Here is a 169750-nt window from a genome sequence, read left to right as displayed (position 1 = left end):
ATCCAAATCCATCCCGGTCATATAGTTTCCGTGCATAACAATTCTCCATCCAGATCAGCAAATTCAACATAAAACTCATATATTTACGCGTAATTAGCCCGCAATCCGCAAATTGCCGGTCACTACAATCAGTTTTGCTCGCAGATTCTCACCCGCCTTTAGTCAAAAATATACAATCCACCAGCGCATATATTTTATATGTTATGCGTTGGTTATTATGTAAATATATGTTTATGGAAGTCGCCCGGGTCGCAACTGGCCTGCCCTCTTCATATCTACCATCGAATCAAAACTCTCCTTCTGGTTGCATAAATATTGCTTCTTGAGCTTCCGATTTCGAAGCTTTGCCCTGGCATAAAGAGATCGTGTCAGCCTTCTCCTCATCAGGGCAGTATCTGCACGAGTAGCAAGGACGTACATTTCATAGAGACCCATTTGAACACACCTTTCCTATCACGCGACGCAGCTGCGACCGTGTTGTGAGCTTCATCTCTTTTTCCATCAGCCTTTCAGCTCAATGGGCATTGCAACGGGGCACTGAAAATTGCCACCTGTGGAAAATAAAGACACTTATCAGTGCCCCGCTTCAGCGGTTTATGCCTGTCAGAGTGTATCCTTCAGCCAATGCGTTTCGGAGAAATAGAGAGGCCCACCACAAACCAGATTCCATCTCTCCTCCGGTCGCGGCCAGAGGACTTTACCTGTCAGACCCCGAAATATGAGAGCGACGTCTTTCTCTCACAATCGGCGCTGGCTCAGCGCAAAACCGGAATGTCTCCCGGTTCATAGCGGAACGGAAGCATTATAAGTCAGGTAAACGGGCCGGGGACGAACTAGAAGCAAAAAAGTCAACATGATCGAAAAAAATCTGACGGTCAGACCTAAACGCATGCTAAAATAGCTAGACCATTTATAGAGGCAGTATGTAAAGTATACCTCTTCTATATCGTCAAAATTATAGGTATAACCGCCTGTTAGCGTAGAAAAAATCTGCTAAATTACCATTAGAATAGACTTCCGGCATCGTCTTGCTTCACTACCGGATTGCCATCCCTGGCCACTTTCTTAACCTCATCAACAAGTGAACGAGATTTTGCATTATCCCTCTCTAGTTGTAGATTTAAATTATCGAGAGCTTTTAGAACGATGGCACATGCTTCGTCAAAAGCCAATTTAGCTTCATCAACATTGGAAAGAATCTTAATTAAAGGAGCGCAGTAATTTGCAACTTTCTTGTTGCCGGCTCCGAGAAAATCGCTGGGCTCATAACGATATCTGAACGCCATGAGCACATAGTACCGGAAGGACGCAAGGGTTCGATCGCTTGGAGAAAGCCTTCGCCCAAAAGTTTCGAAGCGATAAAGACCCAAAGCAGCAGTAAAGTACGGCTCAGGCTTATGGTTTGCTTGAAATACCTGCTTATTTACTGTTTTCAACAGCGTCCCCTGATATCGAGACGCTTGGTGGGGATAGTCCAAAAACATCGACGAGAAGCTTTTTAGTTGGCTACCTACCGTCGTTATCCGCCCCTTCTCGATACCTGCCTGTCCGGCATACTGCTTAGCGCGTCGCTCATAAAATAAGCGATAGTCATCAGGCTGGCCATTGTAGAAATCCTCCAGATCGCGTTGAAACTGCGTTAATGCCAAGAGATCATTTTCTTCGACGGGAGTCTGTTTGTTAGTCGACTTAATTACACTCTGTGAGACCTCCTCATTCTCCGTATGAATTAATTTAACCGGTACAAATAATTCGTCCTTAATAGCATTCTTATTGGCGAATAATACATGGCTTGTTTGGCATCCATTAACAATCTGATAGTCAACTAAAGTAAACTTACTAGACGTCACCTTTATACTTCGTGCTACAATTGTAATTCCATTATTTCTGAGAACGAACTGATCAAACATCCCATCCGTAATAGTTTTAGCGATATCCTTGTTTACTTCATTCACTCCCTGAAAATCGCGAACATTGTCAACAAACACGGACTTTATTAACTCACCGCCGTCATCAGAAATGAGCTTCAAGAACTCACCATGAGGCAAAACCCCAAGGTATGAAGCGGTAACACCGTTTATACTCGGCAGCGTGACAAGTTTCTCGAACGTTATTTCCTTCGCTATACTTGTTCTAGTTTCACGAAACATCTTCTGTAGGGACCTTGCACCTACAGGCTCAAAATAAACCTCCGAAAAAAGATTTGTATTAATAAGATCATTACGCTTCGCCTTTAGCGCTTCCACTAGATACTGGTCCTCATTCCAATTTCCAGTACAGGCGTAATAAACGCGGCAAACAGGGTTTTCTTTTAGTTTTGAAGCGTTATGAAAAATGGCGTCTTTTATTTCGATCAACCGCTTAACATCTTCATTCACAGGCATAGTTTGTACATCAGCAAATACCTGCTTTGCTAAGTTATCACCCAATGCGATAATTGCCGCACCATCAAAGTTGCTGGAGGTCTTGGCTTGAACAATTATAAACTCGACATCGAGATAGCCATTTAGATCAATAACATCTTTTATAAAATCTGCGTCATCAGCTAATCTTCCATTCACTTTTACAGCAAATGCATCCACATTTAAATCAGCTCCATCACCGGCAATCAGATCCTGAACGTCAAATTCTTCATTATATCGTGATGATACTAAACAGTATGCTGCAAAATATTCAAACTTTTTATCCTTAGGTAAATCCACTAAGCTATTCGCGGTTGCGAACTCTTCCATCAACGCTTGAGTTACCGAATCCATCACGCTCTCCGACTCAATTTAAAGACATTAAGTAGCATCAATGCAACTATATCGAGTTTTTTCAAGCAGGTGGCAGATTTTAGATACCAATAAACGCAAATACCCAAAGGTGGTTCAGCAATCAGACATCGAATTCGAATGGACTGCATTGTTTCCTGCGGGGATCGCCGATTGAACATGGATCAAAAAGTACCAGAGCACTCAATGGTTCAGTCATTCGTGACAAGCGCATAGTTGGCGAAAAGGATGGCGGGACCTGCAAGACGATCTCGCACGCGCAGAGCGGCTTTGAAGAATAATTGCCGGTCTGGACAGGAGCCCGTATCGAGACCTCTGCACATGGAGCTGACGGCACGGCGCATCTATAGCGCCTTGGCAAGGCGTTCCAGTTTGCCCAGCGTTTGCTGACCCAGCTCCACGGCGCCGAAACCCTTCGCTTGCTGGAACTCAGCTTCCGTGCTGAACACCATGCCCAGCACAACTTTTGTCCCGCCATCCTGATCTTCGAAGGAGGCCCAGGCGTCTGCATGTTTCGGTCCGTTTTCGCCCCACAGTAGCGTATAGGCAAGCCGCTCTTCGGGCCGGATCTCGACATAGCGATGATGGTTCGGGAACACTGTGCCGTCAGGGCCGATCATGTCAAAGACCCATTCCCCGCCGGTTCGCAGGTCAATTCTCTTCGTGCGGCAGGAAAACCCTTCAGGGCCCCACCATTGCGGTAGCGTCTTCTCGTTCATCCAGGTTTTCCAGACGATGTTGCGCGGCGCCTTTATCACTCGTTCCAGGACCATGGTTCGCCCGGCCACGCTGGCCAGATTGTTGAGACCGGCGCTGAAACCTTGTTGATAGCCATCGCGCATGTCCTCGGCCAGCGAGGAAAGCTGCACCGTTACGGTCAAGCGGCTACGCTCTTCCGCAGCCTGAAAATCGGCGGTCACCAGCGCTGCCGATTGCGTTACGCCGCCGGATGAAACCACCTCGTAATTCACGCTGCGGCAGGTTGGCTGCAGCTCCAGCCAGCCGCACTCAGAGCGAATATCCGGCTGGCCGGCGACCTTGCAGAGCGACACTTCGCGACCGCCCAGCCGGCTGTCCGCCTCCAGGAATTCCACTGTGACCGACGGCGAGGGAGAGGCCCACACCGCCCGAGCGGCGGGTGACAGCCAGACCTGCCAGAGAGCCGATAGCGGAACGGCGATTTCCCGTTCGAAGCTGAGCGTCGCAAAACGGTCTTGCGGCTGATGCGGTTCAGCGTGTGCGCTTTTTTGACCTAATTTCGTTGTCATTCTGAATCCTCCTTCATGGCCTGCATTGCAAATGCCTCCAGCCGGTCAAGCCGGCTCTCCCACACGGCCCGCTGCTCATCGAGCCATGTGCTTACCGGCTCCAGCGCTTCAGGCACGATGGCGCAGGTGCGCACCCGCCCATCCTTGGAGGTGATGATCAGCCCCGCCTCCTCCAGCACGGAAAGATGCCGCATCACCGTGGGCAGACGCAGCCCCGTGGGTGTGGACAACTCCATGACCGGTGCCGGCCCGCCGCCGAGGCGCGCAAGGATCGCCCGTCGCGTCGGATCGGCCAGAGCCTGGAAGATCAGTGAAAGTTCCTGATGATGCTTAGTCATATTGCTAACTATCATGCTTCATCGTGACGGGGCAAGGAAAACTTAGCAAGTTAACTAAGCTTTATCGCGAGGAATGGTCCTTGGGATGAAATGCCGATGCGTCTCCCGGCCGTTTCATTTGCGTAACGGGGCCTTTCCCCCTTCAAGCGCCTTTGCGTTCGGCAACGGGCAGCGAATGCAACTAGAGCGCCGGAAACGGGCCATCAAAAGTTGCAGAAAAAGATTGACTCTCGCTGCCGCCTGAGTGAGCTTCGCCGGGAAAAGACGGGGAAAACATCAAATCATCATGTCACCAGAACGCTTTAATCAATGCCTGCGGGTGATCCGCTGGACGCCCATCAATATTGCGTCCGCGCTGCAATGCGAACTTTCATGGATTGAGGCGCTGGAAGCGGGCAACGAGGAGGTTCCCGCTGGCCTGGCGACATGGCTTGAAACGCTGGCTCAGGCCCATGAGGCTCTTCCGCCTCCGTCCACCTACAGAGGAAAACGGTCGACATTCTGATGCGGCCGGCAGTTTTCAGCCCTTACCCACGATTGGATTATCCGAAATGAAATATGTCATAGCAGCTCTTGGCCTGATCGCCTTCTCAAGCCCTGCCCTCGCCGCATCCTGCGAGAAGAACTTCACTGTCTCAGGCGTACCGATGGTGACGGCCGTCTCTTACAAGTCCTGGCAGGAACTGCCGAAGGCGAAAGCGCCTGCCGTGCTTCAAAAGCTGGCTCAGGCCGTGGCGGCGGAAGGTTTTTCAGGCATCCAGATCAACAAGGCGCTGTCTTCCATCGATGCGCACCAGGAGACCAGCGGCAGCGGCAGAATTCAGACGCTGCGGGTCGTGGCCCGGCAAAAGGGCGCCGCGGTGCGGATTGATGCTGTCTTCAACATTCAGGCAGGACAGATCGCGGACAAGAACGTCATCCGCGAGGGCATCTGCAATATCATCAATGGCGCGTGACGCACGGTGTATGAACTGCCGCTTCGCGGTCTTGATGCCGGTGCACACCGACATCGAGTAGTGGCGGCTGAGCGAGTGCGGCGCATCTGTGGCGTAGCGACCGTGCCGGCTGGCGCGGCGCGGGCATATGCGGGTTCATGCCGTTGATGGCGATGCTTATGGTATGGCGGGCAACCCCGGAATCTGCGATGGGTGCAGACAGGGATAGTGTCCGCAGCCGGAAGCAGGCTGTGAATCGACGGGGAAAATATGCCGATCTATGAACTGGCTGCCGTGGGCGCCGCGACGTGCTGGGCGATAACCGGGCTTCTTGCCGCGGGTCCGGCGGGGCGGCTTGGCGCGCTCGCCTTCAACAGGACGCGGCAGCTTTTTGTCGCCGCTCTGCTCGGGGTCTATGTGCTCGCGTCAGGCTCCTGGCGGGAGCTTCAGCCCGAAGCACTGTCGTCGCTTCTCCTATCCGGCTTCATCGGCATTTTTGTTGGCGACACGCTGCTCTTCACCTGCCTAAACCGGCTGGGGCCGCGCCGTTCGGGAATCCTGTTTGCGCTGAATGCCCCGATCGCCGCGCTGCTGGCATGGGTGGTGCTTGGCGAGCAGCTTCCCACAAGGGCCATTGCCGGCATAGGCCTGACACTCAGCGGCGTGCTGCTGGCAATCCTCTTCGGCAAACGTAAGGCCCAGCTGCATGAATGGGAGAGCGTTAAGGGGCCTCTGTGGCTTGGCGTGCTCTTCGGCCTTCTGGCGGCGCTCAGCCAGGCGGTCGGCTCACTCATCGCACGGCCCGTGATGGCGACCGGGATCGATCCTCTTGCCGCTTCCATGCTGCGTGTCGGGGTGGCCGCCCTTTGCCTCACCGCGTTGACCATGCTGCCCATCGGAGCTGTCAGGCCCAGAGGCCCGATGACCAGAAGCCTGTTCCTGCAGACAGCGTTCACGGGCATCATCGCCCTGGCTTTCGGCATGACGCTGCTTCTCTTTGCCCTTTCCGGCGGCAAGGTCGGCATCGTCTCGACACTGTCGGCGACGACGCCGGTGATTATCCTGCCGCTTCTTTGGCTGAGAACACGGGAAATGCCGGCGCCCGGCGCATGGGCCGGCGCCGCCCTTGTCGTTGCCGGTATGGCGCTCATGTTCTGGAGATAGCTTCAAGCCGATGGGGTACGGGTGCGGAAACACATCATCCGCGTCGAAACATTTCACGCCAAGATTCAGACAGCACGGCCCCTTGCTAAGCAACTTTTGCGTGCTTAAAAGGCCCAGAATATCAGTTCGTTAGAGAGGACTCACTTCGTGGAACAGGAAACCATCCAGACCGGCAAGGGTCGAGGCAAGGCGCTTTGGGCGGCGGTTGCAATTATTGCCGTTGCTGCCGCAGGCGTCATCGGCGGCAAGACCTTCTACGAAGCAAAGGTGAAAGAACTTGTTGCCCGCAGCGGTGCGACGGCCACTTCCATCGAGGTCGATTTTCTCGGAAAAATTCATGTTCGCGATCTGACGTTGCCGCTTGAAGATGGCAAGAATATCAAGATCGCGGCTATCGACGGACGTCCGAAACTTCCGTTTCTGGACGGCGCGCTTGATATGAAGACCATCGATATCGATGTGCCGACCGGAAAGATTTCGATGGCGCAGGCCCGCGTCGAGAATGCCGCATTCGAAAAGCCGGCACAAGCTGAAGAAAACGGCAACTCTTTGCCCCAGCGCATCGAGCGCTTCGCGGCGACAAACATCTCCACGCCGGAGGTGACGTTTACCCAGTCCGTCGCCACCACCGAGCAGAAGACCGTTTACAGGAACCTTGTTTTCTCTGAGATCACCGGCGGCCGCATTGCCCGATACTCTATCGACAATGGCAGCTACGACATCAAGATGCAGCTTCCCGACAGCGAAGGCGCGATGAAAGGCAAGCATATGGTCGTGTCGACCGGCGCAATCGCCGGCGAGAACATCGATGTCGCTTATCTCGCCCGGCTCTATACGGAAAAGGCCGGCCCGGACGACAAGGAAGCGAAGCCGCTCTACGGGCCGCTCTCCGTCAAGGCTGTCTCCTTTTCTGACGGAGACGGTCATTTCAGCTACGATGAAATCCGCAGCGACGGCTTTACCGCCCGGATGCCAGCCGAGCCGCTACTGGAGACCCTGAAAGTACTGACAACGACCCAAAATCCTGACGAGCTTTCACCGGAAGCGCGCCAGGCGCTTTTCTCAAAGGTCGTCTCAATTCTCGACATGGTCGGCAAAAGCGACATGCAGCTCATCGGCTTCAAGGTCGACGCACCGGATGAACAGCAAGGGGCGGCTGGCAAAAGGGTCAAAGCCGCCATCGACCGTATCGACATGCAGATGGACAGCCGCAAGCTCGACTTCGGCTTGAATGGCATGTCGATCGGCGACGACGATGGCAAGATCGAAGTCGCGGAAGCAAGCCTCAAGGGCTTTGACTGGAGTTCGACGATCAAGGGAATTTCCGAGATCATCGCGCTCGACGAGACGCAGATCGAGACCTTTCAGTTTAACCGCCTGATACCGGAACTTGGCCGGGTGCGCGTCGGCGGCATCAACGTCGACATGGCCGCGCCGGAAAAGCCGGAGGAAGAAACGACGGGAACGCCTGAGCGTATCAAGTTCTCACTCAAGAATTTCGAGATGGGGCTGACCAAGCCCTTCAACGGCATCCCCACCGATATCGAGATCAGGCAGGACGAACTCACGCTTCCGATCCCCGCGGACTCGCAGGAGGAAGTTTTCGTCGAAGCCCGCAAACTGGGTCTTGAAACGCTCGCCTTCTCTTATGGCCTTGCGGCCGGCTGGGACGAACCGAACAGCAATCTGGTGATCCGCGACATCTCGCTAAGCAGCAAGGACTTCGGCAGCGTCAATTTTGCCGGTCTGGTAAGCGGCTTTACCGAAGAGTTCTTCTCCTTCGACGTCAATCGCGCGCAGGCGGCGCTCTTCGGGCTTGCCGGCCGCGAAGTGAAGCTCACGATCAAGGACGAAGGTTTGATGGCGAAGGCGATCAAGCTTTATGCCCTGCGGAACGACATGACGGAAGATCAGGTACGCGCCACTCTGACTCTGGTGGCGAGCATGATGCTGCCGCAGGTGGCCGCTGAACAGCCCAAGCTGCAAAACGCCGTGGAAGCGCTCGTGCAGTTCATCAGCAAACCCGGGACCCTGACGGTCACGGTCAAATCCACCGGCGCAAACGGCCTCGGCATTTTCGATCTGGTTGCCGCCTCCGACAATCCGATGGGTCTTCTCGACAAGGTCGACATTCAGGCGACGGCCGAATAAATCGGGCGACCTCTGCCCCTTCAGTGGCTGCACAAGCGTAGCTAGTGCAGCCACTCGCAACTATAGGCGAGGACCGGCTCGGCAAAACCTTTCAGCCTGTAACGATCGCCGTGCACGAGGACATCGGCGCCGCCATATTCCTGAAAAGTCTTGTCCGATATCAGGATCTGGTCGCTCCCGGCGGCGGCACAAAGCCTTGCCGCCAATTGCACTGTAGTCCCGAAGAAATCATTGCTGTCCTCGACAGGCTCCCCGCAATCCAGACCGATACGGATGTGAATGGGCTCGCCCCTGTCGCTGTTGTAGCGATGGAACTCGCGTTGGATATCGATGGCGCAATCCACGGCGAATGGCGTGGAGGAGAACACGGCCATTATGCCATCGCCGGTGTGCTTGACTTCCCGCCCCGAGCGCCGCCCCAGACAACCGCGCACGAGGGCATCGTGTGCCCGGATAAGTTCCGCCGCCATGCGATCCCCGAGGCGGGCCGTCATTTCGGTTGAACCGACAATGTCCGTGAAAAGGATCGCGCGGTGGCCGGGGTCCATATTTCTCGAGGCGGCCCCAGGCGCCACCGGATCCTGTATTCGCCCGAGAAACGCTTCCACGGCCGACAGGGCGACTTCCACCACCTCGCTGGCGACGAACCCGTGCGCTTCCCGATGCACGCACTGCGCGGTTTCGGCGTCCGGAGCGTCCATAAGGCAAAAGGCCGTACCGCGCCTTTCATCGAACCAGTAGGTCAAGAACCTGACGCCGTACCGATCCTGGATGTTAAGATCTTTAAGATGTGCTGCGGCGATATCCGCAGCCGAAACGCCGGCAAGCTCGTGCCGGTCCATGAAGATAGGCATTGGTCTCCTCCCAAGAGTATATCGTTGCCTCCTCTGTCAGCCATTTTATGACGTCGCCGAATTGCCGTCTACCGTTCTTACGGGTGACGCCGGACAAGGCGGGAACACCGGAAAGGGCGAAATTCCTTCACCTTAGAATGCCGCAGGTTGTATGCCCGCAAGGCTTCCCGACAGCCGCAGCGACTTACCTGCGCTTGACCATGCGCGAAGCAGGGAGCGGATCGGACTTTATGGGGAATGAGGTGGATGTCGCTGACCAGCTTTGCGCCGCCTTCGCGTCGCTCCAAGGTTATCTTCCGGCTATGGAAGGCCTCCAGTTCGGCACGATGCGCCACGCTGATGATGGTGGCGTCGGGCAATTCATCGATCACCGTCTGCATCATCCTAGGCGGCAATGACGCCCGCCACGAAATCCACGGGCGCTTCGGTGGCGATCCGCAAATCTTCCGACAGCCGCGCCTCCGGATTTTGATGGTCGCCGTCGATCAGGTTGAGCTGGTAATAGCGGCCATTTGCGATCCATCGGGAGACCAGCACCTTGGTCAGCCACGACCGCCAGCGCCGTTGAATGCGCATTCGGACGTAGACCTGCGAGGTCACAATAAAAACGCTTCCAAGAACCAGCGGCGGGAATATGGAAGCGAGAAAGTAGACCGTCGACGCATCCCGTTCTTCAATCGCGTCGAAAATCCCCCGATTCCACACGTTGATGCCATATTGGAAACCGACATTAACGCCGATCATCGCCAGAAGCCCGATGGAGAACGGCCACGCAAGCCCATCCCCATGGCGGCTCCAGAAACCCCGCGCGCTGATCAGGAACCGCTTCAGAAGATATCGCTTGCGAAGCTCTTCGGTCTGCTGCGGCGTCAAGCCCGAGGCGGGCCCTATTTCCTCCGGCGGGAGTGGATCATCCGGTGCGTCATTGGCATGAACGTTCTCTGCACCCTTTTGGCCGGCGCATCGACTTGTTCAGGATTTGCGTCAGCATCGTTCATGGATGGATAAACGGATGACTGTTTGAAAAGTTGCCGGCCCGGAATGGTTTGCAGTCGGGCAAGAAAGCTCCGCTGGCCCTGTCTCCGTTGCAAGGGCGAAGCATGTCGAGACCGGACGCCTTGTTTCTAGAAGGTGCGCGGGCGCCAATATCTCGTACGCACTGCCTGCCAACGTTGTGCAACGCACAAAATTCGGAGGAATAGGCATGAAATTCGGATTTTTAGATACATATCATCCGAAAAAATTCGTCTAAAACTCTCTCAACTCAAGGAGAGAGACCATGACGGACACGACATCAGATTTTGATGGGTCAACAATTGCCCTGGAGGCCACAAAAGAACCCGCATGGACAGCTGCGACCTGGTTCGCGGTTCTTTCGATGGCGGCCACCAGTTTTGCGCTGGTTTCGGCCGAGTTCCTGCCAGCGGGATTGTTGACGCCCATGGCGCGCGATCTCGGCATTACCGAAGGTACAGCCGGACAGGTTGTGACGGCGACAGCTTCCGTGGGCGCCGTGACGGCTTTGCTGAGCAATGTTCTCATCGGCAAACTGAACCGCAAGACCGTGCTTGTCGGTCTTAGTGCGCTGGCGATCGGCTCCAACATTCTCGCATCGGTTGCTGCCGATTTCTGGCTATTGCTGCTGGGCCGGGCCGGGCTGGGGATTGCGCTCAGCGGTTTCTGGGCGCTTTCGGTTGCGGTCGTGGCACGGCTCGTCGGCGCAAATTCGACCGGGCGCGGCATGGCTATCGTCACCCTCGGCGTTTCGCTCGCCACCATTGCGGCTCCCTCCATGGGCGCCTTGATCAGCGACTGGGTGGGATGGCGCGTAGCCATGTCGATGACGGCGGGGCTTGCCATCATTGCCATGCTGCTGCAGATATTCAGCCTGCCATCGCTGCCGGCAAGTACGAGCAACAGTCTTTCCGATGTTTTCCGGCTGACGCGGCGGCGCAGCGTTCAACTGGGGATGCTGGCAATCCTGTTGCTGATGACAGGGCATTTTGCCGGCTCGGTCTATGTGCGTCCCTTCCTCGAACAGGTGACGCTGCTTGACACCACGCCGATTGCCCTCGCCCTGCTCGGCTTTGGCGTTGCTTCCGTGATCGGCAATGTGCTGGGGGGCCGGATGGCTGACACCAGCATCCGCCTCGCACTCATCGTTACCGCCGCCCTGATGGCATTTGCGACGATTGCCCTCGTTGTCTGGGGTGTTCACAGCGGCGCCGCATTCGCGCTCGTCGCGCTTTGGGGCCTTGCCTTCGGCATGGCGCCCGTGGTGCTGCCGACCAATCTTTCCCGCGGTGCACCCGATGCGCTGGAAGCAGCAGGCAGCCTGATGGTCGTTTCCTTTCAGGTGGCCATCAGTATCGGTGCGGTCTTCGGCGGCTATATCGTCGATTCCTACGGCGCCACTGCGCCGCTGGCGCTGACCGCAATACTGGCCGCATCCACGGTCGCTCTGGCCTTGTTGCAGCGTCGTGATTGATCCCTCTGCCTTTTCGGGGCCGCAGGCAACGCGTTTGCCTGCGGCCACCTGACGGCCGGCGGCTTGCCGAAACCGCCACGTGAGCACGGGTCAAAAATCAGGGGATGTCCCGCCTTGCGTCACCCCACCTTTGCGCTACGCTTGGGAACAGGGATTTCTCAATGGAGGGACTGAGGCATGTGCAACAACTGCGTGATCGAGGACGTAAAAAAGAACATGCTGTCACGGCGCCTACTGTTCAAGGGCGCCGCGGCCGGTTTGACGGCCATGACGGCGGGCAGTCTGGCGGCGCCGGTGCTGGCGCAATCGCCCCGGCAGGTCGTTGATCTCACCCATACCTATGATTCCACATTTCCTACATTCGATGGCAAACCGGGCATAGAATACGAGTGGGCAGCGGAGATCGCCAAGGATGGCTATCAGCTGCACAAACTCACCATCTACGAACATACCGGCACCCATATCGATGCGCCTTTCCACTTCAGCGCCGATGGCGCGAGCGTCGACCAACTGGAGCCGCAGAAACTTGTCGCGCCGCTTGTCATCGTCGACATCACCGACCGCGCCAAAGAGGATGCCAATTCCACCATTGAAGCCGAAGACATCGAGCGCTGGATATCTGCGAATGGCGACATCCCGACAGGTGCAATCGTGGCTTTACGCTCCGGATGGGCAACCAAAGTGAAGAGCCCCTCATTCCGCAATGACGACGCCGGAAAATTCGCCTTCCCCGGTTTCGGCAAATCGGCGACCGACCTTCTGCTCAAGCTCGACACGGTCGCCATTGGCGTCGACACACTTTCTCTGGATCCGGGCAACTCCGCAGATTTCGCGGTTCACAATTCCTGGCTGCCAGCAGGACGCTACGGTATCGAAGGGCTGAACAACCTCGAGGCTCTGCCGGTCAAGGGAGCGACCATAATCGTCGGCGCGCCGGCACACCGCGGCGGAACGGGCGGCCCAGCCCGTATTCTGGCCCTGGTCTGACACCGGGAGCCCCTTCCGTTCAGTCATGGGTCGATTGGAAAGGCGAAGCCGGCCTTGACGCGGTCCATGACGACCATCGTCTTGAACCCTTTGATATCGTGGTTCTCGTAAAAAAACCGGCGGGTGAAGGCCTCGTAGTCCTCCATGTCCTTTGCCGTGATTACCAGGATGAAATCGGCATCGCCCGTCACATAATAACCGATCATCACCTCCCGCGTGGCGCGAATGGCGGCTTTGAAACGGTCGACAATATCGGCCCTTTCTCGCTCCAGCGAGACGAGAACGATCATGGTAATGCCGCGCCCGACGGCTTTGGGCGAAACGACAGCCACATCGGCTTCGATCACCCCCTCATCACGCAGACGCTTCAACCGGCGCTGGCACGCGGTTGGCGACAGATTGACGATTTTGGCCAGCTCTTCCGAGGTCAGGCGATTGTTCTTCTGCACGGCGTCAAGCAGCGCCCGGTCGGCTCGATCTATCTGGGTCATGCGGGATTCCTGCATCGGAATAAAAAACTAAGCATAATTCCTGCGTAAAGGCACGCTTAAACGCCGTCAATCAATCATGCAGCGCAGTTAAGCTTCTGGCAAATGAAAAGGGATCTTGCCGATGGAAGCTATCGCCAGCGCAGCGCTTAAAAACCTTCACCGACCGGAGCTGGTCGAGCATCGTGCCTTTCTGGATGGGCAATGGGTGGCGCGTAAGGAGACGCTGGGCGTTGTCGATCCGGCAAGCGGAGATCATCTGCTCGATGTCTCTTCCTGCTCCCTGAACGACGTGGACGCGGCGGTCGAAACCGCAGGCAGAGCATTCCTCCGGTGGCGGGACATGCTGCCCGTCGAACGCGGCGACATCCTTCGGACATGGGGCCGGCTGATGCATGACAATGCCCGCGATCTCGCTGTTATCATCAGCGCCGAACAGGGAAAGCCGCTTTCGGAATCGCTCGGTGAAATTTCCTATGCAGCAGCCTTTCTCGACTGGTTTGCAAGCGAAGGCGAAAGATCCTACGGGGAGACAATTCCAAGTCATCTCAAAGGCGGCAACCTCTCCGTACGGATGCAGCCGATAGGGGTCACGGCTGCCATCACACCCTGGAATTTCCCATCAGCCATGATCGCCCGCAAGGCGGGCGCCGCCCTTGGCGCCGGCTGCACGATGATCGTCAAACCGGCGCCTGAAACACCGCTTTCGGCACTGGCCCTGGCAAAACTGGCACAGGAGGCGGGCATGCCGGCCGGTGTGTTGCAGGTTTTGCCGGGGGAAGCCGCGCCGCTTGCGCGCCGCCTGCTGGAACATGCTGAGGTTCGGGCGTTTTCCTTTACCGGTTCGACCGAGGTGGGACGGCTACTCCTCACGCAATCGGCGGCGACCATCAAAAAAGCCTCGCTTGAACTTGGCGGCCATGCCCCCTTTATTGCCTTTGCCGATGCGGACCTTTCCCAGACCGTGAAAGGTTGCCTCGCCGCCAAATTCGCCACATCCGGACAGGACTGCCTTGCGGCAAACCGCATCTATGTTCAGCGCGAGCTTTATGACCGTTTTATTGAGCGGTTCGCCGAGGCGACCTCCAGACTGACCGTTGGCCACGGCCTTGAACCGGGGATCGACATTGGGCCAATGACCCGGCCGTCCGTCGCCGAAAAGTGCCGTCAGCAGATCGCGCAAGCGCTTTCTGCCGGTGCACGTCTCGTCTGCGGCGGACAGGACAGCCCGCTCGGCGGCAATTTCGTCACCCCCACCGTGCTCGCCGATGTGAGCGACGACATGCTGATCGCGCGCGAAGAAACATTCGGGCCGGTGGCCGCCATCCTGCCCTTCGATGACGAGCGGGAGGTCGTGCGACGCGCCAATGCCACGGAGATGGGGCTTGCGGCCTATGTCTACACCAACGATCTCGGCCGGGCGATGCGCCTGACGGACCAGCTGGAATACGGCATGGTCGCCGTCAATACACCGAAATTCACCGGCGCGCCCATACCCTTCGGCGGCTGGAAACAATCCGGCCTCGGTCGCGAGGGTTCGCGTCACGGTCTCATGGAATATCTCGAACCCAAATATGTCTGCTTCGGCAATCTGGCTGCCTGAAAGGAACGCGCCTATGACCATCGACATTAAAAACATCGCGCAAATGGATCGCAACGCCGTTCTGCACCCATTCACCCAGCTGAAGGACTTCGCCAGTGGCAAGCTCGGCGAACCGACCATCGTTGAAACCGGCAAGGGCATCCGCATTCAGGACGCCCACGGCAAGCAGTTGATCGATGGCTTTGCCGGTCTTTATTGCGTCAATGTCGGCTATGGCCGCACCGAGGTGGCGGAAGCGATTTCCCGTCAGGCCTATCGGCTTGCCTATTACCATTCCTATGCCGCCCACACGACGGACGAACTGGCGATCCTTTCCGACCGGCTGGTGAAGATGGCACCCGGCAAGATGAGCAAGGTGTTCTACGGCATGTCTGGCTCGGACGCCAACGAGACCCAGGCTAAGCTCGTCTGGTATTACAACAACCTGCGCGGCAAACCGGAGAAGAAGAAAATCATCTCCCGCGAAAGGGGATATCACGGCTGCAGCGTAGTTTCCGGCTCCATGACCGGCATGAGCTTTTATCACGACCACATGGACCTGCCGCGCGCCGGCATTTTGCACACCGGCGCTCCGCACCATTACTGGGGCGCAGAAGCCGGTGAAACCGAGCTGGAATTCTCAAAACGCCGCGCCGACGAATTGGAAGCACTCATTCTGCGCGAAGGCCCCGACACGATAGGCGCCTTCATTGCCGAGCCGGTGCTCGGCACCGGCGGCATTACGCCGCCGCCGGAAGGCTACTGGCCGGCGATACAGGATGTTCTCAAAAAATACGATGTCCTTTTGATTGCCGATGAGGTGATTACCGGCTTCGGCCGCACAGGCTCCATGTTCGGCTCGCAACATTACGGCATCGAGCCGGACCTCATCACCGTCGCCAAGGGTCTGACATCGGCCTATTTCCCGCTTTCCGGCGCCATCGTTGGGGAAAAAGTCTACAAGGTCATGGAGGAAGGCGCTGACCGCGTCGGCGCCTTCTCCCACGGCTACACCTATTCCGGCCATCCGATCGGCGCGGCGGCGGCAAATGCCGTGCTCGACATCGTGGAAAAGGAAGACCTGCCCGGCAATGCCCGGGCTGTCGGCAGCTATTTTCAGGAGCAATTGAAGGCGAAGTTCGCCCAGCTTCCAATCGTCGGCGAAGTGCGCGGTGTGGGCCTCATGGGCGCCATCGAATTCGTGGCGGATCGTGAAAAGAAAACGCGGTTTGCCCCCGGTCTCACAGTCGGCGCACGCGTTTCGAAGGCGGCACGCAATGGGGGCCTTATTGCGCGCGCCATGCCGCATGGCGATATCCTGGGCTTTGCACCGCCGCTCGTCACAACGAAGGCTGAGGTGGACGAGATCATCGCCATCGCCGAAACCGCAGTCCGCAGCGTCATGGATGATCTGGTGCGGGCCGGCGAAAAAATCTGATCGTCAGCACGGCGTTCAACAATCGCAAATACTGCTCATTTCGACGGCAACTGCGCCTCTCTGCGGCGCAGTTGCCGTCGGCGTTGCATAAGGCTTCATCTTTTCGCGGAACCATGCATAATGTCATGAAATCAATATCGTCAAAAACGAGACAATTTCATGCGTCGTCAAGCCAATTCGTCAAACCCCGATCCGGTGTCCGCAACCAGACCGGCGGCATGGCGGCCGATCCTGGCCAAACAGAAGGGCGAAACGAAACATTCCGCGCTGACGGAACGAATCATCGCCGATATCGACGCCGGCGTCCTGAAGCCGATGGACCGCATGCCGACCCACCGCGATCTCGCCCGCGAACTCGGCCTATCGGTCCAGACCGTCAGCCTCTCCTACAAGGAGGCTGAACGGCTGGGCTATCTCAGCGGCGAAATCGGCCGCGGCACCTTCGTGAAAACACGGGTGACGGACCGTGCTGGACGCATGATGCTCGATCACAGCCCGACCGAGGTGCTCGACCTCTCCATTATCCGCGGCGTTTATCTCGACGACCATGAAAACGCCTCGCGCACCGTCCTTCGCGAACTGGCCGATTGTGACAATTCGGACTTCATGCGCCCCTGCCGTCCGGTCGCGGGCCTCGACAGCCATCGCGAAACCGCCCGGATCTGGCTTGGAATGATGGGTGTCACCGCCGGCGCGGAGCGTATTCTCGTCACCAATGGCGCTGCGCATGGCATATTTCTCGCCTTGAGCTGCATCATTCGCTCGAACGACGTGGTTCTGTGCGAAAACCTCACCGACCACGGCATCATCGGCCTGTCGAACATTCTGGGCTTCAGCCTCAAGGGCTTGCCGACCGACAAAGAAGGTATAGTGCCGGACGCGCTGGAGGCCGCCTGCGCAGCCGGGGGCGTCAAGGCGCTGGTGCTCATTCCCACTCTCAACAATCCCACGGGACATGTTTCCGGCGTTGCACGCAGACAGGCGATCGCCGCGATTGCCGAAAGGTACGGCGTCTTTGTTATTGAGGACGAAGTCTATCGCCCGATCATCGAGGATGATCTGCCATCCATCACCGAAATGCTGCCTGATCTTGGTTTTTTCGTCACCAGCTTTACCAAGACGGTGCTGACGGGGTTGCGCGTCGGCTATCTCGTCGTGCCGCCTGCCTATTCCATCCGCGCCGCCTCTATCCTGCGTGTATCGAGCTGGAGCGGAACCTATCTCACCGCCGAAATCGCCACGCGCTGGGTCGAAAACGGCACCGCACGGCGGCTGCTGGATGTCCAGCGCGCCGAAGTGCGTGCGCGGCAAAAGATTGCCACGGACATATTGGGCGACCATATCGCCTCGACCCACCCCCTCTCCTTCTGCGCCTGGCTGAAGGTTCCACCGCGCTGGACGGAGGACGGGCTGGTGCGCGCGCTCACAAACCAGAACGTCGCGGTCACGCCGTCTGAGCCGTTCATTGCCGGTCCCGGCCATGGCGGCGGCATCCGCATATGTCTCGGTGGACGGCTCAATCACCCAAGCCTCGTCAAAGCCTTGACCACCGTGCGGCAGACCTTCGAGCAATTGCCGCCGGTCTACGATATCGGTTCAATCGGCTGAGGCAGTCGCTCGAAAATCATTGAATCATTACAATATAATAATTGACATGATTTTACTTCGCTCACAACATGACAATCATGAAGAGCGCAAACCTGTCCATATCCGCAGATAAAAATCCGCTTCCGGTCTCGCTGGCCGCGATAGAGCAGGCAGCATTGCGGCTTGCCGGACAGGTGGAGCGCACACCTTTGGTCCGCTCGGACCTCCTGTCCGAACGCTGCGGCCACCCCGTTCATCTCAAGCTTGAAATCCTTCAGCCCATCGGCGCCTTCAAGCTGCGCGGCGCGATGAACGCCATACTGTCACTTGACGACGACGCACGCAGGCGAGGCCTTGTCACCGCCTCGACCGGCAATCATGGCCGCGCTGTGGCCTATGCGGCCAGCAAGCTCGGAATTCCCGCCACGATCTGCATGTCGGCACTCGTACCGGCGAACAAGGTTGAAGCGATCCGCGCGCTCGGTGCGGAAATCCGGATCGTCGGCATGTCACAGGATGACGCGCAAGAGGAGGTGGAGCGCCTGACTGCAAGCCATGGTCTTACCGCAATCCCGCCATTCGATGATGCTGAAGTTGTGGCCGGCCAGGGCACGATAGGTCTCGAGGCGGTCGAAGACATGCCTGAGCTGGCGACGGTGCTCGTTCCTCTTTCCGGCGGCGGCCTTGCGGGCGGCATCGCCGTTGCGGTCAAGGCGCTGAAGCCACGGGCACGGGTCATCGGCATTTCCATGGAGCGGGGCGCGGCCATGCATGCGTCGGTTGCAGCCGGCCGGCCCGTCGCAATACGGGAGGAAGAAACGCTGGCGGATTCGCTGGGCGGCGGAATTGGACTGAAGAACCGCGTGACATTCGCACTTTGCCGGGAACTCCTTGATGAGATCGTGCTGGTTTCCGAAGACGAGATTGCAGCCGGCATCCGCCATGCGGCACGCGAAGAAGATTTGACGGTCGAGGGCGCGGGCGCCGTTGGTTTCGCTGCCATCCTGTCCGGCAAGATCGACATTAGCGGTCCGACCGCCATCATCGTATCGGGCGGAAATATCGACCCGGCGGTCCATAAGACCATCATCGACGGGGGAGCCGCATGAGCCGCATCACCATTCTGACCGAAAAAGACCTGCGCGGTGTCATCAAGCTCGATCTCTCGGCGGTCGACTGCGTGGAGCGGGCCTTTGCGGCGCTCGCAACGCAGACCGTCGCCATGCCGCCGATCATGCGGCTCGATATCCCGGAGTTTCGCGGCGAAGTGGATGTGAAGACAGCCTATGTGCCGGGCTTTGACGGTTTCGCCATCAAGGTCAGCCCCGGTTTCTTCGACAATCCGAAACTCGGTCTGCCGAGCCTCAACGGTCTCATGATCCTTTTCAGCGCAAGGACCGGGCTGGTGGAGGCCCTTCTCCTCGACAACGGCTATCTTACCGATGTGCGGACCGCCGCGGCAGGTGCTGTCGCGGCGCGGCACCTGGCCCGCAAAGACGCGTCCGTCGCCGCGATCTTCGGGGCGGGCATGCAGGCGCGTTTGCAGCTCGAAGCCCTCATGCTCGTGCGCCCGATCAGATCGGCGCGGATATGGGCGCGGGACCACCAGAAGGCCGAGAGACTTGCGGGCGATTTCGCCAGCGAACACGGCATCGAGATCGCAGCTGTGGCCAATCCGCAGGCTGCCGCGCGGGGTGCCGATATCATTGTAACAACGACGCCCGCCGAAAGCCCGATCCTCTTTGCCGGCTGGCTGGAAGAAGGCCAGCATCTGACAGCCATGGGATCGGATGCCGAACACAAGAACGAGATCGATCCGGCCGTGTTCGCCAGAGCGCGCTATGTCGCGGACCGCGTCTCGCAGACCCGTATTCTCGGTGAGTTGCATCACGCCATCGCCGCCGGGCGTGCCGCGTTGGATCAGCACTTCGCGGAACTTGGGGACGTCATTGCCGGCAAGGTGCAGGGCCGCGTATCGGGCAAGGACATCACCTTTGCCGATCTGACCGGCGCCGGCGTACAGGACACGGCTATCGCCAATCTGGCCTTTGCCCACGCAAAGGAAGCCAAGAGCGGTCAAACAATCGAAAACACCATAAAAATGGGAGACGCAGCGTGAGCGTAACGCTGAACTTTACGCGCGAGGAATATGCCGCGCGCCTGTCCAAAACCCGCAAGGCTATGGAGAAAGCTGGGATCGATCTTCTGGTCGTCACTGACCCGTCCAACATGCATTGGCTGACCGGTTATGACGGCTGGTCCTTCTACGTCCACCAATGCGTGCTGGTGCCGCCGGAGGGCGAGCCGATCTGGTACGGCCGCAAGCAGGATGCCAACGGTGCAAAGCGCACGGCCTATCTCGCCCACGACAATATCATCGGCTACCCCGATCACTACGTTCAATCGACCGAACGGCACCCGATGGATCTGCTGTCTGAGATCATCGAGGAGCGCGGCTGGTCCGGCCTGACGGTCGGCGTCGAGATGGACAATTATTATTTCTCGGCAGCCGCCTTTGCATCGCTGCAGACACATCTGCCGAACGCCCGTTTCAAGGACGCCGCTGGTCTCGTGAACTGGCAGCGCGCGGTGAAAAGCCCGGCCGAACTCGACTATATGCGCAAGGCTGGCAAGATCGTCGAACTGATGCACAAGCGTATTGTCGACGTCGTTGAGCCGGGCATGCGCAAATGCGATCTGGTGGCCGAAATATACGATGCCGGCATTCGTGGCACCGCCGAGTTCGGCGGCGACTATCCAGCCATCGTGCCGCTCCTCCCTTCAGGTGCCGACGCCTCCGCGCCGCATTTGACATGGGACGACAAGCCGATGCGATCAGGCGAAGGCACCTTCTTCGAAATCGCAGGCGCTTACCGCCGTTATCATTGCCCGCTGTCACGCACGGTCTTTCTCGGCAAGCCGACACAGGCATTCCTCGATGCGGAAAAAGCAACGCTTGAGGGCATGGAGGCCGGCCTTTCCGCAGCCAAGCCCGGCAACACCTGCGAGGACATCGCCAATGCCTTTTTCGCCGTGCTGAAAAAATACGGGATCATCAAGGACAACCGCACCGGCTATCCGATCGGGCTTTCCTATCCGCCGGACTGGGGCGAGCGCACCATGAGCCTTCGACCCGGCGACCGCACGGAGTTGAAGGCCGGCATGACATTCCACTTTATGACCGGCCTCTGGCTTGAAGACATGGGGCTCGAAATCACCGAAAGCATTGCGATCACCGAAACCGGTGTCGAATGCCTTTCCAATGTGCCGCGGCAACTCTTCGTGAAAGGCTGAGACGATGTTGAGCACCGCGCTTCGCCCCTCACCGATCACGCCCTCCGTCGATTTTGACGCCAAGGGCGTGCAACACGGTCATCTGCGGCTGCCATACAGCCGCGATGACAGCGCGTGGGGCTCGGTGATGATCCCGATCTGCGTCATCGCCAATGGCGAAGGGCCAACGGCGCTTCTGACCGGCGCAAACCATGGCGACGAATATGAGGGACCGGCAGCACTCTTCGAACTCGCCCACACGCTCGATCCGGCCGAAGTGAAGGGCCGTATCATCATCGTGCCGGCGCTCAACTACCCGGCTTTCCGCGCAGGCACACGCACCTCACCCATCGACCGGGGAAACCTCAATCGCAGTTTTCCCGGCCGCCCTGACGGCACGGTGACGGAGAAGATCGCCGATTACGTGACCCGCCATCTGATACCGCTTGCGGATATCGTTCTCGATTTCCATTCCGGCGGCAGGACACTTGATTTCCTGCCATATGCGGCGGCTCACGAATTGCCCGACAAGACGCAGGAGGGCCGGTGTTTTGAAGCGGTGGCGGCTTTCGCCGCCCCCTATTCAATGAGGATGCTCGAAATCGACGCCGTTGGCATGCTGGACACGACCGTCGAGGAGTGGGGCAAGGTCTTTGTCACAACGGAGCTGGGCGGCGCGGGCACGGCAAGCGCGAAATCGATCGATATCGCGCGAAAAGGCATCGTCAATCTGCTGCGCCACACGGGCATTTTGGCCGGTTCACCCGTTCCCGCAAAAAGCCGTTGGCTGGATATGCCCTCCAGCGACTGCTTCACCTTTGCTGAAGACGACGGGCTCGTTGTCTTCGTCTGCGATCTGGGAGACGCGGTCACGGCGGGTGAGACAATCGCCCGGGTTTATCCGATCGGCAAAACCGGCCTTGCACCGGTCGATTATCGCGCCTCCCTCAGTGGCGTGCTTGCCGCACGCCACGTTCCCGGCCTCATCAAGGCCGGAGACTGCCTTTCCGTCATCGCCACGGTCACGGAGAATACCTAGTCACTAGAAACATCGTGAGATCCGAAAACGGACCACGCAACCCAACCAGAGGAGTAAGAACATGCGTATGATCAGACTAGCCGGGCTTTCCGCCCTCGCTCTCACCATCGGCGTGACGTCAGCCAGCGCGCTCACCGTCGAAGAAGTCAAAAGCCAGGGCTATATCCGCGCCGCCACGGCCAATGAAGTGCCCTATTCCTATATGCAGCCAGACGGCACCTCCGCCGGCATCGGCCCGGATGTGGCCAATGCGGTTCTGAAAACGATGGGTATCGAAGAGGTCAACTGGACGGTGACGCCCTTCGGCACGCTGATCCCTGGCCTCAAAGCTCGTCGCTTCGATTTTGCGGCCGCCGAACAGAACATCTCGCCGGAGCGCTGCAAGCAGGTCGCCTTCACCGAACCGAACTCGTCCTATGGCGAAGGACTACTGGTGAAGAAAGGCAATCCGAAAAAGCTTACCACCTACGCCGATATCGCCAAGGACCCCTCATTGAAGGTCGCCGTTGTTTCCGGCGCAAACAACGTCGATTTCCTGCGCGCAGTCGGCGTCAAGGAAGAGCAGATCGTGTTCATCCCTGCCAATGCCGACGCTATTCCCACCGTGCAAAGCCGAGTCGACGCCTATGCGGCCACGGAACTGACAGTTTCGGAACTCGCCAAGGGTCAGGCGAACGTCGAGCAGGTGACGCCTTTCACAGATCCGGTCGTGAAGGATGCGCCGGTGCGCAATTACGGCGGTTTCGCTTTCCGCCCGGAAGACAAGGAGCTGCGTGACGCCTTCAACGCGGCGCTCGTGGAATTCCGCAAGACGGACGACTACAAAAAAATCCTCACCAAATACGGCCTGTCCGAACAGAGTATTGCGGCAGCGGCCGAAAAGAAGGTCGCCGATCTCTGCGCCGGCAAATAATGCCAGCCGGCGCCCGGGCATAACCGGGCGCCGTTCCTCGGGAATTCGGGAAATCTCCAGATGGACATGACTGCCTATCTGCCGATGTTATGGCAAGGCGCGGTCGTCACGATGACGATTACGCTCGCAGCCCTTGCCGTCGGCACGGTGCTCGCCTTTTTCTTCGGCATCCTGCGCGTCGAGGGTGGACCGATCCTGTCGGCAATCGCGCTCTGTTATACGGAAGTGTTCCGCGGCACCTCGCTGCTGGTGCAGCTTTTCTGGTTCTACTACGCCCTACCGCTGGTCGGGTTGAGCTTCGATCCGATCACGACGGGGGTGCTGGTGCTTGCCGCCCATGCCGGAGGCTACGGCGCGGAAATTGTTCGCGGCGCGCTATCCTCCGTCTCGGTGCAGCAGCTGGAGGCCGCACGCGCGCTGAACTTCACGCGGATGCAGACGCTGTTTCGCATCTCGCTGCCGCAGGCCGTTGTCGAGATGATGCCGGCCTTCGGCAATCTCGCCATCGAAACGCTGAAGCTTTCATCGCTCGTGTCGTTGATCTCGATTGCCGATCTCACTTTTGCGGCGCAGTCGATCCGCAACCTGACGCTCGATAGCGCCATCATCTATTCGATTACGCTGCTTTGTTATTTCGCGATGTCGCTGATCCTGATGGTCGTCATCCGGGTGATCGAACGCTTCGTGCGGCGCGGCAACGTCTTCCCGCGCACGCGCCATTCGTAAGGATATCTGCTCATGATGTATGGTTACGAATGGGATACGACCACCTGGCTCACCTACACGACCTCCATCCTGCCCATCATTCTGATCGGGCTCACGGTGACGCTGAAGGCCGCCGCCGCCGGCTTTGCCATTGCGCTGGTTCTGGGGCTCGTCTTTGCACTGCTACGCCGCAGCCGCGTCAGGATGATCTCCTGGCCAACCGCGCTGATTGTCGAATTCCTGCGCGATACGCCGCTTCTTGTGCAGCTGTTCTTTCTCTATTACGTGCTTCCGGATTTCGGCATTGTCCTGCCGGCATTTCTCACCGGCGCACTGGCGCTCGGCCTGCAATATGCCGCCTATACGTCCGAAGTCTATCGCGGCGGCATCGAGGCGGTGCATCACGGCCAATGGGAAGCGGCGACGGCGCTTAATCTCACGCACATGCAGACCTACAGGGACGTCATCATCCCGCAGGCGATCCCGCGCATCGTGCCGGCCATGGGCAACTATCTTGTCGCCATGATCAAGGAAACGCCGGTGCTATCCGTCGTCACGGTTCTAGAAATGATGGGGCTTGCCAATATGATCGGCGAGCGCACCTTCGAATATCTGGTACCGCTGACGCTTGTGGGCCTGATCTTCCTTCTTCTGACCATAATCTGCTCGGCAGGCCTCAGCCGCCTGCAAAGAGCGCTTCCAAAAGCAGGAATTCCCTTGCGATGACCAACACCACCAACCAGCCACTGATCGAATTTTCCGATGTCACGAAACGCTTCGGCATTCTGACAGTCCTCGACCGGTTCAATTTCAGCGTCGCGAAGGGCGAAAAAGTCACCCTCATCGGTCCATCCGGCTCCGGCAAATCAACGGTCCTGCGCATTCTCATGACGCTGGAGCCGTTCCAGGAGGGAAGACTGAGGCTTGCGGACATGTCCTACCAGGAGCCGGGCGGCAAAGGACCTTTCAAAGCCTCCGAAAAGCATCTTCGCCAGATCCGCAATCACGTCGGCATGGTGTTCCAGAGCTTCAATCTCTTTCCCCATATGACCGTCCTTCGCAATATCGTGGAGGCGCCGGTGCGGGTTCTGGGCATCAGCCGCGCAGAGGCGGAGGCGCGCGCAATCGAATTGCTGAAGATGGTCGGGCTTGTGGATAAGAAGGATCATTATCCAGTGCAGCTTTCCGGCGGGCAACAGCAGCGCGTCGCCATTGCCCGCTCGCTTGCCATGCGTCCGCGTGTCCTGCTTTTCGATGAGCCGACCTCGGCACTGGACCCGCAACTGGTTGGCGAAGTGCTGTCCGTCATCCGCGACCTGGCCCATGAGCATGACCTGACGATGCTTCTCGTCACCCACGAAATGCGCTTTGCCCGGGAAGTCTCGGACCGCGTCTGCTTCTTCGACAAGGGCCGCATCTGCGAACAGGGGAAACCGGACGAGATTTTCGGCCAGCCGAAAGAAGACCGCACACGCGAATTTCTCGCTTCCGTCTTACGGTGAATTTCATGGTGAAGTCGGTCAGCACGGGTAGATAGAACCTTTCCGTTCGCGCATCAGCCTCGAGGGTCAGCGCCGTGTTGAACGGATCGTGGCGCAAGCGGCGGATTTCGGAAGAGACTGCCGGCAAGATTCTCTCGCTTGCCAAGGCGCAACGTTACACCACCAACCTGCGAGCCCGCGGCTTGAGGAGTTCGAAATCCGGCCTCATCGGGTGTCTGGTTCCAGTTTATGACAACCGGTTCTTGTCCTCTATGGCGCAGACGTTCGAGGGCCAGGCGCGCAAACGCGGCCCGTCGCCCATGGATAAAGGTGTTCAATGCGCTCGAGCGCGAGCCGCATACTGCTCAAACTCCTCCAGTGGTATGGGCCTTGCGAAAAAGTAGCCCTGGAAAAACTCGCAGCCGTATGACAACATCATGCGCAATTCGGCCTCTGTTTCCACGCCTTCGGCAAGGACCTCCAGAGAGAGGTCGTGTCCCATTCTGACAATGTTTTTGGTAATTGCGGAAAGACGCCCGTTTTCGCTCACGCCCTTTACAAAGCTGCGATCAATCTTGAGCTGTTTCAACGGCAATTGACGAAGATAACTGAGAGACGAATAGCCGGTTCCGAAATCATCAAGCGCGATCGCAAACCCCGCGCGATGCAGGAGCTTCATCTTGGCGATGGCGGCTTCTATATCCGAAAGAAAAACGCTTTCGGTCAACTCCAGCTTGAGTAACCGTGCGTCAATGGCATTAGACGAAACGGCTTCGCGAAGCTGAGCGGCAAATCCCGTATCCACGAAATGATCCGCAGTGATGTTGATCGAAAGCGTCAAGTGACGGGTCGAAGCGTTTTCCTGCCATCTTGCCAGGGTCTTGCAAGCTTCAACAATCACCCATTCGCCGATTGTCGGCATAAAGCCCGTGCGTTGGGCAAGTGGAATGAATTCCGCCGGTGATATTTTGCCCCGTTTCGGATGGTTCCAGCGCAAAAGCGCTTCTGCTCCGCTCACCGAGCCGTCCGCACGCACCTGCGCCTGATAAAAAAGTTCGAATTGCCCGTTGGAAAGCGCAGTCCGCAACTCCAATGCGTTTTTTGTCTGGCTGCGAAATTGAGCCTGCATCGCCGCGACGCCTCCGCACAACATACTCGTCGCGAAAATGCCGTTGAACCATGCGCTGACGCTTCTCACTTCCTGCGAGATCGAGATATGGAAAGGGAAGCTCGCAGCGGAGGCACACAGAAAAATGAAAGCTATGAGACCGGACGAAATGACCATGAACTGGGGGATCGAGCGCTGGCGTTGAAAATTCATATAGCCAACGAAGACGATGACGAGCAGGTAAAGGTGTGTCGTTCTGGGCACTGCCGCGTCCTGCACATCGATCGAAACCGAATACCAGCACACAAACAGGGTGCAAGCGATCTGGGCGAGGATAAGACCGCATGAAAAATGGCCCTTCAGGCAAATCAGCCAGCAAGGAATGACCGCTGCACCGAGCACAAGAAGGCTGATTGCGATATTCCACCGTCCCGTCAGAGCAAAGAACACGAACCAACCCGCCCCAAGCGCAAGGCCAAGCCATGCTGCGATGCGGCACAGAAGAAGCAGATGCTGTGAGTATTCCTCTCGGTCTTTGTTTTTTTGGAGGGGCATGCTGGCCTTGCTTGCGATTAAGAACGGCGAACTCGCTCCTTGCTGGAAAAGCCATGAGGAAGCTAGGCCTACAAAACCGGAGGTTGGGCTTTTCAAACGACGCGGTTAAACAAAACCAAATACGACGCGACAAGTTTTCATCAACGATCTCTGTTGACCTCAACCACTCTCGAGGCCGTATCCCGTAACCTCGACTGATGCGGGGGGCACGACTGCTCTCCCAAACCCAACCCGACAAATGGTCCTGGATAATTTGATGAAACAGCAGCTGACGAACATTCTGAACAGCGGCCGAGACAGCGCGCTTCTGCGCTTTTCGCTAGCCAAGTCCTTTGCAGCCTCCGGGGAATTTCCGGAAGCTGTGCGGCATCTTCAGGAAGCGGTCCGGCAAAAACCGGATTATTCCGCCGCCTGGGCGGAGCTTGGCCTCAACCTGTTGCGATTGGGCGACAATGAAGGGGCCACGGCGGCTTGGCTAAAAGGCATCACCGTTGCCACGGCCCAGGGCGACGCGCAGGTCAGACGGCAGCTGGAAGTGAGGCTGCGACGGATGAGGTCGCAACTGCCGAAAGCGTCCTGTAATGGGCCAAGCTGATTGTGATACTCCAATCGCGCCAAGAGGCAAACTTCCTTTCAACACGTCGGAGCTGTCAAAAATCGCCAGCGGTTCGCCAATTTGATCCTGAGGAAATTCCGGCCCGCCGCAATGAGGCGGGCCGGGGATTTTACGACTGGGACTTATCGGATTGCCAGAACCGATAAAGCTCCGCGACATTGCCGCTGGTCATGAGCGGCATTGCAGCCTGCAACTGCTCAGCCGGCCAATCCCACCATTTCATCTCGATCAGCATGGCGATACTGCCGTCATCGAACCGCTTGCGGATCGTCTTTGCGGGATTGCCGCCAACGATGGCGTAAGGTTCGACATTCTTCGTCACCAGCGCCCGCGTTCCGATCACTGCGCCATCACCAACCGTAATGCCGGGCATGATGATCGCTTCCGAGCCTATCCAGACATCGTTACCGATGACGGTATCGCCCGCTGGCAGATAACCGTTGCCGGCGTTTTCAAACTCCGGCACTTCGGGCATGAAGAAAAACGGGAAGGTGCTGATCCACTCGTTGCGATGACCCTGATTGCCCGCCATGATGAAGGCGGCGCCCGAACCGATCGAACAGAAGCTCCCGATTATCAGCCTGTCCGCGCCTTCATCCGACAACAGATAACGGGCGCAGTCCTCAAAGCTGTGGCCGTGATAATAACCGGAATAATAGCTATATTTCCCGACCACGAGGTTTGGGTTCTTGACCTGCTTGTCAAGCGTGACGCCCCGGAACGGGCTTTCGAAGTAGTTTTCCATTGGGGTAATCTCACTGCATATGTTCGCACTGGCTTGCCTCAAGGCAAACCGACGCCAAGCGTCAAGCCTGTCGGCTTTTCGCTCGATGCTCCTCACGCAACGGCGGGAGCTAGATGCAGGTGATACTCGAAGTTTTTATCATCGAGCCTAGTTAACGCAAAAATCCGCGACGGCCAAGCCGTGAAACGTTTTTGGTCTCGCGTCGCTTACATCGCAACACCACCGGCCCATAAAAACAGCGGGGATTTCTCCCCGCTCTTCTCGTTGGTTGATGCAGCGCCAGCGCGGGCGTCTTACAGCCGCGCGCCGCGACGCTCACAATCTTAGTAGTGCACCGACTGGGAATCGATCGGCGTTACCTTCGGCGGAGCGAACTTCGTCAGGTCGATCCCATCGACAGCAGAACGATACTCCTCGATGCTCGGCGTGCGGCCGAGGATGGCAGAAAGCACGACGACCGGGGTGGAGGCCAGGAGCGATTCACCCTTCTTTTCGGCGCTGTCTTCAACCACGCGGCCCTGGAAGAGGCGAGTCGATGTCGCAAGAACCGTATCGCCCTTTGCCGCCTTTTCCTGGTTGCCCATGCAAAGGTTGCAGCCCGGGCGCTCGAGATAAAGGATGTTTTCGTATTCGGTGCGGTTCGTGGTCTTCGGATTGATATCATCGAATTCGAAGCCGGAATATTTTTGGAGGATTTCCCAATCTCCTTCCGCCTTCAACTCATCGATGATGTTGTAGGTCGGTGCAGCGACGACGAGCGGTGCCTTGAACTCGACCTTGCCTTCGGCCTTTTCGAGGTTCCGCAGCATCTGCGCAACGATCTTCACGTCACCCTTATGTACCATGCACGAGCCGACAAAGCCGAGATCGACTTTCTTTGTCGCGCCGTAGTAGGAAACCGGGCGGATTGTGTCATGCGTGTAGCGTCTGGAAACGTCGTTATTGTTGACGTCAGGGTCTGCGATCATCGGCTCGTTGATGACATCGAGATCTACCACGACTTCCGCGAAATATTTCGCATTCGCGTCCGGCTTCAAGGCTGGCACTTCACCTGAACGGATTTCGGCAATACGTTGATCTGCCTTAGCAATCAGACCTTTCAGGGTCTGTGCGGAATTGTCCATGCCCTTGTCGATCATGATCTGGATGCGCGACTTGGCTATTTCCAGCGACTCGATCAGCGTCTCGTCTTCGGAAATGCAGATCGACGCCTTGGCCTTCATTTCGGCCGTCCAGTCAGTGAAGGTGAAGGCCTGGTCGGCAAGCAGCGTACCGAGATGGACTTCGATGATACGGCCCTGGAAGACGTTGTCGCCGTGCTGCTGAAGCATCTGCGCCTGCGTGGCGTGCACCACGTCGCGGAAGTCCATATAGGGCTGCATCGTGCCCTTGAAGGTAACCTTGACCGATTGCGGGATCGGCATGGTCGCTTCACCGGTTGCAAGCGCCAGCGCGACGGTACCGGAGTCGGCACCGAAGGCGACGCCCTTCGACATGCGGGTGTGGCTGTCGCCGCCGATGATGATTGCCCGGTCATCCACGGTGATGTCGTTCAGCACCTTGTGGATCACATCTGTCATGGAATGATAGACGCCCTTCGGGTCACGACCCGTGATGACGCCGAAATTGTGCATGAAGGCCATGAGCTTCGGCGTGTTGGCCTGCGCCTTCTTGTCCCAGACGGAGGCCGTGTGGCAGCCCGACTGGTAGGCGCCGTCCACCAGCGGCGAAATGACGGTGGCCGCCATTGCTTCCAGTTCCTGCGCGGTCATCAGGCCGGTCGTATCCTGCGAGCCGACGATGTTGACCTTGACGCGGACGTCGGAGCCGGCATGCAGCACCTTGCCGGGTGTGACGCCGACGGCGTTGCGATTGAAAATCTTCTCAACCGCAGTGAGGCCTTGGCCTTCGATGGAAATTTCCTTGTTGGGCGCGAAGACCGGAGTGGCCTCAACACCAAGCGTTTCAGCCGCGAATGTCTGGAGCTTCTTGCCGAAGACGATAGCATAGGAGCTGCCGGCTTTCATGAACTCCATCTTCTGGGGCGTGAAGGAAGAGGCGAGGTCCACCAGTTCCGTGCCGTTCTCGTCACGAAGCTTGTAGTTTTTGGAATCGATCTTCAACACGGTCCCGGTTTCGACCGAATATTTCTGTTCGAGGATCGGGTTGCCGTCATTGTTGAGGATCGGCTTGCCGTCTTCGCCGAGCTTCTTCACCCAGTTTTTCAGGTTGATGCCGATGCCGCCGGTCACATCGACGGTGGTGGCGAAAATCGGCGAGATGCCGTTGGTGCCGGCGACGATGGGAGCGTAATTGACGAAGGGCACATAGGGGCTGGCCTGCTTGCCAGTCCACAGCGCCACGTTGTTGACGCCGGACATGCGCGACGAGCCGACACCCATCGTACCCTTTTCGGCGATCATCATCACCCGCTTGTCCGGATGCTGCTGCTGCAACGCGACGATTTCCGCCTGCGCTTCCGGCGAGATCATACACTGGCCGTGCAGCTGGCGGTCCGAGCGCGAATGCGCCTGGTTGCCGGGAGACAGAAGGTCGGTCGAAATATCGCCTTCGGCGGCGATGAAAGTAACGATCTCGATCTCGTCTTCGACATCGGGAAGCTTGGTGAAAAATTCTGCCTTGGCGTAGCTTTCCAGAACGTCCCTGGCGATGGCGTTGCCGGCCTTGTAGGCGTCACGCAGGCGGAACATGTCGGCATCGTAAAGGAAGACCTGGGTCTTCAGCACTTCACCGGCTTGGGCGGCAATCGCAGCGTTGTTACCGAGCGCGATATCGAGCAGCACCTTGATCGACGGGCCGCCCTTCATGTGCGACAGCAGCTCCAGCGCAAAGGAAGGCGTGATCTCCGGCACGATCGCTTCGCCGAGGATGATCTGCTTCAGGAAGGCGGCCTTGACGCCGGCGGCGCTCGTGGTGCCGGGCAGGGTGTTGTAGATGAAGAACTTCAGCGCATCGGCGCGGTATTCGCTGCCGGCATCCTTGATGAGCTCGATGATTTCGGCCGTCAGCGCGCCGTCATCAATGGGTTTGGGTGCGAGACCCAGTGTTTCTCTGCTTTTGATTTCAGCCAGGTAATCCAGGTAAAGGTTCATCGCAATCCCAACGTCATGGTGTCTATGGAGCCGAACACAGCCTCACCGAACGGTACTGTTGATCGGCCCGGGTTTCTGTCGATTTCGAGTACGCCAACCGGCGCCGGCTGACAAGATGTCGCATTTCAGTAAAAAAGCCGTAGACGGGTTTTAGCGCCGATCGTGTGCTTTGCGATCACGCCGCGGCACTTTTGATTGTGGCAGCCGCCGCATTTCAGCCAGTGGTTTTTCAGACGTCAGCTTTAAGGATTTATTAACCAAATCAGGACGAGTATTAGATTATTCTAATTACCCGTTATTGGCGTAATTGCATGTTGCGCATCGAAAAACCGGCAGCGCAGCAGCTTGGGGAGGCAGCATGAAGTTTGCAGCATCAGGCTATTTGTTATCATTTGCGGCGCTGGTCCTCACCCCGGCATCCGGCGTCGCCCAGGTCGCCACGACGAATTTCAATGTCCAGATCACCATTCAGGCCGCATGCCAGATCAATTCCGCCGGCAACCTTGATTTCGGCACGAATGGTGTGATCGGCAGCAATATCGATGCGACCAGCGACATTGTCGTGCAATGCACAGCCAGTACCCCTTTCAGTCTCGGCCTTAGCGCCGGCGCTGGCTCGGGCGCAACGGTCGCCAACCGTCTGATGACATCGCCTGGCGGCGCGACCATTTCCTACTCCCTTTATACAACTGCGGCGCATAGCACGGTGTGGGGCAACACTGTGGGAACGGACCGGCAAACGGGAACGGGAACCGGAGCGCCACAGACATTCACTGTCTATGGGCGCGTTCCTGCCCAGACGACACCTGCGGTCGGCGTCTATACCGATACGGTGACGGCCACGCTCAACTACTGATCGCCACAGGGAGGATCGCGCATGCGTGTTTTTACCTTAGCGGCTGCGTTTTTTGCCGGTTTGACTGTTTCATCTTCACAGGCTGCATCGCTGCGGGTCGCCCCCGTACTTCTGGATCTTAAAGCGCCCACGGCGGCCTCCAGCCTCCGCATCTGGAACGATGCGAAAACCCCGATCAACGTTCAGGTCAGAATATTCCGCTGGACCCAGAAAAATGGGCAGGACGTCTATACGGCGGCGCAGGACGTCGTCGCCAGCCCGCCGATGACGCAGCTGAAGGGCGGTGCGGAGAACCTTATCCGCATCGTCCGGCTTTCCAAGGCCCCGCTGCGCGCCGAAGAGAGCTACCGCGTCATCGTCGATGAGTTGCCGCCGGCGGGAAGACCGCAATCCGGCACGGTTAATCTGGTGGTGCGCCACTCCATACCCGTTTTCTTCTCGCCCGCTTCCACAGGTGATGCGGAACCGGCCTGGAAGATAACGCCGCAGGGCAATGGCTACCGGGTCTCGGTGTCAAATACGGGCGAGAGGCGGATAAGGATCGCCAACCTGATGCTTTCCGGCGGCAACGGGCAGGCGATTGCCCGGCAGCAGGGGCTGGTGGGATATGTGCTTGGCGGATCCGCCGCAAGCTTTGTGGTTCCGGCAACGGGCGGCAAGAGAGGCGGCGGCACGCTGAAGATTTCGGCAGACAGCGAAGGCGGCCCCGTCAATGCGACGGCGCGCGTCTCGGGCGGCTGATCTCGCCGTTTTGACGATTGCCGCTCTGACGGTCATTTCATCGGGCAAATTTTCCGTGGCGCAGGATATACCTCCTGCGGCGCAACCGGCCTCTTTTGCCGCAAAAGAAGCGGGACGGTTGCAGCTCGAAGTCTACATCAACGATGTTTCGACAGAACTGATCGCCACATTTCGTCAAAACGACGCCGGATCGTTTCTGATCGAACCGGAACAGCTGAACAATATCGGGATTTCTCCGGTTGAAAGCGCTGCCGGCGATGATGGCTGGATCGATATTTCCCGGCTGCCGGATGTGGTGGCGCGTTACGATGAAGGTAGCCAGTCCATGCATTTCACCCTGCCGATGGCGGCACGGGCAAACAGGGTGATCGACGCCTCCGGCAAGATTGCGCAGGAAGAACACGAAGAGACCCGGGAAAAGGCCACGAGCGATTTTGGAGGTCTGGTGAATTACACGATCTACGGTTCCTCCGGCGGCAACAAATGGTCTGACATCGCCGATTTCAACGGTGTCTCGGCCCTTTTGGAAAGCAGGGCCTTCGGTCCGCTCGGCGTGCTCTCCTCATCGCATGTTTTGAGCACATCGCGCCTGTCGGAGTTCGATACCCAGCGCCTCGATACCACCTGGAGCTATTCACACGAAGAAACGCTGACGAGCTACCGGGCCGGCGATCTCATTACCGGCGGGCTGAGCTGGACACGCCCAACGCGGCTCGGCGGCCTGCAGATCCGCCGCAATTTCGACCTGCGGCCGGATATCGTCACCATGCCGATGCCGGAATTTGCCGGTTCAGCGGCCGTGCCCTCCACTGTCGACGTCTATGTCAACAACATCCGCCGTCTGTCGCAGGATGTTCCCGAAGGCCCGTTTTCCATCACCAATCTTCCCGTTATCAGCGGCGCGGGCAATGCGAGGCTGGTGGTGCGGGATGCGCTGGGCCGCGAAACCGTATCCGAAACGCCCTTTTATACGTCACCGGACCTGCTGGCGAAGGGTCTCGTCGATTTTTCAGCGGAGCTCGGTTTTGCCCGGCGCAATTACGGAACCTCTTCCTTCGATTACGACGAAAAATTGCTCGGATCGGCGACGGTTCGTTACGGCCTGTCTGATGGCCTGACGCTTGAGGGCCATGCGGAAGGCGGCGAGGATTTCTATAATATCGGCCTTGGCGGCGTCTTCACGCTTGGAGCCCATGGGCTGGCGGCGATTTCCGGTGCATCCAGCCGCTTTGGCGAGGAAAGCGGCCACCAGCTCTCCGCAAGCGTCGAAGCCGAATTGCTCGGGCTCAAATTTCAGGCCCGGTCGCAACGGGCATTCGGCGATTATCACGACATGGCGTCGGTCTCCGCCGATAGCTCGACACTCAGGACGATCTCCGGCCTGCTGAGCGCGCGGCCGCCGCGTGCCGTGGATCAGATTTCCGTTTCCACACAGCTTGCTTTCGATGAAACGAGCCTGAACTTTTCCTATACGCAGGTGGAAACCTTCGATGAAAGGAAATCCCGGTTGCTCGGCCTTTCTGCCACGCGGCCGTTCGGCGAGAACGGCAATATCTTCATCACCGCCTATAAGGACCTTGAGGACAGCCAATCCTACGGCGTCTTCGCGGGCCTGTCCTGGTCGTTCGGCGGTGGCGTCTCCGGCTCGGCCGGCATGTCGTCGGATGCGGATGGCTATTCGCTGACAGCAGAGGTCGGAAAATCCGAAGAACAGGCCGAGGGAAGTTATGGCTGGCGCCTGCGCGGCTCGACCGGCGGCAACGATATCGCCTCCGTTTCCGGCAGTTACCGCGGCAGCACCGCCCGCGTTTCGGCCGGCGTCGATCAATTCAACCGCACGACACAGGCCTATGCGCAGATCGAAGGATCGATAGCGCTCGCCGGCGGCGATGTCTTTGTCGGCAACCGGATCGATGACGCTTTCGCCGTGGTGGATGCGGGCGCGCCCGGCGTCGATATCCTTTTGGAAAACCGCCCCATCGGCCAGACCAACCGCCGCGGCAAGATATTGCTTCCGAACCTTCGTTCCTACGACGTCAATAACATCACGCTCGACCCCAGCAATCTTCCGGTCGACGCCCGCATAGACCGCACGAAACAGACCGTGACGCCGACCGACCGCGCGGGGGCCGTGGTCAATTTCAAGGTGGAAACCGAGGGACAGGTGGCGCTGGTGACGCTGAAAGGCGAGAGCGGCGAGTTCATCGAAACCGGATCGACCGGCAAAATTGACGGCAAGCGCGATTTTATCGTCGGTTATGACGGACAGGCCTATCTCGACAATATCAGCGAAACGCATCGGCTCCGCATCAAGCAGCCGACGAAGGGCGCTTGCGAAGCACAGATCACCGTGCCCTCTGCCGACCCCTCTGCCGGCGAGACGCGCGCAACTTTCGAAGCCCTATGCAGGAGCATCCAATGAAGGCCCTGACCCGTGCCGCCCTTGCCATCGCAGCCTTCCTCTCGGCTTCACCGGTCCTGGCGCAAAGCTGCACCTTCAGCATGTCGGACATGAATTTCGGTTTCGTCAATCTCGCAAGCGGCAGCGCCGTGGACACGACGGCGACATTGTCGGTCACCTGTTCCAACCCGTTGTCGCTGGGGCTTTCCATCCGCATATGCCCCAACATCAATGCCGGAAGCGGCGGACAGTCGGGCGGCATCCGTCGCATGCTTCAGGGCAGCAACATCCTCAACTACCAGCTTTACCAGAACTCGGCGCGAACGACCTCCTGGGGATCGGTCACGCAGCCCGCACTCGGTTCGCCTCCGCCAATCGATATGGCGTTGCCGCTCCTGATCAACACCACGAGCCGCACGGTCTATGGCCGGATCAACGCCGGTCAGGCCTCGGCAGCGCGCGGCCTATACCTCTCCAGCTTTGCCGGCGCGGAAACGAGCTTCACCTATACGACCTTTACCCTGCTTGCACCAAGTTGCTCTTCCGTGACCCAGAACCCCACGCAAGTGCCGTTCAACGTGTCGGCCGCGGTGGCGCCCACATGCATCATCTCGGCCCAGAACATCGATTTTGGCAGTCATGGCGTCTTGAACACGGCAGTCAATGCGACCGGAGCGATCAATCTGACCTGCACCACCAATCTGAACTATAGTGTCGCGCTCAATGGCGGCCTGAGCAACAGCCCGCCGGCCGCGCGCCAGATGGTGCAGGGAGGCGCATCTATAATCTATGGTCTCTACCGCGACGCAAACCGCACGAATGTCTGGGGAAGTGCGGCAGGCGAGATAGCCACCGGCACCGGAACAGGCGGCTTGCAAACACTGACCGTCTATGGCCGCGTCCCCGCGCAGACCACGCCGGCGCCGGGGAACTACTCCGATACGGTCGTCGTGACGGTGAACTACTGAGGGCCGGAAGGCACCTCTGACTTTCCAAGTTCCAGCCGCCGATCGATGCCGATGCCGGCGAGAAACGCCTCATCATGGCTGACGACCAGCAAGGCGCCGTCATAGGCCCGAACGCCAACCTCCACGGCGGCGATGGAATCAATATCCAGATGGTTGGTCGGCTCATCAAGGATCAGCAATTGCGGAGGCTGCGGGCCTCCCAGAACACAGGCGAGACCTGCCCTGAGCATCTGCCCGCCCGAGAGTGTTGCAACGATCTGCAAGGCGGCATCGGCACGAAACATGAAGCGCGCAAGGGCGGCGCGGCAGGCATTGTCCCCCGCCTTCGGATTGAGCCGAAGGAAGTTGTCGCGGATGGACAGGCTCGCGTCGAGCAGGCTGACCTGCTGATCGAGAAACACGGACTTCACCCCGACATGTACCACCCCCTCAGACGGCGGCAAGTCCCCCGTGATCACCGAAAGCAGCGTCGTTTTTCCCGATCCGTTCGGGCCGGTTACGGCAACGCGTTGCGGCCCGGTAATTTCGAAGGACAGGTCGCGAAGCACGGGGTGTTCGGCCCGATACCCCGCAGTCAGGTTCTGCAGGCTGAGCACGGTTTTTGTCGTGTGCAGGCCGCTGGGCGGCAATGTAACACTGACGCCCTGCAGGATTTCGATCCGTTCCCGCGCCGTATTCAGATCGTCCGTCGCCTCGGCCGTCAGGCGGCTGGCCAGATTGGCGTTGTCGCCGCTCGTCTTTTCGGCACGCCTCTTCATCGCACCAACAAGGATACGGGGCATGTCTCCCCTCGCCGCTTTTGCGGCACCCCTGCTGTCACGGCGGGCCTTGCGCTCCAACGCCTCCTGTGAACGGCGCCTGACCTCGGACAGACGCTTTTCCGCATTCGCGAAGTCCTGTTCGGCGGCGGCCAGCTCCAGCGCCTTTTGTGCGCGGTAGTGGCTCCAGTTGCCGCCGTAACGGGTAACACCGAGCGTGGTCATTTCGACGATGGCATCGAGGGTTTCGAGAAGCTCCCGATCGTGGCTGACGACGATCGCTCCGCCGCGCCAGGCCGCCAGAAAATCGGCAACGAAAATGCGCCCCTCCCGGTCGAGATTATTGGTCGGTTCGTCAAGGATCAGGAAATCCGGCGCGGCGTGGATTTGCGCCGCAAGTGCGGCCCGCGTGCGCTGCCCGCCGGAAAGCGCCGAAAGCGGCGTGGAGGGCAAGGCGTCCAGCCCGACCTGCGCGAGCGCCTTGGCAATTTCCTCCTCCAGCATCCAGTCAATGTCCTCAAGCTCATCGATAGTGGCCGTTCCCGACTGCGCACGGGCGAGCGCGTCCAGCGCCTCGCGCGCACCAAACAGGTCGGCGACAGTCTCGTCGGACACAACCTGCACGCTCTGGCGCAGGAGATTGACGCTGCCCGAGACGGACACCGTGCCCGCGGACGGCGGCAACTCGCCGGCGATCAGTTTCAGAAGCGTCGTCTTGCCGACGCCGTTGCGCCCGACAAGGCCGGTGCGTTCGGGTCCGAAGTGAAGGTTGATGTCGGAAAAGAGCGGATGACCGTCAGGTGTGGACCACGAGAGGTCTGAAAGCGTGATGGAATGCGACATGGATATGGGTTCCCCTGATGACAAGGCGTTGTGGCTTTGCGATCGGGTGGAAATCCATGGTTCACCGTCCTGTTGGTGTTGCGCGAAACACGCCCTTACGCAAAAAAGCGGCGCGCTGATGGCGTAGGTTCAATGTTCGGGTAGTGAACGCCGGGGGAACACCCCCGGCGTTTCTTTTTTTTCAGGCCACCAGGCCCTTGGTCAGCTCCAGCGCCTGCCGTTCGAACAGCCTGCGGTAGATGCCGTCATGGAGGCGGATCAGCGCCTGGTGGTCACCCTCTTCGACAATCCTGCCCTTGTCGAAGACGAGCAGCCGGTCCAGCGCCCTGACCGTGGACAGCCGATGGGCGATGACCAGCGTGGTGCGGCCGACCATTAGCCGTTCCATCGCCTGCTGGATCTGCACTTCGCTTTCGCTGTCGAGGCTGGAAGTGGCCTCGTCCAGTATCAACACCGGCGCATCCGCAAGGAAAGCACGGGCGATGGCGACACGCTGACGCTCGCCGCCCGACAGCTTGACGCCGCGCTCACCCACCATCGTCTCATATCCCTTGGGAAGGGACATGATGAAATCATGGGCGCTCGCCTGTTTCGCCGCCTGCTCGATCTGACGCCGCGTGGCGTCCGGCCGGCCATAGGCGATGTTTTCCGCCAGCGTGCGGTGGAACAGGATGGGCTCCTGCTGCACGATGGCGATCTGGCCGCGCAGGCTGGACTGCGTAACCCCGGCGACATTCTGGTCGTCGATGCGGATTTCGCCCGACTTGATGTCGTAAAGCCGCTGGATGAGCTTGACGAAGGTTGTCTTGCCCGAACCGGAATGGCCGACCAGGCCCACCCGTTCACCCGCCTTGATGGTGACCGAAAAGTCATCGTAAAGCGGCGTGGGATGCGCGCCATACTGGAAGGTGACGTGATCGAAGACGATCTCGCCCTTTCCGATCCTGATCGGTCCGGCGTCCGGCCTGTCCTCGATGCCGAGCGGCATCTTGTCCAGCAGCACCAGCTCTTCCATGTCGTTGACGGCGCGTTGCAGGTTGCGGATATCCTGCCCCACATCGCGCAGATAACCCTGCAACACGAAGAACATCGCCAGCACGAAGGTAATGTCGCCCGGCGTCGCCAGCCCCTGTTGCCACATGATGAGGCCCGTACCCAGAATGCCGGCCTGCATGGAGACCATCATGAAGCTCTGGATCGTGCCGTTCAGCGTGCCGCGCTTCCATGTCCTGCGTGTGCGGTGATCCCACTTCACCAGCACATGGCCAAGGCGCGTTTCCTCGCGGGCCTCGGCGCCAAAGGCCTTGACCACTGAATTGCAGCTGATGGCGTCCGCCAGCGCGCCGCCAAGTCTGGTATCCCAGGCATTGGCAAGCCTTGCCGCCGGCGAAACATAGCCCATCGAAAGCCCCACGGTTACGCCGATATAGATCAGCGATCCGAGACCGACGATCAGGCCCATGACCGGCCAGTAGCTGCCGAGCACAATGGTGGCGCCCACCAGCATGACGATGGAAGGCAGAAGTGCGACCAGCAGAAGGTCGTTGAGCGAATCCAGCGCCCACATGCCGCGCGTGATCTTGCGCACCGTGGAGCCGGCGAAGCTGTTGGCATGCCAGTCGGTGGAGAAACGCTGCACCTTGTGGAAGCCGTTATTGGCGACATCCGCCATGATTTTCAGCGTCAGCCGGATGATGCCGTTGAAGATGAACCAGCGCAGCACAACGCTCACCAGCCCCAGAGACACCACGATGACAAAGGCGCGCAGCGCCTTATCTGCCCCGTTGCCGGCCTCGTCTCCACCGGCAATGGCATCGACGATCTGGCCGGAAAAGACCGGCACCATCACTTCAGCCAACGTGCTGGCAATCACCAGAACGATGATGAAACCCACCAGCGCCGGCCGATGACGCCAATGGTTGAAAACAAAGCCGAGCACATGTCGATAGGCATCGGCGCGGAAATCGAGCTTCTTGCGAGTCATTTTTACCAGCCCAGCGCCCTATAATCGGCGACCGGTCCTCAAAACGGAAGTTGGATGGCACAGCCCGCGCGGGAGACGAAGTGATCCCGTCAGATCAATCGGGCTATGGGGGAAATAAAACCGCATGTCGGGCGCGCAATCGGCGGGCCGCGAATGGATATGACCTAGTGTCGGGTCATTCCCTGCGGGAGGGTTTCGAAGAATGCCGGTGTCATGCAACGCCTCCCTTTGTTCGATCTGACGCGGTAGCGAGACTTGTAACTCAACGGCCGGAGCTTGCCAAGCGGGTTTTTGCAACCGACTGGTGAGTGATGCGGAAACACCACACCAGCTGGATGCGCAAGCGGAAAGTCGAGATGGTATCGGCCATTACCGGTCGTTCCATCTGCGCATTCGTGTCCTTGACCACCGGTCCCCACTTGGCGATTTCCACCGCAAGGTGGGCCTTCAGCTCATCAAGCGAAGGACGACGATCCTGGCGCTGAAAATACGCCATGCGCGCGACAACCGCCGGAGCGGCGAAATCGGTGTGGGATTCTTTTCCGGATCGTAAGGACCTCACCGGGCCCTATGAGAAAGGCCCTCCCGAGGTGGGGAGGGCCTTGCCAGATCAGTATCGATAATAGTCGCGTCGGTCGCGATAATCCCTGCGGTCGCGCCACTCGCGCCATTCCCGTCTGGCCTGACGCTCGCGCCATTCACGGCGGGCTTCCCAGCGGTCGCGCCTGTCCCAGCCGCGCTCATAACGCTGCCCGTTCGGACGACAATAGCCGCGCGGGGTCAAATGGAAACCGCGTCCGCAGGCATAGTCCACCTTTTGAATGTAGGTCGCCGAAGGTGCAGACGGTTGACCGACAGGCATGGCGTTCGCGCCGGTGCCAAACAGGGCGCCCAAAATCAGTCCGGCGGTTAAAATCATCTTGCGCATCTTATCTCCCTCCTTGTGGGATGAGAGGATTTAGCGCCCCGCCGCGTGAACTGCCGCTGAATGAATCGTGATCTTTTCGTGGCAGCAGGCCACAGTTGCGCCGAACATAACGACCGCTGGGCGGAACCCTGCGCACGCTCGGACATTTACAGGTGCAAGCCAAACAAAATGGGAGAGCACCGATGGATTGGAATCGCGTTGAAGGCAACTGGAAGCAGATGAAGGGCAAGGTCAAGGAGCAGTGGGGCAAACTCACCGACGACGATCTTGACGTCATCGACGGCAAGCGCGAGCAGCTGGAAGGCAAGATTCAGGAGCGCTACGGCTACGAAAAAGACCAGGCCCGGAAAGATATCGACGACTGGTATGGTAGTCAGCGCTGGTAAGATCAATCCCGCGTCGTGAACTGACCCCCGAAAGTTGGACACCCAACTTCGGGGGTTTTTCTTTGGCGTGCTATTGCGTTGACAACGAAAAGATAAGTTTCCCGGACTAAGTCTGGACCTGCACCAGGTGGCCGGGCGAAACGGTCCTGTAGTTCCGCACCGGTGTTTCATATCCCACTGCCCGTATCGGGCTTTTCAGCTCGTCATTGGATATGCCGCGCCTTATCCCGCGCCTTGCCGGATCAGGCACGGGCACGGCGGCCATGAGCTTTTTCGTATAGGGATGCTGCGGATTGTCGAAAACCGCCGCACGCGGCCCGATCTCCACGATCTCCCCGAGATACATCACCGCCACACGATGGCTGACGCGCTCCACCACCGCCATGTCATGCGAAATGAACAGGAAAGCGAGGTTGAGGCTCTGTTGCAGGTCGAGCAGCAGGTTGCAGACCTGCGCCTTGATCGAAACATCGAGCGCCGAGACGCTTTCATCGGCAACGATGACCTTGGGATCGAGCGCCAGCGCACGGGCAATAGCGATGCGCTGGCGCTGGCCGCCGGAAAACTCATGAGGGTAGCGGCTGGCCATATCGGCGGACAGACCCACCTTTTCGAGAAGATCGGCAGTCTTTTCCTTCGCCTGTCTGGTGTTGCCCAGTTTGTGCTTGATAAAGGGCTCGGAAATCGCCGTGCCCACCGTCATGCGCGGATTGAGCGACGAGAACGGGTCCTGAAAGATCATCTGCACGGATTTGCGCATATTGCGCAGGCCAACCGTATCGAGCCGCATCACATCGTAACCGTCGAGCGAAACGTCGCCGGCCGTCGGCTCCACAAGCCGCATGATCGAGCGGCCGGTGGTTGATTTTCCGCAGCCGGATTCCCCAACCAGCGACAGCGTTTCCCCCTGAAACAGATCGAAGGACACGTTTTCCACCGCATGGACCGCGCCCGTCTGGCGCGCCAGTAGGCCGGAGCGGATGGCAAAACGCGTCACCAGGTTCTTGACCGACAGAACCGGCGTCTGCCCACTCGCAACTGTCCAGGCCACTTCCTGCGGCTCGCTCGAAAGGCCGGTTTTCATGTCGAGCACCGGAAACCGTGTCGGCCATTGCCGGTCGCGCATCGAGCCGAGCTTCGGCACCGCCGAAAGCAGCGCCCGTGTATAGGGGTGCTTACCGCACCGGAAGATGTCTTCCGTCGGTCCGGTCTCGACCTCATCGCCACGATACATCACGATCGTCCGGTCGGCGATTTCGGCCACCACGCCCATGTCATGGGTGATGAAAAGGACCGACATGCCCTCCTCTTCCTGCAGCAGCTTGATCAGATCGAGGATCTGCCCCTGAATGGTGACGTCGAGCGCCGTCGTCGGCTCGTCGGCGATCAGCAGTTTCGGCCGTGAGGCGAGCGCCATGGCGATCATCACCCGCTGGCGCATGCCGCCGGAAAACTGGTGAGGATATTCATCGAAACGACCGGAGGCGTTTGGAATGCGAACCTTTTCCAGAAGCCGCACCGTCTCCGCCCGCGCCTCCTGCTTCGAAAGCCCCTTGTGCCGGATGAGTACTTCAGAAATCTGGCGGCCGATGGTGAAGATCGGATTGAGCGAGGTCATCGGCTCCTGGAAGATCATCGAGATATCGTTGCCGCGCACACCGCGCATTTCCCTTTCGGAAAGCGCAAGAAGATCGCGCCCGTTGAGCAGCACCTCCCCCTCGATCCGGCTGGAGGCCGGGGCGAGCAGGCGCATGAGAGACAGCGACGTCACCGATTTGCCGGAGCCGGATTCCCCGACAATCGCGACGGTTTCGCCAGGCGCGACATCGAAGGACACGTTGCGCACGACGCTCTTCCACGCGCCATCCACGAGGAAGGAGGTGGTGAGGTTACGGACGGAAAGGACGGGTCTTGTCTCCATGGTGTCACCGCCCTACCGCATAGGCCTGCATCAGCCGCGGTGTCGCGGCGGCGCGCAGCAGGCCGTCCGAATCGCGGCGCGCGGCGGTGAGCCGCCCGACCGACCATGCATCGGCAACCGTGACGCGGTGCCCTCGACGGCGAAGCTCCTGCAAGGTCGCCTCGCCCACGGTGCTTTCCACGGTGATTTCGCCCGGCGAACGGGTGCGCGGATAAAACGACCCCGGAAAATGCGCGGTGTGGAACAGCGGCATGTCGATGGCGGCCTGCAGGTTCTTGCCGTGATGGGCATAACGCAGGAAGAAGGGCAATTGCCACTGATCCTGCTGATCGCCGCCTGGCGTGCCGAACACCATGGAGGGACGCCCCTGATGAAGCGCAAGCGAAGGCGTCAGCGTGGTGCGCGGTCGTTTGCCCGGTGCAAGCGAGGTTGGCAGGCCGTCCTTCAGCCAGAACATCTGGGCGCGGGAATTGAGCGCGAAACCGAGGCCGGGCACGATGGGAGAGGATTGCAGCCAGCCGCCCGAAGGCGTGGTGGAGACCATGTTGCCCCAGCGGTCAATGACATCGATGTGCACCGTATCGCCGCGCTTCTCCGTCAGATGCGACATGGTCGGCTCGTAGACCGTGCCGGCGCCGCTCATCTCGGCCAGCATGGCCATGGTGGCGTCCACCTGCTTTTCGTAACCCGGCACAGTGCCGGGGCGCAGCTCCAGCGAGGCCTCGCCGCTTATCAGCGCGCGGCGTCCGGCATTGTAGCCTTCCGACAGGAGATATTCCGTCGGGATCTGCCCGAATTCCGGATCGCCGTAATAGACTTCGCGGTCGGCATAAGCGAGCTTCATGGCTTCGACGATGGTGTGGATGAAATCGGGACCGGACGGGTCCATAGCCGCAATGTCGAAACCTTTCAGAAGCGCAAGCGATTGCAGCAGAACCGGACCCTGTCCCCAGGCCGGCGTCTTGGCAATCGTCCAATCTTGATAGTCGAGCGTCTGGGGCGCTTCGACGGTCGCGCTCCAGTCCGCCATATCCTGCGCCGTTAACACGCCCTTGTGCCGCGCGCCGCTGGCGTCCATGACTTCCGCAGTCCTCACGTAACGGTCGATAGCTTCCGCAACGAAACCCCGATAGAAGGCGTCGCGCGCCGCCTCGATCTGGTTTTCGCGGCCGGAACGCGCTTCGGCTTCGGTGATAATCCGCTGATAGGTCGCAGCCAGAACCGGATTGCGGAAATTGGCGTGAGGCTCGGGTGCGGCACCACCCGGCAACCACGTCTCATGGGAGGTCGGCCATTCCTTCTCGAAGAAATCGGCCAGCCCCTTGATGGTGGCGGAGACACGCGGCAATGTCGGATGCCCCTGCTCGGCATAATAGATGGCGGGTTCCAGCACGTCGCGCACGCTCATGGTGCCATAATCGCGCAGCATCAGCATCCAGCCGTCGAAGGCACCGGGAATAACGGTGGCCAGCAGCCCATCGCCGGGGATCAGCTTCAGTCCTTCCGACGTGTAGTGTTCGATCGTCGCACCGCTCGGGGCCGGGCCCTGTGCGCAGATGACTTCCACCTTGTCCTTCTTTTTCGAATAAAACACAGCGGGCATATCTCCGCCCGGACCGCAAAGATGCGGCTCGACGATCTGGAGGACGAAACCGGTGGCGACGGCCGCGTCGAAAGCATTGCCGCCTTTTTCGAGGATCGCCATGCCGACGGCCGACGCGATCCAGTGGGTTGAGGTGACGACGCCGAAGGTTCCAAGGATTTCAGGGCGTGTGGTGAATTCATTCATTCCGATATTCCTTGTAAAAAATCATGCTTCGCGCGGATCGAGCGCATCACGCAGGCCGTCGCCCAGAAGATTGAAGCCGATGACGACGAGGAAGATGGCGATGCCGGGCCACATCGTCATCCACGGCGCCTGGCTGAGGAAATTCTTTGCAGTATTCAGCATCGAACCCCAGGAGGGCGCAGGCGCCTGCTGGCCAAGCCCGAGAAAAGAGAGGCTCGCCTCAGCGATAATGGCGGTCGCAACGGTCAGGGTCGCCTGCACGATGATAGGGGCAAAAACATTCGGCAGGATGTAACGCGTCATGATGTCGATGTGGTTGAGGCCGATGGACCTTGCGCCTTCGACATAGTCTTCGGTTTTGACCGCCAGCACCTGCCCGCGCGTCAGGCGCACGAAAATCGGCATGGCGGAAAGACCGATGGCGATCATCGCATTGGTAAGGCTCGGGCCAAGGAAGGCAGCAAGCGCGATTGCCATGATGAGGAACGGCATGGCCAGCAACGCTTCGGTGATGCGGGATATGACCATATCCACCCAGCCGCCGAAATAACCTGAAATCAGGCCAAAGGGCACGCCGATGACCACGGCGATCATCACCGAGACCACGCCCGCCATCAGCGAGGCGCGCGCGCCATAGATCATGCGGGAAAGGATGTCTCGGCCGAGATCGTCGGTGCCGAGCCAATGGGCGGCCGAGGGGGCCTTGCGGATGGCCGACCAGCTGGTCGCCACCGGATCGGCAATCGGAAGGATCGGCGCGGCAATGGCAAGAACGGCGAAAAACAGCACGATAGCCATGCCGGCAAGCGCCGATTTGTTGCGCTTCATCTTTTTCCAGGCGCGGCTTTCCTGCCGCGTTACCGCTACGGAGAGGTTTTGATCGAGAACGGTCATGATATCGGTGCCTCAGATCGTCGCCCTGAGGCGGGGGTTGAGCAGGACATAGGCAATGTCGGCCAGAAGGTTCATGAGGATGAAGCCGACGGCGGTGCAAAGAACGATGCCCTGCACGACGGCATAGTCGCGGGTGAACACCGCGTCGACCGTCATCTTGCCGAAGCCGGGAATGGTGAAAATCTGCTCCGTTAGCACCGCCCCGGCCAGCAATTCGCCGAAGAGCAGCGCCAGCAGCGTGATAACGGGCAGAAGCGCATTGCGGAAACTATGCGACAGGATGATCTCGCGCGGCGAAAGACCCTTGGCTCGGGCAGTGCGGATATAGTCGGAACTGAGCACCGCCACCATCGCCGACCGGGTATGGCGCATCAGCGTTGCCGCAAGCGCGTTGCCCAGCACGAAGGCGGGCATGATCATGGTTTCGATGGAGCGCACGGGATCGACAAAGATCGATTCATAACCGGACGCCGGCAACCACCCGAGTTTGACCGACACCAGCAGGATCAGCATGATGCCGAGCCAGAAATTCGGGATAGAGAGGCCGGAAAGCGCAACAATATTGGCCGCGTAATCGATCCAGGTATTCTTCTTGACGGCGGCGAGAATACCGATCGGAATGCCGATGACCATCGCAAAGAACATCGCCATCACCGCAAGCTGGATGGTGACCGGCAGCTTCTGACCGATGAGTTCCAGCACTGGCTGGTTTGTGCGCAGCGAAATTCCGAAATCGCCCGTCACGACGCCGCCCAGCCAGTTGACATATTGCAGCGGAACGGGGTCGTTCAGGCGATATTTCTCACGCAGGAATTCAATCGTCGCCGGATCGCGCTCTTCGCCAGCCATGGCGAGAACCGGATCTCCCGGCAGCAGTTTTTGCAGCGAGAAGACGAAAATGGAGATGATCAGAAGCGTCGGGATAGCGACAAGCAGTCGCTTGCCGATATAAACAGGCATAGCGTGGCCCTCGTTCGTGCCAATTCGTGAGGGCCGCACGGCAGGGCCGTGCGGCGCATGCGACGTGTTCAGTCCTTGGAGACGCCGAGAAGGCGGATCATACCGTCCGGCGATGGCGCCCAGCCCTTGACCTTGTTGGAAATGGCGTAGGCATAGGGCTGGTGACCGAGATAGATGATCGGCATGTCATCGTTGAGGATGACGCTGGCGGCATCGTATTTTTCCTTGCGCACTGCATCTTCGGTCGAGGCGCGGGCCTCGTTGAGCAGCTTGTCGACCTCAGGATTGCAATATTTCACATCGTTGATGCCGCCCTTGCAGGTGACGAACTGATGCAGGTTGCCATCCGGATCGATGCGTCCCGACCAGTCGGAACGGCTGAGCTGATAATTGCCGGCGGTCTGCTCGGAAAGAAGCGTGGCAAATTCCGTGGCCTTCAGGGTGACGTTGAAGCCGGCTTCCGCGACCATTGACTGGATGACCTGCATCATCTGCGTCTGCGTCGTGTTGTTAGCGTGCTGAAGCTCGACGTCGAGTTTTTCGTAACCCGCCTCCTTCATCAGTTGCTTGGCCTTGTCGATATCGCGCGCCGGCACAGGAAGGTTCTGGTTGAACCATGGGCTTGTGGGCGGAAAGGCCTGATTGCCTGCTTTTGACGTACCCTCGAAGACGATCTGGCCGATCGCTTCCCGGTCAATCGCATAAGAAAAGGCCTGACGCAGGCGCTTGTCCTTGCCGAGCGGATTATCCGCGCGGGGGCCGTTGTTAATGTTGACATACATGGCCATGTAGCCCGGACCGATGACATCCGCATAGGTCAGATTGGCGTCGTTCTTGACGGACTCGGCATCGGAGGCCGCGATGCGTTCGGCGATATCGAGGTCTCCCGAGCGAAGATTGGCAAGCTTCACGGTCGTATCCGGGATCGGCAGATAAACGACCCTGTCGACCAGAATTTTGTCCTTGTCCCAATAATCGGCGAATTTCTCGAGCACGATGCGGTCCTGCTGGATGCGCTCGACGAATTTGAACGGTCCGGCGCAGACCGGCTTCGAACCGAAATTGGCGCCCAGTTCCTTGGCCGCCTTCGGCGCGACGATCATACCGGCGCGGTCGGAAAGCTGCGCCAGCAGGGTGACATCCGGCGTCTTCAGGGTGAATTTCACTTCAAGCGGCGCGGTGGCCTCAACCTTTTCGATCGAGGAAAGCTCACTCTTGCGGCGGGATTCCGGCAAGGTCATGTTGCGCTCGATGGTGGCCACGACAGCCGCCGCATCCAGCGTCTCGCCATCATGGAATTTCACGCCGTCGCGGATTTTCATCGTCAGCACCTTGCCGCCATCGGACCAGGCCCATTCGGTGGCAAGCTGGGGAACGATCTTCATGTCCTGCGAGATATCGACGAGCTTGTCGCACATGGCGGTATAAACGATACGCCCGACGAAGGTGCGCGATTGCGCGGGGTCTAACACGTCGGCGTCGTCATTAAGGCCGATACGCAGTTCGGACGAGATTGCCGGCGCGGACAGGAATGCACCGGCCAACAGGGCGGCGGTCAATGTCTTGATCTTCTTCATGTTCTATCCTCTGGTCTGTTATCTTTGTTTTTTCATTGGCCGGGTCTGAAAGTCCGGCAGGTCTGCTCTGCCGCCTATGAGGCCGGCGTGAGCGGATTATCGGCATCGCCCGTGCTGCGGGCGCCAATATCTTGTCCGGTTTTCTCCTCCAGAAAGCCGAGCGAGGTGGCGCGGATCAACCTTTCCTGATGCATGAGCAGGTGCTGGCGCATCGCTTCGCCAGCTCTTGCGGGGTCACGATCGGCGATGGCGTCGACGATCGCTATGTGCTGTTCGAAGGAAGCCTTGCCGTTCGTGCCGCTGCGGCGCGCCAGCTCCCGTATCGACTGCCATGCATCGTCCTGGCGAATGCGGTTGATGACATCGAAGATGGACAGGAACAATTTGTTGCCGGCGCTCTGGGCGATCTGGCGGTGAAGCGAACCATCCCACAACTCCTTGGCGTCGGCATCCGTGCTCTGGCCGGTCTTGTGGACGAGGGCGCGCATGCGCTCCACCTCGGCCGGCTTGGCGCGCATGGCCGCAAGCTGCGCCAGTTGCGGCTCGATGCGAAGACGCACTTCCATGATTTCCATGATATCCGTGCCGGCCACCAGTTCCGTCACCTGGGCGGACCAATCGTCGGGCTTTTCGCCCACAAAGGTTCCCGCCCCCTGCCGTCTCCAGATCAGACCTTCGGCTTCGAGAACCTCAAGAGCGCGACGGACCGCACGTCGGCCGACATTGAAGGTTTCCGCAAACGCCCGCTCCGTCGGCAGGCGACGGTCTTTCGCAAGATCCTGCGCCTGAATATACGCGCGCAATTTTCCTAGCGCATAGTTGGAGTTGTCGTTGGGGTTCACCGTCACGTCGCACCATTTACTGAACCAATCTCACATTGGTTCATTTGGTTCGAAATTTTCGCCGACGTCAAGCCTATTTTTGAGCGATAATTACTGACGCTCAAAATATGGGCATTTGGCGGTTTTTTGAAGTTTGGCGTTCGGCGGAGGGCGTTTGGGCGTCACAGGCGCACCCTCTCCTCCTAAAGACCGATGGAGAGCCTGATGCGCCCCGACAGGAGCTCGCCGGGGGCAACCGTCCCGAGACCCTGCCCTTCCCGCTGCGCCTGCGACAAACCAAGCGCTCCGGCGGCCATGGAAACCGGCTCAAGACAGAGGTAGCGCTGCATGCGGTGCACGGCGAGATGGCCGAAAACGGGATCGGCCTCGAGCCGCAGTGAAAACCGGTCGAAGTCGACCTGCGCGCTTGACCAATCGGTGAAATGCAGTGTGTATCCCGTTGCGGCGGGAATGGCAGGTTTCGGGCGAGGCGCCGCCGGCTGGCCGGTTGGCACGTTTTGCGCATCCAGCGGATATTGCAGCTTGGCGTCCGTCCGGGCATTGCGACCGAGCCCTGCCGCCAGATAGGGGTGCCAGCCTAGCGCCATCGGTGCTGGCACATCCGCGAGATTGGTTATCGACAGTTCCACGGCGAGGCTTTCGTCTTCCAGCAGGAAAGACTGCTCGGCGCGAAAAGAAAAAGGCCACTCCCCGTCGGCCTCGTAGTCCAACATCAGTGAAACCCGATCCGAAGACAGATCTGAAATCGCCCACGGCCGGCGGTGAGCCGGGCCATGCATGGCGTCAGGCGCAAGCGCCGGATGCGGCAGCAGGTCATGGCGGATACCGGCATGGATGAAGGACCCGCCATAGAGCCGGTTGTGATAGGGAAACAAGGGGTATGCGCCAGCCCTTGGCCAGTTGAACGGCTCGAATTCCTGCTCCATTGTCGGCACCAGAATATCGCCGTAGTCAAAGTGCCGCAGATGGGTCATTCTGCCACCCCAGGCGGGGCGCAGGCGGGCGGAGAGCCGCCCGCAGGCAATTGCAACCGTTTCAGGCGAAGGCATATGAGCCGTCAGACCGTTTCGGCACCCGTCTTTGCCAATGAACATAGCCATCCTCCTGCATGGCTTTTTCATCCATCTCGACACCCCAGCCGGGACGGTCCGGCCTCAGTTCCAGATATCCGTCCTTCGGCAGGTAGGGGTCGACGACATAACGGGTTTCATCCTCGCGTTTTTCGAGATCGGTGCCGCCATAGACGTAGCATTGCCCTTTCGGCAGGCGATATTCAAGAATTCGGAAATTCTGCTGGGCAGCGGAGAAGTGCACATTGACGGCGGTGGCGAGCGGTCCCATAGGGTTATGCGGCGCGATGCTGACAAAATGGGCTTCCGCAAGCGTCGCGATGCGGCGCATCTCCGAAATGCCGCCGACGACGCAGATATCGGGCTGGATGATATCCGCACCTTTTACTTGAAGAAGGCGAAGGAACTCATTGCGATTATATAGACTTTCACCCGTTGCCAGCGTGCAGTTCAGCCCCTGTTTGAGGTCTCCCCACATCTCGATGTTTTCGGGACGCAGCGGCTCTTCGAAGAACAGCGGATCGTAAGGGGCAAGCGCGTTGCCAAGTTGGCGGGCGGCCGCGGGCTCGAAAATCTTGGCATGGGCGTCGAAGGCGATGTCGTAGTCAGGGCGCACGGTTTCGCGAAGGGAGCGGAAATATTCAGCGGAACTGCGCACCACCTCGCCCCAGCGATGGGCATGGATATCGACACGCCATGGGCTGAGCTTGAAGGCCGTGAAGCCCCAATCCTCGTTGAGACGGTCGAATTCCTCCCTTGCCGCTGGCGCATCCGGGGCCGTGTAGACACCGGCATAGACCTTGATACGGTCGCGTACTTCGCCGCCCAGCAGCTTGTAGACTGGTACGCCCGCCGCCTTGGCTGCGAGGTCCCACAGGCAATGATCGAGCGCCGAGATGGCCGACAGACCGAGCGCTCCGGGCGGAAAGCGGTTCTGCTGAAGCAGGAGGTTATAGAGATACTCCACCCGCGTCGGGTCCTGCCCGGCTAGGAAGCCGTAGAGGTAGTCCAGCACCGGCGGTAGGGCGAGATCGGGCCCGTGATTATAACATTCACCCCAGCCGGTCAAACCGTCATCGGTATCGAGGGCGACGATGACGCGGGGGCGGTCCTTGTCGCGGGTGACGAATACCCGCATGCGGTCGATTTTCATGCTTCAGTCTTCCTCATGAATTGCAGCGTGCGGCATGCCCGGCACTATCGGGCGACGGCCCCGTTCTTGGCTTCGGATGGTTCGACGTAGCGGAATCTGCGCGTGCGATCCCGGTCGCGCGGATCCGGGCGCGGAATGGCGGAAAGAAGCGCCTGCGTGTAGGGATGGTCCGGCGCGTTGCAGACCTTTTCGGCGTCTCCCACTTCCACCAGCTTGCCGCGATACATCACGCCCACACGGTCGCACATATAGCGAATGACGCCGATGTCATGGCTGATGAAGATATAGGCGAGGCCCAGCTCATCCTGCAGCCGCATCAAAAGATCCAGCACCTGGAACCGCACCGAAACATCTAGCGCCGACGTCGCCTCATCCGCCACGATGACGCGCGGCTTCAGGGTTATGGCGCGGGCGATGCCGATGCGCTGGCGCTGGCCGCCGGAAAAGGCGTGCGGATAGCGTTCGCGCCCGCCCGGATCCAGTCCCACCTGCTCCATCAGCGCGCAGACGCGGTCATCCAGTTCTCTGCCTTTGGCAATGCCGTTGACCAGCAACGGCTCGCCGATGACCTGCGCCACCGTCATGCGCGGATTGAGCGAACCGAAAGGATCCTGGAACACCATGCGCAACTCACGCCGCGCGGCTTTCAGCTCGGAACCTTCGATTTTGGCCAGATCGACCACCGTGCCATCCGCTCGGCGATATAGCATTTCGCCGCCGGTCGGATCGTATAGACGCATGATGGAGCGGCCCATCGTGGTTTTCCCCGAACCGCTTTCGCCGACAATACCGAGCGTTTCGCCCGGCAGAAGCTTGATCGAGACGCCATCCAGCGCCTTCATCTCGCCGAAGTGCATGGAGAGGTCATTCACTTCGAGCACGGGAGCAGCTGCAAGGTCGAGCGGAGGCCGCGCAAGCCGGATTTCCGCCTTCTGCTCCAGCTTCAGCACGGAGCCGATCAACATGCGTGTATAGGGGTCCTGCGGATTATGGAATATCTCATCGACGGTGCCATATTCCTTGGCGACGCCGTGATGCATGACCAGCACGTCATCGGCAATCTGCGCCACCACACCCATGTCGTGGGTGATGAACAGCACCGCCATGCCATGCGCCTTTTGCAGCCGCGATATAAGGTCGAGGATCTCGGCCTGTGTCGTCACATCGAGCGCAGTCGTCGGTTCGTCGGCGATCAAAAGCTGCGGCTTGCAGGCCAGCGCCATGGCGATCATGGCGCGCTGGCGCATGCCGCCGGAATACTGGAAAGCGTAACGATCCAGCGCCTTTTCAGGGTTAGGGATCTCCACTTGCCGCAACAGCTCTATGGCCTCGGCCCGCGCCTCTGCCTTACTCATCTTCAGATGCAGACGCAGGACCTCCGTGATCTGGTCCCCGACCGTATGCACGGGTGAAAGCGACGACATCGGCTCCTGAAAGATCATCGCGATATCAGCGCCGCGCACCGAGCGGATGGCCCGGCTGCGCGGATCGAGCTTCGCCAGATCGAGGGACGTGCCGTCGGCACGGTTGAGGATGATCGATCCGGACGCAATGCGGCCGGGGCTGTCGATGATCTGCAGGATCGAACGGGCGGTGACGGATTTGCCCGAGCCGCTTTCGCCGACGACGCAAAGCGTCTTGCCGGGATCGATGGAAAAAGACAGGTCGTTGACCGCCCGGAAAATGCCGTTCCTCACTGGAAATTCAGTGACCAGATTGCGGACTTCAAGCAGCGGCTTGGCTGGCTTCATAGAGAGAATGTCGCTCATCCGGGGCCTCACTTGTTATAGGGGTCGGCTGCGTCGCGCAGGCCGTCACCGAGCAGATTGAGAGCCATGACCGCAATGACGACCGCCACACCGGGCAGGAACAGCCAGGGCGCAGTCGCGATCGAGCGGATGTTCTGCGCCTCGCGAAGCAGCACGCCCCAGGAAATAGTGGGCGGCTGAAGGCCAAGGCCGAGGAAGGACAGCGAGGTTTCCGCAAGGATCATCGCCGGAACCGCAAGCGTGACCGAGGCGATGATATGGCTCGAAAAACTCGGCAGCATATGGCGGAAGATGATGCGCCCTTCCGGCACGCCATCCAGCCGCGCTGCGGCCACGAATTCTTCGGTCCTGAGCGACAGGAACCGTCCGCGCACGACGCGGGCAAGCTGCGCCCAGCCGGTCAGGGACAGGATGATGGTGATCATCATATACTGAAGCGTGGCGGGCCAGCCCTGCGGCAGTGCGGCGGCCAGCGCCAGCCAGATGGGAATGGTGGGCAGCGAAAGCACGAAGTCGATCACGCGCTGCATGGTGAAATCAATGCGACCGCCATAATATCCCGATATGCCGCCGAGAACGACGCCGAGCAGCAACGAGAAGAACACGCCGACAAGACCGATCGACAAGGAGACCTGCGCCCCCTGGACCACGCGGCTGAAGACATCTCGCCCAAGGCGATCCGCGCCGAAGAGGAAGAGCGGCCGCGTCTTGTCGGCGGACGCCAGCAGATGGATATCCGTGGTGAACAGGCCGAATACGGAATATTCGTAACCGCGACCGAAAAACTGGACCGGGATTTTCTTCGCCGTATCCTCGACAAAGACCGCCGCCAGTGTCTCGGGGTCACGGGTCAGCTTCAGCGGATAATAATGCAGCCCGAGCGAGAAACCCTCGGTCGTATCGATGAAATGCACGCGCTGCGGCGGATGGAAGGTGGCGCGGGCATTCTGCAATACCGGATCGTTGATGGCGAAGAAGCCCGGTACCAGCGCAACGATATACATGGCGATGGTGATGAACATGGCGGCCATGGCCAGCTTGTGGCGCTTGAAGGCCCACCAGATGAGCTGCCACTGCGAGGCGACGGCCGCGCGGTCCTGTCGGGCATTGGCGGTGATGGTGATATCGCTCATGGCGCCCTCCTATTCGAGCCGGATGCGCGGATCGACCAGCGCAAGCAGGATGTCGCTGATCAGCGATCCGATCAGCGTCAGCGCACAGATCAACAGCACGAAAGCGCCCGCGAGATACATGTCCTGCGCCATCAGCGACTGCAGAAGCAGCGGCGCGGCCGTCGGCAGATTGAGCACGATGGCGACAACGACGGAGCCCGAAATAAGATTGGGCAACAGCCATGCGATGGTGGAAATGAACGGGTTAAGCGCAATTCTGAGCGGATATTTCGTCAGCAGTTTGAACTCGGACAAGCCTTTTGCCCGCGCGGTGGTGACATATGGCTTGGGCAATTCATCCAGCATATTGGCGCGCATGACGCGGATGAGGCTTGCAGTGGAAGACACGGCAAGAATGGCGACCGGCAGCCAGATATGGGCCATGAGGTCTATCATCTTGGCGATACTCCATGAGGCAGTCTCATATTCGGCTGAAAACAGCCCGCCGACATCGGCCCCGAACTCCACCGCAGCCACATACATCAGCACCAGCGCCAGCAGGAACGAGGGTATGGAGAGGCCGAAGAAAGAAAAGGCAGTGAAGAGATAATCGCCAATCGAATATTTGCGCACGGCGGAAAAGACGCCGATCGGAAGCGCGATGGCCCAGGTTGCAAGAAGGCTTGCGATGGCAAGAACCAGCGTCAGCGCCATGCGTTCCCAGATAAGGCCCGAAACCGGCTGCTGCCACTCGAACGAAATACCGAAATCGCCGCGGCTGATGATGCCCCATATCCATTTGAGATATTGCACGATCATCGGGTCGTCGAGGCCGAAGCGCTCGCGAAGCTGCGCCGCCGTGTTGTGGTCGATGACCTCGTTGGAGGCGGCCAGTGTGGCGATATAGGTCGTCACATAGTCGCCGGGCGGCAGCTGGATCAGGACAAAGGCAAGGAAACTGACGGCAAACAGGGACGGTATCATCCACAGCAGGCGTTTTACGATAAAAAGCAGCATATCGTTCTCGCAATCACATTGTGCCGCACGCCCCGTCTCCTTCCAAGGAGGCGGGCTGCGGGTGGTCGAAACAACCTGAGAGGCGTCGCCGCGTTTCGGCAGCGACGCCCATGTGGCGGTATCAGCTTGTGAAGGTGAACTGTTGCGGCAGCGCCGGGCCGGGGTTGGGCCAGCTCCAGCTGTCGGGTTCCGTTTCCGGCACATTGCGCAGATTGTTGCGGATGATGCCGAAACCACCAACGGCAAGGCAAAGACCGATCGTCTCGAACTCTTCCGCCGCGATATCGAAGATTTCCTTCATCTTCTGACCGCGTTTGGCAAGGTCGGCCGTCGAGCGCGCCTCGTCGAAAAGCTTGAAGCGCTTCTTCTGGCTTTCCGGCGGCTCTTCGCCCTTCTGGCCATTCGAGGTGTACCAGAGCGCCCACGGGATTGCGTAACGCGACCCCTGCGGATGGAAAGCGAAGAAATCGCGCGGATCAAGCATCGGATCGAGACCTCCGGGGCCGGGCCAGACGGCGGCATCATGGGCGTTGTCATCACCGCGTGTATAATAGAGCGCACGTTCGATGGTGTTGACCTTGATGTCGACGCCGATCTGCGCCCATTGCGCCTTCACCAGTTCCAGCGCATCGACCAGATCGGGATAAAGCGTCGGGATGACATCGATCGAGAAGAAGATCGGCTGGCCGTCAGGCCGCAACCGCATGCCGTTGCCGTTCTTCTTGTCATAACCGGCCTTGTCGAGAAGCTCGTTCGCCTTGTCCGCATCATATTCGGTGAATTGTCGTGCCAGCTTTTCATTGTACCAGGGATGTGTCGGGCGCGGCCCGGCCTGATAACCCTCGCTCTGGCCGAAATAGACGATGTCGATGATTTCTTGCCGGTTGAGCGCGATGGACAATGCCTGACGGAACGATTTGTCGGCAAACATCTTGCGCATTGCCGGGTCTTTGTGGGTGATGTTGAGATAGATCTGGCACTGCTGCGCGGCAGACGGCACCAGCGTCAGCAGCCGGTAATCACCTTTTTTCATGTTCTGTGACAGGGTCGGCTTGTTGGCAAGAACGCTGATATGGCGCTCCTGAATGTCAATCTTGCCGGAAATCACGTTCAGCATCAGCGATTCGACATCCTGCGAAATGCCGAAATTGATTTCATCGATATAGGGCAACTGATTGCCTTCGGTATCGACCTGCCAGAAGTAAGGGTTGCGGGTCATGACCACCCGTGTCGCACCGCCGGAATAGGGCTCCTTCACCACCCATGGATCGAGCGTCGGCTTGTCGACATTCGACCAGCGGGACGGAATTTCGATATCGCCGCATTTGGCCCGGAAGAGTTCCGTCCAGCTCGAGACACCCGCCGCCTTCACATCGGCATCGAGCGACGTATTGTATTTCGGCAGGAACTTGCTGCAATAGTGCTTGGGAAACAGCGTCGGATGCTGGCCGAGCGGCGTGGCGAGATTTTCGAGATATAGTGCATTCGGCGCTGCGAATTTGAACTTTACCGTGAAATCATCGACTTTTTCGACATCGACCGCCTTGCCGGCCACGGAAAGCTGCGCCGGCGTGGCGCTGTAAAGCTCCTTGTTCTTGATGCAGTCCTCGATGGCGAACACCACGTCATCGGCTGTGAAGGGGTGGCCATCCGACCATTTTGCGCCCTCCAGCAAATGGAAGGTGAATTGCGAGGCATCGTCGTTGACTTCCCATTTCACCGCAAGGTTCGGCAGAACCTCGGTAAAATCCATGTTCCAGCGGACAAGGCCCTGATTGCCGACCATGCGCAGGATGCCGTTATGGTCCGATGAACCGCGCAGGCCACGACGCAATGTGCCGCCATAGGCGCCGATTTTCTCGTGCGGCGTCACCACCATCGGATTTTTCGGCAGGCGTTCGGCCAAAGGCGGCAATTTGCCGTCCTTTACCAGCGCCTCTAGTTCCGGCGCCTGCTTGCCGGCAGCAGCCCGCGCCGAGGTCCCGATGACGGAGAGCGCGGCCACGCCGCCAACACCCGCCATAAAGGTTCGGCGCGTTACGCCCAGTGAAAATGTATCGCCATCGCGCATCGACAATCCTCCCAAAAAATCACCGGCAGCGAGACGGTTTTCACCGAACCGCGACGGCCCTCCCGGCCAGCCAGCACGCCGATCCTCCATCGGCAGGGGCAGACCATATGGGCGTTTTCAGATGATTACAAGTATTGACAGATTTTTACATCTTTTTTATTTGTAGACCGGTTTACAGGATCAGGCTTGAAGAAAAATCGGTCAGGACAGCCCCCTCGCTCACAAAAACCCGGTATTTCTGTTGCGATTGAAATGCAGGAAACCCATTAACTTCAGCGATTTGCAACGGAAGGGCTGCTGATGGACAATCACACTGCATCTGCCGCCGCTCGAGGCGAAACTCGGCTGAGCGACATCATCTACGAAAAAATCGTGGGCATGATTTCGGACGGGCGGTTTCCCGTGAACGAGCGGTTGCCGTCGGAACAGAATCTGGCATCGCTGTTTGGCGCGTCGCGACCGGTTGTGCGGGAAGCGCTGGAGCGGCTTCGGAACGACGGGCTTATCGTTTCGCAAAAGGGATCCGGCTCCTATGTACGCCAGCAGCCGGACTCTTCTGTCTTGCAGCAGGTGCCGGTCGGCTCGCTGGCAGATGTGCAGCGTTTTTTTGAGTTCAGGGCCGGATTGGAGGCTTCCGCGGCTGAGCTTGCGGCCCGCAATTGGCAGGCAACGGACAAGGTCCGCATAGAGCAGGCGATTGCCGCGCTGGAACAATGTCTCGAGCGCAACGATCTCGGCGCGGAGGAAGACTTCGCCCTGCACGAAGCAATTGCGAAAGCGAGCCATAACCAGTTCCACATTACGGTGCGGATCTGGTTCAAGCCTCATTTCGCCATCGGCCAGTCGGTGACACGCAGCCTCAGCCTCAAGCGGACCCCGCAGCATGTGCGCGAGGTGCAGAACGAGCACACAGCGATTGTGGAGGCGATTTTTGCGCGGCGCGAGCAGGCCGCGCATGACGCGATGAAAGACCACATATTGAAGGCGCGCGCCCGCATGTTTCAGGGCGTCGGCAGTTAGGCCGCACCCTGCAATGTCGAAAATAGAATCATAAAGCGCGGATGAGGGAGAGGAACCAGTGAGCCAGCCGCATATCGTCGAACCGAAGCTTCGTTCCCTGATCGATACCCCGTTGAGGGTTGGCGAATCGCCGGCCTGGGATGAGCGAACCGGCGATCTGTGGTTTGTCGATATTCTCGCACCCGCCATTTTCCGTCTCTTCCCCGACGGAAAACTCGACCGATACGACATGCCCGCCCAGGTCGGCTGTCTCGGCCTCTGCGACAATGGCTTGATCGTGGCGGGCCTCAAGACCGGCGTGCATCTTCTCGATCCCGCGAGCGGCAAGCTCGATCTTCTCTGCGACCCGGACGACGGGCGGCCTGACAGCCGCCTCAACGACGGAAAGGTTGGTCCGGACGGCCATTTCTGGGTGGGGACCCGCGACGAGGCCGCGATACAGACAGGCAATGCACGCCTCTATCGCGTCGCCCCGGATGGCGGCATCGAACGCGTCATCGATGGCGATATGTTCACATCGAACGGGCTTGCCTGGAGCCCGGACGGCAGACGCATGTATCATTCCGACAGCAGCGGCCTCATGTATCAGGCATTCGATTTCGACGCCGCGACCGGCAGGATCGGCCCAGCGGAACGGCTCCACGATTTCGCGCCGGATGAAGGCAGGCCGGATGGTGCAGCGACCGATTGCGAAGGCTGTTACTGGAGCGCCGGCGTTCAGGCGGGGCGCCTCAACCGCTTTTCGCCGGACGGCGAATTGCTCGAGGTCTACAGGCTGCCGTTCAAGGGGCCGACCATGCCGTGTTTCGGCGGTCCCGACCTCAAGACGATCTACGTCACAAGTCTCGTGACCGAGACGGGCGGAATAACCACCGCTGGAACGCTCGTCGCATTCGACGCCCCGGTCTCCGGCGCGCCTGTTCACAAATTTTCCATCTGAAGATGACTTTTGATCTTAAGGAACCCAGTTGATGACGACATTCGATTTTCGCCAGGCCCTGCAGGGCATCTCCGGCGTTCCGGTAACAGCTTACGATGCAGGCGGCGAAGTGGAGACCGGCGTTACCGCCGCGGTTTACGCCCGCGTCGCAAAGGCAGGCATCCACAATATCGTCGCGGCAGGCAATACCGGCGAATTCTACGCCTTGACGCCCGCAGAAATTCTGAAAGTTTATGAGGCTGCGATAAATGGCGTCAGCGGCAAAGCCCCGGTCACGGCGGCTATTGGACGCTCGCAGCGCGAGGCGCTTTCCATGGCGCGTCAGGCAAAAGAAATGGGCGCATCCGCCGTCATGTCGCATCAGCCGGTCGACCCTTTTGCAGCCCCGCAATCGCAGATCGACTATTTTATTGGCCTTGCGGAGGGCAGCGAATTACCGCTGGTCGCGTATGTCCGGGCGGACGGCTTCTCGGTCAATGACATGGTAAGGCTTTCCGGCCACCCGAATGTCGCAGGTATAAAGTTTGCGACGACCGACATCATGCTTCTGTCGCGCGCGATTGCCGCTTCCGATCCGAACGGCGCTCTATATGTCTGCGGACTGGCTGAAAGCTGGGCGCCGGCCTTTTCGGCGGCTGGCGCACGCGGCTTCACCTCCGGTCTCGTCAATGTCGCACCGCAATTTTCCCTGCAGGTTCATGACGCCCTAACGGCCGGCGATTTCCCGGCGGCACGGAAGATCGTTGAAAAGATCGAGCTGTTCGAACGGCTACGGACACGATACCGCAACGGCGCAAACGTGACCGTGGTGAAGGAAGCCATGGAAATCCTGGGGTTCGAGGTTGGCCCCGTTCGCGCGCCTGGGCTTGCCCGTCTGGACAAGGAAGATCGTGCAACGCTTGAAGGACTGCTTGCCAGCTGGCGTTGATGGAAGCCTTGCCGGCAAGCTGCACGTTTTCGCTTTTATCAGTTTATATGCCGGCCATGAGCCGGCATATGTTTTTCGGCCGTGCATCAATCCTGCACGACCGAGGCCGATGGACGTCAGCCGAACAGGGCAAGGCTGCTTTTCACGGTAACCCACACACCCCACAGAAGCGGAATACCGACGGCGACCCAGGCAAGCGCCGCCTTGGTGTCCAATCCGCCCCGTCCGATGCCGAAGGAGCCTGTCGGGCCGGCATTGGCGGCAGCGGTCTTTGCCTGCAGGGCTGCAACTTCCGCATCCGGCATGAACCACTTGTCCGAGAGCGGCCGCACGAAGGCATTGGCCACAAGGCCGATCGCCAGCATGCCTGCCAGAATGTACATGGTGCTGGTGTAGAGCGCGGGTCCTGGCGCCACACCCGCCGCAATCTGTGCCTCTCGGATGTAGTTGACGACGACCGGACCGGCAATGCCAGCAGTCGCCCACGCCGTCAGCAGGCGGCCATGGATTGCGCCGACGAACTGCGTGCCGAAAATATCCGCGAGATAGGCCGGGATGGTGGCGAAACCGCCGCCATACATGGACAGGATGATACCAAAGGCCAGAACGAACAGCGCCTTGTTGCCCATCGTCGCAAGCGTCGGCGCCAGCGCATAAAGAATGATGCCGAGAATAAAGAAGCAGAAATAAGTGTTCTTGCGGCCGATCTTGTCAGACATCGACGCCCAGAAGAAGCGGCCACCAATGTTGAAGAGCGAAAGAAGCCCGGTGAAACCGGCGGCAATCGCCGCGATCTGCGCCTTCTGTCCGGCATCGAGATCTGCAAAGCCCACGCCCGGCAAGCCGATCAGCGAGCCAGCGAAGATTTCCTGCAGCATGGGCGAGGCCATACCGATGACGCCGATACCCGCCGAAACATTCAGGCACAACACCGCCCAGATGAGCCAGAACTGCGGCGTCTTGTGCGCATCGCGCAGATGTACATGACGATGGGTTATCATGGCGCTTTTGGCAGCCGGCGCCGTCCAACCTTCGGGACGCCAGCCCGATGGCGGAATGCGGTAACCGAAGGCGCCCGCCATCATGAAGGCGAAATAGATCAGCGCCATGACGACGAAAGTCTGCCAGACGCCGACAGAGACATCCGTCTTGAAGTTGTTCATCAGGAGATTGGCGAGCGGCGCACCAATCATCGCACCACCGCCGAATCCCATGATAGCCATGCCCGTCGCCATGCCACGACGGTCCGGGAACCATTTGATCAGCGTCGACACCGGCGAAATATAGCCAAGGCCGAGCCCGATGCCGCCAATGACGCCAGCGCCCAGCCACATCAGCCAGAGTTGGTGCGTGATGACGCCGACTGCCGCCACCAGAATACCGCCGCACCAGCAGCAGGCGGAAACGAAGCCGGCCTTGCGCGGCCCCACTCTTTCCAGCCAGCCGCCCCAGATGGCCGCCGAGCAGCCCAGAAGAACGAAGAAAAGCGTATAGATCCAGCCGAGATCGGCCACGCGCCAGTTGCACTCAGTGGTGAACAGCGCACCCAGCAGGGTGAGGCTGGAGCAACTGGGGTCCGTGACCGGCAGCGCCTTGGACAGCGGCAGCCAGAACACGCTGAAACCATAGGCCATGCCGATGCATAGATGGATGGCAAGGGCAGCCGGAGGCACCAGCCAGCGATTGAAACCCGGTCTTGCGATTATTCGTTCGCGGTCCAAAAAGCCGGCTTGCGCCGCTTCTCCCGCTGTTGCACCTGCTACTGCCATTGACAATACCTCCCTCGTGGATGTCTGGACATGTCACGTTCGCCCCGCCAGGCGAACACCGATATCGCCGAACGTCCCCCGTCCGGTCGAAAGTGTGATTATGCGGTCACGCCGCTCAAGCCTGTGTGCTTTCCGGGACGCTCGGCTCTGAAGGGGACTCTCCCGCAACCGGTCCTTTGCCACCCGGCGCGCCCTTGGCATCGTCGCCGAGCCCCACAGCATCGGGCGCCGGATCGTCGGGCCGCTTGATCTCCTTCGACGCGGCAAGCACAAGCGGCAGAAAATCACCTGCCCCGGCATCCGCCATCTCGAAGAACCGGCGTCGCATGCGCGGTTCCCAGAACTTGTTGATGTGGGTGGCGACACCCTCAATGCGAATATCTTCCGGCTGCGACAGAAAGAACGTCGCGATCTGGTTCGCCATTCTCACCAGCTTTTCATCGGTGTGGTTGAGCAACATGACCTCTTCCCCCGCGTCGGCTGCCGGCCGACGCCTCTTTGTGTGACAAGGCCGGGCGCACCCGGCCCTCCTTATTCCGCCGCTTCGAGCTTGCCGCTGATCCGCCGCGAACGGCGACCAAGCGCATCATATTCCTCCTGCCATTCCGTCGGACCGTTGGACGGCGATACCTGCACGGCGGTCACCTTGTATTCGGGGCAGTTGGTCGCCCAGTCGGAGAAGTCAGTCGTAATGACATTCGCCTGCGTGCCGGGATGGTGGAAGGTCGTATAGACCACGCCCGGCGCCACACGGTCGGTAATCAGCGCCCGCAGCGTCGTGTCTCCTGACCGGCTGGCAAGCTTGATCCAGTCGCCGTCCTTTACGCCGCGCTGTTCGGCATCGTGCGGGTGGATTTCAAGACGATCCTCCTCATGCCAGACGACGTTTTCGGTGCGCCGCGTCTGCGCGCCGACATTGTATTGCGACAGGATGCGGCCGGTGGTGAGAAGCAGCGGGAAACGCGGACCGGTGCGTTCGTCCGTCGCCACATATTCGGTGCGGATGAACTTGCCCTTGCCGCGCACGAAACCGTCCACATGCATGATTGGCGAACCATCCGGGAATTTCTCATTGCAGGGCCACTGCACCGAGCCCTTTTCTTCCAGATAGTCATAGGAAACACCGGCAAAGCTCGGTGTCGTCGCCGCGATCTCGTCCATGATCTCGGACGGATGCATGTAATTCCACGCAAGTCCCATGGACTGTGCCAGCTTCTGCGTCACTTCCCAGTCGGCATAACCGTTTTTCGGCGACATGACCTTGCGAACGCGGTTGATGCGGCGCTCGGCATTGGTGAAGGTGCCGTCCTTTTCGAGGAAGGTCGAACCCGGCAAGAAGACATGGGCGTAGTTCGCCGTCTCGTTCAGGAAGAGATCGTGCACCACGACACATTCCATCGCGGCGAGACCGGCCGAAACGTGCTTCGTATCCGGATCGGACTGGAGAATATCCTCGCCCTGAATATAGATGCCCTTGAAGCTGCCATCCACGGCCGCATCGAGCATGTTGGGAATACGCAGCCCCGGTTCGTTGTTGAGCTTCACGCCCCAGAGTTTTTCGAAGATGTCGCGCGTGGCGTCGTCGGAAATATGCCGATAGCCCGGAAGCTCGTGAGGGAAAGACCCCATGTCGCAGGAGCCCTGAACATTGTTCTGGCCGCGCAAAGGATTGACGCCTACACCCGGACGACCAATGTTGCCCGTGACCATGGCGAGATTGGCGATCGCCATGACGGTCGTCGAACCCTGGCTGTGCTCGGTAACCCCGAGGCCGTAATAGATCGCGCCGTTGCCGCCTTTGGCATAAAGCCGGGCAGCACCACGCAGATCTTCTGCAGGAACGCCCGTGTAACGTTCCGTCTCTTCCGGGCTATGCTGGGGTTCTGCAACGAACGCCGCCCAATCCTCAAATTCCGACCAGTCGCAGCGTTCGCGGATGAAGGCTTCGTTGAACAGGCCTTCCGTGACGATGACATGCGCCAGCGCCGTCAGCACCGCAACGTTAGTACCCGGCAGCAGCGGCAGATGGAAAGCGGCCTCCACATGCGGTGTGCGCACAAGATCAATACGGCGCGGATCGATGACGATCAGTTTCGCGCCCTGACGCAGCCGCTTCTTCAATCGCGAACCGAAAACGGGGTGGCCGTCGGTCGGGTTTGCGCCGATTACCAGCACCACATCGGATTGCTCGACACTGTCGAAATTCTGTGTGCCGGCGGAGGTGCCAAAGGCCTGGCCGAGGCCATAACCTGTCGGCGAATGGCAGACGCGGGCGCAGGTATCGACATTATTGTTGCCGAAACCGGCGCGGATAAGTTTCTGGACGAGGAAGGTTTCTTCGTTCGTGCAGCGGGACGAGGTGATACCGCCGATGGATTCCCGGCCATATTGGCCCTGAATACGCCGGAACTCCGACGCGACATGGGAGAAGGCTTCCTCCCAGGTCACTTCCCGCCACGGGTCGCTGATCTTTTCGCGGATCATCGGGTTGAGAATGCGGTCCCTGTGGGTGGCATAACCATAAGCAAAGCGGCCCTTGACGCAGGAATGGCCGCGATTGGCCTGCCCGTCCTTCCACGGCACCATCCGCACCAGTTCCTCACCGCGCATTTCCGCCTTGAAGGAGCAGCCGACGCCGCAATAGGCGCAAGTCGTGACCAGCGAATGTTCCGGCTGGCCAATCTCGATCACCGATTTCTCCGTCAGCGTCGCTGTCGGGCAGGCCTGCACGCAGGCGCCGCAGGAAACACAGTCGGAATCGAGGAACGCCTCATGCGCACCGGGCGATACACGGCTTTCGAAACCGCGCCCTTCGATCGTTAGTGCAAAAGTGCCCTGCACTTCCTCGCAGGCGCGTACGCAGCGGGAGCAGACGATGCATTTGGAAGGATCATAGGTGAAATAGGGGTTGCTTTCATCCTTCGGCATCCAGCGGGCATTGAGTTCGCCCTCCCCGGTGCGGGCCTTGACGTGGTTGTCGCCTTCGTAACCGTAACGCACATCGCGCAGGCCAACGGCGCCCGCCATATCCTGTAGCTCACAATCGCCATTGGCGGCGCAGGTCAGACAATCGAGCGGGTGGTCGGAGATATAAAGCTCCATCACACCCTTGCGTATCTGCTTCAGCCGCTCCGTCTGAGTATGCACGACAAGACCGGCAGCAACCGGCGTGGTGCAGGAGGCGGGGGTGCCGTTGCGGCCCTCCACCTCGATAAGACAGAGGCGGCAGGAGCCGAAGGCGTCCACCATGTCGGTGGCGCAGAGTTTCGGCACATCGATACCTGCTTCGCGCGAGGCGCGCATGATCGACGTTCCCGCGGGAACAGTCACCTGACGTCCATCGATGGTGAGCGTCACCATGTCAGTGGCGAGGGACTTGGGGGTTCCATAGTCGAATTCTGTCACAAGGGCCATGGTCTTACTCCGCCGCTTCAACATGTGGGGTGGGGGCAAAATCATCCGGGAAATGCCTCAGTGCGCTCATCACTGGATAGGGCGTGAAACCCCCAAGCGCACAGAGCGAACCGAATTTCATGGTTTCACAGAGGTCTTCCAGCAATGCCGTGTTTTTCTCCCGCTCGATGCCGAGCGCGATCTTGTCCACCGTCTCGACGCCACGCGTCGAGCCGATGCGACAGGGCGTGCACTTGCCGCAGCTTTCGACCGCGCAGAATTCCAGTGCAAACCGCGCCTGATGCAGCATGTCTGCCGTGTCATCGAAGACAACGATGCCCGCATGGCCGATGAGGCCACCAGCGGCCGTGAACGCCTCGTAGTCGAAGATCGTGTCGAACAGCGAAACCGGGAAATAGGCCCCGAGCGGACCGCCCACCTGCACCGCCTTGACCGGACGGCCAGTGATCGTGCCGCCGCCGATATCATTGACGAGTTGTCCGAGTGGCAGGCCGAAGGCGGTCTCGTAAAGCCCGCCATGTTTGATGTTTCCGGCAAGCTGGATCGGGATGGTGCCATGCGAACGGCCGACACCGAAATCGCGATAAAACGCTGCGCCACGATCCATAATGACGGGAATGGATGCAAGCGAGATGACATTGTTGACGACGGTCGGCTTGCCGAACAGGCCCTGAAGCGCGGGTAGCGGCGGCTTGGCGCGCACCGTGCCTCGTTTGCCTTCAAGGCTGTTGAGCAGCGACGTTTCCTCGCCGCACACATAGGCACCGGCGCCCATGCGCACTTCCATGTCGAACGCGCGACCGGAGCCGAGGACGGAAGGCCCAAGAATACCCTCACGCCTTGCGATCTCGATTGCCTTTTCCATGACCTTGATCGCGTAGGGATATTCCGAGCGAGTATATATGAACCCCTTGGTCGCACCGACGGCGAGGCCGGCAATGGCCATGCCTTCGATCAGCACAAAGGGGTCGCCCTCCATGATCATACGGTCGGCGAAGGTGCCGCTGTCGCCCTCATCCGCATTGCACACGATATATTTCTGGTCGGCCACCGCATCAGCGACGGTCTTCCATTTGATACCCGTCGGGAAACCAGCCCCGCCACGTCCACGCAGGCCACTCTGGGTCACCTCGGCAACGATATCGGACGGCGCCATCCCAACAGCTTTTTCAAGGCCCTTCATGCCGTGATAGGCCCGATAATCCTCCAGAGACAATGGATCGGTCACGCCGCACCGGGCAAATGTGAGACGCGTCTGGCCTTTCAGGAAGGGAATGTCCTTCGTCGGCCCGAGACAGAGGCGATGCTCGCCGCCGGTCAGGAAATTGGCATCAAAAAGCGAGGCGACATCGCTTGCCTTGACGGGACCATAGGCGATACGGCCATGCTCGGTGCGCACTTCCACCAGCACTTCAAGCCAGAGCATGCCGCGCGAGCCGTTGCGGACAATCCGGACGTCAAGGTTGCGACCAGCGGCTTCGCGGGCGATGGCATCGGCGACGCGGTTTGCACCAACGGCAAGGGCGGCAGAATCGCCTGGAACAAAGACGGTGACACTCATCGGCGCGCCTCCGTCAGAATGTCGCTAAGACAGTCCTCATCAAGACGGGCATGGACTTCGCCATCCAGCATCAGCGCTGGCGCCTGCGCGCAAAGCCCGAGACAAAAGACCGGCTCCAGCGTCACGGAACCATCGGCGGACGTTTCATGCCAGTCGAGACCGAGGCGGTTCTTGACGGTTTCTGAAAGAGGCTCGCCACCCATCGACTGGCAAGCCTCGGCGCGACAGAGCTTCAGGACATGACGCCCGTGGGGATGATCACGAAAATCGGGATAGAAGGTGACGACGCCATGGACCTCGGCGCGCGAGATATTCAGCGCGGATGCGATGATCTGCTTGGCGCTTTCCGGGATATAGCCGAATTCATCCTGCACGGCGTGCAGGATGGGCAGCAGAGGCCCTTCCAGATGAAGAAGTTCGCCAGTGACAGCGGAAATACGGGCCGCCTCATCTGCGGCAACCGCTCTGATATTCATAAGCCAGTCCTCCCAAACCGACAGGGGCAGGAATGGCGACCAAAACTTGCATCAAGCTCATCGCCACGCCCCTCATGTCATTGAGAATGGCGAAGTGCGGCTCGTCAGGTCAATAAGTCGTTTCCGTCGTGTGATAGGAAATTCCTATCAAATGATTTTTCTGCGGCTCTGAGACGCGCCTCATGCAGAAGCGCCGAAACTAGAGGCGTGTGCGGTTCCCGGTGTGTGGCAATCAGGCCGACGAGATGTTCCGGGTCAGGATCGGTGATCGGGATAATCCTGATCTGCTTTGGAAAACCGAACGATTCAGCGAGGTTACGCGGCATTATTGAAGCCCATTGTCCGGTGCGGATATGGGAAAACAGCACGATCATGGAGTTGGATTCAAGTGTCGGTTTGGCCTCCACTCCAGCTTCGGCCATGTGCCTGTTGATGATGCGCCGGTTCTGCATGTCCGGGGTCAATAGGCATAACCTAAGACCGGAAACCTGCTTCCAGGTAACGCTTTCCTGATCAGCGAGCGGCGTTCCGGCCGCGGCAATGAGGTGATATCGCTCCGAATAAAGCGGCACAGTCGTCACACGCCCGAGTGGTTCGTTGTCGAGGTAACTGATTCCCGCATCGATCTCGAGGTTTTCGATCTGGCTCAAGACCTGCAACGAGGTTCGTGAAGTCACCGAAAACGTCACATCGGGATGGCGCGCCTGAAAAGATTCCGTCAATCGCGGTACCATCGCCAGCGCAGTCGGAATGACGGCAAGGCGAATGTGTCCGGCAAGACCCTTGCGGGCAGCGCGCATTTCCTCGCGCATGGTGCGCGCATCGCCAACAATGCGACGCGCCCATTCGAGCACACGCTGGCCTTCCGGGGTCAGCCCCTGGTACCGCGCCGAACGCACGACGAGAACGACACCCAGCTGATCCTCCAATTGCCGGATTGCCGCCGACAGGCTGGGCTGGGAGACACCACATTCCTCCGCCGCCCGGCCGAAATGTTCTGCCCGCGCCAATGCAATGAAAAATTCCAGCTTGTCGATCATATGCTCTCCCCCGGCGCGCAATCCTTAGACCGGTGCACGCGGAAGAACACTAGAACGCGGCGGCGGCGCCCGCAAATAGCTGCAGGCATTTTCCTTGCGGCTAAGCGCAGGCGACGAGCGCCGGCCCCTTCAAGCGCGGATAATCGTAGGCGTTGACCTTCGAGGTGTTGTAACCCGCGCCCACCAGAGCTTCGGCAAGCTTGATCGCAGCCGTGACACCATCGATGACGGGCACACCGGTGGCCTCCCGCAGGCGGTCGCAGAGAGATGACATGCCGGCGCAGCCAAGGATAATAGCCTCCGCCGCATTCTCACGCTTGGCAGCCTCGATTTCGCGGCGGAGCAGTGCTTCCGCGACCTCCGGATCCTCCTCAAGACCAAGAACCGGCAGGTCGATCGCGCGAACATTTCGGCAATGCCTTTGAGCGCCATAATCCTCCACCAGATCTTCGATGATCGGAATGGACCGAGGAAGCGTGGTGATGATCGAGAAACGGCGGCTGATCGTCATCGCCACCTGAACTGCCGCCTGGCAGATGCCGATAACCGGCCCCCGCGCCACTTCGCGCGCGGCGTGAAGTCCCGGATCGTCGAAACAGGCGATCACGTAGGCGTCCACACCCTGCCCCTCTCCTTTGCGGATTTCCGCCAGAAGCCCCGGAACGGCCATGGCCTCATCCGCCTGCCCTTCAATGCTGACGGGGGTGTCGACCGGATTTGCCGCGGAGACGTGGGTTTCCTTCTGCTTGACCCGCAGCGCGCTATCGAGTGCCTGCGCGGTCATGGAAGCGGTGGAATTGGGATTGATCAAACGAATATGCATCGCACACATCCTGAAAAGCTGTCACTTGCCGTCAGGCGCGGTGAAATCGGTGATAGGTGGCGCCTTCAAAACGAACTGGCGATCCGAGGTGATGTAGTTGTCGGCGTGAAGCCGGGCGATCGGCTGGTAGCGATCGGGATCGACATAACGCCCCTCTTCATCGAGGCACTCGTTATGGACATGCATATGCACCACTTCGCCCAACACCAGTGTTCGGCGGGGGTAATCGATCAGTCGCTCCACCCGGCACTCGAAGGCGCAAGGCGATTGCGCAACATAACTTACGTCGATCTTGGTGCATGGCGCGGGCGTGAGCTTTGCCATCGACATCTCGTCAACTTCATTGTCAAAGCCGAGACCACAGATCAGCATCTGTTCAGAGAGCGCCATGTCCACCATATTGACGACGAACTCGCCGGTGCGGCGAATATTCGCCATCGTGTCCTTTTCCTCCCCGCTGACCTTCGGCTGAATGCCGAGGACGACGATGGGCGGATCATGAGAAAAGACGTTGAAGAAGCTCATCGGCGCTGCATTGTTATGGCCCGCTTGCGAACGGGTCGTCACAAGCGCGATCGGTCGCGGACCGATAAAATTCGTCAAAAGGCGGTAGCGGCTCTGGGGCTCAAGCACGCTGAAATCGAATTCCATGATCGGCATCCTAATTTAGTCGACAATTATCTTTCATATTGTTGACAATGTTGCAACCAAAATCCCGTTGATACAGTTGACTTTTTCATTCACATCGCGCTTCTCTACCGCGATTGGGGAGTATGTCGAATGAGCGAGCAGGCCGGCCCGTCCACGCAGCAGATTGTCGAGAAAGTATGGCTTTCGATTGCCGAACGCCGGCTGCGTCCGGGCGTGCAGTTGAAGGAAGAGCAACTGGCGACAATCTTCGGCGTCAGTCGTGCAAGAATCCGCCAGGCCTTGTCCGTTCTTGAGCGTGACGGGCTGGTGACGATTGTTCCCAATCGCGGCGCATTTGTCTCCAAACCATCGGTCGAGGAAGCCCGCGATGTGTTCTTCGTGCGCCGCACCGTCGAGCAATGCGTCGTCGAAAGACTGTGCAAATCCGCTACCAAAACCGATCTCAAAAAACTGCGCGACCATGTGGCGAAAGAGCGCGTGGCCAATACCAAAAACGTCACGACCGACATCATCAAGCTTTCCGGCGGGTTCCACCTGCTGCTTGCGGAAACGCTCGGTTCCGATTTCCTCTTTACCACCATGCGCGACCTCATCTCCCGCTCGTCGCTGATAACCGCCGTCTACCGTAACACGGATCGCTTCAACTGCGGCCCGGACGAACATGCGGAAATCGTCGATGCGATCGCCAACAACGATCCGTCGCGGGCCATCCACCTGATGACCCACCACCTTGAGCATGTGGAAGCGGAACTCGATCTCAGCGAAATCCGCGACCTTTCCCACGACCTGCGCGCAGCACTCGGCTGATCCCCCTCTCAGGCGCGCTGTCGCTGGCCCGTCCACTCCACATCATCTTCGACCAGATGACAGGCGACCCGCGTGCCGTTGGCGAGGCTTTTCACGTTTGGCACCTCTGCTGAGCATTGCGCCGTCGCCAGCGGGCAACGGGGGTGAAAAGCGCAACCCGAAGGTGGCTTTAGAGGACTCGGTACTTCGCCTGCCACAATCTCCCGATCCCGCTGCGGCGTCTTGATATTGGGGATCGTCTGGAGAAGCAGCCGCGTATAGGGATGGCGCGGATTGGCGAAAAGCTCTTCCGTATCCCCCTCCTCCACAATCCGCCCGAGATACATAACGGCGATACGGTCTGACATGTGACGAACAACGCTCATGTCGTGGCTGATGAAGAGATAGGTAAGGCCGAGTTCATCCTGCAAGCGGCGCATGAGGTTCAGCACTTGCGCTTGCACCGAAACGTCGAGCGCCGATGTCGGCTCGTCACAGACGAGGAATTCCGGTTCGCTGGCCAATGCGCGGGCAATGGAGATACGCTGGCGCTGGCCGCCGGAAAATTCATGCGGAAACTTTTCGCCATCGGACGCCGACAGCCCCACGGTTTTGAGAAGCTCTTCCACGCGCTCCATCGTTTGGGCCTTTGTCGCGCGCAGCTTCAGCTCACGGATTGGCTCTGCGATGATGTTCTTCACGCGCCAACGTGGATTGAGCGAGGCATAGGGATCCTGAAAGATCATCTGCGCCGACAGGGGGCTGCCCCTGCCGCCCGCCGCAAATTGAAACTCGCCGGCGCTTGGCCGGAACAGCCCTGTCACCAGGCGCGCGACGGTCGACTTGCCGCAGCCGCTCTCACCAACAATGCTGAGACAGCCACCGGCCGGAACGGAAAAGTCGATATCGTTGACGGCCTGTACGAATTGCCGTGGTTTGCGCTCGATGATGCGATTGAGAAGCGGGGCCGAAACATCGAAGGTTTTCGTCAGGCCCTTCACCGTCAAAGCCGGCTTGCTGAGTGCTGCTTTTTGAGCTGCGGATTGTGTCATGCTGTGCCTCCTGCGTTCAGCCAGCATGCACTGGCGCCGTTGCCGACTGTTTCGAGTTCAGGCCGTTCCCGCAGACAGCGCGGCCCGGCAAAACCACAGCGGGGATTAAACGCACATCCCGGCGGGATCGCATCGAGACGCGGCATCGCCCCGTCAATCTGGTTGAGCCGCTCTACCCTAGCGCCAAGCGACGGAATGGAGGCCATCAGGCCCTGCGTATAGGGGTGGCGCGGTTCGTGCAGCACCTGTTCAACCGGTCCCACCTCTATCAGCCGGCCGGCATAAAGCACCGCCACGCGGTCGGCAGCCTCGGCAATCACACCCATATCGTGGGTGACGAGCATGACCGCGGTCTGCTTTTCTTTGCACAGTCGCCGCAGCAGCGAAATGATCTGCGCCTGGATCGAGACATCGAGCGCCGTCGTCGGCTCATCGGCAATGATGAGTTTCGGTGAAGCGGCGAGCGCCAGCGCAATAACGACTCGCTGGCGCATGCCACCGGAAAACTGGTGCGGATAATGATCGACACGATCCGCAGGTGATGGAATGCCGACATCTTTCAGCAGTTGAACGGCCCGAGCGCGTGCATCCGCTTTCGACAGTGGCAGATGTTGTCGGATCGTTTCGACAAGCTGTGCACCGACCGTAAACAGTGGATTGAGCGAGGTCAGCGGGTCCTGAAAGATCGCTCCGATCTCCCGACCGCGAATGCTTTCCATCGCCCGGTCATCCAGCTGATCGATACGGCGCGACCCGAGCCATATCTCACCGCCGGCAATGTGGCCGGGTTTTTCGAGCAGGCCTTGTATGGCGAGACCCGTCATCGATTTCCCGGCACCGGATTCACCGACGACACCCAGAATTTCGCCGGGCCTGATCGAAAGGCTGATATCGGAAAGCGCAGTAACGGTGCCGCGCCGACCGGGAAACTCGACCTTGAGATTGCGGACATCGATAACCGATTGGTTCATTTCAACCATGTTGTGCGACCTCCACCGGATAGCTCGGAGGGAAAATTTCGGAGACGGGCGGATTTGCCCAGCTCCGTTCGGGATATTTGGCAATCAGACGATCAAACTGTGCCTGCGCCTGTTCGCGGGCACGCCGCATGTCGATAGAAGCGACCTGTCTTTCGCGCATGGAAAGACGGCCGTCGACAAAAACGGCCCGCGTGACCTTGCCAGAGCCGCCGGTCACCAGCGTGGTGATGGGATCGATGCTCGGCGCCATGACGATATCGTCGAGGTCGAATACGGCAATGTCTGCCCTTGCACCCGGCGAAAGATGGCCAAGATCAGATCGTCCAAGCGCGCGCGCGCCGCCAAGCGTCGCCGCATCGAAAAGATCGGCACAGCGGATCTGGTCTGGAACGCCGTCATTGATACGACAGGTGATCAGACCAACGAGCAGGTTCATCAACATGTCCGCCGGCGCCGTATCCGTTCCCATCGCAATGTTGATGCCGCGTTTGCGGCAGGAAGAGAAGGACGAGAGCGTGCTGCCGCCGCGGCTCGATACCAGCGGACAGTGGACGATCGACACGCCGTTCTCCGCATAAAGCGCCAGATCTTCCTCCGTCGCATTGGTGGCGTGCGGCGCGATCAACCTTTCGCTGAGAAGCCCGGCTTTGGCGAGCCAGACGGGTGCGGTAGAGCCATGAAGCTCGCGGACCGTTTCGACCTCCATGATGCCCTGCGCCATATGGAGACGGAACTTGCAGCCGAGTTCGCGCGCGGCAGCGTCTGTACGCTCGATCAGGCCCAGAGTGGAGGTTTCGACCCGATCCGGTGCGAGCATGCCGCGCACCAGATCGCCATGCCGCCCACTCTGCTTTTCAATGAAATCGACCGCGTCGGCGAGACCCTGAAAACCGCGTTCCTCGTCAAAGACCGGCACCATGCGGCCCGGTTCTTCCAGCACCATGCCGCCGGAGCGGAAGGCGGGGCTGAGATAAACCCGCAGGCCGAGTTCTCCGGCGGCATCGGCGGCCGCCTCGAATTCCGCCACGGTTTCCCCCCATTCGCGATAAAACAGCGATGCGATGGGGGCGGCCGTCGTGATGCCGTTGAGGAGCAGCTGACCGAAGGCGAAACGCTTCTGGAAGGCAAGCTCTTGTGGAGAATACATCTCGTAAGGACCGGCCTCGACATAGGAGCGCGGCCAGACACGGCCCTTCGCCCAGCCCGGATGATGATCGATACCGAGGATCGTCGTATCGAGATCGGAAAGCGCATCGAGATCGATCAGGCCGGGGCTGACGAGAGCATTTCCGAAATCGATACGCCGGGCGACCTCTCCGGGAAATTCATGCCCGACAAAGACGATTTCACCATTTTCGAAGACAACCTCGCCGTTTTTGAGAAGGCGGTGCGATCCATCCTTGTGTCCGACAACCCAGCTGGCTGTCAGCAACGTCCGTCCTTCCGGCCTTTCGCCGAGTTGCAACGAGTTAAGAACATCGCTCATCACGGCGCCTCCACGATGGCTTTGCCGTTTCTCGCAGTGACACGGCCGCCTTTGACAACCAGCGGCCGCGGCGCGATATCGACAACGGCTTGCGCCAGCGTTTCCCCGGTCAAGAGGGTGAAGTCGGCATGACATCCGATCTCCATGCCATAGTCTTCGAGACCCATTACATCGGCGCCGCCCTTGGAAACGACGTGCAGCACGTGGGCTAGTTCGATATCCGAGCGCAGTCCGTTTTTCATGCCGATGATCTTGGCGCGATCCAGCATGTCCGGCTGTCCCCACGGACCCCATGTATCGCGGATACCGTCACAGCCGCCACCAACACGCACACCCGCTTCCTTGAGGCGCATGATCGACGGCACGCTTGCCGATGGCGCACCCGTGGTCAGAATGGCAACGTCGAGCCGCGCGATCTCGTCGATCAGCCTGCCGACGCGCAGATAGTCATTCATGCCGAGTGCAAAGGCATGGCTGATGGCGACATTGCCCTGCATGCCGTTTGCCCGGATGCGCTCGAAGATGAGTTCCATGGTGAAGGCGCCGAGGTCGGCGGCTTCGTGCAGATGGATATCGATCGGGACGCCGTGTTTTGTCGCCAGCTGGAAAAGAATGTCCAGCTGGCCCTTCGGATCGCGGTCGATGCCGCAGGGGTCAATGCCGCCAAGCACTTCGCAGCCCTGCTTTAAGGCTTCATCGAGAAGCTCCACCGTGCCGGGCATGACCATGACACCGGATTGCGGGAAGGCGACGATCTCGATATCGATGATACCATCAAGCTTTTCCCGGGTTTCCCAGATGCCCTCGACCAGCTTTAGCCCGTGGGTGGGGTCGATATCGACATGGCTGCGAATATGGGTGCCGCCATTGGCTGCGAGCCCGATGGCATGGCGCATGGACTGGCGATACGGATCGATGCCGATCTGAACGCGGTTCTCCCGCTCGAAATCGATCCGCTCGCGAAGGATGGCGGCACGATTGTTGACGTGCCAGGGCATGCCCCACGTGGTCTTATCCAGATGCGTATGGGCATCGATGAGACCGGGGATGACGATTGCTCCCTTACCATCCTCGACCGGCATTTCGGGTTCGGCTTCAAATGTTCCGAAACCTGAAATCTTGCCGTCCCTGATCAAAATATCGCAGGCTTCGCCCGCCATGGGCCGTACGTTGCGCAAAAGAAGATCGTGCATGGAACTCACCTCAGTTTCGGATTGAGCGCATCGCGCAGCCAGTCACCCAGAAGGTTGACGGTGACGACGAGCAGGCAGAGTTGGAAGACCGGAAACAGCACAATCCACCAGGAGCCGGAAAATAGGAACTGGTTGCCGATGCGGATCAATGTGCCGAGCGACGGCTGGCTCGGCGGCATGCCGATGCCAAGGAAGGACAGGGTCGCTTCCGTAAGGATGGCCATACCGAAATTAAGCGTCGCAGCAACCATGATCGGCGTCAGCGTGTTGGGCAGGATATGTGCCGCCATGATGCGACGGGCGGGCACGCCGATCAGCTTGGCGGCCTGAACATAGTCCTTGCCGGTTTCCACAATGGCTTGAGCGCGCACCGTTCGCGCATATTGCACCCAGGCGGAAAGCGCGATGGCGAGAATGAGCACGGCGGATGCGCCGACTTCACGCAGACTGTCCGGCAGCATCTGGCGCACGACGGTCGACACGAGGATGGCGACGAGAATGGTCGGGATGGAGAGCGTGATATCCCCGATGCGCATCAGCAAACCATCGGTAAAACCGCCGAAATAACCCGCCACCAGACCCGCCGTCATGCCGATGATGAGCGAGAGCACCACGGAGGCAACACCGATGACGATGGAGATGCGCGTGCCATAGAGAATGGCGGACAGCATGTCGCGTCCCTGCGTATCCGTTCCAAGCAAGAACGGCCATTCGCCGCCTTCCTGCCAGATCGGCGGCAGCTCGGCCTTCCACATGTCGAGCGATGCGCCGTCATATGGGTTCTGGGGCGCAATCCACGGCGCGAAGATGGCGGCAAGGATCAATATCGCAAGGATGAGCGCGCTGATCTTCGCCGATTTGCTGCGGCTAAAGGACCAGTAGAGGTCGCTGTCACGCATGCGGCTTAAAAGCGACCGACGGGCGGGTTTTTCCGTTTGCGAAAGGTCTGTCATGAAACCGGCTCCCTTCGGTTAGCGCGCGGTGCGCAGACGCGGATCGATGACCGCATAGGCGATATCGACGAACGTGTTGAGGACAACGAAGATGAAGGAGATGATGCAGAGATAGGCCGCCATGACGGGAATATCGAGAAAGGTGACAGCCTGAATAAACAGCATGCCCATGCCCGGCCACTGAAACACGGTTTCCGTGATGAGTGCGAAGGCGATGAGCGAGCCGACATTCATCGTCGTCAGCGTCACAACAGGCATGAGACAGTTGCGCAGCGCATGGCGGAAATAGATCCGCCAACGCGGTATGCCGCGAGCTCGCGCGAATTTCACGAAATCGGAGCGCAAGACTTCAAGCATTTCCGCCCGCACCAGACGCATGACGAGCGTGATCTGGTAGAGAGAAAGTGCAATGGCAGGGAGAATGAGGGCCGCTCGTCCGGAAGACGTCAAAAGCCCCGTCGACCACCACCCGAGCTGGACGACATCGCCGCGACCAAATGCAGGCGCCCAGCCTAGCGACACCGAAAATACCAGAATGAGAAGGATGCCGACAACGAAGCTTGGCAGGGAGACGCCGACAATCGACAGGAATTGCAGGCCCTCCGTATACCATTTCCCGCGCCGGATTGCCGTCAGAACGCCGAGAGGCAGGCCGACGACAAGCGATATGATGGTGGCAACCAGCACCAGTTCGAGCGTTGCGGGAAACCTTTCGGCGATCAGCGGCAGCACCTGCTGGCCGTTGCGGTAGGAAACACCGAAATTGCCCTCCGCCGCATCTTTGACAAATCGCAGATATTGGGTCGGCAGGCTGTCATTGAGGCCGAGCCTCTCACGTAGCGCGGCGCGATCCTCCTGCGAGGTCTGTTCGCCGACCATCAGCTCGACAGGATCTCCCGCCAGCCGAAAGATCATAAAGGCGATAAGCGCAACGGAAAGCATGACCAGCACGGCATTTCCCAAACGCTTGATAATGAAAACCAGCATTGTTACCTCTCGGACACGAGCCTGAGCCACGCGGGCATGCAGGTTCGATCATTCTCTTCCAGAGACGGGCCATAGGTTACGCGGCATGCAAGAACCGCGAAACCGTTGCAACTTTGTCGACAATTTTTGACACGGCTTCGTTCGGCTTCACACCCAGTCGAATGAACTGGCGCGTACTCGAATGTCTGCTGAAACAGGCAAGGCGCTCGGTCCAGTGACCGGCGCCTCGCTTGCTCTCCGTCTTATTTGTCGAGCTGAGTCAGCCAATGGCGTGGCTTGTTGTCGGCGCGGAAGTCGACACTTTTGACCTTGGCCAGCATCGCCCAGGCAATCGGCTGCTGATGCAACGGCACGAGCATGGTCTCGTCCTTGGCGATCTTCAGCGCGGCTTCTTCGAGCGCCAGACGCTTCGTATTGTCCTGTTCCTGCGCCGCCTGCGCAACAAGCTTGTCGATCTCGGGATTGGACCAGCCGCCGTAATTGGAGACGCCCATCGCACCCTTGCGGGTGGAGAGGATCTGCGACAGCATCGAGAAGGCGTCCAGCGTCGGCTCGTTCGCCCAGCTGAGGTTGAAGACGTCGGCCTTACCGCCATTCCGCTTGGGTGACTGCACCGAACGCGGCGCAATATCGATTGTCGGCTGGAACCCGCCGCGCTTCAACATATTCGCAACGCCCGAGCAGATATCCTCTTCGTTGACGCTCTCATCATTCATGCAGGTATAGGTGAAAGCAAGGTTCTTCATGCCCGCATCGGCAAGCAGCTTCTGCGCCTTGGCCGGATCGGCCGGCTCGAACGTGTCGAGCGACTTGGCATAGCCCGCAATCTCCGGTGCGATCAGCGAGCCAGACGGTCTTGCGAGACCACGCATGACTTTCTTGTTAATGAGGTCACGATCGATGGAGGCTTCGAAGGCCTGGCGGACACGCAAATCATTGAACGGGTTCGGCTGACCGTTTTCCAGTTTTTCGCGGCGGTTGAAGCCGATGAAAAGCGTGCGAAGCTCGGTGCGCTTCTTGACCGTGATATCGGGCGAGGATTCGAGGCGCGGCAAATCCTGGATCGGGGCGGAATCGATCAGGTCGATTTCACCTGACAGCAGTGCCGCGACGCGGGTTGCCGCCGATGCGATCGGCACAAATTCGATGCGGTCGAGATTGTGCTTTTTCTGGTCCCACCAGCCTTCATTCGCAACGAGAACAGTCTTGCTATCGGGAACGCGGCTTTCGAGCTTGAACGGGCCGGTGCCGTTGGTGTGCATGGTGGTGTAGCCATCGACCTTCGACGCGAAGTCGGTGGGCTTCTCGCTATTGTTATCCTTCAACCACTTGGCATTGAAGATGAAGATGTTGGTGATGTCGTTCAGGAAGAGCGAGGTGGGCGCGTTGACATCGAGGTCAACCGTAAAATCGTCAACCTTTTTGACGCCAGCATAAATCGGGATATTACCCCGCAGCGGCGAGGTCGCGTCCGAAGCGCGGGTAAAGGATGCGACGACATCATCAGCGGTGAAGTCTGCGCCGTCATGGAATTTCACACCCTTGCGCAGGGTAAAGCGCCAGGTCTTTCCATCAATCAGCTTCCATTCGGTGGCAAGCGCCGGCTCGATCTGGAAGTCCGGCCCGTAACGAACGAGGCCCTCATAAATATGATTCAGAAAAGCAAGGTTGGACGTAGACGGGACCGAATATGGGTCTAGCGAATAAAGATCGGCGCGACCGGCCCAGCGAAGGGTCTCGGCATTGGCGGGAACGGCAATGGCGGCGGCAGCCATGGCCGCCAGGACGAAACTTCTGATACGGGACATTTGATCCCCCCTTTTTATAAATCGTTGGAAGACCGCTGGGCGGTCCGCTCGGGCAAAGGGAGTATTGTTTCGCCAGGGCTTATTGTCAATAATATTGTTGACAATTATCGTACTCAAAATTGTAAGTTTTTGGATACGAGTTAAAGAGAGGGAGGAAGGAATATGACAGGCTTTCTGCTGATACACGGCACGATCGTCACGGTCGACACGGAGCGGCGCATTATCGAAGACGGCGCATTGGCCATCGAGTGCGACAGGATTGTCGACATCGGCACTGCGGATGAACTGGAACCCCGCCATGGAGACAAGGAGGTTATCGACTGCAGGGGAAAACTGATCATTCCCGGCCTGATCGATGCCCATGGCCATGCAGGCCACGCGCTTCTTCGCAGCGTTGCGGCGGATACCAATGCGATGTGGATGAAAATCATCACCCCGACATACTACCACTACGTGACCCGCGACTACTGGTATGCCGACGGGCTGATTTCCGGCATCGAACGGCTACGCGCCGGGGTGACGACCGGGGCCAGCATCATCACCTCGATGCCACGCGCGGATGACCCCGTCTTCGCCATCAACCATGCCCGCGCCTATAGCGAACTCGGCCTTCGGGAAATCATCTGCGTCGGGCCCTCGGGCCTGCCCTGGCCCCATCCTGTCACGCGATGGGAGAGCGGCCTGCCCGAACGCCGCAACGTGAGCTTCGACGAGATGATGGAGGGCAGTGAAGCGGTGATCGAGGCATTGCATGGAAGCGCCGATGGCCGCATCAACGTTTTCCTGACACCTTTCACCATCGTACCTTCCGTCGAACCCTCCAACGCATCCACACCTGATCAGGCTGTGAAACTGACCGATGGCGACAGGATGCAGGCCCGCCGGATACGCGAGATGGCACGCAAGAGAGGCATCAGGCTTCATTCCGATGCCTTTGCCGGGCAAATCCGCATGGCGTTTCAGGACAAGGAAAATGCCCTGCTCGGCCCTGACATTCACCTTCAGCACTGCTGGGGCATCTCCCATGACGAGATCGACATATTGGCCGAGACCGGCACCCGCGTGACCCACGCACCGCCGGGTCGTTCAACCCCGATCATGGAAATGATGTCGAAAGGCATTCGTGTCGCCATCACCACCGATGGTGCGGCGCCAAGCCGCCATTTCGACATGTTGCAGACGGCGCGCCTGGCGCAGTTCACCCAGCATCTCCTGCACAATCACGATCGCTACCTGTTGCCGCCTGGCAAGATTTTCGAGATGATCACAATCGACGCTGCTCACGCCATTGGTATGGAAGACGAGATCGGTTCGCTCGAAATCGGCAAGAAGGCCGACGTCGTCATCATCGATATGCGCAAGCCCCATCTGATGCCCATGTGGATGCCGGTGCACCGTCTGGTGCATCAGGTCCTTGGCAGCGATGTCGATACCGTCTTTGTGGACGGTAAAATGCTGATGGAAAACGGGCGGGTGCTGACAGCAGATGTCGACGCCGCCGTTGACTTTGGCCAACAGGAAGCGATGGCGCTGGCGGAGCGGGCCGGCCTGAAGGAACATATGCATGATCCCGGCTGGGGTCGCTTGCTGCGCACATTCGACGAGCCGGTGCACCCTCCCCGTCCACCGGAAGACGCAAGCTACCGCGCGAGCGCGCATGGGCTCGATCAGGATCGATAAATCAAAAGGTTACGGCAAATCCTCATTCACAACCCCGCCAGCATCACGACAAAAACTCCCCGGCCTGGAGTGGTCCGGGGAGCAAACCTGACATCATGTCAGGCACTTTGACTGGAGCTAGTGACTCACCCGTTCAAAAACGGGGTGGATCTGAGTTGTCTAACCCGGCTTATGCTTTTTATGCAGACAATTAGAACGAACGCTCAAGACGAACGAAACCGGTCCAGCTGTCGCCGCCGCCGTTTACGTCCTTCTTGCCATCCACGTCCTGATAGGTGACCGCAACTTTGGTAGAGAAACCAGAAGCGATCTTGTAACCGGCAGCAACACCAGCGCGCCATGCATCGCGGTTGCCCGTGAACTTGCCGTCCGTACCGATATCCAATGTACCGAAATACTGGAAGCCGGGAGTGATGGTCAGCTTGTCGGTCGCCTTGATGGAATATTCCGCGGCAACAGTCCACTCGGACTCTTCGTAGTAGGCGTTTGCACCGGAAGCCCACGCGCCAGCCAGACCAAACGTGCCCGGACCGAGGTCAGCCGTCACGATTGCGCGGATTGCGCCATTTTCAGCGTTTGTGTCGTAACCGCCGAGAATGTTTGCCTTAACAGCGCCGAACTTTCCGCCGATGATAGCGCTTATACCGACGTTGTTGTCGGTGGCGCTTTTTCCGTTGGCGGTGGTCCAGTTGCCTTGGGCTACACCGAGATTGTTCTTCTTATTGATGGCGGTGTAACCACCGCTGACCCTACCAGACGTTACTGTAGCCGCAATATCAGCATCGTTGCCAGCGATAACGCCTTCGAGTTCTTCAACTGCAACACCAGCATAGAACGAGCCGGCGTCGTAGGTATAACGGACGGCGTTCAGGCGGGTCTTGTTCGAGCTAAGCTGGTCATACTCGCCAGCGAGACCATCATCCCACCAGTTATAGTAGAAACCGACCTTCAGGCCGCTGAGTTCGATGAAAGCCTGATCGACGACAACGCCGCGGCTGCTGTCCTGATCGGCATCACCACGGAAACCGATGTAACCGCGTAGAGCGCCGAGTTCGGTGTCAGTGCGAGTATCGATATTAAACTGAGCACGCGTGAAGCTGTCCCAATCCGAGTCGCCAGCCTTGCGGCGACCGAAGTCCGTCTGGAAACGGACGTAACCGTCGAACTTGAGGCAGGTTTCGGTGCCGGGCATATAGAAGAAGCCCTTACCGAAGGCGTCGCAGACGCGGACATATTCCATGGGCTCGGGTTCGGCAGCGACGATAGCGTCAGCGGCCTGTGCGCCGGATACTGCTGCGAGAGCGGCAGCGGAGCCGATCAGAAGGCTCTTGATGTTCATTTTTAATCTCCAGTCAAAATTTTTCAACGAATGCGCAAATTTGAGGGCTGGTCTTTTCCCTGCCGCCCGCTTCCTTGCGCTGATTGAGCAAATGACAGAAACCGCCATGGAGTCGCAATTAAAATCGAACAAACCCAAATACAATATAAGTACACATTCGGATCAAGTAGTAAAATTACAACAAATAATCAGTTTAAAATATAGTAATGTTGTCATTTATTTCCAAATAATTCTATTAATTACTAAGATTAAACCTTCTAGTGTGATTATATTATTATATCTAGAAACATAGAGACGCCCTTACCCAATCCTTCAAAGGCCGAGAGCACACTCGTCTGCGCGATAAGGCGGCCAAGACTTGCCTTGCTAAACCCAGAGTGAAGGGGAAATGTGCGTGGCAATAAACGGCACATTGGGGTGGACGGGCGGCTTGCCCGTCTCTCCGGCAAAACTGTCAAATGGGGGAGCTTATGGCCTGTCGCTGGAAAGGCCGGCGGGGAATGTCGTCGTGTTCCGCAACATTGCCGCGATCGCGTCCGCGGGCAGAGGTCGGCTGAAATAATAGCCCTGGCCGTAAGGACAGCCCGCCATGCGCAGGAATGCGGCCTGCTCGGCGGTTTCCACGCCTTCGGCAATGACATCGATGTCCAGCGATCCCGCAAGCTGGATCATGATCGTGACGATGGCGCTATCCTTGGTTTTTTCCGGCAGATGGGTCAGGAACGAGCGGTCTATCTTCATGCAGGACAGCGGAAATGTCTTGAGCATACCAAGGCAAGAATAACCAATGCCGAAATCGTCCAGCGCCAGGCTGACACCCATCTGTTTTATGGCGCGCATGATCCGCACCGATGCCTCAACATCCTGAATGATCAGCGTCTCGGTTATCTCGATTTCCAGAAGGGAGGGCGCTAGCCCGGTTTCCTTCAGCACCGACCTTATCTGCTGCACCAGCCCGCCCTGAAACTGCCGTGGCGAGATATTGACCGCGATCTTGACCGGCGAGAGGCCGGCGGCAACCCAAGCCTGCGCCTGGTGACAGGCCTTTCTGAGGATGTTTGCCCCGAGTTCCACGATCAGTCCGGTTTCTTCGGCAAGCCCGATGAATTCCGCGGGGCCGAGCAGACCTTCCGTTGGGTGCTGCCAACGCACGAGCGCCTCCACGCCGCTGATCCGGCCGCTCGCAAGATCGACCTGCGGCTGGAAATGCAGGACGAATTCGTCCCTTTGCACGGCCTTGCGCAACTCCTCGATCCGGGTGAATTTCTTCCTCAGATCATCCGCCATATTCGGGGTGAATGTGGCGATGCTGTCACGCCCGGCATGTTTGGCTTCATACATGGCGAGATCGGCCGCCGCGACGATTTCCGCCGTGGTTTCCCCGTGTTCCGGAAAAAAGGCCATGCCGATGCTGCAGGTGACCTTGATATCGTAATTGCCGATGCGCAAGGGCTGCGAGACTGCGGCCCGGATGCGCTGCAGGCGGTTTTCGACATCGTTCTTGCGCTCTTCGAGAATAATGACGAACTCGTCGCCGCCGACCCTGAGAACGAGATCGTTTTTCCGCAGGCTTTTCGCAATGCGCTCAGCGGTTTTCGACAGCAGGGCATCGCCGATGCTGTGGCCAAGCGTATCGTTGATGTGCTTAAAATTATCGAGATCGAGAAACCCGATACCGACCCTTCGGTTCGCCTTTGCCGCCGCCGCCAATATTTCCGGCAGTCTCGTATCGAGGAAACGGCGGTTCGGAAGCAGGGTCAGCATGTCGTGATCCGCCAGAAAGGCGATATGTTCCGCCGCCCTTTTGCGGTCGATTGCCAGGCCCGCCATGCGCGCCGCAGCGCCGATAAACTCCACCAGCGCCGCGTCCGGCTCGCGGCCGGCCAGCATGCACCAGACGAAACCATGCGCCTTGCCTTCGCTGGCCGGAATATCGAAACTGAAGGCGACGTGTTCTGCCGGATGGGTGAGGCGCTCAGGATCACTGACACTGGCGAAAAGTGCAGCCAGCCCCTCCTGCTGCGCGAGCGCCGGCGAGGCGTAGACGGAAGGCACCCCTTCCGCCGCCTCGAATACCCGCACCGCGCAGGCAAGGCCGGTGGCGAGATTTTCGATGGCCTTGACGAATTCCTCGAGAAAATCCTCGATCCGCGCCGCCGCCACAATCATTTGCAGAATACGCGCCTGCGCCTGAAGCAATCGCTCGGAGGCCTTTTTCTGGGTAATATCGCGCGAAGCGCCGACCACGCCGATGATGTTGCCAGCCTTGTCCTTCAGCGGCACACGCGACATCATGAGCCAGCGGTCGATATCGCCGCGCATGGCACGTTCTTCATAACCGAGATCCGGTTCGCCGGTGCGCATTACCCGCGCTTCGGTCTCGGGAATGCCGGCGCGCTGCGCCGCTTCACCATGAATATCGTAGTCAGTGAGCCCTATCAGTTGCTCGACCGTATCAAAGCCGTTTTCGGTGACGATGGCGCGATTGGCGAAAAGAAAGCGCCCTTCCAGATCCTTGGCATAGATAAAATCCGGTACGTGGTCGATCATCGCTTCCAGAAGCGCGTGCCGGTCAGAAGGATTGGCATTTTCGCCCATGTCAGGAATGGCGGATGGCGTGACATCGCGCTTTTTTCGCGACATCCGGTTCTCTTCGGGTGTCTTCGGGCCTTTGGAACGCACCTCTCCGCCTCATTACTTCATAATCAGGCAGAATAGTAGGATTATACATATTATATAAGTATGAATGACAGGGCAAAGATCGCCGGGAATTCCGTCTTTTGCAGCAGCTTCCCCGAAGCCCTGCCCGCCTGAAACCAAACAGCGCAACAGAAGCTGCGCCGTCACTTTATACAGGTGACAATTCGTTGCCCGTCACACCACCGGCGTTGGCAATTCTTTGCCGGCGAAATGCGCATCGAGATTGGCGAGAACCAGATCGGCCATGGCGCGTCTCGTCTGGTGCGTGCCGCTGCCGACATGCGGGGCGAGCGTGACGTTATCGAAAGCGAAAAGCGCTTCCGGCACGCGCGGTTCGTCCTCGAAGACATCGAGCGCCGCGCCGCCGATCGCGCCGTTCGAAAGCGCCTCGACAAGCGCCGTCTCATCCACGAGCGACCCGCGCGCCACATTGACGAGCACGCCCTGGGGACCGAGGGCCTTCAGCACATCCGCATTGACGATATGGCGGGTTTCGGCCGTGGCGGCGGCGGCAATGATCAGCACATCACAATTGGCAGCCAGCGCTTCGATGCTGTCGTAATAATCATAAGCGACATCGCGGCGGCTTCTCGCGGTGTAGGAAATGCGGGCATCGAAACCCTCGAGTCGCTTTGCGATTGCCTGGCCGATGCGGCCGAAACCGAAAATGCCGTAACGGCGGCCGGCCACACGGGTGGAAAGCCCCATATCACCCTTCAGCCATTGGCCGGTGCGCACATGCTGGTCCGCCTGCGGCAGCTTACGCGCCTGCGCCAGAACGAGACCGAGCGCGAGGTCGGCGACATCGGCTGTCAGCACGTCAGGTGTATTGGCGACGCGGAAGCCGCGCCGTTTCGCGTCGGTCAGATCGACCTTGTCGAAACCGACGCCATTGATGGCGACGATTTCAAGATTGGGAAGCGCCGCGCCGATATCCGCCGGCAGGCCGATATGGCCGCCGGTGACGACGCCGCGGATCACCGCGCCCTTTTCAGCAAGCAACGCCGCCTTGTCCGAAGCTTCGAACAGGCGATGCACGGTGAAGCGCTGCGCAAGTTCGTCTTCCAGTGCCGGGATGAGCGGGCACAGTTGCACGATTTCAGTGGTCATGGAGTTTCCTTTGCGCCGGTGAACTACTTCACATCGGCCTTGACGAATTGCCGGAGTTCCGGCGTTTGCGGATTGGCGAAGAGCTCGGAAGAACGGCCCTGCTCCCAGATTTTACCCTTGTGCATGAAGATGGTTTCAGTCGCCACGCGGCGCGCGAAAGCCATTTCATGGGTGACAAGGATCATGGTCATGCCGTCCTTGGCGAGGTTTTCCATGACGGTCAGCACTTCCTCGGTCAGTTCCGGATCGAGCGCCGAAGTCACCTCGTCGAACAGCATCACCTTCGGCCGCATGGCGAGCGAGCGGGCAATCGCCACGCGCTGCTGCTGGCCGCCGGAAAGCTGGTCGGGATAGGAATCGAATTTCTCCGACAGGCCGACGAGCTGCAGAACCTCGCGGGCAATATCTCTCGTTTCCGATTTTGCCACATCCTTGACGATGCGCGGCGCGAGCATGATGTTTTCGCCGACCGTCAGGTGCGGGAAAAGATTGTAGCTTTGAAACACAATGCCGACATCGGTGCGCAGCTTGCGCAGCGCCTTGGCATCTTCGCCGATGGCATGACCGGCGATTTCGATGCGGCCCGAATTGATCTTCTCCAACCCGTTCATGCAGCGCAGCAGCGTGCTCTTGCCCGAACCCGAGCGGCCGATGAGGGCGAAGACTTCACCACGGCCGACCGAAAGCGACACGCCTTTCAAGACTTCCAGAGCGCCAAAGCTCTTGTGAACGTTTTCAACGATTACTTCCGGCATGAAGCCTCCTTTCCAGCCAACGCGACAGCTGGGACAACGGGTAGCAGACGATGAAATAAAGCACGGCCACGGCAACGAAGACGCGGAACGGCTGGAACGTGGCATTGTTGATGAGCTGCCCCGCTCTTGCCAGTTCGACGAAACCGATGATCGATGCGATGGACGTATTCTTGACGACCTGAACGGCAAAACCGACGGTCGGCGGCAGCGAAATGCGGATCGCCTGCGGCAGGATGACGTAACGATATTGCTGGGCGCGGGTGAGAGCGAGCGATTCCGATGCTTCCCACTGCTGCTTCGGCACCGCCTGGATGCAGCCGCGCCAGATTTCCGCGAGATAACCCGACGTATAGATCGTCATCGAGGCGCCGGCGGCGAAGAGCGGCGGCAATTCCAGTCCGGCAAGGCTGAGGCCGTAATAGGACAGAAACAGGATCATCAGCACCGGAATACCCTGGATCACCTGAATATAGGTGCCGGCGGCAATGCGCAGCGCCTTGAAATTCGAGGTACGGGCGAGCGCCACGAAGAAGCCGACGATGCCGCCGCCGATCAGCGCAATGATCGTCAGAAGCACGGTCCATTGCAGGGCGGTCAAGAGGAAGCCGAATTCGTTCCAGCCGAAAGTTCGAAGAGTCATGACTGCACCTCCGGCAAAGCGGTCATCGTCTTGCGCGCCACGCGGCGACCGAACAGCCACATGCCGACGAGGGCAAGAATAAGCCGCAGGGAAAGCGCCAGTGCCAGATAGATGAGCGTGACGACGATATAGACCTCGAAGGAGCGATAGGTCTGCGATTCCACGAAGGCTGCGGCGGCCGCAAGTTCATGGGTGGAAATAGCCGAACATATGCTCGACGCCAGCATCATCAGCACGAACTGGCTGCACAGCGAGGGATAGACCTTCGCAATAGCCGGCACGATGATGACGTGGCGATAGATCTGATATTTAGTGAAGCCGAGCGCCTCGCCCGCCTCAATCTGCGACTTGTGAACAGCTTCGATGCCGGCGCGGATGATCTCCGTCGAATAGGCCGCAAGGTTGATCGTCATGCCGATCAGCGCCGCCGTATCTGCCCCTACCCTGAAACCGAGGCCCGGCAGGCCGAAATAGACGATGAAAAGCTGCACGAGAAACGGCGTATTGCGGATGACTTCCACATAACCGTCCACGATGATGCGGACGATGCCGCCATTGATGGACCGCAGCGAGGCCAATAGAATGCCGAAAGCGCAGCCGAGCACAATGGAGAGGACCGACAGCTTGATCGTCAGCCATATGCCGTTCAGAATTTCATTCTGATATTGGGCGAGCGCGCCGAATTGGAATGTATAGGACATGCGTCACTCCGTTGACATTTCCCGGGCCCGCCGGAAGTTTCCCAGCGGGCGCGTTGAAAGGCTCAATCAGAAGCTTGGCAGTTGCGGCAGCGGACGGCCGGTCCACTTGACCGAGATGCGGTCGAGATCACCCGACATCTTCATGAGGTAGATTGACGTGTTCAGCCACTGGCGCAGCTCGAAATCCTCAAGCTTGGTCGCCATCGAATTACCCTGCTGGAAGAAGGTGAAACCAACCTGCAGACCGGCTTCCGGGCGCTGCTTGATGATCGCTTCGCCAACCGTGGACGGCAAGGCGACAGCATCCACCTGACCGGCAAGCAATGCCTGTGCGCTGGTGGAATCGTCTTCGTAAACGACGATTTCGAGACCTTCGACATTGGCCTTGCGCAGCGCGGTTTCCTGCGAGGAGCCGCGATTGACCGAAACTCGCTTGCCCTTGAGGCTTTCGAGGTTTTCGAACTTCTGATCCTTGCCCGAGATGATGTCCATGTTGAACGCGCTATAGGGCTGCGTGAACATCACGGTCTTGGCGCGCTCACCGGTCGGAGCGAGCGTCGCAACAAGGAAATCGACCTTGCCGGTCTGAAGGGCCGGAATACGCGCGGGCGGTGTCAGCGGCACCAGTTCCACCGGCAGCGACAGGTAAGAGCCGATGAGATTGGCGACATCGACGTCGTAACCGGAAGGATTGCCCTTCTCATCCACCATGCCCATCGGTGGAGCGCCGGTCAGAACACCGATCTTGACCTTGCCGCGCGCCGTGATCTCGCTGAGCGAGACGGCATGGGCAGAGGTGGTGGCAGCAAGCGAAGCTGCGGCAACACCAACGGCAACGGTCATGTTCTTCAGAAATCTGGATATGCTCATGGTCTCTCCTCCAACCTTTTAAGTGGCTGCCCCAAGCGGAACAGCGATCTTGCGCCACGCGAATAATGTTCTCGATAACATTCTACCGCGATAGACAAAAAACTCCTCCCAAGAAATCGCGAAAGCAAAAAACCTGATGAATTTACTTTGAAATTCAATAATTTCCGCCGGTTGTCGATTTTCCTCTGGTCGACACCATCTCACGTTCTTGGCAGGATCAATAATGCATGTTATCGGTATCATTGCAAGTCCGATCTACAGAACTGTTTAGATCGGCAATCATTCGGGAGGACACATGTACACACGCTCGGCAATTTTCGAAGGCAGGATCCACCCCGGTCGGGAGGAGGAATTTTTCCGCATCGTCGAGGAAAAACTGCTTCCGGTCTGGAAACGCATGCCGAATGCGCAGGCCGTGCGGGTGATGCGTACCGAGCGCACGGATCCGGACGCGGCCTCGATCATCATGGTGCAGGAAATCGACTATCCTTCGATGGAAGCTGTGGAGGAAGCACTGGTTTCACCGGTCCGGCTGGAAGGCCGTGTGCTGACGGATGAGATGATGAGCATGTGCGACGGACGTTTTTACCATCTGGTCTATAGCCGCATCGCATAAATCCGGTGCACGCCGCAGCGATATGCAATCATGCGGCGTGCTTTCCCTTAATATCTTCGTGTATGTCTTGTCCTGAACCGGTTCGAATTTAGGGAGACATGCTTTGGTGGAGCGCACGCCCTTGGCCGCAGCGTTAGTCACGTCGAAAAAAGCAACCATGAGCGACGTCTCGAAACTCGCGGGCGTCTCCAAGATGACCGTCTCGCGAGTGCTGGCCGACCCGGCGCTGGTGTCTGAAGACACGCGCCAGAAGGTGATGAAGGCGATCGAGAAGCTTGGCTATGTGCCGGATCGAATCGCCGGATCACTCTCATCCCGGCGCACCAATTTCATCACCGCCATCCTGCCGACGCTCACCAACTCCAACTTCGCCGACAGCGCGCAGGGGCTCGCCAATGCGCTGCGCGCCGCCGATTACCAATTGTTGATCGGCTACACCATGTACGATCTACAGGAAGAAGAACGCGTCATACGCACCATGATGGAGCGCCGTCCCGACGCCATTGTCGTTGCCGGCACGGTGCATACCAAGATGGCAAGCGAAGTGTTGATGCGCGCCGGTATCCCGATCGTGGAAATCTGGGATGTTCCCGAACACCCCATCGACCATGCGGTCGGTTTTTCCAATTACGAAGTGGGAAGAACCGCCGCCAAACATCTGATATCGCTCGGTTTCAAAAGAATCGGCGCGCTCGGCTCCAGGGCCGATGGCGATGTGAAGGACTGGCGCGGCGAAAGCCGCCTGCTCGGTTTCGGTGCGGCCCTGCGTGAAGCGGGCATTGCCGACGATCTCATCATCCGCGAAGGCAGCGCCCCGGTCTCCTATGACCACGGGGCAAAGACCCTCGGCTCGCTGCTGGCCAAGGCGCCTGATGTCGAGGCCATCTTCGCCGTGTCGGATATTTCCGCCGTTGGCGCACTGATGGAATGTCATCGAAGGGGAATCAGTGTCCCAGACCGCATTTCCATCCTCGGCTTCGGCGATTTCGATATCGGCCGGCAATGTTATCCGGCGATTTCGACTATCCGGGTCGATGCCCAGATGATCGGCCGCAAGGCGGGCGAATTGCTGCTCTCGATACTGGAAGCGGAAAAGGATGCCGCTGTTCCCGAAGGGGCACGGGTGGATGTCGGTTTCGAGCTGATCGTGCGGGAAACGACGAGGCGGTTGAACGTCTAACCCTATTGGAGGGAGCGGGAGCCGCTTGTTTCTTCTCCCCGAGGGGGAGAAGTCCGCGGCAGCGGGATGAGGGGGCAAGCTCTCCGAAATCCGGCAACGGTGCCCCCTCATCCGACCCTTCGGGCCACCTTCTCCCCGGCGGGGAGAAGAAAGACGCGGCACCGCCGTGGTCTCAACATTTTCCCTGAGTGACCCATAAAGCCCCTACCGAGCACCCCAGGTATCCGTCAGCCGATACCCCTGCGGCCACGGATCGGACGGATCGAGCATGTGCTGGTGAATGCCGGTGATCCAGCCGCGGCCGGAAATTTCCGGCAGGATGGCCAGACGGTCGCCAACCTCGGTGGTCCCGAGAATGCGGCCAGTAAAGGTAGAGCCAATCAGCGAAACCGCCGTCAGTGTTTCGCCCTCCTTCATTTCGCCTCGTGCATGCAGCACGGCCATGCGGGCTGAAAGCGCTGTGCCTGTCGGCGAGCGATCCACCTTGCCCGGCTGGATGGCGACGGCCGCCCCTGCCCGCAAGCCTTCAGCCGTGCGCTCCACCTTGCCCGCAAACAGGCAGAAGGAAAAATGCCGCCAGTCCGGGTTCTCGGGATGGTCGAAGCCCAAAGCCTTGTTGGCGGCATTGGTGATGCGCACACCGAGGCGGGCGATCTCATGCGCCTCTTCCGGCTTCAGGTTAAAGCCCATCGCCTCGGCGTCGACGATGACGAAGCTGTCGCCGCCATAGGCCGTGTCCACTTTCAGCGTGCCGAGGCCTTCAACCTCGAGTTCGACATCGAGCTTTGCGGCAAAGCTCGGCAGATTCTGCACGAAAATGCGCTCGGCCTTGCCGTTGCGGCATTCGGCGCGCACCTTCACCAGCCCGCCCGGCGCTTCCAGCAGCATATGGGTTTCCGGCTCCTGCATCGGTACGATGCCGCCATCCAGAAGCACGGTGGAAACGCAGATGGAATTGGAGCCGGACATGGGCGGCGTGTCTTCCGGTTCCATGATGATGAAGGCGGCATCCGCATCGGGATGTTTCGGCGGCACCAGCAGGTTGACGTGCCGGAACACGCCGCCCCGCGGCTCGTTGAGCACGAAATTGCGCAGCGTCTCATCACGGGCGATGAAGCGGCTCTGCTCCCAGATCGTTTCGCCCGGCGGCGGCCTGACACCGCCGACGATCACGTCGCCGACTTCCCCTTCCGCATGGGCGGAAATGACATGGACGGTCTTGATACTGCGCATTCAAAACTCCTTAGGAAAGCCAGGAAGGAAGACGGGAAACAGCACGGCCGGTCAGCGCGCTGTCGACGCAATCGGCAAGGCTGCCGAAGCGCACTGCGCGACCGCTGAGGCCGGGTCCGTAATGGGCGTACTTGCCGGAATTGGTCATCAGGGCACGGGTCTTCGTCGGGAAGACCGGCTCGGAAATGGAGCACCAGCAAAGATCAGGCAGCACCTGCACACCGCTGTCGTGCAGGCCTTGCAGGGTGCCGTCCTGCCCGGCCGCATCGATGACCTGCTGGCCGGCTGTGACGATGACGGCGACATCCGCGTGACGCCGGCGGCCGGCAAATTCAGCCGCAAGCGCGTGGCACTCCTCCAGCGAGGCATGCGGACTGCCGATGGCGACAAGTTGCACCTCTTCCGGTCCCTCATTGAGAAGCGACCAGCCGGCGGCCATATCGGAGGGTGAGACAGTAACGATATCGGCCGTTTCGAGAGGCGGAAGACCGGCTTCCGGTGTTACGCCCTCTATATGAAGCATGGGCGCAGCGGAGGTGGTGCCGAAAGCGGCGCAAAGCGCCTTTAGATCATCCCGCGACGGCTTTGCGGGGCCAAGGCCGCGCAACAGGGGAATGCAATCGGGCGCCGCCTTGCCCGCCAAATAACCGACGAGCGGCCAGAAGGCATCATCCACGCCCTGCGGCAACGCCACATTGACGATGCGCTGAGGACGGCGATTTTCCTCCAGATAGACGCCGGCCAGCGGCGCCCTGCCCGTCAGTGCGATGCAGAGATCGAGAAAATCCGGATGTTTCGCCGTACGCGCGCCAAGAACCGTATTGGCGAAGATGACAGCGTTCGACTCGGCCCAGGCGATCATGTCGCCGGCCTGCGGCGCGCTGTCGAGCAGGTAAGGCGAACAGGTGAATGTCGGGCGACAGCCCATGCGCACATAGGCATCTGCTAGCCTTGCGGCCGGATCGCCGAAATCCTCCGGCATGCCCTGTGAACGCCAATGCGCCTTGTCCACAGAAATGGCGTTCATGGTCGTCGGCACCCGAACCTTCGCCCCCATCTCCGCCATTTTTTCCGCGAAGGTGAGATTGGCGGGGCTGGCGTAGATGCAACCGTCAATATGGCCCTGCGTGACATCGACGAGCGCCGACGCCCCCTGCTGGGCGGCCATGGCGACGGTGATGCGCATGGCCTGCTGCACGGCGACGCCATAGCGCCCTTCGAGCATGGCCCGGTCGTCATCCCCAAGATCGAGATGCGCCGTCGCCGGCGGCGCAATGCCAAGGGAAACGCCATCGGCTTCGATGGCCGTCTCATCGATACGGACATGAGCTGCCTTGGAGAACCGGGCGAAATTTTCCGCGTCAAGCCGCAGCACCGGCAAAAGCTTGCCGAACATTTCAGCGGCGATCAGCGCGCCAAGCGTCAGCACGTCCTCGGCCTCGCAGAAGACCAGCGCCGAGGGAGCACGGCCCGTCAGGATAAGATCGAGCAGCACGCCCGAACCGGTGCACGAACCGCGGCTGGTTGGCATGAACAGCACGCCGCCGGTAAGACAGACACCATGCAACGGGTGGTGCACGTCGATCACCCTGCCGGTGGCGGGATCGACCCCACCCCAGAAACTCAGCGCTTCGGTCGTCGCAATCACGGGACCTTCGGCCGAACCGGCCAAAATACTGCGGGCTTCAGGAACGGCTGTTGTCGAGAGGGAAGAAGACATCGAAAATCTCCCTAAAGCATTTCCAGTAAAAGTCGTAGCGGTTCTACGCCCGGAAAATGCGTGAAAAAAAGAACTAGAGAATTTTTGCGTTTCGGAGAAAAGCCAAAATTCTCTAGAACCGTTGCGGCGAAAATGCCCGTGTATCGATGGCGGGTTTTTGCCCCGTCAGTAGATCGGCGACGATGCGGGCCGTGCCCGCCGATTGCGTCAACCCCAGATGCCCGTGGCCGAATGCATAGACCACCCGCGCCGTGTGCCGTGCTTGCCCGATGGCCGGCAAGCTGTCCGGCAGCGAGGGGCGAAAGCCCATCCACTGCTTGCCGCCTTCGGTTTTCAGGCCCGGCAGGAAGGCTTTCGCCTTGGTCAGCAGCGCCTCGGAACGGGCGAAATTCGCCGGAAGCTCGAGCCCGCCCAGTTCCACGGCACCGCCAACGCGGATACCGCAGGAAAGGCGGGTAACAACAAAACCATGGCCGCCGAAAGTCACCTGCGTGCGCAGATCGAAGGCGCCAGACGGCAGGGTTGTATTATACCCCCGTTCGGTTTCCAGCGGAATTTTTTCCCCGAGCGAACGGGCGATACGATGCGAAAAGGCGCCGGCCGCCAGCACCACCTTGGCGGCCTTGCGGGTGCGCCCATCATGGCTTACCACCTCGACACCGTCTTCCAGTGGTCGAAGCGAAGCGATATCGAGGCATTCGATACGCCCGCCGATGGTGCGGAAATGATCGGCCAGCGCCAGCGTATAAAGCTTGGGGTCGGCGATGGAATACCAGCCGGGCGTAAAGGTGCCGCAGGTAAAACGCGGCGCGATGCCGGGCTGTATCTCGGCCATCTGTTCGGCATTGAGATGCCGGAACTCGATGCCGTGACGTTCGCGCGCCTTCCAGCCGGCAAGCGAGGCTTCGAATTCCGCCTCGCTTTCATAGACCTGAAGGTTCCCCTCCTTGCGCAGCATCGCAATCGTGTCCGTCTTTTTGAGGAACGGCTCCAGCTCTGCCTTGGAAAGGTCCATCAGCGCCGTCTGGGCGGCGGTGGAATGTTCCACCTTCGAAGCGGCGCAGGCCCGCCAGAACCGGAACATCCACGGCGCGATCTTCAGCGCATAGGCCGGCGGCACGCTGAGCGGCCCGAGCGGATCGAGAAGCCACTTCGGCGCTTTCCAGAGAATGCCTGGCGATGCCAGCGGGAGAATATCGGTGAAAGCGAAGGCGCCGGCATTGCCGGCGGACGCGCCCGCCGCCGGTCCTTCACGGTCAATGACCGTGACCGACAGGCCGCGGCCCTGCGCCGCGATTGCCGCCGAGAGGCCGACAACGCCGGCCCCGATGACGATGACATCATTGGCTGGCATTACCGCACGCTCGCCAGAAACTTCTGGGTTTCAGGATGCTGCGGTGCGCCGAAGAGCTGATCCGGCGTGCCGATTTCCGCCATGACGCCCTGATGGAAGAAGGCGACGCGGTTCGAGACATCGCGGGCGAAGGCCATTTCGTGCGTGACGCAGATCATCGTCATGCCCTCATCCGCCAGCATCTTCAGCGTATCAAGCACTTCGCCCACCAGCATCGGGTCGAGCGCAGACGTGACTTCATCGAACAGCATATATTCCGGCGACATGGCAAGCGCACGGGCAATCGCCATTCGCTGCTGCTGACCGCCCGACATGCGGTTCGGATAGACCTTCAGCTTTTCGGCAAGACCCACATGGGTCAGTTGTTTGACCGCAATCTCTTCGGACTGCTCCTTCGAGATACCGAGCACCTTGCGCGGCGCGAGCATGACGTTTTCCAGCACCGTCAAATGCGGAAAGGCATTCCATTGCTGGAAGACGATGCCGACCTTGCGGCGCAGCTTGTTGAGGTCTGTCGATTTGGCGTGCACCTCGGTGCCGTCGATGACGATCTTGCCGCTGTCGATCGGCTCAAGGCCGTTGATGCAGGTCAGCAGGGTCGATTTGCCGGAACCGGAGCCGCCGATGATGGTGACAACCTCGCCCTTGTTGACAGTGAGGTTGATCCCTTTCAGAACCTCCAGCGGGCCGAAGGATTTGCGGACGTTTTCGATCTCAATCATTGGGGGACCACCGTCTTTCGAGATACCCGCCGAAACGGGCGATGGGGAAGCTGATAAGGAAGTAGATGGCGCCGCAGATCATCAAGATCGTCAGCGGCTCCTGCAGGCGGGTGACGAGGATCTGCGAGGCACGCAGAAGTTCGATGAGGCCGAGCCAAAGAACGAGCGCCGAATCCTTCATGACACCGAGCGTGAGCCCGATCCACGCCGGCAATGACACGCGCGTGGCGAGCGGCAGCACAATGTAGCGCATGTCTTGGGACCAGGTCATGCCGAGCGAACGGCAGGCGCGGCGGGTGTTCGACGGTACTGCTTCGATGCCGCCACGCACGATTTCGGTGCAATAGGCAGCGGTATAAAGCGACAGCACCACGCAGGAGGTTGTGAACGGCGGCCAGCCGAACTTTGCGATCGACTGGAAGGCGTTGCCGAGAACAAGCTGGATCAGCAGCGGTACGGAACGGAAAATATCCAGAACGAAGGTCAGCGGCAGCGACCAATAGGGTCCGAACTGGAAACGGATGATGCCGAAGATGATACCCAGAATAGTGCCGGCCGTGACGGCAACGGCGGTGACGGCAAGCGTCATGCCGGCACCCTTGGCCAGGAAAGCGAGATCACTCCAGGTGAGAGCGGTTTCAAACATGGCTCACCTCTCTCAATAACGGAACAGACGCGCGGCCAGCAATCTGGCGGCGAGCGTGACGATTTTGGCGATCACGTAATAGATGACCGCGGCGAGCGCGAAAAATTCGAAAGTGCGGAACGAACGGGCGTTCAAGGCCTGCGTGACACCGGCGAGATCCGTATTCATGCCGACGGTGACACCGAGCGAGGTCATGAGGATCGCCCAGATCATCTGGTTGGTGGCAGGTAGAAACGCAACGCGCAGCATTTGCGGCAGGATGATCAGCCGGAAGGTCTGCATCGAGGTCATGCCGAGCGAACGGCCTGACCGCGTCTGCGTATCGGGAATGGCTTTCAGCGCGCCACGGAAATTCTCCGCAAGGTAACCGGCATTGTTGAAGGCGATGCCGACCAGAAGCGCCGTATAAGGGCTGAGGTGAATGCCGAAATTGCCAAGACCGAAATGGGCCATGTAAATCTGGAACAGCGCCGGCGTGTTGCGGGCGATTTCCACCCAGACGGCGGCGAAAGCGCCGAGAATGCGGTTGCCGGAGAGCCGGCACAACGTCAGCACGATGGCGCAGGAAAGACCGATCACCATCGACAGAATGGCGATCTGCAGCGTCACCACCGCACCGTCCAGAAGCTGCGGCAAAGCCTTCAGCGCCTGATTCCAGTGGAATGTATAGTTGAACATGAAGCGTCCCGCCTTTTCAGAAACGATCAACGGCGCGATCATTTTGACCGCGCCGTTTACGAAAAGTCCTGATCAGCGATAAACGCCGTTGACGGTGAGCGAGGGAACTTCGCCGCCAACCCATTTTTCATAGAGTTCGGCGTAACGGCCGGTGCGAACCTGCTGGTTGATGAAAAGGTTCAGATAGTTGATGAAGCCATATTCATCGCGGTTGGTGAACAGCGACACGTAGTCGATGTCATAAGGCGCCTTGCCGACGACAGAGACGCCTGCGAACTTGCCGCTCTTGACGGTCGACTGCGCAACGGTGGAGGTGGAGACGGTGGCGTCGATCTGGCCCTGGCTAAGCGCAAGGAACACGTCAGCCTGCGTCTGGTAAGGACGGAACTCGCCCACGCCCCATTCCTTGACTGTCTTTTCGAGCGCGATGGCTTCGAAAGTGCCGGCGGTTGCGCCAACCGTCTTGCCCTTCATGTCTTCGAAGGACTTGATGCCGGACTTGTCGTTGGCGGTGACAGCCATTTCAAAGGCAAAGTAAGGCACGGTCATGCCGACCGTCTTGGCGCGTTCCAGCGTATCAGACGTCGAGGCAACGCCGACGTCGACGCGTCCGGACATCAGCGCCGGAATACGCTCGGGGAACGGGGTCTCGACGATTTCAGCCGTGACGCCAAGCACCTTGGCCAAATCGTTGCAATAATCGACGTCAAAACCAACAGGGTTATTGGCATCATCACGCGCGCCCATGGGCGGGAAATCGAGCACAACAGCGCAACGCAGCGTGCCGGAGGAAATAATGTCGTCGAGTTTGTCGGCCTTGGCCGGCGTAATAGCGAAAGTGGCGGCCAGAAGGCCGGCGACGATGACCGATTTTTTCATTGTTGATTTGCTCCCATCAATTGGTCTGCCTTTGAAGGCGCGGTCACTATTTCCCCATGAAGGCGATAAATCAACACAAAAATACAATGAGTATACAAAAAGAATTTTTGCACGTGCGAACGAGTGAGGCGGCACGGATTGCCCAAGTAAGCTTGCGCATGGAGGGAACAACAGCCCAAGTCCTTGGACTGAAACACTCTTTCCGACACCCAGACGCGCGCCGGCCGGTTTCTTGCGACAAGCACCAGAATGATGGTTAGGGTATCTTCATGCCTTACGGGCTGGCCTTTTGCGCTGACCGAGCTTCACAGAAAAGACCCATTGCAATACTCACACCTTTGTATACTTTATGTATTCAAAATGTGCGAACCTATCGGAGGACTATGATGAGCGACACGACCACCTTGACCATTGAGGCGCTTTTCCAGCGGGTCGAGTCAATTTTCTTGAGGGCCGGCCTCAACGCCGTGCAGTCGGGAGCGCTGGCGCGCGTCATTACAGCCGGTGAGCGGGACGCCTGCAAGTCCCACGGAATCTACCGTATCGAAGGCGCGCTTCGCACCGTCAAGGCCGGCAAGGTAAAGCCCGATGCGATACCTGAGGTGGCTGAAGACGATGGCACGGCCATCGTGAAGGTCAATGCCAATGGCGGCTTCGCCAACCCTGCCTTCGAACTCGGTCTGCCGGTTCTGGCGGACCGCGCAAAGCGCCTGGGCGTTGCCGCGCTCGTCATCAATGACTGCACCCATTTTTCGGCGCTCTGGCCCGAAGTGGAGGGGCTGACCTCGAACGGGCTCGCCGGTCTGGTAATGTGCCCGAGCTATTCCACCGTCGCGCCGACGGGAGGAACCAAGCCGCTGCTCGGCACCAACCCCTTCGCTTTCGGCTGGCCGCGCAAAGGCACTTCGCCTTATGTCTTCGATTTTGCGACATCCGTTGCCGCCCGCGGAGAGATAGAACTGCATCGACGTGCGGGGAAATCCCTACCCGAAGGCTGGGCGGTCGACGCCGATGGCAATCCGACGACGGACCCCGAGGCGGCCCTTGCCGGTGCCATGTTGCCCTTTGGCGGCCACAAGGGTTCTGCCATCGGCACGATGATCGAGCTTCTCGCCGGCATCATGATCGGCGACCTCACCAGCCCCGAAGTGCTGGACTATCTCGGCACCACCACGCTTGCGCCCTTCCATGGTGAGTTGATCGTCGCCTTCTCGCCGGAAGCCTTCGCCAAGGGGCGCCCGGGGGATCCCTTCCAGCGCGCGGAAGCACTGTTCGACGCCATCATCGGCCAAGGCGCCCGCCTGCCCTCCGGCCGCCGCTTCACTGCCCGCGCCAAATCCGAAAATGAAGGCATTACATTGACCGCAGAAGAAATGGCCGGCCTCGAGCGGTTGCTGGAGAATGGTCTGACGGCGGTCTCCTGACTGTGTCGGAGAACAGTATACATAAGGCCCGCGGCCCGGTGCAGAGTTGACGACGCCGAGAGAATATCCACTCTTCATCACCAGCTTCGTGGGGATTGTAGCTGGCAAAAAATTTAAACAGACAGCCGTGGGACAAGTCCGGGGTGACGTCGAAGCCAAGAAACGCTCAAACCTCATAAATGAAATAAAGGCCCGCAATTTGCGGGCCTCTTGTTTTCACATCAGCGGCTGCTTTAGGCTGCCTTGCAGGCCTGCACCGCGCCCGGAAGCTTGCTCCAATCGGCATACCAGCTGTTGAAAAGCTTGAACTGCGCCTCGACATAACCGCGCTGACTGTCGGTCAGGGCGTCGGTTTCGTTGAAGTGCAGCGTGTATTCCTTGTCGCCCTTCAAAACCATCATGTGCTTGAAATAGAGAACCAGATCCGGGCCTTCATCGAAGGACGAGAGAACGGCCAGCGCCTGTTCCAGTTCCAGCGCGCGGGCGCGGGCATCGGCATCGCCCTTGGCGGCGGCCTGCGACAGCTTGCAGAGGTGAATGACTTCCTTCGGCAGGACATTGCCGATGCCGGTGATGGCGCCGGTGGCGCCGCAATTGACGAAACCGTGGAAGACTGCCGTATCAACGCCGATCATCAGGGTCACGTCGTCATCGCGGCTGGTGATGTTCTCGGCCGCATAACGCATATCCGCCGGGCCGCCGAATTCCTTGAAGCCGACGAGGTTCTTGTGTTCGGCGCGCAGCGCGAAGAAGAGGTCGGCGCGGGTCGCAAAACCGTAATAGGGGCTGTTGTAGATGACGGCCGGGATTTCCGGCGCAGCCGAAAGAATGGCCTTGAAATGAGCCTTCTGAGCAGCGATGACCGAACCTCGCGACAGAACACGCGGAATGACCATCAGACCCTTGGCGCCAACCTTCTGGGCGTGGGCGGCATGGGCAACGGCGGATGCCGTGTTGACCGCGCCGGTGCCAACGATAACAGGAATACCGGCCTTCACCAGACGCTCCACGCCTTCCATGCGTTGCTCATCCGTCAGGAGCGGCCAGTCGCCCATGGAGCCGCAATAAACGACCGCCGACATGCCATCGGCGATCAGTTCCTTGCCCTTGCGGACAAGCGCATCGAAATCAGGGCTGCGGTCATCCTTGCAAGGGGTCATCAAGGCGGGAATCACGCCGGAAAAAATGCTGGCCGTCATTAATAGCTCCTAAGGGACAGTTTTTCGGGAATGGACGCACCTCCGCGCCACCCTTTCAACAAGGACATTACTATCTTGTATTTTATTTGTCGACAAGAAATCGACAAGCTATAGATTTATTTCCAGCCGTTCGTTTCGCACCAGAAGTTTCTGCACCTGCCGCACGATTTGTTCGGCGTGCTCCCGCGCCAGCCGTTCGGAAAGAGCGATATCGCGAGCGGCAATCGCCGCAATCATCTCTTCATGATCATCGACGAAGCGCTTGGGCAGACGATCATCATAGGACTGGTAATAAAGCCTGAGAATGCGCCGTCCCTCATCCAGGAGCCGCTTGAACAGGCTGGTGAAATAAGGATTGCGCCCGGCTTCGGCGATGGAAAGGTGGAGGGCGGCATTGGTGGAAATCATCGCCAACGCATCCTGCTTCTCGACTGCAATGGCAAATTCCACATTATGGGCGCGGATGCCGGCCAGATCCTCCGGACGGTGATATTGCGCGGCAAGCTGCGTCGTTACCCGATACATCAGCACCAGCGCATCGAAATAAGTGTGCATGTTGAGGAAGTCGATATTCGACACCATGGTCGATCGGTTCGGCAGCGTATCGATCAGCCCCTCGCCCGAAAGCCGCACCAGCGCCTCGCGGATCGGCGTGCGCGACATCTTGAACCGTTCGGCAAGCTGCACCTCATCAATGGGGCTGCCCGGCGGCAGAACCAGATCGAGAATCTCGTCGCGCAGCAGGTCATAGACCATCTTCACGCCAGAGCCGCGCTTACGCTCGGCAGAAGCAATAATATCAGACATTATCAAATCCCTCTTGTCGACATAAAGAGTACTATTATATTTTTCCCCGATCAACGCTGCGCAGCACCGCCGCTTTTTTTGAATGACGGAATAATCGTTCGAAAACAACAAAAAGCCGTCGCGAAAATTCCACACGACGGCTTTTGATCGTTCAGTTTGTGGCGCGGGTGCTTAAACGAACGACGATTGATCTTGGGAAGCGAGGAGCACGCCGCGTGCCTCTTCCCCCGCCAGGGAGAAGAAACGCCCAGCAGTGTCCCGTCTCAAGCCAGCATCATCAGTTGCGCAGGCCAGTGGCGACGACGGAAATCTTGAAAGCGCCGTCCAGCGTCGGGTCGAAGGAAGCGCCCATCACCACATCGGTTTCTTCGCTGACCGCCTCACGCACCAGCGTCATTGCCTCATCGATCTCGTAAAGCGTCAGATCGTTGCCGCCGGAGATGGAAACCAGCGCACCCCGCGCTTCCTTCAGAGACGGTTCACCGAGAAGCGGGTTGGCGATGGCTGCCGCCGCTGCTTCCGAGGCGCGTTTTTCACCCTTGGCCTGTGCCGTGCCCATCAAAGCCCGGCCGCCATTTTTCATGACGTAGCGCACATCGGCAAAATCGAGATTGACCAGACCTTCGCGCAGGATGAGATCGGTGATGCAGCGCACGCCAAGTGACAGGACCTTGTCGGCCGTCTTCAGCGCATTTTCGAAGGTCGTGCCAGCATCGGCAATGCGCAGCAGGTTCTGGTTTGGAATGACGATAACGGTATCGGCCGTGTTGAGTAGGTTGGCGAAGCCATATTCGGCAGCCCTCATGCGGCGTGCGCCCTCGAAGCTGAAGGGAAGCGTGACGACACCGACGGTCAGGATGTTCTTTGCCCGGCAGGCTTCGGCAATAACGGGGGCAGCACCCGTGCCGGTGCCGCCGCCCATGCCGGCGGTGATAAAGCACATGTCGTAGCCGCTCAGGTGATCCATGATCTCGTCAAGGGAATCGATCGCCGCCTGTCGGCCCACCTCGGGATCGGCGCCCGCTCCAAGCCCGCCAGTCAGTTCGGAGCTGAGCTGCACCAACCGCGGCGCATTGGTTTTCTTCAGCGCCTGCGCATCCGTATTGGCAGCGATGAAATCGACGCCGCCAATGCCCTCGGCAATCATGTTATTGATCGCGTTACCGCCACCGCCACCGACGCCGACGACGGCGATGTTGGGTGTGTTGCGGGCAATGGTGGCGCGCGGAGACTGGGTCATCGTCTTATTCTCTTTCTAAACTCATCGGGTCCGGCACCGTTTCTGAACGGGGCACGCGAATGATCGGCGGCGTCTCGGCGTTCCACTCCAGGCAAAGGAAGGACGCCGTAACATCTTGAATTCCATGCAGGCCTTAAGGACAAATTGCGGCCAAAAGACTTGCGCTCCAGCGGCGAAAGATGCGCTACGGCAGCGTTCTTCCACCCCTTCCCCAGATGAAAACCAAACCGAATCAAATGCTTCGCCATTGCTTCGTGATAGCCGAAAAGGCACGCCGTTTACACTCTATTCACTATGTTTATCTCACTTTGGAACGAGTTGTCGCTCAGGGTGTTTGCTAGCCAACAGCGCCCGGCGGCGCGCAAAACGGAGGCAGGCAAATGTTGGCAGACGTCTTACAACGAGAAACGGGTTACAGCACGCAGCAGCCGCGCGTGCTGATCGTTGAAGACGAATTCCTGATTGCCATGGATATAGAAGATTCCATCATGCAGGCCGAAGATGAAGCCGACGTCATCGGGATTGCCAACCGTCTGGATGACGCGATCGCGCTCGGCAGGAGCGCTGACGTCGCCTTTGTCGACGTCAACCTTGCGGACGGGCAGACCGGACCGGAAATCGGACGCAGACTGTCGGAAAACGGCGTCGTCGTCATTTTCATGACGGCCAATCCAGAAGTCGTTGTCAACCTTGGTGTCGGCGCTGGCGTTATTTCCAAGCCTGTACCGCAAGATGCGGTGGAGCAGTGCCTCTCCTATGCCATAGCCAAACGGGCCGGCACACATGCCGTCACCCCCATCGGGATGCTGCCATTCGATTGAGATTGACGCTGGAAACTCCCAGTAAAACAAAAAAGCCTGCCGCGGGAGGAGGTGCGGCAGGCTTTCTGAAAAGATGAACAGCGATATGGGAGGAGGAAAACCGCTGTCCCCGGGGCAATCCATTGGGAGGAGGAGTAGGATCACCCGCATTACCAAAAGGATGTGGGAGGAGGTACATCGCTTTCGATGATTGGAAGATAACATTTTTCTGCGCATTTGATAGGCATAAGCTTGCAGCGCAGATATGCATTGAACGCATGGCGACTATCATCGCCCTTCGCATCCGATTTCATCGCCGCCTAAGTATCTGGCGGACATTCACCGCGAAGCTTTCGATATCCCCAAAACAAAAAACGCCCGCTGAGCGGGCGTTCGTATATTCAAATGAGGCGATATGGCCTTGATTATTTGCCAACGGCGGCGCGGGCCACACTGGTGATCTGGCTGCGATCGATACCGAGATCGTGCAGTTCACGGGTGCTCATACGGCCGAGTTCGTTGATGGTCTGACGATATTTGCGCCAGTTATTGAAGCTGCGTGCTACGTTCATGACATTACCCTTTCTGAGGTTAAGGTGACGTCAGTAACATTTTCGTCCCGGCGTCTTCTGATGCGCTCTATATGCGCTTTCCGATGACGAATTAACAGGCAGAATAAGGCAATCCACCCATGCGCTACATGCACGGGTTCCGACCTGTGGCGTGCGAAAATGAGAAAGGCGGATGAAGTTTTGGCCGCCTGCAGACCCGGACCCCGTCGAGCAGCCTAGAATTTATAGCGGACGCCGAAGACATTGGCGTTCGTCGCACCCTTCATATTGCCCAGCGTCTTGCCGCCGCCGGAGCGGTGGTGCAGCCGCCAGAAAAATTCCGTCGGGGAATCCTCGCTGAAGGACACGTTGATTTCCGGCCCCAGATAAAACAGGACATTGGCGTTGCCGTCGTCCTTGATTTCCTGTTCACGCTCGCGGCCCCGCTGCGCATCCGTGACAAGGCTGAGGCCGGCGGTAAAGCTTGGCGTGATGAACAGACGCTCTCCGAGCCTGATCTGCTCGTAACGCGCGACGGGACCCGCCCAGACTTCACCCGTAAAGCCTTTGCCGAACCTGGCGGCAACGCCGATTTCGCCGCCGAGTTTCACATTGCCGATATGGTAAGGGTAGAACTGATAGCCGCCGCCCAGAATGGCGTTGCGCTCATATTCCACCGGAATGAGGGCTGCACTTTTCAGCATGTCTTCTTTCGTCAGGACGCCGCCAAAGCCGAATATCGCTTCGCTCGTCTGCAACGTCATATCTTCCGACGCGAGGGATGGCGTTGCCACCAGTGCGATCATGGCTGCCAGTGGCAGACGTGCTGTAATATTCATTTTGCTACTCCTGAACAAAGCCCGCTTACCCAGTCGTCCTCATAGGCATATTCACGGAAGGCGAACATACCGTTACCGAACACAATAAATTCAACGCGCGCGGAAACGGGTGAAAAAGGCGCATGCGCTGGGGTCAGCGCAGGAACCGCCTGAAACGGCGAAGCGCGAAAACAAAAAGCGCAAAGCCGATGGCGAGCAACGCCAGCAGTTGCGGCCAGACCACATCCAGCCCCGCCCCCCTGAAGAGCACCGATTGCGCCAGAATGACGAAATGGGTGTTGGGTGCGAGAAGCATGATGTACTGGATGATATCAGGCATGCTTTCACGTGGCGTCATGGCGCCGGAGAGCACCTGCAAAGGCAGCAGGAACAGGATCAGCAACATGCCGAATTGCGGCATGGAACCTGCGACGGTCGCAAGGAAGATGCCCATCGACGTCATGGCGAAGAGTTGCAATGCCGTTCCAAGCAGGAAAAGTGAAAGCGAGCCTTCGATCGGAATGGCGAGCAGCCCCCTGACGACCACGAACAGGGAAAATGCCGAGGCCACCAGCACGACAAGGCCCATGGACCAGACCTTGCTGAGCATGATTTCCAGCGGCGTGACCGGCATGACCAGCAGATGCTCGACCGTGCCATGCTCACGCTCGCGAATGAGCGCCGCCCCCGTCAGCACGATCGACAGCATGGTGATGGCGGTGATGATGTTGTTGATCGACCCGAACCACGACTTGTCCAGCTCCGGGTTGAAACGGGGTCGCAATGTCAGGTCCACAGGCGCCGACGTCGCTCCGCGAGAGCGGTTGACATATTCCTGAACTTCGCTGGTTACGATGTTCTGCACATAACCGCCGCCGCTGAAGGCCTGGCTCATGCGGGTGGCGTCGATATTGAGCTGGATGGCCGGCTGCTGCCCGGCCATCAGCCGGCGCTGGAAATCCGGCGGGATGTTGAGCGCGAAAGTATCGAGACCCGCATCCATGCGCTTGTCCATTTCCGCAATGGAAATCTGCTTCGGCGGTGCGAAATAGGGTGGATAAAACGCCGTACTGATGCGGCCGGAAAGCGGCGACTGATCCTCGTCGACAATGGCGATGGCGGCATTGTTCAGCGTTTCCGGCAGCGCGCTGGAGCCGGTGTAGATTTGCAGCGTGAAGGCGTAGACAATGAGCAGCAGCAGCATGCCGTCGCGCGCAAGGCCGCGCAGTTCCTTGATGCCGAGCTGGAAGATGTTGGACGAAAACAGCTTCATGACGCCTGTTTCCTCAAAAGTGCGGCGCCGGCAATGAGAAGCAGCGGAATGGCGATGAGAAGCGGCAGGAAAGAGCCGGAGAGCCCGGCGAAATCCAGCCCCTTCGAAAAGGTGCCGCGCGAAATGGTCATGAAATAGGTAGCGGGATAGATGTTGCCGATAAAGGCGCCCGCCCCCTGTAGCGATGAAACGGGATCGATCATGCCCGAATATTGCGTTGCAGGAATAAGCGTCAGCAGGGCCGTGCCGAAGATTGCCGCGATCTGGCTTTTCATGAAGGACGACATGAGTAGGCCGATGGAGGTGGCAATGATGACATAGAGCAGCGCTCCCGTCGCATAGGCGAGATAACTTCCGGTGAAAGGCACCTGGAAGATGAAGATGGCGAAAGCCGTCAGAAGCAGGAAATTAAGCATGCCAAGAGCCACATACGGAAGCTGCTTGCCGATCAGGAATTCCAGGCGCGTGGTCGGCGTCACGTAAAGATTGACGATGGAGCCGAGCTCCTTTTCCCTGACGACGCTGAGTGCCGAAAGCATGGCGGGAATGAGCATCAGCAGCAGCGGAATGACCGCCGGCACCATGGCGACGAGGCTTTTGACGTCAGGATTGTAACGATAGCGCGTTTCGATGCTGAAACTGCTCTGCGTCGCCGCGCTGCCGTAAATCTCGACGGCCTTGCGCGCCAGCCATGTCTGGTGCATGCCCTGCACGTATCCGCGAACGGTTTCCGCCCGCTGCGGCATGGCGCCGTCGATCCACGCGCCCACCTCCACGGTTTTGCCGCGCAAGACATCCCGGCCGAAACCGGGGGGAATTTCGATGGCGAGGCTGAGTTCCCCGTCACGCATCCGCCGATCCATATCGGCATAATCGCGGATCTGTTCCTTTTCGATGAAATAACGGGAGCCGGCAATATCGAGCACGTAGTCACGGCTGATGGTGGAATCGTCGCGGTCCAGCACCGCGAAGGTCAGGTCCTCGACATCGAGATTGATGCCGTATCCGATGACAAACATCAGGATGACGCTGCCGAGCACCGCCAGCGTTCCGCGAATGGGGTCCCGCTGCAGCTCCAGCGCCTCGCGGCGGGTATAGCTGAACATGCGCCGGAAATCGAAAAACCTCTTGCGCGTGGGTGCGGCATGTTGCGTCGCTGGCACCTCCGCTGCCGGTGTGGGCTGTGTCGCAGGCTTTCCCTTTTTCACACCCGAGGCATCCTCGAGATAGGCGACGAAAGCCTCTTCAAGCGTTGCGGCATTGCGGCTCCTGGTAATCGCGTCAGGCGTATCGCTGATCAGCACCTTACCGGCATGCATCAGCGAAATGCGGTCGCAACGCTCCGCCTCGTTCATGAAATGGGTGGAGATGAAGATGGTGACATTGTCGTTGCGCGAGAGATCGGCAAGGATTTGCCAGAACCCGTCGCGCGCCACAGGGTCGACGCCGGAGGTCGGCTCGTCGAGGATGAGAATATCAGGCGAATGGATCATCGCCACCGCAAGCGACAGCCTCTGCCGGATGCCGAGCGGCAGGTCGTCCGGCAGTGTTTCCATGACAGCGCCGAGATCGAAACGCTCGGCCATTTCGGCGATACGCGGCTGAATGGTGTCTTCCGGCAGCTTGAACAGGCGAGCGTGAAGATCGAGGTTCTGCCGCACGGTCAGCTCTGAATAAAGCGAGAAGGCCTGGCTCATGTAACCGACGCGGTGGCGGATTGCCATGTCGCTGGCATCCACCTTGTGCCCGAAGAGCTTGGCTTCGCCTTCGCTAGCCGCCAGAAGCCCGGTCAGCATCTTCATGGTCGTGGATTTTCCGCAGCCATTGGAGCCGAGAAAGCCGAAAATCTCGCCGCGCGGAATCTTGAAGCTGACATTGTCGACGGCGGTAAAATCGCCGAAGCGCATGCTGAGATGCGACGCCTCGATGGCATAATCGGCCTCACCCGCCACCTTGCGCGGCGCGATATGCACCTCGTGGTAACCCTTGCGCTTTTCTTCGGGAAGAAGCGCGATGAAGGCGGCGTCGAGATTGGGTGCGGAGGTGCGCTCGAGAAGTTCGGCGGGTGAGCCGGTGGCGAGTATTTTGCCGCCGTCCATGGCGACCAGCCAGTCGAAACCTGCGGCCTCTTCCATATAGGCCGTGGCAACGATGACGCTCATACCCGGACGCCCGGCCCGGATGGAGCTGATCAGCTCCCAGAATTGCCGGCGTGACAGCGGGTCGACGCCGGTGGTCGGCTCATCGAGAATGAGCAGGTCAGGATCGTGGATCAGCGCGCAGCAGAGCCCGAGCTTCTGCTTCATGCCGCCGGAAAGCTTCATCGCGGGGCGGTCGGCGAAGGGCTCGAGGCCAGTGCTTTTCAGTAGCTCGGCAATGCGCGCCTGCCGCTCCCTACTGCCCTGCCCGAACAGCCTGCCGAAAAAGTCGATATTCTCGAAGACGGACAGGGTGGGATAAAGGTTCTTGCCAAGACCCTGCGGCATGTAGGCAATACGCGGGCAGGTATCCTCGCGGTGACGCGGATCGGACATATCGCCACCCAGAACCTCCACCTTGCCATTCTGGATGGCGCGCGCGCCAGAGACGAGCGACAACATGCTCGATTTGCCGACACCGTCCGGCCCGATAAGCCCTATCATCCGCCCGGCGGGGATCTCGACCGATATATCGGCCAGCGCGATGGTGCTTCCGAAGGTCAGCCGCACATCGGTCAGCCGCGCGACCGGTGCATTTCTGTCATTCGTTGCGGAGGGCGTGACCATCGCGGCCCCCCTCACTTGACAAGATTGCGTTCGAGGTTTTCCGGCCAGGCGGCCTGTGGATCAAGCCGGACATAGGCCATGCCGGGCAGCCCGGTTTTGACATATTGGATATATTTCTGCAGCAGTTCCTGCGGGATTTGCGCCCGCACCCGGAAGGTGAGCTTCTGACGTTCCTCTTCAGTTTCAACGGTCTTCGGCGTGAACTGCGCGACATCGGCGACGAAGGAAACTTTCGCCGGAATGGTATATTGCGGGGCCGCGTCCAGTATCAGGCGCACATCCGAGCCCATGGACGTGCGACCGGCCTCGGCTGTCGGCAGGAAGAACGTCATATAGACATCGCCGAGATCGACGAGGTTCAGAACCCGTCCACCGGCGGACAGCACCTCACCGGGCTGGGCGATCCGATATTGCACGCGGCCGTCGCGGGGTGATTTCAGCGTCGCATCGGCGATATCAGTCTCGATGCTTTCAATATCGGCCTGCGCGGCGTCCACCGCCGCCTCGGCATCGACGATCTGCGCCTTGGCCGCGTTGATTGCGGCATCGGAGGCGGCAAGCGAGGCCTGGGCGGAGGCAAGCGTGGCGCGGGCGGACTGCTCGGCGGCTTCACTGTCATCGACGATCTGCTGCGAAACGGCGTTGCCGGTCAGCAGCTGTTTCGAGCGTGCATAGGTCTTGGAGGCAGAATCGAGCTGGGCCTTGCGCTGTTCGACCACCGCCAGCGCCGAGGTTTTTTCGGCTTCCCGCTGGGCGACAAGGCTGTGGGCAGTATCGATTGCTATTTTCGCACGGCGAAACTGTGCTTCGGCCTGACGCTTCCGCGCCTCCAGCTGGGCGGTGTCCATCTGCGCCAGCACCTGCCCCGCCTTCACGAAATCGCCTTCACGCACCATGATGTCCTGAAGGCGGCCTGCGGTCTTGGTGGAAATGTCGATTTCGACTGCTTCGATCCGGCCGTTGCTGGCCACAAATCCGGCAGGAAGCCCCTCACCCTTCAGCTTTGACCAGGAGAAATAGGCGATACCGGCAATAACCAGAACCACCAGACCAACGAGCAAGCCTTTTTTAGACATCCGTCTTCCCCATGAACCCTTCGAATTTCAACCGTAATACGATGAAACCGAAGAAGCCAGCCACCATTGCGTTTAGTATTCGCACCCGACATTTCTCCTATTCAGGGGAACGGGCCGGGTTAAGGCCTGTTTAAGTGAGGGTGTGTTTTGCGGCTTTGACACAAGTCAAGTGCAAGGGAGGTTTCGCTACGTGGTTGGATCCTCGAGACAACTCGTCCCGAGGATGACATCGAATATCGAGAGAGGCGTTTCGGTGAACTCGACCGCAGACGAAAACCCGCCACCTCTCATTGGCTGCAGCAACCGCGCCTTACACCGCGCGCGCCCGCTTCACCTCCACCTGCGTCCATTCCGGCAGCCAGTCGCGATGGGCGAGCAGCAGATCGTCCACCAGCGACCAGATCTGGTCGAGATCCAGTTCCGCCGCCGTGTGAGGGTCCATCATCGCCGCATGGAAGATGTGCTCGCGGTTTTCGCTCATCAGCGCCCGCACCGTCAGTTCCTGCACATTGATGTTGGTGCGCATCAGCGCGGCGAGCTGCGGCGGCAATTCGCCGATGAAGGTGGGCTGCACGCCGTTATGGTCGACCAGGCAGGGCACTTCCGCCGCGCAATCCGATGGCAGCGAGGTGATGCAGCCATTGTTGCGCTGATTGCCATAGATGACGGAGGGCTCGCCGGTCCAGACCGAGTTGATGATGGAGGAGGCATATTCCTTCGATGGCTTGACCTCAATCGTGTCGGCCGAACGATAGGCAGCCGCCTGGTCCTTCCAGCGCTCGATCTGCTCGATGCAGCGCTTAGGATATTCATCGAGCGGGATGCCGAATTTTTCGATCAAATCCTCGCGCCCTTCCTTGATGAAATAGGGCGTATATTCGGCGAAATGTTCGGAACTTTCTGTGACGAAATAACCAAGCCGCGTCAGCATCTCGTAACGCACCTTGTTGGGGCAACGCGGGTTCCAACCAGGCTTCGGCGCCCGGCCTTCGCGGTAGCCGCGCACGAGGTCCGGATAGAGGTTCTTGTAGCTGCCATCGGGCTGGCGGTGTTCGAATTCGAGGAAAAACGCCATGTGGTTGATGCCGGCCGAACGGTAGCGAATTTCCTCGTAAGGAATATCGAGATCGTGGGCGAGTTCCATGGCCGTGCCTTGCACGGAATGACAAAGGCCGACCTGCCGGATCGTCGGATATTTCTCCGCAATCGCCCAGGTGTTGATCGCCATGGGGTTCACATATTGCAGCATGATGGCGTTGGGGCAGACGGCCAGCATGTCCTCGCAGATTTTCCACAGATGCGGCACGGTGCGCAGGCCGCGCATGATGCCGCCGACGCCGAGCGTATCGGCGATGGTCTGGCGCAGGCCGTATTTGCGTGGCACCTCGAAATCGGTGACCGTGCAGGGTTCGTACCCGCCGATCTGGAAGGCGACGACAACGAAATCAGCACCGGCAAGCGCCTTTTTCTGGTCGGTGTAGGTCTCGGCTTTCGCCTTTGCCCCCAGCGTCGAAATCAGCTTGTTGACGACGACGGCGCTTTCTTCCAGCCTTTCACGATTGATATCCATCAGCGCGATGGTGGCGCCCGAAAGGGCCGGACGCTGGAGCACGTCGCCGATGATGTTCTTCATGAACACCGTGGAGCCTGCACCGATGAATGTGATCTTGGGATCTCTTGCCATGTCTACCTCCGGCATTGTGAATTCAAGCGATTTCAAAGGCGGCCCGTACAAGCCGCTGAGTATACTCGGTTTTAGGGTTGCTCAGCACATCCTCGACAGGGCCTTGCTCAACGATCTGCCCGCGCTGCATGACGATGACGCGGTGGCAGAGCGCGCGGACCACTTTCAGGTCGTGCGAAATGAACAGGTAGCTTAAGCCCCGCTCATCCTGCAGCTTGCGCAGAAGGTCGATAATCTGTGCCTGAACGGAAAGATCGAGCGCCGAGGTCGGCTCATCGAGCAGGATGAATTCCGGCTCCAGCGCCACCGCACGGGCAATGGCGATGCGCTGGCGCTGGCCGCCGGAGAACTCATGCGGGAAACGGGAGAGGATGTTGCCGGGCATGCCGGCCGCCTCAAGGGCGTCGCGCACCCGGTCCAGCCTTTCGGCTTTCGTCCGGCCAAGGCCATTGACGACAAGACCTTCCTCGATGATCTGACCGATTGTCATGCGCGGATTGAGCGAGGCGAATGGGTCCTGAAAGACGATCTGCATGCGCGAACGCAAAGGCCGCATTTCGGCGCGGGAGCGGCCATCGACCCTTTCGCCGTCAAAGACCACTTCGCCGCCCGCCGGCTCGTTCAGCCGAAGCAGGGATTGTCCGAAGGTCGTCTTGCCGGAACCGGATTCACCGACGAGGCCCAATGTCTCGTGCCGCCTGAGGGTGAGCCCCAGACCATCGACGGCGATCAGTTCCTTCAGTTCCGGTTTGAACAGCCCGCCGTAACGCATCATGAAAGAGACGCGCACGCCGCTTGCCGTCAGCAGCACGCCGGACTTTTCCGGCAGCGGCTTTGCCGTGCCATGCGGTTCGGAGGCAAGCAGCTTTTTCGTATAGGGGTGTTGCGGCGCTTCGAAGAGCTTTTCCGTTGTGTTGTGCTCGCGCATCTCACCATGCTGCATGACATAGACGTAATCGGAAAACTGCTTCACGATCGTCAGGTCATGGGTGATGAGAACCACGGCCATGCCGCGCTTCCTCTGCAGATCGCGTATGAGGTTGAGAATCTGCGCCTGCACCGTCACATCGAGCGCAGTGGTTGGCTCATCGGCAATCAGCACATCCGGATCGTTGGAAAGCGCCATGGCGATCATCACACGCTGCCGCTGGCCGCCGGAAAGCTGGTGCGGATATTGTTTCAGCCGCGCTTCCGGCTCCGGTATCTGCACCTGCCGCAGCAGATCGAGCGCCCTCGCCTCGGCTTCCTTGCGGCTGAGCTTCGAATGGACGCGGATCGCCTCGACGATCTGACTGCCGATCGTATAGATCGGGTTCAATGAACTCATCGGCTCCTGAAAGATCATCGAGATGCGGTTTCCGCGCAGCGCCCGGCGTTTGCTGCTCGAGAATTTCAATATGTCGTCACCGTTGAACCGCACGGTAGCGGATTTCGAAACCGAAGCCCGCTTCGTCAGAAGCCCCATGATCGTGCGGGCCGTGACGGATTTTCCCGAACCGGACTCGCCGACGATGGCAATCGTCTCGCCCCGGTAAAGCTGAAAGGAGATGTCCTTCACCGCCTCCACCGTGCCGTGCTCCACCTTGAAGGTCACGGCAATGTTGCGGGCATCAATGATGGCGTTATCCTGACGGTCATCGGCATCGAAGCGGATGGCGGGGGCGTAGGCCTTGTTCTTGGCAGCTTCCATTTCACGCTCCTCTCAATAGGGATCGACGGCATCGCGCAGGCCGTCGCCGAGCGCGTTGAAAGCAAAGACGGTGACCAGCACGAAACCGACCGGGGCAAGGATCCACGGATAGGAGCCGATGACGGAATAGGTCGCCGTATCCTGCAGCATCAGGCCCCAGGAGATGAGCGGTGGTTTGACCGCAAAGCCAAGGAACCCCAGGAAGGATTCGAGCAGAACGACGCTTGGAATATGCAAGGTCACAGCAACGATCACATGGCTCATCACATTCGGCAGGATGTGCTGGAAGATGATGCGCCGGTCGGTCGCGCCAACGGCAATCGCCGCCCGCACATAATCGATACGCGCGAGCGCCAGCGTCTTGCCGCGCACCTCGCGCGACATCTGCGCCCAGCCAAGCGCCGACATGACGCCGACCACAAAGACAAGGAACACGGTCGTCGGTGCGGTGACCGGAATGAGCGAGGTTAGCGCGAGATAAAGCGGCAATTGGGGAAAGGCCAGCACCACTTCCACAAAACGCTGCACCCAGGCATCCAGCGGCCCGCCGAAATATCCTGATATCAGACCGACACTGGTGCCGATGACGGTGACGATGGCGACGACGCTTAAGGCGATGGCAAGCGAGATGCGCGAGCCGTAAATGGCGCGCGACAGCACGTCGCGTCCGAACTTGTCGGTGCCGAGAAAATGGACAGGCTGGCCATCGGTCGAGCCGAAGAAATGCCAGCTCATCGGGATAAGACCCAACAGCCTGTATTCCGCACCTTTGACGAAGAAGCCGAGATAGACGGGATTGTCGTAATCCGGCCCGACGATGGGCTGGAAGGTGACGGGATCGAGTTCCTCCGTCTCGGCGATGGCATAGACGCGTGGTGCAAGGCTTAAATTGCCGTCTTTGTCGAAGAAACTGACCACCTGCGGCGGCGAAAAGCTGGCATTGGTTTCAAGCGGGTTCATCGGCGCGAAGAAATCCGCAAAGACGGCAATCAGGATCAACAGCGCTACCAGCACCAGCCCGACCATGCCAGTAAAAGAGCGCCGGAGACGCCGCCAGACCAGTGCGAGATAGGTCTCGTTGCCATGGGTGGAGCGGTCGGGTTTCGCCGCGGTGGAAGTTTCGGTTTTCACGTCGTCAAACGCCATCATCTCAGGCCCTCCCGAATTCGCGGACGCGCGGGTCGAGCATGGCGAGCAGCATGTCGGCGATGATGTTGCCGACGATCAGCGTTGCAGCCAGCACCATCATGAAGGTGGCGGTGACATAAACATCTCCCACCGCCATGGAGCCGACAATGGCCGGGCCGACGGTCGGCAGCGCGAAGATGATCGCGGTCTCGATTTCACCGCTCAACATATAGGGCAGCACCACGCCCTGATACATGACGAGCGGGTGCACGGCATTCGGCACCGCATGGCGCATGATGACGGCGCCTTCTGAAAGCCCCTTGGCGCGGGCTGTCTCGACATATTGCGCATTCAGCGTATCGAGCAGATTGCCGCGCATGACCCGCATATTGTAGGCAAGGCCGCCGAAGACGGCGATGGCGACCACCGGCCAGACATGGCTGACGAGATCGACGAATTTTGCCCACGACCAGGGCGCCCCGCCATATTGCGGCGAAAAGAAACTGCCGATCTCCGACACGTCGAAATGAAACACCATGAGATAAACAAGGATCAGCGCCATCAGGAAACGCGGGATCGTCATGCCGAGGAAGGCGATGGTGGAGAGAAGGTTGTCGACCCAGGAATATTGCCGTGTGGCCGCCCAGATGCCGAAAGCGATGCCGAGAATGGACGCAAAGATGTGGCAGACCAGCGCCAGCGCAATGGTGCGCGGCAGGCGTTCGCCAACCACATCGGCAACCGGCTTGTTGTAATAGAAGCTGTAGCCGAAATCGCCGCGGGTGACGATGCCCCCGATCCAGTTGAAATATTGAATGACGAGCGGCTTATCGAGACCGTGTTCGATACGGTAAGCCTGCGCCTGCGCTTCCGCCTGTTCGAAGGACGCCCCGCCCTGGTTCATCAGCTGCGAGCGGATGTAGTCGGCATAATCACCGGGCGGCGCCTGAATGATGGCGAAGGTCACCACGCTCAGGATCAGCAGCACCGGAATGGCGGATGCCACGCGTATCGTCAGAAATCTCAGCATCGAACGGTCTTCCTCGGTTTGGATGGGCCGTGTGTTGCCGGCCGCGCTTCACGCGCGACCGGTACCGGGTGTGCTCCGGGAGGAGTTCTTCAGGGTCTTGGCATTTTCAGACGAAAAAGCAGTGTCCGCTTTTCCTGGAAATGCTTTAGTTGATCGGCCCGCCCTCGCCCGGCTTGCCGGGAAGCTGCTGCGGGAAAAGTTCGTATTTGCCCTGCTTGTCGGCTGCGACCCAAAGGCGTTCGCGGATGATGGAATCTTCGGCCCAGTTGAACATGAAGATCGGCGTGCCCTGCGGCACATTCGAGAACCGCTTGTTGACGATCAGTGCGCCGGGATATTCGGTGAGGCCAATCGTATAGAGGTTTTGCGTATATACCTTCTGATATTGCTTCATCAGTTCCGCCCGCTCGGCATTGTCTTGCGACGAGATGAATTTGCGAACGATGTCGGCCATCTCCTTCTCGAACGGCATCAGATCGAGTTCCTTGCCTTCGGGCGAGCGATGGTTCCAGCTGGTGCGCGGGCCGACAGGGGCAAGCTGCTCGGTATTTTGCACCACGGATGAAAGCTCGGTGGAGTTGCGCCGCACCAGCCAGTCGAACTGTCCGCCATAATGGGCGGCGTCGCGCTGGTTGGAATCGAGACTGTTGATAACGACGCGCAGGCCGAGTTTCGCCATCTGGCCAACAAGACCTTCCGCGAGGCTCTTGTCCGTCGCGTAACCGTTATTGACGAGAAGGGTAATTTCGACATTGCGACCGCCCAGCGTTTCCTTCGGGAAATTCAGGAAACCATCGCCATCCGTGTCCTTCAGGCCGATCGAGGCGAGTGCGGCCTTGGCTCCCTCAAGGTCGAAGGGGTAATAGACCGTGGAGGCGCGATCATAGAAACTGGTGCCAGACGAAATGCCGCCCGGATAGATCGCCGTGAACGGACCCTTCACCAGCGAGTCGCCGACGGCCTTGCGGTCGATGGCCGATGTAACGGCCTGCCGGAACACCTCGTTGCGGTTCAGCTCGCGAATGGCCTGCCCGCGCTCGTCCGGATTGCCCCAGCCATTGGCGGAGAAGTTCATCTGCAGATTATAGCCGATGAGGCGCGGCCCGAAGGCAAGGCGGGCCGGCGCATTGGGCTCGGCGGCGCGTTTCAGTGAAGCGACGAAATTTTCCGGCTGTTCCAGGTTTGAGAAATCGCCAGATCCCGCCACGGCCTGCACATCACGGTCTGCCCAGGTGGAGAGCTTGTAGTGAACTTCGTTGAGATAGGGCAGCTGCTGGCCCTTCTCATCGACCTTCCAGTAATAGGGGTTGCGACGCAGAACGATGAGATCGTCCGGCCGGTATGACACCGGCACCCACGCGCCCATGACCGGCATGTTCATATATTCCGGCGGGAACGCGTTCTTGAACTGGTTATAGGTGTTCTTGGAATATTTGGGATGCTGGGGCTTCAAGAGATGCGACGGGCCGGGGCAGAAGCTCGGATAGGCCATGGTGTAGAGATATTGTTTGGGAAACGCCGCCTTGAACGTCCATTCGACGGTGTAGTCATCGACCTTCTTCAGCGTCGTTCCCTCGCCGAAAGCCTCCGGTGATGCACCGCCGCCAAGCGGTGAGACATTGGGATCGATGACGGCGTCTTCCCAGTAAAACATCACGTCATCGGCGTTGAAGGGCTCGCCGTCGGACCACTTGGCACCCTTGACGAGATGCATCGTCAGCTTGTGGCCGTCTTCGGACCATTCCCAGCTTTTCGCCAGATTGGGCAGCGGTTCGGTATCCTTGGCATCCACCTGGAAGAGCGGCGCGGTGCGCGTCAGGCATTCGGAAAGGGCGATATCGATGCCGCCCCAGCCCTGGCTCTGGCCGGCAATGTAGTTCCAGCCCTCGGGCCTGCCGCCCACCACATGGCGCATCGTGTCGCCGTAAACACCCATGCCGTCGGGCATATTGCCGGTCTTGTAGACCAGAGGCTCTTCCGGCAGGCGCTCTTTCAAGGGCGGCAGCTTGCCGGTCTTTTCGAATTTCTCTGTGATCCAGTCAGGTTCGCTGTAGTCCGGCAGCGCCTTGAATTCGAGGATCGAGTCACGCGCCACATAATTGATCTTGCCTTCGGCCGGAAATTGCGGCGGCTCGGGCGGCGTGGTGGTCTCGAAGGCATTCGCATTGAGTGCGATCATCGAAACACCGAGACCCAGTGCCGAGATGATACCGATCCTGTGTTGAAGTAACATCGTTTTTCCTCCCAAATGGCAGCTCTTCGAGCGCCCACCCTCTGTGATCGTTAAGACCGGACGGCGAACTCCCTTTCGCCACCGGCCTGTTTTCATGCTTTTTCCTCAAACAGCCTTCTTGAGTGCCGATTTTTCGGCCCGCAATTCTTCGATGGAACGCACGTTGCGGCGGGCGGCCCCCGCCCAGTCACGCGTCTTGACGGTTGATTTCGCAAGCCGCTCCTTTGCTGCCGGAACGGCATCGGCATATTGCGGCAGCCAGCGCGCCTGCGCGACAACCATCTCATCCACCATCTGCCAGACCTCCTCTGGCGTTGAGACGGCGCCGACCAACGGATCATGCAGCACGGCAAGCTTCAAAAGATCGATATCGCCGCTGACCGCCGCATGCACCGACATGCGCTGGACGTTGATGGAGGCCATGCAGGTAGCCGCACAGGCTTCCGGCAAGGTGATGCCCGAGACCATATTGATGCCGAAACGGTCGACGAAACCGGGGGATTCGATGATGGCGTCCGCCGACAGATTGCTGATGACGCCATTGTTCTTGACGTTGAAATGGCCGCGATAGACACGCCCCGTCTCCAGCGCCTCGAGAATATGGCTCGCATGTTCGTTGGAGCGCCTGGCCGGATCGATCGGCTTGGCGGCAGACGCCAGGAACTGCGGAAACTCGGTTTCGAACCAGTTGCGTGTTTCGGTGGAGTGGCGAAGATACCCGCCGGTTTCGCCATGAATCCAGTCGGACATGTCGATCCAGCGACTGATCTCCTCCGGTCGCTTACGATACCACGGCAGATATTCGGAGAGGTGACCGTTGCTTTCGGTCGAATAGACGCCGAAACGCTTCAGCACGTCGATGCGCAGCTTCTCCTGCTGTGAGAAGACCGGATGCGCCTCGAAGGCGGCAACCAGCTCATCTTTTCCGATCTTGCGGCCGTTGAGGCGCAGATCGATGAACCATGTCTGGTGGTTGATGCCGGAGCAGATGTAATCCAGCTCGGACGTGGATTTAGCACCAAGAATTTCGGCGATCTGTTCCGCGCCGTGCTGCACGCCGTGGCAGAGACCGACCGTGTCCACCTTGCCATATTCGATGGCCGCCCAGGTGTTCATGGCCATGGGGTTGGCATAGTTCAGGAATTTCGCACCCGGTGCTGCGACTTCGCGGATATCCTTGCAGAAATCCAGAATGACCGGAATGTTACGCTGACCATAGAGAATGCCGCCAGCGCAGATCGTATCGCCCACGCACTGGTCGACGCCGTATTTCAGCGGAATGCGGATATCGTCGGCATAGGCTTCCAGACCGCCGACCCGCACGCAGCTGATGATATATTTCGCGCCCTCCAGCGCCCGGCGGCGGTCGGTATCGGCCGTCACCTTGACGGGGAAACCATTAGCCTCAACGATCTTGTCGAGGATCGCTCTGATCATATCCAGATTGTGCTGGCTGATATCCGTGAGCGCGACTTCAATGTCGCGAAACTCCGGCACACACAGGAGATCGGTGAACAGTTTTTTCGTGAAACCGACGCTGCCTGCGCCAATAATAGCGATTTTGAAACTCATAACGCCACCTCTGTTGCAAATCGAACGGGTGAAACGGGCCGAAGGATCGTAAAATGGCATTGCAGAAAAATACCGTTAAGAATCCCGGAAAACCGGCCTTCATCCCAATATTTCAGCAACAATATCCTGCTGGCTGTCTCCTCGGATCGGGATTATGCGTATAATATCGGTGAGGGCCAGAGAAGGATTATGCTTTCATGGGTAATTTTGTGCTGCAAGATTTGATCGACCAGGGCCCCTGTATGCGAACAGTTTCGCTGCCGCGCGGCCGCCAGACGCTGCACACCATGCCGACCAGCAGCGGTTATGAAATCCGCCGCAGCGGCAATTACGACTGGGACGGGCGCAAGCGCGGCCAGACGCCGTTCACCGTGCTGCAATATTGTATCGGCGGACAGGGCAACCTGCGTTACGAAAACCGCCATTACGTCGTTAGGCCGGGCGAAACCCTGCTGCTGCTCATTCCTCACAATCACCGCTACTGGCTTGAAGAGGGCAAGCAATGGGAATTCTTCTGGATTTCCATGAATGGCGAGGAAGCATTGCGCATTCACCGCAATATCCTTTCCGTTACCGGCCCGATCCTCAAGCTCCAGCCCGAAACCGTGGATCATCTCGCCGAATGCTGTTCCCGCCTCGTCAATGGCGCGGAAACGCCAGGCGCTGCCTCCGCCGTTGCCTATGAGGCGGCGATGACGCTTTATGACGATGTCTTCGGTTCTCATCCATCTTTCGGGGGCGAATATCGCACCATGCAGCAGGTGCTGAGCTACATCGACATCCATCTCGGCGAACGGCTTTCGGTCAGCGACCTTGCGGCGGTGGCAGGCCTCAGCCGCGCACATTTTTCCCGCATCTTCGCGGCAAGCGAAGGCCTGTCGCCGGCGGAATTCGTGCTGCAGCGACGCCTGCGCCGAGCGGCCAAGCTTCTGACCTCGGCTGCCGACCTTCCCATCAAGGAAGTGTCGGTGCTGTGCGGGTTCGAGGACCCGAACTATTTCTCCAAGGTCTTTCGCAGGCTCTACGGCACCAACCCCAGCGAATTCCGCACCACCGGCATGTATGCGAGCGTGCGGCAGGGCTGAACGCAACGCGACTTCGTTTTGACATGTTTCAGGCGATTAAGGATGGGCGTTACGCCCCTTTTTGGAGACCCGCCGAGGTGAAGAGCATAATCCGGACGATCCTCGTCTTTCCGCTTCGGGCGATCATCGTTTTCGCCCTGATCCTCGACGGTATTGTTCGCCCGCTCTACCGGCCCGTCATCAGGGCCATATCCGGGCTGACATTCATCAGGCGACTGGAAAGCCGGATCGCGCGACTGCCGCGCCTTGCCATTCTCCTTTGCCTAGCCGTGCCATTCGCCATCGCCGAACCCATGAAGATCATCGGTCTTCTTCTCATCGCCCATGGCGCCGTCAAGATGGGGTTGGTTCTCACGATCCTCGCCCATCTCGCAACATTCCTGATCGTCGAGCGCATCTATCACGCCGGCCGGGAAAAGCTCCTCACCTATCCCTGGCTTGCATGGATCATGCGCTATGTGCGTTTCGCACGGTCGTTTTACGATCGCCTCAAACTCGCGGCACTGAACTGGATCAGGCTCCGGCTTCTGGCGCAATAGAGGCAGATCGACCCGTCACTATTTGCGACGCAGCCTTTTCAGCAGATATTCCGCAAGGGCGGTCGCCTGGAGCGAAACGAGAATAATAACGATGCCAAACACCACACGGGCCTCCGGCACTTCGTCAAACAGGAAATATCCGACTGCGGTCACGAACAGGATCGACAGATAGCTGACAGGCGCAAGGATGCTGGCATCGGCAACGCGATAGGCCCGCAGGAAGCAATATTGCCCCATCTGCGCCAGCAATCCGATGCCGAGCAGCGGAACCCAGTCGAATGACGCAACCGGTTTCCATGTCCAGATCGCCGGAACGGCGGTGATGACGGCGAGGCCCACCGTATAGAACACCATCATGACCGTGGTATTCTCCTGCCGCAGCGCCCGGGTCTGGATCACTGCCAGCGCGCCGAACACCACCGAGACCAGAACGACAACCACACCCGCGCCAAACTCCGCGCCTCCCGGCCCGATGACAACCAGAACGCCGACAAATGCAAGACAGGCACCGGTCCAGCGAAAACGGCTCACGCTTTCACCGAGAAAGGCAACAGCCATTGCCATCGTCACCAATGGCCGCGAGAAACCGATGGCATTGACGGTCGCAAGCGGCAAAAGGGTGATGGCGATGAAATTGCTGGTGAGTGCGATGGCGTTGCAGCAGATGCGGAAGATGTTGCGCCAGGGATATTTGACGCGCGCCATTTCCCGCCTGTGCCGCCAGATGAGTGGCAGGATGAACATCAGACCGATCATCGCCCTGATAAAGACAAGCTGGAAGGCGGGATAGGTGACGCCCTGCGCCTTGACGAGCGCGGTCATTCCGCCCGCAACAAGGGTCATATCCAGCAACAGCCAGCCTATGCCCGCGCGCGTATCCGTTTCGCGCGGGGTTTCCTGTTCTTCGCTTTGGCCGTCGCCATTCACGCCGGCTGCACAAGATTGGCCATGAGGCGGAAGGCCCCGGGCACAAGCTTGTCAATCTGGTGATGCAAAACAAGGCTGGTATGGGTGTGACGGCCCTTGCCTATGATACCGGAGACCAGCGCGCCCTTGAGCGGCTGCTCATCGACATCATGCATGGCGAGTAATGGCTCGTAGACATCATCCCAGCGCGCGGCGAAATAAAGCCCGCGTTCCTTGTCCCACCCCGCCCAGTCGGCGGCATTGATCCTGTTGGGGCCGGCAAGCAGCGGATGTTCGGGCGCCAGCACCGTTACCTCCGCCTGCGGGTCGGTTACACGCCAGCGCAAGGAAGGCCTGCCGATCTCAAGCCGTCTCACAGGCGTCGTCTCCGGATCCCATCCATCGGTCGGCCGATGATAGAGCGTGACGAGATGGCCGCCGCCTTCAACGAAACGATGAAGCTTTTCCGTTGCCGCGGCCAGGTCCTTGCGGATTCCGAAGGCGAAGATGCCGATAACGATCGTCGTAAAAGATGACAGGTCGCCGCCAAGCGCCTGAGCATCGAGTTCGGAAACATTAAGACCCATGCGCGAAAGCCAAAGACCCACCCTGTCGGCGCCGCCGCCGACATAACCGACGTGTGCGCCCTCGGGCAGTTTGAGGTCCAGCGACAGGATATTCAAAACGGACGGCGCCAGAAACCTTGCCCTGCCGATATGCGGATAGGCGATGGGCGTGATCTGGAAAGCGGGTTGCGAACCGACAAGCGCTTCTATTCTGGCAAGGCCTGCCGTCACATCGCCAGTGCGTTCCGCAATCCAGTCGCCGCCGTTTCTGCGCAGGTTCCAGCCGCCCGTAGTCCTGAACGACAGAGGCGCATCGGCGCCCTTCACATGCGCCTGAAAGACATGGGCATCCTGCACCTTTCCAAGTGGAACCAAAAGGGCATCGGGCGCAATCGTCAGCGACTGCGCGGGCGTTACGAAAAACGGCTCCTCCAGATCGAAGGCGGCCGAGACCTTTCTGCCTTCAACCGTTGCGGAAAGCAGCACAAAGGCATGGCCATTGCCGCCCAGGGCTTTCCAGTCGGGCTGATAAAGCCCGGAAACAGCGGCATCCCGATCGGCGGCAAGCGAAAAGACCAGCGTCCTGCCACGCGACTGAACGGACGACGAGACACCCGCTGGAAGGACCGGCGTGACCTCGACGTCAAATTCGCCCGCCTTGTCTGAAAGCTCCACGGAAAGAACCGATGTTCCACCCGGAACGATCTCCCCCGGCTCGGCATAGGCCCGCTCGAAAACATCGAGCGCCGTCAGGATAGCGGCGTCGACCTGCACCCGCTTGCGTGCGATCCGATGCCCGTGCAGCTCCTTGAAATCCGCAGCTGCGGCTTCATCTACCGTCTGCAAAAGAGCCGCCGCAGCAAGAAGCGACGCCGTGATATTCCGCCTGTCGGGAAAGGCCGCGATTGCTTGGCTTATTGCCTGTTCGGCCTTGACCAGCGCCTTTGACAATTCCGCATCCAGCCCCGGAAAAGTCGCAAGGTCGGTGAGTGAAGACGGAAGCCTGTCGAGGATCGAGCTTTCCTCGCCGCCGACGGCATCCGAGAGCTCCAGATGCAGCGGCCAGACCTCCTGCGCCCATTTCGGCCAATGACCCATTCCCTGCGAGGCATGATAATAACGCGACCATTCGCCGATGCGGTCATATTGCGCACCGGTGGCCGCCTCCTTGCCCGGAGCATTGACTATCAGCGTCGTCTCCGGCGGCGGCACTTCGTCATCATAGGTGTCGCCACCGCCAGACCATGCGGGGAGGTAATATTTGGCCACCTGCCAAGGTTTAAGCCCCTCGGCAATATGCTCGGGATAGGCGGCAGGATCGGCCGCCAGCGCGATGGCGCTCTTTGCCGCCCGCGTCATGGCGCGGTGGTGCCCATGCTGTCCCGGCACATCGAGAAAGGTCGGGATGACGATATCCGGGCGTTCCTTGCGGTAGGCGCGCACCAGCCGCTCGACGATGCGTTGTTGCCCCCAGCGGTTAAATGTCTGGTCGCCATCCTTGGAAAAACCGAAGTCGTGAATGATATCCGCTGGGCCATGGCCGAGCCAGCTGATATCCGCATCGATGACGCGGGCGGCCTCCTCCAGCTCCCGCGACCGGATGACGCCAAGCGCGCCCAGCCTTTCCGGCCCCAGCGCATTCTGCCCGCCCTCGCCGCGTGTGGAGCAGGCGATGATGATCCGCATACCGAGTTTCATGCGAAAATAGGCCAGAAGTCCGTTCTGCTCGTCGTCGGGATGCGCGCCGGTGTGCATGACGGTCACGGTGGATTTCAACGCGCTCAGCTTGCGGTGCAGCCGGACAAGCCACGGATCGGCCATCTGCCGTTCGATGCGCTCCCGAGGGTTAAGCATGGGCGGTCTCCTCCAAATTTCAACCGGGTGCCTGCGTTGCAGCTCCCGTGGATGTCTCGAGTTTTGGTGTGACGATGTCGAACAGCGGCAAGGCGGCCGCACCGAGTGCCGCCGTCAACTGTCCGGATTTGCCGTGCATGACACGCGGCAGTTCCCGCTGTCGCCGGCTTGCGACCGAGGTTGGCAAAGTGCCCATCCGCGCAATGACTTCACTGATGACGATCTCAGGCAGCGCACCGCCGAGAATGACAGTCTGCGGATCGAGAATATTCTCGAGCATCGCAACCATGGGCGCCAGATGGGCGGCGGCATCCTCGATCCATTCCATCACCACCGGATTGCCCGCTTTGAACAGGGCTTCCAGATCGTCAAGCTGCGTATCCGCGACACCGGCGCAGACAAGTTTTTCCTTCAGCACGTAAACCGAGGCATAGGCTTCGAGGCACCCTCTCTGCCCGCAGGAGGGGCAAGGCCTTCCCTTTGGCGAGACGGTCACGTGGCCGATTTCGCCGGCATTTCCGAATGCGCCGCGATAGGGTGAACCATCCTGAATGATGCCGAGGCCGATACCGACGCCGAAATAGATCATGCAGAAATTCGGGATGGCCAGGCCCGCACCGAACAGCCGTTCGCCGACAGCGGCGGCCGTCGCATCGTTTTCCACCACGACCGGCTGACCGCAGGCTTCCCCCAGCATCTGCCGGGCATCGATGCCGCCCCAGCCGGAAAGCGTCGTCGGCCCGACGGACGTCATGCCATCGATCTCGAAAGGACCGGGCATGACAACCCCGGTGCCAAGCAGCCTGCAGCCGAGATTTTTCGCAACGGCAGCGTGCTCGGCGGCAAAAGTCTTGAATATGGCGTCCGGCGTCGTGTCCTTGAGGGGTGTAACACGATGAGTACGCAACACGCCGGCAAGATCGAGACCGACCGTGACCATATGGTCGGCGGCAATTTCCACGCCGATGGTCGCCCCGCCATCCGGATTGACCGCGAACTGGATCGGCGGCTGGCCCCTGCCGGTGCGACGACGGCCGAGTTCCTTGAGCAATTCCTCGCCAACCAGCTCGTCGACGATATTGGCAACCGCCTGCGGGGTAAGATGGGTAATCTTGGCAATCTGGGCGCGACCGAGTGAGCCATGCCGCCGGACGAGGTCGAGAACGACTCGCCTGTTGTGCTCCCGGCTTCGCTCGGGATTTTTTCCGATTGCTACGGGATAAGCGTCCACCGTGTGCACCGTCATCTCTTCAACTTCCCGTCTGTTGGAAAATTCATAGCGTCGAATTGAGGATAAGCGCAATATAATAATTCAAGTAAATTATCTTATTGACAAATGCGCGCCTTCAGAGAACCGTAGAGGGCGACCGGGGGTCAGGTTTGCATGGGGCGGAAGAGGAAACTCCGCTGCCGGCAAATCGATGAGCGCGCGCGAAAGCGCGAATAAAGGGAACGATCGCTCCGCATCCGGAAGACCGGACGGAGGAAAAGGAGGCTTACATGCGCAGGGCAACTCTGTTCGCCGGCTTGGTCGCCGGTTTCAGCACATTTGCATTCAACGCCGCGCAGGCGGTGGAAATCGAATATTGGCAATATGTCTTCGACACCCGTGTGAAAGCCATGGACGAGCTGATCGCGGAATTCCAGAAGGCCAATCCTGATATCACCGTCAAGCAGGTGACCTTTCCTTACGCCGATTACCAAACGCGCGTGATCGCCGCCAACATGTCCGGCAATGGCCCGGACGTGATGCAGCTGTTTTACGGCTGGCTTGACAAGTTCGCAGCCGGCGGCATTTTGCAGCCACTGCCGGCCGATACCTTCCCGCATGACAAGATCGAAAGCGAATTTTTCCCGATCGTCAGCGCCATGAAACGCGGCGACGACTATTATGGCCTGCCGACAGCGGTTCGTTCGCTGGCGCTGTTCTACAACAAGAAGCTCTTCACCGAAGCCGGTCTCGATCCCTCCAATCCACCGAAGACGCTCGATGAATTCGTCGCCGCCGCGGAAAAGATCGCCAAGCACGATGCCGCCGGAAACCTCACCGTTGCCGGTTCCACGCTCGACATGGGTGGACAGGACCATCAGTGGTGGCGTGAAGTCCTCATCCGCCAATATGGCGGCGAGCCCTATACCGACAACGACCAGAAGGTCGCCTATAATAGCGAGCCGGGCATTCAGGCCCTGAAATTCTATACCAGCCTGCAGCTTGAAAAGAAGATCGGCCAGGTGGGTTTCATGGATGAAGGCCAGGCCGCCTTCCGCGCCGGCAAGGCGGGCATGACCATCGACGGCACCTTCCGGCTCGGCTCGTTCCGCACCATCAAGGATTTCGAGTGGGGCGTGACCGAACTTCCCACCAATGACAAGAATATCCGCTCCAACTATGCGAGCTACTTCGCCAACGGAATCAGCGCCAAGACCACGGGTGAAGAGCTTGAGGCCTCCAAGAAGTTCCTTGCCTATATCTCTTCCCCGGAAGCCATGGCGATCTGGCTGAAGACGGTGGGCGAGTTGCCGGCGCGGCGCTCGGCGGCACTGACCGAAGAAAACCTGAAGGACCCGATCTACGCGCCGTTCCTGAAGGGTCTGGAATATGCCCATACGACGCTGTTCATGGATGAGGCAGCCCAGCGGCAAAACGCCATCGACATGACAAACCGTGTCCTCCTCGAGGGCCAGTCGGTTGAGGACTCCATCAAGCAGGCCGCCGAGGCCGAGCAGGAAATCATCGACGCGGCGAAACCCTGAAAACCGCAGGTCCAACAATGACAGCGATAGATCAACAAGGGGCGGCATCCGGCCGCCCCGGCGGCTCCTTCGGAGATCGCCTTTCCATGCGCACCAAACGGCTTTTGTGGATCTGGAGCTTTTTGGCGATCCCGATCCTGTTTTACAGCGTCATCCGGTTTTACCCGACACTGCAGGCCTTCTATCTGTCCTTCACCAACTGGGACTTGCTCAGGCCAGCAAAGTTCATCGGCGCCGCCAATTACGTCAAGCTGTTCAAGGATCCGCAATTCTGGAAGGTGTTCAAAAACACCTTCACCTATCTCATCGTCGGCACGCCGATCAGTCTCGTCCTTGCTTTCGTCATCGCCTTTTATCTCGACCGGGTGCGCATTCTGCATGGTTTCATTCGCGCGCTGTATTTCCTGCCCTATCTGACGACTGCAGCGGCCATGGCCTGGGTCTGGCGCTGGTTCTATCAGCCGCCGCCCATCGGCATCATCAACGACGTGTTCGGCATGATCGGCATTCCCCAGCAGCCCTTCATCCGCTCCACCGATCAGGCGCTCTATGCGGTCATGGTGACAGCCATCTGGGCGGGGCTCGGCTTCCAGATCATCATCTTCATGGCCGGCCTGCGTGCGATTCCCACGACATTCTATGAAGCCGCGCGTATCGACGGGTTGGGTGAATGGGCGATCCTGCGCAAGATCACGCTGCCGCTCCTGAAACCTACCACCGTTTTCCTCGTGGTGTTTTCCTCGATCGGTTTCCTGCGGATTTTCGACCAAGTCTATAACATGACCACCAATGATCCGGGCGGGCCGCTTGGCTCCACCAAACCGCTGGTGCTGATGATCTACCAGACTGCGTTCAATTCCTATGCGATGGGGTATGCCGCTGCGCAGACGGTCGTCCTGTTCACCATTCTTCTTGCCGTGTCGCTGGTCCAGCTCTGGGTGCTGAGGGAAAAGAAATGAGCGAAGCGCCGCCACTCTCCCACGCCCGCATCCGCCCCGGCCGCATCGTCGCCTGGACGCTGCTGTTCATCGGCGGCCTGATCATGGTTTCGCCGCTGCTGTTCATGTTCGCGACCTCGTTCAAGACGGCGGATCAGGTCTATGATCTCAGGCTCATTCCCGCGGCACCGACAATTGCGAACTACATGACCGTGATGGCTGATGGCCGTTTCCTGCGCTGGTTCTTCAACTCCATGCTGGTTGCGGTCATCGTTACCGTGTCCAACTGCTTCTTTGACAGTCTTGTCGGCTACACGCTGGCGAAATTCGAGTTCCGCGGTCGTTATTTCATCTTCCTCGCAATCCTCTCGACGCTGATGATACCGACCGAAATGCTCGTCATTCCCTGGTATCTGATGTCCAGTCAGCTCGGCTGGCTCGACAGCTACTGGGGCATCATGTTCCCGGGCATGATGACGGCCTTCGGCACCTTCCTGATGAAGCAGTTCTTCGAGACGGTTCCGAACGACTTCATCGAGGCCGCGCGCGTCGACGGGCTCAACGAATTCCAGATCTGGTGGAAAGTCGCCCTGCCGCTCGTCACACCGGCGCTCTCCGCACTCGCGATCTTCACCTTCCTCGGCAACTGGACAGCCTTCTTCTGGCCACTGATCGTCACGACAAGCAAGGAGCTTTACACGCTGCCGGTCGGTCTTTCGAGCTTTGCCGTGGAACAGCAGATCCAGTGGGAAATGATCATGACGGGCGCCGCCATTGCGACCATCCCCACCCTCATCGTCTTCATCGTCCTGCAACGCTACATCGTTCGCGGTGTGATGCTGGCGGGTCTGAAAGGATAATATCATGGCCGATATGAACCCGCGCCTGTCCGACACCAGCAAGTTTCCCGACCCTGTCTACAAGGAAACCGTGCTGCGCCCGCTGTTCGACGGCGCCAAGAACCACCATGTCGACGGCTTCCGCCGCATCGACCGCGCCCATCTGGTCATGCTGCGCGAAACCGGCATTCTCGATGCCGAAACAGCGGCGAAGATCGCCGGCGCGCTCGACGACATCGACAGGACCATCGAGCCATCGGAGCTGGTCTATACCGGCGAAGTCGAGGATTTCTTCTTCCTGATCGAGAAGGAACTGAAAGCCCGCATCGGCGTCGATGTAGCCGGCCGCCTTCACACGGCGCGTTCACGCAACGATATCGATCACACGCTGTTCAAGATCGGCCTCAAGGACAAGATCGACACGCTCACCGCCAAGGCGCGCGTTCTCTTAAAAGCGCTGATCGATGCCGCCGAGCGCAATCAATCCACCCTGATCGTAGCCTATACGCATGGTCAGCCGGCCCAGCCCACCACCTTCGGCCACTACCTTTCCGCCGCCATCGAAGTGCTGATCCGGGATATCGAGCGTTTTGCCGAAGCGCGACGCATCGTCGATCTGTCGCCGATGGGCGCCGCCGCCATCACCACCTCGGGCTTTCCCATCGACCGGGCGCGGGTTGCCGAATTGCTGGGGTTTGCCGCACCCTTACGCAATTCCTATTCCTGCATCGCCGCCGTGGATTATACAACAGCGACCTATGGCGCCATCGAACTGATGTTCCTGCATCTCGGCCGGCTTATTCAGGATTTCCAGTTCTGGACGAGTTTTGAGGTCGGCCAGATCTATGTACCGAATTCGCTGGTGCAGATTTCCTCGATCATGCCGCAGAAACGCAACCCGGTGCCGATCGAACATCTGCGCCACCTCGCCAGCCAGACATTCGGCCGGGCACGCACGGTGCTGGATGTAATGCACAACACGCCCTTCACCGACATGAATGACAGCGAGGGCGAGACGCAGGGTATGGGTTATGAAGCCTTCACTTCTGCCAGCCGGGTACTCGATCTTCTCGCCAGCCTCGTTGGCCAGATCAGCATCGATCCTGAAAGGGTCGACCAGAATATTCGCCGCTCCTGCATCACCATCACCGAACTGGCGGATTCACTTGTCCGCATCGAAGACCTGTCATTCCGTCAGGCGCACGAAATTGCCGCGACTGTTGCCAAGAGCGTCGTCGCGCTGAAGGGCGATCTGCCGAATGAGGGTTACCAGCCGTTCCTAAAGGCGTTTCGGGAACTGGCAGGACGCGATACCGGCATCGACGAGGAAAAATTCAAGCAGATCGTCTCGCCGGAACACTTTGTCGCCGTGCGCAGCCGCTTCGGCGGCCCGGCGCCTGAACCCATGCGGGAAGCGATTGCGGCATACCGCGACAGGCTCGGCGCTTTTGCGGCGGAAGCACGGCGTTTCGCCGATCACGAAGCGGCGAAAGCCGCCGAACTGGCAAAGAAATTCACCGCCCTGACGGGAGCGCGATAATGGCGACAATCGAACTCAATCAACTCGTGAAGCGCTACGGCAAGGTCGAAGCAGTCAAGGGCATAGACCTTGCCATTGAAGACGGCGAGTTCGTCGTTTTTGTCGGCCCCTCCGGCTGCGGAAAATCCACCACCCTTAGAATGATCGCGGGTCTGGAGGAAATTTCCGACGGCACGCTGAAAATCGGCGGAAACGTCGTCAACGAGAAAGAACCGAAGCAGCGCAACATCGCCATGGTCTTTCAGAATTATGCGATCTACCCGCATATGACGGTTCGCCAGAATATCGGTTTCGGACTTTATACCTCAAAGCTCGACAGGGCGGAAAAGAACCGCCGCATCGAAGAGGCCGGCCGGGTGCTGGGGCTTGAGGCCCTGCTCGACCGCCGTCCTGCCGCTTTGTCGGGCGGTCAGCGGCAGCGCGTCGCCATCGGCCGCGCCATGGTGCGCGATCCTGCTGCCTTTCTTTTCGATGAGCCACTCTCCAATCTAGACGCGCAGTTGAGATCGCAGATGCGCATTGAAATCAAACGCTTGCACCAACGTCTTAAGACGACAACCGTCTACGTCACCCATGATCAGGTGGAAGCCATGACCATGGCGGATCGTATCGTGGTGATGAAGGACGGCCATATATTGCAGGTCGGCACGCCGACGGAACTTTACGAAACACCCGTCGACATCTTTACCGCACGCTTCATAGGCAGCCCCTCGATGAACCTCCTGCGCGGAACCAGCGCCGGCGACAGCGTTGCGCCCTCGGCCACGGGAGACCTTCTGATCGGCGTCAGGCCGCATGATCTTCTGGTCGGCGAGAACGGTGCTGCTCAGGCAACGTTCACGCTTGAGGGAACGGTAACGGCGGTCGAGCCGCTCGGGCCGGAGACGCTTGTTCATCTGGACACCGACACCAGTTCGGTGATCGCCACTGCGCGAAGCAAAACCATTCCGGCCGTCGGCAGCCGGCTGCAATGCCAGGCGGAGCGAGGTTCGCTTTATCTTTTCGACGCCAAGACGGAAAAGCTTCTGGGCCGCGCATGATGACAACGGAAAAAACTGCCGTCATCAGCGTCGGCCGGATCTATTGCGACCTCATTTTCACCGGGCTTGACGAATTGCCGGTGCTCGGCCGGGAACTGTTTGCCCGCGACATGGAAATTGCCGCCGGCGGCGGAGCTTTCATTGCCGCCGCGCATTTCGCCCATATCGGCCGACCCGTTGCGCTGCTGGCAAGGCTCGGCACCGACACATTTTCGCGAGATATCGGTGAGAAAATGGCGCGAAGCGGCGTCGACCTGCAGTTTTTGGAACATTCAGCAGATGCCGGACCGCAAGTCACGGTGGCGACAGTGGTTGGTCAGGACCGGGCATTTTTGACGCGACGCGCCGGTGCCGCCCAGCCTTCGACGCTGGATGCCGCCTTTGCGTGGGAAAACGCCCGGCATCTGCACATCGCCGAATTCGCCACTCTGCATGAGATGCCCGATCTGGTCTCCCGCGCCAAGGCAAGCGGATTGTCCGTTTCGCTCGACCCAAGCTGGGATGCTTCGCTGATCTATGACAAGGGCCTGCTCCAGGCCTGTGCCGGCGTCGACGTTTTTTTGCCGAATCTCGAAGAGGCCGAAGCAATCACTGGTCATTCTGACCCGGAAATCGCGATCCGCGCTTTATCAGAGGCGTTTCCCGTCGTGGCTTTGAAAGGTGGCGCGCAGGGGGCGTGGGTTTCCTCTCAGAGGGGGCTGCGGCATGTAGCGGCCCAGAAAGTCCCGGTTGTAGATACGACCGGCGCAGGCGACGCCTTTAATGCCGGTTTTCTCGATGCGTGGCTTGAGGGACAGGACGAACAGCGATGCCTCAAAGCCGGGGTCGCTGCGGGCAGCCTTGCCGTGCAGGCGGCAGGCGGCGCACCAAGGGCCGCCGCCGCTTGAGGCATCCCGCCTGTTTCACTCTCCCCGCGGGAAACGCTGGTTTTCCTCCAGCACGTTGAGGTCCATGTGGTTGCGCATGTAGCGTTCCGAGGCTTTCTGCAGGGGCTGGTAATCCCATGGATAATAAGCCCCGTTGCGCAATGCCTTGTAGACCACCCAGCGCCGCGCCTGACTTTCGCGAACGGCAGCGTCGAAGACCGGCAATTGCCAGCGCCGACCAATCTCGGCGGAAAGCGATGAAAGCACATCGGTGAAAGCCGGATCGCCGGCAAGGTTCGTGCGCTCTTCCGGATCAGCCTCAAGATCGTAAAGCAGCGGCGGATCGGCTTCGCAAACCGACAGCTTGTAGCGCCCATCGCGAAGGGCAACGAGCGGTGCTATCGAGCCTTCGGCGGCATATTCCATCGGCACCGGGCCACGCCCGCCGGTTCCCTTGGCAAGCGCCGCCAGATCCTCGCCATCCGTCCAGCGTTTGAGCGAAGTGATATCGAGACCCGCCAGCCCGCACAGCGTCGGCGTGACATCGAGTGTCGAGACCGGCGTGTCGATCAAAGCCGGCTGCCAGCCGGGTGCGGCCAACATCAGCGGTACACGAGCGGAGCCTTCGAAGAAACACATCTTGAACCACAGGCCACGCTCGCCCAGCATATCGCCATGGTCCGACAGGAAGAGAATGATGGTGTCTTCCTCCATCCGTGTCGCTTTCAACACGTCGAGGATTTCGCCGATCTTTTCGTCGATATAGGAGATATTGGCGAAATAACCGCGCCGTGCCCGGCGTATCTTCTCGCCTGTGATCTCGAATGCCCCATGATCGCAGGCCTCCAGCAGCCGCTTCGAATGCGGGTCCTGTTCCTCGAAGGCAATCGCCTGCGACTGCGGATCGAGCGCCGGGCAGTCCTCGTATAGATCCCAGAACTTGCGCCGCGCCACATAGGGATCGTGCGGATGGGTGAAGCTGACAGTCAGGCACCACGGCCGCTCATCGAGCCGGCGCGACAGGTCGTAAAGCTTGCGGGTGGCGTTGTAGGCCACCTCGTCATCATATTCCATCTGGTTAGTGATTTCCGCGACACCAGCGCCGGTCACCGAACCGAGATTGTGATACCACCAGTCGATCCGCTCGCCCGGCTTGGTATAATCAGGCGTCCAGCCGAAATCAGCCGGATAGATATCCGTCGTCAGGCGCTCCTCGAAGCCATGCAGCTGGTCCGGGCCGACGAAATGCATCTTTCCCGAAAGACCGGTGTAGTAACCCGCCGCCCGCAGGTGATGCGCATAGGTCGGAATATCGGAAGCGAATTCGGCGGCATTGTCATAGACCCGTGTCCGGCTTGGCAACTGCCCGGACATGAAGGAGGCGCGCGCCGGCGCGCAGAGCGGACTTGCCGTATAGGTATTGGCGAAGCGCACAGAGCGCTTCGCCAATGTTTTGAGATGTGGTGCGTGGAGAAAATCGGCCGGGCCATCGGGAAAAAACGTCCCGTTGAATTGGTCGGCCATCAGGATCAGAATATTGGGACGCGGCATTTCCACTTTCCGATTTTAGAGGCCAAGCTTGCCTTTGACGGCGTCCGCACCCGGCTTGCCATCCAGCGTGGTGACACCCTGCAGCCAGCCATCCAGCGATTTGGGATTGGCCTTCAGCCAGGCCGTCGCCGCGGCCTTGGAATCTTCGCCGCCGAGGATGGAACCCATCAGGCTGTTTTCCATGCCAATATCGAATTTGAGGTTCTTGAACAGCGTCGCCGCATTCGGGCATTGCTGCGGCCAGCCGGTGCGGGCGAGCGTGTAGACTTCCGCGCCGCCGAAATTCGGGCCGAAATAGGCGTCACCGCCAGAGAGATAGGCGATATCGATCTTCTCATTCATCGGATGCGGCGCCCAGGCAAGGAAGACCACGGCCTTCTTGTCCCTGCCTGCCCGTTCCACCTGCGCCAGCATGGCCTGTTCGCCGGATTCGACGAGCTGCCATCCTTTCAGGCCGAAATCATTGGCGTCGATGATCTTCTGGATATTCTGGTTGGCCGGCGCGCCCGGCTCGATGCCGTAAATCTTGCTTTCGAACTCATCGGCGTGTTTGGCGAGATCGGCGAAATCCTTCACGCCCTTTTCCGCCATATAGGCCGGCACCGCCAGCGTGAACTTGGCGCCTTCGAGGTTCTTCGTCATCACCTCGGCCGCCTTGGCGGCATCAAGATCATCTACGAAGGATTTCTGCGCCGGCATCCAGTTGCCGAGAAAAACGTCGATTTCACCGTTCTTCATCGCCTGATAGCCGATCGGCACTGACAGCGTCTTGACGTCGGCTTCATAACCCAAGGCATCCAGCAGCACGGACGCGACACCATTGGTGGCGGTGATGTCGGTCCAGCCGGGATCGCTGAGGCGGATGGTCTTGCAGGCCGCGTCATCGGCCGCCTGAAGCGGGGTGGAGAAGGCTGCCACCGACAGAATGAGACCGGCGGCGATGCGATGCAGATGAGAAATGGTTTTCATTGCGGCTCCCCTTTTATCAATCCAGTTTATTGAACACCACGTTGCTTTTGCCTGTGAAGCGGGTATTTTTCGATGGTTGATATAAGGAATTTTAATGTCAGACCGGCCGCTCGATCTGGGATGGATGCGCATTTTCACCGAGGTTGCCCGCCGCGGCAGCCTGACGGCGGCGGCGGCATCCCTGCGGCTGACGCAGCCAGCCGTCAGCTATCAGATCCGCAAGCTTGAGGATGAGTTGGGCGTAATCCTCATCCGGCGCAGACATCGTGGCATCGAACTGACGGCCGAGGGACAAAAACTGTTCGAGATTGTTTCACGCAATGTCGACGCCATCGACCTTCTCGCACAACAGCTTCGCCGGACGGAGGAACGGCAGACGATCCGCCTGCACACGGACTATGCCTTTTCTTCCTTATGGCTCATCCCGCGCATGCATGGCTTTCGAACGCTCAATCCGGATATCAATATCCAGATCGTCGCCACGCAGGATCCGCTGGGCCAGGGCAAGCACGATAGCGACGTGATGATCATTTTCGGCACGCGGCAGGAGGCCGGCGACGGCGCGGTGCTGCTGCTTTCGGAAAAGGTCACGCCGGTCTGCTCGCCTGCCCTGCTGACCGAGACACCGGCACCCGCAACCGTTGCGGATTTTTCGCGACGGAAGCTCATTCACCTCGAAAACACCTCGCAAGCGCACTGGTTCGACTGGCCTTCCTACTTCAAGCATTTCGGCGTGCAGAGACCGGCCGACCACGATGGCGGCGACATCAGCTTCAACAATTACACCATGGTGGTGCAGGCAACCATTGGCGAGCAGGGTTTCGCGCTCGGCTGGGCCGGACTGGTCGATCCGTTGCTTCAGGCCGGCGTGCTGGTGACGGCAGGCCCAAGCCTCGATGCACCGGGGCGCGGCTACTGGCTGATGCGACCGAAAAGCAGCGACAGCGCGGTGAGAAAACTCACCGGCTGGCTGATCGACGAGCGGCGGTAACGCCGCCCGCCAGCTTGTACCGTTTCCTGTTCAGATCGGATAATGCAGCGGTCCGTCCTGCATCGTGACCCAGCGTAGCTCTGTGAATTCCGCAATGCCCGCCGTGCCGCCGAAGCGGCCGTAGCCGGAGGCCTTAACCCCGCCGAAGGGCATCTGCGCTTCATCGTGAACGGTTGGACCGTTGATGTGGCATATGCCGCTTTCTATACGGGCGGCAATGGTCAGCGCCCGTGCCTGATCCCTACCGAAAATCGCAGCGGAGAGGCCGAACTCGGTTTCATTGGCAATGCTTACCGCCTCATCGATGCTGCCGGCTCTGATGATGGAAACGACCGGACCGAAACTTTCCTCCGAATAGAGCCGCATGGCGGGGGTGACGCCATCGACGGCAATCGCATCCAGCATCGTGCCGTTGCCGCCGCCACCGGCGACCTGCCGTGCACCCTTGGAGACGGCGTCATCCACCAGCGCCCGAATGCGCGAGGTTGCTTCGGCGCTGACCAGCGAGCCGAGCGGTGTTTTGCCCTCACGCGGGTCGCCAGCCGTGAGGCTCGACGCTTTTTTGGCGAAGGCCTCCACAAACGCATCGGCGACGCTGTCGAGCACGATGATGCGTTCCGTCGACATGCAGATCTGGCCCTGGTTCATGTATGCGCCGAAAGCCGCAGCCGCGACAGCTGCGTCGATATCTGCATCGTCAAGCACAATGAACGGCGCCTTGCCGCCAAGCTCCAGCAGCGCGGGTTTCAGATAACGGCCGGCCGTTTCGGCAATCATCCGGCCGACACGGGTCGAGCCGGTGAAATTCACGCGTCTGACGGCGGGGTGTGCGATCAGCGTATCGACGATCTTTGCGGCATCTTCCGGCGCGTTGGAGACGGCGTTGAGCACGCCCTTGGGCAGACCGGCGGAAGCGACCGCCTCAATGATCAGCGCATGGGTGCGTGGGCAGAGTTCCGAGGTCTTCATCACCACCGTATTGCCGCAGGCAAGCGGCGTGGCGATGGAGCGCACGCCGAGAATAACCGGCGCGTTCCACGGCGCGATGGACAGCACAACGCCCGCCGGCTGGCGCAGCGCCATCGCCATGGTTCCCGGACGGTTGGACGGAATGATCTCGCCCTTGATCTGGGTGGTCAGGCTTGCGGCCTCCACCAGCATATCGCTTGCCAGTTTGACGTTGAAACCGGCCCAGGCGTCGGTTGCGCCGATCTCTTCCTTCATCGCCTGGGTAATATCGGGCCCTGCGGCCAGAAGCGCCTGCGCAGCGGCCAGAAGCAGGCGACGGCGTTCACCGGGCGGCGTTGCCGACCAGACCGGGAAAGCGGCCGCCGCGGCATCGGCCGCACGGGTAGCGTCCTCCACTGTTGCCGCCGCAGCACTCGTCGCCACGTCGCCGGTAATGGGGTTGCTGCGTTCGAAGCGTTTGCCGCTTGTGGCCGGGCAATGGTCGCCACCGATGAAAAGATTGACAGTCTGCATGATCTTCCTCCTGAATTCAGACAATGGCGGCGGTGGTGCCGCCAAGAAACGCCCGTTGCACGGCGGGATCGGCGGACAGGGCTTCAGCCGTGCCTGCCCCGACAATCCGTCCTGCTTCCAGCAAATAACCGCGATCGGCAAGCGCGAGGCTTTCGCGCACATTCTGCTCTACGAGCAGAATGGAAAGGCCGCTTTTCTTGATCTCCGCCAAAGCGGTAAAAAGTTCCTGTGTAACGATGGGCGCAAGACCAAGGCTCGGTTCATCCAGCAGCAGATAATCTGGTGCCGACATCAACGCGCGGCCGATGGCGACCATCTGCTGCTCGCCGCCGGACATGGTGCCGGCAAGCTGCTGCCGCCGCTCCGCAAGCCGCGGAAACAGCGAAAAAATATGCTCTCTTGTCGTCTTTTCCGCTGAACGGGCATGGCGCGGATTGGCTCCGAGACGGAGATTGTCTTCCACCGTCAACGCCGCGAAAATTCCGCGCCCCTCCGGCACCAGCGCCACACCCCGCTCCACGATCTGATGGGCGGGAACCTCGGCAAGCGACTCGCCATTGACGCGCACGTCGCCGGCGGCTGCCGCAACCATGCCGCCGACCGCCTTCAGCAGTGACGACTTGCCGGCTCCATTGGCACCGAGCAGCACCACCGTTTCGCCCTTGGCGACATTGAGCGATATGCCGTCAACCGCGAGATGTTTGCCGTAGCGGATTGTCAGTGCGTCTATTTCAAGCATGTGCCGCTCCCAGATAGGCGGAAATGACGTGCGGATCGTCAAGCACCCTCGCCGTCGGCCCGTCGGCAATCTTGCGACCGGCCGCCATGACCACCGAGCGCGAGCAAAGGGCGCGCACGGCGGCCATGATATGTTCCACCAGCAAGATCGTCGTACCCTCCGATGCCAGCCGCCGGATCAGCGCTATTCCCTCCTGAAGTTCGGTGGGATTGAGGCCCGCGAGCCATTCATCCAGCAACAGAAGCTTCGGTTCACCCGCCAGCGCACGCGCCAGTTCAAGGCGTTTCTGGTCAATATAGGTGAGATCGCCAGCCGGCATCGTCTCCCGCCCGGCAAGACCAATCCTTTCAAGGCAGGCGCGCGCAACCTTCTCCGCCTCGGGACGCGGAAGCCGTTGCGGGCCGAACATGGCCGATACGGCAACGTTTTCGAGTAGGGAAAGCGAAGGCAAAAGCCGCACGAGCTGGAAGGTGCGCGCCACGCCGGCGCGCGCAATCACATCCGGCCGTCTGCCCGCAATCTCCTGCCCTTTGAGCCGGATCGACCCTTCGGTCGGCTTCAACGCCCCGGAGATGAGATTCATCAGCGTCGTCTTGCCGGAACCGTTCGGCCCAAGCAGCCCGACGACTTCGCCGGCCTCGATGGTAAGACCAAGGCCATCCACCGCCTTCAGCCCGCCGAAGGTCTTGCGGATATCGGTGATTTCGAGAACGGCGCTCATGCGGCTTTCTCCTTTTTGCGCAACTTCTCGAGCGCCGCGAGCACGCCATCCGGCAGCACGAACACGATGAGGATGAAGAGAGCGCCGAGAATGATGGAAAAATGATTGGGGAAGTTGGCACCCAGCCACTCGAACAGCAGGAAAAGCGGCACCGCACCGAGGATCGGTCCCCAGCGTCGTGTGGCACCACCAAGCAGTGCCATGATGACGGTGAGGAACGAGACCTGCGGATTGAAGACGATGGCCGGCTCGATATAGACCCAGCGCGGGGCCTGAATGGCACCGACAAGCGTGATGATCGTGGCCGACAGCACGAAAAGCGTCAGCTTGGTGCGTGCGAGATTAATGCCGGCATGGGCGGCCACAACCTCGTCGTCGCCGATTGCCTTCAGCGCCAGTCCGAGCTTGCTGCGGTCGATGAGCGTCGACAGCAGGAGGGTAATGACAGCCAACGCCAGCAATTGCCAGAGCACATGCTGCGGCTCCAGCGGCAGGAAGATATAGCGGCCGAGCGTGCCGGTCACATTCACCTCGTACCAGGTGATGAGCTGGCGGATGAGTTCGGCAAGACCGAAGGAAAAGATCACGAAATAAATGCCGGCGACGCGCAGTGTGGACAGCCCGACGACGAGCGCCAGCGACGCGCCGACAAGGGCCGCACTCAGGAGGACGAGCGGCCATGGTAAGACTTCGCTCAGCACCGCAACCGTATAGGCCCCGACACCGAAGAACGCGACGGTGGCGAGCGAAATATACCGCGTCGGACCGGAGAACATCGCCCAGGCGGAGGCAAGCGTCGCATAACCGAGAAGGCCGATGACGACGCCCACACCATAGGCATCGAAAAAGAAGGGCGAAAGCGCCAGCAGCGCGGCTGCGGCAAGGCCGATGAGAAGCGGGATCATTTGCCCCTCCTTGCGAAAATGCCTTCCGGACGCCAGAGCAGCACCACAAGGAAAAGCAGATAGGTGGCGGCAAGCGTGAGGCCGGGATCAACGTAAACGAGTACGAAGGTCTCCACGAGGCCAAGCAGCAGGCCGGCAACCAGCGCGCCGAGCAGATTGCCAACACCGCCCATGATGACGACGACAAGCGCCTTCATGGTGAAGACAACGCCATAGGAGGCGGAAAAAGTCTGATACATAGAGATCATCACCCCGCCTGCCACGGCGAGTGCGCCGCCAAGCGCAAAACCGATCGAGGCCACGCGGTTCACATCGATGCCGACCAGCGGCGCGGATTTGGGCGCCAGCGCGACCGCCCGCAGGTTGAGGCCCCAGCGGCTGTGGGTGAGCGTCAGATATAGCCCGCCACCGATTGCGATCGACAGGCCGAAGGACAAGAGCCGGTTCAGCGCCACTGTCGTGCCGAAGACGTCGACGCCATCGGAGAGATAGGAATAGGAATGGTAGTTGCCGCCGAACGCCACGAGCATGATGCCCTGGATAACGAAGAGCAGCCCGAAGGTCGCCAGAATGGAATCGACTTCCAGACGGCCGGACGCGCCCGAACGGCGCACCAGCGGCCGCATCATGACCCGGTAGATGACGAAAGACAGGGCGTAACCGAGCGGAACGATGATGAAAAGCGACCAGAGCGGCGACAGGCCATAGGCGGAAAACAGCACGAAGGTGATGAAGGCAGCCGCAATCAGCACTTCGCCATAGGCAAGGTTCATGATGCGGGCGATGCCATATTGCAGCGAAAGTCCAAGCGCGATCAGCGCATAGGTCCCTCCCAGCATCAAACCGAAGATGAGGGTGGATAAAAACAAGGGAATGTCTCCAGTATGGAACATGGCCGAAGCCTGCCGGCCGGGGTTTACGGCCCCGCCCGGCAAAGGCTCACCATTGCGGCTTCGGAATGACCGGCTTCGCCGCCCCCGGGCGGTCTGCCGGCGCAATCGCCACGAAACGGTCACCCTGCCATTGCCCCGCCCACCAGAGCTCGCGAAGCTGGTTGTCTTCAAGCTTGACCGGGCCGATCACAGTCTCGAAGCTTCCTGTCGAAAGCTCATTTGCCACTGCCGCCTTGTCGAGGCCGACGCGATGGATGGACTGGGCCAGCATTTCGAGGCTCGCATAGGTGATGGCGCTTGCCCAGCTGTCCGGCTTGGCGCCGATGAAGGCTTCGTGGCGCTTGAAATAATCCTCGATCTTGTCGCTGCTGCCATCGACGCCGCCGATGCTGATCACGCCTTCCTGCTTGCCATCGGAGACCTTCGGGAAGATCGGAAAAGCACCGCCGACACCGACATAAAGAACCTTCGGGTTGAATCGCGCGGTCTGCGCCTGTTTCGTCACCGCGAAACTGTCGGGCGGATAGGAAAAGGCAATGAAGCTGTCCGCGCCGCTCGCCGCCGCCTCGTTCACAAGTGCTGCGAAATCCGAGGTGCCGACCGGATAGGTCTTGTCGTAAGCAAGCGTGAAACCCGCTTCCTTCAGCGCCGGCCGCGCGGCCTTGATGAGATCGATGCCGAAACCGTCAGCCACGGAAATCACCGCGACCTTGTCGTTGATCTGGCCGGCATCGCGTGCGGCTTTCAAAACATCGGCCAGTGCATTGGCATAGTCATGGCCGCCGCCGAGCATCCAGAAGCTCTTTTTCCAGCGTGCCGCGAAATCGGGCGCCTTGTCGGTGACGCCCGTCACCGCAAGCTGCGGATAACCGAAACGGTCGTAGAGCGGAGCGACGGCCAGATTGAAGCCCGTTCCCCAGGGCGGCAGAATGAAATCGACCTTGTCTTGGCTGGCCAGACGCTCGGTGAACCGCACCGCATCCTCGGCCGAGGAGCGGTCGTCATATTCCACCACTTCCACCGGCAGGCGCTTGCCATCCGGCAGGGTGAGGCCGCCGGCATCGTTGACCTCTTTCACCCATAATTTGTAGTTGGGAATGGTGGTGATGCCGGCGCCCGTGGCGTTGGCGCCGCTTTTTGAGACGGCGTAACCGATCTTCACCGAGGTGCGGTCCTGCGCATTGGCGTGACCGAAAAATACCGCCGACAGGGCAGCACTGGAGAGCAGGCAGAACAGCGTTCTGCGCTTCAGATTATTCATGATGTTCCTCCCAAAGCGCGTTGTCGGGGTTGCCGTTCTCCTCAAGGCTTCCCCTGCGCTGATCGAAGTTTAGCAATGACAGCCGCATATAAAATGCACTAATGTAGCGCATTATTGTACTTTTGGAGGTCGAATGCCGTTGCACAGCCAGATCGCCGGCAATCGCGTGGAGATCACGGCGCGCACCCTCGCCTCGACGCTGCGCATATCCGAGTTCCGGCTGGAATCGGATAGCGCCCATCTCCTTCTCCTGTCCGCCGGGGAAGCGGAAATCATACAGGGTGAAAAGACGCTGCCTGTCCCGGCACCGGGGCTGATCTGGCTGCCCATCGGTCCTAACGGCCGCCTACGGCTGAATGCCGGAAGCCGTGGATCGCTGCTTAAGACGACGGAAATCGGGCTTGCCCATGCGATGCCCACCGGCACGAGCGCAAGCGCTGTTCGCAATATATTGCAACGTGTTCTGACGCAGACGCCGGCGGAGAGGGACCGGCAGGAACTGGCGGGTTATCTCGAGACCATCGCCAGCGAAAATGTCCGCGCGACAACCGGTTCAGACACGATCATCACCAGCCTCCTCTCCGTCACCCTCATTCGCATATGCCAGCACGCCATCGCCGATATTGCCGCAGCCGTCTCCACGCCTGGCAGCCTCACCGAGCGTTTTGTGCTGCTGGTCAGCCAGCACAAACGTGATCAATGGGGCGTGGAAGACTATGCGAGGCAACTCGGCGTCAACCGTGAACGGCTGGGATTTGCGGTGCGCAAGGCGACGGGGCTTTCGCCGCAGGCCTATATTCACCGGGAACTGCTGTCCGAAGCGCGCGACCTTCTTGTGAACTCATCGCTGCAAGTCGCTGAAATCGCATTCCGATTGGGCTTTCAGGACCCCGGCTACTTCAATCGCTTCTTCACCCGCAACGAGGGCACGTCTCCCGGCCGTTTCAGGAGAACGGCAACGCGAATGCAGAAGGTTCCGCCGCCATCTTATGCGGCCTGGCCGTGATGGCTTGGCATAAGGATGTAATGTCCCTGGCCTATTGCTATCATTACAGTCCGGCCGCCTTCCTGTGCTGCCTGACTGGCAGCATCTTTCACATACCCGATTTCGGTTTTCAATATTTTCACTTCACATTTTGTAACTTATAAATTACAGTTTGAATTACAATGCAGCTAAAGCAATCTGCAACATTTCGAAAATGGTTTGGCAAGTTAAAGGATGAACGGGGCAAGGCTCTGATTACGTCCCGCCTGAACAGACTTTCCTTTGGTCATGCAGGCGATGTCGCTCCGGTTGGCGAGGGCGTCAGCGAATTGCGCATCCATTACGGACCGGGCTATCGGGTCTATTTCGTCAAGTCGGGCGATGTCGTTATTGTTCTCCTCTGTGGCGGGGACAAGAGTACGCAGGAGAAGGACATAAAAGCCGCGCAGCAGATTGCGGCGCAATGGAGCGATGACGATGATTGAGAAGTTTACGAACTTCGATCCCGCCGAACACCTCAAGAGCGATGAAGCCATTGAGGTGTTTTTGGAGGATGCGTTCGCAACCAATGACGCGGCATACATAGCAAATGCGCTTGGTGTTATCGCGCGCGCAAAGGGTATGACGCAGGTCGCACGCGAAACCGGACTTGCCAGAGAGCATCTTTACAAATCGCTCAGCGAGGCTGGGAATCCGACGTTGGAAACGACGATAGCCGTCCTCAACTCCCTGGGCTTTCAGCTCACCAGCAAACACAAGGCGGCATGATCAGCGCCTGCCACCCCCGCCACCGTTCGATGCCGCCCTATCGGCAGCATCATCGGCTTGCCCGAGGTCGGATCTTCGATGACCCGGCTTTCGATGCCGAAGACGTGACGGACATTCTCTTCCGTCAGCACCTCTTCCGGCGTGCCGAACACATGCAGCTTCCCGTCCCTCATGGCGACGAGATGATCGGCATAACGGGCTGCGAGATTGAGGTCATGCAGCACCATGATGATGGTGGTCTCGCGGGCGTGGTTGAGGTCGGTCAGAAGATCCAGCACCTCGACCTGATGGCTGATATCGAGGAAGGTGGTCGGTTCATCCAGCAGCAATATGTCTGTCTGCTGGGCGAGCGCCATGGCGATCCAGACACGTTGCCGCTGGCCGCCGGAAAGCTCGTCCACCGGCCGCTCGGCCAGTTCCACCGTATCGGTGGCGACAAGGGCTGCGGCGACCGCCTCGTCGTCCTGCCGCGACCAGCGGGCGAACAGGCCGTGATGCGGGTGCCGGCCACGGCTGACGAGATCGGCAACCACGATACCCTCCGGCGCTATCGGCGATTGCGGCAAAAGGCCCATGCGCCGCGCGAGGTCGCGGGAGGCAAGACGATGAATCGATTTTCCATCGAGCAGAACCTGACCGGCGCGCGGCGCAATGAGCCGCGACATGCTGCGCAGCAGGGTGGACTTGCCGCAGGCATTGGCGCCGACGATGACGGTGATCTTCCCGCGCGGAACGGTGAGATCCAGCCCGTCGATGATGAGGTTTTCGCCGTAGCCGGCCGACAGGCCGTTCACGGAAAGGGAGTGGCCGGTCATAACGAGCCTCCGCTGCGGTTGACCCGCACGATCAGGTAAATCAGATAGGGCGCACCGAGCGCGCCAGTAATGACGCCGACCGGGTAACGGCCCGGCAACAGGAACTGGCCGCAATAATCGCCCACCAGCACCAGCGCCGCCCCAATCAGCGCCGCAGGAAGGAGCAGCGAGCCGTTGCTGCCGACAATGCGCGCCGCAATCGGCCCGGAGAGGAATGCGACAAACGCGATGGGACCCGACACCGCCGTTGCAAAGGCGATCATGCCCACGGCAGCAATGATGACGATGATGCGCGTTCGCCCTACCCTTACACCAAGCGCTGCGGCAGCGTCGTCCCCCAGTCTCAACGCTTCCAGATCACGCGCACGGCTGAGGAGCAGGCCGCCGAAAAGGATGAGCGCGATGAGGAGCGGCAGCAGTTGCGTGATTTTCGCGCCATTGACGCTTCCGGTCAGCCAGCGCATTGCCTCCTGCAATGTCCATGCCGGCGCAACGGAGAGTATATAGGCGATGAAGCTTTCCAGCATGGCTGAAACGCCGATGCCGACGAGGATCAGCCGCGTTCCGGCCACGCCGTTGCGGAAGGACAGGAGATAGACGAGAAGCGCGACGCCAAGACCGGTCGCGACGGCGAAGACCGAGATCAGCGGCCCGCTCATCTGCAAAACGACGATGGCGAAAACGGCCGCCGCACTTGCGCCGGAACTGATGCCGATAATATCGGGGCTGGCGAGCGGGTTGCGCAGCATGATCTGGAAGGCGACGCCGCCAAGCCCGAAGCTCAGGCCTGCCAGAATCGAAAGCAGCGCGCGCGGCAGGCGCAGCTGCCCGACGGTGAAGGTGACGCCGGCAATATCCTCCCCCAACAGAACGCGAATGACATCGCCGGGCGGCGTGAAGGATTGTCCGAGCATCAGCGTAATTGCGAAAGCGGCAATCAGGATCACCGACAGGGCGGCGATGACAAGGCGACGTCGGCGCTGACGTGTATGGCGGTTGAAGACGAGATTTTCGATGACGGGAGCGGATATGGTCACAATTCACGCACCCGCTGGCGTCTGACAATCCAGATGAAGAAAGGCGCGCCGACAAGGGCGGTGACAATGCCAACATCGAGTTCCGACGGCCGCGCCACGATGCGCCCGACAATATCGCCGGCAAGCAGCAGGCACGCCCCGCCAAGTGCCGAGAACGGCAAAAGCCAGCGATTGTCCACCCCGACGAGCAGGCGGCAGAGATGCGGCACCACCAGCCCGACAAAACCGATCGGCCCGCAAATGGCGGTAGCCGCACCGCAGAGCAGAATGGCACCGAAGGAGGCTACGGCTCGGGCCACCGCAACATTCTCGCCAAGCCCGGCGGCGAGTTCGTCTCCGAGCGCCAGAGAATTCAGCTTGCGCGCCGAAAGCAGGCTGATGATGAAGCCGGCGGCCAGAAAGGGCAGCACGGTCTCGATGCGCTCGAAAGTCGCCCCACCGACGCCGCCGATCTGCCAGGAACGGATGCCGCCGGCAATATCGCTACGCGGCAGCACGACGGCAATGACGAGCGAGGAAAAGGCGACGGAGGTGGCGGCGCCCGCAAGTGCGAGTTTCAGCGGTGTCGCCCCGCCTCGCCCGAGCGAACCGACGACATAAACGAAAACCGCAGATCCCCCCGCCCCGGCAATCGCGACCATGATGAAGGCCTGCGCCGTGGCGATACCGAACCAGACAATGCCGATGACGACGGCGAGCGACGCCCCCATGTTGACACCGAGAATGCCTGGATCGGCAAGCGGATTGCGGGTGACGCCCTGCATGATGGCCCCGGCCAGCCCGAGTGCCGCCCCGGAAAGCACGGCAAGCAGCGTGCGCGGCAGGCGCACCGCGACGGCCGCCTCGGCAACCGTCTCGACGCGGCCGCTGATCCCACCAACAATATCCGCAAAAGAGACCTCACGCGTGCCGATGGCGACGGAGAGCGCACAAAGCAGTGCGAGAAGCGCCAGCACCGCACCGAGCCAGGCCGTTCGCACGCGGTTGGAGCGGCCGGCGAGCAGCGCGGCCGTCACTTTGCCGGGGCCGGACAATGTCACTGCGATTTCCCGGAGGATTTGTCGGCAGCCTTTGCCAGAAGATCGGCATAGTCCTTCAACACCCACGAAATCGACAGCGGCGTGGGGTTGGAGGCGGTGCCAAGCGGATCGCGGCCCAGCATGACGATCGCATCATTGGCAACGGCCGGCATGCGCGCGAGAAGCGGATCGGCCCGCATGGCATTCAGCAGCGGCTCACTGCCATAGGTCACGACGATATCGACATCGTCAAAGGCATCCACACGCTCGGCGCTGACGCCAGCGGCGAATTGCCCCGGCTTCGTCGCCTCCAAGACGCTTTTCGGCGAGGCAAGCCCAAGATCGGCGAAAAACTTCACCCTGGTATCATTGGCCGTATAGAAATTGACGACGCTGAGATTGGTGGCGTCGAGATGGGTGACGAACATGGCCGACTTGCCCTTCAGCTGCGGATGGCCGGCAACGACCTCAGCAATCTCACCCTCGATGCGTTTGATGAGCGCCTCACCTTCCGCAACCATGCCAAGCCCGGCGCTGTTCAGCCGGATCATCTCGCGCCAGTCCGTTGCCCAGGGAGAAACGGGATAGGCGACGACTGGGGCGATCTGGCTCAGCGTATCGTAGTCGGACCGGCTGAGGCCTGAATAGGCGGCAAGGATAACATCCGGCTGCGTCGCCGCAACGGCCTCGAAATCTATACCGTCACCCTCGTCGAACAGAACAGGCTTTGCCGCGTCGAGTTCGGTGAGCCGCTTTGCCACCCATGGCAGCAGGCCATCGCCGTCATCATCGCCGAAATTGGCCGCCGCAAAGCCGACAGGCACGATGCCGAGGGCCAGCGGCACCTCATGGTTGGCCCAGGCGACAGTCGCTACCCGCTGCGGTTTCTTCGCAATCGTGGTCGTTCCGAACGCATGTTTGATGACGATGGGATAGCGGGTTGTCTCCTCCGCCGAGGCCATATGCGGCGCGATCATCGACAGGAAAAGCACAAATACCGGCACGAGGCAGCGGAACGGGCAAAGCATTGGCGAGCTCTCAAAAGTTCAAAAAGTGGACTTGAACTCTCAGCTTCAATTGCCCCCGTCAAGCCCAGGCAGGAAATGGCGTCGCAACAGCGGTGAAATTTCCGGGGTTTTGTACAAAACCGCAAAAAGTTACAATACCGGACAAACTTTCTCAAGTTATTGGGCACTTCGAGAGTGGGCCGTGCAAGCGGCGGTCGGGGCATCAACGTCTGGAACATACCAATGAATATCGAAACCGAAGGCAGACACCGCAAAACCACGCGACGTCGTTATCAGGATGCGGCGCTGCTTGCCTGCACGGCGCTTGTCGCTACCCTGCCCGGCTCCCTGCTGGCGCAGGAAGCTGCCAATACGGGCGGCAGCACGGTTCTGGAGCGCATCACCATCGAAAGCGGCGACAATGACCAGAAGTCCATTGTCGCCACCCGCACCACGAGCGGCAGCAAGATGGCGACCGATATTCTCGACACACCGGCCTCCGTCTCCGTCATCACCGCCAAGGAAATGCAGCAGCGCGGCGTGCAGAGCGTGGAAGAGGCGCTGCAATATACCGCCGGTGTGACAACGGATTTTTACGGCTCCGACGACCGTTTCGACTATTTCAAGATTCGCGGTTTCGATGCCTATACCTATCGCGACGGGTTGACGCTTGGCCGTCCCTTCGGCGCGCTGCGCGAAGAAACCTATGCCTATGAGCGCGTGGAAGTGCTGAAGGGCGGAAATTCCACCACCTTTGGCGTCTCGGATCCCGGCGGCTCGGTGAATTATTCCACTAAGGTGCCGAAACGCACCCGTTTCGGTGAAGCCTATGTCACCGGCGGCTCCTATGGCCGCGCCGAAACCGGCTTCGACTTTGGCGACAATATCACCAGCGACGACACGCTGTCCTATCGCCTGACCGGCAAGCTCAGAAATGCCGATGCGGAATATGACTATTCCCGCGACGACGAGAAATTCTTCATGGGCGGCTTAACCTGGCGCCCCACGGACGTCACCAGCCTTACCGTGGTTTACGATCATCTGAACAAGGATGGCGTTCCGGGCGGGGGCGGTCATCCCGTCGGCTCGCATTTCGACCGGAGCCGCTTCTTCGGCGAACCGGACTACAATTATCGCGGCACGAACCGCAATTCGCTGAGCGTGATGTTCGACCACGATTTCGGCTCCGGCCTGACGCTGAGTTCCAATGCGCGCTACAGCAAGGCGAATACGGACTTCGGTTACGCCTATATCTCGTCGACACCGACCAACGGTTCGACCATCGCCAACCGGTCCTATTTCGGAAACGACACCGAGACCGAAAACTTCCTGATCGACACACGCCTGCAATATGACACGCGGGTTGAAAATGTCGAAAGCCGCAGCCTCGTCGGCGTTTTTTATAACAACTACGAATCCGGCAGCAAAAGCTACTTCGGTGCTGCGCCGAGCATCAACTGGATGAACCCGGTCTATACCGGCGCACCCGCTTCCGTGCCGCTCTATGCCGACTCCCTGACGGACCAGAAGACCAAGGCGATCTATCTCCAGCAGGACTTCACCTTCTTCGACAGGCTGATCGTCAGCGCCGGCCTGCGCAACGACTGGATCGACACCGAGCAGACCAATCGGCTGAATGGCACGACGGCCAGCGGCGACATCAGCGAACTGACCAAGCGCATCGGCGTGTCCTACAAGGTCACCAACGAAATCGCGCCTTATATCAGCTATGCCGAATCGGTAGTGCCCGCATCCGGCCTGACGGTCGAGCCCGAACGCGGCGAGCAGATCGAACTCGGGGTGAAATACCGGCCCGACGCTTTCCCGGCCCTGTTCACCGCCTCGATCTACGATCTGAAGAAGAACAACATTACCGTTACCAGCCCGATCACCAGCCTGCCGACCGCCATCGGCGAGGTGCGCGTACGCGGTCTCGATCTCGAAGCCAAGGCGGAAGTGACCGACAATCTCAGCCTGACGGCGGCCTACTCCTATCTCGACGCGGAAATCACCGAAAACGGCACCGGCGGCAATGTCGGCAACCGGCCGCAATTCGTGCCAGAGCATCAGGCTTCATTGTGGGTCAATTATACGCTTGCTGGCAACGACCATTTCGGCGACATGACCTTCGGTCTCGGCGGCCGCTACACCGGCGCTTATTATTTCGACAATGCCAACAAGGTCGAAACAGGAAGCAGCGTGACCGTGGATGCCGCGTTCAGCTACAAGATTCAGGAAACCGCCTCGCTGGACGTCAATGTTTCCAACATCTTCAACGAAAAACACGTCTCTTATGGCGGGTTCGGCGCTGACTTTTATAATCCCGGCCGGGCGTTTTCCGTGACCTTGCGAAAAACGTGGTGAAAATCTATATTAGCAATATTTTTCAAAATATTGCATATATTTCCTCACACATCACGTCATCCTCGGGCTTGTCCCGAGGATCTGACCAGCCCGCATCAAGACACCGATCTCGCCCCGTCAAAGCAGCTTGTGCAGACGTCGCCAGGCGGCGGGCGTGTTGCCCACGGACTGGCGGAAAGCCTTGGTCAGATGGGCCTGATCGGAAAAGCCGAGCTGGGCGGCGATATCGGCCACCGTCAGATCGCCTTCCAGCAGAAGTTTCTGGGCGGCATTGATGCGCCGCTCCAATTGCCATTGCAGCGGCGTCTTGCCGGTGGTCTGGCGAAATACGGTGGCGAACCAGCTTTCCGAAAGCCCGACGATATCGGCCATCTCGGCAACCGTCATACGGTCGTCGCCACGTTTTTCGACCTGGGCAAGAAGCTTGTTCAACTGCGCCTGCGTCAGCCTGCCATTAGCCTGCTCCGGCGCTGGGCCGGGAATATCCAGCAGGCCGGCAACGATGCTGCCGACAAGACTTTCCGCATAGACCGCATGTTTCGAGGGTTCGGAGAGCTCATCGACAAGCAGGCCGGCAAGGGTTTCCACCGAACCGATGTCCTGTATCTCAACCGGGCGACGCAGCGCCGACATCGCCGCGGAACTGCCGACCGAAGGTGACAGGAAGCGCAACAACCGGTCCTTATGAATATGCAGGTTGAGATGTGAGAACCGATGGGTAGCGCTGCTGCTCGTCCACATCGGCACGCCGGCGGGCACATAAACCGCCCGTGTCATCGGCCGCGAATGGTTGGTAAATTCGCCATTGCGGTTGGACATGCTGATGCGCGAGGAGACATCGTTGAAAAAGATCATGATACGCGGATCGGCGGCCAGATAATAACCCTTCGCCCCCATCTGGCTTTCCGCCTCCCAGAAAGCACTGACCAGCCCGTCGAACTGGCGCCATTTCACCGGCGCAGTGACGCTGATGCCTTCCGTGTGCCAGGTCATGGAATGCCAGAAACTCAATGCGGGTACCGTCCGGTTGTCGGGTCTGGATCGGGTGAAATCAAAAGACAGGCGCACGCGCCAGTCATCGCGCCCCGTCCCATTAACATGACTCATCAATTCATGTTAATAGCAAAGATCGTTATAAAGTGAAACATTCGCTGCGGCGACCGCGCTGGAACCTCTGCTCATGACGGCCGTTGAACTCCTGACAGAAGTGCAACAACGGAGGTTAACATGGACAACAAGAAGGAACCGGTCGACTTCGCAGACAAGAAGCGCGAAGAGCACGGCCGTGGTGTGATCGTGGCTGGGCCGGACGCGCATGAAAACGAGAAGGACGGCAAAGCCCCGTCGCCAGACGCCGGAAAAACCCCGACCGGCAAACCGGTTCCGTCCTCGGACCGGCGATAGGAAAACCGTCCGCGCAAACAAGATAATGCGGGCCTATAAGGCGTCCAGCAATCTTGCGCCGTCGCGGCACACACTGCGCCTTGGCGGTGAATAGAACGCAAAACACCTCCCCGATTTCTCGGGGAGGTGTTTCCTCTTAAACAGCCGGGTTTTTCTTACAGAAGGTCAAAACGGTCGGCGTTCATCACCTTCGTCCAGGCGGCGACGAAGTCACGCACGAATTTCTCCCTGCTGTCATCCTGCGCGTACACTTCCGCATAGGCGCGCAGGATGGAGTTCGAACCAATGACGAGGTCGACGCGGGTCGCCGTATACTTGGCTGCCCCGGTCTTGCGGTCACGAATCTCATAGAGATTGTTGCCGGTCGGAACCCAGGAATAGGCCATATCCGTCAGCGTCGTGAAGAAGTCCGTCGTCAGCGCGCCGGGCTTGTCGGTGAACACGCCATGGGCCGTACCGGCGTAATTGGCGCCGATGACGCGCAGGCCGCCGATGAGCACGGTCAGTTCCGGCGCGGTCAGGCCCAGAAGCTGTGCGCGATCCAGCAGCAGTTCCTCAGGGCTGACGACATAGTCCTTCTTCACCCAGTTGCGGAAACCATCCGCCAGGGGCTCAAGCGGGGCAAAGCTGTCGGCATCCGTCTGCTCGGCGGAAGCATCGCCACGGCCGGCCGCGAAAGGCACGGCAATGTCGAAGCCAGCCGCTTTCGCCGCCTGTTCCACACCGTAATTACCGGCCAGAACGATCACATCCGCGATGCTCGCGCCGGTTTCACGGGCAATCGGCTCCAGAACCGAGAGCACATGGGAAAGACGGGCGGGCTCGTTGCCTTCCCAGTCCTTTTGCGGTGCAAGGCGGATGCGTGCGCCATTGGCGCCGCCGCGTTTGTCCGAACCGCGGAAGGTGCGGGCGCTGTCCCAGGCGGTCGAGACCAGATCGGCAACCGAAAGGCCGGAAGCGGCGATCTTCGCCTTGACGGCAGCGACATCGTAGCTCGTGGAGCCTGCCGGGATCGGATCCTGCCAGATCAGGTCTTCAGCGGGAACATCCGGGCCTATGTAACGGGACTTCGGCCCCATGTCGCGATGGGTCAGCTTGAACCAGGCGCGAGCGAAGACCTCGGAGAAATGGTCCTGATCGTCCTTGAATTTCAGCGAAATCTCGCGGTAGATCGGATCGACCTTCAGGGCCATGTCGGCATCGGTCATCATGGGAATGGTGCGGATCGAGGCGTCCTCGACGTCCACCGGTTTGTCTTCCTCGGCGATGGTAATCGGCGCCCATTGCGATGCACCGGCGGGGCTGTGGGTCAACGTCCACTCATGCTTGAACAGCATGTCGAAGAAGCCGTTGTCCCACTTGGTCGGATGGCTGGTCCAGGCGCCTTCAATGCCCGACACCACCGTGTCGCGACCGATGCCGCGACCCTTGGTGTTCATCCAGCCAAGACCCTGATATTCCGGGCCGGCGGCTTCCGGATCGGGGCTGAGGTTGGCGGCGCTGCCATTGCCATGCGACTTGCCGATGGTGTGACCGCCGGCGGTCAGAGCCACGGTTTCCTCGTCGTCCATGCCCATGCGGGCGAATGTCTCACGCATCTGTGCGGCGGTCGCCAGCGGATCGGACTTGCCGTTGACGCCTTCCGGGTTGACGTAGATGAGGCCCATCTGCACGGCGGCAAGCGGGTTTTCCAGCGTCGCGGGCTTGGTCACATCGCCGTAACGGCCGTCGCTCGGCGCCAGCCATTCCTTTTCGTCACCCCAATAGGTGTCCTTTTCCGGAGCCCAGATATCCTCACGACCGAAAGCGAAACCGAAGGTCTTCAGACCGGCGACGTCATAGGCGATGGTGCCGGCGAGTGCGATAAGATCCGCCCAGGAAATCTTGTTGCCGTATTTCTTCTTGATCGGCCACAGCAGGCGGCGGCCCTTGTCGGTGTTGACGTTATCCGGCCAGGAATTGAGCGGGGCAAAACGCTGGTTGCCGGTGTTGGCGCCGCCGCGACCGTCAGTCACGCGGTAGGAGCCCGCCGCATGCCAGGTAACACGCGCCATCATGCCGACATAGCTGCCCCAGTCGGCCGGCCACCAGTCCTGGCTGTCGGTCATCAGCGCTCGCAGATCGGCCTTCAGCGCCTCGACGTCGAGCGTCTTCAGGGCTTCGCGATAGTTGAAGGAGGTGCCGAGCGGATTGGTCTTGGTATCGTGCTGATGCAGGATGTCGAGGTTCAGCGCGTTCGGCCACCATTCGGTCACCGATTTACCCGAGGCCGTGTTGCCTCCGTGCATGACAGGACACTTGCCAGCCGGTTTTGAAGTTGCGTCCATTTCGCCCTCCGATGGGTTTGACAATTAAACCAATAATCAATTCGACATGTGCAGCGTGGAAGCCAGAGCCAGCAGTTGGTCATGGGAAACCGTGCAGCGACGCTGGTAACCTCTCACAGCTACAGCCTCTTTCTGTCATGAAGATGACTAACAGCCGGGTTCCATAATTTCCAATTGTATATTCTAAAGGCTGCGATATGCTGAGCTTATGATTGCGCTCTCCATGAAACATCTCCGTTATTTCGATGCGCTGGCCAAGATCGGCCATTTCGGCCGGGCGGCGGAGGCTTGCGCGATTTCCCAACCGGCGCTGTCGCTGCAGATCCGGGAGCTGGAAGAACTGATCGGCGCGCCGCTCGTCGAACGGAGCAGCCGCCAAATCCGGCTGACGGCGCTTGGTGAGGAATTCGCCGAACGAACCCGCTCGATCTTGCGTTCGGTGGATGAGTTGCAGGATCTGGCGCGGGCGCGGCATGGGCCGCTCAGCGGGCGCCTGCGCATCGGCGTCATTCCCACCGTCGCACCCTATCTTTTACCACAGATTATCAAGACACTCACGCGACATTATCCCGGACTGGAGGCCCGCCCGCGCGAGGCGGTGACGCAGAAACTCATCGACGACCTTCTGGAAGCCCGGCTGGACATGGCGATCGTCGCCCTGCCCGTCTCGGAGCCGGCGCTGGAGGAAGTTCCACTGTTTTCGGAGGAATTCATCCTGGTGCGGCCGATGGAGGATGCGGGCATGCCGGTGCCGAGCGCCGACAAGCTGGGCGAAATGCGCCTGCTGCTTTTGGAAGAAGGCCATTGTTTCCGCAACCAGGCGCTTTCCTTCTGCAGCACGACCAATGCGCCGCCGCGCGTGCTGATGGAAGGCTCCTCGCTCTCCACCCTTGTGCAGATGGTCGGCGCCGGCATCGGCGTGACGCTCATTCCGCAGATGGCGGTCGACATGGAGACACGGCAATCCACGGTCTCTGTGTTCCGACTGGCGGAGCCTCGTCCTTCCCGCACCATCGGCATCGTGTGGCGCAAGAGCAATCCGCTCTCGGCGCAGTTCGCCCATATTGCGGAGATCGTCCGCGAATGCGGCCTCCAGAAGCTGGCGGCCGCCGGCTGAAGAATCCGCCACCCAACGGGCTACTTGTGAGGTGCCTCATCCTTACGGCATCTAGATGCCTGGAACGAGCGTTCCGTCCTGCAGCATGCACCTTGGCTTGGCCGGCTTTTTGCTGCCTCAATCTTGCGGGAAGCGGGCATCACCACCGGCCTTCGCCTCGCCGCCATCAATCTCGGCCTGAAAACCATCCCCGTCGATCGGCGCCGGCATCGTAATCGAGACACGCGGCTCCTTGCCGTCGCCCAGGGATTTTTGGCGGCCGCCGAGATCGGCATGAATGAGCATGACCGGCTGACCGTGGTAAAAACGATGTTCGACAGAAAACTGGACGGGCGGCGGGCGTCTTCAAAGCTGCCGGAACTTGTCGAGCTCGTTATGGCGAAGCCATTCGTATCAGCAACGATCTTGGCGAAGACGCTGGATGTCATGCTGCAGGGCGGCGCGTCGGATAGTTAGCGAGCTCGGGATGCGCGAGAAGACGAGGCGGAGGTTTCGGGCCCGGGGTGTATTGTAATAAGCAGATAGCGACCTGACATCGTGGTCTGGAATATCGCTGGCCTCATAATCGGTCCAGGTTCTCTGGTTTGTCATGGACCGGCAAAAATCGGCAAAATATGGTCACCTTCGCGAGCATGGAACAACTGTTTCCCGACAGCAACAGAGAGTTGGAAGACGTCGCCATCGAACTTACCTCGGCAGCCCATCGGTTCGCGGCACGGCTGCACCCGATTATGTGGGCGTCGGTCGGAGGCTCTGTGCGTTAGATGAACTGTTATTGCTCGAATATCATTGAAGGGCACAACACGCTTCCTATCGACATCGACCGCGCAATGGCGGGTGAGTATGCGCAAGAACCTGAGAAGCGGAACCTTCAGCTTGAGGCGCGTGCCCATATTGAAGTGCAGCAGTTGATCGATAGCAGCGAAATGCCTTTTCCTGTTTTATCGCTCGACGGCATCTGCTGGACACACGGAGAATTCTGCCGACGGTTACCCGATGAGCTGCTTACGGTCCGCAATCCAGACACGGCCGCAGAAATCAAAATGGTTCCAGGGCAAATGAGAACACAACATGTGAAGGTCGGCGAACACATTGCGCCGGGTCCTGACATGATCAGGCCGCTGATTGGGCGGTTTGAAGATGCGTTCCAAGCTGCAGAAGATCATCGGGGTTGGCGCATCTCATCATCGCCTCGCATGGATCCAGCCGTTCTTTGACGGTAATGACCCATGATGCACTGTCGACGCGTCCAGCTCAGCAGGGATTAGATCGGAAAGCCGAAAATGGACTCGCATGGCGCTGATCCTCCTTCGAAAACAGGGCCAATTGAATGCAGAACATCAGCTAGATTGAGTTAGCTCCCCTTTTGGTAGCCGATAAGGGGGCCCGTTACGATGCCGATTGACAGAGGTAATGAAGCAATAGGAGTTACCTGTTTGGCAGGGGGAAAATACCTGATCTCCGGCTGGAAAGGTGGATTTTTGGCTCCCCAGCGCCTGGCTCTTTCCTGCTTCAGCGAAAATAGGGTCTGGCCCGCGAGCCTACGCCCCCCATCGCCACCTGGAAAACACACGTAAAGGTCGTTTATCTTCGCCCTTACTGGTCTGGCAAGTAAATAATCTTTCCTCGATTCGGTGTAATTGGTGCCAACGCCGGCAAATTGCTACAGGCCGAAATAATCATCTGTGATTTTTCTCATTCCATACTCCGACGAATCAAATTGCCTGCAGCCGGCTGCCTGCTTAACTTCGGCCGGAAGAAATAAACCAGCGATGGCAAACACTTAAATATAATACTGACCTAAAGTATCGACCTTTGAATTCGCTCTGGCCAGCACAGCTCGAGCTCCAATCTCAGCGAAATTCAACGCATAACTGATGCAAATTGGTAACTCAATTCTCATTCTTTTTATAAGCGCGCCAGAGTTGTCTTGCAAATTACTCTCTATTGATTAATGCGTCGCATTGGGCAACATGGGGTTGAAGTTTATTGATGACCAGATATCTGGCCAGAGCGCGATTTGTCGTTCCGGCAGCTACCAAATCATCTGCAGTATGTGGTTTCGACAGGAAGGTGATCGGCGGTATCGCACCGGCCTCCCCCGCGTTGCGAAACTCGGTCGTCGTTCTCTGCGCAGCTCTTTGCTTTGCTCCACAAGCGGCATTGTCACGGGATGATCTCAAAGGGCGGCCGCCGGCGGAGGCAAACACAGGCCAGGCAGATTCAGGTGTTGCTGTATCGGAGGAGCCTGCCCTTACGATCCAGACATTTGCCGGCCCCGCATCTGATAATGCGACGTCCGGTGCTTCGCCATGTTTCCCCGTGGACACGATCCGCATCGAAGGCGGCCACGAACTCATTGACAGTGAAGCCGTGGAGGACGTGACAAGACCCTTCGCATTGTCCTGCCAGAGCAACGAAAGCGTCGGCGGATTGCTCAAGGCGGTAAACGGCCTTTTTGCCGACAGGGGTTTTGCCACGACGCAGGCCTGGTTGCCGGAGCAGGACATTGCCGCCAGCAGGACGCTGGTCCTGCGCGTTGTGCCCGGTCGGATCGATGCTGTTCTCTACAAAGAGGAGCAGCAGCCTTATAAGGGGTTCTTTCCCCGGATGGCGGAATTGAGTGGCAAGGTTGCAAGCTCCACGTCCATTTCCGAATTCGTGCAACAGGCAGATGCCTGGTGGGAGGGCCTTGATGACGATCTCGAACGCCTGACCTTGCTGCCGCCGTCCGCCCGGATCGCCATGACTGGCACAATTGCCAAAGACGATGTCCTGCATGTCGATCGCCTGCAGGACACACTTGATAGCCTCAACAGGGTTCCTTCTAACAAGGCCAAGGCGGAGCTTGTTCCGGGCAAGAGGCCGGCGACCTCCGACGTGCAGATCACGAACCGCGTCAATGACGCGTTCAGGCTCTACGGCGGCTACGACACGGAATCCATCGAAGGCGTTGACAAGTTGCGCTTCGGGATCACGGCGGAAAAAGACAATCTCATCGGCATCAACGACATGTGGGGGCTGACGCTTAAAAGCGGCGTCGAGACCAACGAACTGAGTGGCGATTTCGCGGTTCCCATCGGACGCGCCACAATGAGGCTGAAGGGCGACTGGTCCGAAAACATGATCGACCTCGGCCCGCTTTCCGAGTTGTTCATGACGACCTGGAACGTCAGCGCAGGTGCCGACTGGATCGTTCATTCATCGCGCACGGAGCGGCTCGTCGCCGATTTCACAGTCACGCATCGCGAACAGAACCGCTACATCAACGGCGTTGCGCTGATGGATCAGCGCGTTTCTCCAGTTCAAGCGGGTCTGACTTACAGCCGTTTCTTCGAACGCGCCAACGTGTCGGCCCGGATCGGTGCCAGCCAGGGGCTGTCCATCTTCAATGCACGCGACGATGCCGACGATATCGACGCCTCCACACCCCACAGCCAGTTTACAAAGCTGGATGCATCTCTTTCGGGGTCTTATGTCTTTCCCGGGCGCGCCTCCGTTTCCTCCAGCCTGTCAACGCAATGGGCGGCAACCGCGCTTTATTCCGACGACCAGATGACAATCGGCTCGCGCAGCTCGGTACGGGGCTTTTCCAACGGAAGCTTCAAGGCTGACCGGGGTGCGGTGTGGCGCAACGAGGTCGCATTCGCCATGCCGATCGATTTGCTTTTGGGGAAAGCCGGATCAGGCACACAGCCGGACAGCCAGGGTCCAGTGCAAATATCCGCCCCATCGTCGGAATGGGCGCGAACGACCCTCTCCCGTCTCAACCCTTATCTCTTTCTCGACGCAGGGCTGGGCCGCGACGTTGCCAATGAAGTCACCGGATACCGGGTCGGCAGTGGTGTGGGCCTGCGATATGGCGGCCCAAGGCTTTCTTTCGATGTCGGCTACGCCTGGCGGGTTGCCGAAGACAGCCGAAGCCGGCGCGTGAACGAAGAAAAGGGCGAGTTGTTCATGACACTGCGTTTGAAGGTTTTTTGAGCCATGCCTTTTTTGTTCGATCTTCCCTCAAGAGATGCTGACGATAATCACCTCACGTTTGCGCTGTGCCGCCGGCGGGTCTCATCAGTATCCGGAATTGGCATGGCGGCGCTTGTTGCCGTTGGATTGCTGCTGATCGCTCCTGCGGCGAAAGCAAATGTGGATGACGGCAAGGCTCCCGCTGTCCGGGGAGAGACTTCCGGGGTTGCGGCAGAAGCAGTCGTAGATACTAGGCGTTATGGCGATTGGGAACTGGTCTGCAAGCCACAGGCGGCTGCCGACACCCCGAAAGCGGAAAGCGCGACATGCCGTCTCCAGCAGGCCCAGGCCGTCAACGGCGGAAAGGATGTCGTCTTTCTGTTCAATATTGCGAGGCAGGGAAAACAGCGCGTCGCGATCATTTCGACGCCCCTGAACGTCTATCTGCCGGCAGGTCTGGAGTTGAAGATCGATGGCGGGCAGACACAGCGCGTTATCTTCGAGACCTGCAATATTTCCGGATGCCACGCCGGCTTTGCTCTCAACGGCTCGCTGCTCGGCGCATTGCGCAAGGGAAATGTTCTGACGGTCGCTCTCAAGGACACCAAGGCAACCACCATTCCGCTCAAGGTTTCACTCAACGGGATCAGCGCCGGTATCGACGCGCTGGATGCGGCAATACCATGAGACCAGACAGGAAGATATGCGCAGGGATAGCTCGCCATGTGCTGCTTGCCGGACTGATGGCGGCAGGCTGGCTATCGATGGCAGGACAAGGGTTGGCGGCACCCGGCGAGTTCAAGGACTGCACGGGCAGGATCGAAGAAGTGTCCAACAGCCGCCCGATCTCTTTTGCCGATCTGGCCGGTCGCGTCGGCAAGGTGGATTACCTGCTCTTTGGCGAACGGCATGGCGTCAGGGAGCAGGCGGTTGCGTCGTCCTGTGTGATGTCGGCAATGGCAAAGGATGATCGTCCCGTAACCGTCGTGATGGAAATGCTCTCGCGCGACGATGATGCGGCAATTGCCCTCTATCGCAAAAAACATCCGGAAACACCGGCCGGGCTCGGCGCAGAACTTAAATGGTGGACGCGAGGCTGGCCAGCCTTCGACAACTGGTTGCCGCTCGTTGAGCGCATATTCAGCCTTCGCGTTCCGTTACGTGGCGGCGATCTGGCGGAGAAAGACGGACGCACGGGTGAACTGACGCCAAACGAGAAAAAGGCGATCCGCAAACGGCTCGGTGCAGCCGAAACCGCAGTCCGCGAGAGCTGGACGAAGGCAATGATGGCAGCGCATTGCGGACTGATCTCGGACCGGCAGGCCGCGCAGAACGCCGACCATCAGATTCGCCGCGATCTTTCCATGGCCGGCGCTGCGGAGCAGGCCCGCGCGTTGAAGCATGGTGTTTTACTGCAGGTCGGTCGTGGCCACGGCCGCAAGGACCGCTCTCTTTATCATGTCCTTGCCCAGGCAGACGCGTCGGTTCTGACCGTTGGCGCTTTCGCCGAAGGTGAAAATATCACCGACGAGGAGCGCCTCCTCTACGATTACCTGTGGATCGTCGGCAAGGCTGAACTGGTCGACCCGTGCAAACTGACAGGACTGACGAGCAAGACAGGGGGGCCCATCTCCAGATGAGACGTACGTTCAAGTTGGCGAACATGAAGCATTCCCTTGCAGCTAGCCTGTCCTTGTTGCTGTGCGGTGTTGCGCAGCCCGCCGTCGCGCAGGTCATTCCCGACGGTGGCAGCAATACGAGGACGAGCGCCGATGTCGTGACCGGTGCAACGACGGTTCATATAGCCGACCCGGTCGGCAGCCCCGGATCCACCATCAGCCACAATACTTATACGGAGTTTTCTGTCAGCCCTCTCGGGGTCAATCTCGACAACAGTACGGTCCATGCACGCACGATCCTGAACGAAGTGACGTCTTCCCGCATCTCCAATCTTAATGGCCCGCTGAGGGTGGTAGGCGACCCCGCGCATGTCATCATTGCCAATCCCAACGGCATTTCCGTGAACGGCGCATCCTTCCACAACACCGGCGGCGTCGTACTTTCCACCGGCAAGGCGTCGATCGTAAGTCGACAGATCACACCGACGTCCTATCAAGATAATATTGTACTCAAGACTGCCGACGGTGCGATCAATGTCGGTCCTGGCGGTTTGTCTGGCGCCATGAGTACTCTGCAAATGCTGGCAGGCCGTATCCGCATCGACGGCCCTGTCGAAAACAGCTCTCCTCAATTGCGCTCGTCTATAGAACTGACCGCCGGCGGCAGTTCCGTCGAATACGATTCAGCGATCGTGCCGAACTCCGATCTCGAGAACTGGGGACGGATGACAGATGAGGGAAGCAACGACAATTCTCTCGCCATTGAAATAACCTCGCGCGGGACGCTGAAGGCCAATACGGTCCGCATTCGCGCCACCAGCAATGGCGCAGGTGTCAGCCACGCAGGCAACGGGCTCGCGGCATTTGGCGATTTCGTTATCGATGCATCCGGCAAGGTCACGACGAGCGGGTCGATTGAAGCGAAGCGCAATGTCCACATTAACGCAGGCTCGATAGAGGCCCGTTCACTGGCCAGTCAGCCTCAAAGCAGAATCGAAGCCATCAACGGCGCATTGACGCTTCTTGCCGGAACGGGTGACATCACAAATACCGGTGTTCTGATGAGCGGGAAAAGCCAGGCATTCGTCAAAGCCGCTGGCGATGTAAAACTGTTGACCGAAAATACCGATCAACTGGCAATCGTCTTTGGTTCAGAGGGAAGGCTTGATGTGCAGGCCGAAGGCTCCGTTATCAACAACACGGGCAGACTCCTCTCCAACAGCGAGACGACAATCGATGCAGGCAAGGACATCCTTAATATTGCGGACATCCTGAACGTGGAAGGTGTCTGGCATTACCAGAAGGACGACGGCAAACGCCTCTGGTACACAGCGTGGCAATCACGCGAAACGACCGAAACCATCAGCATAAACTACGGCCAGCCGCGTCTACCCGGCCGACAAGCATATATAATCGGCAGTAGCGTTTCGGTGAAGGCTGGCGATAACATCGTCAACCGCGGCAGTTCGATCAATGCTGATTCCGGGTCGGTGTATATTGAAGGCAGTAGCATCCTTAATGAGGGTGGCCTGTCCGGCTCCCTGCAATTCGTCAAGCGCTGCAGGTTGACCTGCATCGGTTATGGCTCATCCACGACAGGTGTCGCGGGTGGCGCCATCAATGCCAACGGCAATATCGAATTGCGCGCCTCATCCTCAATCCTGAACAGATATGGCCAGATCGTTAGCTATGGCAGCATCAACGCGACTGCTCCCTCCGTGGTGCTGGAGGGCGGCTCGATCCCGACCGTCGTTCAGCGTCCAACCGGCCTCTATAATTTCTGGGGCGGATCGACCGCTTGGATCGGGACCGGCGATCAGGGCGGTGTCTTTGATGCACCCCAGGGCAGCATCACGATCAATGCCTTCCGCCCGGTTCAGGTGACTGCGGGCGCGCTACGGGCGAGAGATGGTGTCTTCGCCTCCTCAGGTATCGAAACCTTCAAGGAAACAGCAGGCGAAGAATACCCGTTTGGCCTCGACTCCATCGGGCTCTTCCCGGGGATGGTCGGTAGATGATGGCGGCCCGAATTCACCGGAAATCGCCGTTCTTGCTCGCCGTGACGCCCAAACTCACGGTGCTGAAAAAAGACGAAATTGCTCTCGGGGCTAACCCGGAAAATCCCGATCAAGGAGTTCAATCCATGCGCAACACACCATGCCGCCGATCCGTCCTCACCTCTCTGGCCATTATCGCCCTCATGGGCACTTTGGGTTTGGCGCAACCCGCAACGGCTGGCTCTCTTGAAGATGGCAGGGCGCTTCTGGAAAAGAAGGATTTTACCAATGCCGCAAAGGCTTTTGCCGACGGTTTTGACAAGGGCGATGGAGAAGCCGGCTTTCATCTGGCGCGCATGGTCGAGCTCGGTGTGGGTTTTACGCCCGACGCGGTGAAAGCGCGGGCTCTCTATATCGCTGCGGCGGAAAAGGGTTCGGCTGCGTCGATGAACCGGCTGGGGCTCATGCATCTCCGCGGCGAAAATGTCCGCCAGGATTTTGCTGCCGCAGCGGAACTGATCTGCAAAGCCGCCGATCTCGGCAACCCGGAAGCCCAGTTCAATTGCGCAGGTCTTGCTCTCGATGGTCTCGGCCGCGCCGAGGATGCCGCAATTGCCTTCGGTTATTACGAGAAGGCCTCGCAACATGGCCACACCGGCGCGCGCAACATGGAGGCCGCACTGCTTCGCACCGGCACCGGGACCGAACAGGACCTTACCAGGGCCGTAAAGCTGTTCGAACAGGGCGCATCCCTCGGAAACCCGGTCTCGCTCTACGGTTTTGCCGAAATGCTGGAAAAGGGTGAAGGCGTGGCTGCCGATCCGATCCGCGCCCACCTCTATTACAACCTCGCCAATGAACGCGGACATCCCGGCGCACGTGCCGCTCTCGAGCGCCTGACAGCGAGCATGACACCGACAGAGATTGAGGACGCGCAGGCGCGCGCCCGCAACTGGAAACCGGCTCAGGCCGTGGAAGCAAATTGATCAATCACATTGAATTTCGAGAGGGACTATGAAGATCACGACGATTTTTATCGCGGCGGGGGCTGCACTTTTATTGGCGGGTTGCCAGACGGCAAAGCCGCTTTCTCCGGAGCAACAGGCGAAACAGGACGAATATAACCGCGAGAATGACCGGGTCGCCAAGGCGGATTGCGGACTGGTGGATTTGCTCAATCAGCGCAGGACCAAGGTGGATGAGAAGCCACTGCATGCACCCGACTGCGCTTATATGCGCAGGAACAATACTCTTGTGGGTTTCGACGGCCGCCCGACGCCATTGCCGAATTTTGCCTTCAACGGGATTCCCGTGCCGATTGGCGGTGTCGTTGCACTCGCCCAGGCGGCGGAAAAGGCGACCAACGAGGAACGCGCAAAGAAAACGCAAATACCAGCCGATCTGAAATCCGAGGATGGAGCAATCGTTTATCGGAAGATGATCCTTCGCGGGTTCAAGGAGGCCGAGGTTGCCGCAGTCGCTGACACTGCAGCTTTCTCTCACGCGGCCGTAGCGACGGGTCGCGGTCGGCAATATCTGGCGTCAGGCGCGAGGTAAGCCATGCACGTTACATTTGTCGGCAAGGCGTTGATCACATTCAGCCTGATTGGACTTGTCGGATGTCAGGGGGCTGCTCCGTCTGCTGAACAGGCAGCCAGGCGGGAAAAAATCGAACAAGCGAATCTGCGCAACGCACAGGCGTTTTGCACGATGATCGATGAGGCAAATCGATTGACAATCGCCCGCCGGCAGATGCCGCCTGAAAACGACGATTGCGCCTATTTCAGGCGCAACGGCACCCTTGTCGGCTACAGTCCGGCGGTCCGAAACCAATATACGGGCTTCTTCGACAATCTGCGGGATGTCGCGGCCTACGGTCGCGCGCAGAAGGCAGCGTTGCCGGTCTCGGTGAAAAACGACCCGGATGCTTCGGATATCTATCGCAAATTGCTGATCCGCGGTTTTGACGAGGAGATTGCCGGTGAAGTGTCGCGTTCGCGCGCGTTCCTTGAGGCAGCTATCGCCTTCCGGCACGCACGGCAGTCGCAAGGAATAAAATAATGGCTTGTTTGAAGATGACGCGTCTCCTTCCCGTTTTCCTCTCGCTGGCCCTGGCTGCCGGTTGCCGGCCCACCGATCCACAACCGGTCGCGACACTGAACGGGGAAAAGATCATGTCGGCGACGTGCACCAATTCGATCATCACCCCGACGGAGCGATCCTGCAAAAAAGTGCTCCTCGAAAAATGCAGGCCGGGCGCGACAATTGCCAGTGTGAGGGAAACATCCCGCCCGGTTTACCGCCATCCGGGATGGACCACGCAATATATGTGGACCGTCCTCATCAAGAACTGCTGACGACCCCGGGTTTGCGCCTGCGCGAATACGAATTCAATTGCCCTTGCTGTTGGGAGTATCCGAATGAAAACGATGATGGTCAAAGTGCTGATCCGCAAGTCCAGACCGGGCAAGCTGATCAAGAAAGCGACCGCATTGATGACGTCGGTAAGCCTCGTGCTGACGACGATCGCCAGTTCATTTGCACCCGCCAGCGCGCAGGTCATCACAGATCCGACCGCGCCAATTGAGTTTCGTCCAAACGTGGCATCTTCGGGAAACGGAACGCCGACACTCAACATCGTCAAGCCGTCGAGCGGCGGTGTCAGCCACAACAAATTGCGCGAGTACAATATCGATACGCGCGGGCTGATCCTGAACAATTCCGGGCTTGGCGGAACCTCGATCATCGGCGGCAAGGTTGAATCCAATCCCAATCTCGTCGGTGGCAGTTCAGCCAAGATCATCGTCAACGAAGTAACCGGCAGCAGACGTTCCAACCTCAATGGCGTGACTGAGGTTTTTGGTTCAAAGGCTGACGTGATAGTGGCCAATCCCAATGGCATCGATTGCATGGGTTGCGGGTTTATCAACACCGGTCGCGCGACGCTGACCACCGGAACACCGATTATCGACTACAATGCCGGCACGGTGGGGCTGGAGACCCGGTCAGGCGACATCACCATTTCCGGTGCCGGTGTTTCGGCCGCCGACGGCCAATCGCCGGACGAGATCCGGCTTGATGCAAAGTCACTCCGGATCGATGGCCTGATCGATGCGCGGGGTCGTATCGACCTCAAGGCCGGTTCCAATCGTACGGACGGTTCGACGGACAAAACGAAGGCCATCCCCGGCGATCCCGTGGGCCAGGGGATCGTTTCGAGCGCGGCAGGCGTTGTACGCGCGGCATCGATTGCGGCCCTTTCAAGCGATCTGAACACAGGTATTTCGCTTGCTGGCAACATACAGGCTCTTGGTATGCTCGATGCCAATGGCGCACTCCTGCCGGGTGCACTTTCGCTTGTCTCCGCCGGGCAGATCCAGTTGGTGTCGGGCGGTGTGGCCGGCAACGCCGACCTTCGTGCAGCAGGCGCGCTTCAGATTGCGCGCGATCTCGCGGCCCAGGGAGAAATCTCCGTCACTGCCCGCGATGTTTCTCTGCTCGATACGGCAACCGTAGAAGGCGGGCGCGGCCTCTCCATCGTTGCGAGTGCTGACATCGTTTCCGCTGCCGTCCTCAAATCCGGCGGTGCGATGACAGTGGAAGCGGGCAGCAACGCCTCTCTGTCCGGTATTATCGCCAGCGTCGGCAATATGAACCTGCGCGCGACAGACAAACTTGCCTCCGACACGGCAACCCTTGTTGCGCCGAACATCGACATCAGGGCGAAGGACGTGGCGCTGACCTCGACCTGGTTCGAACCGGAAAACCAGGGTTCGATCACGGCAACCAATGTCGAGATCGGTGATGGCACTCAGTTCAAAAAGACCTCCAAGGTATTTATCAACGCAGCTGAAGAGCTGACCATCGGCACCCGGATCGATACGGGGGAATATTCCAAGCTTTTCATGGTTTTCCGGGATCTGGCTATTTCGAACACCGGTGTGTTCACGACGGGCGATCACCTGTTCGATGTCCGCAATTTCAGGAATGCCGGCGTACTCCTTTCAAGCGGCCAACTCGCGATCAACGCTCAGCAGGCAATCGTTGATGCAATGGGTGTGATCAAGGCCGGAACACTCAGGATAACGACCACAGGCAATCTCACCAACCTGGGAAGCCTCCTCTCCGAAACGACGCTTACGCTTCTTTCTGACGGAAGCGTAACAAATGACGGAAAGATCACTGCAGCAGGTGAACTTGAACTCGATGCCGTAAATTATATCGCCAACTCGCAGGGGGCTCAATTGGCTGCCCGGAAGGCAGCGCTGATCCTCGGAAGCGAGCTCCGCAACAACGGAGCGATTAGCGCACTCGAAACCGTCGATATCACCGCCGGCGGCGCGATCACGAATACCGGTGCGATCCGATCCAATGCAGACCTCACTCTCGTGGCGGCTGATCTCCTCAATTCCGGTGCGTCGGCATTGATCGTGACATATGCGGCAAACGTAGACATCACCCTTTCGGGCACTCTACGCAATGCGGGTCTGATTGCTGCGTCTGGGGATTTGATCTTGCAGGCGGGACAGGGAGTGCAAAATGCCACAAGCGGCGAAATCGTCGCCAAGACAATAGAGACCAGGGTCGTTGGTGATCTGGTCAATCTCGGCAAACTCGTTTCTGATACAACGTTGAACGCAACCGTTTCCGGTCTTCTCGCCAACAGCGGTTCTATCCATGCCGCCAGTGATCTGGAGCTGACTGTAGGCGATCTGATCAACAGTGGCGCGGGTTCAATCGTATCCAGCCGGACGTTGAGGCTTTCGGCAGACACCACTTTGTCGAACTCCGGTCTTCTGCAAGGTCGCGAGGGGTTTTCAGGTTCGGCTGAGAAGCTCGATAACCAGCAGACGGGGCGTATCTATGCCGGTTCGACACGCCAGACAGAAAATGGGCTCGTACCCGTTGGCGAACTGACCGTAAACCTCTCCGGAACTCTCTCCAATCTCGGGCAGATTATTTCGGCCAACGGTGCCCTGCTTTCAGCGGCAGCGAGCCTTGGTAACAGCGGATCAATCGAGGCCGGTGGAAACCTGCGTCTGCAGACTTACAGCTATATTCCCGGCTCTTCGTCTGCCCGCCTGGTGGCCCGCAATCTCGATCTCATCCTTGGATCGTCCTTCGCGAATGCAGGGTTGCTTACCGTCGCCGGCAAGCTTGGTCTCGATGTCAAAGGCAATCTTGTCAACGGCGCCACGGGTAAAATCGATGCCGGCGCGATAGAGGCCAGTGTCAGTGGAAACCTGCACAATCTTGGTTCGATCCTGACACCCGGAACACTGGACGTTGTGGTTGGCGGTCTGCTGAGAAACGAAGCGCTGATCCATGCCGGGACAGGATTGAAAGCCCAGGCCGCGTCGCTCGCCAATGTCGGGACCAATGCCGCAATCAAATCCAGTGGCAACATGATCCTCGAGGTCCGCGGCAATCTCGATAACAGCCTCGGCCGTATATTCGCCGGCGGCAATCTTGCAATCGAGGTCCTGGCAACGCTGACGAACGCATCGGCCCGTATCGAAAGCGGCGCCGACATGCAGGTAAAGGCGACGGCACTGATCAATACCGCATTGGATGGTACGGACAGCGCGCAGGACTATTACCAGCTCGGTGACCTCAGCATCCTCTATGCGACCGAGCGCACCAGCAGCCCCGCGCGGTACTGGGGAACGATGACTGCCACGCGCGACGAGTTCTCCGGGATTGTTCGCGTTCGATTGCCCGGCACGATCCGCGCCGGCGCAAACATGGCGATTTCAGGTAATGCTCTTGAAAACCGCGAAGGTCGTATTCTCGCGGTCAAGGACCTCTCCATCGACGTGAACCGTATCCTCAACGACATGGTCACCAGCAACGTCGATCACTATCGCGTGCAATGGGGCGGCGTCCGGGGCTTCATGGATAACGGGTCCGGCAAGTTCCATGCGCCCGTTGGCGCCGATCCGCGATGGTTCGTGGCACAATTCAACGCCGCCGTTTTCAAGGACCCGGCGCTTGCCGAACGCGCTGAAGGCGGCAACCGGATGATTGTCATTTCCAAGGGCAAGTCTCCGGTGACGATCACCTATTCGGGCAAACAGAAATACAGGGATGGCGTCATCAACGGAGGTGCCGTCCAGGTCATCGAATACGCGGACGCAGCAAGTCTGCTTGATCTGGCTGCACTCGGTATCGATCCGAACAACATCCCCGACGTGATCATGATCGGCAGCCGTATGGCCGAGGTCGGGACTGGACCTTACGGCAACGCCACGAAAACATATGTGGGAACCGCCACGGTCGGTGTCGGCTCCATGATAAAGTCCGGCGGCTCTCTGATGATCGATGGCGGCGCTGCGATCACCAATCGCGGCACGCTTTCGGGAAGCCTCGTGTCCATTGAGGCCGGAGAATTGCAAAACGGCCTCGGCACACCCGGCGGTATCGATGGTTCCGGTTTTGGCAATTATAGCGGCACGACGCCTGGTGGTATCGGTGGCAACGCCGCAGGCCAGTTGGGCATCGTCAACTTTGTGCTCGATGATGTCTCGGTTCCGCCTCTTGACCTCGGGGCTTTCGAAGCGCGCAATCTCCACAGCATCAACGCCTCCGATTTCGGCAACCTCGTGCGCGTTACCGGCTCGGCCGAAGCTGCACGCCTGCTCGGCTCGGCGCGCATAGATGGCGCGGCGCTCACCTTCTATGCGGATCCAGTCGCGGAAGCGAAGGCTCTCGCCGAAGCGGCCCGCCAGCAGGCTGGTACGCATCTGGTTATCGATCCTTCCCTGTCCGTAGAAGAGCAACGGGAGCAGCTTTACCGCAATGCGGCGGAATTCGCGGCGAGCACCGGTGCGCAATACGGCGTGGCTTTGACCGAGGCGCAGCGCGCTGCTCTCGAAAAGCCGATCGTATGGCATGAAACCCGCATCATCGACGGCAAGCCTGTGCTCGTCCCGCGCCTCTACTTGCCCTCGCAGGATGAACTGTTGCGCGGCGGACGAGGCGCCGGCCTGATCGCCGCCGATGATCTCCTGATCGATATCGACGGCAAGCTCAACAACAGCGGTGCGATCGTAGCCTCCGGGCTCGCTTCGATTTCCGCCTCCTCTATCCTTAACCAGCGTCTGATCGACCTCGATGAGCGTGACCGTGCACTTGCCGGAGGACGCGGGGACAGCGGCCTGATTTCGGCGGGCACTCTGTTCATGGCAACCGATGGCGATCTCCTGAACCGGGGGGGCACACTTGCCTCGGCTGGCAACATCGACCTCAGGGTCGGCGGCTCGCTGAT

140 protein-coding genes and 3 pseudogenes (1 of these 143 running past the window's edge) are annotated in these 169750 nt (G+C 59.4%); 58 read left to right on the top strand and 85 right to left on the bottom strand.

Going from position 1 to position 169750, the window contains the following annotated elements; translation table 11 throughout:
* Positions 1-1004: 1004 nt before the first annotated feature.
* The 3 genes from O9X91_RS19950 to O9X91_RS19940 all read right to left on the bottom strand — a co-directional run bounded on the left by O9X91_RS19950 (position 1005) and on the right by O9X91_RS19940 (position 4380).
* Positions 1005-2756 carry an AIPR family protein gene (locus tag O9X91_RS19950; RefSeq protein WP_269834367.1) on the bottom strand — a complete coding sequence of 584 codons (1752 nt, stop codon included), beginning with the start codon at positions 2754-2756 and terminating at the stop codon, positions 1005-1007.
* A gap of 362 nt (positions 2757-3118) precedes the next feature.
* The gene (locus O9X91_RS19945) at positions 3119-4042 is read right to left on the bottom strand and encodes an SRPBCC family protein (protein WP_269833947.1); all 924 of its coding nucleotides are present in this window, start codon (positions 4040-4042) and stop codon (positions 3119-3121) included.
* Positions 4039-4380, bottom strand: coding sequence for an ArsR/SmtB family transcription factor (locus O9X91_RS19940; RefSeq protein ID WP_162520635.1), 342 nt, complete (start codon positions 4378-4380; stop codon positions 4039-4041). The genes O9X91_RS19945 and O9X91_RS19940 overlap by 4 nt, the downstream gene beginning before the upstream one ends.
* A 286-nt stretch (positions 4381-4666) precedes the next feature.
* Between O9X91_RS19940 and O9X91_RS19935 the strand changes: the two genes are divergently transcribed.
* The 4 genes from O9X91_RS19935 to O9X91_RS19920 all read left to right on the top strand — a co-directional run bounded on the left by O9X91_RS19935 (position 4667) and on the right by O9X91_RS19920 (position 8630).
* Positions 4667-4885 (top strand): hypothetical protein, encoded by a 219-nt coding sequence (locus O9X91_RS19935; RefSeq protein ID WP_003505772.1) that lies wholly within the window; start codon positions 4667-4669, stop codon positions 4883-4885.
* A 46-nt stretch (positions 4886-4931) separates the two neighbouring features.
* Positions 4932-5336 carry a hypothetical protein gene (locus O9X91_RS19930; RefSeq protein WP_003505769.1) on the top strand — a complete coding sequence of 135 codons (405 nt, stop codon included), beginning with the start codon at positions 4932-4934 and terminating at the stop codon, positions 5334-5336.
* A 249-nt stretch (positions 5337-5585) separates the two neighbouring features.
* A complete protein-coding gene (locus tag O9X91_RS19925; protein WP_269833946.1) occupies positions 5586-6479 on the top strand; it encodes a DMT family transporter in 894 nt (297 codons plus the stop codon).
* 147 nt (positions 6480-6626) lie between these two features.
* On the top strand, positions 6627-8630 hold the full coding sequence (locus O9X91_RS19920; RefSeq protein WP_142914309.1) for a hypothetical protein: 2004 nt from the start codon (positions 6627-6629) through the stop codon (positions 8628-8630).
* 41 nt (positions 8631-8671) lie between these two features.
* Here the strand turns inward: O9X91_RS19920 and O9X91_RS19915 are convergent, their stop codons facing one another.
* Positions 8672-9484 (bottom strand): nickel-binding protein, encoded by an 813-nt coding sequence (locus O9X91_RS19915; RefSeq protein ID WP_137412124.1) that lies wholly within the window; start codon positions 9482-9484, stop codon positions 8672-8674.
* A gap of 387 nt (positions 9485-9871) precedes the next feature.
* Positions 9872-10482, bottom strand: a pseudogene (locus O9X91_RS19910) (ABC transporter ATP-binding protein/permease); the annotation flags it as partial.
* Between the two features lie 281 nt (positions 10483-10763).
* Here O9X91_RS19910 and O9X91_RS19905 point away from each other — a divergent pair.
* Both O9X91_RS19905 and O9X91_RS19900 read left to right on the top strand, forming a co-directional pair.
* The gene (locus O9X91_RS19905; RefSeq protein WP_269824036.1) at positions 10764-11972 is read left to right on the top strand and encodes an MFS transporter; all 1209 of its coding nucleotides are present in this window, start codon (positions 10764-10766) and stop codon (positions 11970-11972) included.
* 177 nt (positions 11973-12149) lie between these two features.
* Positions 12150-12959: a cyclase family protein gene (locus O9X91_RS19900; RefSeq protein ID WP_142913802.1), complete on the top strand. Its 810-nt coding sequence runs from the start codon at positions 12150-12152 to the stop codon at positions 12957-12959.
* 23 nt (positions 12960-12982) lie between these two features.
* Here the strand turns inward: O9X91_RS19900 and O9X91_RS19895 are convergent, their stop codons facing one another.
* Positions 12983-13450: an Lrp/AsnC family transcriptional regulator gene (locus O9X91_RS19895; RefSeq protein ID WP_077983963.1), complete on the bottom strand. Its 468-nt coding sequence runs from the start codon at positions 13448-13450 to the stop codon at positions 12983-12985.
* A 121-nt stretch (positions 13451-13571) separates the two neighbouring features.
* Here O9X91_RS19895 and O9X91_RS19890 point away from each other — a divergent pair, with 121 nt between their 5' ends.
* The 12 genes and pseudogenes from O9X91_RS19890 to O9X91_RS19835 all read left to right on the top strand — a co-directional run.
* Positions 13572-15050 carry an NAD-dependent succinate-semialdehyde dehydrogenase gene (locus O9X91_RS19890; protein WP_142913803.1) on the top strand — a complete coding sequence of 493 codons (1479 nt, stop codon included), beginning with the start codon at positions 13572-13574 and terminating at the stop codon, positions 15048-15050.
* A gap of 13 nt (positions 15051-15063) precedes the next feature.
* Complete coding sequence (locus O9X91_RS19885) at positions 15064-16467, top strand: aspartate aminotransferase family protein (RefSeq protein WP_077983964.1); 1404 nt, start codon at positions 15064-15066, stop codon at positions 16465-16467.
* A gap of 159 nt (positions 16468-16626) precedes the next feature.
* Positions 16627-18075, top strand: coding sequence for a MocR-like ectoine utilization transcription factor EhuR (gene ehuR, locus O9X91_RS19880; protein ID WP_269833873.1), 1449 nt, complete (start codon positions 16627-16629; stop codon positions 18073-18075).
* Positions 18076-18143: 68 nt separating this feature from the next.
* Positions 18144-19163, top strand: a complete 1020-nt coding sequence (gene eutB, locus O9X91_RS19875) for a hydroxyectoine utilization dehydratase EutB (RefSeq protein WP_269833874.1) — start codon at positions 18144-18146, stop codon at positions 19161-19163.
* Complete coding sequence (gene eutC, locus O9X91_RS19870) at positions 19160-20173, top strand: ectoine utilization protein EutC (protein WP_269833875.1); 1014 nt, start codon at positions 19160-19162, stop codon at positions 20171-20173. The genes eutB and eutC overlap by 4 nt, the downstream gene beginning before the upstream one ends.
* A complete protein-coding gene (doeA, locus tag O9X91_RS19865) occupies positions 20170-21348 on the top strand; it encodes an ectoine hydrolase DoeA (protein WP_269824373.1) in 1179 nt (392 codons plus the stop codon). The genes eutC and doeA overlap by 4 nt, the downstream gene beginning before the upstream one ends.
* Positions 21349-21352: 4 nt before the next feature.
* Positions 21353-22366 (top strand): N(2)-acetyl-L-2,4-diaminobutanoate deacetylase DoeB, encoded by a 1014-nt coding sequence (doeB, locus tag O9X91_RS19860; RefSeq protein WP_269833876.1) that lies wholly within the window; start codon positions 21353-21355, stop codon positions 22364-22366.
* 61 nt (positions 22367-22427) lie between these two features.
* Positions 22428-23279, top strand: coding sequence for an ectoine/hydroxyectoine ABC transporter substrate-binding protein EhuB (gene ehuB / locus O9X91_RS19855; RefSeq protein ID WP_173991688.1), 852 nt, complete (start codon positions 22428-22430; stop codon positions 23277-23279).
* A gap of 60 nt (positions 23280-23339) precedes the next feature.
* The gene (ehuC, locus tag O9X91_RS19850) at positions 23340-24005 is read left to right on the top strand and encodes an ectoine/hydroxyectoine ABC transporter permease subunit EhuC (RefSeq protein ID WP_269833877.1); all 666 of its coding nucleotides are present in this window, start codon (positions 23340-23342) and stop codon (positions 24003-24005) included.
* Positions 24006-24017: 12 nt separating this feature from the next.
* The gene (ehuD, locus tag O9X91_RS19845) at positions 24018-24710 is read left to right on the top strand and encodes an ectoine/hydroxyectoine ABC transporter permease subunit EhuD (RefSeq protein ID WP_269833878.1); all 693 of its coding nucleotides are present in this window, start codon (positions 24018-24020) and stop codon (positions 24708-24710) included.
* The gene (gene ehuA, locus O9X91_RS19840) at positions 24707-25486 is read left to right on the top strand and encodes an ectoine/hydroxyectoine ABC transporter ATP-binding protein EhuA (protein ID WP_173991687.1); all 780 of its coding nucleotides are present in this window, start codon (positions 24707-24709) and stop codon (positions 25484-25486) included. The genes ehuD and ehuA overlap by 4 nt, the downstream gene beginning before the upstream one ends.
* 77 nt (positions 25487-25563) lie before the next feature.
* Positions 25564-25788: pseudogene (locus tag O9X91_RS19835) on the top strand (LacI family transcriptional regulator); the annotation flags it as partial.
* An 11-nt stretch (positions 25789-25799) separates the two neighbouring features.
* Here the strand turns inward: O9X91_RS19835 and O9X91_RS19830 are convergent.
* Entirely contained in the window at positions 25800-27128 is a 1329-nt protein-coding gene (locus O9X91_RS19830; protein WP_142913808.1) for a putative bifunctional diguanylate cyclase/phosphodiesterase, read from the bottom strand.
* Between the two features lie 256 nt (positions 27129-27384).
* Here O9X91_RS19830 and O9X91_RS19825 point away from each other — a divergent pair, with 256 nt between their 5' ends.
* Positions 27385-27723, top strand: coding sequence for a tetratricopeptide repeat protein (locus O9X91_RS19825; protein ID WP_142913809.1), 339 nt, complete (start codon positions 27385-27387; stop codon positions 27721-27723).
* A 130-nt stretch (positions 27724-27853) separates the two neighbouring features.
* On the opposite strand, the gene catB is transcribed toward O9X91_RS19825, so the two are convergent.
* Positions 27854-28489, bottom strand: a complete 636-nt coding sequence (gene catB / locus O9X91_RS19820) for a type B chloramphenicol O-acetyltransferase (RefSeq protein ID WP_142913810.1) — start codon at positions 28487-28489, stop codon at positions 27854-27856.
* Positions 28490-28812: 323 nt separating this feature from the next.
* On the bottom strand, positions 28813-31602 hold the full coding sequence (locus tag O9X91_RS19815; protein WP_142913811.1) for a bifunctional aconitate hydratase 2/2-methylisocitrate dehydratase: 2790 nt from the start codon (positions 31600-31602) through the stop codon (positions 28813-28815).
* Positions 31603-31960: 358 nt separating this feature from the next.
* On the opposite strand from O9X91_RS19815, the gene O9X91_RS19810 reads away from it, so the two are divergent.
* The 4 genes from O9X91_RS19810 to O9X91_RS19795 are packed head-to-tail and all read left to right on the top strand — an operon-like array spanning position 31961 to position 36568.
* A complete protein-coding gene (locus tag O9X91_RS19810) occupies positions 31961-32458 on the top strand; it encodes a Csu type fimbrial protein (protein WP_142913812.1) in 498 nt (165 codons plus the stop codon).
* A gap of 21 nt (positions 32459-32479) precedes the next feature.
* Positions 32480-33199, top strand: a complete 720-nt coding sequence (locus O9X91_RS19805) for a fimbrial biogenesis chaperone (protein ID WP_137411112.1) — start codon at positions 32480-32482, stop codon at positions 33197-33199.
* Positions 33171-35621 carry a fimbria/pilus outer membrane usher protein gene (locus tag O9X91_RS19800; RefSeq protein WP_269834366.1) on the top strand — a complete coding sequence of 817 codons (2451 nt, stop codon included), beginning with the start codon at positions 33171-33173 and terminating at the stop codon, positions 35619-35621. Before O9X91_RS19805 ends, O9X91_RS19800 begins: the two co-directional genes overlap by 29 nt.
* Positions 35618-36568: a Csu type fimbrial protein gene (locus O9X91_RS19795; RefSeq protein WP_077983865.1), complete on the top strand. Its 951-nt coding sequence runs from the start codon at positions 35618-35620 to the stop codon at positions 36566-36568. Before O9X91_RS19800 ends, O9X91_RS19795 begins: the two co-directional genes overlap by 4 nt.
* Here the strand turns inward: O9X91_RS19795 and O9X91_RS19790 are convergent.
* The 4 genes from O9X91_RS19790 to O9X91_RS19775 form a co-directional block, all read right to left on the bottom strand.
* Positions 36562-38169: an ABC-F family ATP-binding cassette domain-containing protein gene (locus O9X91_RS19790; protein WP_269833880.1), complete on the bottom strand. Its 1608-nt coding sequence runs from the start codon at positions 38167-38169 to the stop codon at positions 36562-36564. The two genes, O9X91_RS19795 and O9X91_RS19790, sit on opposite strands and share 7 nt — an antisense overlap.
* Positions 38170-38350: 181 nt before the next feature.
* Complete coding sequence (locus tag O9X91_RS19785) at positions 38351-40153, bottom strand: ABC transporter ATP-binding protein (protein WP_269833881.1); 1803 nt, start codon at positions 40151-40153, stop codon at positions 38351-38353.
* A 262-nt stretch (positions 40154-40415) separates the two neighbouring features.
* On the bottom strand, positions 40416-40649 hold the full coding sequence (locus O9X91_RS19780) for a hypothetical protein (protein ID WP_077983868.1): 234 nt from the start codon (positions 40647-40649) through the stop codon (positions 40416-40418).
* Between the two features lie 114 nt (positions 40650-40763).
* Positions 40764-41081, bottom strand: a complete 318-nt coding sequence (locus O9X91_RS19775) for a GCG_CRPN prefix-to-repeats domain-containing protein (protein WP_137411117.1) — start codon at positions 41079-41081, stop codon at positions 40764-40766.
* A 182-nt stretch (positions 41082-41263) separates the two neighbouring features.
* Between O9X91_RS19775 and O9X91_RS19770 the strand changes: the two genes are divergently transcribed.
* On the top strand, positions 41264-41467 hold the full coding sequence (locus O9X91_RS19770; RefSeq protein WP_077983870.1) for a CsbD family protein: 204 nt from the start codon (positions 41264-41266) through the stop codon (positions 41465-41467).
* A gap of 106 nt (positions 41468-41573) precedes the next feature.
* Here the strand turns inward: O9X91_RS19770 and O9X91_RS19765 are convergent, their stop codons facing one another.
* The 12 genes from O9X91_RS19765 to O9X91_RS19710 form a co-directional block, all read right to left on the bottom strand.
* The gene (locus tag O9X91_RS19765; RefSeq protein WP_142913817.1) at positions 41574-43388 is read right to left on the bottom strand and encodes an ABC transporter ATP-binding protein; all 1815 of its coding nucleotides are present in this window, start codon (positions 43386-43388) and stop codon (positions 41574-41576) included.
* Positions 43389-43392: 4 nt separating this feature from the next.
* Complete coding sequence (locus O9X91_RS19760; RefSeq protein WP_269833882.1) at positions 43393-45177, bottom strand: gamma-glutamyltransferase family protein; 1785 nt, start codon at positions 45175-45177, stop codon at positions 43393-43395.
* A 21-nt stretch (positions 45178-45198) separates the two neighbouring features.
* Positions 45199-46071 (bottom strand): ABC transporter permease, encoded by an 873-nt coding sequence (locus O9X91_RS19755; protein ID WP_162520594.1) that lies wholly within the window; start codon positions 46069-46071, stop codon positions 45199-45201.
* 12 nt (positions 46072-46083) lie between these two features.
* Positions 46084-47031 carry an ABC transporter permease gene (locus O9X91_RS19750; RefSeq protein WP_077983880.1) on the bottom strand — a complete coding sequence of 316 codons (948 nt, stop codon included), beginning with the start codon at positions 47029-47031 and terminating at the stop codon, positions 46084-46086.
* A 68-nt stretch (positions 47032-47099) separates the two neighbouring features.
* On the bottom strand, positions 47100-48608 hold the full coding sequence (locus tag O9X91_RS19745; RefSeq protein ID WP_173991670.1) for an ABC transporter substrate-binding protein: 1509 nt from the start codon (positions 48606-48608) through the stop codon (positions 47100-47102).
* Positions 48609-48682: 74 nt separating this feature from the next.
* Positions 48683-49456, bottom strand: a complete 774-nt coding sequence (locus O9X91_RS19740) for a FadR/GntR family transcriptional regulator (protein ID WP_142913820.1) — start codon at positions 49454-49456, stop codon at positions 48683-48685.
* Positions 49457-49632: 176 nt separating this feature from the next.
* Positions 49633-50499: an aldose epimerase family protein gene (locus O9X91_RS19735; RefSeq protein WP_142913892.1), complete on the bottom strand. Its 867-nt coding sequence runs from the start codon at positions 50497-50499 to the stop codon at positions 49633-49635.
* Entirely contained in the window at positions 50486-51673 is a 1188-nt protein-coding gene (locus O9X91_RS19730) for a galactarate dehydratase (RefSeq protein WP_142913821.1), read from the bottom strand. Before O9X91_RS19730 ends, O9X91_RS19735 begins: the two co-directional genes overlap by 14 nt.
* 44 nt (positions 51674-51717) lie before the next feature.
* Complete coding sequence (locus O9X91_RS19725) at positions 51718-53442, bottom strand: ABC transporter ATP-binding protein (RefSeq protein ID WP_162520595.1); 1725 nt, start codon at positions 53440-53442, stop codon at positions 51718-51720.
* An 8-nt stretch (positions 53443-53450) separates the two neighbouring features.
* Complete coding sequence (locus O9X91_RS19720) at positions 53451-54575, bottom strand: ABC transporter permease (protein ID WP_137411129.1); 1125 nt, start codon at positions 54573-54575, stop codon at positions 53451-53453.
* 9 nt (positions 54576-54584) lie between these two features.
* Positions 54585-55571, bottom strand: a complete 987-nt coding sequence (locus O9X91_RS19715) for an ABC transporter permease (protein WP_077983887.1) — start codon at positions 55569-55571, stop codon at positions 54585-54587.
* 121 nt (positions 55572-55692) lie between these two features.
* Positions 55693-57642, bottom strand: coding sequence for an ABC transporter substrate-binding protein (locus O9X91_RS19710; protein ID WP_142913823.1), 1950 nt, complete (start codon positions 57640-57642; stop codon positions 55693-55695).
* Between the two features lie 300 nt (positions 57643-57942).
* Between O9X91_RS19710 and O9X91_RS19705 the strand changes: the two genes are divergently transcribed.
* From O9X91_RS19705 to O9X91_RS19695, 3 genes are read left to right on the top strand one after another with little or no spacing between them, the layout of a single operon-like run.
* Positions 57943-58662 (top strand): FadR/GntR family transcriptional regulator, encoded by a 720-nt coding sequence (locus O9X91_RS19705; protein WP_142913824.1) that lies wholly within the window; start codon positions 57943-57945, stop codon positions 58660-58662.
* A 58-nt stretch (positions 58663-58720) separates the two neighbouring features.
* Positions 58721-59602 (top strand): SMP-30/gluconolactonase/LRE family protein, encoded by an 882-nt coding sequence (locus tag O9X91_RS19700; protein WP_142913825.1) that lies wholly within the window; start codon positions 58721-58723, stop codon positions 59600-59602.
* 31 nt (positions 59603-59633) lie between these two features.
* Complete coding sequence (locus O9X91_RS19695; protein ID WP_142913826.1) at positions 59634-60530, top strand: dihydrodipicolinate synthase family protein; 897 nt, start codon at positions 59634-59636, stop codon at positions 60528-60530.
* A gap of 116 nt (positions 60531-60646) precedes the next feature.
* Here O9X91_RS19695 and O9X91_RS19690 read toward each other — a convergent pair whose 3' ends face one another.
* The 8 genes from O9X91_RS19690 to O9X91_RS19655 form a co-directional block, all read right to left on the bottom strand.
* Positions 60647-62299, bottom strand: a complete 1653-nt coding sequence (locus O9X91_RS19690) for an OFA family MFS transporter (protein ID WP_077983892.1) — start codon at positions 62297-62299, stop codon at positions 60647-60649.
* A gap of 115 nt (positions 62300-62414) precedes the next feature.
* Entirely contained in the window at positions 62415-62759 is a 345-nt protein-coding gene (locus O9X91_RS19685; protein WP_269824356.1) for a formate dehydrogenase subunit delta, read from the bottom strand.
* A 71-nt stretch (positions 62760-62830) separates the two neighbouring features.
* Positions 62831-65713, bottom strand: coding sequence for a formate dehydrogenase subunit alpha (gene fdhF / locus O9X91_RS19680; RefSeq protein WP_269833883.1), 2883 nt, complete (start codon positions 65711-65713; stop codon positions 62831-62833).
* A gap of 4 nt (positions 65714-65717) precedes the next feature.
* Positions 65718-67274, bottom strand: coding sequence for a formate dehydrogenase beta subunit (locus O9X91_RS19675; RefSeq protein WP_137411135.1), 1557 nt, complete (start codon positions 67272-67274; stop codon positions 65718-65720).
* Entirely contained in the window at positions 67271-67750 is a 480-nt protein-coding gene (locus O9X91_RS19670) for a formate dehydrogenase subunit gamma (RefSeq protein WP_269833884.1), read from the bottom strand. The genes O9X91_RS19675 and O9X91_RS19670 overlap by 4 nt, the downstream gene beginning before the upstream one ends.
* Positions 67751-67854: 104 nt before the next feature.
* Positions 67855-68790, bottom strand: coding sequence for a LysR family transcriptional regulator (locus O9X91_RS19665; RefSeq protein ID WP_077983897.1), 936 nt, complete (start codon positions 68788-68790; stop codon positions 67855-67857).
* 100 nt (positions 68791-68890) lie between these two features.
* On the bottom strand, positions 68891-69613 hold the full coding sequence (locus tag O9X91_RS19660; RefSeq protein WP_137411137.1) for an aspartate/glutamate racemase family protein: 723 nt from the start codon (positions 69611-69613) through the stop codon (positions 68891-68893).
* Between the two features lie 21 nt (positions 69614-69634).
* Positions 69635-70264, bottom strand: coding sequence for a flavin reductase family protein (locus tag O9X91_RS19655; RefSeq protein WP_142913829.1), 630 nt, complete (start codon positions 70262-70264; stop codon positions 69635-69637).
* Between the two features lie 129 nt (positions 70265-70393).
* Between O9X91_RS19655 and O9X91_RS19650 the strand changes: the two genes are divergently transcribed.
* Positions 70394-71071 carry a GntR family transcriptional regulator gene (locus O9X91_RS19650; protein WP_044458905.1) on the top strand — a complete coding sequence of 226 codons (678 nt, stop codon included), beginning with the start codon at positions 70394-70396 and terminating at the stop codon, positions 71069-71071.
* A gap of 8 nt (positions 71072-71079) precedes the next feature.
* On the opposite strand, the gene O9X91_RS19645 is transcribed toward O9X91_RS19650, so the two are convergent.
* From O9X91_RS19645 to O9X91_RS19615, 7 genes are all read right to left on the bottom strand, one after another.
* Positions 71080-72102: an ABC transporter ATP-binding protein gene (locus tag O9X91_RS19645; protein ID WP_142913830.1), complete on the bottom strand. Its 1023-nt coding sequence runs from the start codon at positions 72100-72102 to the stop codon at positions 71080-71082.
* A complete protein-coding gene (locus tag O9X91_RS19640) occupies positions 72099-73082 on the bottom strand; it encodes an ABC transporter ATP-binding protein (RefSeq protein WP_121459731.1) in 984 nt (327 codons plus the stop codon). Before O9X91_RS19640 ends, O9X91_RS19645 begins: the two co-directional genes overlap by 4 nt.
* On the bottom strand, positions 73075-74568 hold the full coding sequence (locus O9X91_RS19635) for an amidohydrolase family protein (RefSeq protein ID WP_142913831.1): 1494 nt from the start codon (positions 74566-74568) through the stop codon (positions 73075-73077). Before O9X91_RS19635 ends, O9X91_RS19640 begins: the two co-directional genes overlap by 8 nt.
* On the bottom strand, positions 74568-75761 hold the full coding sequence (locus tag O9X91_RS19630) for an amidohydrolase family protein (protein ID WP_142913832.1): 1194 nt from the start codon (positions 75759-75761) through the stop codon (positions 74568-74570). The genes O9X91_RS19635 and O9X91_RS19630 overlap by 1 nt, the downstream gene beginning before the upstream one ends.
* Before the next feature lie 5 nt (positions 75762-75766).
* The gene (locus O9X91_RS19625) at positions 75767-76714 is read right to left on the bottom strand and encodes an ABC transporter permease (RefSeq protein WP_137411144.1); all 948 of its coding nucleotides are present in this window, start codon (positions 76712-76714) and stop codon (positions 75767-75769) included.
* 18 nt (positions 76715-76732) lie between these two features.
* On the bottom strand, positions 76733-77701 hold the full coding sequence (locus tag O9X91_RS19620; RefSeq protein WP_077983902.1) for an ABC transporter permease: 969 nt from the start codon (positions 77699-77701) through the stop codon (positions 76733-76735).
* 242 nt (positions 77702-77943) lie between these two features.
* A complete protein-coding gene (locus O9X91_RS19615; protein ID WP_142913834.1) occupies positions 77944-79509 on the bottom strand; it encodes an ABC transporter substrate-binding protein in 1566 nt (521 codons plus the stop codon).
* 162 nt (positions 79510-79671) lie between these two features.
* On the opposite strand from O9X91_RS19615, the gene O9X91_RS19610 reads away from it, so the two are divergent.
* Positions 79672-81189, top strand: coding sequence for an amidohydrolase family protein (locus tag O9X91_RS19610; protein WP_142913835.1), 1518 nt, complete (start codon positions 79672-79674; stop codon positions 81187-81189).
* Between the two features lie 190 nt (positions 81190-81379).
* On the opposite strand, the gene O9X91_RS19605 is transcribed toward O9X91_RS19610, so the two are convergent.
* The 7 genes from O9X91_RS19605 to O9X91_RS19575 form a co-directional block, all read right to left on the bottom strand.
* Entirely contained in the window at positions 81380-82528 is a 1149-nt protein-coding gene (locus O9X91_RS19605) for a porin (RefSeq protein WP_142913836.1), read from the bottom strand.
* Positions 82529-82996: 468 nt separating this feature from the next.
* Complete coding sequence (locus O9X91_RS19600) at positions 82997-85171, bottom strand: putative bifunctional diguanylate cyclase/phosphodiesterase (protein WP_269834365.1); 2175 nt, start codon at positions 85169-85171, stop codon at positions 82997-82999.
* Positions 85172-85402: 231 nt separating this feature from the next.
* The gene (locus O9X91_RS19595; protein ID WP_269833887.1) at positions 85403-86338 is read right to left on the bottom strand and encodes a 2-hydroxyacid dehydrogenase; all 936 of its coding nucleotides are present in this window, start codon (positions 86336-86338) and stop codon (positions 85403-85405) included.
* Between the two features lie 23 nt (positions 86339-86361).
* The gene (locus O9X91_RS19590; RefSeq protein ID WP_089153256.1) at positions 86362-87093 is read right to left on the bottom strand and encodes an amino acid ABC transporter ATP-binding protein; all 732 of its coding nucleotides are present in this window, start codon (positions 87091-87093) and stop codon (positions 86362-86364) included.
* Positions 87074-87733, bottom strand: a complete 660-nt coding sequence (locus O9X91_RS19585; protein ID WP_003521700.1) for an amino acid ABC transporter permease — start codon at positions 87731-87733, stop codon at positions 87074-87076. The genes O9X91_RS19590 and O9X91_RS19585 overlap by 20 nt, the downstream gene beginning before the upstream one ends.
* The gene (locus O9X91_RS19580; RefSeq protein WP_080793548.1) at positions 87730-88434 is read right to left on the bottom strand and encodes an amino acid ABC transporter permease; all 705 of its coding nucleotides are present in this window, start codon (positions 88432-88434) and stop codon (positions 87730-87732) included. Before O9X91_RS19580 ends, O9X91_RS19585 begins: the two co-directional genes overlap by 4 nt.
* A gap of 66 nt (positions 88435-88500) precedes the next feature.
* A complete protein-coding gene (locus O9X91_RS19575; protein WP_077983908.1) occupies positions 88501-89304 on the bottom strand; it encodes a transporter substrate-binding domain-containing protein in 804 nt (267 codons plus the stop codon).
* Between the two features lie 295 nt (positions 89305-89599).
* Here O9X91_RS19575 and O9X91_RS19570 point away from each other — a divergent pair, with 295 nt between their 5' ends.
* The gene (locus tag O9X91_RS19570; protein WP_077983909.1) at positions 89600-89920 is read left to right on the top strand and encodes a hypothetical protein; all 321 of its coding nucleotides are present in this window, start codon (positions 89600-89602) and stop codon (positions 89918-89920) included.
* A gap of 157 nt (positions 89921-90077) precedes the next feature.
* The gene (locus O9X91_RS19565) at positions 90078-91100 is read left to right on the top strand and encodes a LacI family DNA-binding transcriptional regulator (protein ID WP_269833888.1); all 1023 of its coding nucleotides are present in this window, start codon (positions 90078-90080) and stop codon (positions 91098-91100) included.
* Between the two features lie 204 nt (positions 91101-91304).
* Here O9X91_RS19565 and O9X91_RS19560 read toward each other — a convergent pair whose 3' ends face one another.
* The 7 genes from O9X91_RS19560 to O9X91_RS19530 all read right to left on the bottom strand — a co-directional run bounded on the left by O9X91_RS19560 (position 91305) and on the right by O9X91_RS19530 (position 98332).
* The gene (locus O9X91_RS19560; protein WP_269833889.1) at positions 91305-92333 is read right to left on the bottom strand and encodes a trans-3-hydroxy-L-proline dehydratase; all 1029 of its coding nucleotides are present in this window, start codon (positions 92331-92333) and stop codon (positions 91305-91307) included.
* A gap of 10 nt (positions 92334-92343) precedes the next feature.
* A complete protein-coding gene (gene lhpI, locus O9X91_RS19555) occupies positions 92344-94053 on the bottom strand; it encodes a cis-3-hydroxy-L-proline dehydratase (protein ID WP_269833890.1) in 1710 nt (569 codons plus the stop codon).
* 112 nt (positions 94054-94165) lie between these two features.
* A complete protein-coding gene (locus tag O9X91_RS19550) occupies positions 94166-95407 on the bottom strand; it encodes an NAD(P)/FAD-dependent oxidoreductase (RefSeq protein WP_142913840.1) in 1242 nt (413 codons plus the stop codon).
* The gene (locus O9X91_RS19545; RefSeq protein ID WP_269833891.1) at positions 95407-96129 is read right to left on the bottom strand and encodes an amino acid ABC transporter ATP-binding protein; all 723 of its coding nucleotides are present in this window, start codon (positions 96127-96129) and stop codon (positions 95407-95409) included. Before O9X91_RS19545 ends, O9X91_RS19550 begins: the two co-directional genes overlap by 1 nt.
* The gene (locus O9X91_RS19540) at positions 96122-96775 is read right to left on the bottom strand and encodes an amino acid ABC transporter permease (RefSeq protein ID WP_269833892.1); all 654 of its coding nucleotides are present in this window, start codon (positions 96773-96775) and stop codon (positions 96122-96124) included. The genes O9X91_RS19545 and O9X91_RS19540 overlap by 8 nt, the downstream gene beginning before the upstream one ends.
* A gap of 12 nt (positions 96776-96787) precedes the next feature.
* On the bottom strand, positions 96788-97453 hold the full coding sequence (locus O9X91_RS19535; RefSeq protein WP_077983972.1) for an amino acid ABC transporter permease: 666 nt from the start codon (positions 97451-97453) through the stop codon (positions 96788-96790).
* Between the two features lie 72 nt (positions 97454-97525).
* Positions 97526-98332 carry an ABC transporter substrate-binding protein gene (locus O9X91_RS19530; protein WP_269833893.1) on the bottom strand — a complete coding sequence of 269 codons (807 nt, stop codon included), beginning with the start codon at positions 98330-98332 and terminating at the stop codon, positions 97526-97528.
* A 386-nt stretch (positions 98333-98718) separates the two neighbouring features.
* Between O9X91_RS19530 and O9X91_RS19525 the strand changes: the two genes are divergently transcribed.
* Positions 98719-99756 carry an Ldh family oxidoreductase gene (locus O9X91_RS19525; protein WP_142913843.1) on the top strand — a complete coding sequence of 346 codons (1038 nt, stop codon included), beginning with the start codon at positions 98719-98721 and terminating at the stop codon, positions 99754-99756.
* A gap of 233 nt (positions 99757-99989) precedes the next feature.
* Here O9X91_RS19525 and O9X91_RS19520 read toward each other — a convergent pair whose 3' ends face one another.
* The 3 genes from O9X91_RS19520 to ftsZ form a co-directional block, all read right to left on the bottom strand.
* A complete protein-coding gene (locus O9X91_RS19520; protein WP_137411157.1) occupies positions 99990-100955 on the bottom strand; it encodes a dihydrodipicolinate synthase family protein in 966 nt (321 codons plus the stop codon).
* Positions 100956-101063: 108 nt separating this feature from the next.
* On the bottom strand, positions 101064-101762 hold the full coding sequence (locus O9X91_RS19515) for a GntR family transcriptional regulator (RefSeq protein WP_077983918.1): 699 nt from the start codon (positions 101760-101762) through the stop codon (positions 101064-101066).
* Between the two features lie 277 nt (positions 101763-102039).
* On the bottom strand, positions 102040-103002 hold the full coding sequence (gene ftsZ, locus O9X91_RS19510) for a cell division protein FtsZ (RefSeq protein WP_003521714.1): 963 nt from the start codon (positions 103000-103002) through the stop codon (positions 102040-102042).
* Between the two features lie 380 nt (positions 103003-103382).
* On the opposite strand from ftsZ, the gene O9X91_RS19505 reads away from it, so the two are divergent.
* The gene (locus O9X91_RS19505) at positions 103383-103823 is read left to right on the top strand and encodes a response regulator (protein ID WP_077983919.1); all 441 of its coding nucleotides are present in this window, start codon (positions 103383-103385) and stop codon (positions 103821-103823) included.
* A gap of 404 nt (positions 103824-104227) precedes the next feature.
* On the opposite strand, the gene O9X91_RS19500 is transcribed toward O9X91_RS19505, so the two are convergent.
* The 11 genes from O9X91_RS19500 to melA (O9X91_RS19450) all read right to left on the bottom strand — a co-directional run bounded on the left by O9X91_RS19500 (position 104228) and on the right by melA (O9X91_RS19450) (position 119622).
* Positions 104228-104374: a DUF1127 domain-containing protein gene (locus O9X91_RS19500; RefSeq protein ID WP_077983920.1), complete on the bottom strand. Its 147-nt coding sequence runs from the start codon at positions 104372-104374 to the stop codon at positions 104228-104230.
* Between the two features lie 215 nt (positions 104375-104589).
* A complete protein-coding gene (locus O9X91_RS19495) occupies positions 104590-105192 on the bottom strand; it encodes a hypothetical protein (protein ID WP_162520596.1) in 603 nt (200 codons plus the stop codon).
* Positions 105193-105325: 133 nt separating this feature from the next.
* Entirely contained in the window at positions 105326-106444 is a 1119-nt protein-coding gene (locus O9X91_RS19490) for an ABC transporter permease (RefSeq protein ID WP_142913844.1), read from the bottom strand.
* Positions 106441-109209: a ribosome-associated ATPase/putative transporter RbbA gene (gene rbbA / locus O9X91_RS19485; RefSeq protein ID WP_269833894.1), complete on the bottom strand. Its 2769-nt coding sequence runs from the start codon at positions 109207-109209 to the stop codon at positions 106441-106443. Before rbbA ends, O9X91_RS19490 begins: the two co-directional genes overlap by 4 nt.
* Positions 109210-109220: 11 nt before the next feature.
* Positions 109221-110285, bottom strand: coding sequence for an HlyD family secretion protein (locus O9X91_RS19480; protein ID WP_077983923.1), 1065 nt, complete (start codon positions 110283-110285; stop codon positions 109221-109223).
* 310 nt (positions 110286-110595) lie between these two features.
* On the bottom strand, positions 110596-111969 hold the full coding sequence (gene melA, locus O9X91_RS19475) for an alpha-glucosidase/alpha-galactosidase (protein ID WP_077983924.1): 1374 nt from the start codon (positions 111967-111969) through the stop codon (positions 110596-110598).
* Positions 111970-111991: 22 nt separating this feature from the next.
* The gene (locus tag O9X91_RS19470; protein WP_142913847.1) at positions 111992-113659 is read right to left on the bottom strand and encodes an ABC transporter ATP-binding protein; all 1668 of its coding nucleotides are present in this window, start codon (positions 113657-113659) and stop codon (positions 111992-111994) included.
* A gap of 12 nt (positions 113660-113671) precedes the next feature.
* Positions 113672-114808 (bottom strand): ABC transporter permease, encoded by a 1137-nt coding sequence (locus O9X91_RS19465; protein ID WP_142913848.1) that lies wholly within the window; start codon positions 114806-114808, stop codon positions 113672-113674.
* Position 114809: 1 nt separating this feature from the next.
* Positions 114810-115817 carry an ABC transporter permease gene (locus O9X91_RS19460; RefSeq protein WP_077983927.1) on the bottom strand — a complete coding sequence of 336 codons (1008 nt, stop codon included), beginning with the start codon at positions 115815-115817 and terminating at the stop codon, positions 114810-114812.
* Between the two features lie 145 nt (positions 115818-115962).
* A complete protein-coding gene (locus O9X91_RS19455) occupies positions 115963-118050 on the bottom strand; it encodes an ABC transporter substrate-binding protein (protein WP_077983928.1) in 2088 nt (695 codons plus the stop codon).
* Between the two features lie 105 nt (positions 118051-118155).
* A complete protein-coding gene (gene melA, locus O9X91_RS19450; RefSeq protein ID WP_142913850.1) occupies positions 118156-119622 on the bottom strand; it encodes an alpha-glucosidase/alpha-galactosidase in 1467 nt (488 codons plus the stop codon).
* A gap of 197 nt (positions 119623-119819) precedes the next feature.
* Here melA (O9X91_RS19450) and O9X91_RS19445 point away from each other — a divergent pair, with 197 nt between their 5' ends.
* Both O9X91_RS19445 and O9X91_RS19440 read left to right on the top strand, forming a co-directional pair.
* Positions 119820-120707, top strand: coding sequence for an AraC family transcriptional regulator (locus tag O9X91_RS19445; protein WP_077983929.1), 888 nt, complete (start codon positions 119820-119822; stop codon positions 120705-120707).
* Between the two features lie 77 nt (positions 120708-120784).
* Positions 120785-121246 (top strand): hypothetical protein, encoded by a 462-nt coding sequence (locus O9X91_RS19440; protein WP_162520598.1) that lies wholly within the window; start codon positions 120785-120787, stop codon positions 121244-121246.
* An 18-nt stretch (positions 121247-121264) separates the two neighbouring features.
* On the opposite strand, the gene O9X91_RS19435 is transcribed toward O9X91_RS19440, so the two are convergent.
* Genes O9X91_RS19435 through O9X91_RS19425 form a run of 3 tightly spaced genes read right to left on the bottom strand, consistent with a single transcriptional unit; the run spans position 121265 to position 125818 of the window.
* Positions 121265-122173 (bottom strand): DMT family transporter, encoded by a 909-nt coding sequence (locus tag O9X91_RS19435; protein WP_269826698.1) that lies wholly within the window; start codon positions 122171-122173, stop codon positions 121265-121267.
* Positions 122170-124572: a PIG-L family deacetylase gene (locus O9X91_RS19430; protein WP_269826697.1), complete on the bottom strand. Its 2403-nt coding sequence runs from the start codon at positions 124570-124572 to the stop codon at positions 122170-122172. Before O9X91_RS19430 ends, O9X91_RS19435 begins: the two co-directional genes overlap by 4 nt.
* Positions 124573-124591: 19 nt before the next feature.
* Positions 124592-125818 carry an ROK family transcriptional regulator gene (locus O9X91_RS19425; protein WP_269826696.1) on the bottom strand — a complete coding sequence of 409 codons (1227 nt, stop codon included), beginning with the start codon at positions 125816-125818 and terminating at the stop codon, positions 124592-124594.
* 254 nt (positions 125819-126072) lie between these two features.
* Between O9X91_RS19425 and O9X91_RS19420 the strand changes: the two genes are divergently transcribed.
* The 6 genes from O9X91_RS19420 to O9X91_RS19395 are packed head-to-tail and all read left to right on the top strand — an operon-like array spanning position 126073 to position 132570.
* Positions 126073-127326 (top strand): extracellular solute-binding protein, encoded by a 1254-nt coding sequence (locus tag O9X91_RS19420; protein WP_269826695.1) that lies wholly within the window; start codon positions 126073-126075, stop codon positions 127324-127326.
* A 17-nt stretch (positions 127327-127343) separates the two neighbouring features.
* Positions 127344-128285: a carbohydrate ABC transporter permease gene (locus tag O9X91_RS19415; RefSeq protein WP_269833895.1), complete on the top strand. Its 942-nt coding sequence runs from the start codon at positions 127344-127346 to the stop codon at positions 128283-128285.
* Entirely contained in the window at positions 128282-129124 is an 843-nt protein-coding gene (locus tag O9X91_RS19410) for a carbohydrate ABC transporter permease (protein WP_269826694.1), read from the top strand. The genes O9X91_RS19415 and O9X91_RS19410 overlap by 4 nt, the downstream gene beginning before the upstream one ends.
* Positions 129125-129128: 4 nt before the next feature.
* Entirely contained in the window at positions 129129-130643 is a 1515-nt protein-coding gene (argH, locus tag O9X91_RS19405; RefSeq protein ID WP_269833896.1) for an argininosuccinate lyase, read from the top strand.
* The gene (locus O9X91_RS19400; protein WP_269833897.1) at positions 130643-131683 is read left to right on the top strand and encodes an ABC transporter ATP-binding protein; all 1041 of its coding nucleotides are present in this window, start codon (positions 130643-130645) and stop codon (positions 131681-131683) included. Before argH ends, O9X91_RS19400 begins: the two co-directional genes overlap by 1 nt.
* Positions 131680-132570: a carbohydrate kinase family protein gene (locus O9X91_RS19395; RefSeq protein ID WP_269833898.1), complete on the top strand. Its 891-nt coding sequence runs from the start codon at positions 131680-131682 to the stop codon at positions 132568-132570. The genes O9X91_RS19400 and O9X91_RS19395 overlap by 4 nt, the downstream gene beginning before the upstream one ends.
* Before the next feature lie 15 nt (positions 132571-132585).
* Here O9X91_RS19395 and betC read toward each other — a convergent pair whose 3' ends face one another.
* Together betC and O9X91_RS19385 are read right to left on the bottom strand one after the other, a co-directional pair.
* Positions 132586-134100, bottom strand: coding sequence for a choline-sulfatase (betC, locus tag O9X91_RS19390; RefSeq protein WP_269833899.1), 1515 nt, complete (start codon positions 134098-134100; stop codon positions 132586-132588).
* Positions 134101-134115: 15 nt separating this feature from the next.
* The gene (locus O9X91_RS19385) at positions 134116-135069 is read right to left on the bottom strand and encodes a choline ABC transporter substrate-binding protein (RefSeq protein WP_149148149.1); all 954 of its coding nucleotides are present in this window, start codon (positions 135067-135069) and stop codon (positions 134116-134118) included.
* A 94-nt stretch (positions 135070-135163) separates the two neighbouring features.
* Here O9X91_RS19385 and O9X91_RS19380 point away from each other — a divergent pair, with 94 nt between their 5' ends.
* Positions 135164-136060: a choline sulfate utilization transcriptional regulator gene (locus O9X91_RS19380; protein WP_269833900.1), complete on the top strand. Its 897-nt coding sequence runs from the start codon at positions 135164-135166 to the stop codon at positions 136058-136060.
* A 30-nt stretch (positions 136061-136090) separates the two neighbouring features.
* Here the strand turns inward: O9X91_RS19380 and O9X91_RS19375 are convergent, their stop codons facing one another.
* The 6 genes from O9X91_RS19375 to O9X91_RS19350 form a co-directional block, all read right to left on the bottom strand.
* A complete protein-coding gene (locus tag O9X91_RS19375; protein ID WP_142913863.1) occupies positions 136091-137542 on the bottom strand; it encodes an aldehyde dehydrogenase in 1452 nt (483 codons plus the stop codon).
* Positions 137543-137558: 16 nt separating this feature from the next.
* Complete coding sequence (locus O9X91_RS19370) at positions 137559-138281, bottom strand: ABC transporter ATP-binding protein (RefSeq protein ID WP_142913864.1); 723 nt, start codon at positions 138279-138281, stop codon at positions 137559-137561.
* A complete protein-coding gene (locus O9X91_RS19365; RefSeq protein WP_142913865.1) occupies positions 138274-139002 on the bottom strand; it encodes an ABC transporter ATP-binding protein in 729 nt (242 codons plus the stop codon). Before O9X91_RS19365 ends, O9X91_RS19370 begins: the two co-directional genes overlap by 8 nt.
* The gene (locus O9X91_RS19360) at positions 138999-139907 is read right to left on the bottom strand and encodes a branched-chain amino acid ABC transporter permease (protein WP_142913866.1); all 909 of its coding nucleotides are present in this window, start codon (positions 139905-139907) and stop codon (positions 138999-139001) included. The genes O9X91_RS19365 and O9X91_RS19360 overlap by 4 nt, the downstream gene beginning before the upstream one ends.
* Positions 139904-140776: a branched-chain amino acid ABC transporter permease gene (locus O9X91_RS19355; RefSeq protein ID WP_142913894.1), complete on the bottom strand. Its 873-nt coding sequence runs from the start codon at positions 140774-140776 to the stop codon at positions 139904-139906. Before O9X91_RS19355 ends, O9X91_RS19360 begins: the two co-directional genes overlap by 4 nt.
* 70 nt (positions 140777-140846) lie before the next feature.
* Complete coding sequence (locus tag O9X91_RS19350) at positions 140847-142061, bottom strand: amino acid ABC transporter substrate-binding protein (protein WP_142913867.1); 1215 nt, start codon at positions 142059-142061, stop codon at positions 140847-140849.
* A 133-nt stretch (positions 142062-142194) separates the two neighbouring features.
* Here O9X91_RS19350 and O9X91_RS19345 point away from each other — a divergent pair, with 133 nt between their 5' ends.
* The 3 genes from O9X91_RS19345 to O9X91_RS19335 all read left to right on the top strand — a co-directional run bounded on the left by O9X91_RS19345 (position 142195) and on the right by O9X91_RS19335 (position 143814).
* Complete coding sequence (locus tag O9X91_RS19345; protein ID WP_142913868.1) at positions 142195-143067, top strand: helix-turn-helix domain-containing protein; 873 nt, start codon at positions 142195-142197, stop codon at positions 143065-143067.
* A gap of 161 nt (positions 143068-143228) precedes the next feature.
* Entirely contained in the window at positions 143229-143531 is a 303-nt protein-coding gene (locus O9X91_RS19340; protein ID WP_142913869.1) for a type II toxin-antitoxin system RelE/ParE family toxin, read from the top strand.
* Positions 143524-143814: an addiction module antidote protein gene (locus tag O9X91_RS19335; protein ID WP_003521755.1), complete on the top strand. Its 291-nt coding sequence runs from the start codon at positions 143524-143526 to the stop codon at positions 143812-143814. Before O9X91_RS19340 ends, O9X91_RS19335 begins: the two co-directional genes overlap by 8 nt.
* On the opposite strand, the gene O9X91_RS19330 is transcribed toward O9X91_RS19335, so the two are convergent.
* From O9X91_RS19330 to O9X91_RS19315, 4 genes are read right to left on the bottom strand one after another with little or no spacing between them, the layout of a single operon-like run.
* Positions 143784-144629, bottom strand: coding sequence for an ABC transporter ATP-binding protein (locus O9X91_RS19330; protein WP_142913870.1), 846 nt, complete (start codon positions 144627-144629; stop codon positions 143784-143786). The two genes, O9X91_RS19335 and O9X91_RS19330, sit on opposite strands and share 31 nt — an antisense overlap.
* The gene (locus O9X91_RS19325) at positions 144626-145666 is read right to left on the bottom strand and encodes a FecCD family ABC transporter permease (RefSeq protein WP_142913871.1); all 1041 of its coding nucleotides are present in this window, start codon (positions 145664-145666) and stop codon (positions 144626-144628) included. Before O9X91_RS19325 ends, O9X91_RS19330 begins: the two co-directional genes overlap by 4 nt.
* Positions 145663-146706: a FecCD family ABC transporter permease gene (locus tag O9X91_RS19320; RefSeq protein ID WP_142913872.1), complete on the bottom strand. Its 1044-nt coding sequence runs from the start codon at positions 146704-146706 to the stop codon at positions 145663-145665. The genes O9X91_RS19325 and O9X91_RS19320 overlap by 4 nt, the downstream gene beginning before the upstream one ends.
* Entirely contained in the window at positions 146703-147713 is a 1011-nt protein-coding gene (locus O9X91_RS19315) for an iron-siderophore ABC transporter substrate-binding protein (protein ID WP_142913873.1), read from the bottom strand. The genes O9X91_RS19320 and O9X91_RS19315 overlap by 4 nt, the downstream gene beginning before the upstream one ends.
* Before the next feature lie 222 nt (positions 147714-147935).
* On the opposite strand from O9X91_RS19315, the gene O9X91_RS19310 reads away from it, so the two are divergent.
* Complete coding sequence (locus tag O9X91_RS19310; protein WP_142913874.1) at positions 147936-150056, top strand: TonB-dependent siderophore receptor; 2121 nt, start codon at positions 147936-147938, stop codon at positions 150054-150056.
* 117 nt (positions 150057-150173) lie between these two features.
* Here the strand turns inward: O9X91_RS19310 and O9X91_RS19305 are convergent, their stop codons facing one another.
* On the bottom strand, positions 150174-151067 hold the full coding sequence (locus O9X91_RS19305; protein ID WP_202048355.1) for a helix-turn-helix domain-containing protein: 894 nt from the start codon (positions 151065-151067) through the stop codon (positions 150174-150176).
* 216 nt (positions 151068-151283) lie between these two features.
* Here O9X91_RS19305 and O9X91_RS19300 point away from each other — a divergent pair, with 216 nt between their 5' ends.
* Positions 151284-151460, top strand: a complete 177-nt coding sequence (locus O9X91_RS19300; protein ID WP_269833902.1) for a hypothetical protein — start codon at positions 151284-151286, stop codon at positions 151458-151460.
* 155 nt (positions 151461-151615) lie between these two features.
* On the opposite strand, the gene katG is transcribed toward O9X91_RS19300, so the two are convergent.
* Positions 151616-153787, bottom strand: a complete 2172-nt coding sequence (gene katG, locus O9X91_RS19295; protein ID WP_142913875.1) for a catalase/peroxidase HPI — start codon at positions 153785-153787, stop codon at positions 151616-151618.
* Positions 153788-153995: 208 nt separating this feature from the next.
* Between katG and O9X91_RS19290 the strand changes: the two genes are divergently transcribed.
* From O9X91_RS19290 to O9X91_RS19240, 11 genes and pseudogenes are all read left to right on the top strand, one after another.
* Positions 153996-154904 (top strand): hydrogen peroxide-inducible genes activator, encoded by a 909-nt coding sequence (locus tag O9X91_RS19290; RefSeq protein ID WP_142913876.1) that lies wholly within the window; start codon positions 153996-153998, stop codon positions 154902-154904.
* Between the two features lie 51 nt (positions 154905-154955).
* A pseudogene (locus O9X91_RS19285) lies at positions 154956-155418 on the top strand (DUF1612 domain-containing protein); the annotation flags it as partial.
* 250 nt (positions 155419-155668) lie between these two features.
* On the top strand, positions 155669-156121 hold the full coding sequence (locus O9X91_RS23845; protein ID WP_306801666.1) for a hypothetical protein: 453 nt from the start codon (positions 155669-155671) through the stop codon (positions 156119-156121).
* 1105 nt (positions 156122-157226) lie between these two features.
* Positions 157227-158888: a ShlB/FhaC/HecB family hemolysin secretion/activation protein gene (locus tag O9X91_RS19275; protein ID WP_244614282.1), complete on the top strand. Its 1662-nt coding sequence runs from the start codon at positions 157227-157229 to the stop codon at positions 158886-158888.
* A gap of 102 nt (positions 158889-158990) precedes the next feature.
* Entirely contained in the window at positions 158991-159554 is a 564-nt protein-coding gene (locus tag O9X91_RS19270; RefSeq protein ID WP_142913877.1) for an invasion associated locus B family protein, read from the top strand.
* Entirely contained in the window at positions 159551-160507 is a 957-nt protein-coding gene (locus O9X91_RS19265) for a ChaN family lipoprotein (RefSeq protein WP_269833903.1), read from the top strand. The genes O9X91_RS19270 and O9X91_RS19265 overlap by 4 nt, the downstream gene beginning before the upstream one ends.
* Positions 160504-162504 (top strand): filamentous hemagglutinin N-terminal domain-containing protein, encoded by a 2001-nt coding sequence (locus O9X91_RS19260; protein WP_244614284.1) that lies wholly within the window; start codon positions 160504-160506, stop codon positions 162502-162504. Before O9X91_RS19265 ends, O9X91_RS19260 begins: the two co-directional genes overlap by 4 nt.
* A 125-nt stretch (positions 162505-162629) precedes the next feature.
* On the top strand, positions 162630-163469 hold the full coding sequence (locus O9X91_RS19255; RefSeq protein WP_244614285.1) for a tetratricopeptide repeat protein: 840 nt from the start codon (positions 162630-162632) through the stop codon (positions 163467-163469).
* 28 nt (positions 163470-163497) lie between these two features.
* Positions 163498-164040 carry a hypothetical protein gene (locus O9X91_RS19250; RefSeq protein WP_142913878.1) on the top strand — a complete coding sequence of 181 codons (543 nt, stop codon included), beginning with the start codon at positions 163498-163500 and terminating at the stop codon, positions 164038-164040.
* Positions 164041-164043: 3 nt separating this feature from the next.
* Positions 164044-164544, top strand: coding sequence for a hypothetical protein (locus O9X91_RS19245; RefSeq protein WP_142913879.1), 501 nt, complete (start codon positions 164044-164046; stop codon positions 164542-164544).
* Positions 164545-164903: 359 nt separating this feature from the next.
* Positions 164904-169750, top strand: partial view of a two-partner secretion domain-containing protein gene (locus tag O9X91_RS19240; protein WP_269833904.1) — the 5' portion only. The gene runs 3169 nt beyond the window's last position; 4847 of the gene's 8016 nt are visible here — the first part of the coding sequence; the start codon lies at positions 164904-164906; its stop codon lies off the right edge, out of view.

The organism is Agrobacterium salinitolerans (assembly GCF_027498475.1).
In the GTDB taxonomy this organism is placed as follows: domain Bacteria; phylum Pseudomonadota; class Alphaproteobacteria; order Rhizobiales; family Rhizobiaceae; genus Agrobacterium; species Agrobacterium salinitolerans.
The sequence above is the reverse complement of the archived record's forward strand: the minus strand, read 5'-3'. Positions and strand labels throughout refer to the sequence as shown.

Bases quoted from the DNA above. Each gene is read 5' to 3' on its own strand.
- O9X91_RS19950 (WP_269834367.1), bottom strand. From the start codon at position 2,756: ATGGATTCGGTAACTCAAGCGTTGATGGAAGAGTTCGCAACCGCGAAT.
- O9X91_RS19945 (WP_269833947.1), bottom strand. From the start codon at position 4,042: ATGACAACGAAATTAGGTCAAAAAAGCGCACACGCTGAACCGCATCAG.
- O9X91_RS19940 (WP_162520635.1), bottom strand. From the start codon at position 4,380: ATGACTAAGCATCATCAGGAACTTTCACTGATCTTCCAGGCTCTGGCC.
- O9X91_RS19935 (WP_003505772.1), top strand. From the start codon at position 4,667: ATGTCACCAGAACGCTTTAATCAATGCCTGCGGGTGATCCGCTGGACG.
- O9X91_RS19930 (WP_003505769.1), top strand. From the start codon at position 4,932: ATGAAATATGTCATAGCAGCTCTTGGCCTGATCGCCTTCTCAAGCCCT.
- O9X91_RS19925 (WP_269833946.1), top strand. From the start codon at position 5,586: ATGCCGATCTATGAACTGGCTGCCGTGGGCGCCGCGACGTGCTGGGCG.
- O9X91_RS19915 (WP_137412124.1), bottom strand. From the start codon at position 9,484: ATGCCTATCTTCATGGACCGGCACGAGCTTGCCGGCGTTTCGGCTGCG.
- O9X91_RS19905 (WP_269824036.1), top strand. From the start codon at position 10,764: ATGACGGACACGACATCAGATTTTGATGGGTCAACAATTGCCCTGGAG.
- O9X91_RS19900 (WP_142913802.1), top strand. From the start codon at position 12,150: ATGTGCAACAACTGCGTGATCGAGGACGTAAAAAAGAACATGCTGTCA.
- O9X91_RS19895 (WP_077983963.1), bottom strand. From the start codon at position 13,450: ATGACCCAGATAGATCGAGCCGACCGGGCGCTGCTTGACGCCGTGCAG.
- O9X91_RS19890 (WP_142913803.1), top strand. From the start codon at position 13,572: ATGGAAGCTATCGCCAGCGCAGCGCTTAAAAACCTTCACCGACCGGAG.
- O9X91_RS19885 (WP_077983964.1), top strand. From the start codon at position 15,064: ATGACCATCGACATTAAAAACATCGCGCAAATGGATCGCAACGCCGTT.
- ehuR (WP_269833873.1), top strand. From the start codon at position 16,627: ATGCGTCGTCAAGCCAATTCGTCAAACCCCGATCCGGTGTCCGCAACC.
- eutB (WP_269833874.1), top strand. From the start codon at position 18,144: ATGACAATCATGAAGAGCGCAAACCTGTCCATATCCGCAGATAAAAAT.
- eutC (WP_269833875.1), top strand. From the start codon at position 19,160: ATGAGCCGCATCACCATTCTGACCGAAAAAGACCTGCGCGGTGTCATC.
- doeB (WP_269833876.1), top strand. From the start codon at position 21,353: ATGTTGAGCACCGCGCTTCGCCCCTCACCGATCACGCCCTCCGTCGAT.
- ehuB (WP_173991688.1), top strand. From the start codon at position 22,428: ATGCGTATGATCAGACTAGCCGGGCTTTCCGCCCTCGCTCTCACCATC.
- ehuC (WP_269833877.1), top strand. From the start codon at position 23,340: ATGGACATGACTGCCTATCTGCCGATGTTATGGCAAGGCGCGGTCGTC.
- ehuD (WP_269833878.1), top strand. From the start codon at position 24,018: ATGATGTATGGTTACGAATGGGATACGACCACCTGGCTCACCTACACG.
- ehuA (WP_173991687.1), top strand. From the start codon at position 24,707: ATGACCAACACCACCAACCAGCCACTGATCGAATTTTCCGATGTCACG.
- O9X91_RS19830 (WP_142913808.1), bottom strand. From the start codon at position 27,128: ATGCCCCTCCAAAAAAACAAAGACCGAGAGGAATACTCACAGCATCTG.
- O9X91_RS19825 (WP_142913809.1), top strand. From the start codon at position 27,385: ATGAAACAGCAGCTGACGAACATTCTGAACAGCGGCCGAGACAGCGCG.
- catB (WP_142913810.1), bottom strand. From the start codon at position 28,489: ATGGAAAACTACTTCGAAAGCCCGTTCCGGGGCGTCACGCTTGACAAG.
- O9X91_RS19815 (WP_142913811.1), bottom strand. From the start codon at position 31,602: ATGAACCTTTACCTGGATTACCTGGCTGAAATCAAAAGCAGAGAAACA.
- O9X91_RS19810 (WP_142913812.1), top strand. From the start codon at position 31,961: ATGAAGTTTGCAGCATCAGGCTATTTGTTATCATTTGCGGCGCTGGTC.
- O9X91_RS19805 (WP_137411112.1), top strand. From the start codon at position 32,480: ATGCGTGTTTTTACCTTAGCGGCTGCGTTTTTTGCCGGTTTGACTGTT.
- O9X91_RS19800 (WP_269834366.1), top strand. From the start codon at position 33,171: ATGCGACGGCGCGCGTCTCGGGCGGCTGATCTCGCCGTTTTGACGATT.
- O9X91_RS19795 (WP_077983865.1), top strand. From the start codon at position 35,618: ATGAAGGCCCTGACCCGTGCCGCCCTTGCCATCGCAGCCTTCCTCTCG.
- O9X91_RS19790 (WP_269833880.1), bottom strand. From the start codon at position 38,169: ATGTCGCATTCCATCACGCTTTCAGACCTCTCGTGGTCCACACCTGAC.
- O9X91_RS19785 (WP_269833881.1), bottom strand. From the start codon at position 40,153: ATGACTCGCAAGAAGCTCGATTTCCGCGCCGATGCCTATCGACATGTG.
- O9X91_RS19780 (WP_077983868.1), bottom strand. From the start codon at position 40,649: ATGGCGTATTTTCAGCGCCAGGATCGTCGTCCTTCGCTTGATGAGCTG.
- O9X91_RS19775 (WP_137411117.1), bottom strand. From the start codon at position 41,081: ATGCGCAAGATGATTTTAACCGCCGGACTGATTTTGGGCGCCCTGTTT.
- O9X91_RS19770 (WP_077983870.1), top strand. From the start codon at position 41,264: ATGGATTGGAATCGCGTTGAAGGCAACTGGAAGCAGATGAAGGGCAAG.
- O9X91_RS19765 (WP_142913817.1), bottom strand. From the start codon at position 43,388: ATGGAGACAAGACCCGTCCTTTCCGTCCGTAACCTCACCACCTCCTTC.
- O9X91_RS19760 (WP_269833882.1), bottom strand. From the start codon at position 45,177: ATGAATGAATTCACCACACGCCCTGAAATCCTTGGAACCTTCGGCGTC.
- O9X91_RS19755 (WP_162520594.1), bottom strand. From the start codon at position 46,071: ATGACCGTTCTCGATCAAAACCTCTCCGTAGCGGTAACGCGGCAGGAA.
- O9X91_RS19750 (WP_077983880.1), bottom strand. From the start codon at position 47,031: ATGCCTGTTTATATCGGCAAGCGACTGCTTGTCGCTATCCCGACGCTT.
- O9X91_RS19745 (WP_173991670.1), bottom strand. From the start codon at position 48,608: ATGAAGAAGATCAAGACATTGACCGCCGCCCTGTTGGCCGGTGCATTC.
- O9X91_RS19735 (WP_142913892.1), bottom strand. From the start codon at position 50,499: ATGCCTTCGCCTGAAACGGTTGCAATTGCCTGCGGGCGGCTCTCCGCC.
- O9X91_RS19730 (WP_142913821.1), bottom strand. From the start codon at position 51,673: ATGAAAATCGACCGCATGCGGGTATTCGTCACCCGCGACAAGGACCGC.
- O9X91_RS19725 (WP_162520595.1), bottom strand. From the start codon at position 53,442: ATGAGCGACATTCTCTCTATGAAGCCAGCCAAGCCGCTGCTTGAAGTC.
- O9X91_RS19720 (WP_137411129.1), bottom strand. From the start codon at position 54,575: ATGAGCGATATCACCATCACCGCCAATGCCCGACAGGACCGCGCGGCC.
- O9X91_RS19715 (WP_077983887.1), bottom strand. From the start codon at position 55,571: ATGCTGCTTTTTATCGTAAAACGCCTGCTGTGGATGATACCGTCCCTG.
- O9X91_RS19710 (WP_142913823.1), bottom strand. From the start codon at position 57,642: ATGCGCGATGGCGATACATTTTCACTGGGCGTAACGCGCCGAACCTTT.
- O9X91_RS19705 (WP_142913824.1), top strand. From the start codon at position 57,943: ATGGACAATCACACTGCATCTGCCGCCGCTCGAGGCGAAACTCGGCTG.
- O9X91_RS19695 (WP_142913826.1), top strand. From the start codon at position 59,634: ATGACGACATTCGATTTTCGCCAGGCCCTGCAGGGCATCTCCGGCGTT.
- O9X91_RS19690 (WP_077983892.1), bottom strand. From the start codon at position 62,299: ATGGCAGTAGCAGGTGCAACAGCGGGAGAAGCGGCGCAAGCCGGCTTT.
- O9X91_RS19685 (WP_269824356.1), bottom strand. From the start codon at position 62,759: ATGTTGCTCAACCACACCGATGAAAAGCTGGTGAGAATGGCGAACCAG.
- fdhF (WP_269833883.1), bottom strand. From the start codon at position 65,713: ATGGCCCTTGTGACAGAATTCGACTATGGAACCCCCAAGTCCCTCGCC.
- O9X91_RS19675 (WP_137411135.1), bottom strand. From the start codon at position 67,274: ATGAGTGTCACCGTCTTTGTTCCAGGCGATTCTGCCGCCCTTGCCGTT.
- O9X91_RS19670 (WP_269833884.1), bottom strand. From the start codon at position 67,750: ATGAATATCAGAGCGGTTGCCGCAGATGAGGCGGCCCGTATTTCCGCT.
- O9X91_RS19665 (WP_077983897.1), bottom strand. From the start codon at position 68,790: ATGATCGACAAGCTGGAATTTTTCATTGCATTGGCGCGGGCAGAACAT.
- O9X91_RS19660 (WP_137411137.1), bottom strand. From the start codon at position 69,613: ATGCATATTCGTTTGATCAATCCCAATTCCACCGCTTCCATGACCGCG.
- O9X91_RS19655 (WP_142913829.1), bottom strand. From the start codon at position 70,264: ATGGAATTCGATTTCAGCGTGCTTGAGCCCCAGAGCCGCTACCGCCTT.
- O9X91_RS19650 (WP_044458905.1), top strand. From the start codon at position 70,394: ATGAGCGAGCAGGCCGGCCCGTCCACGCAGCAGATTGTCGAGAAAGTA.
- O9X91_RS19645 (WP_142913830.1), bottom strand. From the start codon at position 72,102: ATGACACAATCCGCAGCTCAAAAAGCAGCACTCAGCAAGCCGGCTTTG.
- O9X91_RS19640 (WP_121459731.1), bottom strand. From the start codon at position 73,082: ATGGTTGAAATGAACCAATCGGTTATCGATGTCCGCAATCTCAAGGTC.
- O9X91_RS19635 (WP_142913831.1), bottom strand. From the start codon at position 74,568: ATGAGCGATGTTCTTAACTCGTTGCAACTCGGCGAAAGGCCGGAAGGA.
- O9X91_RS19630 (WP_142913832.1), bottom strand. From the start codon at position 75,761: ATGCACGATCTTCTTTTGCGCAACGTACGGCCCATGGCGGGCGAAGCC.
- O9X91_RS19625 (WP_137411144.1), bottom strand. From the start codon at position 76,714: ATGACAGACCTTTCGCAAACGGAAAAACCCGCCCGTCGGTCGCTTTTA.
- O9X91_RS19620 (WP_077983902.1), bottom strand. From the start codon at position 77,701: ATGCTGGTTTTCATTATCAAGCGTTTGGGAAATGCCGTGCTGGTCATG.
- O9X91_RS19615 (WP_142913834.1), bottom strand. From the start codon at position 79,509: ATGTCCCGTATCAGAAGTTTCGTCCTGGCGGCCATGGCTGCCGCCGCC.
- O9X91_RS19610 (WP_142913835.1), top strand. From the start codon at position 79,672: ATGACAGGCTTTCTGCTGATACACGGCACGATCGTCACGGTCGACACG.
- O9X91_RS19605 (WP_142913836.1), bottom strand. From the start codon at position 82,528: ATGAACATCAAGAGCCTTCTGATCGGCTCCGCTGCCGCTCTCGCAGCA.
- O9X91_RS19600 (WP_269834365.1), bottom strand. From the start codon at position 85,171: ATGTCGCGAAAAAAGCGCGATGTCACGCCATCCGCCATTCCTGACATG.
- O9X91_RS19595 (WP_269833887.1), bottom strand. From the start codon at position 86,338: ATGACCACTGAAATCGTGCAACTGTGCCCGCTCATCCCGGCACTGGAA.
- O9X91_RS19590 (WP_089153256.1), bottom strand. From the start codon at position 87,093: ATGCCGGAAGTAATCGTTGAAAACGTTCACAAGAGCTTTGGCGCTCTG.
- O9X91_RS19585 (WP_003521700.1), bottom strand. From the start codon at position 87,733: ATGACTCTTCGAACTTTCGGCTGGAACGAATTCGGCTTCCTCTTGACC.
- O9X91_RS19580 (WP_080793548.1), bottom strand. From the start codon at position 88,434: ATGTCCTATACATTCCAATTCGGCGCGCTCGCCCAATATCAGAATGAA.
- O9X91_RS19575 (WP_077983908.1), bottom strand. From the start codon at position 89,304: ATGAGCATATCCAGATTTCTGAAGAACATGACCGTTGCCGTTGGTGTT.
- O9X91_RS19570 (WP_077983909.1), top strand. From the start codon at position 89,600: ATGTACACACGCTCGGCAATTTTCGAAGGCAGGATCCACCCCGGTCGG.
- O9X91_RS19565 (WP_269833888.1), top strand. From the start codon at position 90,078: ATGAGCGACGTCTCGAAACTCGCGGGCGTCTCCAAGATGACCGTCTCG.
- O9X91_RS19560 (WP_269833889.1), bottom strand. From the start codon at position 92,333: ATGCGCAGTATCAAGACCGTCCATGTCATTTCCGCCCATGCGGAAGGG.
- lhpI (WP_269833890.1), bottom strand. From the start codon at position 94,053: ATGTCTTCTTCCCTCTCGACAACAGCCGTTCCTGAAGCCCGCAGTATT.
- O9X91_RS19550 (WP_142913840.1), bottom strand. From the start codon at position 95,407: ATGCCAGCCAATGATGTCATCGTCATCGGGGCCGGCGTTGTCGGCCTC.
- O9X91_RS19545 (WP_269833891.1), bottom strand. From the start codon at position 96,129: ATGATTGAGATCGAAAACGTCCGCAAATCCTTCGGCCCGCTGGAGGTT.
- O9X91_RS19540 (WP_269833892.1), bottom strand. From the start codon at position 96,775: ATGTTTGAAACCGCTCTCACCTGGAGTGATCTCGCTTTCCTGGCCAAG.
- O9X91_RS19535 (WP_077983972.1), bottom strand. From the start codon at position 97,453: ATGTTCAACTATACATTCCACTGGAATCAGGCGCTGAAGGCTTTGCCG.
- O9X91_RS19530 (WP_269833893.1), bottom strand. From the start codon at position 98,332: ATGAAAAAATCGGTCATCGTCGCCGGCCTTCTGGCCGCCACTTTCGCT.
- O9X91_RS19525 (WP_142913843.1), top strand. From the start codon at position 98,719: ATGAGCGACACGACCACCTTGACCATTGAGGCGCTTTTCCAGCGGGTC.
- O9X91_RS19520 (WP_137411157.1), bottom strand. From the start codon at position 100,955: ATGACGGCCAGCATTTTTTCCGGCGTGATTCCCGCCTTGATGACCCCT.
- O9X91_RS19515 (WP_077983918.1), bottom strand. From the start codon at position 101,762: ATGTCTGATATTATTGCTTCTGCCGAGCGTAAGCGCGGCTCTGGCGTG.
- ftsZ (WP_003521714.1), bottom strand. From the start codon at position 103,002: ATGACCCAGTCTCCGCGCGCCACCATTGCCCGCAACACACCCAACATC.
- O9X91_RS19505 (WP_077983919.1), top strand. From the start codon at position 103,383: ATGTTGGCAGACGTCTTACAACGAGAAACGGGTTACAGCACGCAGCAG.
- O9X91_RS19500 (WP_077983920.1), bottom strand. From the start codon at position 104,374: ATGAACGTAGCACGCAGCTTCAATAACTGGCGCAAATATCGTCAGACC.
- O9X91_RS19495 (WP_162520596.1), bottom strand. From the start codon at position 105,192: ATGAATATTACAGCACGTCTGCCACTGGCAGCCATGATCGCACTGGTG.
- O9X91_RS19490 (WP_142913844.1), bottom strand. From the start codon at position 106,444: ATGAAGCTGTTTTCGTCCAACATCTTCCAGCTCGGCATCAAGGAACTG.
- rbbA (WP_269833894.1), bottom strand. From the start codon at position 109,209: ATGGTCACGCCCTCCGCAACGAATGACAGAAATGCACCGGTCGCGCGG.
- O9X91_RS19480 (WP_077983923.1), bottom strand. From the start codon at position 110,285: ATGTCTAAAAAAGGCTTGCTCGTTGGTCTGGTGGTTCTGGTTATTGCC.
- melA (WP_077983924.1), bottom strand. From the start codon at position 111,969: ATGGCAAGAGATCCCAAGATCACATTCATCGGTGCAGGCTCCACGGTG.
- O9X91_RS19470 (WP_142913847.1), bottom strand. From the start codon at position 113,659: ATGGAAGCTGCCAAGAACAAGGCCTACGCCCCCGCCATCCGCTTCGAT.
- O9X91_RS19465 (WP_142913848.1), bottom strand. From the start codon at position 114,808: ATGATGGCGTTTGACGACGTGAAAACCGAAACTTCCACCGCGGCGAAA.
- O9X91_RS19460 (WP_077983927.1), bottom strand. From the start codon at position 115,817: ATGCTGAGATTTCTGACGATACGCGTGGCATCCGCCATTCCGGTGCTG.
- O9X91_RS19455 (WP_077983928.1), bottom strand. From the start codon at position 118,050: ATGTTACTTCAACACAGGATCGGTATCATCTCGGCACTGGGTCTCGGT.
- melA (WP_142913850.1), bottom strand. From the start codon at position 119,622: ATGAGTTTCAAAATCGCTATTATTGGCGCAGGCAGCGTCGGTTTCACG.
- O9X91_RS19445 (WP_077983929.1), top strand. From the start codon at position 119,820: ATGGGTAATTTTGTGCTGCAAGATTTGATCGACCAGGGCCCCTGTATG.
- O9X91_RS19430 (WP_269826697.1), bottom strand. From the start codon at position 124,572: ATGCTTAACCCTCGGGAGCGCATCGAACGGCAGATGGCCGATCCGTGG.
- O9X91_RS19425 (WP_269826696.1), bottom strand. From the start codon at position 125,818: ATGACGGTGCACACGGTGGACGCTTATCCCGTAGCAATCGGAAAAAAT.
- O9X91_RS19420 (WP_269826695.1), top strand. From the start codon at position 126,073: ATGCGCAGGGCAACTCTGTTCGCCGGCTTGGTCGCCGGTTTCAGCACA.
- O9X91_RS19415 (WP_269833895.1), top strand. From the start codon at position 127,344: ATGACAGCGATAGATCAACAAGGGGCGGCATCCGGCCGCCCCGGCGGC.
- O9X91_RS19410 (WP_269826694.1), top strand. From the start codon at position 128,282: ATGAGCGAAGCGCCGCCACTCTCCCACGCCCGCATCCGCCCCGGCCGC.
- argH (WP_269833896.1), top strand. From the start codon at position 129,129: ATGGCCGATATGAACCCGCGCCTGTCCGACACCAGCAAGTTTCCCGAC.
- O9X91_RS19400 (WP_269833897.1), top strand. From the start codon at position 130,643: ATGGCGACAATCGAACTCAATCAACTCGTGAAGCGCTACGGCAAGGTC.
- O9X91_RS19395 (WP_269833898.1), top strand. From the start codon at position 131,680: ATGATGACAACGGAAAAAACTGCCGTCATCAGCGTCGGCCGGATCTAT.
- betC (WP_269833899.1), bottom strand. From the start codon at position 134,100: ATGCCGCGTCCCAATATTCTGATCCTGATGGCCGACCAATTCAACGGG.
- O9X91_RS19385 (WP_149148149.1), bottom strand. From the start codon at position 135,069: ATGAAAACCATTTCTCATCTGCATCGCATCGCCGCCGGTCTCATTCTG.
- O9X91_RS19380 (WP_269833900.1), top strand. From the start codon at position 135,164: ATGTCAGACCGGCCGCTCGATCTGGGATGGATGCGCATTTTCACCGAG.
- O9X91_RS19375 (WP_142913863.1), bottom strand. From the start codon at position 137,542: ATGCAGACTGTCAATCTTTTCATCGGTGGCGACCATTGCCCGGCCACA.
- O9X91_RS19370 (WP_142913864.1), bottom strand. From the start codon at position 138,281: ATGCTTGAAATAGACGCACTGACAATCCGCTACGGCAAACATCTCGCG.
- O9X91_RS19365 (WP_142913865.1), bottom strand. From the start codon at position 139,002: ATGAGCGCCGTTCTCGAAATCACCGATATCCGCAAGACCTTCGGCGGG.
- O9X91_RS19360 (WP_142913866.1), bottom strand. From the start codon at position 139,907: ATGATCCCGCTTCTCATCGGCCTTGCCGCAGCCGCGCTGCTGGCGCTT.
- O9X91_RS19350 (WP_142913867.1), bottom strand. From the start codon at position 142,061: ATGAATAATCTGAAGCGCAGAACGCTGTTCTGCCTGCTCTCCAGTGCT.
- O9X91_RS19345 (WP_142913868.1), top strand. From the start codon at position 142,195: ATGCCGTTGCACAGCCAGATCGCCGGCAATCGCGTGGAGATCACGGCG.
- O9X91_RS19340 (WP_142913869.1), top strand. From the start codon at position 143,229: ATGCAGCTAAAGCAATCTGCAACATTTCGAAAATGGTTTGGCAAGTTA.
- O9X91_RS19335 (WP_003521755.1), top strand. From the start codon at position 143,524: ATGATTGAGAAGTTTACGAACTTCGATCCCGCCGAACACCTCAAGAGC.
- O9X91_RS19330 (WP_142913870.1), bottom strand. From the start codon at position 144,629: ATGACCGGCCACTCCCTTTCCGTGAACGGCCTGTCGGCCGGCTACGGC.
- O9X91_RS19315 (WP_142913873.1), bottom strand. From the start codon at position 147,713: ATGCTTTGCCCGTTCCGCTGCCTCGTGCCGGTATTTGTGCTTTTCCTG.
- O9X91_RS19310 (WP_142913874.1), top strand. From the start codon at position 147,936: ATGAATATCGAAACCGAAGGCAGACACCGCAAAACCACGCGACGTCGT.
- O9X91_RS19300 (WP_269833902.1), top strand. From the start codon at position 151,284: ATGGACAACAAGAAGGAACCGGTCGACTTCGCAGACAAGAAGCGCGAA.
- katG (WP_142913875.1), bottom strand. From the start codon at position 153,787: ATGGACGCAACTTCAAAACCGGCTGGCAAGTGTCCTGTCATGCACGGA.
- O9X91_RS19290 (WP_142913876.1), top strand. From the start codon at position 153,996: ATGATTGCGCTCTCCATGAAACATCTCCGTTATTTCGATGCGCTGGCC.
- O9X91_RS23845 (WP_306801666.1), top strand. From the start codon at position 155,669: ATGAACTGTTATTGCTCGAATATCATTGAAGGGCACAACACGCTTCCT.
- O9X91_RS19270 (WP_142913877.1), top strand. From the start codon at position 158,991: ATGGCGGCGCTTGTTGCCGTTGGATTGCTGCTGATCGCTCCTGCGGCG.
- O9X91_RS19265 (WP_269833903.1), top strand. From the start codon at position 159,551: ATGAGACCAGACAGGAAGATATGCGCAGGGATAGCTCGCCATGTGCTG.
- O9X91_RS19260 (WP_244614284.1), top strand. From the start codon at position 160,504: ATGAGACGTACGTTCAAGTTGGCGAACATGAAGCATTCCCTTGCAGCT.
- O9X91_RS19255 (WP_244614285.1), top strand. From the start codon at position 162,630: ATGCGCAACACACCATGCCGCCGATCCGTCCTCACCTCTCTGGCCATT.
- O9X91_RS19250 (WP_142913878.1), top strand. From the start codon at position 163,498: ATGAAGATCACGACGATTTTTATCGCGGCGGGGGCTGCACTTTTATTG.
- O9X91_RS19245 (WP_142913879.1), top strand. From the start codon at position 164,044: ATGCACGTTACATTTGTCGGCAAGGCGTTGATCACATTCAGCCTGATT.